Source organism: Maricaulis sp. ABE4_448, assembly GCF_056160825.1.
Window position 1 is genome coordinate 55,055 of the sequence record NZ_JBSWXX010000005.1, and the last position, 180,198, is coordinate 235,252.

Sequence of the window (180,198 nt, forward strand, 5' to 3'; positions counted from 1 at the left end):
GACGTCTTCCACGGCGCCTCCTACCGGGCGCTCTACGACATGGCCGAACCGGACGCCTCGCGCTTCATGATCACGACCGGCCAGTCCGGCAATGTCATGTCACGGCATTATGACGATCTGGCGCCGCTGTGGGGCCGCGGCGAATATGTGGAGATCCCGACCGGCTGGACGATGGACGCCATGCCCGAGGGCATGAGCGTGCTGCAGCTTCAGCCCGGTTCGCAATAGGTCGAGGCGTAGAAGACCAGCGCCGGCACGTCGCGCGGGGTGTCGAGATCGATCACCTCGCCGACAATGATGTCGTGATCGCCGCCGCGATGCACGGCGCTCTGCGTGCAGACGAAATGCGCCACGGCGCCATCGATCAGCGGCGCCTGCTCGCCGGTCCACAAGGCATGGCAATTGCGCAGGTCCGGCTGCAGGGCACAGGCATGGGCCAGCCCGGCCTGGTCGGCTGCGAGCACGTTGATGGCGTAGGTCTTTGCGTGCCGGAACATCGCATAGCGTTCGGTCTCGCACTCGATCGACCACAGCACGAGCGGCGGGTCGAGCGAGACCGAGGCGAAGGAATTTACCGTCATCCCGACAGCCCGGCCCTCATGAAAGGCCGACACGATGGTCACGCCGGTCGGATAACGCCCGAGTGCATCTCTGAATTCGCGGCTGTCGATCAAGGGGGCGACCTCGCAAGCTGGGATTTTGAAACCTGGCCTTAACGCTAACCGTCTACAGGAGGGAGGGATACGGAAACAAGGCGGGTGGACATGGCGTCGAAAGATCAGCCGATTGTCATCAAGAAAGTCGTAAAGGGCGGAGGCGGCGGTCACCACGGCGGCGCCTGGAAAGTCGCCTATGCCGACTTCGTCACCGCGATGATGGCCTTCTTCCTGCTGATGTGGCTGATCAACACCACCACACCGGAGCAAAAGCGCGGCATTGCCGACTATTTCGCACCCGCCAGTGTCTCACCGGCCAATTCCGGCTCCGGTGCCCCGCTTGCGGGCACCGCCCCCGGCGATGACGGCGTGCAGGGTTCCGGCGACAGCTCGATGCGTCAGCGCCTCGCCCCGTCCGCTCCGCAGCTCAATGACCGCGATCGCCAGCAAACGCCTGAAGGCTCGCCGGAATCGCCGGATGAGACCCAGGACGCGGCATCCCAGATCATGGCAGCTGCTATGGCCGAAGCCCAGGCCCGCCGCGACTCTGCCCAGCTGCATTCCGCCGCCATGTCACTGCGCCAAGCCATGCAGGACATGCCCGAATTGGCCGAGCTGTCCAACCATGTCATTGTCGACGAGACGCCGGAAGGCCTGCGCATCCAGCTGATCGACCAGGAAGGCCGCCCGATGTTCAACCCGGGCGACACCGAGCCGACCGACCGCGCCATCACCCTGCTGCGCGCCGTTGCCCGCATTGCAGAACGCCTGCCCAATCGCCTGTCGATTGCCGGTCATACCGACAGCGCCCCCTCGACCGGCGGCAGCTATACCAACTGGGAGCTGTCCTCGGACCGCGCCAATTCCGCCCGCCGCGTTCTGCAGACTTCGGGTATCTCGAACGATCGGATCTATGAAGTGCGCGGCAAGGCCGGCTCCGAACCGCTCTATCCCGACGATCCCTACATGCCGGGCAACCGCCGGATCTCCATCGTGCTTTTGCGCGAGGCCCCGGTCCTGCCCCAGGGTCACGAACTCTAGGCCGTTTCGTCACCCCGGCCTGCCGGGATCAGCCATCCACGGAAAACCCATTCAAGCGCCGGCATGATGAGATAGGTCATCAGCAGAACGATGACGGCGACGACGATGGTGTCGACCCAAAGGCGGTCGAGCGGAAACACGGCCTGGACCGCCGGCGGGATAAGATAGACCGGTCCCAGCAAACCCAAGAAGCTGAGAACTGCCAGCTTGTGGCGCGGCGGCGACCGGCGCTCCGGCCTTGGTGTCTTGGCATATTCTGACATGGTGGCGCTCCGAGTGCTGTGATCCCGGCATCGGGATTCCGGTGAGGGGAACCCGCGCCGGACAAGCGTTTCCGGCGCGGGTCTCAAGCCCTTCGGCCTGTCAGGCCAAAACAGGCGTTTTTGCCGTTGCACGGACCTGACCGACGAGGTTCGCCCAGTCCATGTCCAGCGCTTCGTAGACGGCCCCAGCCTCCTCAGAGGCATTGTCGCCCAGCACTTCGACCATGAGACTGGCTCCGTCGGCGACGACCACACCGCTCTGCACCAGCCGCATCAGCCCCGTTTCGCGCTTGGTGACATTGAATGTGCCGCTGGCATCAACGGCGACGTAGGCTTGGAAGCCCTCCCGCGCGGCCCGCATCGCTGGAAAGGCAGCGCAGACCTCAAGCGACACGCCTGCGAAAATCAGCTTGCTGCGCCCGGTTGCGCTGATCGCAGCTTCGACCCGCGGATCATCCCAGGCATTCACCGTGGTCCGGTCGATAAACTCGTGGCCGGGCAAGGCGTTCTGCAGTTCCGGGAAGGCCGGCCCCCAAAGCGCATCTGCCGAGGTTGTGGTGGCCACAACAGGCAGACCCAGCGCGAGAGCGGCGCGCGCCAGGCCGACCACATTACGCTTCAGGTCGCCGACGGAATAATCGCGGATACCGGTCATCAAGCCGACCTGGTGGTCGACCAGAACCAGCGCGGCATTCTCCCGGCTCAGCGGCTCGGGATTGAGGTGGGACAGTGTCATGGTTTGCTCCTTCTTTGGATCTGGATTTCAATGATCTGATTGGGACGTCTACGTCGCTGACGGCTCGATGCTTCCCAGTTCGCCCGCAGCGTAGGCCTTTGAAACGGCTTCGATTTCCTCGACCGTGCTCATCACGAACGGCCCGCGTTGCACGAAGCGCTCGCCAACCGGCGCGCCCTGGAGAAGCGCCAGATGCGCATCGCCCGCGCTGCGGATGGTGAGGGTCCGGGCCTGGCTGCGATTGTTCACCGCGATGGCCTGTCCCGCGCCGATGGCGGCGGCATTGCCTTCGATCTCGAACCGCACATGACCGTTCACGCCCACCAGCAAAACCGTCTCTCCGGCCGGAACCGTGTGCGCATAGCGCGCACCGGCGCCGAGCGTCATATCGAGCACAGTGAGCGGCAAGGCCGGGGACATCGCGGCGGCAATCTCGTTGCTTCGGCCGAGCACCACCCGTACCCGCACACCATCGGCGAGCACGACCGGCATGGATTCCGCCTGAACGTGAAGGGAGGCCGGCGCGTCCTGCTTCATGCGGGCCGGCAGATTGACGAAAACCTGCAGACCGTGCGTACGCGAACCCGGTCGGGGCGCCTCGTCATGCACGGCGCCGCGCCCGGCCTTCAGCCAGTAGAGATCGCCCGGCATGAGATCGAAGTCATTGCCGAGGGAGTCCCGGTTGTTGAAGGGGCCCTCGCTGTCCTCAAACAGGATCGACACGGCCGACATGCCGGCATGGGGATGCGCGCCGAATGTCGGCTCGGTCATTGTGTAGTGATCCAGCATCACGAAGGGATCCATCAACCCGTCAAACCGGTTGTGACGGAAGCTTCTGGCCGTGAAGCCGTTACCGATCGAGAGCGGCTCGCCAGCGACAATCGCTGACAGATCGACTTCCGGATCAGCAGTCGGGCTTTTCGTTGCAAACGTCATTCCGTGTCTCCTTTTGATGGAGCGCAATTAAGAACGGAACGTTGGTTGCAAAAAGTAGCGATATCGGGACTTATAGTTCTGCAAATGGAACGATACTGACCCGGGAGAGCCGGTGTGCCTGTGGACCTGAATGACTATTTCTACTTCGTCCATGTGGTCGAAAAGGGCGGGTTCGCCCCGGCCGGCCGCGCCTTGGGAATCCCGAAATCCAGACTGAGCCGGCATGTCGGCCAGCTCGAAGCGCGCCTCGAGGCCCGGCTGATACAGCGCACATCGCGGCAATTTCTGGTGACCGATGCCGGACGGGCTTTCTACGAACACGCCCGGGCCGCGCTGGACCGGATCGAGGCGGCCGAGGCCGCCGTCAGACAGAAAAGCCATGAACTGGCTGGCCGGGTCTCCCTGTCCTGTTCCGTCGGCGTCGCACAGTTTGCGCTCAGCCGGATCCTCCCGGAATTCCTCGCGCAGAACCCCCGGGTCGATGTAGTCCAGCACGTCACAAACGAGACCGTGGACCTGGTGGAAAGCGGGATCGACCTCGCCCTGCGCGGCCATATGGGCCCCCTGCCCGACTCAACCCTTATCCAGACCAAGCTCGCCTCGATCGAGTGGCGTCTGTTTGCCAGTCCCGCGTATCTGGATCAGGCTGGAAATCCTGCCACCCCCGACGCGCTTGAGAACCTGTCCGCCCTGAAGATCGGCTGGCGGCGGGAAACCGGGCAATGGATGCTGAACGGCCGTGGCGGTGTTTCGGTCAGCATTCCCTTCCGGCCCCGCTTCGCCAGCGATGACATGCTGTCACTGAAACGCGCCGCCGCGCATGGGCTCGGGATTGTGGCCCTGCCAGCCTATGTCTGCCGCGACGAGATCGCGCTGGGCCACCTTGTCCGGGTCCTGCCGGACTGGAGCGCCGGCGAGGCACAGATCAGCCTCCTCATGCCGTCCAGACAGGGCGTCATGCCCGCCGTTGAAGCCCTCTCGGCTTTCCTGCGCGAATTCCTGCCGGAAGCCGTCAGGCCGTAAGCCGGCTCTGCCGGCAAGCGGACACCCGCTGCCCTTGGCCGTCCGAGGGGCTTCGCAAGCGCACATGACGCGTGGTAGCGTCATGGATTGCACATGTCGGATCCATAGCCTCCTGAAATCACAATGATAGAAAGCGCGTCGCTAGACGTCTGGCAGATGTGGGCAATTCTCGGCGGCCTCGTCGTCGCAATTGTCTTCTTCATATGGGACCGGTTCCCGATCGAGATCGTTTCGGCCTCGATCGTGGCGGCGCTCATGCTGTTCTTCCATTTCTTCCCTCTGGACGATGGACGACCCAGCATCGCCGCCCTGCTGGAAGGGTTCGCCAATCCCGCCCTCTTCACCATCCTGTGCCTGCTGATTGTCGGCCAGGGCATATTCCAGACCGGCGCAATGGAGGGGCCGACGCAATTCCTCCTCTCCTCCTACGATCAGCGTCCGCGCGGCACACTGATCGCGATGTTCGCCTTCGTCTTCATCGTCAGCGCCTTCATCAACAACACGCCGGTCGTGGTGATGTTCGTTCCGATTCTCGTGGCAATCGCGCGGCGGATGGAAAAGAGCCCGTCCAAGCTGATGATACCGCTGAGTTATGTCTGCATCCTGGCAGGCATGACGACGCTGATCGGCTCGTCCACCAACCTGCTGGTCGCCGAACAACTGCGCACGATTTCCGGCGTCAGCCTCGACTTCTTCACGCCGACCATACCCGGGCTCTTCCTCGCCAGTTTCGGGCTGGTCTACATCGTCTTCGTCCTGCCGCGCCTGCTACCGGACAGGGACACGATGGAGGGCGAGCTCGCCGGCTCCGGCGAAGGCCGTCAGTACATCGCCCAGATCGAGGTCACCGCGGATCACCCGCTGGCCGGCAAGCGTCCCGTCGCAGGCATGTTCGCCGACCTGCCCGACATGACGGTGCGCATGATCCAGCGAGGCGAGCACGCGCTGCTGCCGCCCTTCGACCAGATCGAGCTGAAGGCTGGCGATCTCGTCATCGTCGCGGCCACCCGCCAGACCCTGTCCAACCTCCTGTCCAAGCGCGCCGACTTCATGCGCGGCATGCTCGAAGCGTCCGGGCCGGGCGAGAACCCGACCCCGGGCGACAGCCTGATGATCACCGAAGCCGTGGTGGCCCCGGGTTCACGCCTGATCGGCCGGACGATCCAGCAGATCGGTTTCCGGCACGCCACGGGCTGTATCGTGCTGGGCATCCAGCGGCGCAGCCGGATGATCCGTTCGCGCATGGGCGAGATCCGGCTTGAGGCCGGCGACACATTGCTGCTGTTCGGCTCGACGAGCTCGATGCGCCAGCTGCGCTCCGACCGTGATCTTCTGCTGATGGAATGGGCGACTACGGCCCTGGCCGATCCGCGCCGCGCCAATGTCGCGCGCGCCATCTTCGCCGGCGTGGTGATTGCGGCCGCGACCTCGCTGATGCCGATCGCGCTGGCCTCTTTCCTCGGTGCCGTGGCGATGATTGCCGGCGGCTGTCTCAACACGCGCCAGGCTGCGCGCGCCGTCGATATCCGCATCTATCTGCTGATCGGTTCGGCGATTGCCCTGGGCACGGCGCTGCAGATCACCGGCGGGGCCGACCTGCTGGCGACGGGTGTCGTCACGGTCTTCTCGCCTTTCGGGCCGGTCGTGCTGATGTCGGCCATGTTCATCCTGATCGCCTTGCTGACCAATGTGCTCTCGAACAGCGCCACGGCGATCCTGTTCACCCCGATCGCGGTCGGGGCGGCCAACCAGATCGGCGCCGATCCGTCGCTGTTTGCCCTCACCGTGCTGTTTGCGGCCAATACCTGTTTTGCGACCCCGATCGGTTATCAGACCAATCTTCTCGTGATGGGCCCCGGCCACTACCGTTTCATGGACTATGTCAAAGCGGGCGCACCGATGGTGGTGGTGTTCTGGATCGCCTTCACCCTTTACATTTCCCTCCTCTACGCCTTCGATCTGGTGTGAGTTAGCATGACGATCCGGTACAGCTGAGTCGAAGAGCGAGCAGTGACCCATCCATTCGCGACACGGCAAATTCCCTTCTTCCTGACGGCGGCAGCGCCGTGCCCGTATCTGCCCGGGCGCTGGGAGCGGAAAGTCTTTACCCGGATCGATCTGGGCGAAGGCCCCGCGCTCAATGACGCCCTGACCCATGCCGGCTTCCGCCGCAGCCAGGGCGTGCTCTACCGTCCGGCCTGCGAGGCCTGCGATGCCTGCAAGTCGGTGCGCATCGATGCCGGCGATTTCGACTGGAAGCGCCGCTGGCGCAAAAATCTCAACCGCAATGACGACCTCACCGTCTCCACCGAGGCCCTGACAGCGACGATGGAGCAGTACGAGCTGCTCACCCGCTATCTGGACAGCCGCCACGGCGATGGCGACATGGCCGGCATGTCCTTCGGCGAATACGTCATGATGGTCGAGGAAGGCGCCCAGCGCACACACGTCACCGAATACCGCGATGCCTCGGGGACGCTCGTCGCAGCGGTACTGACCGATGTGCTCAAGGACGGGATCTCGCTGATCTACAGCTATTTCGACCCGGGCGAGGAGAAGCGCAGCCTTGGCGCCTTCATGATCCTGGACGCCGTGCGCCAGGCCGAAGCGGCCGGCCTGCCCTTCGTCTATCTGGGCTATTGGGTGCGCGGCAGCCGCAAGATGAGTTACAAGGCGGCCTACCAGCCGCTGCAAGTCCTCACGCCGTCGGGCTGGCAGGCCTATGGCGAACTGGCTAACCATGAGGACGAAATCGACGAGGACTGACACCGGCCGGAACGGGCGGGCACGATCCTCAAGGGGGAGAGACATGGATCGACGCACATTCATCAGCGGCGGCGCCGTCGCCGCTGCGACGGTGGCCACTGCCTGCGGGGAGACGGGGCAGGAGAACGCGGCCGGACCGGCCGCACCGGCCGTCAATCGCGGTGTGAAACGCCTGCGCATGGTGACGACCTGGCCGGCCAATTTCCCCGGCCTGGGCACGGCCGCCAACAATGTCGCCGCCTATATCAACCGCATGTCCGGCGGTTCGCTGGATGTGCGCGTCTATGCTGCCGGCGAGATCGTCAGCGCTTTCGAGGCCTTCGATGCCGTCTCCGAAGGCACGGCCGACATGTATCACGGCGCGGAATACTACTGGCAGGGCAAGTCGCCGGCCTTCAACTTCTTCACCGCCGTGCCGATGGGCATGACCGCCTACGAGATCATGGGCTGGGTGGAATATGGCGGCGGCCAGGCGCTGTGGGACGAGCTCGCCGGCCAGTTCAACATCAAACCCTTCCAGGCCGGCAATTCCGGCCACCAGATGGGTGGCTGGTTCAAGCGCGAAATCAACACGCTGGACGATTTCCGCGGTCTGCGCATGCGGATACCGGGCCTCGGCGGCAATGTGCTGCGCGAGCTGGGCGGCGCGGCCGTCACCCTGTCCGGCGGCGAGATTTATCCGGCGCTGCAGAACGGCACGATCGACGCCACCGAATGGGTCGGCCCCTGGAATGACCTCGCCTTCGGTTTCTACCGCGAGGCGCCTTATTATTACGGCCCGGGCTTCCACGAGCCGGGCTCCTGTCTGGGCGTCGGCATGAACCGCACCGTCTGGGACGAGCTGGCCGACGATCACAAGGCCATCATCCAGTCGGCCTGCCTGGCGGCCAACAATCTCTCCCTCGCCGAATTCCAGCACCAGAACGGCATCGCGCTTGACGTGCTCGTCAACGAGCACGGGGTCGAGCTGCGCCGCTTCTCTGACGAGATCTGGACCCGGATCGGCGAGATTTCCGAACAGGTCGTCGCCGATACCGGCAATGCCGATGCGATGACGCGCCGCGTCTATGAGAGCTATCTGGATGCGCGCAACAAGATGCGCCAGTGGGGCCGGGTTTCCGAAATGCCCTACATGGTCCAGCGCGAACGCGTGCTGGGCGGCTGACGCCCATGCGCCCCGGTGACCGCCTGATCCTGGCCGTTCTGGCCATCATCATCGTCCTGACCGCACTGGATGCCGCCACCGGCGGCGCCATTGCGGGCTGGGCCAATACGCACCTGGCCGGCTGGGCACAGGCGCTGGGCGGCTGGCTGATGCGGATCGGGCTCTTCATTACGCCCATCCTGCTGCTGCCACTGGTCACCGCGCTGATGGGGCGTTTCCTGTCGGTGCCCGCCGGGGCGTGGAATTTCGAACGCAGCCTGATCGGTATTCTCGACCGCATCACCTTGACGATCGGCGGCGCAGCGCGCTGGTTCGCCCTGGGGCTGGTGGTCGCCACCGCGGTGATCGTGATCCAGCGCTATGTCTTCGGCTATGCCTCGACCAAGCTGCAGGAGAGCGTGATCTACATGCACGCCCTGCTCTTCCTGCTCGCTTCGGCCTCGGCGCTGCTGAATGGCGGCCATGTGCGCGTCGACGTGATCTATGAAAAGCTCGACGAGCGCGGCAAGGCCTGGACCGACCTGATCGGCACCTATCTCGCCCTGATGCCGATGAGCTTTCTCATCCTGTGGTCCTCGACCGGCTATATGAATTCCACCTGGCGCATCCTCGAGCAATCGCGCGAGAGCGACGGTCTGGCCTTCGTCTTCCTGCTGAAGACCGCCATTCCGGTGTTTGCCATCATGATGATCCTGCAGGGTTTCTCGATGGCCGCCCGCGCCGCGATGATGATCGGCAAGGAAACCCCGCCACCCCTGCCCGATACGTTCAAGGGCGAGGTCTGACGCCATGAGTTTCTTCGTCGAGATCCTGCCCTTCCTGATGTTCATCGCCGCCTTTGCGGCGCTGCTGCGCGGCTATCCCGTCGCCTTCACCCTGGCCGGCGTCGCCCTGGGCTTTGCGCTCCTGGGCATCTCCATGGGCCTGTTCGACCCGATCCATTTCCGCGCCTTCCCGCAGCGCATCTACGGCAATCTCATGGAGATGGACCGGCAGATCCTGGTCGCCGTGCCGCTTTTCGTCTTCATGGGCGTGATGTTGGAGAAATCGCGCATCGCCGAGGAATTGCTCGAAGCGATGGGCGCGCTGTTCGGCACGCTGCGCGGCGGGCTGGGCATTTCCGTCATCGTGGTCGGCGCCCTGCTCGCCGCCTCGACCGGCATTGTCGGCGCCACCGTGGTGACGATGGGCCTCTTGTCCCTGCCCACCATGCTCAAGCGGGGCTATGACCCGGCGCTCGCCGCCGGCTCGATCGCCGCCTCCGGCACGCTGGGCCAGATCATCCCGCCCTCCATCGTGCTGGTGCTGCTGGGTGACCAGATCTCCAACGCCTACCAGGAAGCCCAGCGCGCCCAGGGCATTTTCTCACCCGACATTGTCTCGGTCGGCGACCTTTTTGCCGGGGCGCTGATCCCGGGCCTGATGCTGGTCGGGCTCTACATCGCCTACCAGATCGTCATGGCGATCTGGAAGCCGGAAAGCGCGCCTGCCGCCCCGGCGAGCGAAGCCCATGCCGATTGGGGCGCCATCCTGCACGCCCTCCTGCCGCCGCTGGCACTGATCATCGCCGTGCTCGGCTCGATCCTCGCCGGACTGGCCACGCCCACCGAAGCCGCCGGTGTCGGCGCTGTGGGGGCCAGCTTCATTGCCGGCGCGCGCAATGCCGGCCGCGACGGCAATCCGCCGCTGGGCCAGCTGGCCAGCTATGCCGGTCTTCTCGCCCTGATCGCGCTGATCGGCCTGGTGGTCATCGCCAATATCGGCTCGGACAGCCGGGTCTATGTCACCGATCTTGGCACGCTGGGCGGTGTCGCCGCCGGTGCGCTGGTCACCCTCACCCTGCTGGGCGCCGGCTGGAGCCTGTGGCGCCTCAAGCGCAATGGCGTGCTGGACGAGGTGATGACTTCCACGGCGACCATTTCCGCCATGGTCTTTGTCATCCTGATCGGTGCCTCGCTCTTCTCGCTGATCTTCCGCGAGCTGGGCGGCGACGAAACCGTGCAGGCCGCGCTCGAGGCCGTGCCCGGCGGCGTATTCGGCGCGCTGGCGGTGGTGATGCTGGTGATGTTCGTCCTCGGCTTCTTCCTCGACTTCATCGAGATCACCTTTGTGGTGGTACCGATCGTGGCGCCGATCCTCTTGATGATGGGGGTCGATCCGGTCTGGCTGGGCGTGCTGATGGCGATGAATTTGCAGACCAGCTTCCTCACCCCGCCCTTCGGTTTTGCGCTCTTCTATCTGCGCGGCGTGGCGCCGAAAGCGGTGAAGACGACCGACATCTATCGTGGCGCCATCCCCTTCGTGATCATCCAGCTGCTGGCGATCCTCGCCGTTGCGGCCATGCCCTGGCTGGCCACGGCCCTGCCAAACTGGCTTTATGGCTGAGCAAGCCTGACGTCCGACAGGAGAGTGCATGTCACCGCGCCGCAAGTCCGAACTCCAGCGCATCTTCATCGCGGCGCTCGCCCTCGCGATCACAGTGGTGTTCGCCTGGATGATCCGCAATTATCTCGCCGCCCTCTTTCTGGCCGGCGTCGCGACGCTCTTCCTGGGCGGGCCGCATGACTGGCTCTCCGCCAGGCTGGGCGATCGCCGCGGTCTGGCGGCCGGCCTGATCGTCGCCGCCACAATCCTGACCTTCGTCGTCCCTGCCGCCATCCTGATGGGCGTCGTCGCCGACCAGGCCATCGACGTCACCCAGATGGTCTCGCCCTGGGTGCAGGAACAGGTCGCCCAGATCCGCGATGACGGGCTGTACGGCCTGCCCGACTGGATGCCCTTCCGCGACGCGATCATCCAGTACCAGGCGACCATCACTGCCCAGCTGGGCAATCTGGCCGGGACCGTCGGGCGCCTGCTCGTCTCCAGCCTGCGCGCCGGCACGGGTGGTTTCCTCGTCGCCACGCTGAACTTCTTCATTCTCGTCTACGCGCTCTATTATTTCCTGCAGACAGGCCGCGAGACTGCCCGGCAGGCCGTGGGGCTTCTACCGATGACGAAAGAGGGCCGCGAGATCCTGCGTGAACGTGCGGTCTCGACCATACGCGCGACGGTGAAGGGCTCCTTCCTGATCGCGCTCGTCCAGGGCGCGCTGACCGGTATCGGCCTGTTCGTGGCCGGCGTTCCGGGATCGATCTTCTGGGCCGCTGTCGCCGCCCTGCTCTCGATCATTCCGATGATCGGCCCGCCGCTGATCTGGATCCCCGCCGCCATCTGGCTGCTGGCAACGGGGCACCCCGTATCAGGCGCCGGCCTGGCAATCTGGGGGACGGTGGTCGTCGGCACATCCGATAACCTCCTGCGGCCCGTCCTCGTCGGCAAGGACGCCAAGATGTCCGACCTGATGGTGCTGATCTCCACCCTGGGCGGGCTGACCCTGTTCGGCGCCGTCGGCATCATCATCGGCCCCGTCATCGCCGCCCTCTTCACCTCGGTCTGGTTCATTTTCCGCGAGACGTATTCCGGTCTGCTGGAGGAGGAAGCTGAGGAGGAAGAGCCGGCGGAAACCGGAAACAACACGCCTACGGAAGCGCGGTAGATATCGTTCTCTCGCACCGGCCGGGAGAAATTCGCGCTTATCCTTCTCCCCCGTCGGGGAGAGGGCTGGCCTGGCTGACAATCGGAAAAACTTATCCCCACCCCCTCGGACCGGCCGCATAATCAGCCCGTCTTCGCACCACTCGAGGCCCGGACCGGTTATCCGGGGGTGCAAAGAGTACGGAGCTTGTCCGCGCCTGCCGGGTTGACCACGGCAGGCTCCGGCGAGGCCATCGGCAGGGACGACCGGCAAAAAGCTCGACCGGACCGTCCCCGCCGGTTTCGAGACGGGGCCCGCAAGGGACCCGGGTAAATCTCCGTGTGCGGGATGCCTCCGGCGCCACTCACACAAACACATAACACTCCGGCTCCGGCCGGCATCCCGCACGCCCTCATACCGCCAGGCGAAACCGCCGTGGCGCCATACCCGCTTGAAAAGGCTAGATTTCGGGGACGCTCGACCGGCCCAGAGACGGCGTGCCGCCGGCATATGTCACCAGCATCTCGATGCGTTTGGGGATGGGCGGATGGGTGGCGAACAGGCCCATGAAGCCGGTCTTCGGGTTCTCGATGAACATCTCGCGCACCTCGTCGGGTGCCTGTTCGATCTCGGCATGGCCGGAAATCTTGTTCAGCGCCGCGATCATCGCATCGGGATTACGGGTCAGTTCGACTGCACCTGCATCCGCCATGAACTCACGGCGCCTCGACAGCGAAAAGCGGATCACGATGGCCAGAACATAGGCGATCACCAGGATGGCCAGCGCCGCCACGATCACCAGCCCGCCCGAACGGCCGCCGGAGCGGCGATCGCCGCCCGAGCGCAGACCGAACCAGAAAATCCGCCGGAAGACGATCTCGGCGACAAAGGAGATGATCCCGACGAAAATGATGGCGATCACCAGCAGGCGCACATCCTTGTGCCGGATATGCGAAAGCTCGTGCGCCAGCACGGCCTCCAGCTCGGCATCGTCGAGCCGCTCGACCAGGCCGCGCGTCACCGTCACGGTGTACTGGCCCTCGCGCAGGCCGGACGCATAGGCATTGAGCGCCGGTGTCTCGATCACCGCCAGGTGCGGCATGGTGAGACCGCGGGAAATGCAGAGGTTTTCCAGGAGGTTCCAGACGCGTGTCTCCTCCTTGCGGGAGACCCGCCGTGCCCCGGTCGCGGCATTGATCATGGACTGGTGGAAAAACCAGGCGATCACGAACCAGATCGCGGCAAGGCCCAGCGACCAGGCCGCAATGCCCGGCAGGCGGGCCAGTTCGGCGGCAATGAGATCGGGCTGGGCACCCTTGCCGGCATAGCCGCCGGCAGAAGGGTCTGCCAGGCCGACGGTGAGCCATGTCACCGCCAGCCCGAGCAGGACCAGAAGGATGGGAAACCCGGCCAGTAGCAGGACGGATTTCAGATTATTGTTCCAGATATGGGAGCGAAGTCCGGTCGCACCCAGGAACATGGCCTAGAACTGCACCTTCGGGGCGGCACGTTCGGCTTCGCCGACTTCGAAATATTCGCGCTGCTTGAAGCCCATCGAGCCGGCAATCACGACAGCCGGGAATTGCTCGGTCGCCGTGTTGTACTCGTTGACCGCATTGTTGAAGAAGCGGCGGGCGGCAGCGATCTTGTTCTCCAGGTCCGCCAGCTCGTTCTGCAGCGACAGGAAGTTCTGGTTGGCCTTGAGGTCCGGATAGGCTTCGGACAGGGCAAACAGCTGGCGCAGGGCGCCGGAGAGCATGTTCTCGGCCTCCGCCAGGCCTTTCAGCGAGTTGGCATCGATGGCCTGCTGGCGCGCCTTGGTGACGTTTTCCAGCGTGTCCTTTTCGTGCGCGGCATAACCTTTCACCGTCTCCACGATATTGGGCACCAGATCGTGGCGCTGTTTCAGCTGCACATCGATATCGCCCCAGGCCTGGTTACATGTCTGCCGCAGAGCGACGAGACGGTTGTAGACCATCACCAGGAAGATACCGATGCCGATCACAAGGATCAGAAGGATAATACCGGCGTCCATATGTCGTCTCCTGTCGGCAGGACGTTGAATGACTTTCGAGACTTACCTATTCCGCCTTCGCCTGTGAAGCGAGGAATTCCGAGCCGCGCGGCGCAAAGCGGAGCGAGCGCGGGAAGCCGCGCGGCGCCATCTTGCCGGCCTGCGCCCGTTTGGCGGTCCACAATTGCCAGTCTTCCAGATTGAAACGGCGCCCGGCGCCATCGAGCCAGGTCAGCCCCTCTTCCGCCGAGAACGTCGTGGCATCGGCGAGACGCGCACCCTTGCCGCCCATCAGCCGCACACCCTTGCCGCGCGACATCTGGGGAATTTCCTCCAGCGGGAAGACCAGGAGTTTCTTGTTCTCGCCGATCAGCGCGCAGCTGTCGCCCATGGCCGGGATGCACAGCAGCGCCTCGTCACCCGCCATCAGGTTGAGGATCTGCTTGCCGCCCTTCTTCATGGCGACACAGTCCTTCTCCTGGATGCGGAAACCGGTATTGCCGGTCGAGGCGACCAGAAGCGTGCGTTCCGGATCGTATTTGAACAGGCCGATCGGCGCGGCATCCTCGGGCAGGTCGACATGAAGCCGCACCGGTTCGCCATGACCGCGGCCGCCCGGCAGTTTGGAGGCTTCCAGCGTGTAGAACTTCCCGTCCGTCGCGAACATCAGGAGTTTGTCCGTCGTCTCGCACTTCACGGCGAAGGCCGAACGATCGCCCTCCTTGAACTTCAGCTCGGTGACGTCGTTGATATGGCCCTTGAGCGCGCGCACCCAGCCCTTCTCGGACAGGACGGCCGTGATCGGTTCGCGCACCACGAAGGCCTCGATCGGTGCATCGCCGGCAATGTCCGGCGCCTTGCCGAAAGCCGAGCGGCGGCGGCCCAGCGGCGTGGATTGCGCATAATAATCAGCGACCTCGCCGATCTCCTGCCCCACCTTCTCCCACTGGCGTTCCGTGGAGCCGATCAGCTCCTTCAACACTTTGCGTTCGCCGCGCAGGGCCTCGTCTTCCTTGCGGATTTCCAGCTCTTCCAGCTTGCGCAGGGCCCGCAGGCGCATGTTCAGGATGGCTTCGGCCTGACGCTCGGTCAGCGAGAAAGTCTCGATCAGCTTGGCCTTGGGCTCGTCTTCGAACCGGATGATCCGGATCACCTCGTCCAGATCGGCATAAACGATGAGATAACCGGCCAGCACTTCCAGCCGGTCCTCCACCTTTGCCAGGCGCGTCTCGGCCCGGCGCACGGCGACCTCGCGGCGATGCTCCAGCCAGATCTGCAACACGTCCTTCAGCCCGATCACCCGCGGTGTGCCGGTGGGATCGAGCACATTCATGTTCAGCGAAATGCGGGTTTCCAGATCGGTGAGCTTGAACACCGACTCCATCAGCATGTCCGGATCGACGAGCTTGGATTTCGGCTCCAGCACGAGGCGGATATCCTCGGCGCTCTCGTCGAGAATATCGTCCAGCAAGGGGAGTTTCTTGGCGTCCATCAGCTGGGCGATGCGTTCGACCAGTTTGGACTTCTGGACCAGGTAGGGGATTTCGGTGATCACCACGCGCCACATGCCGCGGCCGAGATCTTCCTTCTCCCACTTGGCGCGAACGCGGAAACCGCCGCGGCCGGTCTCGTAGGCCTCACGGATCGATTCCGGCGACTCAACGATCGTGCCGCCGGTCGGGAAATCCGGGCCCTTCACATGTTTCAGGAGCGCGTCGGTTTCGGTTTCCGGATTGTCGATCAGCGTCAGTGCGGCCGCACAGATCTCGGCGACATTGTGCGGCGGGATCGAGGTCGCCATGCCCACGGCGATGCCGGTCGAGCCATTGGCCAAGAGGTTCGGGAAGGCACCGGGCAGGACCAGCGGTTCGCTTTCGGACCCGTCATAGGTCTCCTCGAAATCCACCGTGCCATGTTCGATATCGCGCAGCAGGAGTTCGGCGGCCTTGGTCAGGCGGGCTTCGGTGTAACGCATGGCGGCTGCGCCATCGCCGTCGATATTGCCGAAATTGCCCTGCCCCTCGACCAGCGGATAGCGCGAGGCGAAATCCTGAGCCAAACGCACCAGCGCCTCATAGACCGACTGGTCGCCATGCGGGTGGTATTTGCCGATCACATCGCCAACCACGCGGGCCGACTTCTTGAAGGCCTGGTCCGGGTTCAGCTTCAGCTCGCGCATGGCGTAGAGCAGACGCCGGTGCACCGGCTTCAGCCCGTCGCGTGCGTCCGGCAGGGCCCGCTGGGTGATCGTGGAGAGCGCATAGGCGAGATAGCGCCGCGACAGCGCATCCTCGAACTTCTCCTCGATAATGTGCCCGCCATCCGGATCGAAATGATCGCCCATGCCTCAACGCCTCGTGATTCGTATCCGGTCAGTATAGCCGACACGGCTGGCGAGGCAGGCCGGGAGCGCAGGATTAGCTGTGGGGAATGTGGGCCTGACTACGAACGAGATCGGTGATCTCCTGGTCGCTCAACCCTGCCTTCAGAAAGACTTTCCGAGCAGCCGCGACAATATGAGAATCAAACTCGCCAGCAAAGCGAAGCACAATAGCTTCGCCGACAAGCTCCAGCATGCCTCGCTGCCGGAGCATTTCGAATCCTTGAGAACGGCTTTCGCTCAAAGCCCAGTCCTCCAAGGTTTTCTTCTCTCCGACACGTTCAATTTTCTGCCGGGTGCGTGAAAGGCGGGTGGTTTTCCCGCGTTCCTCTTTCAAAACAGCCTCGAACGCGTGGATTGTTTGCCAGAGAGCATGCTCAACAGTGCCTGGTTGTACCGAAGGCAAAACAGCTATCAGCTGGCGGAAGGCGGCGTTTTCCACGTCTTGTGCCCCGGCGCGTTTTGCATTTTTGACCCACATCTCAAGCTTGACCGGATCTCTGCAATCTCTGATTTTTTCTATAATTTCCGAATGTTTCGACATAGCGCTCCCCATCGGAGCACAAAATACATGCTCAGCCAGTTTTTGTCCTAATCACAACCGCCCCATCCGCTCCAGCTCCGCGATCACCCGGCTACGCGCTTCGGGCAATTGCTTGTCGACGGGCCAGAGCACGCGGCGTTCGAGGAAATAGCCGGTCAGGTCCAGCCCCTTGGCGATATCGCCTTCGGCAATCTCGCCGGAGCCGCGCATGAAGCCCGGCAATTCCAGCAGCTTGGCCGCATAGGGCGCTGCCTCCTCGCGGCACACGGCGCGGCCGGTGCGTGGCGAGACATGGCTGAGATCATCGGTCTCGCCGGTCACGGCGCATTTCTTGAGATCGAGCCCGTAGCCCAGATCCGACAGCACGCCCGCCTCCCAGCGCACATAAAGTGCCGGCCAGAGGTCCTCGTCCTCGAAGGCGGACAGCAGGAGCTCGAACCCGGCATGCACCGCCGGATGCGCCTCGCGCTCCGGCAGCGCCATCACGGCCAGTGCACAGGCTGCATTGAGACCGGCGAGCGCGGCCCGGTCCTCCATCACGCCGCCGGCGCCGAGATGGTCGGCCTCGACCTGGAACATGCCGAGATGCTCGGCCAGCCTGGCACGCCAGCTCACCATCACCTGATTGCCCGGCTGCAGCACGGGGCGCATGGCCCGCGACCGCGCGCCCTTGACCAGGCCGGCATGCCGACCCTGGCTCTCGGTCAGGATTTCCACGATGGCACTTGTCTCGCCATGCGGCCGCACAGCCAGGACAATGCCCTTGTCACGCCATTCCATCGCGCGGTTGTAGGTGAGTCTGCCCGCAGCCGCATCCGGCAAATGCCCGCAGCCGGTGCGACGGCTTGCGCCCTCCCCCGCTCATTCAGGATAAACCGGCGGCCCTGCCGGCCGTTATCCAGCCAGATCCAGTCTTACCGGTACGCCCGGCGCCAGACGGCCATCCTCGAGCTCGAAGGTCAGGATCACAGCCGACTCGGATCTTTCACCGTCGAATATGTCCACATAGAGCACGCTCAAACTGCACGCCCCGGACGGGCTCTCGCAGCTATCAACCAGTTCTGCATGATTGGGGCCGCCCCAGTCGTCCGCCGCCGTCGGCAGCGATCCGAACAGGCTCGCCAGGACACCCGGCAGGGTATGCGAAAGCCCCTGCGCGTCGAGCACGCCAATATAGTCCGGGCCCACAAACTCGACGGGATGATCGGCACCGGCGAGAATCAACGCCTCGAGTACCTGCGCGCTGAGCATTTCGTCCGCAGGCGCTTTCGGATCCGCATCCTGGGCGGAGACTGGATTGGCCGCAATCAACGCAAAAAGTGCAGAAGCCGCAGCCGTCAGCGCTCCTCGCATAGACAAGTAAGACATGATTTCCATCCGCGTCGGTTATCCGGGTCTCGGGTCAGGTTTTTAGCAACCAGCCAGGACCGAGCACAGGACAGGTCCCGGCCCAGGCAAGCCACCTTATCTGACTCAATCTTAGGCCGTGCCACGCGTGCTGCAAGCCCAATCGATGGACTGATTTCCGGCGCACTCGCCTTTGACTTGTATCCCCCTTTCCGGCTGTTAGTCTTGCCGCGCACAATCGGGGGGCACTGATGGCGGCGCTGGACAAAGTTCGTCCCGCACTGACGGGATTACTCGCGGCTTTTTTGGTGGCGTGTGGCTCGGGCGATGAAGCATCGGAGGAGGACGCACCGGGAATCGAGTCTACCGATGTCTCGCCCTTCCCCGGGACAGAAATGCCGCCCGACCTCGCCCCGCTCCCACGCCCGCAAGTACCGCTTGAACCGGATCAGGAGCCTGCCCCCGGCAAGTTTCCGGACCCGGTCGACGTCCGCGCAATCCCCGCCCCCGACACAGAAGCCACCCCCGCCACGGAGGCCACGCCTGTCTCCGATGGCATGACGGTTGAGACCCTCAGCACCCAGGCCGCGCGCCCGCCCTGTGGCGGGTCCACGACATGTCAGAATGCAGGATCGATTTCCGGCGCCCATGGTCAGCCAGCCATTGATATTTACTACGACCCGGAACGCAATGACGCCATTGTCCGATGGGGCAGCGCCCTGAGCGGCGTTATCGCGTGCGCCGACGAGGGCGACACGATCACTGCCTGCGTCGGGGCGGCGCCGTTTGAACAATCCTGCAAGGATGAGTTTGACCGCCTGTCCGCACTGGCTGACGAGCTGGCCGCTTTCGATGCCGTGTTCCTCACTGAAGGCAGTCCGTGCCGCCCGCAGGAGGGTCAGCCATGAACCGCAAGCTGGCAGTGTTCACCTTGGTCGCGACGGTCGGGCTGGGACTGGCGGCCTGGGACACCCGCGTGATCGCCGGTCACCCCTGGATGTCGATCTATCAGGAAGCCCCGTCTTCGAGCCTGCCTGAACACACCAGTGTCAGCGATGACACATTCGACTATCTCGACCCGACGGGTGATTTGCGCCGGCTGTTCGGCCGGGGCGGCAGCGCGACCCTGGACGTCGTCGATCTCAATGCCAGCCATTTCCGGGCCGATGAAATGTCCGATACGGCTCGCGCAGGCGATGATCCGGAGACCGCTGTCGAAGAACGCCGCATCCCGCCGCCCGGGCATTTTGCGGGCCTTCCGGACTATAGTTTCGCCCTCTATGACTGGCTGAACAAGAACACGACTTGTCCTGCCTTCCAGTCCTCCACCTACACCTCGCGCTGCCATGAGTTCGCCGGTTGGCTCGGAGGCCTGAACTCGGTCCATTTCGGGTCCCAGGCTACCGAGATGTACGCGCATCATCACCGCAATGCACTTGCTCTCGCCGGACGCGCCCGCGAGATGCGCGACGCCATGACCGATACCGAGCGCGAGCTCTATGCGGATGAGTTGAAAGAGGCGGAACTTCTGGCGCTCGCCTATGAGGGGTACGCCCAGCATTTCCTGCAGGACCGATGGGCGATCGGTCATATGTGGGAGCGATGGGATGCGCCCGACCCGCAGCAGATGCCGGTGTCCCTGCCGCAACACCTCCTGATCGGCGGACTGGCCGGGCTCATCCACGGCGCGGAAGCCCTGGTCAATCAGCATCGCTGGATGGAAGCCCTGCTGACCCGGGCCGATCCCATGTCCTCGCCGGTGGCCGGTCTGGGAAATTTTGCCGTGCCGATGCAGTATCGCCATGTGTCGGAAGACGCTGACGGCCCGCCCACCTCCGGGATCGGAGATGAGCGGTTCCAGGATGCCCTGGACAATAATTTCAGCCTCAGCAGGTATTCGCCCGGCGCGACCGATCAGATGTTGACTGTCCCGACCCAGTTCGCGGGAATGCGGGAATGTGCCGGCGCGGGCTGGGCGGAGGTCATCCGTGCACTGGGTCCGAACGAAGCCGGCGGTTTTGGCGTGTATCAAGCCCCGCTTTCGGCTTCAGCGCCGGACTTTGCGGTGATCGAACAGGATGATTGCTGGAATATGTGGGCCACCAATGAGTCGATGATGATCGGCCTGTTGGGCCCCAACCCGGAACGGTCTCTGGCCTTGATTTCGACCGCCGACTTTCTTGTCTCCCTGGGCGAAACACCCGGAAGCACCAGCCAGGCTGTCGGCGATCGGGCGGAGCTGGTGGCCTATGCGACGCGTCTCTGGCTCTATGGCCGCGAAGACCCCGACGGCACGCAGGTCGCTCGCGGCGAAATGACATCATTCGCCCACAGCCTCGCGAGCCTGCTCGGTCAGGAAAACCTGTCCAATCCCAATACGGTCTGGGAGTTTCAGGAAGGCGGGGCCTATGAATTGCCCAGCTATGTCGAGCCGGTCGGGCTGACCAGCGAGGCCGCTGACTGGACGATCCCGGCACTGCCTGAAAGAGATGTGCGCGGCCGGGATATCCAGACCCTCTACGGCGCCTTCACGGGCGCGCAATCCGACTATTGGTGCGAGAATCGCGATGTTTTGCGGGAATTGCGCGCCGAGCCGACCCCCCACAATCGCCAACTGTGCGAGCGCTTGGCAGGGCGCATGTATCAGGGCACCCATCCCGGCTATGCCGGCCCCAATGCCCGGGAGCGCGAATTTCAATCCAGCCCCGTGCGCTCGATCTGCCAGATCCGCGATGCAGGTGTTGAATCGGATCAGGTCGATGATCCCGACAATCCCTACTGGCTCGACCAAGGATATGTGCCGTCAGACCCGGCGCGGCAATCGCATCAACCCCGTTTCACCGGCGAGGATGCCGTCGCAAATTGGTGTGCCCGCGCGCCCGTCATCACACTGGTCGACGAACCTGAAGAACGCGATCGGAACACCGCCGCCCTCCTCTATGTCGGCGACAGCCAGCTCACCCTGAATGGATATGATTTCGGCGACCAGCCGGGACGGGTCCTGGCCGAACCTGTCGGAACGGGCCGCCCACGCCCGCTCGAAACGGTCATCAGCTGGAGCAACACGCAGGTTGTCGTGGATGTCTCCGGGTATGACTGGGAAAGCGGCGACACCTATGCCCTCACACTTCTGCCAGCCAATGAAAGCAATCGTTGGACACGGGGCTCGAGTGTTGGCGAGGCGTATCTGAGAGTGCGTGCCCCCCTCGCGATCGAAACCGTCACACTGGACCTCGGTGGGCGCGGTCCCTGCATGACAGACATCCCGGACTTCGACATCGTCAATCTGTCGCAATCGATCACCCCCGACATGACGCCGGACGAGATCAAGGACGTCGCTGACACGTTTTCAGCGGACATAGCGCGGGTGCGCGACTTCTACGCGACACAACTGGTTTGCATGCGACAACTCGCGTCGGAGCGCACACAGGACTTGCAGGATGGCGCTGTTGATCTGCGCGCCGGTCTCATCATTGCGAGACGCGGTGACTACTACCTCCCGATCTTTCTGAATGAAAACTGGGCTGCCGAATGGGTGTTCAACCCGCCGCCGCATGACTTGTCGGACATGTATTTGTGGCAGGATATCTACGCGACCTATATCGAACAGCTGCAGGGATCGAGCCGGTTCCTTGAAGGCGCTGACATGGTGGTTCAGGCTTGGGCCCTCGCCAAAGCGTCAGACCCACCGTTGGAACGGAATGGCACGGACCTCTCCACCTTGATGTCGTCGGCAACGAGCGTCCGGCAAGTGCTTGATCAGGGCTTTCAGGAGAGCCCGGAACGCCCTTCGACGACCACCCCCGGCATGCCGGATGAGGTGATCTCCGCGTTGCAGCAGCTTTCCTTTTTCGAGACGGGCTTTGAATTGGAAACCATTGGTGATGGCGTGCTGGCCAATACCGAAGAGACGATGAGAGGCCTGCGCACATGGACACAGGTGCAACATTCCCTGACTCAAATGGCCTTGCCGCAACTCGCGACAGAGATGGGCTATATGCGAAATGAGGCCCAGCGAGCGCTGGACAGCGCACTGGACGCGTACACGCCGGACGACTGCCAGCGCCTGATGAACATACCGGGTTGCCAGGTCTTTACGGGCGCGAGCATCGATCTCGAACGATATCGCGAGCTAAGCAATTGGATATCGTCACTGAGCGGCGACCTGACTGGACCTGGAGTGCAACAGCTCAGCCTGTTGAGTGGCTTCTTCGAGACCGAGAACGGACACCAACGTGCCCTGCTCAACTGGCCGTCGGAAGAATCCTATCAAGCCGCGATCGCCGGCCCGGGCCACGATGGCCCGCAAATCGCCAGGCCGCCGATGGGCGGTCCGAAATAGAAGGCCGCGACAGAGGCGCCTATACGTCGAAATCCAGGCCGACATCCTTGTAGTGGGAGCGGCGGGCCATCCATTTGGCGTCGACCTTCACATTGAGAAAGAGGTGGACCTTGCAGCCCAGCACCTCTTCCATTTCCTTGCGGGCCGCCTCGCCGATGGCTTTGATGGCACTGCCGCCCTTGCCCAGCACGATGGGTTTTTGCGTATCGCGCTCGACGATGACGGACTGCTCCACCCGGATCGAGCCGTCGCGCAGCTTCTTCCAGACCTCGGTCTCCACCATGGAGGCGTAGGGCAATTCCTCGTGCAGGCGCAGATAGACTTTCTCGCGCGTGATCTCGGCGGCCAGGATGCGGGATGGCAGGTCGGCAACCTGGTCTTCGGGATAGTGCCAGACGCCCTCGGGCATGAGGCCCGAAAGGAAAGTCTTGAGCTGTTTGACGCCGGAACCGGTCTTGGCGGAGATCATGAAGACGTCGGAATAAACGCCCGTCTCGTAGAGCTCCTGCGACATGGCGAGCAGATGATCCCGGTCGATCATGTCGACCTTGTTGAGCGCCAGGATCGCCTTGCGGCCGGCCTTGTTCAGACCGTCGATCACGCGCTGGTCATCCTGGACCATGCGTTTGTCGCCGCTCTTGGCACCACCATGTTCCAGCCGGGCCCGCGCACCGGCATCGATGACGTGCACGACGGCGTCGGCATCCTCGGCGCCGCTCCACGCGGCCGCGACCATCGACTTGTCCAGCCGCCGCTTGGGTGCGAACACGCCGGGCGTGTCCACCAGTACGATCTGGCTGCCCCCCTCCAGCGCCACGCCGCGCACGGCGAAACGGGTCGTCTGGACCTTGTGGGTGACAATGGTGACCTTCTCGCCGACCAGGGCATTGACCAGGGTCGACTTGCCGGCATTGGGCGAACCGATGACCGCGGCAAAGCCGCAGCGGGTTTGGGGCGTGTCAGACATGCTGTCCTTCGCGTTCGAGAAGTGCGGTGGCCGCAGCGCGTTCGGCGGCCTGTTTGGAACCGCCCTCGCCGATCGCCGGATCGAGCGGCGAGACGGTGACTTCGACGGTAAAGACGGGACGGTGATCCGGTCCCGAGCGTTCGGTGAGCTGATAGCGCGGCACGCCGTGCCCGGTACGAGCCGCCCATTCCTGCAGGGCGGATTTGGGGTTTTCCGGCTTGGCCTTCAGCGCCTCGATGCGCGGTCCCCAGAAACGGTCATAGAAGGCCTGCGCCGCCGGACGGCCGCCATCCAGATAGATCGCCGCGATCAGCGCCTCGCAGGCATCGCCCAGGATCGAGGTCTTGTTGCGGCCGCCGCCGCGTTCCTCGGACCGGCCCATTTTCAGCGCCTCGCCCAGATCGATCGACCGGGCGACATCGGCACAGGCATTCTTGTTCACCAGCGCATTGAGACGCGGCGCCAGCGCGCCCTCGCTGGCCTTGTCGAACAGGCGGAACAGGGCTTCCGCCGTCATCAGGCCCAGCACCCGGTCGCCGAGGAATTCCAGGCGCTCATAGGAACGCACGCCCTTGCGGCCATCGCCATAGCTGGCATGGGTCAGGGCGCGGTCGATCAGGCTCCTGTCCTTGAAGGCATAGCCGATCCGCGCTTCCAGTTCGCTCTGCGCGTCAGCCATGGAGCATGCCGTCCAGATGGTGGCCCAGCGGACGGGCCTCGATCACCACGAAAGCCTGGGCCCAGGGATGATCGTCGGTGATGGTGATATGGGCATGAGCCTCCATGCCCTGCGGCGTCAGCATGCGCAGACGCTCCAGCGCCCGCCCCGTGAAGGCGAGCGTCGGCTTGCCGCCGGGCAGGTTGACGACACCGATCTCCTTCCAGGACACGCCGCGCGCAATCCCGGTACCCAGCGCCTTGGCTCCGGCCTCCTTGGCCGCAAACCGCTTGGCATAGCTGGCCGCCCGCATGCGCCGCGCCTCGGATTTCGCCTGTTCGATCTCGGTGAAGACGCGCTGCACGAAACGGTCGCCGAACCGGTCCAGCGATTTCTCGATACGCCGGATATCCATCAGGTCGGAACCAAGGCCGATGATCATCAGCTTCGCTCCGCCCGCGCCTCGGCGATCAGGCCGCGCATGGTTTCGACGGTCTCGCGCAGACCGCGGAAGATCGCTTCGCCGATCAGGAAATGGCCGATATTCAGCTCGGCGATCCCGGGAATGGCGGCGACCGGCTTCACCGTGTCATAGGTCAGGCCGTGGCCGGCATGAACTTCCAGACCGCGGCCATGGGCGATGGCGGAAGCTTCCGCCAGCCGTTCCAGCAGGCGTTGCCGCCCGGCCGTGTCGCCGGCCAGTGCGGCCTCGCAATAGGCGCCGGTGTGCAGTTCGACCACGGCGGCGCCCATCGCCTCGGCGACGGCAATCTGCACCGGGTCCGGCTCGATGAAGAGCGAGACGCGGATCCCCGCCTCGCCGAGCTGACGCACAAAGGGCGCGATGTGATTATGCCCCGCGGCCACGTCGAGACCGCCCTCGGTCGTCCGTTCCTCGCGCTTTTCCGGCACGATGCAGCAGGCATGCGGCTTGTGCCGCAGCGCGATCTCCAGCATTTCCGGGGTCGCGGCCATTTCCAGGTTCAGCGGCAATTCGATCTCCGCCATCAGCCGGTCGATATCGGCATCAGTGATGTGGCGGCGGTCTTCGCGCAGATGCGCCGTGATCCCGTCCGCCCCGCTCTCGGCCGCCTGCCGGGCCGCACGCACGGGATCGGGATGGGCGCCGCCGCGGGCATTCCGGATCGTCGCCACATGGTCGATATTGACGCCGAGACGGATCGTCATGCCAGTCCACGGCTCCCGGGCTTGATCGCCGGAATGGCTTCCAGTTCCGGCGGCAGCTGGTCGGCCGGATAGGCCGGCACCTTGTATTCGGTCAGCGCGATCAGCGGCACGCCGACATCGGCCTCACCGCCGGAGCGATCCACCAGACAGGCCTCGGCCAGCACGGTGGCCCCGGTCGCCTGGATCGCCTCGATGCATTCGCGCGAGGAAAGCCCCGTGGTGACGATATCCTCGACCACCAGAACCTTGTCATCGGCGGTGAGTTCGAAGCCGCGGCGCAGGGTGAACTCACCGTTCTCACGCTCGACATAGAGGGCTTTCAGCCCCATCTGGCGCGCCGTTTCATAACCGGGGACGATGCCGCCGACAGCCGGAGAGACGATCACGGTGGGCTGTTCGGAGAGTTCGGCCTTCACCTTTTCGGCGAGCGCGCGGCACAGTTTTTCCGTCCGGGCCGGGTCGGCGAACACTTTGGCCTTCTGCAGGAAGACCGGGCTGCGCAGGCCCGAAGACAGGATGAAATGGCCTTCCAGCAAAGCGCCGGCACCGCGGAATTCAGCCAGAACCTCGTCGCGTGTCATCTATTCCTCGCTCTCTTCGTGATCGGCGCGCTTGCGCTCGGCGGAAACAACCGACGGGCACATGCGCAGCGCCGCCAGGATATTGGCCAGGTGCCGCGTGTCGAACACCTCGACATCGAATTCCATGTCGAAAAAGTCGGTCGAGCGGCGCCGCGTCTTCACGCTGGCGATATTGCCGCGATTCTCGGACACGGTTTTGGCGATCTCGGCCAGCACGCCCTGCCCGTTGTGCAGCACCGCCTCGATGCGGGCCATGGAGACCGCATTGTCCTCGGCCTCGGCCGTCCAGGCCAGGTCGAGCCAGCGATCCATCTCGTCTTCCTCGTGATCGGCCAGCGTCTCGCAGTCGATCGTGTGGATCTCGACACCCTTGTCCGGGATCAGGAGGCCGACAATCCGGTCACCGGGCAGCGGCGAGCAACAATCGGCGAAGTGCAGCGTCACACCCTGTGTGAGCCCGCGGCCCCGCACGAAGAGACGCGCCTTGTCGTCCTCGATCAGTTCGCGATCGGTGACATCGCCGCGCTCGTCGAGACGGCCCGGGAAGACCGCATTGAGCAGATCGCCGGACGACACCCGGCCCCGGCCCAGCATCTCGTAGAGCTCCTCGGCATCCTTCAGATCGAGCCGCGCCAGGGCATCGCCCAGATCGGTCTCGACCAGCTGGCGGCCTTCGCGGCGGAAAGCGTGCTCGGCCATGATCTTGCCGATGCGCTGGAATTCGTCGCGCTCGCTTTCGCGGATCAGGCGGCGGATCGCAGCCCGGGCGCGGCCGGTGATGGCCAGATTCTCCCAGCCCTGCGGCGGCTGGCGCACGCCGCCCTTCACGATCTGCACGACATCGCCATTGCGCAATTGCGTGCGCAGCGGACGTTCGCGGCCATTGATCTTGGCCGCTACCGTGGTGTGACCCAGTTCGGTGTGAACCGCATAGGCAAAATCCAGCGGCGTCGCGCCGGCCGGCAGCGAGATGAGATCGCCCTTCGGCGTGAAGCAGTAGACCTGGTCGGCGAACATTTCGAGCTTGGCATGCTCGAGGAATTCGTCCGGATCGCCGCCCTGGTTGAGGATTTCCACGAAGGGCCGCAGCCGCTCCAGCGGATCGCCACCGGCCGCCTGGGCCGCAGCAGGGTCGTATTTATAGGTCGAGTTCTTGTAGCGCCAATGCGCCGCCACACCGCTTTCGGCCACCGCTTCCATGTCCTCGGTGCGGATCTGCAGCTCGACGCGGACATTGTGCGGACCGATCACCGTGGTGTGCAGGGAGCGGTAATTATTCGGCTTGGGCAGCGAGATGAAATCGCGGAAGCGCTCGGGCATGCACCGCCAAGCCTGGTGGATCACGCCGAGGGCGCGATAGCACGCGTCCGGTGTCGTCACGATCAGGCGGAAAGCATAGATGTCGGCGATTTCCTCGAAGGTCAGCCCCTTGCGTTCCAGCTTGCGCCAGATCGAATAGGGCCGTTTCTCGCGGCCGAAGATCCGCGCCTCGATGCCGGCCTGTTCCAGCCGGTCGGTGATCGCCTGGGAGACGGCCGACACTTCCTGGGCATGTTCGTCGCGCAGGAGTTTGAGGCGTTTGTTGATCGACTCGTGGGCAGCCGGGTTGATGTGTTCGAACGCCAGGTCTTCCAGCTCGACGCAGACCCGGTTGATACCGATCCGGCGCGCCAGCGGCGCGTAAATTTCCAGCGTTTCCCGGGCGATCCGCTCGCGCTTGTCGGGCCGCGGGATGGCGCCCAGCGTGCGCATATTGTGCAGCCGGTCGCACAGTTTCACGATCAGCACACGCACATCGGCCGAGATCGCGACGACCAGTTTTTGCAGGTTTTCAGCCTGTTTGGTGCGCTTGGAGCGCAATTCCATCTGGCCCAGCTTGGTGACGCCGTCGACCAGGCTGGCGGTTTCCTCGCCGAACTCGCGGGTAAGGTCTTCCAGCGTCGCCGGCGTATCCTCGACCGTGTCGTGGAGCAGCCCGGTACACACCGTGGCCACGTCCATGTGCAGGTCGGCGAGGATCATCGCGACCTGTGCGACATGGGCAAAATAGGGCTCGCCCGACTGGCGCCGCTGCGGCCGGTGCGCTTCCTCGGCAAAATCATAGGCACGCCGCACATAGCCAGCGTCTACCTTCGGAAAATACCGATGGATGCGTGCGACCAGCTCGTCCGCACTGGGAATGGCGGGCGGCGGCGATGCCAGATCGGGTGACGTCGCGCCGTGGATCAATTCGCTCTACAGACGGCCGTCAGGCGCGCCGTCCCTGTCGTTCTGGAGCGCCTTGAGCATTTCCGCTTCGTCGAGCTCGACGGGCGGAGCCGGCAGGGCTTCCATGTCCTGCTTGGCGTCTTCCTTGGCGGCGTCTTCCTCGTCCTCACTCGGCAGCACGCGCTGAAGGCCGTGCACAAGGCTTTCCTTCAGGCTGTCCAGGTCGAGGGTCTCGTCGGCGATTTCGCGCAGCGCCACGACGGGATTCTTGTCCCGGTCGCGATCAATCGTCAGCGCCGAACCGGCCGAAATGTTGCGGGCGCGATGCGCCGCCATCAGGACGAGGCGGAAACGATTGGGGATTTTATCGATGCAATCTTCGACGGTGACGCGAGCCATGCGCGCGATCTCCTTGAACCAGCGCTGGAGTTGGAACCGCGTTTCCTAGCTCTGCCGCCCTGCAAAAGCAAGGCTTCAAGGCGCTTTCTGCGGAACCGTTTGCAGCTTTGACATGGCGTCGCGGTCGGCGCGGGGCAAGGCCTCGACCAGATCGCCAATGCTGCGGCCGCTCACAGGATCGTGCCAGCCGGGCGCAATTTCCTGCAGCGGCAAGAGAACAAAGGCGCGCTGCGTCGCCCGGGGATGAGGAATTTCCAGCCCGTCTCCGGCCTTCAGAACAGTGCCGCGATGATCGATCAGATCGAGATCCAGCGTGCGCGGCGCATTGCGCTGGCTGCGTTTGCGGCCGAACCGCGCTTCCACCCGGTGCAGAAGGTCCAGCAGCGCGCGGGCAGACAGGTCCGATCCGACTTCGGCAACGGCGTTCACATAGGGCGGATCGGAGGGATCCGGCCAGGCCGGGCTCGACCAGTCCGACGAACACGCGACAACAGACACGCCCTCGCCCGCCAGCGCCTTGAGCGCCAGGGCCAGCGTTTCCTGCGGCGTGTGGCCGCCTTCTGGAAGGTTAGCGCCAAGCGCGATATAGATGCCGGCAGCAGACATTTTCGATCCGTGATTTTTTAAAGGATACAATCAGATGGCATTTTATCCCGACGAGCGCATCGGTCTTTTCATCGACGGCGCCAACCTCTTCTCCACCACCAAGGCGCTGGATTTCGACATCGACTTCAAGCGGCTGCTGGATGAATTCCGCAAGCGCGGCAAGCTGATCCGGGCCAATTACTACACTGCCCTCCTGGAACAGGAGGACTACAACCCGCTGCGCCCGCTCGTCGACTGGCTGGACTATAACGGCTTCTCGGTCATCACGAAGCCGGCGCGCGAGTTCACCGACGAGAGCGGGCGCCGCCGCATCAAGGGCGATATGGATATCGAGCTGGCCGTCGACATGATCGAGGCCGCCGCCTACCTCGACCACATCATCCTGTTCTCCGGCGATGGCGACTTCCGGCGCGCCATCCAGGCGGCCCAGTCCCGCGGTGCACGTGTGAGTGTGGTCTCCTCGCTGAAGACCCAGCCGTCCATGGTCTCCGACGATCTGCGCCGGACCGCTGACACCTTCATCGAACTGGCCGATCTGGAAGGCATGATCGGGCGCAACGGAGGCGGTTCGTGAGCGCAGCCTATCCGGCCGAAGCCCCGCTCGACTGCCCGCTCTGCCCCCGCCTCGTCGCTTTCCGCGAAGCGACGGCGCGCGATCATCCGGACTGGCATAATGCGCCGGTTGAATCCTTTGGCGATCCTCAGGCGCGGCTGCTCGTTGTGGGGCTGGCGCCCGGGCTGCGCGGTGCCAACCGCACCGGCCGCCCCTTCACCGGCGACTGGGCCGGCGATCTGCTCTACGCCACGCTGGGCAAGTTCGGCTTCACCCGTGGCACCTATGACAGCCGGCCTGATGACGGGCTGACGCTTGTCGATGCGATGATCACCAATGCCGTGCGCTGCGTGCCGCCGGAAAACAAGCCGGTCGGTGCGGAAGCCAATGCCTGCCGCCCCTTCCTGACGTCGCGGATCGCGGCCCTGCCCCGGCTTCAGGCTGTGCTTTGCCTGGGCAAGATCTCGCACGACAACACGCTGCGCGCACTGGGCCACAAGATGAAGGACGCCACCTTCGGCCACGGCACCCGGGCGAAGCTGAACGGTCCCGACGGCCCGCTGCAGCTCTTCGACAGCTATCACTGCTCGCGTTACAACACGAATACCGGCCGGCTCACCGAAGCCATGTTCGACAGCGTGTTCGCCGACATCCGCGCCTATCTCGACTCGAATTGAGGGGGTGGCCCGGCGCCGGACGGAACTCATCCTGGCAGAAAAGGTGACCGGACGCCGCATCATGTCTTTGCCGGCCGTCCTAGCATCGCTTGGCAGGCAACAGGGAGCGTAGATCCAGGCCGGGTTATCCACACAGTTCAGCTTTTGCTAACCCTCTGTATTGCGCACCGCGTTCGCCGCCACCAAACCGTCGAAAAACTGCAGCGCCACCCGGAACTTGTCGCGACATCCGGGGTTACAGAAGCCGACAGTATGCCCGCGATAATCCGTCAGACTGTCGGCCGCCACCGGCTTGCCCGACCACGGACAGGTCTCGTTCAGCACCGTATTCATTCGCCCGGATTGCATTGCTCTCTTCCTTCCCGCCTCGCTTTGCGGTTTGATATTTCGAAGAAGCGATGGCACAAATGACGTTATGCCCACATTTTCTGCCAAACCCGAACATATCGAACGACACATCGCCTTCCTGACCTATGACCGGGTCAAGCTGCTGGACGTGACCGGTCCGTTGCAGGTGTTTTCCGATGCCAACGAGCTGCTCGGCCGGGGCGCGTACAACACCACCCTCGCCTCGCTGTATGGCGGTCCGGTGACGACCGACACCGGCGTCGCGCTGAACACGCGGCGCCTGGCGGGTGTGGGCCTGGACAGCAGCGATACGCTGATCGCATGCGGTGGCGACGGGGTCTATGCGGCCAGCCGCGACAACCGCCTGGTCGCCGGCATCCAGCGCGCGGCGGAGAAATGTGGACGGGTCGCCTCGACCTGCACCGGCGCTTTCCTGCTGGGCGCAGCCGGACTGCTCGACGGCCGCCGCGCGGTGACGCACTGGCAGCGCTGTAGTGATCTGGCCCGGATCTGCCCCAAGGCCGACATCGATCCGGACCCGATCTTCATCGAGGATGAGGGCGTGTGGACCTCGGCCGGCGTTACCGCCGGAATCGACCTCGCCCTGGCGCTCGTGGAAACCGATCATGGCCGCGACCTGGCCCTGGATCTGGCGCGCAACATGCTCGTTTACGTGAAGCGGCCCGGCGGCCAGTCGCAATTCTCCGAAGCCCTGAAACAGCAGACCCAGTCGGCCACCGGCAAGTTTGACGCCCTGCATTTCTGGATGAAGGACAATCTGACGGCCGATCTGCGGGTCGACGCCCTTGCCCATCGCAGCGGCATGAGCCCGCGCAATTTCGCCCGGATCTATACCGAGGAAACCGGCATGACACCGGCCCGCGCCGTCGAGCAGATGCGCGTCGAGGCCGCCCGCGCCATGCTGGAAAACCCCGGCGTCAGCATCAAGACGATCGCCATGCGCACCGGGTTCGGCAATGACGAACGCATGCGGCGCAGTTTTGCCCGCCAGCTGGGCATCACGCCGCAGGCCTATCGGGACCGGTTTGCCGTGGAAGTCGCGGACAGCGTCGCGGGCTGATCGCGGTCAGCCGTAATTCTTCAGAAGACGGGATTTCTGCTTATCCCACTCGCGGCGCTTGATCGTCTCGCGCTTGTCGACCGTCTTCTTGCCCTTGGCCAGGCCGATCTGGAGCTTTGCGATACCGCGATTGTTGAAGAAGAGGCGCAGCGGGATGATCGTCCGCCCGTCGCGGGTCACCGCCCCGGCCAGCTTCTCGATCTCGTTGCGCTTGAGCAGGAGTTTGCGATGCCGGCGCGGCTCGTGGTTGAAACGGTTGGCCGGGCCGTAGGGCGGAATATCCGCATTGACCAGCCAGATTTCGCCGCGTTCCGGGCTGACATAGCTCTCGGCGATATTGGCGCGGCCTTCGCGCAGGGATTTGACCTCCGAACCCATCAGCATCAGGCCGGCGTCGAACGTCTCCTCGATCTCGTAATCGAACCGGGCGCGCCGGTTGACGGCGACGGCGCCGGTCTCTGTCTTGGGTTTGCTCATGGGCGCATCATCTAGGCAGCGTCCAGCAGTCCGGCAATGACCATCGCCTCACGGACTGCAGCTTTCGACGCCTCATCCGGCTCGGTCAGCGGCAGGCGCAGCTCGGTATTCATCACGCCGAGCAGCGACATCGCATACTTGGTCGGGCCGGGGCTGGCCGAGGTGAACAGGGCATGATGCAGCGGCAGCAGGCTGTCATTGATCGCACGGGCCGTTTCCCAATCGCCGGACAAGGTGGCGGCCTGGAATTGCGCGCACAGGGCCGGCGCCACATTCGAGGTGACGGAGATCGCGCCGACACCGCCCGTCGCATTATAGCCCAGAGCCGTCGGGTCATCCCCGGACAGCTGCACGAAATCCGTACCGATCAGGCGGCGGTGCTGGGTCACGCGGGCGACATCGCCCGTGGCATCCTTGATGCCCACGACATGCTCAAGCGTCGCAATACGCGCCACAGTGTCGGCCTGCAGGTCGATCACGGTGCGGCCCGGCACATTGTAGACCACGATCGGCAGATCGACGGCGTCATTGATCGCCTTGTAGTGCTGGTACAGGCCTTCGGCATTCGGCTTGTTATAGTAGGGCGCCGCGATCAGCCCGGCATCGGCACCAAGTTCCTTCGCGCGCACCTGATTCTGGATCGCGACAGCGGTATTGTTCGAGCCCGTGCCGGCGATCACCGGCACACGGCCGCGCGCCGTCTCGACGACGATCTCGACGACCCGCATATGCTCCTCGAAGGTCAGCGTCGCGTTTTCGCCGGTCGTGCCGCAGGGCACCAGACCGTGCGAACCGGCCTCGATCTGGCGTTCGGCCAGCGCGGCGACGGCCGCCTCGTCAACGGCACCATTCTTGAACGGCGTGACCAGCGCAGTGATGGACCCTTTGAACATGTTTCAATCCCGGAAACCGAAAAACGAGCGCGCGACCATATCGACGGGCACAGAAACGGCCAAGTCTTGTTGTCAAGTCTGGACAGTGAGCCGGTCTTGCAGCGATGATGTCATGCCCCTTCGGTCAGAAAGTGTCCTACGATCCATGATCGCTTATTGCCTTTCCGCGCTGGCACTCATTGCCCTTGCCGTGCCGGCCTCTGCCCAGATTCCCACGCCGCGCATGCGGCCGGATCCGGTGAATTTCTCGCAATACCTCTCGGACGCCGATTTCACGCGCTTCCAGCGCGGTCTCGACGCGGCGGACGACGAGGACTGGATCCGCGTGCGCGAGATCCGCGATGAACTCACCGACACCTCGGCCCGCGATGTCCTGCTTTGGCGCATCGCCCTGGGTGATGCCCGCGCGAGCTTCCTCGAGCTCGACATGGCGCTGAACGAGCTGGACAACTGGCCGCGCGACAGCTTCATCCGCTCGGAAGCCGAATCCAAGATTGATGAAAGCGGCATGACCGCGCCCTTCATTGTCTCGTGGTTCGAGAACAATCCGGCGACCACGGGCCGTGGCGCGGTGGAATACGCCGAAGCGCTTATCGAGACCGGTCGCATCGAGGAGGGCGAGGCCCTGCTGCGCGAGACCTGGCGCCATGAATTCCTGCCCCTCTCGGTGCAGAGCGAGACCTATCAGGCCCACCGCGATCTCTTCACCGAAGACGACCACATGGCGCGGATCGACTATCTGATCTGGTCGAACCAGCGTACCGCCGCCCGCCGGGTCCTGCCGCTTCTGTCGGGCAATAATCATGACCTGGCCGATGCCCGACTGCGCCTGGCCGGCCGCCAGAGCGGTGTCGACCGCGCCGTCGACCGCGTACCGGCCTCACTGTCCAACGATGCCGGACTGGTGTTCGAACGCGCCCGCTGGCGCCGCCGGGCCGGTCTCACCGACACCACCCTGCCGCTGCTGCTGCAACTGCCGGACAGCTATGGCAATACCGATGCGCTGGAACTGATGTGGACCGAGCGCAAGCTCATGATCCTCAACCTGGTGCGCGATCGCGAGTATGAAACAGCCTACGCTCTCGCCCGCGCCCATGGCATGAGCGCAGGCGCCGATTTTGCCGATGCGGAATTCGTCGCCGGCTGGCTCGCCCTGGTCCATCTCGACCGCCCGGAAGAGGCCCTCGCCCACTTCACGCATCTGCGCGACAATGTCTCCACGCCGGTCTCGCGCTCGCGCGGTTCCTACTGGATGGCCCGTGCCGCCGATGCACTCGGCCGCCACGGGGAAGCCGCGGCCTATTATGCCGAGGCCGGCGAACACTCGACCGCCTTCTACGGCCAGCTCGCCCTGGCCCAATTGCCGGATGCGTCCGGTGGCGGCGTCATGGCGCTGGAACGCGAGCCGGAGCCGGACGAAGCAACCCGCGTGCGCTTTGAAGCGCGGCCGCTGGTGCGGGCGATGCGTCTTCTGGCCGAGCAGAATGAGGAATACTATTTCCGCCTGCTCTCCTATCGCCTCGACGATCAGCTGACCGATCCGGCGGAATCCGTGCTGCTGGCACGCCTGGCGAGCGAATATCTCTACATGCGCCAGTCGGTGCGCGCTGCGAAGGCCGCCCGCCAGCGCGGCATCATCCTGCCGCAAAGCGCCTATCCCACGATCACCCTGCCCCAGAGCGCGGCCCTGCGCCCCGAAGACGCCCTGACCCACTCGATCATCCGCCAGGAAACCGAGTTCGGGCAGCACGCCGTGTCCGGCGCGGGTGCCCGCGGCATGATGCAGATGATGCCGGCCACCGCCCGGCAGACCGCACGCCAGGTCGGTGTACCCTATCGCTTCAGCTGGCTGACGGACGACCTGGACTACAATCTCACCCTCGGCATGCATCACCTGGCCGATGTGGTGGAGGATTTCGACGGGTCCTACGTGCTGGCACTGGCAGCCTACAACGCCGGTTCCCACCGCGCCCGCCGCTGGATCCGGGATTATGGCGACCCGCGCGATCCGGACGTTGATCCGGTCGACTGGGTAGAAAGCATTCCCTTCTCCGAGACCCGCAATTACGTGCAGCGCGTGATGGAAAATCTGCAGGTCTACCGCTCGCGTCTCGATGACGATGCGGCCGTGCCGCTGCTGATCGAGGAGGATCTGCGCCGCGGTTCCGAACCGGTCCTGATCTTCACGGACGAGGCCGGCATGCCCCGCCCGTTCAATGTGGAAACGGATGCGCTCGAACCCGGTGAAACCGGTCTCGATGACGAGGGCTCAGCAGCCGGGTCGGAAGACGGGAATTACGAGCAGGCCGACGAATCGGGCCGCTAGGGAAAACTCGGGAGGCGTTGCCGGTGCCACGGCGCCGGCTTGCGCCTAGAGACTTTCCAGTGCGCGGGCGAACATGGCGCGGTCGACATTGCCGCCGCTGGCAATGACGCACACCGTCTTGCCGCGTGTCTCGACCCGGCCGCTCAGCACGGCCGCCAGGGCCACGGCTCCGCCCGGTTCGACCACGATCTTCAGATGGCGCCAGGCAAAGGCCACAGCCGCCAGGGCTTCGTCATCGCTGACAGCGGCACCGCCGGCCAGCTGGCCGGAATTGATCGACCAGGTCAGCTCGCCCGGTGTCGGCGTGATGATCGCGTCACAGACCGAGCCGGTCAGCCGCTCATTCACTTCCCGCTTGCCGCTGGCGAGCGAGCGGCGGAAATCGTCGAACCCGACCGGCTCGGCCGCCCACACCTGCACTGACGGGTGGTGGTGCAGCATCGCCATGCCGGTACCGGCAATCAGACCGCCGCCGCCAGCCGGACAGATCACGACATCCGGCACGGCCCCGGCTTCAGCCATCTGTTCGCTGGCTTCCAGTGCAGCCGTGCCCTGGCCGGCAATGATAAAAGGGTCCTCATAGGGCGGCACGAGAACGCGGCCCTCGGCCTCGGCAATGGCGCGGCCCATCTCCTCGCGATTCTGGGTGCCGCGATCGTATTCCACGACCTCACCGCCCCAGAACTTCACGCCCTCGACCTTCGAGCGCGGCGCATCGGCCGGCATCAGGATCTTGGCCGTCGTGCCATTGATCCGCGCCGCCGCGGCAACACCCTGGGCGTGATTACCCGAGGAGTAGGCCATCACGCCGCGCGTCTTTTCGTCTGCATTCATGCGTGAAATGCGGTTGAACGCGCCGCGGAACTTGAACGATCCCGTGCGCTGAAGGCATTCCGCCTTCACGAACACCCGGGCGCCGGTGCGCTCGTCGAGCACGTCATTGCGCAACAAGGGGGTACGGACCGCATGTCCCGCCAGGCGTTCCGCTGCGTCGGCGATATCGGAACAGGACGGCGGGATCAGCGGGCTGGACATCAAAACTCTCCCGTGGCGAGACGCAGATTGGGCTGGCGAAAGCCGTCAGGACCCCATAGGCAATTCACATCGATTGAGCAAAGGGATTGCGCCGCGGCCCGGGAATTCGTTTGATGGGAAAAACACCAAAACAACACAACGGTTGACCAGTTAAGGGGAGAGAGCATGACATTCCGCGCACACATGATGGATTGTCCGCTGATGATTTCGGACATTCTTGTCCACGCGGCCAAATGCCATGGCGGCCAGGAGATCGTGACACGCCTGCCGGAGACGGGCGAGATTCATCGCGAGACCTATGCCCAAGCACATGAGCGTACAAAACAGCTAGCGAATGCACTCAAGAAGAAGCTGAAGATTCGCGAGGGCGACCGCGTCGCCACCATCGCCTGGAACTCGCATCGCCATTTCGAGCTCTATTACGGCATTTCCGGCATGGGCGCCGTGGTCCACACGGTCAATCCGCGTCTCGATCCCAAGCAGATCGTCTGGATGCTGGAGCACGCCCAGGCCAAGGCGGTCTTCTTCGACAAGCAGTTCGCACCGATCATCGACGGCATCTCGAAGATGTGCAAATCGGTGAAGAACTGGGTGCTGATGACCGACCAGTCGCACGCCGATGCGGTCAAGACCAAGTGCAAGACCTATGAGGAACTGATCGCCGAACAGTCGTCCGATTTCGACTGGCCGGTGTTCGACGAGCACACCGCGGCCGGCCTGTGCTACACGTCCGGCACGACGGGCGACCCCAAGGGTGTCCTTTATTCCCACCGTTCCAATGTGCTGCACGCGATGGCCTGCTCGGCCTCGGACGTGATTGGCGTGGGCGCGCGCGGCACCCTCTTGCCGGTGGTGCCGATGTTCCACGTCAATGCCTGGGGCATCCCCTACGCCGCGCCGATGAACGGCGCCAAGCTCGTCATGCCCGGCGCGCAGATGGACGGGCAGAGCATTCACGAGCTAATCGAGGGCGAGAAGGTCAACTATGTCGCCGGCGTGCCGACGGTGTGGCTGGGCCTGCTCAACTATCTGGAACAGGAAGGCAAGCGCATCGACTCGATCGATCGTGTGCTGATCGGCGGCTCGGCCCTGCCCGAAGCGCTGCTGCGCGCCTATGAGGACAAGTATGACGTCGTCATGCAGCAGGGCTGGGGCATGACCGAGATGAGCCCGCTGGGCACGGTCAATGCCTCCCTGCCAAAACATGACGCGCTGGACCGCGAAGAGCAGATCAAGATCAAGCTCAAACAGGGCCGCCTCGTTTTCGGTGTCGGCATGCGTGTTGTCGACGATGCGGGCAAGGAACTGCCCTGGGACGGCAAGTCCTCCGGCCATGTGCAGGTGCGCGGTCCGTGGATCGCGTCGGCCTATTACCGCGGCGCCGGTGCCGACAGTTTCACCGAAGATGGCTGGTTCAAGACCGGCGATGTCGCCTATCTCGACGGCGATGGCTATATGACCATCACCGACCGCTCCAAGGACGTGATCAAGACCGGCGGGGAATGGATTTCCTCGATCGATCTGGAGAACGCCGCGATGGGCCATCCCGATGTCGCCATGGCGGCCGCAGTGGGCATGCCGCACCCGAAATGGCAGGAACGGCCGCTGCTCGTCGTCCAGCCCAAGCCGGGCATCACGCCGGACGCCGAGTCGATCCTGGACTATCTGCGCGGCCAGGTGCCCAAATGGTGGGTGCCGGATGCGGTGGAATTCATCGACGAGATGCCGATCGGCGCCACCGGCAAGATCCTCAAGACGAAGCTGCGGGAAATCTACAAGGATTATGAATTCCCGACCGTCGACGCCTGATCGGTCCTTGCCTTATTGACGCAATGTGCAACGCCCGCCCCTCCCGGGGGCGGGCGTTCGCGTTCGGGATCAGAGCGCCTGGCCGCCGGAGACCTCGATACGCTGCGCCGTTAGCCAGCCGAAATCGCCGGTCAGCAAGCTGGAGATCGCGCCGCCGATATCGTCGGGCTGACCGACCCTGCCCAGAGCCGTCACCGAGGCGATTTCGGCATTCATCTGCGCATTGTCACGCACCATGCCACCACCGAAATCCGTCTCGATCGCGCCGGGCGCGACCACATTCACACGGATCCCCCGCACGCCCAGTTCACGGGCCTGGTAGCGGGTCAGCGCCTCAATGGCCCCCTTCATTGCCGCATAGGCGGCAAAGCCGGGCAGCGTGATGCGGGTCAGGCCCGAGGAGATATTCACGACATGCCCGCCATCGCGGATCAACGGCAGGAGCGCCTGGGTGAGGAAGAAAACGCCCTTGAAGTGGACATTCACCAGCCCATCGAATTCGGCCTCGGTGACTTCGGCGAAAGGCTTGTAGACGCCATGGCCGGCATTATTGACCAGGAAGTCGATCCGGTCGCGCTGCCAGCCCTCGGCCAGGACAGATTTCACGACCTCGGCAAAGCCGGCGAAGCTGGCGATATCGCCGGTGTCGAGCTGCAGGATCGCCGCCCGGCGCCCCAGCGCCTCAATCTCGGCCATGGCGCTTTCCGCCTCCGCGCGATTGCCGCGCCAAGTCAGGATGACATCGACGCCCTTGCGGGCCAGATGAAGGGCGGTATTGCGGCCCAGCCCGCGGCTGCCGCCGGTGATCAGGGCGATGGGGATGGTTGATTGGGTCATGGGAAAGGCTCCGGTGTTCAAGACGCCCCTCATCTAGCGGCGGCCGCAGGATGCGGCCTGCCGCATGCTCCGGAAAACCTGCCCGATCCTCCGCAACTCCGGACTGCCCCGCTTGCACGGCGCGCCGCCCGCGCGTAGTCCATCGGGGCAGGAGCCATGCATGACCGATCTCGACAACCTGAAACGCGACATGACCCGGAATGCCGACCTGCTTGGCTTCGACGCCCAGCCGAACGCGACCGGTGTGCCCGGCCTCGACCTTGTGCGCAGCCGGGCACCGACGCCGCTCGATATCGTCGACTACCGGCCAATTTTCTGCCTGGTCCTGCAGGGCGCCAAACAGACCGTGATGGGCGATACCGCGCTCACCTTTGCCGCCGGCCAGACCCTGATCGTTGGCCTCGATCTGCCGACCACGGCGCGCATCGTCTCCGCCAGTGCCTCGGCGCCCTATCTCTCGCTCGGTCTGGCGATCGATATCGCGCTCCTGCGCGAACTCATGGCCAGCCTGCCGGCCGATGCACTGCCGCCACCGCGCACGGAGTATCGCTGTTCCGCCATGACGGTGACGGAAGCCGATCCGGCCCTTGTCGATGCCATGGCGCGTCTTTACCGCCTGCATGACCAGCCGGACGATCTGCCGGTCCTGGCGCCGCTGACGGTCCGGGAAATCCACTATCGCCTGCTGCGCAGCCCGGAGGCGCCGCTCCTGGCCAGCCTGACCCGGCCGGACAGTCATGCCAGCCGTATCGCCCGCGCCATCGTGCGCATCCGCCGCGAATTCGACACAGCTCTGCCCGTTGCCGATCTGGCCCGCGAGGCGGGCATGAGCGCCTCAGCCTTTCACGAGCATTTCCGCAGCCTGACCGGTACGACGCCGCTGCAATACCAGAAGACGCTGCGCCTCATGGAAGCCCGCCGCCGGCTGACCGACACCGCCGAGAGCGTCTCGGCCATCGCCTTTGCCATCGGCTATGAAAGCCCGACCCAGTTCTCGCGCGAATACAGCCGCCAGTTCGGCCGCCCGCCGCGTGCAGAACGGGCACTCAGGACCGCCTGACGAAGCCGGTTCCCGGACATTCCCGAGGCCTTGCAAAGAGAGGCGGGACGAAAATCCGTCCAATCCCCCCTTCCCCGCTATTGCGCTCCGCCGGCCCCGCTCATACATTCATATCGAAATTCGATATGAAGTGGAAACGGAGATGGAGATCGTCATGATGGGTGGAGCGGAGTTCGGCATCATCGCCTTGCTGCTGATGTTCCTGCCGACGCTGATCGCGCTCTTGCGCGGTCACGACAACACCTTTGCGATCTTCCTCACCAACCTGCTTCTGGGCTGGACGGTGATCGGCTGGGTCGTCGCACTGATCTGGTCCTTCACAGCAATCCGCCGGCGCATGCGGGCCTAGGGTTCCCCCCCCCGAACGGGAAACCGGTTCCCTCACTCCCGGTTTCCCTGGCAAAAGCGCCCCGATCAGATAACGGTTGGTCGGCAAATCTGGCGCCCGGATCCTCCCCCGATCCGGGCGCCCTGTTTTTTGGGCAATTGTCCAGTGAAGTGCTTTCCCCCTCATCCGCCGCTTCGCGGCACCTTCTCCCCGGGGAGAAGGGGGGCTTGCGGCACGCGGGATCGAAACTCCCTCTCCCTGGGGAGAGGGTCGGGGAGCGGGGGAAGACACCGCCATCGGCGGGTTCGCTCACAACCAGGTCGTGATCTCGTCCAGGGATTTTTTTACCAGCGCGTGTTCCGGCACGGTCGCACCCTCGGCCGGATAGCCGCCGACGATCAGCATGTAGGGCTTTTCAGACACCGGACGTTCGCAGACCTCGTTGAGGAAGCGCATCGGATTGGGCGTGTGGGTGAGCGTCACCAGACCGGCCTCGTGCAGCGCTGCCAGCAGGAAACCGCAGGCAATGCCGACGCTCTCATTGATGTAGTAATTCTTCTTGTCCTGCCCCGCGCGCTCGCCGCCGCGCTTCTGGGCGAAGACCGCGATCAGCACGGGCGCTGTCTCGAGAAACGGCTTGTCGGCATCCGTGCCCAGCGGCGCGAGCGCCTCGAGCCATTCCTCCGATGCCTTGCCGGCATAGAAGGCCCGTTCCTCTGCCTCGGCCGCCTCGCGCAACGCCTTGCGGCGCTCGGCGTCGCTCAGCACGACGAAATGCCAGGGCTGGTGATTGGCTCCGGACGGGGCCGAACCGGCGGCCAGGATGGCCTGTTCGACGATCGCACGATCAACCGGACGGTCGGAATAATCGCGCACCGTACGGCGGCGGCGGAGGTTTTCGGTGAAGGCCGCAACCCGGGACGACATGTCCTCGGGCGCATACTCGACAAACCCTTCCAGCGGAACGCGTTTCTCGGCACCCATGATCAGCTCCAGTCCAGAACCACCTTGCCCGACTTGCCCGCCCGCATGGCGTCGAAACCCTTCTGGAAGTCGTCGGCGGAATAGCGGTGGGTGATGATGCGCGAGACGTCGAGACCGCTTTCGAGCATGGCGATCATCTTGTACCAAGTCTCGAACATTTCCCGGCCATAGACGCCTTTCAGCGTGATCGCCTTGAGAACGAGCTGGCCGAAATCCACCTCGATCGGCTTGGACGGCAGGCCGAGCATCGCGATCTTGCCCCCCATCACCATGGACTGGAGCATGGAGCCGAAGGCTTGCGGCGCGCCGGACATTTCCAAGCCGACATCGAAGCCTTCCGTCATTTTCAGGTCGGCGCGCACATCGTCGAGGCTTTCCTTCGAGACATCGACCGTGCGGATATTCGGCGCGACCTGGCTGGCCAGGTGGAGGCGGTGCGTATTGATATCGGTCAGCACGACATGGCGCGCACCGACATGGCGCGCAATCGCCGCCGCCATGATGCCGATCGGTCCGGCACCGGTGATCAGCACATCCTCGCCGATCAGGTCGAACTGCAGCGCCGTGTGCACGGCATTGCCCAGCGGATCGAGAATGGCGCCCATCTCGTCGGGCACTTCTTCCGGCAGCGGCACGACATTGAAGGCCGGCAGTTTCATGTATTCGGCAAAGGCGCCGGGGATGTTCACACCGACACCGCGCGTGTCTGGATCGAGGTGGAAACGGCCTGCCCGCGCCGCGCGCGAGGTCGCGCCGACGACATGGCCCTCGCCGGACACGCGCTGGCCCACTTTCACGCGGGTCACATTGCCGCCGACCTCGACGATCTCGCCGGCATATTCATGACCCACCACCATCGGCGTCGGCACATTCTTCGCGGCCCAGTCATCCCAGTTATAGATGTGGATGTCGGTGCCGCAGATGGCGGTCTTGGTGATGCGGATCAGCACATCGTCCGGGCCGATCGTGGGCATCGGCACGTCGTCTATCCAGATGCCTTCTTCCGGCTTGGCCTTGACCAGGGCTTTCATGGCGTTTCCTCGACCTTTGCTAGCGGGTGCCCTTCTTGCGGGACCCTTTGGGCTTGGCGAGAAAATACATCACCGCGGCGGCGGGAAAAGTGAGCATGAATGGAATGAGCAGTATGCTCATGATTTCTGCGACATGGCCGTTCGACCCGGTCAGCCAGGTGAGGCAGATGGCGAAGGCGGCCAATGCAGGCGGCACCGCCAGCCAGCGCCGCCATTCATGCCAGACCGGTCGTCCGGAAAACCATAGCAAGGCCGACAGCAGCACCGCATAGGTCGCCATCAGCGCCCATTTGATCCAGGTGTCCTCGCGCAGGAATTCGATCCGGATCGGCAGGAAGCTGTCGAACACGAAGGAGGCCAGTTCCAGCGCCGGCGGAGCATTCTCGAACACTTCGTCCGACAGGCAGTCGCGCAGGACCGGATCGCCGGCCTGATCGTCCGGCACGGTCTGGGCGTTGCAATGCGGGTTCTCGATCTCGTCGAGAATATCGTCGATCGTGGCGTTCTCCTGCCAGTCCGCAACGATCGTCGCCACGGCCAGGCCGACACCGAGAACGGCGAGGATATTGCCCCGCATCGCCATGCCCAGAAACAGGCAGGCGGCCATGCCCGCATAGGCGATGGGGAAGAAGACATCGATGAACTGCACGTGCCGGATATAATCGCGCATCTCTGCGCCGGCCTCGCCCTGCAGGAAATCCAGATGCGCCACCTGCGTGGCAAATTCCAGGGCCAGGATGGGGGTGCTGAAACCGGAATGCAGCGGCACGGCCGGTTTCGGCGGCGTGCCGAAGGCGAGCGTCAGCAGGGTCGTTGCCAGCGCAAACAGGATGCAAAGCCCGAAGGCCCAACGCGATGGTGTCATGTCAGCCTCCCCGTCCCCGGCGGGATTTGGGCATGATCGGCGCGCCGCGACAAGGATAGCGTTTGCCGCTCGAAATTTTGTCATCCCGGCGGGATGGCCCGCGAAGGCGGGCCGCAGGGCCGGGACCCACAGACTCGTTGTTGGCCGAAAGCCGGTTTGATGGCGGAGCCTGTCAGGCGTGCACCGGGATTATGGGTCCCGGACCTGCGCCCGGCCCAAGGCCGGGCGTTCATCCGGGATGACAAGGCTATCAGTCTAGCGGCTACCCCGCCAGCATCGCCGCGACATGGTCGCCGATGGCCAGCGAGGCCGTCAGCCCCGGGCTTTCGATACCGAACAGCGTGACCAGGCCCGTCATGCCGTGCTGGCCCACGCCGTCGATGCGCCAGTCCGGGTGCGGTTCGCCGGGGCCGTGCAGTTTGGGGCGGATACCGGCATAGTCGGGCACCAGAGCGCCGTCGGGCAGGTCCGGCCAGAAACGGCGGATCGTGGCGTAGAAGGCCTCGCCGCGGGACAGGTCGACGCTGTAGTCCTCGGTCGCGACGAATTCCAGATCGGGCCCGAACCGCGCCTGCCCGCCCAGATCGCCGCGGTAATGCGTGCCCAGCGCGCCGGGAATGGGCAGCGGATAGACGAGATGTTTGAACGGCGCCTTGCCGGCCATGGTGAAGTAGACGCCCTTGCCCAGATAGAGCGGCGGAATGGCGTCGGCCGGATAGGTCTCCACCATACCGGCGGCCGCCTGGGCACCCAGACCGGCCGCGATCACCAGATGGCGCGCCGTGACCTCCGTCGCATGTTCTCCGCCCGTGCGGATCGCAAAACCGCCGCCCTCCAGCGGCCGCGCACCGGCAAAGGGCGTGTTGACCGCAATCGCCCCGCCCCGGGCGGAAATCTCGCCGGCCAGCGCATCCATATAGCCATGGGCATCCATCACGCCGCTGGTCTGCGAGAGCAGCGCTGCCTCGGCCCGCAGCCCCGGCTCCAGCGCCCGCGCTTCCGCGCCGGTCAGCCGCTGCATGCCCTCCACACCATTCGCTGCGGCCTGGTCGAGGATGGCATCCAGCCGCTCGATCTCGTGCGGCTCGGTCGCCACGACCAGCTTGCCGCAGCGTTCATGCGTCACATGATGGCTGGCGAGGAAGTCGTAGAGCTTGCGGCGCCCCTCGACGCACAGCCGCGCCTTCAGCGAACCCGTGGGATAGTAGAGCCCGCCATGGATCACCTCGGAATTGCGCGAGGAGACGCCCTGCCCGATCGCCTTTTCCTTCTCCAGCACGATCGTCTCGAAACCGCGCTGGACCAGGGCATAGGCACAGGCCAGCCCGACAGCCCCGGCCCCGATGATGATGGCGTCCGTATCGTGGGTCATGCCCTCTCGCCTCCTGCTGCGAATGCCATGATCGGTGTTCCCGGCAAGGGCGTAAATGCCTGGCCGTCATCAAGACCGGACAAAAGAAAAGGCCGCCCCGCTTTCACGCAGGGCGGCCTCGTTTCGTTGTCGACGCGGGCGGTCAGCCTTCGGCGGCGCTGACCGGCGGGAAGATGCGGCCGAGGGGGCCGCCCTGCGGGATGGGCAGAAGCAGGATCCGGCGCACCGGGTTCCAGGCCGCGCCCAGCAGGACAACAATCCCGCCCAACACCAGCAGCGTCACGGCGACCACGACACCAGCGCCCAGATCGGTCGAATTGACGATGACGCCGATCGACACGCCCGCCGTGACCAGGCCGGAGACGATCAGCGCACGCCGGTTGATCAGCAGCGAGACCAGCGCGAACAGGCCGATGACCACCAGAGCGGTCACCGCAAGGCGCATCGCTTCGGCACTGTCGGCGGCCAGCGCGGCAAACAGATTGATCGCATCAGGGTTCGCAAAATCGCTTTCGTCGAGCGTGAGGCCGACCTGCGCCATGTTGAGCACGGCGCCCAGCAGGATCGGCGCGGCGAAGAAATGCAGCCAGAAAGCCGTGCCGGACAGGCGCGTTTCCCGTGCCGGATCGCGGGCGTCGAACAGGATTCCCGCCAGCAGCAGCGCCGCACCGGCGGCGACATTGATCGCCGGCATCCAGACAATGGCCGTGTAGGGCTCGATGACCAGCAGGGTCAGCACGGCCGTCATCACCGTGCCCGCCCCGACCAGACCGCCGGCAAACGGCAGGCGATAGACGCGATAATAAGCGATCATCGGCAGCACGAAGGCGAGGCCGAACACGACCGGCATGATGCGCACCGAAAGCGGGATCTGCGACACGACCGCCATCACCGCTTCGCGGCCGAAGGCCATATTGTCGGCGCTCTCGCTGCCCAGCTCGAAACTGCTTTCGGCAATGCCGGTGACATGGATCAGGAACTGCGCATAGCCCCAGACCAGAACGACGGCAGCCGCGATGCCGAACACGCCGGACAGCACGATGCCCGGCAGGATGCGGCGCTGCTTGCCGACCAGAAGCGCGGACAGGAACCAGGCGAACACGGCGATACCGCCGATCAGCGCCATCAATATGTTCTGCCAGGCCTGGCTGCCTTCGGCCATGTCGAGCCCGGCCATCACCTGGCCGGCGCCGACGCCAAGCCCGCCCAGCAGGATCAGCACGCCGAGCGTGGTGAAGATGTCGTGGAAATTATTGAGGAAGGGCAGCATCTCGTCGGAAGGACGGGCGCTGCTGGCGCGTATTTCGCTGGTATCCGTCATATCGGTCCCCTGTGTCACCGTTACCCGTGTGATGCCCCCAAGCGATCATTCGGATGCAGGAATTCGCCAAAAGAGCGAGTCTGCCCGACGATACTAGCGCGGTTCGGGCAAAGAGGCAGCGGGAAACCGTCGGCGCGCGTCCCCTCAGCAAGACGCCGGCACCGTCTAAACGGCACCGGCGTGTCCGGCCTATTCGGCCAGGTGACGGCTGGCTTCCAGCAGCGGCAAGCCGGCCTCGGTCGGGATGTAGATCACATCCTGGCCGTTCTCGCCCAGCGACTGGATCCACAGATAGCGCAGATAGCCTTCCGGACCGCCCAGGCCTTCGGCCACGATGGCATTCGCTTCGGCGACACCATGGGCGCGCGCGATCTCGGCCTGGGCATTCAGCTCCTCGGCCTCCAGACGCGCCTGGGCTTCGAGCACGGCGATACGGCGGTTCTGCTCGGCGCGGACCAGTTCGGCCCGGCCGGCCAGTTCCTGCTGCCAGACGCCATACTGGGGCAGACCCCACATCAGGGCACCGACAGACACGGCAAGGATGGCGGCACCGCTAACAAGCAGACTGAGTTTCATACGTCCCTCCATTCCAGCTAAACTCTTGAACACCAAGATGTTAGCCGGAAAACCCTTAGGGAATTAGAGGGATTGCGCCCCGCCGAATCCGGGGGGAATGGCGGGCCGGGAATCCGGGGTCAGATCACGCCCATTTCCTTGCCCACCTTGGTGAACGCCGCCACCGCCCGGTCGATCATCTCCGGCGTGTGGGCGGCGGACATCTGGGTGCGGATACGGGCCTTGCCCTTGGGCACGACCGGATAGAAGAAGCCGATCACATAGACGCCCTCCTCCATCAGTTTCGCCGCCATTTCCTGGGCCAGTTTCGCATCGCCCAGCATCACCGGAATAATCGGGTGCTCGCCCGGCAGGAGATCGAAACCGGCTTCGCTCATGCCGGCGCGAAAGCGTTTGGCATTGTCGAACAGGCGGGCGCGCAGATCGTCGCCCTGCGCCACCATGTCCAGCGCCTTCAGCGAGGCGCCCGCAATGGCCGGCGCCAGCGAGTTGGAGAAGAGATAGGGCCGCGAGCGCTGGCGCAGCATGTCGATGATCTCCTTGCGCGCCGCGGTGAAGCCGCCCATCGCCCCGCCCAGCGCCTTGCCCAGCGTGCCGGTGATGATGTCGATCTCGCCGAAAACGCCGCAATGTTCCGGCGTGCCGCGCCCCTTCGCGCCCATGAAGCCATGGGCGTGGCAATCATCGACCATGGTCAGCGCGTCATACTGTTTCGCCAGGCGCACGATCTCCGGCAGATTGGCGATATAGCCGTCCATGGAAAACACGCCGTCGGTGACCACGATGATATGGCGCGCGCCATCGGCCCGGGCCTGTTTCAGCTGCGCTTCCAGATCCGCCATGTCAGAATTGGCATAGCGATAGCGCTTCGCCTTGCACAGGCGCACACCGTCGATGATTGAGGCATGGTTGAGCGCGTCGGAAATGATCGCGTCCTCCGGCCCCAAAAGCGGTTCGAACACGCCGCCATTGGCGTCGAAGGCGGCGGCGTAGAGGATCGCATCCTCGCAGCCGGTAAACGCGGCAATCTTCGCTTCCAGCTGTTTGTGCAGATCCTGGGTGCCGCAGATGAAGCGCACCGAGGCCACGCCGAAACCATGACTGTCCAGCGTCGCCTTCGCCGCCTCGATCAGTTCCGGCCGGTTGGCCAGGCCAAGATAATTATTGGCGCAGAAATTGATGACATGGCTCTCATCACCATTCGCCCGCACATCGATCTCGGAGAATTGCTGCGAGGTGATGATCCGCTCGCGCTTGTACAGCCCGTCCGCCTCGATGTTTTCCAGCTCGGCTTTGAGATCGGCGAAAAAGGCGTCGGACATGGCGGGGCTCCTTGGGGATTCGTTGCCTTGTTTCTATTGCTCCCGATTTCCATTGTCATCCCGGCCCAACGCCACCTCTCCCCCGCCCGGGGGTGGGAAGTTCGGTGCCACTTCCCCCGGACCTGTTCCGGGGCCGAGTATGGCAGTCAGGGCAGGCCCCGGAATTCGCTGCGCTCCTCCGGGGAAATTGGAGCGCGGGTTTCAACAAAGATATCAAATCCCGTTTTTCCCGGAACGCTTGAGCGCTATCCGGGACCAACGAGAAACGCACCGTCTGGTGTATCGCTCGGTTGGTCCCGGCACGCCGCGACGCTATGCGCCGCCCCCCTCAGTCGGCTTCGCCGACAGCTCCCCCGCAAGCGGGGCGAGCCCTCCGCAAAAGCTTCCCCTGCGGAGCGGGGGAAGTGCCGAGCGCAGTGAGGCGATGGGGGTGTGTCCGCTCAATCCACCGACGGCAAATCCAGCCCCTGCTCGCGCGCGCAGTTCTTGGCGATCTCATACCCCGCATCGGCATGGCGCATCACGCCCGTGCCCGGATCGTTCCACAGCACGCGGCCGACGCGTTCGGCGGCTTCCGGTGTGCCGTCGGCCATGACAACCTGGCCGGAGTGCAGGGAATAGCCCATGCCGACCCCGCCGCCATGATGCAGCGAGACCCAGGTGGCGCCGGAGGCGGTGTTGAGCAGCGCGTTGAGGAGCGGCCAGTCGGCGACGGCGTCGGAGCCGTCCATCATGCCCTCGGTTTCCCGGTTGGGGCTGGCGACCGAGCCTGAATCGAGGTGGTCGCGGCCAATCACGACGGGCGCCGAAAGCTCGCCCTTTGCCACCATCTCATTAAAGGCCAGGCCCAGCTTGTGCCGTTCGCCCAGCCCGACCCAGCAGATCCGCGCCGGCAGGCCCTGGAACTGGATGCGCTCACGCGCCATGTCGAGCCAGCGATGCAGGTGCGGATTGTCCGGGATGAGTTCCTTAACCTTGGCGTCAGTCTTGTAGATATCTTCCGGATCGCCGGACAGTGCCGCCCAGCGGAAGGGACCGATGCCGCGGCAGAAGAGCGGGCGGATATAGGCCGGCACGAAACCGGGGAAATCGAAGGCGTTCGCAACGCCCTCATCCTGCGCCATCTGGCGGATATTATTGCCATAGTCGAGCGTCGGGATGCCCATCTCCCAGAAGTCGAGCATCGCCTTTACCTGCACGGCCATCGAGGCCTTGGCGGCTTTTTCGACGGCGGCGGGATCGCTCTCGCGCTTCTCGTCCCATTCGGCCAGCGTCCAGCCGGCGGGCAGATAGCCATTAACCGGATCGTGGGCCGAGGTCTGGTCGGTGACCATGTCCGGCTTGATGCCGCGTCTGACGAGTTCCGGGAAGACCTCGGCCGCATTGCCCAGCAGGCCGACCGAGACCGCCTCTTTCTTCGCGACGGCCGCATTGATGATGGCCATGGCCTCGTCCAGCGTGTCGGCCTTGCGGTCGAGATAGCCGGTCTTCAGACGCATCTCGATCCGGCTCGGCTGGCATTCCACGGCCAGCATGGAGGCGCCCGCCATGGTCGCGGCCAGCGGCTGGGCGCCGCCCATCCCGCCCAGACCGCCGGTCAGGATCCAGCGGCCGGCCAGATCGCCGTCATAATGCTGGCGGCCGGCCTCGACGAAGGTCTCATACGTGCCCTGAACGATGCCCTGGCTGCCGATATAGATCCAGGAGCCGGCCGTCATCTGGCCGTACATCATGAGCCCCTTCTTATCGAGCTCGCGGAAATGCTCCCAATTGGCCCAGTGCGGCACGAGATTGGAATTGGCGATCAGCACGCGCGGCGCGTCCTTGTGGGTGCGGAACACGCCCACCGGCTTGCCGGACTGGACCAGCAGCGTCTCGTCTTCCTTCAACCGTTTCAGGGTCGCAACGATCCGGTCGAAACTCTCCCAGTCGCGCGCGGCCCGGCCGATCCCGCCATAGACGACCAGTTCTTCCGGCTTCTCGGCCACTTCGGGGTCGAGATTATTCATCAGCATGCGCAGCGGCGCCTCAGCCGCCCAATGGGTGGCGTCGAGTTCGCTGCCGTGCCTGGCGCGGATGACACGGGAATTGTCGCGGCGGGTCTGGGTCAACTTACTTCACCTCTCCGGAATAGAGCATCGCGGCCGCTTTCAGGGCCGCTTTCATCGTGTCCTTGAGCGCCAGGCGCAGCCTGCCCGCCTTGTCTTCGCTGAATGTCCAGGGTTCGCCCTCATCCATGTAGGCCGACTGGGCGAGTTCCATCTGCAGGGCGTGCACGTTCAACCCCGGGCGGCCATAGGCGCGCGTGATCCAGCCGCCCTTGAAGCGGCCGTTGACGATGGAGGCATAATCCTCGTGATCCATCATCGCCTTCACCGCCCAGCGCTCGATGGTCCGGTCGCAGCTCTCCCCGCCATTCGTGCCCAGATTGAGATCCGGCAGCACGCCCTCGAACAGGCGCGGCACTTCATCAAGGATGGAATGGGCGTCCCACAGCACGACATAGCCGTGCTCCATGCGCACCTTGACGATCATCTCGGACAGGGCGCGGTGGTAAGGATCGTAATAATCCGTACGGCGCTGCTCGATCTCGGCCTCGTCCGGCTCCTCGCCCGGCCGGTAGACCGGCGATCCGTCGAACAATGTCGTCGGCACCAGTTCCGTCGTGGCCTGGCCGGGATAGAGCGAAGCGCCCGTCGGATCACGATTGAGATCGATGACATAGCGCGAATAGGTGGCGCGGATCGTGCTGGCGCCGAGGTCGTCTAGAAAATCGTAGAGCTCCGGCACATGCCAGTCCGTGTCCGGCAGGCCGCGAGCCGCCTCGGTCATCCGCTCGGCCATTCCGTCGGGCAGATGGGTTCCCGAATGCGGCATGGACACGATCAGCGGCGAGCTTCCGCGTTTCTCGAAGAAGACGTTCATCTAGGCAATCCCGGGCAATTCACCCGCCGCCGCGACGAGCCCCCTGCCCGTCACCAGGCTTCGGGCGCTGGCGATATCGGACGCAAAATAGCGGTCGTCGCCGTAGGCGGGAACTGCCTCGCGCAAACATGTCCGAACGGCCTCCAGCCGCGGCGACGAGATCAGCCCGTCGTGGAACTCCATCCCCTGCACGGCGGACAGCGTCTCGATCGCCACCACATTGTGCAGGTTCTCCGCCATTTTCAGGAGGCGGAAGGCGCCATGCGTGGCCATGGAGACATGGTCTTCCTGGTTGGCCGAGGTGGGAATGCTGTCGACCGAGGCCGGGTAGGCTTTCTGCTTGTTCTCCGAGACCAGCGCCGCGGCTGTGACATGGGCGATCATGAAGCCGGAATTGATGCCCGGATTGGGCGTCAGGAAGGCTGGCAGGCCGGACACGGCCGGATCCGTCAGCAGCGCCACGCGGCGCTCGCAGATCGAGCCGATCTCACAGGCCGCCATGGCAATCTGGTCGGCGGCAAAGGCCACCGGTTCGGCGTGGAAATTGCCGCCGGAGATCGCTTCGCCCGTATCGGTGAAGACCAGCGGATTGTCGGTGACGGCATTGGCTTCGCGTTCCAGCACCTGGCCGGCCTGGCGCAGAAGGTCCAGCACGGCGCCCATCACCTGCGGCTGGCAGCGCAGGCAGTACGGGTCCTGGATCTTGTCGCAATTCTCGTGGCTGGCGAGGATGCCCGATCCCGTGAGCAAATCGCGCAAGCTCTGCGCCACATCGATCTGGCCGGGATGACCGCGCAGCTGGTGAATGCGCGGATCGAACGGCGCGACCGAGCCCTTGGCCGCCTCGACCGACAGCGCACCGGACAGCAGCGCCGCCTGGAAACCGCTTTCCACCTCGAACAGGCCGGCCAGCGCCAGCGCCGTCGAAGCCTGGGTCCCGTTCAGCAGCGCCAGTCCTTCCTTGGGGCCGAGCCGGACCGGTTCCAGCCCGGCCTTTTTCAGCGCGTCCGCGGCCGGCAAGCGCTCGCCCTTGTAGGTCGCCTCGCCGGCGCCGATCAGGGCGGCAGACATGTGGGCCAGCGGTGCGAGATCGCCCGAGGCCCCGACCGAGCCCTGGGACGGGATCACCGGCAGCACGCCGGCCTCCAGCATGGCCTGGATCGCCGTGATCGTGGTCCAGCGCACGCCCGAGGCACCGCGGGCCAGCGACGCCATCTTCAGGGCCAGGATCAGGCGCACGACCGCTTCGGGCAGCGCATCGCCGACACCGGCCGCATGCGACAGCACCAGTCTTTCCTGCAGCGTGGCCAGTTCCTCATTGGCGATCCGGGTCTGGGCCAGCTTGCCGAACCCGGTATTGAGCCCGTAGACCGCCCGGCCCGAGGCGATGAGATCGTCGACCGTCTGCGCCGCGGCATCGACATCCGGCTTGGCGGCCGGATCGATCGTCACGCCGGCACCGCGCCAGATTGCGGTCCAGTCGGCCAGGGTCATCCTGCCGGGGGTTACGGTCACCGAACTCACAGCCATTCTCCTCCCAGGATACGGCCATGCAGGGGCCGTTTTCCGATCCACTGAACCAGTTCCGCCGGACGCTCGATGTCCCAGACAGCCAGGTCCGCCACCTTGCCGGCCTCGATCGTGCCGATCTCGCCGGCCAGACCCAGCGCCCGTGCGCCCTCGCGGGTAATGCCGGCGATCGCCTCCTCCACGGTCAGGTGGAAGAGCGTGCAGGCCATGTTGGCGGCGGTCAGCAGCGAGACGAGCGGCGAGGTGCCCGGATTGGCGTCGGTCGCCACGGCCATCGGCACACCGGCCGCGCGCATCGCCTCGACCGGCGGTCTTTGCGTCTCGCGCAAGGCATAAAAGGCGCCGGGCAGCAGCACGCCCACCGTGCCCGCCTTGCCCATCGCGGCAATGCCCGCCTCATTCGTGTATTCGATATGGTCCGCCGACAGACCGCCGAACTCGGCGACCAGCTGGCCGCCGCCGGTGTCGGAGAGCTGGTCGGCATGCAGTTTCACCGGCAGGCCGGCCGCCTTGGCGGCGATAAACAGGCGCCGCGTCTCTTCCGGCGAAAAGGCAATGCCCTCGCAATAGGCGTCAACCGCATCAGCCAGGCCCGTCCGCGCGGCCTCGCGCACCAGCGGGATGCAGACCTCGTCGATATAGGCGCCCGAGCGGCCCTCATACTCCACCGGAACGGTGTGCGCCGCCAGCAGGGTTGCGGAAATGCGCATGCCCGAGGCCAGGCCGACGCCGCGCGCCGCTTTCAGCTGCGCCAGCTCGCTGTCATGCGTGAGGCCATAACCCGACTTGATCTCGACCGTGCCGACACCCTCCTGGGCGTAGGCATCCAGCCGCGACAGCGCCCCGGCGGCCAGCTCGGCCGCCCCGGCCTTGCGCGTCGCCTCGACCGTCTTGCGGATCCCGCCGCCGGCGCGGGCGATGGCGGCATAATCCTCGCCCGCCAGCTTGCGCTCATACTCGTCCGACCGGTCGCCGGCGAAGACGAGATGGGTGTGGCAATCGACCAGGGCCGGCGTGATCCAGCGCCCGTCCATATTCTCGGTGACAGCGGCCTCGCCCGGCACTTGCGACATCGGTCCGGCCCAGGCAATCCGCTCGCCTGAAATCCCGATCGCGCCGCCCTCGACGGCGCCATAGGCGGTCCCGCCGGGCACCATTGTCGCCAGGCGCGCATTCGTGAGAAGACGGTCGAATTGCATGGGGCGGCCTTTGCATGCGGCTAATTGTCTATACAATAAATTCCCCAAACCGAGTCTGTCCAGCGGGGTCATGCCGCCATGGCTGAATTTTACTGCCAGTCTGCCCTCCTGCCCGACGGCTGGGCCGATGGCGTTACGATTCGTGTCGATGCGGCCGGCTTGATCGCCGGTATCGACACGGACACACAGCCCGCCAAGGACGCGATGCGGCTGGGCATTGTGGTGCCGGGCCTCGCCAATCTGCACTCGCACAGCTTCCAGCGCGCCATGGCCGGCCTCACCGAGCGGCGCGGCGAGACCGAGGACAGTTTCTGGTCCTGGCGACAATTGATGTACGCCTTCAACGACCGCCTCACCCCGGACCATGTCGAGGCAATCGCTGCCTGGGTGCAGGTGGAGATGCTGGAGAGCGGCTTCACCTCTGTCGGCGAATTCCACTATCTCCATCACGGTCCCGACGGCACGCCCTATGATGATCGCGCCGAGATGGCCGGGCGGATCTGTGCCGCCGCCGCGTCAACGGGCATCGCGCTCACCCTGCTGCCCGTCTATTACCGCTATGGCGGTTTCAACGAAGCCCCTGCCAGCCATGGCCAGCGCCGTTTCCTGCATGATCCGGACAGTTATGCTGCGCTCATAGAGGCCGCGCGGGCGCATGTTGCAGCCCTGCCCCATGCCCGGCTGGGCCTGGCGCCGCACTCCCTGCGCGCCGCCCCCGTTAAGGATATTTCTGCCATTCTGCCGCTTGTGGAAAACGCCCCGCTGCACATCCACATTGCCGAGCAGACACAAGAGGTTGAGGACTGTATCGCCGCGACGGGACAGCGCCCCGTGGCCCATCTGATGGACCATGTCGCGGTTAATGCGGATTGGTGCCTCGTCCACGCGACCCATATGGACGCCGGCGAAACACACGCCCTCGCCCGCTCCGGCGCGGTGGCCGGGCTGTGTCCGCTGACCGAGGCCAATCTGGGTGACGGGCTTTTTCCGGCGCGGGATTATCTCGACGCCGGCGGCCTTATCGGTATCGGCTCGGACAGCCATATCCGCATCGATCTGGCCGAGGAGTTGCGCCTGCTGGAATACGGCGTCCGCCTCACGGCCCGCCGCCGCAATGCCCTCGCCGCCCCCGGCCGCTCGACCGGCCGCACCCTGTTCGAGGCCGCCCTCGCCGGCGGTGCCCGGGCCCTGAAACAGCCCGCCGCCGGGCTCGCCCCCGGCCAGCGCGCCGATTTCGTCGAACTGGACACGGAAAACCCGCATCTGACGGGACGATCTACGGATACCTTGCTGGACAGCTGGATATTCTGCGGCGACAAGGGGTGTGTCCGCTCGGTGCATGTCGGGGGGCAGGCGCAGGTGACAGCAGGCCGCGCCCGGGCGCGCGAAAGCGCGCTGGCCGCCTATCGCACCGCCATTGCGGACCTGCTGCACGGAGGGGGCTGATGCCGCAGATCGAGGCTATCGAACTGGACGGACACGGACCGGTCTACGACCAGATCAAGCGCGCCGTGACGGCGCAGATCCGCTCCGGCGCGTGGAAGCCGGGCGACCGCCTGCCCTCGGAAGCCGACCTTTCCCAATCGCTCGCCACGGCCCGCATGACGGTCAATCGCGCCCTGCGTGAGCTGACCGAGGACGGCCTGCTGGTCCGCCGCCGCCGCGCCGGCACCTTCGTGGCCCAGCCCGACGCCCCCGCCGCCCTGCTGAAAATCGTCGACATGGCCAAGGCCATTCCCGCCCGCGGCCAAGCCTATGGCTATGTCTGCGAGACCGACGACACGGTGCCCGCCTCGCCCGGGATCGCGAAAGCCATGCGCCTGCCGCCCGGTGCGCGCCTGCAGCATGTGGAATGCCTGCACACGGCCGATGGCGAGATCGTCGAGTTCGAGGAGCGCTGGATCAATCTCGCCCTGCTGCCCGGCGCCGCCCAGGCCGGTTTCGAACGCGAGGGCCCCGGCGGCTGGCTGCTGCGCGCCGCGCCCTGGACCGAAGCCGAACACACCGTCTCCGCCGTCAATGCCGATGCAGATCTCGCCCGCCGCCTCGGCGTCGAGCCCGGCGCGGCCTGCCTCGTACTGGAACGGCGCACCTTCCAGGGCCAGGACGTCGTCACCTATGCCCGCCTCACCCATCCCGGCTCACGCCACTCGATGACCGAACGCTTCAGCCCGCAGGGGTGAGGCTTCCCCTGCGCCAGCGGGGGAAGTGGCCGAGCCCGGCCCTCGGGCCGGGTGAGGTCGAAGGGGGTGAGTCTGCGCGCTTCCGCACTCTGCGCTGCTTTGGCAGCGCCCCCTCAGTCCGCTGACGCGGACAGCTCCCCCGCAAGCGGGGCGAGCCCTTGAGACTCTGCCCCTACTCCTGCACCGCCTGCATCAGATGGCGGATGAACTCGCCGCGCTGGCCGGCATCGATCCAGCGGACCACGGCGACGATGTCATGCTCGGGGTCGATGAAGATCATGTTCGCGCCGGCACCCAGATAGGCAAAGCTCCCGGCCGGCGCCTCCTCCACCGCGATGGCCGCGCGCTCATCGCCCGGCTGGTTGAGGAAGAAATTCATATAGCCATAGGACGGCATCACATCGGTCGGCGTCAGCGAGCGCTCAAACCAGCTCTCCGACAGCAATTGTTCGCCATCCCAATTGCCGCGATGGAGACCCAGCAGGCCGAAGCGCGCCTGGTCATAGGCCGAGATCATCATGCCGCCGCCCCAATGGCCGCCGCCGGAGACCGACCACATCGTCTCGCCGCCGATCTCGACATGACTGTTCTCATAGCCGTGCCACTCCCAGGAGCCGGACGACCCGATCGGATCCATGATCCGCTCGGCCAGCACATCCGGCAGCGGGCGCTGCCAGACATGCAGTGCAGCCAGTGCCAGAGCATTCACGCGTACATCATTGTATTCCCACGCAGAACCCGGCTCGGGCGGACCGGCAACAAGATCGCGCGCGGGATTGTCGCGTGCCGGACGGTCGGCCCAGGCCGGCTTGCCGAACAGCGTGCCCCACCAGCCGGAAGTCTGGCGCAGCATCTGGTCCCAGGTGATCGGCGCATTATGCTGCGTGCTGAAACGTTCGTCTGCGACATAGCCGGAGACGGCATCGTCGACGCTGGCGATCAGCCCGTCATCCACCGCCAACCCCACCGTGTGCGACAGGAAGCTCTTGGAGATCGAGAACGTCATGTCGACCCGCTCCAGATCACCCCACTCGGCGACGATATAACCATCGCGCAGTATGATCCCCGCCGGACCGCCACGCGGCCGCAACTCGCCCACCGGGCTGGAAAAGGGCTCATAGGCCCAGGTCAGCGGCACCATGACGGACAGATCGCGCACATCCACACCCGTCCAGCCGTCCGGCGGCGCGGTCTCATTGGCGATGGCAAAGTCCACGGCGGCCTGCAAGGCAACGGGATCCAGCCCCATCTCCACCGCCTCCCGCCGCTCCCAGCCCGCATCCCCGCGCGGCGGGAAATAGTCCTGGGCGGTGGCGGTAGCTGTGAGGGCCAGCGCGGCTGTGGCGGCGGTCAGAAAATGTTTCATGCGGTTCTCCCGGTCGGCGACCTGATTGCGCCGGCGCATGCCATCCTTCCCCTTGATGGGGAAGGGGGACCGCGCCGAAGGCGTGGTGGATGGGGTGGGGGCGAGGTATCGGAAATTTCCAGCAAACCTGTCGGCACCGGGATTCACCCCTTCCGACCCCTCCTTCGCCAAGGCTAAGGAGGGCGCACCTTCCCCATCAAGGGGAAGGATGACGCTGTGCTCCATCAGACCCTTCCTTTGGTGCACCACAACCCTCGCCCTACCCCGTCACCCGAATACCCACAGTGACACCGCGCGGTTCGCCGGGGAAGTAGCGGGCATTGCCGAAGGCGTAGTCGGCGCGGTTGGCGTAGGCTTCGCCGGTGAGATTGCGGATGGCGCCGTAGAGGGTTGTGCGGCCGGTGACGCGGTATTGCGCGCGCAGGGTCAAAAGGTCGTGGCCCTCATAGGTGTTCAGATTGCCGGCATCGGTGAAATACGCGCCGACATGGGTCCATTCCAGCGACACGTCCGCCCGGGCCACAGGCGTCCAGGCGAGACGCCCGGTCCACAGCCAGCGCGGCGCCGTGTCGACATCATTGCCGGCGGCGATGCCCTCGCTGGCCGCGCTGACGGGACGGTCGAAGGCATAGGTGTGGCGCGCCCATGTGCCGGTCAGTCCGGCTTCCAGCGCGCCGGTCAGCGGCCAGGCGATATCGAACTCGACACCGTGATGATCGGTGGCGCCGTCGGTGACATTGAACCCGTCGGCATCGCGGAAGAAGACATTGGACTTTTCCATCGCGAAAGCCGTGATCTCGATCCGCCCGGCACCGATATCCTGGCGCCAGCCCAGCTCGGCACTGTCCAGGGTTTCCGGCTCGATCCCGGCAATCGTCTGGCCGGGCTGCAACCGGTAGAGCTCGGCGGTCTGCGGCGCCCTCACCCCGCGCGCAACACGCCCGAATAGTGACGCCTTTTCCGATACTTCAAACAGAAAACCGAAGTCCGGTGCGAAGGTTGTGAAATCATCGCTGCGGTCGGGAAGGCGCAGATAGCGGCCTACCGATCCGTCCGCCAGACGGTTGTCATAGTCAAAGCGTGTCGCCTCCCAGCGGGCGCCGGCAATCAGGCTCAACCGCTCGCTCGCCTGCCAGCGGGCCCGGGCATAAAGCGCGGCCACGCGGGCATTGACGGCATAGTCGTAATGATCGCCCTGGACGAAGGAGAATTGCGTCGGGTTTTCCTGGGTTTCCGACAGCCAGCCGCGCGTCCATTCCAGATCGCTGCCCAGTGTGATCCGCCAGGCGCCGCGCTCGCGATGCAGCGCGCCCTGCACACCCGCCGAACGGTGCCCGCTTTCCTCCAGCGGATCGGTCGGGAAGAAATGCATGCGGAAATCCATCGCATTGGCGCGCCAGTAGGGCGTCAGCGACCAGGTCCAGCCCTCCGCCGCTTCTCCGCGCAGGGCCAGGCTCATCCGGCCGGCGATGGCGTCGCGGAAGGCTTCCGGGTCGCCATTGGCCCGCGCTGTGGCGCGGTCGCGATAATCCGCGGCATAGCCCGCCGTTTCCTGGTTCAGCTGCACCAGGGCGGCGGTGAAGCGCCAGTCGATGCCGCGCGTTTCGCCGTCGGCCCGCACCAGGGCGCGCACATGATCGAGACCGGCTGCCTCGCGCCAGCCCTCCTCGTGGCGGGCAGACACCGCGATGAGGGAGGACACCGTCTCGCCCGGCCGCGCCAGCACGGCCTCGCCGCGATAGCGTCCGAAACTGCCGGCCTCGGCGACAAGGCGCGAGGGCGTTGTGGCCGGGTCGGGCGTGCGCGTATTCACCAGGCCGTGCAGGGCGTTGGAGCCATAGAGCGACGGCCCCGGCCCGCGCAGCACCTCCACCGCACCGGCGAGCGGGCCGATATCCTCGAACAGCCCGTTCACATTGGCAAAGCCCGGCGCGCGCAGGGCAATCCCGTCTTCCAGATAGAGAAAACCGCCCGCCCCGGCCCCGCCCGTCAGGACGGGCGAGCGGATCGCGGTGAGATGCTCCGCACCATTGCCGCGATGGATGAAAACACCGGCTTCCCGGTTGAGCAGTTCGGCCGGATGCTGGGCGGCGATCTCCGCGATCTCCGCCGCACCGATCACGCCGAGCGACAGCACGCTCTCCTGGCGCGCCTCGCCGGTCCGGTCGCCGGTGACGACGATGGCATCCTGGGCGCTGGCGGGCACCGCTGTACCGATTGCAACGACCAGCGCAACAAGCCCGGTTCTGGCCATTTCACGCCTCCCCAAAAATCAGACCAAGGCTTCCCCTGCGTGAGCGGGGGAAGTGGCCGAGCCCGCCCCTCGGGCCGGGTGAGGTCGAAGGGGGTGAGTCGGTGCGCGCTGACGCGCTCTGCGCTGCTAATGCAGCGCCCCCTCAGTCCGCTACGCGGACAGCTCCCCCGCAAGCGGGGCGAGCCCTTCTAGCTCTGCCCCGTCTTTTCCGCACGCACGGCATGGCGCTTGCGCAGCACGCCGACGACGTCCTCGAGCGAGAGGTCGCGGCTTTCCAGCAGCACCATGAGGTGGAAGAGCAGATCGGCAGCTTCGGCTTTCAGCGCGGCCTTGCTTTCCGACACCGCGGCCATGGCCACCTCGACACCCTCTTCGCCGACTTTCTGGGCCGGACGCTTCGGTGCCCGCGCCATCAGCCCGCCGACATAGGAGCCCTTCGGCTTGTCCTTCCGGCGCTTGCGGATGATCGCGCGCAGATGCGCCAGGAAGCCGAGGCCCGGCGCCGGATCATCGCCGAAACAGCTGACCGTGCCGGTATGGCAGGCCGGGCCTTTCGGCTTTACCTCGACCAGCAACGTGTCCTTGTCGCAATCGGCGGCAATGGTCACCAGCTTGAACGTGTTGCCCGAGGTCTCACCCTTCTTCCACAGGCGCTGTTTGGAGCGCGAGAAGAAGTGCACCTTGCCGGTCTCGACCGTCTTCGCCAGCGCCTCTTCATTCATATAGCCCAGCATGAGGACCTGGCGCGTGGCATGATCCTGGACAATGGCCGGAATGAGCCCGTCGGACTTCTTCCAGTCCAGGGTGTTCGCTTCAATCATGGTCTGACCCTGATTCCCTCGGCGGCAAGATAGGCTTTCAGATCGCCTATCTCCATGACCCCTTTGTGAAATACGCTGGCCGCCAGCGCGCCGTCGACATTGGCCAATTCGAACACGGATTTGAAGTGTTCTTTTCGGCCGGCCCCGCCCGATGCGATCAGGGGGGTCGAACAGATCGCCCTCACGGCCGCGAGCTGCTCGATATCATACCCGTCGCGAACGCCATCCATGTCCATGCAGTTGAGCACGACTTCGCCGGCGCCGCGGTCGAGCCCCTCGGCGACCCAGTCCAGCGTGCGGCGTTCATCGGTGCGGGTCTTGTCCGGATCGCCGGTATACTGGTGTACCCGCCATTCGCCCTCGATCTTGCGGCTGTCGACGCCCAGCACGACACACTGGCTGCCGAATTCATGCGCCAGCCGGTCGATCAGGTCCGGGTTTTCCAGCGCCGGGGAATTGATCGAGATCTTGTCGGCGCCGGCGAACAGGCGCGCGCGGGCATCGTCGACACTGCGGATACCGCCGGCGACGCAGAAGGGAATGTCGATCTCCCGCGCCACCCTGCTCACCCATTCCGGCTCCACTGTCGCTCCGCGCGCCGAAGCGGCGATGTCGTAGAAGACCAGCTCATCGGCACCGGCGGCGGAATAGCGGCGGGCGAGATCGACGATCGCGCCGACATCCTCGTGATCGCGGAATTTCACGCCCTTGACGACGCGGCCATCGCGGACATCGAGGCAGGGGATTATCCGTCTTGCGAGCATATCAACGCCTCCGCAAGAGAAAACCGGCCTTCATACAAGGCCTTGCCGGAAATCGCCCCGGCAACACCCGCATCCCGCACCGCCGTGATATCGTCCAGGGATGCAATGCCACCGGAGGCCTGCCAGGCAATGTCACGGAATTGGGCACTTATGTAGCGGTAAAGTCCCACATTCGGGCCAGAAAGGTCACCGTCACGTCCGATATCCGTGACAAGTGCGTGGCGCAATTTCGCCCCGTCATACGCTTTCACAACATCGTCCAGCGTGGTCTCCGCCAGGTCCGTCCAGCCCTTCAATGCCAGGCGATACTGGCCCCCGACCGCCCGCACATCCAGCGCCAGCGTGATGTGTTCGCTGCCATAGCGGGCCAGCCATCCGGACACTTTCTCCGGATCCGTTACCGCAAGGGATCCAACGATCACCCGCTCGACAGCCATCGCCAGAAGATCCTCCACATCCTCGGACGAACGCACCCCGCCGCCGGTCTGCACCCGCAGCCCCGTCCGGCAGATATCGCGGATCGTATCGCTCTGCCGGCGCTGGCCGTCGCGGGCGCCGGACAGATCGACGACATGGATCCAGCTCGCGCCGGCCTCGCCGAACTTTTCGGCCACAGCAACGGGATCGTCGCCATAATCCGTGACGGCGTCGAATTCACCCTTGTGCAGCCGCACCACGCGGCCGTCGAGAAGGTCGATGGCTGGATAGAGGATCACGCCTTGATACTCGCAAAATTGGAAAGGATACGCGCGCCCAAGGCTCCGGAGCGCTCGGGATGAAACTGACAGCCGGAGACCTGCCCCTCGCGCACAATCGCCGAGACCGGGACGCCGTAATCGCACTGGGCCTGCGTCACCCGGCCGGCAGGAGCATAGTAGCCGTGGACGAAATAGGCATGGGATCCGGCCGAAATGCCGGTCAGCAGCGGCTCCCCGACAGCGAACCCCTCCAGCGCATTCCAGCCCATGTGCGGCCAGACCAGCCCGTCCGGACGCGGCAGGCGTTCGACCCGGCCCGGCAGCAGTCCAAGCCCGTCGACATCTCCCTCGGCCGAGTGCTCGAACAGGAGCTGCATGCCCAAGCATATCCCCATCAGCGGCCGGCCGTCCTGCGGCAATGTCTCGGCCCAGCCGCACGCTTTCAGCCGCTCCATGGCCGGGCCTGCCGCGCCGACGCCGGGCAGAATGATGCGGCTACAGTCTGCAGCGTCGGCCGGTTCGGTGACCACAGCATGGTCCAGCCCTGCCCGCTCAAGCGCAAACCGCACCGAGGCGATATTGGCGCAGCCGGTATCGATCAGGGCGATGGTCATGCCAGCATCCCCTTGGTCGAAGGCAGCGCGTCGCCCTCGACCCGTACAGCCTTGCGCAGCGCGCGGCCAAAAGCCTTGAAGCAGGCTTCCACCATGTGGTGGGCATTCTCGCCCTCGACTTTCACATGGATGGCCGCCCCCAGGCTCTCCGCGATGGAGCGGAAGGCATGCGCCGTCATCTCGACCGGAAACTCACCCACGCTCTCGCCGGGGATCTCGCCCTCGAATTTCGCAAACGGCCGGCCAGACAGATCGATCCAGACCGCAGCCCGCGTCTCGTCCATCGGCAATTCGAACCCGAAGCGGGCAAGACCGCGCTTGTCGCGCAGTGCCTCACGCAGCGCCTCGCCGAAGGTCAGGCAGACATCCTCGATCGTGTGGTGGGCATCGATGTGAAGATCGCCCTCGACGGCCACGTCCAGCGCGATCCCGCCATGCCGGGCGACCTGTTCGAGCATGTGATCGAAATAGCCCACCCCGGTGGCGATCCGGCTGGGACCGTCGCGATCGAGATTGACGGTCACGGTGACATCCGTCTCGGCAGTCTTGCGGCGTTTCGTACCCGCGCGCGGACCGCTGGCTACAGCCACGCCTGGCTGAGCCTGAGCCCGTTCGCGGCGCAGACGCATCGCTGTCGCGTGGGCCTCCAGCCCTTCCAGCGCGGCCAGCCGCTCGACAGCGGGGGCCATGGCCGCCGCGCCTTCGGCCGTGGCGCGCAGGATGGTCGTGGTCTTCTGGAAAGCTTCCACCGTCACGCCGCCATAGGCCCGCGCCGCCCCGCTGGTCGGCAGGGTGTGATTGGGACCGGCGGCATAGTCTCCGGCCGCCTCCGGCGTGAAGGCGCCGACAAAGATCGAACCCGCATGCCGGACCAGGCCAACCAGGCGCTCGGCCGCATCGGCCTGCAGGATCAGGTGTTCCGGGGCGTAGGCGTTGGCGATTTCGGCCGCCGCCTCCAGCGTGTCGCAAATAACCGTGCAGGACTTGGCCAGCGCTGCCCGCGCGATTTCAGCTCGTGGCAATTGCGCCAGCTGGGCTTCGGTCGCCGCGATCACGCGGTCACGGGTCACGGTATCGAAGCAGACCAGCACGACCTGCGCCGACGGGTCGTGCTCGGCCTGGCTGAGCAGGTCGCTGGCGACGAGTTCCGCATCAGCGCGTTCGTCGGCAATCACCATCACCTCGCTCGGTCCGGCCGGCAGATCGATCGCAGGCCCGCCCGGCAGTCCGGCAACATAGGATTTGGCGGCGGCGACATAGGCATTGCCGGGCCCGAAAATCTTGTCAGCCCGCGGCAGTCCTGCCGCACCCGTTGCCAGGGCCGCAATCGCCTGGGCCCCGCCGATCGCATAGACCTCGTCAATGCCGAGAATGTCGGCCGTTGCCAGCAAAGCCGGGTTCACCCCGCCCTCACCGGCCGGCGGCGCCACGACGACAATCCGCGGCACACCGGCCAGCTGGGCCGGCACGGCCAGCATGATCAATGTCGAGACAAGCGGCGCGCTGCCAGCGGGCACATAGAGCGCCGCCACATCAACCGGTGTCGCCCGGCGCGAGGCCATGACACCGGGCCAGGTCTCGACGGAATATCCCGAATAGCCCTGGCGAACGTGGAAACGCCGCACAGCGTCCGCTGCCGCCTTCACGGCTTCCACATCAGCCGGATCCATACTCTTGCGCGCTTCGCGCAGCGCCTCGGCCGGCACACGGAAATCGTTCGGCGCGTAGCCGTCCAGCCGGGCGGCATAGGCGCGGACCGCTTCGTCGCCACGCGCCCGCACGGCGTCGACAATCTCGCGCGCGGCCGCATCGGCGGTGCCGGTCTCAACCGGACGCGCAAGCGCCTGACGCCGTTGTGCCGGCGTGGCGTCTTTCCAGATCAGCGTGTCGAGCATGGCGAACCTCAGGCGAGCATTTTCTCGATGGGCAGAACGAGGATGGCGCGCGCGCCCTCCGCTTCCAGGGCTTCCAGGGTTTCCCAGAACACCCGTTCACGGCAGACCGCATGCATGGCCACCACATCATCCCGCCCGGCGACCTGGGCGATGGTCGGCGCGTCGGCACCCGGCAGGAGGGCCCGGATCGCCTCCAGCCTGTCCTTGGGCGCATTGAGCATGATGTATTTAGTCTGCGAGCTGGCGATCACACCCTCGGCCCGGCGCATCAGCACGTTCGCCACCGCATCGGTCTGGGGATCGCGGCCAGCACTGCGCCGGATCAGAACGGCCTCGCTCTCCAGCACGGTCTCGAAAGCCGCCAGCCCGTTCGCCTGCAGCGTCGCACCGGATGAAACGAGATCGCAGATCGCGTCGGCAATGCGCAGGCGCGGCGCGACTTCTACCGAACCGCGCATCTCGACGATTTCAGCCTCAATCCCCCGGTCGCGCAGATACTGTGCGGTGAGCGCGGGATAGGAGGTCGCAACAGCCTTGCCCGCCAGATCGGCAGACGAGCGGATTTCTCCACCCTGTGCAGCAGCCAGTTTCAGCGTGCAGCTGGCAAACCCCAAGCGCAGCGCCACATCCAGCTCACGGGCCCGTCCACCGGCCGCCTGTTCCTCGCGCAGCACATTCTCGCCGACGATGCCGTAATCGCACGCCCCGGACGCCACGAAATTGGGGATGTCGTCATCGCGGACCAGCATAAGGTCGACCGCCATGTTCTCGGCCCGCTGGTGCAACTTGTCCCGGCCATAAGCGAAACGAAGGCCGCAGCGCTTCAACAGGTCCATACCGCCCTCGGCGAGGCGGCCCTTGCTTTGAACGGCGATACGCAGACGCGGGGAAGTCACGATTTCGGCTCCTTGAGGCGGTCGAGAATGGTGCGGTAGCCCTGCCAGGGCTCCTGGCTGAGGAAACGGGCGACCCGGGTCACCGTCGTGGTTGAAGCGCCGGTCATTTCGGCAATCTCGCGATAGGAATGACCGCCCTCGTCCAGCAGCCGCGCCACGCGCCAGCGCTCCACGAGCGTGCGGATCTCGCCTGGCGTCAGCAGATCGCGCAGGAAGCGATCGGCCTCTCGCTCATCGCGCAGGGCGAGCAGCGCCTCGCTAAGCGGCGCCAGATCCGGCGCCGAAGCGCGCGTGTTTTCAGACAGGTCGTCCATGGGTCGGTCTCCTTGGGGGCTGGTATAACGTGTTAGCGCGCTAACACAATAGCTCAGTTCAGTGCGGGGTGCAGTGCAGCTCTCTTTCTTCCCGCATCGCGGGGAAGTGGGCGAGGCAAAGCCTCGGGTCGAAGGGGGCGCGGCCGCAGGCCGCGAACGACCGTCGAGCGAGGCACCGCCATTCCGCCGCGTATCGCGGCGGCCCCTCCCCCGTTTCACGGGTCCCCCTCCCCATGAAATGGGGAGGAAAGCCCCCCTTCCCCCACACCCCGCAATCACCTACACACCCCTGTAGCTACAAATTACTGCAGGAACACCATGCAATACGACGAGATGCGGCCCGTCGCCGAGGAAGTATCCGAGATCATGAAGACCCTCGCCCACCCCAACCGCCTACTGGCCATGTGTGCCATGGTGGAAAAGGAGCGGTCCGTCGGCGAGCTCGCCGAGGCGCTGGACATGCGGGCCCAGGCGATGTCGCAGCAATTGGCGATCCTGCGCAATAAGGGGCTGGTGCGCACGCGGCGCGACGGTCAGACCATCTACTACGCCCTCGCCGACACGCGGCTGGAACACCTGATATCCACCCTCTACGACACCTATTGCCGACCCTCCGGATAGGCTAGACAGTCGCCGCCTGCGACCGCGCGCCGCATAGTTTCATATTTGCATGAATACGCACATAACCTATATCGAGTCCGAGTAATCCGCCAGGAGCCCGCCACCATCATGTCCCAGCTTGCCGTAAAGTCCTTCTTCGACCCGGATACGTTCACGATCTCCTATGTCGTGTCGGATCCCGAGACGGACCGCGCGGCGATCATCGACAGCGTGCTCGATTTCGACCAGGCCTCCGGCCGCACGGCGACCCATTCGGCCAATGCGATCATCGAACATGTGAAAGCAGCCGGCCTGACGGTCGACTGGATCCTGGAAACCCATGTCCACGCCGATCACCTGTCGGCGGCGCCCTATATCCAGAGCCGGCTGGGCGGCAGGATCGGGATTGGCGGCCATGTCACCGACGTCCAGAAAGTCTTCGGCGACCTGTTCGATGCCGGCCCGGATTTCGCCCGCGACGGCTCGCAATTCGGTCATCTCTTCAAGGATGGCGAGACCTTCAAGATCGGCAATATCGAGGCCGAGGCGATGCACACACCGGGCCATACCCCGGCCTGCATGGTCTATCATATCGGCGATGCGGCCTTTGTCGGCGACACGCTGTTCATGCCGGATTTCGGTACGGCCCGCTGCGACTTCCCGGGCGGCGATGCGCGCCAGCTCTATCACTCGGTGCAAAAGATCTACGCCTTGCCGGACGAAACCCGTCTTTTCATGTGCCACGACTACAAGGCGCCGGGCCGCGATTTCTTTGCCTGGGAGAGCACGGTGGCCGAGGAAAAGGCCGGCAATATCCATCTCAATGCCCAGACCAGCGAGGAGGAGTTCGTAACCTGGCGGACCGAGCGTGATGCGACGCTGGATATGCCCCGCCTGATCCTGCCCTCGGTGCAGATCAATATGCGCGCCGGCAATCTGCCCGAGCCGGCCGCCAACGGCGTGCGCTATCTCAAACTGCCGATCGATGCGGTCTGACACCTTCATCGATCGCGCCGCCCGTTTCCTGCCGGGTCTCGGCTGGCTGAAAACCTATGACCGCGCGACGCTGAGCGCGGATGCACTGGCGAGCGTGGTCACCGCCATCCTGCTGATCCCGCAGAGCCTGGCCTATGCGCTGCTGGCGGGGCTGCCGGCGCAGGCAGGGCTCTACGCGTCCATCGCCCCGCTGATCGCCTATGCCCTGTTCGGGTCGAGTCGCGTACTCGCGGTCGGTCCTGTTGCCGTCGTTTCGCTGATGACGGCCGCCGCTGTCGGCTCGCTTGGCCTCGACAACCCCGCCGACCAAATCGCTGCGGCCGGGGCGCTGGCGCTCCTCTCGAGCCTCTTTCTCCTGCTGTTCGGCGTATTTCGCCTCGGCAGTGTCGCGAATTTCCTCAGCCGACCGGTGGTGGACGCCTTCATCACCGCTTCAACCGTGTTGATCATTGCCAGCCAGCTGCGTCACATGCTGGGGATCGACATGCATGGTGCGACCCTGCCTGAACTGGTGATGACCTTCGCCCAGGACCTCGCCGGCTTTGACGGGATCGCGCTGCTGGTGGGCGGAGCCAGCCTGGCTTTCCTGTTGATGGCGCGGAGTGTCCTGCCGGCCCTGCTGCAGCGCATCGGCCTGGACCAGGCCCTGAGCGACAGCCTGGTGCGCGCAGCGCCAGCTGCCCTGGTTGCCGCGGCGACAATCGCCGCGTGGTCCCTGCACCTCAACGAACAGACCGGCCTCGCGATCGTCGGCAGCCTGCCCTCCGGCCTGCCGCCGCTGCAATTCCCGACGGTCGATCTCCAGACCTGGCGTGCCCTGCTCGGTCCGGCAGCCCTGATCTCGCTGATCGGTTTCGTCGAGAGCGTCTCGGTCGGCCAGTCTCTGGCCGCCAAGCACCGCGAACACATCCAGCCCAATCGCGAGCTTTTCGGCCTGGGCGCGGCCAATGCCGCAGCGGCGCTGACCGGCGGCTATCCGGTGACGGGCGGCTTCGCACGCTCGGTCGTCAACGAGACCGCCGGTGCCCGCACACCCTATGCCGGCGTTTTCACGGCGCTGCTCATCCTGCTCGTCGCAGCCTTCCTCACCCCGGCCTTTCACCATCTGCCCAAGGCCACGCTCGCTGCGACCATCCTGGCAGCGATCTGGAAACTCGCGGACTTCAAGGGCGCCTGGCACGCCTGGACCTATTCCCGCTCCGATGGTGCGGCGGCCTTCCTGACCCTGTTCGGCGTGCTCTTCCTGGGTATCGAGTTCGGCCTGACCCTGGGCGTTGCCGTCTCGGTCGGCCTGGTGCTCCAGCGCACCATGCGGCCGCACTGGGCCCGGCTGGGACAGGTGCCGGGCACGCATCATTTCCGCAATGTCGACCGGCATGATGTGATCGTCTCGCCGCACGTGGTCTCGCTGCGGATCGACAGCGCGCTCTACTTTGCCAATGCGCGCTTCCTCGAAGAGTTGATCGCACGGATCGCAGCAGGCGAGCCGGAGATGACCGATCTCGTCCTGATGTTCCCCGCCGTGAATTTCGTTGATGCGAGCGCGCTCGGCAGTCTGCGCACCATCAATGCCCGGCTTCAGGAAGCGGGCATCCGCCTGCACCTGTCCGAAGTGAAGGGCCCGGTCGCCGACGGGCTTATCAAGGCCGGCCTGTTCGACGAATTGTCCGGCCAGGTCTTCCTGTCCCACTACGCCGCCCTGCGCACCCTCGACCCGGCGACCACGCTGCGCGCCGAGGGATAGTTCGGCACCGGCAATTGCGCACGACCGGCAACGCGTTATCGTGCATCCCAACAATCACAATCTGCCAAGAACGCCCGGGGAGTGCCCTCATGTCCCATCACGATCCCGACGAAATCTACCCGGTCCCGGAAGGCCGCGCCGAAACCGCGCTGATCAATGCGGAACGCTATACGCAGATGTATCGCCGCTCGCTTGAGGATCCGGACGGGTTCTGGCGCGAGGAGGCGCGGCGGATCGACTGGATCACGCCCTTCACGGAAATCTCCGACGTGTCCTGGGACAAGGACGATCTGCACATCCGCTGGTTTGCCGACGGCAAGCTGAACGCCTCGGCCAACTGTATCGACCGCCACCTCGCCGAACGCGCCGACGAGACGGTGATCCTTTGGGAGGGCGACGATCCGGCTGACGACAAGGCGATTACCTACCGCCAGCTGCACGAGGCTGTGTGCCGCCTGGCCAACGGGCTGAAATCCATCGGCGTCCAGAAGGGCGACCGGGTCACGATCTACATGCCGATGATCCCGGAGGCTGCCTACGCCATGCTGGCCTGTGCCCGGATCGGCGCGGTCCATTCGGTCGTGTTCGGCGGCTTCTCGCCGGACGCGCTGGCGGGCCGGATTTCCGATTGCGAGAGCCGCTTCGTGATCACGGCTGATGAAGGCCTGCGCGGCGGCAAGACAATTCCGCTGAAGGCCAATGTCGACAAGGCGGTTGAGAGCGCCGGCGATGTCGACCAGGTGATCGTCGTCCGCCGCACCGGCGCCGAAATCGCTTGGGACGGGACCCGCGATGTGGACTACGCCACGCTGGTCGCGGGACAGGATGCGAACTGCGATCCGGAACCGATGAACGCCGAGGATCCGCTCTTCATCCTCTACACCTCCGGCTCGACCGGCAAACCCAAGGGCGTGCTGCACACGACAGGCGGCTACATGGTCTGGGCGTCGATGACGCATGAATACGTATTCGACTACCGGCCGGGCGAAATCTACTGGTGCACGGCCGATGTCGGCTGGGTGACGGGGCACACCTATATCGTCTACGGCCCGCTGGCGAACGGCGCGACGACGCTGATGTTCGAGGGCGTACCAACCTGGCCGGGGCCGGACCGGTTCTGGCAGGTGATCGACAAGCACAAGGTCAACACTTTCTACACCGCCCCGACTGCCATCCGCGCCCTGATGCGCGAGGGCGATGAACCCGTGAAGAAGCATTCGCGCGCCTCGCTGCGTTTGCTGGGTACGGTGGGCGAGCCGATCAATCCGGAAGCCTGGTGCTGGTATTACCGCGTGGTCGGCGACGAACGCTGTCCGATCGTGGATACCTGGTGGCAGACCGAGACAGGCGGCGCACTGATCACCCCCCTGCCCGGTGCAACCGAGATGAAGCCGGGTTCCGCGACACGGCCCTTCTTCGGGGTCGAACCGGCCCTGATGGATGCCGGGGGCAACCGCCTCGCCGACAATGGCGCAGCCGAGGGCAATCTTGTGATTGCCCGCTCCTGGCCCGGCCAGATGCGCACCGTCTATGGCGATCACCAGCGCTTTATCGATACCTATTTCACCGCCTATCCGGGCTATTACTTCACCGGCGACGGTGCCCGGCGCGACGCCGAAGACTATTGGTGGATAACCGGCCGGGTCGACGATGTGCTGAATGTGTCCGGCCACCGGCTCGGCACGGCGGAAATCGAGAGCGCGCTGGTCTCCCATGACGATATCGCGGAAGCCGCCGTGGTCGGCTATCCCCATGATGTGAAGGGCCAGGGCATCTATTGCTACGTCACCCTGATGGGCGGGCGCAAAGCCGAGAACGAGGATGTCGCCGAGATCAAGGCCTGGGTGCGCCAGGAGATCGGGCCGGTAGCAACGCCGGACCTGATCCAGTTCGCACCCAGCCTGCCCAAGACTCGCTCGGGCAAGATCATGCGGCGCATCCTGCGCAAGATCGCGGAGAACGACTTCTCCAATCTGGGCGACACCTCCACCCTGGCGGATCCGTCCGTGGTGGAGGATCTGATCGAGAACCGGAAGAACCGCTAGCCCCCTCGCCTCTCGCCGTTGCCGGGGAAACCGGCTATAGCGGACGCGGGGCATCGCAGTGACCGGAGTTCAAGCCTTGCGTATTCGACTTGCCGTCCTCACCACCGGAGCCACCGCGCTGCTTGCCGGCTGTGCCACGGAGACCGTTCCTGCCTGCCGGGCCCCTCAATCTTACGAGATGGCAGCCTTTTCCGGCGTGATCAGTCACAATCCCAATGCCCTGGCGACAGCGACGGCGCCGGGCGCCCTGCGCAACGCGCTGATCAGCGGCTCGCCGGCTGTGCGCGGACATTTGTGGGGCTATGGCGGCATCACTGACGGTACGGTGGTCGGCATCCTGTCCCAACCACCGCTCTGCATCATTGACGATCCGTCGGCCCCGGACAGCGAGACGGTGCGGCAAGTTCTGGTCTACCCGCACAGCCGGTTCGACCGCGTATCACCGGCGGCGGAAACCCCGCTCGCCGATGCCCCGCCACCCTATGGCGTCTCCCGGCGTGACTATCTCTCCTGCCGTTTCGAGATGACGGCGGAAGGCTGGAAGCTTGCGGACCTGTGCGGATATACACGCCCGGTTGCAAGCGCCGTCACGGGCTAGAATTACGGGCTGAGATGCGTAGCCGCCGGGCTGCGCCACGGCCTTCCCCGACTCGGCATGGCGCTGTTACCGACGATACCGCCCTAGCGGCGTGTAGCGTTTTGGTGAGTGCCATGCCCGTCATCCTGGAAACCGGTTCTCCGGCCAGTCTTCTTCTTGTCCGTTTTTCCGGGACACTGACACCCGACGGGGTTGCCGGAGACCTGGCGCGCATCTCGGAAGAGAGCGCAGCTTATTCGGCCCTGCTCGCCGACTGGCGCGATGCCGAGATCAGCCTGTCGACGATCGAGTTCATGACATTGACCGATGACTGGTTCCGCATGCCGGCGGCCCGCCTGAAAGCCGCCCATATCTTCCATGCCGAGCGCCACAAGGACCAGGCCATGCTGTTCCAGACCAAGGGCTTTCTGGTCGGCGGCCAGTTCCGGGTCTTCTCCGAATACGGCGAAGCCCGATCCTGGCTTGAAACCTGGACCGGGCCCCGCTCCTGAGACGACCAACCGTCATCAGCTCTTGTTATTCACTCAATCCTCGAACTCCATCAGACGCATCGGTGCCTTGAGCTCTGCCGTAACCCGGTCATAGGCCGGCAGGGTCAGGAATTCGGTGAACTCGTCCGAAAGGACCAGGTCGGAGAGGATGTCTGCTGCCGTCTGGATCCGGTCGCACAGCTCGTCCTGGCCGGGCACTTCGTCCTGAATGGCCGCACAGATGTCAGCGATCTTGTTTTCCAGGAAGGCCGCAGTGATCGCGGTGCCCTCCTTCGTGGACTTGTCGAAACGGCGCCATTGCCACAGCTGGGCGCGGGCGATCTCGGCGGTCGCCGCATCCTCCATCAGGTTGCGGATCGGCACGGCACCGCGACCGCCCAGCCAGGCAGCGATATAGCGGATGGCAACGTCGATATTGTCGCCGACGCCATGATCGGTGATCTCGCCCTCCGGCGCCGCCAGCAATTGCTGTGTCGTCACCGGCAGATCATGCGGGTCGGCCGGACGATTGATCTGGTTCGGCCCTTTCATGTGCTGATCGAAGACTTCCATCGCGACGGGCACGAGGTCCGGGTGGGCCACCCAGGTGCCGTCATGGCCGTTCTTTACTTCGCGCAGCTTGTCCTGGCGCACCTGTTCGGTGGCCGCGGCATTGGCCTTTTCATCGCCCTTGACCGGGATGAAGGCCGACATGCCGCCCATGGCGTGTGCCCCCCGGCGATGGCAGACCGAAATCACCCGGCGCGAATAGGCCGCCATGAAGGGCACGGTCATGGTCACCGCCGAGCGGTCCGGCAGGACATGTTCAGCACGTGACCGCAGGCGCTTGATATAGCTGAAGATATAGTCCCAGCGGCCGCAATTGAGACCGACGATGTGGTCCTTCAGCTCGTAGAGGATCTCGTCCAATTCGAAAGCCGCCGGCAGCGTCTCGATCAGCACCGTGGCGCGCAGCGTGCCGCGCTCCAGGCCCAGCTCGTCCTCGGCATGCTGGAAGACCAGGCTCCACAGACGCGCTTCCAGACGGCTTTCCAGCTTGGGCAGGTAGAAGTATGGCGCGGTGCCACGCTCCTTCAGCGCCTCGTGATTGTGGAAGACGTAGAGACCGAAATCGAACAGCGAGCCGGACAGGGCGTGGCCGTTGATATGGACGTGACGTTCGTCGAGATGCCAGCCGCGCGGGCGGACGATCAGCACCGCCGCGTCGTCATTGACCTGGTAGCGCTTGCCGGATTTCTCGTCGGTAAAGTCGATCTCGCGGCGATTCGCGTCGCGCAGATTGATCTGGCCGTCGAGCAGGTTGGACCAAAGCGGCGCGGTCGCGTCCTCGAAATCCGCCATGAAGCATTTGGCGCCGGAATTGAGGGCATTCACCACCATCTTGCGGTCAACCGGTCCGGTAATTTCCACCCGGCGGTCCTGCAGATCGGCAGGCGCGGGACGCACGGTCCACTCGCCGGCCCGGATATCGGCCGTCTCGTGGGGGAACATCAAGAGCGCGCCCTGATCGAGCTCGGCCTGGCGTTCCTTGCGGTAGCGCAGCAGGGACTGGCGGCGCTTCTCGAACCGGCGGTGCAGGCCGGCCAGGAAGTTCAGCGCTTCATGGGTAAGGATGTCGCCATAGCCGGGCTCGAGATGGCCCAGAACTTCGACGCCGGACGGTGCAATGAGTGTCATGGCTTGCTCCTGTGGGGTTGGAGGCAGTTCCGGGGTGCGCCTTGGGGATGCGCACCCCGGTGTACAGGCTCGGGCAGGGCCTGCGCTCTATTCGGCAGCGTGGAACTGCGCGGTCTCGGTCGAAGCGCCCATCGCCGTGGTCGACGAGGTGCCGCCCGAAATGGCCAGGTTCACCTTGTCGAAATAGCCCGTGCCCACTTCGCGCTGGTGGCGCGTGGCGGTGTAGCCATCGGCTTCAGACGCAAACTCGGCCTGCTGCAGTTCGGAATAGGCGCCCATGCCACGGTCGCGGTAGCCGGAAGCCAGCTGGAACATGCCGTGGTTGAGCTGGTGGAAGCCGGCCAGGGTGACGAACTGGAACTTGTAGCCCATCGCGCCCAGCTCACGCTGGTAGGTCTCGATCGTGGCCTTGTCGAGATTGGCCTCCCAGTTGAAGGAGGGCGAGCAGTTATAGGCCATCATCTTGCCCGGATAGGCCTTCTGGACCGCCTCGGCAAAGCGCTTGGCCTCGTCCAGGTTCGGCTTGGAGGTTTCCCACCACAACAGGTCAGCCACCTTGGCATAAGCCAGACCGCGCTTGATGCAGTGATCGACGCCCATACCTTCCTTCAGACGGAAGAAGCCTTCCGGCGTGCGGCCGGCATCGAAATCGATGAATTCATGATCGCGCTCGTCGATATCGGAATTGATCAGCGTCGCCGATTCCGCATCGGTGCGGGCGACGGTAATCGTCGACACACCCATCACATCGGCAGCGAGACGCGCTGCAGCGAGATTGCGCTCATGCTGGCTGGTCGGGATCAGGACCTTGCCGCCCAGGTGACCGCACTTCTTTTCAGCTGCGACCTGATCTTCGAAGTGGACGCCGGAAGCGCCCGCCTCGATGAAGGCCTTCATGATCTCGAAGCAGTTCAGCGTGCCGCCGAAACCGGCTTCCGCGTCCGCCACGATCGGGGCAAACCAGTCGCGGCTCGGCTTGCCGTTTTCCGACACTTCGATCTGGTCTGCGCGCTGCAGGGTGCGATTGATCTTCTTGGCCAGTTCCGGCGCGGAATTAGCCGGATAGAGCGACTGGTCCGGATACATGGCGCCAGCGGTGTTGGCGTCGGCGGCAACCTGCCAGCCCGACAGATAGATCGCCTTCAGGCCAGCCCGGACCATCTGCATGGCCTGATTGCCCGACAGGGCACCCAGCGCGTTGATGTAGGGCTCGGTCTTGAGCAGCTCCCACAGCTTCACCGCACCGCGCTCGGCCAGCGTGTGCTGGATCTGCACGGAACCGCGCAGCTTGGCGACGTCTTCGGGCGTGTAGGGACGCTCGATACCGTCGAAACGGCCTTCCGGAGCACTCGGAACCAGATCCTTGAAAGTCGTCATTCTCGTCTCCCTGATGGGTTGGGGCAGATGCCTGTTGCGTTGCAACCAAGCTGTCAAACGGCAGGGATGGTGTCGATATGGCTTTTCCTATAAAGAGGATGGCATGTATGATAATTACATTGTAACGATGTCACTTTGTAAATTTGAGCACAAAAATGAATGACGGACAGGGCCTCGAGAAGATCTTTGCCGGCGCGCGCCTGCGGCGATTGCGTCGTGAACGCGGACTGACACAGGCCGAAGCTGCCGAAGCGCTGGGCCTGTCAGCCAGCTATCTCAACCTGCTGGAACGCAATCAGCGGCCGGTGACGGCCCGCGTCCTGCTGGCCCTCGCCGACGCTTTCGATGTCGATGTGCGCGCCTTTGCCAATGAGAGCGACCGTCAGCTTGTCGCAGACCTACAGGAAGCGGCCGCCGACCCCGTCCTTTCGGGCCTGGGCATGGACCGGATGGAATTGTCCGAGTTTGCCGACAGCCAGCCGCGCGCGGCCGAAGCCTTTGCCCGTCTTTTCCAGGCCTATCGCGAAACCACGGCGGCCACCGCCGACCTTGCCACGCGCATGTCGGGGCCGGGCGCTGCGACCGGTGGCCCCGGTGCCGTGCTGGAAAGCGTGCGCGATGCGCTGGATGCCCGCCACAACCACTTTCCTGAACTTGAGGAGGCCGCCGAAGCGCTCGTCGAGCGGATCGGTTTGCGTACCCACCGGCGCGAACAGCAACTGGCTGATTACCTGCAACATACCCATGGCTTCACCATGCGCGTGCTGGACGAAGACATCATGGCAGGCGCGCGCCGCCGCCTCGATTTTCACGGCCGGCGCCTGTTGCTCTCCGAAGCCCTCTCTGCAGGCTCGCGCGCCTTTCATATGGCGGTCGTCCTGGCCAATCTCGAACTCGGCGATTTGCTGGATAAACTGTCTGCCGAGCCTCACCTGCCGGCCGAGGAAGGCCGCAAGCTCTACCGTGTCGGTCTGGCCAACTATTTCGCCGGCGCAGTTCACATGCCCTATGCGCCCTTCCTGAAGACCGCCGAGGACACGCGCTACGATATCGATCGGCTGCAGCGGCGCTTCGAGGTCAGTTTCGAACAGATCTGCCATCGCCTGACAACGCTTCAGCGGCCCGGCGCCCGAGGCTTGCCCTTCTTCATGATCCGTGTCGACAGCGCGGGGAATGTGTCCAAGCGGTTCGGCGGCGGTATCATGCCGTTTGCCAGGTCCGGCGGGGGATGCCCGAAATGGAATCTCTATGACGCCCTGCACACGCCCGAACGCCTGATCGCCCAGACCTTCGAACTGCCCGACGGCACGGCGATGCTCTCCCTCGCCCGCGGGCAGATATCGCCCGCCCCGGCCGGACACCCGCCGGTCGTCCATGCCATCGCGCTGGGATGCGCCCTCGAGCATGCGCCGAAAATCATCCATGCCGACGCGGTCGCCAGCGCCGAACCGGCCGCCGTCGGCATAACCTGCCGCCTGTGCGACCGGGAAGACTGTGCCCAGCGCGCCTTCCCGCCGCTCAACCGCAAACTCGTGCTCGACAGCCACATGCTGCGCGCCTCGCCCTACAGCTTCAACGAGGACTGAGCCGGTTTTGCGCTGCACACGCTGGCGGCGTGGAGTAATCTGCCCGAATGATGGGGGAATCGGCGCAGAAGCCGGAGAACGGGGGCGGCATTGACGCCGGCAGGACGATAGACACTTCAAGGCCGAACGCTGCGCGCCGACAAGCTTATCAGGCGCCCCACACCATCGCCCGCTTCACCGCCGTTGCGATGGTACTGGCGACGCTTGGCTTTATCTGGCTTGTTCTGTCCCTGGACAGCGCCAACCTCGCCGCAGAGCGCCACCCGGCCCGCGACAGCATCTTGCTCATCATCGGCCAGGAGCCGTTCGATCTGGCCCCCAACACCCCTGTGTCGTTCAGCGGCATTGCCGGCGAAGAACTGGTAATCCCCGCCGCAGACTTGGCAGCTGACCCGACACTGTCCTCCCCGCAACGTCATCGGCTGGCAGAGCATCTTCGTGCCGGCCTGTCCACGTCAGCGCGCTTCACTGACCCGTCCGGCGTCCAGCAAGTCCGCGACATCCGGCCTCGCTCCGCCGGGCTGGGTGACTTCAAGGGCGGTGACTGGATGGGCCTTACCAGCGCCCTTCTGGGCGCCCTGTTCGGCCTGGCTGTCTGGGCGTCGCGGCCCCGACTTCCGACCGCCCGCGCCTACAGTATTGTCGGAGGCATGCTGCTCGCCTCAGAGCTGACGCATCGGCTGTCAGCTCAATTCGGCCTGCTGACAACGCCCGAACTCGCGATCGCAACAAGCGTGTTGAACGGGACCTTTCTGCACGTCTTCGCCCTCGCATTCGTCTTCGTCTTCCTGCTCTTCCCCAAAGCCCTGCTCACCCACCGAATGGCGGTTGCTACAGCCGTGGCGAGCGGTATCGCCGCACTCGCTGCTGTCGCGCTCGGTTTCTTTGTGGATGCCCGCATCTCCTATTCCATCCAGATGGGGGAATATCTGGTGCTGCTCGCGCTCGTCGGCATCCAGTTCTGGATCGGCCGCAAGGACCCCATCATCCGCCCCTCGCTGGTGATGCTTCTGGCCACCATCCTGCTGGGCATCGCGCTCTATGCGCTGATCGTCCTGCTTCCCATTTCAGGCTTTGTGAAAGTCACCCTGGGCGAGGACGCCGCCTTCCCGCTCTTTGTCCTGATCTATTGCGGCATCGGCGCGGCGATCGTGCGAACCAGCCTGCTTTCGCTGGACGGATGGGTACGCAACATCGTCCTGTCCGTAGCCTTTTTGGCCGTGATCCTGCTCGTGGACATCGCCCTGCTGACCTTTGTGACCCGGCAACAGGATGTGGCACTGGGCCTCGCCTTCGCCGGCGCTGCCCTCGTGTATTTCCCGCTGCGGGAATGGCTGGCGCGGCGGCAGGAACGCCGGCGCCTGGCTGTCGTGCAGCACGCGCTATCGCGCGCGGCGGACCTCGCCTTCGCAACGCATGAGGATCAACGCTCGGAAAGTTGGCACGCCGCCGTTGAAGCGAGCTTCCAGCCGCTGGAGATCGAGGTCGATCCCGCACCGCTCGCAGACCCGACGATCGAGCGGAGCGGTACGGTCCTGCGCTTGCCAGCGCTGGGCGGCGCCCCTGCCCTGGTGTGCCGGCACGCGGATGCCGGGCGCCGGCCTTTTGTAGCTGGCGATCTCGACACGGCAAGAGCCCTTGTCCGAATGACAGAGCGCCTCATCGCAACGCGTGACGCCTACCTGGCCGGCGTGACCGAGGAGCGGCATCGTATTGCCCGCGACCTGCACGACGATGTGAGTGGCAAGCTGATGATCAGCCTGCACCGGCCCGATGCTAACGGTATGCGCCGGGATGTACGTGAAGCCATGGCCGACATCCGCACCATCGTCACCGGATTGGCCGGAAAGCCGCGGGAACTGGCTGACCTCCTGGCCGACCTGCAGGAAGAATCCCGCTCGCGCTGCGAAGCGGCGGGCTTCTCGCTGGACTGGCCAACCGATGAGATTGAAAGGGGATGTCCGCTCGACTACGCCGTCTACCGGCACCTGCTTGCACTGTTCCGTGAGAGTGTAAGCAACGCCATCCGGCATTCCGGCGGAGATCGGGTGACGATCCGGACCACGCTCAGCCAAAACCGCCTGTCAGCGCAGATCACCGACAATGGATCAGGCGATGCGAAAAACGTCCCGCCCCGCAATGATGGCGGACACGGTCTCGACAATTGCCGCCTGCGCGCCCGCTCACTGAACGGCCACTTCACGTTCGAGCAAACTCCAGCCGGCAGCAGGGCCTGTTTCGACATCGATTTGTCTGCATCACCCGTCGCAATTGAACCCGGTCACTGATCCGCCCGGCCGCGCCCTGCCCAACCCGCCCGCGTCAGGCGCATTACTGTGCAGTCGTCATCGCCAAAGCGGCGCGGCCCGACCACTTCGAACCCCAGGCGCCGGTAGAAACGCTGGGCGCCGGTATTCGTCAAAAGGGGGTCGATCAGGATCGCGGTGACCTCCGGCGGAGCAAAACAGCGGTCGATCGCCTGGGTCATCATCTGGGTCCCCAGGCCCTGCCCCAGGCAGTCAGGCTCACCGATCCAGATATCGATGGCCCGCAGGTTCCGCTCGCAATCGCCCCAGTAGCGGGTCGGCTCCTCGGCCGGATCGATGATCTGCACGACACCAACAGGCCGCCCACCGTGATCGCCGATCAGCGTCTGGAAAGCCGGGCCCGTCAGACTGATATCTTCAGCCCAGTCCGGCGGCGCGTCGCTGCCGGTGGCGGCAATGACATGCGGCTGGGCGTCCCAGCGCTGCAGGACGGGAATGTCTTCCGGCGTCGCCGGACGGAGCTTCAGGGACATGGCGGGCCTCCTCGCTGCGCATGTAGGACAGCGGTTCAGGCGACACCAGAGCGCTCACAAAAAAGGGACCCGCGACGGGGTCCCCTCAGGCGCGCCGCGCCAGAAGCAGGCGAGTGCTTCCGGCAATACGGCGTCTGGCTTATTCGGCGGCGCCGGCAACGGCCTTCACATAGGCTGTGCGGACATCCTGGTGCTTGGTGTCCAGGTCGCGGGCAACCTCCTCGTCCTGCTTGGCCAGCAGGTCGAGATCCTGGTCGGCATAGTGCAGCACGCCCATATCGGCATACGCCTTCTGGATCTTCGGCCCCCACAGACCGATATCCTTCACCACCGGCACGATGCGCTGGAACAGCATCATCTTGAACAACTTGCTGATCTCGGACTGCTCGGCCCACTCCAGGCATTCCTCGAGCGGCAGGCCCATCACCTCATAGACCTCCCGCGCCTGGAAGCGGTCGCGCATGTGGTAGCAGGCCTCGACCAGGAATTCCTCGCGCTCGTCACGCTCGGCCTGGGTGAGCTGCGGATAATAGTCGCGCAGGGACAGGCGGCCGAAGGCGACATGGCGTGCCTCGTCTTCCATCACATAGGCATTGACCATCTTGGCGAGCGGGTTCTGGGCGAGGTCGCGGATCGTGCCGAAGGCGGCCAGCGCCAGGCCTTCGATGACGACCTGCATGGCCAGATAGGTGAAGTCCCAGCGGCTGTCGCGCAGCGCCTCGTCGACGAGCTGGCGAAGCGGTTCGGTCATCGGGTAGGCGACGCCGAATTTCTGCATCAGCTTCTGATAGGCCTCGACATGGCGGGCCTCGTCCATCACCTGGGTGGCGGCGTAGAATTTGGCGTCCAGATCCGGCACCGATTCGACAATCTTGGCGGCGCAGATCAGCGCGGCCTGCTCGCCCTGCATGAATTGGGAGATATTCCAGGCTTGGGAATGACGGCGGAACTCGATCTGTTCCTTCTTCGTCATCTTGTCCCAGATCGGCGAGCCCTTCAGAGCGATGCCCTCATCGGGCAGCTGCATCGGGTTTTCGAAGTCGAGCTCGAGGTCCCAGTCGATGCGGTTGACCGCATCCCACTGCATGTCCTTGCCCTTCTGGTACAGGTGCATGAGCGTGGTGCGACCTTCGTCGTATTCGAAGTCGAACGTGGCATCGAATTGCTGCGGAACCGACCAGTGCTTGTCGATATCCGGTATCGGATACAGCTCGCGGAGCGTTCCCATGGCGCGTTACCTCCCCAGGTGCGACCAATCATTATCTTTAGTGAACATTGTTCACATGCCCAACGTGATTCAAATCTGTGCACTTGGCAAGGGGGAAACAAAAAATGTGATGGCCGCTCTGCAAGCGTGCGGCGTGCGTTCCTACAATCGTCCGCCGGGATGCGGCAGAGCGTGCTCCGCCAGTTCCCGCGTGATGTAGGCGAAAGCGTCGTCGACCGAATCCGTCCGGTAGATGAGATCCAGATCCTTTGCGTCGATCGTGCCGAACTCGACCATGGTGTCCAAATTCATCACCTTGTCCCAGTATTCCGTGCCGAACAGCACCACCGGAACGCGCTTCTTGATCTTGCCGGTCTGCAGCAGGGTCAGCGTCTCGAACAGCTCGTCCATCGTGCCGAACCCGCCGGGCATCAACACCAGCGCCTTGGCCAGGTAGAGGAACCAGAATTTGCGCGTGAAGAAATAGTGGAACTCGAAGCTGAGTGCGTGCGTGACCCAGGGATTATTGCCCTGTTCGAAGGGCAGCGAGATGCCCAGACCGATATTGTCGCCATGGGCCTCCGAAGCTCCGCGATTGGCGGCCTCCATGATGCCCGGCCCGCCGCCCGTGCAGACCACGAAACGCCGGCCCGACTTGTCACGCAGGCTCTTCGACCACTGCGTCAGCCGCGCCGCGAGTTCGCGCGTCGATTCATAGTATTCGGAGAGTTTGAGCTTGTTCAGTGCCGGTGTCTCGTCATCGCCGGCCTTGCGCAGGGCGTCGAGCTCCGCCTCGGCCTCCTCACGCGAGCGTATCCGGGCCGAGCCGAAGAACAGGATCGTGTCCTGGACATTGTATTCGGCAAAGCGGGCCTTCGGCTCGAGATATTCGGACAGGATCCGCACCGGACGCCCTTCGGGCGCATTGATGAAATCCTCGTCCTTGTAGGCCTTGGCAGGGTATTGCTGGGATTTTCCGGAAGACATGTGCACGTCCTTGAAAACAAAGGCGGCGGCACATCATGCGCCCGCCCCGCAGCCGATGCAATCTGGAAATAGATGTACGAACCAGCGCGTTTCGCCGCGCGCTTTCAGAGCGGCCAGAAGGTCAGTACGGCAGGCACGCCCACGGCAATGATCAGGATTTCCAGCGGCAGACCCATGCGCCAGTAGTCGCCGAACCGGTAACCGCCCGGTCCCATGATGATCGTGTTGTTCTTGTGCCCGATCGGCGTCAGGAAAGCACAGGACGCCGCCACTGCTACCCCCATGAGAAAGGCATCCGGATTGACGTCCAGCGCCCGTGCGATATCGAGCCCGACCGGCGCAGCAATCAGGGCGGTCGCGACATTGTTGAGGAAGTCCGACAGTGTCATCGTCACCATCATGAGGAGCGCCAGGATCGCCCAGACCGGCAACGTGCCTGTCAGCGAGAGAATGCCCTGCGCAATGAGCTGGGTGCCGCCTGTCTCTTCCAGGGCAAGACCCAGCGGGATCAGCGAGCCCAGCAGCACCAGGACCGGCCATTCCACCGATTCATAGACTTCGCTGGGACCGACGATATTCAGCAGGGCGTAGAGGATCACCACAGCCGCAAGCGCGACCACCAGCGGCACCAGACCCGTCACGGCGGCCGCGACGGCCGCGACGAAAATACCGATTGTCATCAGCGCCTTGGAGCGCTGGACAACACTGTGCCGCCGCTCCGCCAGCGGCAGCACACCGAGCCATTCGGCGGCGTCATTCACCCGGCTTTCCGGCCCCAGCAGCAGGACGAGATCGCCGGCCCGGATCGGCAGTTTACGGACACGCTGGTGGAAACGCCGTCCCTGGCGAGAGACGCCTAGCAAGGTGACGCCGCGCCGGTAAAGCAGCCGCAGATCCGTCGCCGTCCGGCCGACGATGCGAGCATCGCGCGGTACAATGGCCTCGATCAGCGCCAGCGACTTGCCCGTCAGGCCGTCGTGCGCGTCTGCCCCCGGCGGGTTCAGCTCGGCGGCGCCGATGAAAGCCTCGATCGAGGCCGGATCGCCTTCCAGAACCAGATGATCGCTCTTGCGGATTTCCTCGCCTGCGGCGAAGCCGCCCAGACGCTTGCCGCGCCGCACCAGGCCCAGAATGGTGACGTCATGGCTGTCGGCGAGCGGATAGAGATCGGCCGGCGTCTGGCCGATGGATTTGGAGTCCGCCTTCACCCCGGCCTCGGCGACAAAGACGCTGCCCGCGCCCTCTCCAGCCATGGTGCGTGCTTCGCCCTTCGGAATCAGGCGCCATCCCACCAGGGTGACGAAACCGATGCCGACCACGGCACAAATCAGGCCGACCGGCGAAAAGTCGAACATAGAGAAGGGCTCGCCCAGCGCCCGGCCGCGAAACTGCGCCACGACTATGTTCGGCGGTGTGCCGATCAGCGTGATCATTCCGCCCAGAATGGTCGCAAAGGAGAGCGGCATCAGGGTCTGGGCGACCGAGCGCTTGGCCTTGCGCGCAGCCTCCATGTCCAACGACATCAGCATGACCAGTGCGGCGACATTGTTGATGATGGCGGACAACGCCGCCCCCACAACCGAGATCAGGCCGACATGAGCCGGCAGCGAGCGGGTTGAGGACAACACGAAGCGCGCGACAAGCTCGACGGCACCCGCATTCGTCATCGCCCGCGATACGATCAGCACCAGGGCGATGATGATCACCGCCTCGTGGCCGAAACCGGCAAAGGCGTCGTGCACCGGCACAACCCCGCCGATCACCGCAATCACCAGCGCGGCAAAGGCAACCAGATCATAACGCACCCGCCCCCAGACCAGCAGCGCAAAAACAATGCCCAGCAGGACAAACAGGAAGATCTGGTCATAGCTCATGCGGCAGCAATCCCCGGCAGAAACAAGTCGTTCCAGACGTAACGCGACTCAAGGCGAAAGGAAGCAGGCTTTTGTCCGCGCTCGCCTGCTGACGGCCGAAAACCCGATAGCTTTCCCGCTCGGGACAAGGTCGGCGTTCACACTCGTGATATGCGGCCGCCGGAAACAGGGTGGCGGGCGCCGGTAGTTGAGGGGAGGCTGGTGGGCAGGCCGCGTTCGACGCGGACTGCCAGCCAGGCGAAGGCCTCGGCCTCCAGGAGATCGCCGCGCCAGCCGACGGCCTCGACCGGTTCGGCCGCAACACCCAGATCTTCACCCAGCATCCGCATCAGGGTCGGGTTCAGCCGTCCGCCGCCGGTGACCAAGAGACGATCCGGCCGGCCCAGACGTGTGATGGCATCGGCAACGCTGCGGGCGGTGAATGCGGTCAGGGTGGCGGCACCGTCGGGCGCAGCGAGATTGCGCACGGGCTCGAGGGTGAAATCCCAGCGATCTAGGGATTTGGGCGGCGCCAGCGCCAGGAAGGGATGCTGCAGCAGATCGTCCAGCGTCGCCTCGTGCACCCGGCCGGACGCTGCCAGCGCCCCGTCCCGGTCAAACGCCTCGCTGGTATGACGTGCGCACCAGGCATCGATCAGCCCGTTGGCCGGCCCCGTGTCGAAGGCGACCGGATCGCGGCCCGGCGCCATCCAGGTGACATTCGCAACACCGCCCAGATTGAGGACGGCAACAGCGCCGTCCAGGCCCGCATGATCGGCCAGGGCGCGGTGATAGAGCGGTGCCAGGGGGGCGCCCTGCCCGCCGGCCAGCATGTCGGCAGTGCGGAAATCATGGACGACATCAATGCCCAGCCGGCTGGCCAGTTTACCTCCGTCGCCGATCTGCAGCGTCTGCCCGCTGCTGCCGCCCGACGGCGCGCGGTGCAGCACGGTCTGGCCATGAAAGCCAACCAGTTCGACAGCATCCAGGTCGAATCCGGCTGCAGCGGCAACACGCTCGGCAGCCTCGGCATGACGGTCGGTCAGCACGGCTTCGGCGCGGCGGAAATCCGGCGCCGGGCCGATGAACTGCCAGTCCAGTGCAGCATCAACGGCCGCCTGCAGGATCGCCCGGTCCTCGCGGGTATAGGCAACGGTCTCGCCCGGCCCGAAGGACGTGATGCGTACGCCGTCCGTCTCGATCAGGGCGGCATCGATCCCATCCAGCGAGGTGCCGCTCATCAGTCCGATTACGCGTTTCATGCGCGGGCCCTCTTTTCTCGCCGCAGCGCTCGACCTAGAAGCGCTCTATCAGGAGAGCGATCATGAGCGAATACAAATCCAAACTCGTGCGCACGCTTGTCGAGCGCGGCTACCATTTCCAGTCCACCGATCTGGAGGGTCTCGACGAGACCGCCAGCAAGGGGGTGGTCACGGGCTATATCGGATTCGACGCCACCGCGTCCTCGCTGCATGTCGGTTCGCTGGTGCAGATCATGATGCTGCGCCGCATGCAGCAGGCCGGCCACAAGCCGATCATCCTGATGGGCGGCGCGACGACCAAGATCGGCGATCCCACAGGCAAGGACAAGATGCGCACCATGCTCGACGAGGCCCAGATCGAGGCCAACAAGGCGAGCATTCTCAAGCCCTTCTCGCGGCTGATGTCGATCGGCGACGGTCCGACCGACGCCATTGTCGTGGACAATAATGCGTGGTTCTCCGAGTTCGGCTATCTGGAATTCCTGCGTCGCTTCGGCACGCATTTCACCATCAATCGCATGCTGACATTCGAATCGGTCAAGCAGCGCCTGTCGCGCGAAGAGCCGATGACCTTCCTGGAGTTCAACTACATGCTGCTCCAGGCGGTGGATTTCCTCGAGCTCAACCGGCGCCACGACTGCACGCTGCAGCTGGGCGGCGGCGACCAGTGGGGCAATATCGTCAATGGCGTCGAATTGTGCCGCCGGGTCGACCAGAAAGAGGTCTTCGGCTTCACCACCCCGCTGGTGACGACGGCGTCGGGCGCCAAGATGGGCAAGACGATGGATGGTGCCGTCTGGCTGAATGCCGACATGCGCAGCCCGTACGAGTACTGGCAGTTCTGGCGCAATACCGAGGACGCCGATGTGGGCCGCTTCCTGCGCCTCTTCACCGACCTGCCGCTGGACGAGATTGCCCGTCTGGAAGCACTGGAGGGCGCCGAGATCAACGACGCCAAGGTGCGCCTGGCCAATGAGGCGACCACCCTGCTGCACGGCGCCGACGCCGCCCGCGAGGCCGAGGCGACGGCAAAGCAGACCTTTGCCGGCGGCGGGACGGGCGATGCCCTGCCCACCGTCACCTTCGACATGTCGGACGAGACGGTGACCCTGGTCGGCTTGTTCGTCGAAGCCGGTCTGGCCGGTTCGAACGGCGAGGTGCGCCGTCACATGAAGGCCGGCGCTGCCAAGGTGAATGATGCCGCGCTGAGCGATCCCTTCGCCCGGCCGACGGACGAATTGCTTATCGACGGCGCAATAAAGCTGTCGGTCGGCAAGAAGCGGCACGCCCTGGCCAAGCCGGCGTAGGAGGCGAGGACTACCCGCTTCTCCCGTGGGGAGAAGGGCCCGGAGGGCGGATGAGGGGGAATCCCGGTCCCGGCGTTCGTGGCGCCGATGACGGTGTTTCCCCCCTCTCCCTCGATCCCTCTCCCGAGGGAGAGGGAGGTGGGACTATTCGTCCGGCCCCGATTCTTCAGGCGCGTCTTGCGGCTCCGGGGCAAGCTCTTCCACACCCGCCTCGCGAACCCGGTCACGCGCTGCGCGTTCGGCGGCCGTGCCTTCGAAGATGCGGCGCAGAACGCCCGGAGCCAGGGCTGAGAGCGGATTTGCAAAGACGGTGAGACTGTCGAATGGGCCCTCGACGGAATAGGTGATGCCGATCACGCCCTCACCGGGCCGGGAGACCAGGATGTCGCCGATCACCGGCACCCCGCCGAACAGGGAATTGAGCGCATAGGACGGGGCAAGATTGCCGTCGATCGCCGCTCGCTCGGATGCGAAATCGATTGTTCCCGCAGCCGTCACGCCCAGCGCATTGCCCGCCGCACGGGCATCGCCGATGGTCATCAGACCGTCCTCATAGAGCAGGTCGGCATCGATCCGGTCGAACACGATTCCCTCGCCATTGAGCAGCGCCGCCAGGCCCTGAAAGGAGCCGGCGGCGAGAATCCGGGCGAGAATCGGCACGCGGACGAGCGTCAGATCGGTTACTTCGAGCCGGGCCGACAAGGGCCCTTCCATGCCCAGGGGCGGCGCCGAACCCAGCATCGCCATCCGTCCGCCCAGGGCATAGGGTTCTCCCCCGAACAGGGAGGCAATACGCTCGACGCTGGGCGCCTGCAGACGGAATTCACGTGCGCCACCCGGTTCGCTGGCACCGAAAGCGGCCTGGAAGGACCCGTCCATGGTCTGACCGGAGACGGAGAAGGCACGGATGCCCGCCGCCTCACTGCGCCAGATCAGGTTGAACTCGTCCAGCACCGAGCGTTCGGACAGGATGAGCCGCGCAATATCGGCATTCACGGACAGGGGCATCACCCCTCCGCCCTCACCGAGCGACGTCAGCTGCGCCACGAAATCGGACACATCGACATACTGGCCGGACAGCTGCAGATCGAGCGGCGCGCCCGCGGTTTCCGGCACGGCCAGCCGAGCCGAAACATCCGCCAGCCCCTCGATGAAGAGCCGGTCGAGATCGACACGGTCCAACCGGTTTTCAGCTCCCATGACGAGACTGCCGGTGACCTCCACCCCTTCGCTGCGCACGGCCAGCGCGTCGACAGAATAGCGGCCGGTTTCGTCCACGGAGATGCGCAGCTCGGCCTCGCCAGGCACGCCAACAGCCTTGCTCCACACCCCGCCGGGTGTTTCCAGCAAAGCCTGTTCCAGATCGGCATGAAGATCGATCGAGCGGAAATCCAGCCCGTCCGACACAGCTTCGCCGATGAGACGGATGGGGCCGTCGAAATAGCGCCGCACCGGGATGTTGAACACATCCAGCGTCGCCGCTGTGACATCCGCTGACAGGCCGATCCGGGTCGAGGCAGCATCATCCGGCAGGCCGAATGTCTCGGTCCAGTCGATATGCACCGGCGTTTCGCCGAACAGGGCATCGCCCGAGGCTTCCAGCCCCTCCTGGCGCGCGGATATCGCGATCTCGCCACCGGTCAGTTCAACCGGCGTACCGGGGACGTTCAGGCTGACATTGGAGAAAGTGCCGTCAATGAAGAAGGGGATCTCCTCGACCGGAACGTCGGTCAGCATGGCACGGCGGATCTCGAAACGCATCTCGCCCTGCCCGCCGACCAGCGCCGGGTCGAGCCCGTATTCAGATGGCAGGTGCAGCGGCGGTTCGTCGATCAGGGCCAGGATATCCGACGCATCACCGCGGGCCACACCGCCATAGCGGGCGACTGCCCCTTTGGGATTGAGCCGCGGGATGTCGACGAAACCGTCGACCAGTTCAATATCGCCGATACGGCCGCTTTGCATGGCGACCTCGAAAGCATTGCCGCGCAGGACGGCATGTCCGCGGCCCTCAACCAGCGGCGTCATTGTGGAGATGTAGAGAACAGAGGCGTTCTCGAAATCGAAGCCAAGCGTCATGCGCTCATTGTCCATCTGCTCGGCCTCGATATCCTCGGCCCGCAGGTCCAGGTCGAACCGCGCATTGTAGAAACGGCCGCCCAGAATGCGCTCCTGCACCCAGCTGCGGGCGCTGTCGGCCAGCTCTACCGGCCAATAGGCCAGCACGGTCTCCGGCTGCACATCCCCCACGATGGGCCCTGTCAGGCGTAGATTGGGAAGGAAACGGCCATCCCCGGCCCGGCTCAGCGACACTTCGCCGGCCAGCTCGGCGCGGATGGTATCGACGGCGAGTTCGAGCCGGTCGAGCGTCGCCGCATACTCGTCCAGCCGGATCTCGCCCTGGGCGATCAGAGCCTCCCAGGACGGGTCGCGCTCGAACACATCGCCCAGCGCGACAAAACCTTCGCCGACACGGATATCGAATCGTCCGCGCGTCGGAAGAGCGCCGTTGTATCCACCGATCTCGGTCACCTCGCCCTCAAGCCGGGCCGAGAAGACATCCGACTCGATCCAGCCTTCATGGATACTCATCGTGCTCTCGACCGGGTCGAACCGGGCCGACAGGTGCGCGCCGGCGATCCGGCGGGCTTCGCCGCCGGTCAGGATCTCGCCATCGCCGACATCCAGAACGATGGATGCGGTGCGGATCCCGCCCTGGCGCGTCGCATCGACCACAAAGTCCAGATAGACCGGCGCATCCACCACACGCAGCGGCGCCAGAGGGCCGCTGTCGGGCAGCACGCCGGCGGGCGATAATTGCTGGAAGCGCGCCTCGAACAGCAGCGTCTCCAGATCGGCACCGGCCTGCAGGCGCAGCTCGACCGGCGCAAACCCGGACGGTGTCGCGAACTGGCCTTCGATCTCGGCCAGGATACGCGTGTCGTCTCGCTCGAAACGCACACCGGCATCATCCACCAGCCAGGCAATGCCGCTCTGGCCATCGACGATCCGCACGGCCGCCTGTTCGATACGCACATGCTGCAATCGGGCAAGACGGCTGGCGGGATTCTGCGGATCGGCCAGAAGCTGGAACAAGCTGGCGCTTTCATCACCGCCCCGTTCGGGCAGCTGCGCATTGGCAGCCACACGCTCGGCACTGCCCAGCCCGGCCCCGACAGCGCCATCGGCCCGGCGGACGAGCGAGAGAGAGCCGCCCTGGATATTGAGCGCAACCGGTTCCAGCCGGCCCAGCAAAAGGGCATCAACCGCCAGACCGGCCTCGATGCGTGGCGCCCGGGCAATGACGTCACCAGTCTCATCAGCAACGGTCACATCGCCCGCCATCAGCATCAGGGCGCGTGTCTGGGGATCAAAACCGGCCTGCAGCTGGCCGAGCGCTACGACATCGCCCTCGAAGGCCCGGGCCAGCATGCGCTGAGCATCCTCGCGCAGGAAGTCGAGCTCGACCGGACCGCTGGACAGACGCCACAGGACCGCGGCAATGCCGAAGATCGCCAGCGCCAGCAGAACGGCGACCGCCTCGAGCAGGTAGATCACGCTCCAGCGCAGGGACTTGCGCAGCATCAGCGCCTCCCGAGCGCAGCGGGAAGACTGGACGCGCCGGATTCTACGCGCATTTTACACTCATCAGCCCGCATCCACGGCAACAAGCGCAAGAGGGATATGATGAGCGAACTCAAAACCGGCGACCTTGCTCCGACTTTCAAACTGCCCGCCGATGGCGGAAACGAGATCGACCTGGCCGATCTGCGCGGCAAGACCGTTGTGCTCTATTTCTACCCGAAAGACGATACGCCGGGCTGCACCACGGAAGCGATCGACTTCACCCGTGCACAGGCCGACTTTGACGCGGCCAACACGGTCGTCATCGGTGTATCCAAGGATAGCGTGCAAAAGCATGACAAGTTCAAGGCCAAGCATGACCTTTCAGTGGCACTGATCGCCGACGAGGCCGGCGAGATCTGCGAAGCCTATGGCGTCTGGGTGCTCAAGAAACTCTACGGCCGCGAATACATGGGCATCGAACGCGCCACCTTCCTGATCGGTCCGGATGGAAAAATCGCCGAGGTCTGGCGCAAGGTGAAGGTGAAGGGCCATGCCGACGCTGTGCTCGAGGCGGCCCGCAAGCTCGCCTGATGAGCGACGAGACACTTCTTCGCCTGGCCCTGCGGGTTCTGGAAACGGCAGACCCGCGGGCCAAGGCGGCGGCCGCGCGCGCTGCCGCCCGGGCCTGGACCGGCGGAACCGTGCCGCTTGGCGGACCGGTCGAGGCGCCCGACCGACCGGCGCGGCCTGCAGAGCCGGTCTGCGTGGCGCCCGGCAAGGTGCCGCGCCGCCGACTCAACACGCTCGCCGGCCACTGTGCCCTGATGCATGCGATCGCCCATATCGAGTTCAATGCGATCGATCTCGCTTTCGACATGGTCGTGCGTTTTGCACTCGATCCGGCGCTGGATGATGCCCGGCGACCGGAATTCGTCACCGACTGGATCGGCGTCGGCGATGACGAAGCCCGCCATTTCGAGATGGTGGCCGACCGTCTGGAAGCCATGGGCAGCCATTACGGCGCCCTGCCCGCCCATGATGGATTATGGGATTCGGCCCGGACCACGGCCGGTGCACTGGACGCCCGGCTCGCCGTGGCCCCCATGGTTCTGGAGGCGCGCGGACTGGATGTAACACCCGGCATGATCGAGCGGCTCATGTCTGCCGGTGACCGCGAAAGCGCCGGAATTCTTCGGATCATTTATCAAGAAGAAGTCGGGCATGTCGCCGCAGGCGCCCACTGGTTCAGATACTTATGCGAAAAATCAGGCCACGAACCGGCGTCATATTTTCAGACCCTGGTAACCAAATATTTCCGCGGGCGCCTCAAACCTCCCTTCAATACCGATGCGCGCAAGCGTGCCGATCTGCCGGCGGATTTTTATGGCCCCCTCGTCTGAGACGGCGCAGCTCTTGCATTGGCGTGTATTGATATCCAGCGGGCTTTTGTGTCACATGCTCGCGCAGGGAATTTGGGGCAGGCAAAATCTAAGCGGCGTAACGCATGTTATCACGAGTCAAAGAAGCTGTTTGGGGAACGGCTCAGCGCTGGTTTCCGGATCGGCAGATCTATCACCGGAGTGACGGGCAAGTCCGTTATTTCGCGATCTCCACCGGCGTCCAGATCGGCGCACTCCTCGGGGCAACAGCTCTGGCAGGGTGGCTGTGTTTCTCGACCGTTTCCGTCGCCTTCCACGGGCGCGCCATCGCGGCAAAGGATGCCGAGATCGAGCGCGACCGGATTTACTATCACCGCATGGTCGCCGAGGCCCAGGCCAATGAAGCGACGGTCATCTCCTTCATGGAATCGCGCATGGAGGAGTTCGATCGCACCGCGTATGAATTCCAGATGCGTCACGAGACGCTGCGCCAGCTGGTCAGCTTTGCCGAGCAGCTGACCGGGACGGAAATGTCCCCCTCGCCCGCGCTCGACGATGGCCGGGTCCTGATGGCGGCGGCGCCCGCCGACCCGTCACCGCGTGAAGCGCGCGATCCCATGGCTGCCGTCGCATCCGTCACCTCCGACGCGCCGGAAGACCAGATCGCCTATCTCATGGGCGAACAGGATGCCGTTCTCGCCCGCGCCGAAGACGCCACCGAAGCCCGCCTGCAGAATCTGCGCGCTGTCCTGCGCCTGACCGGGCTGGACATCGAGGACGTGATTGCCGATCAGCGCGAAGGCGAAGAACGCGGCGGTCCCTTCCATCCGATTTCGGAGACCGATCTTTTCTCGGCCGGCTCCAACCCGAACTTCGAACTCGATGACGCTTTTTCCTCGCGCATCAACCGCATCGCAGCGCGCCTGCTGGAAGTGGAAGAACTCGAGGACTTTGTCACTTCCGGCCCGCTGGGTGTGCCGATCGGCGACACCTATCGCCGCACCTCGGATTTCGGGGTCCGGATCGATCCGTTCAACGGACGTCCCACCTCTCATTACGGTCTGGACTTCGCCGCCTATCGCCGGGCACCGATCATTGCGACCGGTCCGGGCGAAGTGATTTACGCCGGTTGGCGCTCGGGCTATGGTCGTACCGTGGAGATCGACCATGGTTACGGCTTTGTGACCCGTTATGGCCATCTCCACGAAATCGCAGTGCGGCGGGGCGATACGGTTGACCGCGGACAACTCATCGGGGGGATGGGGTCCACGGGACGCAGTACCGCGACCCATCTGCATTATGAAATTTGGTACAACGGATCGGCTATCGATCCGGAACGTTTGTTGAGAGCCGGCCAGTATGTTCAACAAGGCTAAAGAGACCTCGTCCTCCGACAGCGGAGCGTCGTTTGCCCCTCCCCCGAAAAGGACCGCCATGAAATCGAAAGCTCCGTCCATTCTGTCCAGCGATCTGGTTCTGACCGGGTCGATTGTTTCCGATGGCGAAATCCAGCTCGACGGCCAGGTTGATGGCGATGTTCGCGCCGGATCCCTGATCATCGGCGAGGACGCCTCTGTCTCGGGTGAAGTCTCAGCCGAGACCGTCGTGATCCGCGGCAAGGTGACCGGCAGCGTCCGCGCCCGCCAGGTCCAGCTCGCCTCGACCGCACGTATCGAAGGCGACATCGTCCACGCGACGCTCTCCGTGGAAGCCGGTGCCTATTTCGACGGCAACTGCCGCCACGCGTCCGATCCGATGCAAACCGGCGACGCTTCGAAATCGGCCAAGCCGAAAGTCGAGGCACCGAAGGCCGACAACAAGCCGCCGGCCCCCGGCAAGCCCGACCCGCTCGACTCACTCGAGCCACCCGTTGCGGCATCGAAGTCCGGCTTCTAAGGCCCGGATTGAATGAGGTTTGAGGAGCCGGCGCCCAGCGCCGGCTCTTTTTTTGTTTGATTTCCATTGTTTTCAGCACCGGAGCGCGTTCCGCACGAACCGGAAACCTCACCAAAGACGCCACGCGCAGACTGGTTTGTTTTTTAAACTTGTCTGTGCTATCTGATGGTCATTGGACACGATCGAGCCGGAAGACCGCACTTTCCGCACAGACCGGCACGCCGAACAGGAGCAGCTGATGACCGACACCCCCTCCCCCTCACTCACCGCCGGTGGCGGCGTGCCGCCGGACCGGCTGCACGCGCTGGATGCTGTTCGGGCTTTCGCCTTGCTGCTCGGCGTCGTGCTGCATGCCGGCATGTCGATGATTTCCGGCTTTCCGATCTGGATCATCCAGGACAGCCAGGCGCAGGAATGGATGGGCCTGACCTTCTTCATCCCGCACCTGTTCCGCATGTCCCTCTTCTTCCTGATAGCCGGCTACTTCGCCCGGATGGCTATCAACAAGAAAGGACTGGGCCGCTTCACCCTTGACCGTGCCAAACGGATCGCCCTGCCACTCGTCAGCCTTTGGCTGCCGATCTTTGCGCTGATCGCGACGGTCTTCGTTTGGGGCGCCATCAAGGCCAATGGCGGCGAAGCGCCCGAGGGGGAAACGCCGCCCCTGACGGTCGACACCTTCCCTCTCACCCACTTGTGGTTCCTCTACCTGCTGGTGATTTTCTACGCGGTCTGCATCCCGCTCACCGCCATCATGCGCCTCGTAGACCGTGCCGACGTAACGGGCCGGGCACTCGATTTCATCACACGCTGGCTGGCGCGTACGCCACTGGGCCTGATCCTGCTGGCCATGCCGATGACGGTATGGTTCGCCACGGCACCGCAGTGGTGGAGCTTTTTCGGAATTCCGACGCCGGATACCGGCCTGATTCCGAATACGGGCGCCCTGTTGGCCTATGGGCTGGCCTTCGCCGCCGGTTGGGCGGTGCATCGCAGCAGCGACGTCGTGCTCGCCGCGTGGAAGCGCAGCTGGTTCATCAATCTGGGTGCCGCCATTGCCCTGACCGTCTGGCTGGTGCTGGAGATTGGCCTGGTGCCGAATTTCGTGCCCGTTGCGCCGGGTCTGGACCGACTGCCGGTAGCCGCTGGCTACACGCTGGCTACCTGGACGTGGACGTTCGGCCTCACCGGTGCGGCACTGGTCGTCTTTGAACGGCCCAGCCGGCTCTGGCGTTATCTCGCCGACAGTTCCTACTGGGTCTATCTGATGCACCTGCCCCTGGTAATGGCGTTGCAGGTACTGGTTTTCGACTGGCCGGTTCCCGCTGCGATCAAGCTTGCAGGCATTATTGCCGTAGCGCTGGCAGTACTGTTGATGAGCTACCACTATCTAGTGCGAAACACGTGGCTGGGCGGTTGGCTCAATGGCCGCCGGCAGTCCCGCGCGCCAGTGCCGGCCAAGCAAGACAGTCCGGCAGCTGCGCCAGCCGGCTGAATCACCGCATAAAGCCGGAGCGGCCCTTTGTGGCTGCTCCGGTTCATTTGGGGAGCTCCGCCATGACCGATGACCTCGCCAGCGCCCGCGCCGACCTCGCCTTTCTGCGAGACCTCGCGGAAGGCGACCCGCGGCCCAATGCCAGCTTGGGCTTGCTTTTGATGTCCGGTGGCCTGTTCTATGGTCTGGAAACCCTGATCCATTGGTTGGGCACTTCGGGACTCGTGGGCGTGCCGGGCTGGTTGCACTTTGCCGCCGCCATAGTCGGCACGGGCGGCTTTCTGACGGTTGTCGTTCTTGTGCTGGTGGCAACCCGGCATGAAAAAAGCAGTGCCGTCACGCGCCGCGCATACGAAGCCGCGTTCCAGGCGACCGGACTGGCCAACCTGTCCATGGTCTGCGTATTTGCGTATAACGCCGTAAGAACCGGCGATTTCACAATCTGGCTTTACTATGTTCCCGTGGTTTTTGCCTTGCAGGGCGCTGCCTGGTTCGTGGCCGCGAACCTGCGCCGGCAATTTTGGTATGGCGCTGTGGCAATAGGCTGGTTCCTGGGCGCCGTAGCGCTGGGCATGAGCATGGACCAGCCGTCGCGTTTCAACCTGATCGCCTCGCTCAGTCTGATTTTTTTGATGGCCCTGCCCGGTTTTGTGATGTGGCGTCTGACGCTGCGGGCGCGCTGAACGTCCGCCATGACCGCTTCGCCGCTTGACCAGATTGACGAGATCATCCACGGGCGTCTTCGCTTGGGGGTGATGACATATCTGGCCAACGCGGAAGTCGCGGACTTCACCGAGCTGAGAGATGCCCTGGGCGCGACCCAGGGCAATCTGTCGATCCATCTTCGCAAACTTGAGGATGCCGGCTATGTCGCCATCGACAAGAGTTTCCTCAACCGCAAGCCGCTCACCCGGGTCCGCATGACGCCCGCGGGCCGCAAGGCCTTCACCGCCTATATCGAGGCGATCGGCCGGCTGCTGGGGCAGTCCGGCGACAAGGACGGCTAGAGCGGCAGCCCCGAGAACAGGCCCATCGGATGATGGGTCCGGGCGACAGTGACGATGAAAAGGAAGACGGTCGCCGCAGCGACGGTCGCGACCAACCGGATGGGTGCCGGACGCGATGGCCGCAAGGCGATGATGCCCAGGGCGATATAGACGACGAGAAGCGCGACCTTCACCGTCAGCCAGGAGTCCGCGAAGGGGTATTGGCCGGTCACCACGGTCAGGGCGATCGCCGAAGCGAGCAATACGGTGTCGATTGCATAGCTGCTCATGCGCACGGGCCGCAGGCGGGGCCAGCCGGCCCCGGCCAGATTGACGGCAATCGCGCGAACGAGAAAGAACATCCCGCTCAGCGCAATCGTCGTCATATGGATGTGGCGCAGCGCGGTGTACCAGCTTTCCATATCGTCAAATCCCGCTCGCCGCCCTAGCCCTCGGCCTCGTCGTCGCCACCGACCCGGGCCGCCAGGGCTGCCGCCATGAATTCGTCGAGATCGCCGTCCAGCACGCCGGACGTATTCGACGTTTCCACATTCGTCCGCAGATCCTTGACCATCTGGTAGGGCTGCAGGACGTAGGAGCGGATCTGGTGGCCCCAGCCGATCTCGGTCTTGCTGTCGGCCTCGGCCTGGGCCGCGGCCTCGCGGCGTTGCAGCTCGACTTCATAGACCCGCGCGCGCAGCATGTCCCAGGCTTGGGAGCGGTTCTTGTGCTGGGAGCGATCATTCTGGCACTGCACGACGATCGGCTTGTCCTCGCCAGGCATGTCGTAGGTCAAGCGCACCGCACTGTCCGTCTTGTTGACGTGCTGGCCGCCTGCCCCGGAAGCGCGATAAGTGTCGGTTCGCACTTTCGACTCGTCGATCTCGACCTCGATCGCATCATCGATCTGCGGATAGACGCCGACCGAGGAGAAGCTGGTGTGACGCCGGGCGGAACTGTCGAAGGGCGAAATCCGCACCAGCCGGTGAACACCGCTTTCGGTCTTCAGCCAACCATAGGCATTCTCGCCCTTCACCAGCAAAGTCGTGGACTTCAGGCCCGCCTCTTCGCCGGCCTGTTCTTCCATCGTCTCGACCTTGTAGCCATGGGCGTTGGCCCAGCGCGAATACATCCGCGCCAGCATGGCGGTCCAGTCCTGGCTTTCCGTACCGCCGGCGCCGGAGTGGATTTCCAGGAAGGCATCATTGCCGTCGGCCTCACCGGAGAGCAGCGTCTCCAGCTGGGCGCGACGCATGCGTTCGGCCAGCTGTTTCAGGCCGGACACGGCCTCCTCGACCATGTCCGCATCGTCTTCCATCTCGGCAAGTTCGATGATCTCGATCGCGTCGGACAGCTCGCGCTCAGCCTCGACAACGGTCTCGATCGCCGCCTCCAGCCGGTTGCGCTCGCGCATCAGGAGCTGAGCCTTCTGGGGCTCATTCCAGAAGTCCGGCGCTTCGGATTTGGCATTCAGCTCGTCGAGGCGTTTCTGGGCAGTATCCCAGTCAAAGACGCCTCCTCAGCAGGCCGACTGCCTGCTGGATTTCGTCGGAAAGGCTCTGGATTTCAGGTCGCATGATGGCAAAGATCTGGCTGATTCAAACAGGTGTGTCTGCCGGGATAGAGGGGCACGGCACGCGAGACAAGATGGTCAGTACAGACCGCCCAGCTCGTCGTCTTCCGGATCCTCTTCCTCCTCCTGCGTCTGCTGCGAGAGCAGCAGGGCAAGCGGGTCATCGCTGACACTGTCGCGGGCAAAGGACAAACCGCTTTCTTCATCCTCAGAGGTGCGCGACGGCTCCGTTCCGGGCCGGAAGGCTTCCAGGATCACACCGGACTGACCCAAGGCACCCGGAGTGCCGTTGGAGCGGTCGATCGGCACAAGACGCACCCCCTCGGGCACACGGAAGGGCGCAACCGGGTAGTTCTCCAGCGCGACTTCCAGGAAATCGCGCGCGATCGGCGCCGCAACGCGGCCACCTGCTTCATTGTTGCCCAGCTGGTAGGGCGTGTCGAAGCCGACATAGACGCCGACCACGATGTCCGGGCCGAAGCCGACAAACCAGGCATCGCGGAAATCATTCGTGGTGCCGGTCTTGCCGGCCAGCGTGTGGCGCAGGGGGCGCAACGCGGTACCGGTGCCGCGTTCGACGGCACCCTGCAGCATGTTGACCACCTGATAGGCCGTCACCGGATCGACGACTTCCTCGCGCGTCTCCGGGAACAGCGGCTCGTGCAGTTCCGGCGACCATTCGGCCGCGTCGCACGTGTCGCACGGCAGCACTTCGTGGGCAAAAATCGTGGCGCCGGAACGGTCCTGCACCCGGTCGAGGATGGTTGGCTCGACGCGGCGGCCACCATTGACCAGCGTCGCATAGGCCGAGACCAGCCGGTAAAGCGTGGTCTCCCCTGCACCCAGCGCCATGGCGAGGACGGGTTCGAGATCGTCATAGATGCCGAAGCGTTCGCCGTAGTCCGCGATCGGCTCCATGCCCATTTCCTGAGCCAGGCGCACGGTCATGACGTTGCGCGACAGCTCAAGCCCAAGGCGCAGTGTCGACATGCCGTAATAGCGTTCCGAATAGTTGGACGGCATGTAGAAGCGCTCGTCCGGACCACCCGCCGCGATGAAAGGCGCATCCAGGATCAGGCTGGCCGGCGTATAGCCATTGTCCAGAGCCGCGGCATAGACGAAGGGTTTGAAGGACGAGCCGGGCTGGCGGCGCGCCTGGGTGGCCCGGTTGAACTGGCTGTGCTGGAAGGAATACCCGCCCACCATTGCCAATACGCGGCCGGTATGCGGATCCATGGCCAGGATGCCGCCATTGATCTGCGGCACCTGACGCAGCCCGTATTGGCCTTCCGAATAGCCTTCCTGGTCGGCAATCGAGGCCACCAGAATCACATCGCCCTCGCCCAGTACATCCGACGGGCGATTGACCGCGGCACCGAGCAGCCCGTCCGGCAGGGTCTCCCGGGCCCATTCCAGGGCCGACATCGGGATCTCGCCTTCTTCGCCGTTCAGAAAACCGATCCGCGCCAAATCGGCCGTGGTTTCCAGCACCATGGCCGGCATCCAGCCCTCATCGAGATCACCGGGGATATCGACCTCGGACAAGCGCTCGACCCAGCCATTGCCGGTTTCGATCGTGGCCAGCGGCCCGCGATAGCCGTGGCGGCGGTCATAGGCTTCCAGCCCATCGCGCAGGGCACGCCGCGCAGCCAGCTGCATCGAGGTGTCCAGTGTCGTGCGGATCGACAGGCCGCCATCATAAAGCTCGTCCTCGCCATACATGGAGAAGACTTCGCGACGGACATTCTCGACGAAGTATTCGGCCGCCGTGTAGGTCGCGCCGGACAGACGATCGACGGTTTCAAGCGGCTGGGCCTGGGCTTCGCGGGCGGCCTCTTCGGAGACATAGCCGTTCTCCGCCATCCGCTCGATCACCCAGTTACGGCGCGCGATCGCGGCCTCGCGATTGCGTTCGGGGTGATAATTCGACGGCCCTTTGGGCAGCGCCGCCAGGTAAGCGATCTCGTGCAGCTCCAGCTCGTCCAGCGACTTGCCGAAGTAATTCAGCGCCGCTGCCGCCACGCCATAGGCGCGATTCCCCAGATAGATCTCGTTGAGATAGAGCTCGATGATCTGGTCCTTGGTGAAGGCACGCTCGATCCGGCGCGACAGGATCATCTCGCGCACCTTGCGCTCGATGCGCTGTTCCGAGGACAGGAGGAAGTTCTTGGCGACCTGCTGGGTGATCGTCGAAGCGCCTTCGAGACGGCGTCCGTTCAAGACATTGCCGACATTCGAGATCGCCGCGCGGATGATGCCGCGCAGGTCGAGACCGCCATGCTCGTAGAAATTCTTGTCTTCCGCCGAAATGAAGGCATGCACGACATTCTGCGGGATATTGTCGATCGGCACGAAAACGCGATGCTCGCGCGCATATTCAGCGATCAACAGACCGTCGCCCGCGTGCACCCGGCTCATGATGGCCGGCTGGTATTCGGCCAGCTGCTCGTGATTCGGCAGGTCGTCGGTGACACGCACGACATAGACAGCCGCAGCCACGAAGGCGATGACGCCCAGCACGACAGCGGCGATGCCGCCCCACAAAGCGGTGCGCATCAGGTTACGCAGAGTGAAAATCTTCATTACGCCCTCTGGCCGCTCGACATGCAGCCCCCCATCGTGTCCGACGGCACGATACCCAAGACCACGGCCGCATTATGGCCGCCTGCGGCCCGCGATCATAGGGGGTTACCGCGCCCGGGTGGCAATCGTGTCACCGCCGGCGAACTGCACATCGTCGCCGCGCTGGGCAAAATAGCCGTCGATGCCACGAACCACAGCCGCCATTTGCGTCCGGCGTGCGCTGGCCGAGGTGAGATTGTTCTCGTCCGCCGCATTGGTCAGGAAACCCATTTCCAGCAGCACCGCGGGAACACGCGGGTCCAGCAGAACAAAGAGGTTCGCCTGGCGATGCGGATTGTTCAGCAACGGACCGGCCGAAGCGAGGTTCTGCAAGAGCACTTCGGCAAAAGCCGAGGACTGGTTGCGCTTCTCGCGCAGCTCCAGCTCAACGAGGATGTTGTTCACATCGATCTGCATCGTGTGATCCGCGTCCTCACGAGCCCGTTGGCGAGCCCGGTTCTCGGCCGTGTCATTGAGCGTGTAGACCGCCGCACCGCGAACGCCCGAATTGCCGGACGAATCCGCGTGCAGCGAAATGAACAGGTCCGCGCGGACATCGGCCATCACGGCTACGCGCTCGCCCCAGGACGGATAGACATCGCGCTCGCGGGTCATGAAGACCTCATAGCGTCCCGTCGCCTCCAGCTGGCGGCGCAGTTCGCGCGCGGCATCCAGTGTGACATCGCTTTCATGCGTGCCCGACCGGCCGATGGAGCCGGGATCGTGCCCGCCATGCCCTGCATCGACAACGATAACACGACGCTCACGTTCCGGCGGCACATAGACCGCCTCGACACGCTCTGCGATCAGCGAATCGAGGCTTTCGGCACGGGTCTGGGAAAAACCCGAGGACGATTCGAAGGTTTCCGCGGTAACGCGCTCGACATCGATCACAAGGCGATGGTTGCCGCCGGGGTCACTCGGTTCGAGCGCGAACTGATTGATGATGACGGCGGGTTGCTCAAGCTCGAACACGACCCGCGAGCTCGACGTGGAATTATTGAAAAAGCGGAAGGTATCAACCAGGCCGTGGCCCATGCCTTCGCCCGTCATCAGCCCGGACACGGACCAGCTCATATCGGGCATGTCCACGACCAGGCGGTTGGAAAAACCGTCCAGGGTAAATGCCCGGAAATCGGCAGGTTCGGCCGTTTCAATCACGACGCGCGTGCGTTCGCCTTCAACGCCGAAGCGCACATCACGGATTTCCTGATCCGCCAGGCTTGCGCCCGCGAAGCTCAGAACGCCCGCAATGGCCGATACAAACAACTGAAACCGCATTTCCACACCATCATCGCTACCGTGATTCTCGAACGGCCTTTTTGCCAGACTAGGTTACGGAGCTTGACGTTTCGTTGATGCCCCGGGAAGAAATCTCCTGCAAGCACGGGACGGCGACAAACACTTTTCTTCGTGTCTGGAATGTTGCATGTTGCCAACGCCTTGGCGACCTCGCGTTTTACTCGCGAATCGGGCCGCCGGGCAGGACCGGCCAAGCCCCAGGGCCGCCGGAATCACTATCGCCGTTCCGGATCTCTTGAAGACCGGAGCCCCGACCGCCGCGCCCGACGCCCTCTCAGCAGGCCGGGAGGCGCACATGGTAACTGCCGATGCGCGAGGAGCGCCTGATGCAACGTCGATCGCCAGTGTTTTTGAGATCGACGACGACAGGCAGCCCCCCGTCCATCACACCCCCGCCGCCGCCGACGATTTTCACCGTTCCACCGGAACGGCCCGTCCTGCAGGCGTGCGCAGGAGAGACTTTTAATGTCCAAGAAAATGTTGATCGACGCAGGTCATCGCGAAGAGACCCGCGTCGTTGTCGTAGACGGTTCCAAAGTTGAGGATTTCGATTTCGAGGCGGAAGCCCGCCGGCCCATTCGCGGCAACATCTACCTCGCAAAGGTCACGCGCGTAGAGCCGTCGCTGCAGGCGGCTTTTGTCGAGTATGGCGGCAATCGCCACGGCTTCCTGGCCTTCAACGAAATCCATCCCGACTACTACCAGATCCCCTATGAGGATCGTGTTGCCCTCGCCGAGGAAGAAGCCTCCGCCGCGCGCGAGGATGACGAGGAACCGCATGCCGAGGAAGCCTCTGCTTCCGACGACGCCGAGGACACTCCGGAAGCGCCGGAAACCATCGGCGACGATTCCGAAGACGATGTCGACGATGCCCAGGCGGCCCGCCGCCGCCGGCAGATGTTCCGCAAGTACAAGATCCAGGAAGTCATCAAGCGCCGCCAGATCCTGCTGGTCCAGGTGGCCAAGGAAGAGCGCGGCAACAAGGGCGCGGCGCTGACGACCTACCTGTCTCTGGCCGGCCGTTACTGCGTGCTGATGCCGAATACGCCGCGCGGCGGCGGCATTTCCCGCAAGATTTCCAATGCGGCCGACCGCAAGCGCCTGAAATCCGTGGTGAATGACCTGGATCTACCCAAGGGTGTCGGCCTGATCATCCGCACGGCCGGCGCCAGCCGCACCAAGACCGAGATCAAGCGCGACGCCGATTATCTTGTCCGACTGTGGGAGAATATCCGCGAGCTGACGCTGAAGTCCGTCGCTCCGGCGCTGATCTATGAGGAAGGCAATCTGGTCAAGCGTGCCATCCGCGATCTCTACGACAAGGAGATCGACAGCGTGCTGGTCGAGGGCGAGGAAGCCTACAAGGAAGCCAAGGCCTTCATGCGGATGCTGATGCCGTCCCATGCCAAAAAGGTCCAGCACTACAAGGAGACCGTGCCGCTCTTCCTGCAGCACCAGGTCGAGGCACAGCTTGAGGCGATCTACTCGCCGATCGCGCCGCTCAAGTCCGGTGGCTATATCGTTATCAACCCGACCGAGGCCCTGGTCTCCATCGACGTCAATTCGGGCCGCTCCACGCGCGAGCGGAACATTGAGGCGACGGCGCTGAAGACCAATCTGGAAGCGGCCGCGGAAGCCGCCCGCCAGATGCGTCTGCGCGACCTGGCCGGCCTCATCGTGATCGATTTCATCGACATGGATGAGAACAAGAATAACCGGGCCGTCGAAAAGAAGATGAAGGACGTGCTCAAGCGTGACAGGGCCCGCTTGCAGGTCGGCCGCATCTCGCAGTTCGGGCTGATGGAAATCTCCCGCCAGCGACGCCGGACCAGCCTGCTGGAAGGGTCCACGACACCATGTCCGCATTGCCGCGGCACCGGCTACCTGCGCTCGACCGAGTCGAGCGCCCTCGTTGCCCTGCGGGGTCTGGAACGCGAAGCCACGCGCGGCAAGGCCAAGCGCGTGCGGATTTCGCTGCCGACCGACGTCGCCATCTATATTCTCAACGACAAGCGTGATCACCTGCTGGCGATCGAGCAACGCTTCGCCATTCGCATCGCCGTGGCCGCGGATGACACGATCCTGGCGCCCGAGTTCACCATCGAGGCGCTGGAAAGCCGCGAACCGGGCGAGGAACTGCCCGTCGCACCGCTCTCGGTCGAGTCGATCGAGGAGATCGATATTCCCGATCCGGTCGAGATCGAGGACGAGGCCGAGGAGAGCCGCGAAGGCTCCAGCCGCCGGCGCCGCCGCCGTCGCCGTCGCAAGCCGGGTTCCGGCGAGGACACGTCCAGCGCAATGGATGTCATCAAGGTCGAGGATGGCGATGACGCCGAGGCGGCCGATACCGGTTCTGACGAAGACGGCACCGAAGACGGTGACGATCAGCCCCGCAAGCGCCGCCGCCGCGGCCGCCGGGGTGGCCGTGGCCGCCGCCGCAATGCCGAAGGGCAAAGCGATGAGCAGGCCGCTGTTGGCGAGGTCATTGAGGGCGAAGCCCACGAAGTAATCGAAGGCGCGCCGGCCCAGGACGCCGAGACCGCCGAGGAACCGGCTGTGGAAGAAAAGCCCAAGCCCAAGCGCCGGACCCGCCGCAAGAAGACGGAAGAGCCCGATGCAGCCGCCGAGGCGGCCCCTGCCGGGGACGCCGTCCAGGCCGAGGCGCCGGACGCTGCCGAGGCACCGGCCGCCGAGGACGAGAAGCCCAAGCGCCGGACCCGCCGTCCGCGCAAGAAGGCTACCGATGTCGAGGCTGCTCCGGCTGAAGAGGCCCAGGCTGCAGCACCGGCTGAAGCACCGGCCGAGCCGGTTGCGGAGCCGGCCGCGGAGGAGAAGCCCAAGCCGAAACGCCGGGCACCGCGCCGCAAGAAGGCCGAACCGGAAACCCCGCCGGCAACCGAGGCCGAGGCTCCTGTTGAGGACGCCGCAGCAGAGAAACCTGCCGCTGAACCGAGCCCGGAACCGGAAGTCCAACCTGAACCGGAAGTCCAGCCTGAACCGGCTGCAGCCGAAGCCGGCGGCAAGGCCGACGCCAAGGCTGACGACAAGCCCAAGCGCCGTGGCTGGTGGAACCGGACCGGCCTGTTCGGCAACTGATCGCAGACCGGCCCGGCCTCTCGCGCACAGCGAGGCCGGGCCGGCGCACCTAAATCACCGGGTGGCGCATGGGGATGGCGCTGCTATCATGCAGACATGAAATGGCGGGGGCCGAGTAGTGGAGGCAGGATGTCCGTCCTGAAAACCATCGCCGCAGCTGTCAGCCTTGCCGTGACCGCCCAATCCGCGGGCTGGGCACAATCGCTGATCCGCGACACCGAGATCGAGCATATCATGCGCGAATATGCCGATCCGATCATCGAGGCCGCCGGCCTCAATGTGAACGATGTCGATTTCTATCTGGTCGCTGATCCGCAGATCAACGCCTTCGTGACGGGTGGCCAGAACATATTCATGCACACCGGCATGATCGTGCAGGCCGACACCCCCAACCAGCTCAAGGGCGTTATCGCTCACGAAACCGGCCACATCACCGGTGCCCACCTGGCGCGCTCCGGCGATGCCATGTCCGCCGCGCGGGCGCCCATGTTCGTCAGCCTCGGCCTCGGCGTACTGGCTGCACTGGCCGGCGAAGGCGGCGCGGCCGGCGCGCTGATGGCATCGAGCCAGCAGTTCGGCGCCCTCTCCTATCTCACTTACAGCCGAGCCCAGGAAGCCAGCGCCGACCAGGCCGCGCTTCAGTTCCTGGAGGCCGCAGGCGAAAACCCGGAAGGCCTCGTCGGCTTCTTCGAACGCTTCCGCTACCAGGAAGTGATGTCCCAGGCCCGGCGCTTTCCCTATTTCCGCTCGCATCCGCTCTCGTCGGACCGGATCGCTTCACTCCGCGTCGGTGTCGCGGCTTCACCCTATTCCGGTCAGCCGGACTCCCCCGAAGACATTGCTGAACTGCGCCGGATACAGGCCAAGATCTACGGCTTTCTTGTTGAGCCGGAATACGTCTTCTTCCGTTATCCGGAGAGCGACACCTCCCTGCCCGCGCGCTATGCCCGGGCCGTAGCCTATTATCACGATGCCCGCCTGGAGCGTGCGGTCGAGGAGATTGAGAGCCTGCTGGCAGAAGAGCCGGACAATCCCTATTTCCACGAACTTCACGGCCAGATGCTGTTCGAGAGCGGCCATCCTGAAGAGGCGATTGCACCGCACCGGCGCTCGGTTGAGCTGGAGCCGACCGCACCGCTATTACGGGTCAACCTGGCGATTGCCATGATCGCGACCGAGAATCCGGACCATCGCGAAGAGGCTGCCCAGCACCTGCGCGTTGCGCTCGATATCGAGCCGGACAACGCCTTCGCCTGGTATCAACTGTCCATCCTGCACGACCGCAATGGCGACACCGCCCTTGCCCAGCTGGCCGTCGCGGAACAGGCTTTTGCGGTCGGCGACAGGGTTCGGGCCTACCAGTTCGCCATGCGCGCACGGGAAGGCCTCGACCAAGGAAGCACCCCCTGGTTCCGCGCCACGGAGATCCAGGCCGTTTCGCAGCCGACCGAGGACGATCTGCGCGAAATGCGCCGCCGCGAACGTCAGCGGATGAACTGACGGACCGCCGGACCGTGACACCGCCTCCTGCCGATGACGACCGGTCCGCGCCGGAGCTGACCCTGCGTTCGGTCACCGGTCTGTCCGGGATCGAGCCGGCCGCTTGGGACGCCGTGGCGAATCCGCCGGGCGCAGAATACGACCCGTTCATCAGCTGGGACTTCCTCGAAGCACTCGAGTCCAGCGGCTGTGTGGGCGAAGAGACCGGCTGGCTGCCGCGTCACCTTGTTGTCGAAGACGCATCGGGCCAGCTGCGCGGAGCCTTGCCGCTCTATCTGAAAACCCATTCCATGGGCGAATACGTCTTCGACCATGGCTGGGCTGACGCCTATGAACGCGCCGGCGGCCAGTATTTCCCGAAACTCCTCACCGCGGTGCCCTTCTCGCCGGTGACCGGACGGCGGCTGCTCTCCAGCGATGCCGGCATCCGCCGCGCGCTCGCATCCGCCGCCATCCAGACCGTGCAGCAATGGGGCCTGTCCGGCTGGCATGTGAATTTTCCGGGCGAGAAGGCCTGGAAAGAGCTGGCGGATTACGGCCTGCTGCAGCGCCTCGACCGCCAGTATATCTGGTCCAATCGCGGCTATGCCGATTATGACGCCTTCCTCGCCGACCTCTCCTCGCGCAAGCGCAAGGCCCTGCGCAAGGAGCGGCGCGACGCACAGGCGGGCATTGAGATCGAACATCTCTCCGGCGCAGCGCTGCAGCCGGAACACTGGGACGTCTTCTTCGCCTGCTATCAGGAGACCGGCTCGCGCAAATGGGGCTATCCCTATCTCAACCGTGCCTTTTTCGACCTGCTTCACCGCCGCATGGCCGACCGGGTGATCCTGGTGATGGCCAGGAAGGATGGACGCTATATCGCCAGCGCGCTGAATCTTGTCGGCTCGAACGCCCTCTATGGCCGCTACTGGGGACGCCTGGACGACCATCCCTTCCTGCATTTCGAGCTGTGCTACCATCAGGCCATCGATATCGCGATCGCGCGCGGGCTCGACCGGGTCGAGGCCGGGGCCCAGGGCGAGCACAAGCTGGCGCGCGGCTACCGGCCCCGCCCGGTCTATTCGGCGCACCATATCGAGAATGAAGGCTTCCGGGACGCCGTCACCGACTTCCTCAAGCGCGAACGCGCTGCCGTGGAAACGGATATCGCCCTGCAGGACGCGGAAAGCCCGTTCAGGCGGTCAGCGTGATTGAACGTCAATCAGGCGCTTTGCCCTGAAGAACCACGGCGGGCGGCAAGAACAGCGTACAAGCGGCCGCGCCTTGGCCGCCCCTCCCGAAACCGCTAGAAACATGCGGGGACTAGGGGGATCGTGTGAACACAGCCAATCTAATCCGGCGCACGCTTGCGTTCGTTTTTCTCGGCGCGTTGATCATAGGCGGCTTTGGCGCCTATTTTGCGCTCAAGGCCCGCGCGTTCGACGATGCAGCGCGAGAATCGCGTCTGCTGCTCACCACCGCGCTCGCCATTCGCAGCTATACGATCGAGCACGTCGCTCCGCTTTTGGATGCCAGCGGATATGATGGCGAGTTTCACGCCGAAACAGTGCCCTCTTTCGCCGCCCAGACCGTTTTCGACAGCGTCTCGGCAGAGGATGTCGCTTACACCTATCGCGAAGTCGCGCTCAATCCGACCAGCCTTGACGACCTGCCGGTTCCCTTCGAAATCCAGCTCATCAATGCGTTCCGGCAGAACCCCGACCTTGTGGAGCGGATGGGGCACTGGGAATTCGAGGGACGCGAACTCTTCTATCTTGCCCGTCCGATCCGCATCGAGAACGAGGCCTGCCTGTCCTGCCACTCCACACCGGAGGCTGCCCCGGCCGCCATGATCGCCCGCTACGGCCCCAATAACGGGTTCGGCTGGCAATTGGGGGAAACCGTCGGCATCCAGATGGTCACCGTGCCCATCGAGCAGGAGATGAAAGGCGCCTACGAGCTCGTCCTGATCCTGACCGGCGGCCTGGTGGCGATTTTCGTGATTGCCTATGCGCTCCTGTCCGGCACGATCCACCGTAATGTCGTTCTGCCCCTTCAGGCACTGGCGGCACGGGCTGACGATGCTTCGGTCGGAGCCGGCGGGGGAGACCCGCTGCCGGAAGACGGTGCCGAGGAGGTCCGCAAGCTCTCACGGGCCATCAGCCGTCTGCGGACCAGCCTGACAAAAGCGCTGCGCGACCGGACCGGTCAGGACGCGGAATAGATGGTCCGGCTAGCGCTACTCGGCTTTGTTACAGCACTGGTCTGGCTGATTTTTGCCTGGTCGGACGGCAACCAGCTGTTCAGCAACAGCTTCATGCCGATCACACTGCAACATCTCGCGATCGGTCTCACCGCAGCGCTGGTCGCGCTGGCCGTTGCCGGTCTCGTGCTCAATCTCGGTCTGCGCCAGGGGCTCGGCGTGGAGCCGACGGGCGCGCAGCGGGTCATCGTCTATGCCCTGGTGACCTTTGTCGCCAGCGCCGTGGCGCTCAAATTTCTTGGCCAGAACATCACGGCGATCCTGACCACATCGGCGATCATCACGGCGATTGTCGGGTTTGCGCTCCAGCCCACGCTGGGCGGTCTGTTTTCCGGTGTCGCCCTTCAGCTCGACCGGCACCTCCGCCCGGGCAGCGGCATTGTGTATGAGGGCGAGGACACCCGCATCGAGTCCATGAACTGGCGCTCGGTCATCGGGCGCCGCCGGGACCACTCCCTGATCGTCATTCCCAACTCGAAGCTCGCCAACGAGGCGGTCGAGATCTACGCGGAAGACCGGGCGATCCGCCATGACACCGACTTCTACGCCCCCGTTTCGATCCCGCCTCAACGCATATCCAAACTGGTGCGCGATCTGGTCTCCGATCTGACCTATGTCGAAGGCACGCATGCGGTCATGGTCTCGCCTGTCGAGCAATTGCCGGACATCGCCGCGCTCAAATACCGTGTGCGCTACCGGGTCGCCTATTATTTCGAAATCCCCGAGGTCGAAGGCGAAGTCTATCGCCGCATCTGGTACGGCTTCCAGCGTCACGATATCCCCTTGCCCGTCTCGCGCCTCTACAGCGAAGCGTTGCGCGACCGGCAGACGGGACAACTGGGTTTTCCAGAGGGGTTCGATTTTCGCGATGCCGTCCGGGCCGCGCTGGCGGGCTCCGTGACCGGCGATGAGGTCGAGGCTCTGGCCGGAAGGCTGGAGGCGGAAAGCCGGGTTCTCCTGTATGGTCCCGGCGAGCGTATATCCATCCCGACACCCTGGAGCGGACGGCGCTATCTCCTGGCCGCCGGCAATCTCTCCCAGGACGATCCGGAGTTTGCCGACCGCCGGTGCTACGGCCCCTACCCGACTACCGGCGCAAGACGGCTTTTCGTCCACCAGCTGTCAGACGGCGCACGGCTGCGGCGTATCGCTGACGAGCTCGCCCATATCATCGGGCCCTATGCGGAAACAGCCGTGAAGCAGGCCGCACTGAAAGCGCGAAACCTGACCGATCTGTGCTACCGCCTGGCGGAGGAAATCGACACAGCGGCCGAACGGGAGCGTTTTCTCGCCGCCTGCCTGCCTGCCGAGGCCGACAGCTGGACACCGGGACTGGTATTCGAGGCGCAGCGCGATGTGACGGGGCATTTTCTGTCAGTTCCCCACTTCCGGGCGGTCGACGAAGCCGTCATCATCGTCTTGCCTGATGATCTGAAAGACACTTTTGAACTTCGCGAAGGAGACATGTCATGAGCCTGGAAGGTCCTTACGATCCAGACAATATCTTCGCCAAGATCCTGAAAGGCGAGATGCCGTGCGTGAAGGTCTATGAGGACGAGCATGTGATCTCGTTCATGGACATTTTCCCGCAAGCCCCGGGGCATACGCTCGTCGTGCCGCGCGAGCCGGTGCGCAATGCACTGGAAATGACGGACGGGGCCCTGCAGGCGACCATCGTGCGGGTCAAGCGGATCGCCAATGCCGTGAAGTCGGCTCTCAAGCCGGACGGGATCGTGATCACCCAGTTCAATGGCGCGCCGGCCGGCCAGACCATCTTTCACGTCCACTTCCACATCATTCCGCGCATGGACGGCGTGGCTCTGGGCGCGCATGGCGGTGGCCAGGCGGACATGGACGAACTGAAGGCACAGGCCGAAAAGATCGCCGCGGCGATCGAGACGCCCTAGACGGTCTCGCGCGAAGCGGGGCCGGCCTGGCCATAGGGGACGCTCGATCCGTCACGTGCCTGTGCCTGAATGGCGTCGCGCTCTTCCAGCCACATCAACAGGGCCTGCTCCAAAATGGCGCTGAACCCGTGCGGGCCGGCATGGCGGGCCGCCCGGCGCACGAGTGCGTCAGGCAGATCGACGGAAAGGGTACGCTTTGTGACAGGTGGCATGGTCGTGTCCTGAAGGCCGGGGGAACAAGCGGGACCCTGCATAGATTATGCGCATCTTTTTTCAGGCAGCGTGTCCGCCATCACGCGCAATTTCCTGCGGACGCTATCAGCGCAACCGGCCGTCGAAGACGAGGATCACAAGCAAGGCAATGATCATGCCTTGCAACGTGAAGGAAAACATCGCCCAGACATCGACGGCGACCATGTTCGAGAACACGACATTGCCGGTCATCATGACCCATTCGGCCCGGTCCAGAACGAAGGACAGGATGAAGGCCGGCAGGGCCCACCAGCGCATTTTCCACACCAGACCCAGGACCACGGCATTCATGATCACATGGGAGAAGAACAGGACTTCCTGCGTGACGGTCAGTGATGACACGAATGTCCGCGCCGCGTCGGTATCCGCCCACAGGCCCAGCCGGGCCGAGATGTCGTGCAGCGCCCAATAGCCCGCATAGATCACCTGAATGGCGACCAGGCTCAGAAGGGCAAGATAAGGCAGACCAGACCGGTGCATGTCCATTCCTCGGCGTACGCCTGATTGAGGCCATGAAACGGCGGAGCTGTCACCCGCACATACCCCTCCAAGGGAGCGGCTGGCTGCAATTAAACCCTCAGCTGCGCCCGGCGATCACCTCGAGAAAAGCCGCGCCGTACTCGCCCAGCTTCTTCGGACCCACGCCCTTGACCAGGCCGAGATCGTCGATCGTTGCCGGCTTCAGGCGGCACATCTCGATCAGGGTGGCATCGGCGAACACGACATAGGCCGGCACATTGCGCTCGGCGGCGAGCGTCTTGCGCAGGCCTTTCAGCTCCGCCAGCAGGCCGGTATCTATATCCGCGTCATCGGGCAGTGCCGCCATCTTCTGACGCCGCTTTTCCTGCCGCGAGAGGGTGATTTCGCGAATTTCCAGACGCTCGCGCCCTTTCAGCACCGCATCGCCGGACGGCGTCAGCTTCAGCGCCCCGAAGCCCTCGATATCAAGCTCGAGGAAACCGCCCGCCAGGCATTGCCGCACCAGGCCCTGCCAGAAGGGTTTGGGGCGGTCGGCGCCGACGCCCCAGGTCGGCAGCTGGTCATGCCCGCGCTCGCGGATCTTTTCGGTATCGGCCCCGCGCACCACATCGATGACATGGGCGGCGCCGAAACGCTGGCCGGTCCGCACGATGGCCGACATCAGGATCTGCGCCTCGCGCGTGCCGTCAACAAGCTTGGGCGGATCGACACAGACATCGCAATTGCCACAGGGCTTGCCGCCCGTCTCGCCGAAATAGGCCAGCAGCGCCAGCCGGCGGCAGCGCGTTGCTTCGCAGTAGGCCAGCAGCGCATCCAGACGCTTGTGCTCGCGCCGTTTGTGGGCGTCGTCCTCGCCGTCCTGGTCGATGAATTGCCGCCGCATGCGCGCATCCGACAGGCCAAAGGACATCATTGCCTCGGCCGGCCGGCCGTCACGGCCCGCGCGGCCGATTTCCTGATAATAGGCCTCCATCGAGCCCGGCATGGCGAGGTGAACGACATAGCGGATATCCGGCTTGTCGATCCCCATGCCGAAAGCAATCGTCGCCACCATCACCACGGCGTTCTCCGCCATGAAGATTTCCTGGTTCTCGCGCCGCACGGCTGCATCCAGGCCGGCATGATAGGGCAAGGCGCGATAGCCTTCGGCGACCAGGGTTTCGGCGATCGCCTCCGTATCCTTGCGCGACAGGCAGTAGACGATGCCGGACACGTCACGCCGGTCCTTGAGATAGTCCAGCAATTGCGCCCTGGCTTTCGTCTTCGGTTCGACGCCCAGGAAGAGGTTGGGCCGGTCGAAACCGTGCACCACGATCTCCCCGCCCCCGCCGAACAGCTTGGCGGCGATATCGTCCCGCGTTGCCGCATCCGCCGTCGCGGTGAAGGCGGCCAGCCGGGCGTCGGGGAAGCGGGTCCGCAGGGCAGTGAGCTGTTCGTATTCCGGCCGGAAGCTGGCGCCCCATTTGGAGATGCAGTGCGCCTCGTCGACCACGAAAAGCGCCGGCGCCACGGTCTCCAGCGCAGCCAGCATGCGCCCGGTCATCAGGCGTTCGGGGGACAAATAGAGCAGCTTGATCTCGCCGGCCTGGAAGCGCCGCCAGTCCTCGACATTATCCTCCCGCGTGCGGCCTGAATGGATCGCGGCGGCCGCCACACCGTTCGCCTTCAGCGCGGCCACCTGGTCGTCCATGAGCGCCGTGAGCGGCGACACCACGATGGTCGGCCCGTCCAGCAGCAGGGCCGGCACCTGGTAGCACAGCGACTTGCCCGCCCCGGTCGGCATGACGCACAGGGTGGGCGTACCCTCGAGGATATGGTCGACAATGCCGGCCTGGCCGGGCCGGAAAGCGTCGAAGCCGAAGACGGATTGCAGGATGGAGCGCGGATCGGACATGCAGGCATCCCTCCCGACCTGCCCGCATCCGTCAAGCCAGCCGGTCAGCCTTCGTTCAGCCACGCCACAGCGGCGGCCAGCGCCGGGTCGTCATTTGCATCGCCTGCAAAACCAGCCTCAGCAGGCAGGGGCGGCGTGAAGGCTTCGCGCGGTGTGCCGTCCACGTGCGACAGGCGTTCGAAGGGCAGTTTGAAGATCCAGCCCGTCTCCTCAAGCCGGTAATCGCCGATCGCACCCAGCAGCCCCGCCATGGGCGACCCCATCACGCCGACACCCAGCGCATCGAACCCGACCGCCATCCCCTCGCCCATGCTTCCGGTCCAGCGGCCGACGAGAACGACCGCCTGCCGCTCGCCGGCAAAGACCGGCTGGCGTGGCGAAACCTCCTCGATCCACGACCGCTGTACACCGGTTTCGCGGGCTTCGACCGGCAGGGCGTGACGCTGGTAAGGCGCCACGGCGTCGGTGAAATGCCCCAGAACGCCGCGCGCGATACTGGTATCGCCGCCCGACGGCGTCTCGCGCAGATCGATGATGAAGCGCGTGTCCGCCGGCGCGTCAGACACGGCAGCGTCGAACGCCGCAATCGTCGCGGCCTCACCCAGACTGTCATTGAAGACGATATGGCGCAGCTGTGGCGCGATATCCTGAACCGAAAGAGGACCGTCCGGCCGCTCGATCCCACGGGTGTAGAGACCGTCGATCTCGACCGTGATGGCCTGGCCATCCCGCTGCACTGTCAGATGCCGCGCGCCCTGCCGGGGGCCCGCAGCCAGCACACGCGCGGCATAACCCGCACAGGCTTCGCCCTGAGGCGGTTCGCTATCCCAGAAAGCCGTCACGGCATCGCCGGTTGAAACCCCGCCGATTGCGACAAGGTCATCGCCCGGCATCAGGCCGGCTGCCGCAGCCGGACTGCCGCGCCGGACCTGGGTGATCGGGAAACTGCCGTCCGCCTCTTCCACCCACAGATCGGTGAAGCTGGGCACCAGCGCGGCGGAATCCGGCGAGGACGGGCCGGTGATCGCGTGATGATCGCACAGGCGGTGCAGGGCCGTCTCGGCAAAGCCGAGCAGCTCGCGCCGGGTCTCGATCAACCCGATCGCATCGCGAAGGCCAGCGTGATGATCCGCCCACCCCTCCGGCACGCGTTCCGGATAGGCATAATTGTGCTCGACCAGGTCCAGCATGGCCGCTGCATCCGCCTGCAGACCGTCCACGGTCTGGGCCAGGGCGCTGCAGGGCAAGGCGACGGAGACGAACAGGGCAGACAGGACACGCATGACGGACACCATGAAAACGGCCGGAATCGGCCAGTTGTGACCAGTGTACACGCTGCGCACAGGCTGGTCGCGGTATCCGCAGCGCTTGCGTCCCTCCCCTCAGACGTGCGGGCTCCACATCGCCATCCAGGCGCCGAACACGCCCAGCGCGGTCAGGCCCGCCGCAGCCAGCATCACCGCGGCCATCCCCAGCTTCACCGGCACGGCGCGGCTGTCGCAGGCGCGCAGATAGAGTTCCAGGACCGCCCAGGGCAGAAGGAAACAGGCATAGGCCAGTGCGTAGTCTGTCGGACCGTTCATGCGCTCGCCGATCCCGGCCCCGCCCGTTGTGATCCCCCAAGCCATGTAGCCGACACGCAGATACCAGACGCCACTGACGAAGATGAAAAGCCGCATCGCCCAGCGGCGGTGCCGGTCGATCTGGCGGCGGCGGATGAAGTACAACGCAAAGGCGGCGGCGACCAGGATCAGGATGCCATCGATCGTCGTCGCGAGGCCCGTCACATCATTCAGGCGGGTGCCCCGCCCCCAGATCAGAACGATACCGCCCACCGCCATGAAGACACTGACAGCGAGGAATATCCGCCCCATCCAGCGATGGAGGACAGGCACACGCTGGCGCAATTGGGGGATGAGCTGGAGCGTGCCGCCCAGCGTGATCACCGCCGCCAGCAGGACATGGCTGATAAAGCCCAGATTGCCCGGCAGATCGCCCTCGATGAAACCGTGGATGAGCCCGATCTCGTCCCAGCGCTCCCACGCCCCCGACAGGGTCGGCGGCATATAGGCGGCCAGGATGTAGTAGACGAACAGCCACTGGCCCGCGATGACGGCGAGGAACCAGAGCGCGCCGGAGCTTTTCAACACGCGCTGGGCAAGCGGAATGGATGGCAGGCGCACAACGGGCGCAACGGTTTCGGACATGACAAATCCCTTGAGCACACGGCATCGCGAGACGCCCGGACATGCGGGATTGAGGGCGGCGCGATGCCACTTGTCTTGCCGATTTGGAAATCGGCTATACTAACGCATCCCTTGTGCAGGTTTGATCGGCGCCCCTCACACGCCGCATGCTTGCAGCGACACGGACAGGCGGGAGTCGGGACATGCTGGAAATCGCGGGAGCCATCAAGCTGGCAGTAGCCGGTCTCGCCCTGACCTGGATCATTGCCATCGCCGCCATGCCGAAGCGCTCGACCCTGCACCTGACCTGGGCTGTGTTCTGCACCGGTCTGACGGCGATCATGGTCCGCGAGGTGTTCGGTGACGCGCTCGGTCCGGCGACGCCACTGGTCATCATTGCCGGATGCGGTACCTGCAGCGTTTTCTGGCTGGTTGCCCGGGCCTTGTTCAGGACCCGCACGGTCATCGGTCCCGTCGAGCTGCTGCTGGTCGCAGGTATTTTCGCACCAACCGTAATCGACCAGGCCGTTCTCAGCCCCATCATGCCGGATACGGTCAGACACATCTATTTCCCGGCCATGGCGGACGGGCTGGACGGGTTCCAGACCCTGTTGAGCTCGACCGTGCTGATGCTGGCCTTCTGGGAGGGGCTGCGCGGCTGGTCCAGTGGACTGGCTATAAATGAGCGCCGCATGCGCCTGCTCTATCTGTCGACCTTCGGTTTGTGCGTGTCGACCTGTGTGATGTTGCTGGATCATGGCAGTGCGCCGCTGCCCGCCGAGCTGATGGCCGGCATCCAGGCTGCCTGCGCCCTGGCGATCCTGATCGTGACGAGCGTGGCCATCCGCTATCGCGCCACGCATCCGCTCACGGCGGAAGCCCCCGCCCGCGCGGCCGGTCCGGCCAGCGAGGATGATCGTGCCCTTGGCCGCCGGATCCGGGATGCACTGACGTCCGAACAACTCTATCTCGATCCGGAGCTGAAAGTGGCCGGCCTTGCCCGCAGGCTGCGCGAACCGGACTACCGGATCAGCCGGGCCATCACGGCCGGGCTGGGCGAGCCGAACTTCAACCGGCTGGTCAATCGCTACCGGATCGAGCACGCCATGGCGCAACTGCACGCGCCTGAAAGCGCGGACCTGTCGATCCTGGAAATCGCCCTCGACAGCGGTTTCGCCTCGATCGGCCCCTTCAACCGGGCTTTCAAGGAGATGACCGGCCTGACGCCGCGCGCCTTCAGAGCGGCCGGGCGCAGCGCCCTCCCCGGACTGGCTGCAGAGTAGCCTCCAACGAAAAACGGCGCCCCGCGGGGCGCCGTTTCCGTTTCAGCGATGGAGAGGGATCAGACCTCTTCCTTCTTGCTCTTCTTGGCATTGCGCGGCAGCAGCCGGTCGCCGGGCGTGATATGGAAGTCGAGCCGGTCGGCATCGGCCGGGTCGATATCGACCTTCACCAGACCGCCCTTCTTCAGCTCGCCGAACAGGATCTGGTCGGCCAGCGGCTTCTTGATGTGTTCCTGGATAACCCGGGCCAGCGGACGGGCGCCGAAGCGGCTGTCATAGCCGCGCTCGGACAGCCAGGCCGTCGCTTCCGGCGTCAGCTCGAAGGTCACACCGCGATCAATCAGCTGGGCTTCCAGCTGCAGGACGAACTTCTCGACCACGCGGCCGATCGTGTCGCTGGACAGCGGCGCGAACGGAATGACGGCGTCCAGACGGTTGCGGAATTCCGGGGTGAACAGGCGTTCCACCGCGGCATCGGCCTCGTCCGTCTTCTTGCCGGCATTGAAACCGATCGACTCTTTTTGCGCATCGGCAGCGCCCGCATTCGTGGTCATCACCAAGATGACATTGCGGAAGTCCACCTTCTTGCCATTCGAGTCGGTCAGCGTGCCATTGTCCATCACCTGCAGGAGGATGTTGAACAGGTCCGGATGCGCCTTCTCGATCTCGTCGAGCAGCAGCACGGAGTGCGGGTGCTGGTCGACAGCATCGGTCAGGAGACCGCCCTGGTCGAAACCGACATAGCCCGGAGGCGCGCCGATCAGCCGCGAAACGGCGTGACGCTCCATGTATTCGGACATGTCAAACCGGTGCAGCTCGACGCCCATGATATCGGCCAGCTGCTTGGTCACCTCGGTCTTGCCGACGCCCGTGGGGCCGGAGAAGAGGTAGCAGCCGATCGGCTTGTTCGGCTCGCGCAGGCCGGCACGGGACAGCTTGATCGCCGTTGCCAGTTTCTCGATCGCATTGTCCTGACCGAACACGACATGGCTCAGATCGGTCTCGAGATTCTTCAGCGACTGCTCGTCATCCTTGGACACCGTCTTCGGCGGGATGCGGGCCATGGTCGCGACCACGGCTTCGACTTCCTTCACACCGATCGTCTTCTTCCGCTTGGACACGGGCTGCAGGCGCATCTGGGCACCGGCCTCGTCGATCACGTCGATCGCCTTGTCCGGCAGTTTGCGGTCGCCCATGTAGCGCGCCGACAATTCCACCGCCGATTTGAGCGACTCATTGGTGAAGCGCACATCATGGAAGTCCTCGAAATAGGACTTCAGGCCCTGCAGGATCTTGATCGCGTCGGGCACGGACGGTTCGGACACGTCGATCTTCTGGAAGCGCCGCGCCAGGGCCCGGTCCTTCTCGAAGTGCTGACGGTATTCCTTGTAGGTCGTCGAGCCCATGCAGCGCAGGCCGCCGGACTGAAGCGCCGGCTTCAGCAGGTTGGAGGCATCCATGGCGCCGCCGGAGGTCGCACCCGCACCGATCACGGTGTGAATTTCGTCGATGAACAGGACGGCATTGTCCTTGTCCTCGAGCTCCTTGACGACCTGTTTCACGCGCTCCTCGAAATCACCGCGATAGCGGGTGCCTGCCAGCAGCGAGCCCATGTCGAGCGAGTAGATCGTTGCACCGGCGAGCACGTCGGGAACCGCATTCTCGACGATCTTGCGGGCAATGCCTTCGGCGATGGCCGTCTTGCCGACGCCGGGATCGCCGACGAGCAGCGGATTGTTCTTGCGGCGGCGGACCAGGACCTGGATGCAGCGCTCCACCTCGGCGTCGCGGCCGATCAGCGGATCCACCCCGCCCTTGCGCGCCTTGTCATTGAGGTTGACGCAATAAGCGGTCAACGCATCGCCGTCCTTCTGGGCGTCCTCGGCCTCTTCGGTACCGCGCACGGCACGCTCTTCCGTGGCGCCCGGCTTGCGGCCGATACCGTGGGAGATGAAGTTCACCGCGTCGTAGCGCGTCATGTCGCGCTCGGCGAGGAAATAGGCCGCATGGCTCTCGCGTTCGGCAAACAGGGCCACCAGCACATTGGCGCCCGTCACTTCCTCGCGTCCGGCATTCTGGACGTGGATCACGGCGCGCTGGATCACGCGCTGGAAGCCGGCCGTCGGCTTGGCGTCCTCGTCATCATCGACGACCAGTTCGGACAATTCATTGTCGACGTATTCGGTCAGGGTGGCGCGAAGCTCATCCAGATCGACATCGCATGCCTTCATCACGGCGCTGGCGTCCTGATCATCCACGAGCGCGAGGAGAAGGTGCTCCAGGGTGGCAAATTCATGCCCACGCTCATTGGCGTAGCCCAGAGCGCGGTGCAGGCTGTCTTCGAGATCTGAAGAGAATGAGGGCACCACTCTATTCCTTTTCCATTGTGCACTGGAGCGGGTGTTGGGCCCGCCGTGCGGCGTCCATGACCTGGGCTACCTTGGTTTCGGCAACCTCGTACGTGTACACGCCGCACATACCGACCCCGTTCTGATGTACATGCAGCATGATTCTCGCTGCATCCTCGGGCGATTTTCGGAATATCCGGACGAGAACCTCGACCACGAATTCCATCGGCGTGTAATCGTCATTTAGTAAGAGGACACGGTAAAGCGAAGGTTTCTTGGTCGCCGGGCGTGTCTTCGTGGCGAGGCCTGTGCCTTCTTCTTCGCCTGCATCTTCATGATTTCGTTCGGTCATATTATAATCGTACTCGGTTATTCATCGCGGCCCCGAATGCAGTTCGGGGCGTCCGGTGGCACAAGACGCTTAACGCGGCCGGGACCACGCACCGGACGAAAAGATAGCACGGCGGCCAATTTCTTTCTTCCCGTTTCGTCCGCGAGGACATAAGAAGAAGTCCCCTCAATTTACAGGGGAACCACCGGTTCGATATCAGGCCCGGTCGGGGAGGACAGGCCTCCGGCACCCGGAAAACCGGGGTCGAGGCTACAGGGCGCGAACCCGTAGACGCAAGCCATGCCTGGCGTTCCGCCCCAAGAATAACGGCTTTCCAGCCGCTCTATCCACAGGCGGGATGACCCGAAAAAAAATGGGCCCGGTGAAGATCACCGGGCCCAGTCGGGGAGGAAAACTTGATTCGCCGGTGCGTCAGCGCTGGGCTTGCGCGAGCTCCACGGCGGCCGAGACGCGTGCGTTGAGCGGCTTCAGCGTGTCCTTGAAAACGTCCGAGAACAGGTCGGTCGTCTTGTTCAGCTCGGCGAGATAGTTGTCCATCGCCGCCTTGGTGAACTGGGACTGGATCTCGAAGATCTCCTGGACCGACTTCGCCGAAGCGACCGCCTTCGTTGCGGTGACGCTGTCTTCCATGAAAGACTTGGCGTAGGTCACGGCATTGGTATTGGCCGTTTCGAAACCCTTGCCGGCGACCGTAGCGGACGCGATCATCGCGTCGACGGTTTCCTTGTGGAAATTGCTCGCCTCGGTGACGGACTTCAGGGTCTTCTCGAAACCTTCCTTGAGCGCTTCATTGCTCGCGGTGGTCATGCTTTCGATGGTCTGGTTCATAGGATTGTTCGCTTTCGTGCGGGCTGCCGCCTGGGGGGCCGGCTTGGCAGCTTTTGTGACCTTGGCGGGCTTGGATTTCGGCGCCGCCGGCTTGCCGACCGTCTTTTTCGGCGCTGCGGCTTTCGCCGGAGCCGCCTTGGAAGACGCCTTGACCGCTTTCACCGTCTCCGGCGCTGCCTTGGGCGCAGCCGGGGCGTCCGCTTGAACAGCGGAGGCTTTGGTGCCGGTCGTCTGGGTTTTATCGTCGGTCATGTTCAAACTTGTGTTGCAACCGCTCTTCGCAGTCGCAGCAAACATAGCCCGCGCACCCGCTATCGTCAAGGAAATTTTGTGCACCGCACAAAAGCGTCGTAATTCCTGATGAGACGGGCTTAACCTGCTGGAAACGGCCTTGCGAGACAGTGCAGGCCATGGTTACCGCACGCCGCCTCTTTCTGAGCCTTCTGGCCCTCGTCGTCCTGCTGCTGGCCACGCCGGACAACGCCCATGCCGACACGTCGCGCTATGCCGCCTTCGTGGTCGATGAAAACTCGGGCGTCGTGCTGCATTCACGACGTTCGGAAGCCGCGCGGTATCCGGCCTCGCTGACCAAGATGATGACGCTCTACATGCTGTTCGACGCCATCGAACAGGGCGAGATCGGGCTGAACGACCAGATCCGCGTATCCGCCAACGCCGCCAATGCCGTGCCCTCCCGGCTGGGCTTTACGGCCGGTGACACGATCAGTGTGGAAGACGCGATCGGCGCGCTTGTGGTGAAGAGCGCCAATGATGTCGCCATTGCCGTCGGCGAACGCCTGGGCGGCGGCGAGAGCCGGTTCGCCGAGATGATGACGCAGACGGCGCGCGAGCTGGGGCTGGAAAACACGACCTTCCGCAATGCCTCCGGCCTGCCCGACCGGCGCCAGACCACCACGGCCCGCGACATGGCCCGACTGGCTGTCGCCCTGCACCGTGATTTCCCGGATTATTTCGAGTATTTCAACACCGAGCGCTTCCGCTGGAACGGCCGCACCTACCGCAATCACAACACGCTGGTCGGCCGCGTCGAGGGCGTTGACGGTCTCAAGACCGGCTATATCCGCGCCTCCGGTTTCAATGTCGTGGTCTCGGCCGAGCGCGGTGAGCACCGGCTCGTCGCTGTCGTCATGGGCGGGCCCAGTGCCGCCTCCCGCGATGCGCACGCCGAAGAACTGATCGAGGCCGCCTTTGCCACCCTGGAGCAGCGCGAGGATACCCGCCTGTTCGCCGCCCTCTCCTCGCCGCGCATCTCGCCGATGCGTCAGCAGGAGCTGATCGCGATCGATGTTGCCGCGCTTCACCTCGCCGCCCCGACCGAAGTCGGTTCCGGCCAGACCGCCCCGCCGGTCCAGATCGTGCTGGCCGATGAGGACGAGCTGCAGGCGCCTGTGACGCAGCAGGCTGCGCCGGTCTCTGCGGCTACGGCCGAGCCGGACCTCCTGCGCGGCGCCTGGTCGGTGCAGGTCGGTGCGTATAACTCAGCCGATGCCGCGCATCAGCAATTGCAGCGCGTCACCGGCTTCTCGCTGGCGCTCAATGCCGCCCAGCCGGCAGCCCGCGCCGTCGATGTTGCCGGCGACCGCCTGTGGCGGGCCCGTTTCGAGGCCCTGACCGAGACCGAGGCGCGCCGCGCCTGCAGCGATCTCTCCGCCCGCAGCCAGGCCTGTTTCACGGTCGCTCCGGGCCGCTGACCCTCCCCTTTCAACGCCTGTCCTGTGCGGCGGGCTGGAATCTTTGCGTCGGTTGACACAACCTGTCAGCTCGAACACTTTCGCGCGCCTTGGCTGCCGCCCGGCGGCCCACAGCCTCACGTCTGGACGCAAATGCCGATGAATGTCGTCGTCGTAGAATCCCCGGCCAAAGCCAAAACAATCAACAAATACCTCGGGTCGGACTACACGGTTCTGGCGAGTTTCGGCCATGTGCGAGACCTGCCGCCCAAGGATGGTTCGGTGAAGCCGGACGAGGATTTCGCGATGGCCTGGGAGGTCGACACCCAGTCCGCCAAACGCGTCAAGGCGATCGCCGACGCTGTGAAGGAAGCCGACCGCCTGATCCTCGCAACCGACCCGGATCGCGAAGGCGAGGCCATTTCCTGGCACCTGCTGGAAGCGCTGCAGAAGCGCCGCGTGCTGAAGGATGTCACGATCGAGCGTGTGGCCTTCAACGCCATCACCAAACAGGCCGTGCAGGAAGCAATGCGCCATCCGCGCGCCGTCGACATGGAACTGGTGAACGCCTATCTGGCCCGCCGCGCACTGGACTATCTGGTCGGCTTCACCCTGTCGCCGGTGCTGTGGCGCAAACTGCCGGGCTCGCGCTCGGCCGGCCGTGTGCAGTCGGTCGCCCTGCGCCTGATCTGCGACCGCGAGCTGGACATCGAGAAATTCCGCGCCGAGGAATACTGGACCATCGATGCCGATGTGACGGCCGGGTCTGATCCCTTCCGCGCCAAGCTGGTGACGCTGGACGGCAAGAAGCTGCAGAAGCTGTCGATCCAGGATCGCGCCAGCGCCAATGCCGCCGTCGAGGCGATCAAGGCGGCCAGCCTGTCGATCACCGGCGTCGAGGCCAAGCCGGCCAAGCGCAACCCGCCGCCGCCCTTCACCACCTCGACGCTGCAGCAGGAAGCCGCGCGCAAGCTGGGCTTCTCGGCGACCCGCACCATGCAGACCGCCCAGAAGCTCTATGAGGGCGTCAATATCGGCGGCGAGACGACCGGTCTGATCACCTATATGCGGACCGACGGCGTCTCCATGGTGCCCGAGGCGATCAGCCAGGTCCGCGATGTCATCGGCAAGGAGCACGGCTCGCTCTACGTGCCGGCTTCGCCGCGCATGTATGCCACCAAGGCGAAGAACGCCCAGGAGGCGCACGAGGCGATCCGCCCGACCTCCTTTGCCCGCCTGCCCGAGAGCCTCAGTCTCGACCAGGACATGGCGCGCCTCTACCAGCTGATCTGGCGCCGCGCCGTGGCCAGTCAGATGGAAAGCGCGCGCTTCGAGCGCACCACGATCGACATCACCAGCGCCGACGAAAAGACCGGCCTGCGCGCGGTCGGTTCGGTGCTGATGTTCGACGGCTTCCTGACGCTTTACCAGGAAGGCCGCGACGACGAGGAAGACGAAGGCGAGAACCGCCTGCCGAAAGTCCAGCAGGGCTTGGCGGCCGATGTCGCCAAGACCTATGCCGACCAGCACTTCACCCAACCGCCGCCGCGCTTCACCGAAGCCTCGCTGGTCAAGCGGATGGAAGAGCTGGGCATCGGCCGGCCGTCGACCTATGCCTCGACGCTGCAAGTGCTGCGCGACCGCGACTATGTCCGCATGGACAAGAACCGTTTCCACCCGCTCGACAAGGGCCGCGTGGTCACCGCCTTCCTCGAGAATTTCTTCAAGCGCTATGTGGAATACGATTTCACCGCCGCGCTGGAGACCCAGCTGGACAAGGTGTCGGCCGGCGATCTCGACTGGAAACAGCTGCTGCGCGATTTCTGGACCGAGTTCCGGGCCGCCGTCGACGATATCGGCGATCTGCGCATTGGCGCCGTGCTGGATGCGCTGAACGAGGCGCTGGCCCCGCACATCTTCCCGGAAAAGGAAGACGGCAGCGATCCGCGCCTCTGCCCCTCCTGCGGCGAAGGCACGCTGTCACTGCGCCTGGGCAAGTTCGGTGCCTTCCTGGGCTGTTCGAACTATCCGGACTGCAAATTCACCCGCCAGATGGGCGAACAGGATGCCGAACCCGCGATCGAGGGCGATGGCGAGATCTGCATCCACCCGGAGACCGGCAAGCCGGTCGTCATGAAGGACGGGCGTTTCGGCATCTATCTGGAGATGGAGATCGAGGGCGAGGACAAGCCCAAGCGCGCCTCCATTCCCAAGGGCTGGGATCCCAAGGAGCTCACCCCGGACCAGGCGATCAAGCTGATCGACCTGCCGCGCACGGTGGGCGAACACCCCGATGACGGCCAGCCGATCACGGCGGCGATCGGCCGCTATGGTCCCTATGTCCATCACGACAAGACCTATGCCAACCTGCCCACCGTCGATGAAGTCTTCGAGATCGGCCTCAACCGCGCCGTCTCGGTGATCGCCGACAAGCGCGCCAATGGCGGCCGCCGCGGCGCGTCGGCCACGGCTCTGAAGGATCTGGGCGAGCATGACGGCAAGCCGATCAAGATCATGTCCGGCCGCTATGGCCCGTATGTGAAGTACGAGAAGATCAACGCCACCCTGCCCAAGGGCACCGAGCCGGACGATGTGACGCTGGAAGCGGCCATCAAGCTGGTCGAGGAAAAAGCCGCCAAGGGCGGCAAGAAGAAAGCGCCCGCCAAAAAGGCCGCAGCCAAGAAGGCCCCGGCGAAAAAGAAGGCGCCCGCGAAAAAGACGACATCCGCAGCCAAGAAGCCGGCCGCCAAAAAGACCGCCACCAAGAAGACCAAGGCGGAGTAGAGCGGATGACCGGCGACACGCATAACGAAGCCGGTTCCCTGCGCGAGGCGGTGATCGAAGCCATCAAGCTGGGCGAAGGCGCGTTCGGCAAGCGCGAGATCGCGCGGGCGCTCAAGCTCAAGGGCACCGACGCCAAGCGCGATCTGAAGGACGCGCTGACAGCGCTGGAAGCGGATGGCGCCATCAAGCGCACCGCCTCGAAGACCTATGCCCTGGCCGGCGCCCTGCCCTCGGTGACGGTGGTCGAGATCACCGATCGCGACAATGATGGCGAACTGCTGGCCGAACCGGTGCGTCCCGATCGCGATGCCCCGCCGATCCGCCTGGCGCCCGGCGAAGGCGCCGGCGGCAAGGGCGAGCCGGCCCTGGGGATTGGCGACAAGGCGCTGGTGCGCCTCACTCCGGACAATGAGGGCGGCTATGAAGCCCGCCTGATCAAACGTCTGGGCCAGAGCGCCCACAAGCTTCTGTGCGTGCTGCGCAAGCCGAAATCCGGCCCGATGCGCCTCCTGCCCGTCGACCGCCGCTCGCGCCATGAACTCGTGCCGGCCCGCGGCGAGGCGGAGAAGGCCAATGATGGCGACCTCGTCCTGTGCCAGCTGGTCAAGGAGCGCCGTCACGGCCTCAAGACGGCGCAGATCGTGGAAGTCGTCGGCGATGCCAGCGCGCCCGGCGCCGGCAGCCTGATCGCGCTCTATTCGCACGGCGTGCCCCAGGGCTTCTCCGAAGCCGAGCAGCGCGAGGCCGACACGGTCAAGGCCGCCACGATGGCCGGCCGCGAGGATATCCGTAACCTGCCCCTGATCACGATCGACCCGGAAGACGCCAAGGACCATGACGATGCCGTCTGGGCGGCACCGGACGCGGATCCGAAGAATGCCGGCGGCTGGCAGGTCATCGTCGCGATTGCCGACGTGGCCGCCTATGTCACACCCGGCGATGCGCTCGACCGCGGCGCCTTCAAGCGCGGCAATTCGGTCTATCTGCCCGACCGCGTCGTGCCGATGCTGCCGGAACGCCTGTCCAACGATCTGTGCTCGCTGCGCGAGAATGAGGAACGGCCCTGCCTGGCCGTGCGCATGGTTTTCGACAAGCACGGCAATAAGCGCGCCCACCGCTTCCTGCGCGGCTGGATGAAGTCCGCTGCCAAACTGGCCTATCAGGAGGCCCAGGATGCGATCGACGGCAAGGGCGGCGACAAGGCCGGCCCGCTGCTGGACGAGGTCCTCAAACCGCTCTGGGGCGCCTATTTCTCGGTCCGCGAAGCGCGCCAGCGCCGCGAGCCGCTGGAGATCGACGCGCCGGAACGCCGGGTCCGTGTCGGTGAGGACGGCAAGGTCGCCGGCGTGGAGACGCGCGAACGCTTCGATGCCCACAAGCTGATCGAGGAGTTCATGATCCAGGCGAATGTCTGCGCGGCCGAAAGCCTGGAAGACAAGCGCACGCCGCTGATCTACCGCGTCCACCAGGAGCCCTCGAAGGAGAAGATCGACAATCTCGCCGGCTTCCTGCCGACGGTCGGCCTGAAATGGACCCGCGGCGAGCGCGTCGTCACGGGGCGCTTCAACACGCTGCTCGCCCAGACCAAGTCCTCCGAACACTATGAGACGATCAACGAGGTCGTGCTGCGCAGCCAGTCGCAGGCGGTGTACGACACCGAGAACCAGGGCCATTTCGGTCTCAATCTCGACCGCTACGCCCACTTCACCTCGCCGATCCGGCGCTATGCCGACCTCACCGTGCACCGCGCCCTGATCCGCGCCCTCAATCTGGGCCCGGACGGCCAGACCGACGAGGAACGCTCGCGCCTGACCGTGATCGCCGAGGAAATCACCCATTCGGAACGCCGTGCCATGGCGGCCGAACGCGATGCGGTCGACCGTTTCATCGCGCTCTATCTGGCCGACAAGGTCGGCGGCGAATTCGATGGCCGGATTACCGGCGTGACCCGTTTCGGCGCCTTTGTGCGCCTCAACGAGACCGGCGCCGACGGCCTGGTGCCGATCAGCCGGCTCGGCGATGAGCGCTTCGAGCATGACGAGACCGCCCACGCCCTGGTCGGCCTGCAGACCGGCAGCCGCTATCGCCTGGGCATGCCGGTGACGGTGCGGATCGAAGAGGCCCAGCCGGTCACCGGCGGCCTGCTGCTCGACATCCTTACCCCGGCCGAGAAGGGCCCCGTGCCGAAAGGCCGGCGCCGCCAGCATGGCGGCCCGCCCGGCGGGCGGCGTTCCGGCCGTCCCTGGAAACAGGGCCGCAAGGGCAAGCGCAAATGAGCGACGAACGCCGGCGCAGCGATGTTCCGCCGATGCGGCCACGCCTGGCCGCCTCGCTCATCCTGACGCGCGGCCGCGGCGAGCGCGCCGAGGTGCTGATGGGCCGGCGCTCCTCGCGCCATGTCTTCATGCCCAATAAATACGTCTTTCCCGGCGGCCGGGTTGACCGCGCCGACGGCACGGCGCCCTTTGCCCGCGACCTCGACCGCGGCGTGATGGACATCATGCAGCGCTTCCTGCCCGAACGCCGGGCGCGCGCAGCAGCGGCCGCCGCCGTGCGGGAAACCGCCGAGGAGACCGGCCTGCTGATCGCCCGCGAAGGGGCCTGCCGCTCGCGCCACACCAACTGGGCACCCTTCCGCCAGCACGGCGTGGTGCCCGATCTGGCGCCCCTGTCGCTGATCACCCGCGCCATCACGCCGCCGGGGCGCACCCGCCGTTTCGACACCTGGTTCTTCACGGCCGATGCCGCCGCGCTGCATGGCGACCGCCCGCCCAGGCCGAGCTCCGAGCTGGAAGACGTGCAATGGGTGCCGCTCGCCGAGGCCCGCGATCTCGACCTGCCCAGCGTGACGCATTTCGTGCTGGACGAGCTGGTCCGCGTACAACCGCCCCGCCCCGAACCACCCCGCCACATCCGCGACCGCCGCGGCAAAATGTGGGTCGAACCGCTCTAGAAGGCCGCTCCCGCGGCCGCCCCTCATCCGCCCTGCGGGCACCTTCTCCCCGGTGGGGGAGAAGGGGTTACGCACCTCCTCTCCCCGACCGGGGAGAGGACTGAGGTGAGGGGCGCGCGGCAACGCCGCGCAAAACAAAAAATCCGCCCTGCCCCCGACACGAGACGCATCGCGGCGCTTTGGCTATAGCTGCGGCATGACTGCTGCTGCCGAACTCACCGATCTGCGCCGGGGCAATACGCGCTCGCTGATCGCCGCCATCTGCTGTGCCGGCGTGTGCGGGATCGTGTTCGGCCTGTCCATGCCGCTGATCTCGCTGCGCCTGGAATACATGACCGGATCGGGCCTTCTCGTCGGCCTCAACGGTGCCGCCGCCGCCATTTCCACCCTGATCATGGCGCCGCTGGTGCCGCGGGTCATGCAGCTCGCCCCGGCCCGCTTCATCCTGGTCGGGGCGCTGGGCGGAGCGGCGCTGCTGTTTTCGCTCTTTCCGGTCTGGATGACGGTGACCGGCTGGTTTGTGCTGCGCTTTGCCGTGGGCTGCCTGATGACAGTGGTTTTCGTGATTTCCGAAAGCTGGATCAACCAGGTGGTGTCGCAGCAGCGGCGCGCCTTCATGCTCGGCGTCTACGGCACAGCGCTGGCGGGGGGGTTCGGGGTCGGTGGCCTGCTGTTCGCGGCTTTCGATCCGCAGGGCAATACCGGCTTCTACGCGGGCGCCCTGATCTTCCTGGCCGGCATATTGCCGATCAGCCTGCTGCGCGGCCCCCAGGCGGTCGCTCCGGACCGGGACGGGGCATCGCTGAAAGTCATGCTCTCGGCGGCCCGTTCCGCGCCGGCCGCGATCTTCGCAGGCCTCGCCTTCGGCGCTCTGGAAACCCTGATCTTCTCGCTGATGCCGGTCTATAGCGAGCGGATCGGCCTGACCCACGCAATGATCGGCATGGTTATGGTCGCCGCGGCGCTTGGCGCCCTCTCCTTCCAGATCCCCCTGGGCTGGATCGCCGATCGTACCGACCGGCGCGCGACCCTGTTCTGGATCGCCGCAATCGCCACATTCACGCCCCTCGCGGCCGGGATGGCCGGTGCCTCCATCATCCTTCTTCTGCCGATCATCTTCCTGCAGGCCGGCGTTGCCAGCGGCCTCTATTCGGTGGGTTTGTCGCTGCTGGGTGAACGGTTCACCGGCGGTGCGGTGGCCGCAGCCAATGCGAGCTTCGTTTTCGCCTACGGGCTGGGCAGTTTTGCCGGCCCGCCGATTGCCGGCAGCACCATGGATACAATCGGCCCCTGGGGCCTGTTGTGGACGCTGTCCGCTATCTCCGGCAGCTATGTGCTGATGGTCGGACTGCGCAGCGTCATGGACCGGCGCGCCTGACCGCCGAGAACAGTTGACACTGGCGCGCCCATGCGTATGTTCGCGCGCTCCCGCGACGGCATGCGCCGTGGCGCACGTGACATCCGGGACTGCAGACAGGATTTAGAGCCATGGCGAAGCCGACAACCATCAAGATCCGCCTGAACTCGACGGCCGGTACGGGTTACTTCTACGTGACCAAGAAGAACGCCCGCACGATGACCGAGAAGCTCGTGCTGAAGAAGTACGACCCGGTCGCGCGCAAGCACGTCGAATTCAAGGAAGCCAAGATCAAGTAGGACAGGCGCCCGACGCTTTTCCGAACGCATCTTGCGACGACTGACACAGAACGGCCCCGCCGGAGAAATCCGGCGGGGCCGTTCTATTTGGATATCAAACCGGAGTGAGATCAGGCCGCGCTGGCGACCTGGACCTGGTTGCGGCCTTCATGCTTGGCCGTATAGAGCGCCCGGTCGGCGCGGCGCAGCACGGCCTCGACGCCCTCGCCCGGCAGCGCCTGGGCCAGACCGACACTCACCGTAACCGCGATATCCGTGCCGTCCTCGAGCAGGAAGGGCGCATCTGCCACAACGCTGCGCAGGCGCTCGGCGGCGATCCGCGCTTCGGCTAGGCCGGCCGCCGGCATCAGCACCAGAAACTCCTCGCCGCCGTAGCGCGAGGCCAGGTCGAGGGCGCGCATGGCCTTCTGGATCCGCTCGGAAAACCCGCGCAGCACAGTATCGCCGGCTTCGTGGCCGTAGAGATCATTGATCGACTTGAAGTGATCGATATCGGCGATCAGCACCGAAACCGGCGCGCCGCCATTGCCGGCGCTGGCCAGCGCCTGGCGCAGGCGTGAATTGATATAGCGGCGATTGTGCAGCCCGGTCAGCGGGTCGGTCACCGCCATTTCCAGGCTCTGGTCGAGCTGGCTGCGCAGCCGGTCGGCATAGCGCTTGCGGCGCAGCTGGGTGCGCACACGCGCATTCAGCTCGCCCGCATCCACCGGCCGGTGGATGATGTCGTTCACACCCAGATCGAGCGCCCGCACGGCCTGGGCCGTATCGTCCGGGCTGACCACGGTCAGGATCGGCAGCGGACGGGTCGCCGTGTCGGAGCGGACCCGCGCGCACAGGCGCAGCCCGTCGAATTCGGGGTGGGTCAGATCGACAATCAGAAGGTCGATCCCCTTGCGCATCTCGGCCAGGGCCTCGACCGGATCGGTGACCACCTGGGCGCGCACCTGTTCCGGCAGCGCCGAGGCATAGCGGGCGCCGGCCCGCGGGTCAGCGCTGACGATGATAGCGGTGGAAATCTCGGCCGGATCGTCGGCGAAATCGGCCTGCAGCTCGGCAATGGCCGAACTGGTTTCGCGATAGCGCAGCTCGTCGAGCACGGCCTTCAGCCGCAGCAGGCTGCGCACGCGGGCGAACAGCGCGACATCGTCAATCGGCTTGGTCAGGAAATCATCGGCCCCGGCCTCGAGCCCGCGGATCCGGTCCTCGCGCTGGTCCAGCGCCGTGACCATGACGACCGGGATATGCCGGGTGGAATTGTCGGCCTTGAGCCGCTCGCAGGTCTCGTACCCGTCCATGCCGGGCATCATCACATCGAGCAGGATCAGATCGGGTTGTTCAAGACGCGCAGCCTCGATGGCCTCGTAACCATTGGTGGCGGTGCAGACATCGAAATATTCGGCCTGGAGGCGGGCTTCGAGCAGGCGGACATTGGCGGCCTGGTCGTCAACGACGAGGATACGCGCACTCATACCTGTTCGCCCCCAACGCTGACGCCTGTCCCTAGTCCAGGAATTTCCGGACCGTCTCGATGAAGGTTGTCACGGTGATCGGCTTGGACAGATAGGCCTCGCAGCCGCCCTCCCGGATCCGCTCCTCATCGCCCTTCATGGCAAACGCCGTCACGGCCACAACCGGGATCGCCGACAGGGTCTCGTCATCCTTCAGCCACTTGGTGACTTCGAGGCCGGACACTTCCGGCAGCTGGATGTCCATGAGAATCAGATCGGGCGTATGCTCGCGCGCCATCTCGAGCGCCTTGAAGCCGTCCTTGGTCTGCAAGGTCTCGTAGCCATGGGCCTCCAACAGGTCGTTGAAGAGCTTCATGTTGAGCTCATTATCCTCGACGATCAGGACCTTTTTGGGCATGACCTGCAGCATGTCGGCGACGCGCTTCCCGTTTGATGCACTGTTTGTACAGTGCGTGTTTAACCCCGCCTGCATCAAACCCGATCTTCCTTAACCAACCATGAGTCAACGGGTACTTTTCGCCCCCTCCGGAACAAGATAAGAACAAAATGGCGGATTTGAAGACCGGTCTTGTCCACGGGGGGTGCGCGGCATGATACGAATCGGGATCGACCTTGGCGGTACGAAGATCGAGGCTGCCGCCATGAATGCCGCCGGCGATATCCTGGCGCGCGAGCGACGTCCGACACCGGGCAATTATACGACATTGCTGGACACTCTTGTTGCTCTTATCGGGCACCTGGAGAGCAATTATGGGGCTGCCAGGGTGGGGGTTGGTCACCCCGGCTCCATCAGTCCGAAGACCGGCCATATCCGCAACGCCAACTCGCAATGGCTCAATGGCCGCGCCCTGGGCAGCGACCTGGAAGCCCGTCTCGACCGCCCGGTCCGTCTCGCCAATGACGCCGACTGTTTCGCCCTGTCCGAAGCCCGCGACGGTGCTGCAGCCGGTGCCGGCATCGTATTCGGCGTCATCCTGGGAACCGGTACCGGCGGCGGAATCGTGATCGACGGCAAGCTGCTCGACGGTGCCCAGCGGATCGCCGGCGAGTGGGGCCACAATCCCCTGCCCTGGCCTCAGCCGGACGAGTATCCCGGTCCGCAATGCTGGTGCGGCCAGACCGGCTGTCTGGAAACCTGGCTGTCCGGCCCCAGCATCGCACAGGACCATGCCCGCCGCACGGGCTCCACGCTGACAGCCCTCGAGATTGCCCGCTCGCCGGACCCCGCCTGCCGGGACAGCATGGCCCGCCATGCCGACCGGCTGGCCCGGGCGCTGGCCAGCGTCGTCAATCTGATCGACCCGCACGTGATCGTCCTGGGCGGCGGTGTCTCGAACGTCGACGGCCTGGCAGAGACGGTGCAGGAGCGCCTGTCCGCCCATATCTTTTCCGACGTGCTGAAAACGCGCGTCGTCCGCCATCTCCATGGCGACAGTTCCGGCGTGAGGGGGGCGGCCCGGCTGTGGCCGGCCGAGCCGCAATGAACGGCGATCCGGGCTATTGCCGGTCCTGCCTGACACCGCTGCCGGACGGTGCCGGCGACGCCTGTCCCGCCTGCGGATCCCACAAGCTGCTGCGCCACCGCGAACTCAACACGCTGTCGATCGCCCATATCGATTGCGACGCCTTCTTTGCCGCCATCGAGAAACGCGACAATCCGGCGCTGGAAGAATTGCCGGTCATTATCGGTGGCGGCCAGCGCGGCGTGGTCTCGACCTGCTGCTATGTCGCGCGCCTCTATGGCGTGCACTCGGCCATGCCGATGTTCAAGGCCCTGAAAGCCTGCCCCGACGCTGTGGTGATCAAGCCCGAGCACGGCAAGTATGCCGCCGAAGGGCGCCGTATCCGCGAGATGATGCAGGACGTCACCCCGCTGGTCGAACCCTTGTCGATCGACGAGGCCTTTCTCGACCTGACCGGCACGACACGGCTGCACGGCGCGCCGCCGGCCCAGACGCTTCTGCGCCTGCAGCGCCGTATCCGTGAAACCGTCGGCATCACCGTCTCCGTCGGCCTGTCCTTCAACAAATTCCTGGCCAAGACCGCGTCCGACCTCGACAAGCCGCACGGCTTTGCCGTGATCGGCGAAAGCGATGCGCAAGCATTCCTGGAGAAACAACCCGTTCGGGCCATCTACGGCGTCGGTCCGGCCTTTGCCGCGAAGCTCGAGCGCGACGGCATCCGCACACTGGCCGATATCAGCCGGCATGGCGACAAGGAGATGGCGCGGCGCTATGGCGAGACGGGCTTCCATCTGGCACGCCTCGCCCGCGGCGAGGACACCCGCCGGGTCAAGCCGGACCGCGACCGCAAGAGCGTGTCGAGCGAGACCACGTTCAATGCCGATCATGACGACCGGGAGACGCTAGAAAAACAGCTCTGGCGCCTGTGCGTCCGCGTGTCAGACCAGATGAAGGCACAGACGATTTCCGGCTCGGTGGTAACGTTGAAACTCAAGACGTCCGGCTTCAAGACCCGGACGCGACGGCGCACCCTGTCCGAGCCCAGCCAACTGGCCGACACGCTGTTCCGGGTCGGAAAGGAATTGCTGGCACCGGAGATTGACGGCACGCGCTACCGGCTGATCGGGATCGGTTTTTCCGGCCTTCAGCCCGCCGTTGCCGACAGCGGCGACCTTCTCGATCCCAATGCCATCCGCCGCGCAACGGCCGAGCGCGCGATCGACAAGGCCCGCGCAAAATTCGGCGGCGATGCCGTCGTCAAGGGCATCGCCTTCCGCGCCAAGCCGAAGCGGGAGCGCTAGAACCGGTCATCAAGCCACCGTGTCGAACCAGTCGTACGGCATCGGCCAGAAGGCCTCGGCACCGCGCCGGAAGGCACCGGAATGCCCGACCCGCCCGGCGCCGATATCCTTGGGGGCAAGGGTGACGAGTTCGGTAGGTGCAGCGGAGTAAAGATCGAGAATGTCCTGCGCGGCGCCTGCCGTCGCAATCGGATCGTCGGTAAACTGGTAGGAGCGGATCGGAGCCTCGACCGCGCCGAAACCGTGTTCCCCGATCGCGTCGAAATCATCGCCCAGATAGCCCGGTCTGGATGCCCAGCGCCGCCATTGCAGAAACACATCCCGCGGCAGCGCCGTGCCGCCCCACAAGCCACCCGGCGGGATATATCCTTTCAGGGCGAGGCAAGCCGGGCCATAGGCGAACCAGAAGAACAGGACCTGCGGCCGGTAATAGGCCAGATGCCGCCCCCAATGCCCCGATCCGACACAGATGAAGGCATGCGCACGCGCCTTCGCCGCATTGCCGGCCAGACCGACCAGGTGCCCGCCCACCGAATGGCCCAGCGTGAAGAGCGGCTGGCCGGGCGCCAGCGCCTCAGCCCGGTCGAGCGCGGCAGGAAAATCGAGCCGGCCCCAGTCGACGATATTCGCCGTGGAGCCACGCATCCGCGCCGGTGCCGACCCCGCAATGCCGCGATAATCGTAGAGCAGGCAGGCATAGCCCCGCTCGGCACCGGCCAAGGCAATCCGGCGGTAGAAACCCTTGGGAAAGCCGGTCCCTGAAGAGATCAGCACGGCCGCCCGCGGCTGTTCGGGCGCGATAATCCGGCCCGACAGCGAATAGCCGTCACGCGCATCGAATCGGATTTCGTCTTCACGGATCATCGTCGTCATATGCGCACTGTGCCGGATGACGTACGCGTCAAGTCAAGCAGGCAGATTGCATGGGGCCGATACGTCACTAAGTTGTCGGCATATCGAGCCAAGGAGCGCCCCATGTCCGCCATCGAAGCCCGTCTTGCCGAGCTCGGCATTTCCCTGCCAGAACCGGTTGCCCCGGTCGCCAATTATGTCCCCTTCGTGCGCACCGGCAGCCAGGTTTTCCTGTCCGGCCAGGTCTCGATCGGTTCTGATGGTCTGGTCGCCGGCACGCTGGGCAGCGACATGGACCTGGAAGCCGGGCAGGCTGCGGCGCGGCTGTGCGGTATCAATCTCATCGCCCAGATGAAAGCCGCCTGCGAGGGCGATCTGGAGCGCGTGAAGCGGGTTGTCCGTCTCGGCGGTTTCGTGGCTGCCGCCCCGTCCTTCACCGACATTCCCAAAGTGGTGAATGGCTGTTCCGACCTGATGGTCGATGTGTTCGGCGACAAGGGCCGGCACGCCCGCTCCGCCGTTTCCTGCCCGGTTCTGCCGCTGGGCGCCGCCGTCGAGGTCGACGCCGTCTTCGAGATCGCCTGATGAAACGTATACGCGCACGCGAATTCACCGCCGAACGGGCCTGGGGCGCCGAACGCCTCGCCCTGTTCGGATCCACCGGGGTCAGCCTGCACTGGACCGACCAGCCCTATCGCTGGCACCGCAATACCGGTGACGAGGTCTTTGTGGTGCTCGATGGCCGCGTCGAAATGAAATACCGCGAGGCCGGTGTCGAGAAATCCATGCTGCTGGAGGCCGGCGACGCGCTGGCCATCGGCGATGGCGAGGAACATGTCGCCCACCCTGTCGGCGAGGCCCGCATTCTCGTCGTCGAGGATGTCGACAGCGATTAAGCGCCCGCCATGTGGCTGATAAAGATCGACAGGCCGATCCCGATCAGAACCGCACCGCCGGCGATCTCGGCGAAGCCGCCCAGCTGCTCGGCGACCCTGGGGCCGATGCGGTAGCCCAGGCTGGCCATGACAAAGGAGGTCAGCCCGATCGCGAGAGCCGACCAGGCCGGGCCGCCGGCAAGCGCCAGGGCGATACCGACCGCGGCAGCGTCGATACTGGTCCCCAGCGCGGTGATAACCGTGGCCAGCAGAATCAAGGCGATCCAGTGATCGACGGCGGTTATCCAGTGCGCCGCAATCCGCGCCAGCAGCCAGCCCGCCAGACACATCAGGCCTTCAGCCAGACCGAATACCGCGCCGATGCGGACGGCACGAAGCGTCCGGGCCGACGGGTCCGATGCCCCGCGCGCCAGCGCAGCGGCAAAGGCGTCGGTCGACAGGGAAAGACTGGTGAGCGGAAGAGTCAAAACCGAGATCATGTCCCCGCATAGGCGCGAGGATGCATACCCGCAAGCCGCTGGTACGCCTTGAGGTCCCACACAATGATTTTACACCGTAAAACCTCGCAGTGCGGGGCAAGACCGGCTAGATGTGCGGCGCTACCGGTTTCAAAGGGTTCGATCATGACACGTTTCGCGGGCATATTCGCCGCCGCCATTCTTCTGATGGGTTGCCAGCAAGGCGATGCCAGCGCCCAGCTGTCCGATGCGCAGCGCGAGGAAGTGCGCGACATCGTACGCGACTACATCCTGGAGAACCCCGAAATCATCGAGGAAGCCCTGATCGAACTGCAGCGCCGGGCCCGCGCCCGCGAGATGCAGGCGGCCTATGATGCTGTCGAAGCCCAGTCCGAGGCGATCTACAACGATCCGCGCGACCCGCGTCTCGGCCCGGATGGCGCCGACATCGTGATCGTCGAATTCATGGACTACCGATGCTCCTACTGCCGGGTCGCCAATAACTGGGTCGAGGATGTGCGCGAAGAGCATGGCGACCGCATCCAGTTCATCGTCAAGGAATACCCGATCCTGGGCGAGGATTCGCTGGAAGCCTCGCGCGCGGCCATCGCCGCCCTGCAACAGGGTACGGACGTCTATGAAGCCTTCCACAATGCGATGGTGTCCTCCTCCGGCCCGCTGCCGAGCGAGCGCATCAACCAGCTTGCCCGCGTGTCAGGTGTGGATGTCGAGCGCATGCGCGAGGCGATGGAGAGCCCGGCCATCATGGAGCACATCAGCCAGGTCCGTTCGCTCGGCCAGGTGCTGGGTGTGACGGGCACACCCTTCTTCCTCGTCGACGGCACCATCGTATCCGGCGCCAACGAGCTGGCGCTTGACCAGGCCCTGCAGCGGGCGCTCGCCGAGTAGCCCCTGCGTGCCGCCTTCGCGTCCCCGGAACAGGGGATGCCCGCATCCGGTCCGGTTCAGCTAGACAATGGCAGAACCGGGACCGGAGACGCGATGCGGTACGTACTTATCCCCATGGCCTGTCTTGCCATCCTGCCGGCCGCCTGTGGCAAAATGCCGGGCGAGCTGCGCGAATACGTGCAGCAGGAGGGCAATTGGGGCTGGGGAAACGGGACGGGGTGCAAGGACCGGACGGATGTCTGGCATATCTCGGGCGATCAGATCACGATCTACAGCCAGGGCGAGATTGCCGGATATCTGCGGCTGGATGAGCGTCGCGGTCTTTACTCCAACGGGCTGACCTCCGGCAGCGGTGCCTGGACCGACATGCTGTGGATCCTGCACGGTCCGGCCCCGGACGGCAGCGGCAACACCGGTCACCAGGAAATGCGCCTTGCGATCCGCGGCGCCTCGGGACGGACGACCGCCCTGCGCACCTATAATCACAGACTTTTCATCGATGATGCGACGGGAGAGCGCCGCCGGATCGTCGAGCCCCGGCGCGGCGACCGCATGATCCCCTGCAGTGAACGCAGGTGAGAGCCGCCGGACTTGCAGTCCCTCCCCCATTTTACGCCCGCCATCGCGAGCCGGACAAACGATCAGACACTCATCTCGACATGCCCGGCCGCATCGATCGTCCAGGCCGGATTGTGCGCGACTTCCCAGGCGTGTCCGTCCGGATCGGCGAAATAGCCGGAATACCCGCCCCATGGAGCTTCCTCGGCCCGTTTCAGCACGCTGCCCCCGGCCGACACAGCCCGGTCGAGCGCCGGATCGACCTCGGACCGGTCGCGGACATTGTAGGCGAGCGCGATCCGGCCCGTGCCGTCATTGTCGCGTTTCATGTCGAGATCGAAACTGTCGCGCCGGAACAGGCCCAGCACGATGCCGTTCAGCTGGAAGAAGACGACTTCCTCATTCTCGAAGGCCGCCTTCCAGCCCAGCTTTTCATAAAAAGCCCGCGAGCGCGCGGTATCGGCAACGCCGAGGGTGATAAGCGAAACACGCTGTTCCATCCCGGTTCTCCCTGTTGGAAAACCAGAATAGAACAAAAACAGAACATCGCAACAATGAAATGAATCAGATCAGACCGGAAAGCGGGCTGGACGGATCGGCATAGCGCTTTTTCGGCATGCGGCCGGCCAGATAGGCCTCGCGTCCGGCAATTACGGCGTGACGCATGGCACGCGCCATCCGGACCGGGTCCTTCGCCTCGGCAATCGCTGTGTTCATCAGCACACCGTCACACCCCAGCTCCATCGCCACGGCTGCATCGGATGCGGTGCCGACACCGGCATCGACGATTACCGGCACTTTTGTCTGTTCGACGATCAGACGGATATTAACCGGGTTCTGGATGCCCAGGCCCGAGCCGATCGGTGCGCCCAGCGGCATGATGGCGCAACAGCCGGCCTCTTCCAGCTTCCTGGCATAGACCGGGTCGTCCGAGCAGTAGACCATGACGTCGAACCCGTCCTTGATCAGCATTTCCGCCGCCCGCAGCGTCTCGGACATGTCGGGATAGAGGTGTTTGGGGTCGGACAGGACTTCCAGCTTCACCAGATTCCAGCCGCCCGCCTCGCGCGCCAGGCGCAGCGTGCGGATCGCATCCTCGCCGGTAAAGCATCCCGCGGTATTGGGCAGATAAGTGTAATCCTCGGGCGAAATAAAATCGACCAGACGCGGCTCATCCGGATTGGACAGGTTCACCCGGCGCACGGCAACGGTGATCATCTCGGCGCCGGACGCCTTCAGCGCCTCTGCATTCCGGGCATAAGTTTCGTACTTGCCTGTGCCGATGATGAGGCGGGAGGTGAAGGTCCGGCCGGCGACCACCAGCGGCGTGTCCTCCGCGCTCTTCGGGGTTACGGCATCATCCATCTCATCCACCTCCAACAAATGCGACAATCTCGATCCGGTCACCGTCCTGCAGCGCCATCCCGGCATATTGCGACCGCGGAACGATCTCCAGATTTCGCTCCACCGCGATCTTCCGTCCGTCCAGATTCAGGTCGCTCACCAGGTCCGCCACATGGGCCCCCTCGGCAATCGACCGGCTTTCGCCATTGACTGTTAGCTGCAGCACGGCTTCGTTTGACCTTTCGTGAGTCCCGATATCACTCACCTCGTAATTCTCCTTGAGGCTTCAAGGCAAGGCCATGAGCAAACCCATTCACATCCTCAACGGACCGAATCTCAATCTTCTCGGCACCCGCGAGCCCGAGGTCTACGGCTCCATGTCGCTTGCCGACATCGAACAGGCCTGCACCGCCCACGCCCGTGATCTGGGGTTTTCCATCGTGTTTCGCCAGTCCAATCATGAAGGCGAACTGATCGACTGGCTGCATGACGCAAACGTCAACGCGTCTGCTATTGTCTTCAACCCCGGTGCCTATACGCATACATCGGTCGCTTTGCATGACGCCGTTCGCGCTATAGAACCTCCGGTCATCGAAGTTCATTTGAGTCAGACAGCGGCACGCGAAGCTTTCCGACATCACTCCTACATCGCATCCGCCGCGCGGGGCTCGATTACAGGGTTGGGGCTGAACAGCTACCTGCTCGGTATCACTGCTGCCGCCGGATGCATCGAAACGCAATAGACGGAACCAAAGGCCTGATCATCATGAGTTCTGATTCCCGTTCCCGCTCCCAGATCGACCCCCAGCTTGTCCGCGAGCTCGCCGACATCCTGCGCGAGACGGAACTGTCCGAGATCGAAGTCGAGCATGACGATCTGCGTCTGCGGATTGCCCGCCAGCTGACCGCGGCGCCGGCCGTACAGACCGTGTCCGTTCCCGCTGCTGCCCCGGCACCAGTAGCGGCTGCAGCCCCCGGCGCGGCTCCCGCTGCAGCCGAAGCCGCCGAAAAGGCTGGCACGGTGAAATCGCCGATGGTCGGTACGGCCTATCTGAAGCCGAATCCGGACGCTGCGCTGTTCGTGCGCGTCGGCGACACGGTGAAAAAGGGCGACACCATCCTGCTGGTCGAGGCGATGAAGACCTTCAACCCGATCACCGCCGAGAAAGCCGGCACGATCACGGACATCCTGGTCGAGGACGGGCAGCCGGTGGAATACGGCGAAGCCCTCTTCGTCCTCTCCTGACGCCCCAACCGACGCGAGCGCCGACATGTTCGAAAAGATCCTGATCGCCAATCGCGGCGAGATTGCCCTTCGTGTCCATCGCGCCTGCCGCGAAATGGGCATCCGCACGGTAGCCGTTCACTCGGAAGCCGACGCCAACGCCATGCATGTGCGCCTCGCGGACGAGAGCGTGTGCATCGGCCCGCCTCCGGCCGGCAAGTCCTATCTCAATATTCCCGCCATCATCACGGCGGCTGAAGTGACAGGCGCCCAGGCGATCCACCCGGGCTATGGCTTCCTGTCGGAAAATGCCCGCTTCGCCGAGATCGTCGAGGCGCACGGCCTGGCCTTCATCGGCCCGACGGCCGAGCATATCCGCATGATGGGCGACAAGATCACCGCCAAGAAGGCCGTGATGGAAGCCGGTATTCCGGTGGTCCCGGGTTCGGAAGGCGGCGTGGCGACCTATGAGGAGGCCCAGCCGATTGCCGCGGAGATCGGCTATCCGGTGCTGATCAAGGCTGCCTCGGGCGGCGGTGGCCGCGGCATGAAGGTTGCCGAAAGCGCCGACAAGCTCAAGGAAGCCATGGAGACCGCCTCCGCGGAAGCCTCGGCCGCCTTTGGCGACGGCACGGTCTATCTGGAAAAATATCTCGGCCAGCCGCGCCATATCGAGATCCAGGTGCTTGCCGACACGCACGGCAATGTGGTGCATCTGGGCGAGCGCGATTGTTCGCTGCAGCGCCGTCACCAGAAAATCCTCGAGGAAGCGCCCTCACCCGCGCTCAGCCCGGAAGAACGCGCCCAGATCGGCGAGACGGTCCGCAAGGCCATCGAAGCCATTGGTTACCGCGGCGTCGGCACGATCGAATTCCTCTGGGAGAACGGGGAATTCTATTTCATCGAGATGAATACCCGCCTGCAGGTGGAACACCCGGTCACCGAGATGATCACCGGTATCGACCTGGTGCGCGAGCAGATCCGCGTCGCCGACGGGGCACCGCTGGATATCACCCAGGACGACATCACTTTCGAAGGCTGGGCGATCGAATGCCGCATCAATGCGGAGAACCCGAAGACCTTCGCGCCCTCGCCGGGCACGGTCACGGAATTCCATGCGCCGGGCGGCCTCGGCGTCCGCCTCGATTCCGCCCTGTATGCGGGCTATTCCATTCCGCCTTACTATGACAGCCTGATCGGCAAGCTGATCGTTCACGGCCGCACGCGTACCGAGACCCTGTTACGCCTGCGCCGTGCGCTGGAAGAAATGGTGGTCGGCGGAGTGGAGACAACGATCCCGATCTTCCTCGACCTGCTAGAGGAACCGGATTTCGTGAGCGGGGACTACCACATCCGCTGGCTCGAGGAATGGCTGGCCAATCGCAACGGCTAGCCGCAGGGACCTGACGGTCCCGCATCTTGAGCAATGGCGTGGCCGTTCCTGCCCGGACGGTCACGCGTTGGGAGCGGTAGCCCGATGCGCGGTTTCGGCGCAGAAGACCTGATCGAATGCTATGCCCGAGGCGTGTTCCCCATGGCCGAGGGGCGGGACGATCCGCGCATCTACCTGCTCGATCCGGACGAGCGGGGCGTGCTGCCGCTGGAGGGGTTCCATATACCGCGGACCCTGCGCAAGACGGTCCGCCAGAACACGTTCGATATCCGTTTCGACACCGCCTTCGAGGCCGTGGTGGCAGGCTGTGCCGAGCCGGCGCCGGGCCGCGAAGAGACCTGGATCAATGACGGCATTCTCAGCCTCTATCGCGAACTCTTCCAGCTGGGCTTCGCCCACAGCGTCGAGAGCTGGCAGGACGGCGAGCTGGTCGGCGGTTTGTACGGGGTTTCACTGGGCGGGGCCTTTTTTGGCGAGAGCATGTTCTCACGGCGCACGGACGCGTCAAAGGTGGCGCTCGTCCATCTGGTCGCGCAGTTGAAGGCCGGCGGCTTCATCCTGCTGGATACGCAGTTCACCACGGAGCATCTGGAACGGTTCGGCGCGATCACCATCCCGCGCGACATGTATCATCTGCGGCTGGCCGATGCTCTGCAGATCGAGACGGGGTTTCCAGCCGTGCCCGAGGGGATGAGCGGGGCTCAGGCCCTGCAGTCGATCACCCAGACATCATAGACGGGGTGTTCAAGCGGGTTCTGGGCCGGCCGTGAGGCAAACATCCAGCCGGAGAAAATCTCCTCGCCATCCGTATCGACACCGAAACCGTCGGTACGGCGGTCACGGACTTCCAGGAAGGCATAGGTTTCCGGCGTCTCTTCCGGCGGGCGGCGGCGGCAATAGCGCGGCGTGATGTCCAGAGCGCCGAAGTTCACCGTATCGCCGATCGTAATCTCGAAATCGCGGGTCCGGGCGGTGACCTTGTCCAGTCCGCGCAGCACGACGATGCTGCCCGGCTCGCTCGACAACTCCTCGCCGTCGCGCGCATCGGGATCATCGCCCCGCAGCATGTCGCCGATGGGATCATTGTCCTGCGCCAGCGCGGCGGCGGCGAGACCCAGGGAAAGAAGACAGGCGGTGAAGACAGTTTTCATGACGCGTACTCTGCCCTGACAATTATGACCGTGTCGAGACGGCCCATGGCAGGACCGCGCCAGGTCTGCGCAGGAAGCGCTCAGGCCTCGTCGGGCGACCAGGCTTCGTAATCGGCTGTGGAGGCCTGGCGGCCCTGCGGCGTCAGCAGGCTGCCCGAGGGGCGATAGGCATAGACCGTGCCCGTGAGATTGGGATGGTGATCCTTTTCCCAGGTCTGACGACGCAGCGGTTCCTCGCTGGGGGGCGTCTCGAAAGTGTGGTGTAGCCAGCCATGCCAGTCCGACGGAACGCGGGAAGCGTCGGCATAGCCCTTGTAGACCACCCAGCGGCGCTTGTTGCCGTCGGGGCCGGTCACGCCGCGTTCCTCGAAATAGCGATTGCCGTACTCATCCTCGCCGACCTTCTTGGCGCCACGCATGGCCAGCGTCAGGAGAGTTCCCGGCGTGGCGTCTTTCCACCACACGAAAATCTTGGCGATCGTTCCGAACATTGTCAGCGGCTCCGAGTCGGTCGACACAGGTTGCGGCCTATATGCCCGCATGGCGCGGGCGGGTCCAGTACCGAACGCGGCTGCACGGTGTCGCAGCCTGCCAGCCCGCAGGCTTCTGACCGGCCACGCCACGCGGTAGACTGACAGCTTGTCCGGGCGATTCGCGGCCTATGACCGGAGCCCGGCCGGTGTCTGAGGGTGGACGCATGGAAGTCTTCGATCGTTTCGCGCAGCAGCTGGTCCGGCAGGGCGAACGCCTTGCGCCGGAAGAGCGTACGGTAACCGCAGCCGGCGACGATCCCGAGCTGGCGGCCACCAGCCGGACGATCACTGTTCCCGCCGACTGGAGTGCGAACGCCGCCCAGAGCCTCGCCGATCTGCTGGACATGCCCCGCCCGCTGCGCACCACGCCACGCCCGGGCGTGAAGGTGATCGGCAGCCTGACGCCGCACATCGCCGATGACGAGACCCGCATTACCGAAAACGGGCTGGAAAGCGTCACCACGCGCCTTGCCGGATCGCTGGCTTGGTCGGCGGCCCGCCAGGGGGCGTTCGAGACGCCGGAAATAGCCGAGACCTTTGCCCGTGAACTCGCGGCCAGCCTGACCGGCCGGCATGTCATGCCCGACGCAAACCTGATTGCCGAGGGCGGAGTCGACTGGGCCTATGGCGATACGCCGCAAAGCCCCGAAGCGCCCGAACTGCCGCTGCAGATCCGCGCTGCCGCACGTACCGCTCCAGGTCAGTTGCGTCGTGTCGCAGAAACCGCCCTGCGCGGCTCGATCCTCGAGGTCGGTGCGCGGGTCACCCGCGAGCGGCTGGAGGCGATCGGCGAAGCCTGCCGACGCTGCTCCGGCGAACCGGAGGACTGTTTCGATCCGCGCAGCAATGCCGCCCTCGCCCGGGCCATGCGCCGCGCACTCAAGGACGGCATTCCCGAGGAAGCGGTCGAACGTGCTCTGTCGCTGGCTCGCCAGGGGACCGGCGATGATGCCCTGGGTGCGCTGATCCCCGACCCGCTGCCACAGCGCAAGGCACGGCTGCACATCCCGCCGGCCCTGTGCGAGGCCATTGCCAAGGACGAGGCCTGGAGCTTCGACCAGGACGGCGGCAGCGTGCGCGCCCGTGATTTCCGCACCGGCATCGCCCGGACCGTCTGGAGCTTCGGCACCCCGTCCCTCGCCTTCCATGAAAGCCCGGAACCGGCCGGGCCGACCCTGTTCGTCAACCTGCCCGCCTATATCGGAGTGGATGGCAGTTTCGACGCCGACCTCCTGTTCGATGCCGTGCGCTACTGGGCGGCAGCCCTGGCCCTGAGCGCGCCGAAGGGCGCGGCCTCGTCCGGCACGATCAGCCTGACCGGGCTGGGCGCAGCCCTGACGGCCTGCGGATTGGCCTATGACAGCGATGAGGGACGCACCGCTGCGGCAGCGATCGCCCGGCTGGCGACTCTCGCCCTGCGCGATGCCGCAGCCGGTACCGGTGCCAGCGCACCGGGACTGGGTCCGGACCTCCCGCTCGACACACTTCCGGCCGGTTTCGAGGCCGTGGCCGCGCGGCTGGAAGACGCCGCAACGCCCTTCCTGCCCAAGGCCGCGCTGGCTCGTCCCGGCGTCGTGCTGGCCTGTGGCCCTGTCGACAGCGCTGTGGCGGGCCTCATGGATGCAGACAGCGATGGCGCAGCCCCCGTCCTGGGCGCCACAGCGACGACGGATGATGTGTTCGGCGCGGGCCGCACCCTGCGGCGCTGTGTCCGCCAGGGTCTTGAGGCCCTGGACCAGTCAGCCGCCCGGATCGAGCAGGCCGAGGATCATGCTGCCGGCCGCGGTACGCTGGCAGGCGCGCCGGCCCTGTCGCTGGACGCACTGGCCGAACGCGGCCTGCCCCAGGACGTGCTGGAGCGGCTGGATGATTCGATCGCGGAAGGCGCCTCGATCCGACACGCCCTCAACCGCTGGACGCTGGGAGACCGGGTCTGCCGCGAGCTGGGCCTGTCCAGCGATGTGGTCGAGGCAGAAAGTGCCTCCCTGTGCCGGGCTCTGGGCTTTTCCGAAGCCGATATCGCCGCCGCCGACCGCCATGCCCAGGGCACGGGTGAACTACACGACTCACCCGCCCTTCCCGCCGACATCCGGTCGGTCTTCGCACCGGTCGCACCGCACGGCATCATGCGCATGGCGCATGCCGTCGAGCAGCAGATCGGCGGGGCCTGCGCAATTGCCCTCGAGCTCGAGGGGGATGCGACCATCGACGATGTGTCGGCGCTGATCGATGCCGGAGCCGATCTGGGCCTGCGCCGGCTGGATATCCGCCGGACCGCATCGGGCCTGTTCGACCTTCTGCCGGCGATCGACTTCGACAAGGGCGATTATGCCGCCGACGCCGCGCCCCAGATCCAGGAGCGCATTGTCGAACGGACGGTCGAGCGCGTGGTCGAGAAGCCCGCCGCCCGCCGCAAGCTGCCGGACCGCCGCAAGGGCTATATCCAGAAGGCCACAGTGGGCGGCCACAAGGTCTATCTGCACACCGGCGAGTTCGACGATGGCGAGCTGGGCGAGATCTTCATCGACATGCACAAGGAAGGCGCGGCCTTCCGCTCGCTGATGAACAATTTCGCCATCGCGATCTCCATTGGCCTGCAATACGGCGTGCCGCTGGAAGAATATGTCGACGCCTTCGTCTATACGCGCTTCGAGCCGGCCGGTGCGGTCGAGGGCAATGACTCCATCCAGCAAGCGACCTCAATCCTCGACTATCTCTTCCGTGAACTGGGTGTGTCCTATCTGGGCCGCGAGGACCTAGCGGAAGTCTCGCCCGACCGCGCCGATCCCGGCGGTCTGGGCAAGGGGGTCCAGCAGGAAAAGCTCGCCCAGGAAGACGCCTCCAAATTCATCTCCCGCGGCTTCTCCCGCGGCCAGGTGCCGGACAATATCCTGATGTTCGCCAATGCCCCGCGCAAGGCCGCAAACGGACGGGACGACGGTTCAAGCGAAACCGGTCACTACGAGCTCGAGGATCACACGGTCACACGAGCCGGCGGTCGCGACATCACGGCCTACTCCGGCGATCCATGTCCCGAGTGCGGCCATTTCACCGTTGTTGGCGGTGATGGCGAACCGCGCAATTGCGACGCCTGTGGCTGGACGGGCCCGGCCACCGAGTGATCCTGTCTGCCGGTATGCCTCTTGCTTGGCGAGAGGCCAGTCGTTCGGAGCGCTCCAGAATGAAACGGATTTGGCTTGCCGTCCTGGCCGTCCTGACCCTCGGGACCGCCGTCCACGCACAGGATGCCTCACAGATTGCCCGGGTCCAGTCAGGCCAGTCCTGCCCCGGTTGCAACCTGTTCCAGGCCGACCTGTCCTATCTCGACCTTCCCGGCATCGACGTGTCCGGCAGCCGGCTGCGCCAGTCCAGTCTGGCCCTCGTGACCATGAATGGCGCAAGGTTCGACAATGCGAACCTGTCCGTGGCAAACCTGTTCGGTGGCCGCTTCACCAGCGCGAGCTTCCGCGGTGCCGATCTCAGCCGTGCCAATCTGGTCGGCGCTTATCTGCACAGCGCCGATCTGACCGGAGCCGATCTGGAAGGCGCCAACCTGTCCGGTGCCGAACTCGGCACGACGCGTGGCCTCACCCAGTCGCAGCTGAACAGGGCGTGCGGCGATGCGTCCACGGAACTTCCCTCAGGCCTGCATATCCCGCGCTGCAATTAGGCACGCCCGACGCTCGCAAAGCCGGCGCCAAGGCTGGCCAAGGACAGGCGGGCTTCATACGATATGCACAGGGGTTACTGTGAATTAAGTCGAACTCCCCCGGCGACTGCCGTATCTGAGTGGATATGCGGATACAGACACGCGTCATTTCGGCTTTGCTTGCAGCAACCTGCCTCGCGACGGCTCCGGCTTTTGCGGGTGGTGATGACGACCATCCGCGGCGTGGCCTGACCATTGGCGGCGAGTTCGAGAACTGGGATTTTTCCGACAAGAACCTGGCCGGCGCTGTCTTCATCGGCGCGAACTTCCAGGGTGCATCCTTCGCCGACAGCGAGCTGCCCGGCGTCACCATCGTGGAAAGCCGGTTCAACGACACCGATTTCTCCGACGCCGACATGCCGGCCTCCCAGCTCACCGGCGTGACATTCTCGCGCGCCAACCTGTCCGGCGCCCGCTTCCCCGGTGCGCGGATCGAACGGGTCAACTTCTCGGCCGCCGATCTCGACGACACTGATTTTTCGGCCTCCGAAATGGTGTTCGTCACCTTTATCGGGTCCCGGCTCAACAGCACGCTCTTCAACGGTGCGAGGCTGCGGCAGGTCAACTTCCTGCGTGCCGAGCTGAACGAGACGAATTTCCGGGCCGCCGAGCTGCGCCGTGCAAACTTCGCCGAAGTCACCGGGACCGAGGTGAGTTTCCGCGATGCCGACCTGACCGGCTCCAGCTTCGAGAATGCCGAACTGGACGAGGTTGATTTCACCGGCGCCAATCTCGCCGGCGCGAATTTCTCCTCGGCCCGTATCCGCGAAGCCATAGGCCTGACCAAGGACAGCCTGACCGGCGCCTGCGGGAATGACACCACAGAGCTGAATGACGGCCTGCAGCTGCCGGCTTGCAGCGGCGGAGAGGAGATGCGCTTCGGTCCCGCCCAGGAGTACAGCTATGTGCTGCGCCTGCGGGGCGAATCCGACGCCGAGACCGTGATGGAGCTGCGGGCGCTGGAAAATGCCCGCGTCGAGGTCTTGACCCAGATCGGCCAGGCGCTGGAAATCCACGCCGAGGATCTCGACCGGGAAGCCATTCGCGAAGCCACCAATGAGGCTCTGCGCGAGATCGCCCGCGCCGAACGGGAGCTGCGCGAAATCCAGCGTGACCGCCATATCGAGCGCGCCGAGATCGAGCGCGAGCGCGAGGAAGCGCTGCGCGAGCACCGTGCCTTGCAGGACGAGCTGCGTCGCGAGGCCCGCGAACGGGAACGCGAACTTCGCGAACTGCGGCGCGAGACCGACCAGACCCGCAACACGACACGGTTCGAGTTCCGGATCGCCCCTCCTCAGCCGGAAACACCTCCGCCGCCGCCCGAGCGCTGACACACCGGCGGGCCCGGCCGTCGTGCCACCCACCATTCCTACCAGCCTCCTTCTTGTGCTGCGCGCCGCGCAGCGCTACTCCGGCATACACGGTGTCGTCAGCGGCACAGCCGGACTCACTTCCAGGGGGCATTCATGCGTTTTTCGACCATTATTCTGGCCGGCCTGTCGGCCAGCGGTGCCGCCATGGCCCAGGCGCCGGACGGCCCGTTTGCGGGCGCTGTAACAGAGACGGCACCGCACGCCGAATTCCCGCTGACGCTGGAGGCCGGTCAGGTTGTCACGCTGAGCACGGCCTCGGTCGAGAATTTCGACACCGTGCTGGCGCTGCTGGGGCCGGACGGCAAGCCGGTCGCGCAGAATGATGATTGCGACGGCTCGCTGCAGTCCTGCATCACGTTTATGCCGAATGAGAGTGGCCGCTATACGGCTCGCGTGACGGGCTATGGCGAATCGACCGGCGCTTTCGAACTCACGGTCGCCGAGGGCGCGAATGTCGGCCTCTCCTACGCCGCAGAAACGCTGCGCGAGGAGGTCGTGACGCTGGGCAGCGGTGCGAGCGAGGTCCGCACCGAGATCGATCTGGGTGCAGACGCCATCTTCGTGGCCTCGACCTATGCTCTCGCCGAGACGCTGGATACCACGCTCACCCTGCTGGATGCCGGCGGGAATGTCCTCGCCCAGAATGATGATCGCGGCGATGGCTCGCTGAACTCGCAGATCGTCTACCAGCCTGACGAAGCGGGCCGCTTCACCATTCTGGTTGGCAGCTATGACGGCCAGGGCCAGGGCGATCTCGTCCTTTCCCTCGCGCTCGACCCCAATGCCCAGGTACCGTTCGACTTTACCAGCATTGAAGGCGAGACCCTCGCCGAATACACGGGCATGCTCGGCGCCGACAATCGCGAGCAGAGCTATCCGGTCGAGCTGACCGCCGGCCAGACGGTGATGATTGTCGCCGATGCGATCACCGACGATCTGGACACCGTGCTGACGCTGAACGGCCCGGACGGCTATCCCGTCGCGATGAATGACGATCGCGGCGACGGCACGCTGAACTCGGCCATCGCCTACACCGCGGCGCAGAGCGGCACCTACACGCTGGAACTCTCACGCTATCACGGTTCGGACACAAGCGGCGAATTCCGCCTCGTCCTGAGCGAGGTGGACGCCAGCGTCGTCGACACGCTCCAGGCGCTGAACGAGAATGTCGTCACGCTGAGCGGTCCGGAGCTGACGCTGGAGACCGAGGACTTCATCATCCACTACACGCTGGAAGGTGGAGATGCGTCCTCGGCGCATTATGCCGAACTGGTGGGGATCGCACTGCAGGAGTCCTACGACGCCCAGATCGTCCGGATGGGCTGGTCCGAGCCGCTGCGCGACGATAACGGCCGCTACCGTGCCTATGTTGCCCATGTCGACGGAGCGATGGGGTTTACCAAGCCGGTGGAGACCGTCTTCGACAATCCCAACACGCCGGAGATTCGCGAGACCCTGGCGGCCCGGACCGCCTTCGTGATCGACAATGATTTCCTGGGCCTGGGCAAGGAGGCGCCGGCGGAAAGCCTGCTGCGCGCCACGGCGACCCATGAGTTCAACCATGTCGTCCAGTTCGGCTATGATGCCGAGGAAGGCCTCGACTGGCTCTACGAGGCCACGGCCTCCTGGATCGAGGTCGCGACGATGGGCAGCGACCAGGATGCGACCGACTATGTCGGCACCGATTTCGACACGCCGCACCTGTGTTGGACAACACAGATCAGCGGCCATGACTATGCCCAGTGGACGCTGCTGCAATCCATGGCGGACATCCACGGCGAAACGGTGGTGCGGCGCCTGTGGGAAAACAGCGTGACGCTGGACGGGTTTGAAACCGCATCCGCAACGCTGGCCGAGTACGGCACCGACATTCCCGCCACGATCCAGCGCTGGCGTGCACAGAATTACGCCCGGGCCTATGATCTGGCATCGCTCTTTTCCGGCTCCGTCGCCGTGCGCCATACGCTCAGCGACACCGGGCGCTGGATGTCCAAGGGCGGGCTGGAAGAGCTGGGCGCGGATTATCTGGTCGTCGATCTGGATGGCCGGTTCGAGGTCACGCTCGAGGGCGAGGACGGGCTGGAACTGGTCGCACTGGGCCGCCGCGGCGATGAGGTTGTCGCCATTGCCCTGGGCCAGGATGGCGTGTTCGATACGACCGGCTTCTCCGATACCGCCCTGATGGTATTCAACCGCACCCTGCCCGCCGAGCCCGGCATGTGCAGCGATGTAGGCTATTCCATCGAGATCGCGCCCTCGACGGGCCGCATGGCTGAACCGGCCTACCGGTTCGACGCGCCGCACTTCCTGCAGCCGGGCATATCCGAGGCCGAAGACAATGACCAGGCCGCCGCGCCCTGATTTATGGCGCTCAGATCCCTGAAAAGCAAAAGGCCCCGGAGCTGTCTCCGGGGCCTTTTTTTATCAGGATCGTGAGGCGAGGCTCAGTCCTTCTTGCTGTCCGGCACCACGGTGCGCAGGTGAAGCTCGCGCAACTGCTTCATCTCCACTTCGGCCGGGGCGTTCATCATCAGGTCGCGGGCCTGCTGGTCCTTCGGGAACATCACCACCTCGCGCAGGTTTTCCACGCCGGCCAGCAGCATGACAATGCGGTCGACACCCGGAGCGATGCCGGCGTGCGGCGGGGCGCCATAGCGGAAGGCGTTCAGCATGCCGCCGAACTCTTCTTCCACCGTTTCGGCGTCGTAGCCGGCAAAGCCGAACGCTTTCAGCATCACGTCCGGGCGGTGGTTCCGTACCGCGCCGGAGGAGAGTTCCACACCGTTGCAGACGATGTCGTACTGGAAGGCCTTGAGCTTGAGCAGCGCGTCCTGGTCGGAACCGTCGAACGTCAGGAATTCGTCCGGATCGACCTGCGGCATCGAGAACGGGTTGTGGGAGAAGTCGATCTTCTTGTTGTCCTCATCCCATTCATACATCGGGAAATCGACAATCCAGCAGAAGCGGAACGTGTTGGTCTCGCACAGGTCGAGTTCGGTTCCGACCACATCGCGGGCCCGCCCGGCGAAGCTGTAGAAATCCTTCGGGTCGCCGGCGGCGAAGAAGACGGCATCGCCGGCTTCCAGGCCCAGCTCCTGGCGCAGGGCCTCGGTGCGCGCCTCGCCGATATTCTTGGCGATCGGACCAGCGCCGACGACCTGGCCCTCTTCCTCGCGCCAGAAGATATAGCCCAGCCCCGGCTGGCCTTCCTTCTGGGCCCAGGCATTCATGCGGTCACAGAAGGCACGGCTGCCACCGGTCTTGGCCGGGATCGCCCAAACCTCGACCTTGGGGTTCTTCTCCAGCATGCCGGCGAAGACCTTGAAGCCGGAACCGCGGAAGGTGTCCGAAACATCGGACATCCTGATCGGGTTGCGCAGGTCCGGCTTGTCGGACCCGTACCAGCGGATGGCATCGAAATACGGGATCTGCACGAAAGGCTCGTCCGGGACATGACGGCCGTCGGCGAACTCGTCGAACAGGCCCTTCATCACCGGCTCGATCACGTCGAACACGTCCTGCTGGGTGGCGAAGCTCATTTCCATGTCGAGCTGGTAGAACTCGCCCGGCGCGCGGTCGGCGCGGGCATCCTCGTCACGGAAACAGGGGGCGATCTGGAAATAGCGGTCGAAGCCGGAGACCATGATCAGCTGCTTGAACTGCTGCGGCGCCTGCGGCAGGGCGTAGAACTTGCCCGGATGCAGACGGGACGGCACCAGGAAGTCGCGTGCACCTTCCGGCGAGGAGGCCGTCAGGATCGGCGTCTGGTACTCGGTAAAACCCTCCTCGACCATCCGGCGGCGGATCGAGTCGATGATTTTCGAACGCAGCACGATGCGCTTGTGCAGGCTCTCACGGCGCAGGTCGACATAGCGGTGCTTCAGACGCACTTCTTCCGACCAGTCCGGCTCGCCGAACACTGGCAGCGGCAATTCCTCGGCCGCCGACTGGATCGACAACTCGGCCAGACGCACCTCGATCTCGCCGGTCGGCAGATTGGCATTCACCGTCTCGGCGGAGCGGGCAATCACCTCGCCCGTCACCGTGATCACGCTTTCCACCCGCAGGCGTTCCAGCGTCGCGAAATGCTCGCTTTCCGGCTCCAGCACGACCTGGGTCAGCCCGTAATGGTCGCGCAGGTCGATGAAGAGCAGACCGCCATGGTCGCGCTTGCGATGGATCCAGCCGGAAATCCGGGCCGTCTGGCCAACATGGTCCTTGCGCAGCTGGGCGCAGGTATGGGTGCGGTATGCGTGCATGGGTAAAGCGTCCGGAAATCGGTGTTAGACAGGTGCCGCGATGTGCCGGTTTGCAGGGTGAAATGTCAAGCTGCACGGGGGGGCGGGCGCAGTTAGGGGCGGTGAGTTCCACGCATGCTGCGTCGCTCGGCTTTGATTCTTCTCCAATTGTCATCCCGGACGGATGCCCGGCGGAGGCCGGGCGCCCGCGAAAGCGGGTGGCCGGGAGAAATACGTAGGTAAGAGAGTGAGAACGCCGCATCAAACACAGTCACCCTGACACCCGCTTTCGCGGGCGCAGGCTTCAGTCAGGGCCCAGTTCATAGGGCCGGGTGACCGCGATCTCGCACTTATCCCGCACATCGCCGGCATTCGACCCGAGCGCACTTGGCCCAAATCTCCCTTTACGATCTGGGTCCTGACCTTCGTCAGGATGACGGTGTGTGGGGCCGGGGCGAAAACTTATCCCCACCCTCTCATTTGCCCTTACCATCGCAGACGGTTTCCGGGATGGGAGGCATGAGCTCAGTCCCTTGTGCCCGGGAGCGTGCGGAGCTCGTCCGCGCCTGGTGGGTGACAGCATCAGGCTCCGGCGTGGCCATCTGCGGGGACACCGGCAAAAAGCTCGACCGGCCCGTGCCTGCAGGTTTCGAGACGGTCCCGCAAGGGACCGGGTAAATCTCCGCGTGCGGGATGCCTCGGGCATCACCACCAAACCTTCAAACGCGGACACGATGTCCGCCGTGCATCCCGCACCCCTCTCATCGCTCCAGGGCGCAAGCCCGTGGAGGATTTCGTGCTGAGCAGGTTTCTTTCCTCCCCATTTGATGGGGAGGTGGATCGCCGCCAGGCGGCGAGACGGAGGGGCGCCGCCTCAGCGGCGATGTGTCAGCGACAGGCTCCACCGCCCCCAGCGCTGACGCGCCGGCCCCTTCGACCCCTCCTTCGCCAAGGCGATGGAGGGCCCACTTCCCCACGGCATGGGGAAGAAAGAGCGGAAAAAGCGCGCGCCCTAGAGCGGAATATTGTCGTGCTTCTTCCAGGGGTTTTCCGCCTTCTTGTTCTTCAGCGTGCGTAGCGCCGAAATCAGGCGTTTGCGGGTGCCATGCGGCATGATGACGTCGTCAATATAGCCGCGGCCGGCCGCCACGAAGGGGTTGGCGAAACGGTCTTCGTATTCCTGCGCATGGGCAGCCATCTTGTCGGCATCGCCCAGATCCTTGCGGTGGATGATCTCGGCGGCGCCCTTGGCACCCATCACGGCGATCTCCGCGGTCGGCCAGGCATAGTTCACATCGCCGCGCAGGTGTTTCGAGCTCATCACGTCATAGGCGCCGCCATAGGCCTTGCGGGTGATGACGGTGAGTTTGGGCACGGTGGCCTCGGCATAGGCGAAGAGGAGTTTGGCGCCGTGCTTGATCAGGCCGCCATATTCCTGCTTGGTGCCCGGCAGAAAGCCCGGCACGTCGACGAAGGTGACGATCGGGATATTGAAGGCATCGCAGAAGCGCACGAAGCGGCCCGCCTTGCGGCTGGCATCGATGTCCAGCACGCCGGCCAGGCTCATCGGCTGGTTGGCGACAAAGCCCACCGGGGCGCCGTCGAGCCGGCCGAAACCGGTGACGATATTGGAACCATAGTCCGGCGCGATCTCGAAGAAATCGCCCTCATCGGCCACCTTCTCGATCAGTTCCTTGATGTCGTAGGGCTTGTTGGGATTGGACGGGACGAGCGTGTCGAGCGATTTTTCCATCCGGTCCGGATCGTCATAGACGGGGCGTTTCGGCGGGGTCTCGCGATTGGACAGCGGCAGGAAATCCACCAGGCGGCGGATCTGCACGATGGCTTCCAGATCGTTCTCGAATGCCCCGTCGGCGACGCCGGACTTTTTCGCATGCACCGAGGCGCCGCCCAGCTCCTCATGGGTGACGGTCTCATTGGTGACCGTCTTCACCACGTCCGGGCCGGTGACATACATGTAGGAGGTGTCCTTCACCATGAAGATGAAGTCGGTGATGGCGGGCGAATAAACATCGCCGCCGGCGCACGGCCCCATGATCATCGAGATCTGCGGCACCACGCCCGAGGCCAGCGTGTTCTGCAGGAAGATGTCGGCATAACCGCCGAGCGAGGCCACGCCTTCCTGGATACGCGCGCCGCCGGCATCGAACATGCCGATGATCGGCGCGCCGTTCTGGATCGCGGCCTTCTGGATCTTGACGATCTTCTGGGCGTGGGTCTCCGACAGCGAACCGCCGAACACTGTGAAATCCTTGGAGAAGACATAGATCAGACGGCCATTGATCGTGCCGTGGCCGGTGACCACGCCATCGCCGGGGATCTTCTTGTCCGCCATGCCGAAATCGACGCAGCGATGCTCGACGAACATGTCCCATTCCTCGAACGAGCCCTCGTCCAGCAGCAGTTCGATACGTTCCCGCGCGGTCAGCTTGCCCTTGGCATGCTGCGCCTCGATCCGCTTCTCACCGCCGCCCATGCGCGCCGCGGCACGCTTGGCATCAAGCTGTTCGATCACGTCTTTCATGGGCTCGGGCCCCTTCCCCAATATTTTTTCGACCGGAAAACGGTTGTCGTCCGTTCGATAGCAGACCCGTCTGGCCCAGAGCAATCGAGCCGCTGCTCAGGCCGGGTGCGGGGCGCGGAACTTGCAGGCGGTTTGGGGGGTATGGAATGGGTCGCAGCCGATGACACCGCAGTGGAATGCGGACCTGGTCAGGATCGACGCGCTGAGCGCGCGCCAGCGGGCCGCATGGACGGCCATGCAAGAGGGCAATCAGGCCTGCGCCTCCCCCTATTTCACGCTGGAATTCGCCGAGACCATGGCCGCATCCCGCGACGATACCCGTGTGCTGGCCCTGAGCCGCAATGGCGCGCCTGGCGGCTTTTTGCCCTTGCACCTGACCCGATCCCGCATCGCCCGGCCGATCGGCGCCGCGCTGGGCGATCATCATGGCCTGATCACCGACGCGCCGGATTTCGACTATCGCCCCCTGCTGGCCCAGGCCGGGATCAAGGCCTTCCTATTCGGCGGCGGGCTGGCCGGGCAGACCGCACTACGCGAAGCGGCAGGTGCGCCGCCGGAAGCCTCCTGGGTGTCCGATCTGTCGGACGGCTATGACGCGCTGATCGCCGATTGTACGGCGGCCGATGCCAAGGCGATGCGGAACATCCGCGCCCGCCAGCGCAAGCTGGCCGCACTGGATGCCGATGTGGTGATCCGTATCGATGACCGCCGCCCGGCCGCCCTGGACCAATTGATCGCGGCCAAGCGCGGGCAATACCGCCGCACAGGGGCGCTGGACGTGTTCGGCGTGACCTGGACACGCCAGGTCATCGAGACACTTTTTCACCGGACCACGCCGGCGCTGAAGGGTGTGCTCTCGACGCTGGAGATCGATGGCGAACTCGCCGCCGCGCATTTCGGCATGCGCACACCGCAGGTGCTGCACTACTGGTTTCCGGTCTTCTGGCCGCGCCATGCCGGCATCGGGCCCGGGCTGACCCTCTATCTGGAAATCGCCCGCCAGCTGGCGGATGACGGGCTGACGGCGATCCATCTCGGCCCCGGCGAGTATGATTTCAAGAAACGCCTCGCCAATGCGCACTTCGACGTTGTCTCAGGCCAGATCCGCCACCCCTCCCTGACCGGGGCGGTGTTGGCGGCAGGCTGCAAGCTGGAGGCGGTGACCGGCCGGCTGCCCCTGGGCCGAGCCGCGCGCTGGCCTGGCCGGGCAATACATCGGCTCGATAAATGGGCAGCCCTGCACGCGCTTTAGTGCACCGCCCGCCGGCGTTACTGGAACGGGTTCAGCTTTTTCAGGAAGTATTGCAGCCCGCCGCGCTTTTCCTTGCGGTCGAGCTCCTCCTGGGAGGTCAGGAAGGTGGTCTGCACCACATAGCGCTCGCCCTCGAAGGGCAGATGGCCGTGCCAGGAATGATCATCGCGCAGGAAGGCGAAGACATAGCCGGCCAGCGGCGGCACTTCCTCGGTGAAATCCTCGAAATCCTTCGGACCGTTCAGCACCCGGATACAGCCCGCACCGGTGCCGTCCCACTCGGCATTGAGATAGGTCAGCATGGTCAGGATTTTCGACTTGGAGTCGTTGTGGATCGGCCCGTCGGACAGCTGAGAGAGCCGGCGCACGGTGATCATGCGCGGCTTTTCGGTGAAGTCGACGCCGAACTTGTCGGTCAGCACCTGGGCCAGTTCCGCGGAGTTGAGGTCGTCCATCAGGCGCTTGAACTCGCCGCTCGCTTCCAGCTTGGACAGCGGCAGATAGCCCGGCTTGTTGATGACGGGATAATCGCGGCGCACATCGGCCGCCTCGCCGGCGCTCAGCGCGCCCTCGGCGACAAAATAGTTATAGGGCGTGTTGCGCATGCTGGCAGAGCGCAGCGCATCGAAATTCAGCATGCCGCCGGGACCGGTCTTTCCGCCCATGTCCGGCTCTGAAATCGTCATGTCGGCCATGATACCCAACTCCGGTAATTTCACCGCAACACTATAGGAGCAGCGACAGGCTTCAAGCCGCGCCGTCCGCGTCCAATGCACGCAGCATGGCGTCCACCGCGACCAGCTCCGCCTTCAACAGAGCCAGGCGATGAGCAGCTTCGGCATCCTCGCCCCATCGTCCGGCCTGCCACGCTTCATCGACGCTGGACAGGGCAAAGGCCTCGCCACCATCGATCTCGCCGTGCAGGAGTGCCAAGCCCAGAACAGCCGAACCGGTCACCGCCGTCGCATGCGCCAGCGCCGTGAGCCGCCACTGATCCTGCTCGCCCGCAATCGCCATCACACGCTGCAGCGCGACCGGATCCTGATCGACAGGCAGGATACCGGTCGCGGCAACGAAATGCGCGCCCAGGACACGCTCGGCCCAGGCCAGCATGGGATCCCAGGCCGCAGCCTGTGCCGCGACGAGTTCCTGTGGTTCGGGTGCCCGGAAACACACCAGATCGGTGGAGGCATATCTGGTGACTTCCGCCACGGTTTCCGCGTGGGCCAGCTCCATACGGTCCAGCGCCACGAAGCACAGGCGCGTGACCGGCATGGCAGGCGCGTCGATCCGCTCGCCCTGGGACGCCCATTCTTCGGCGATCAGCTCCGCGAGAGCCTTCGAGGGCAGGCTCAGCGTCTTCTTCGCCGGCGTCTTCACGCCGCGGCCGTCCAGGCACACCGCCCAGCCGCCCTGGCCGCCCTCCACCGTCACGGTCTCGTAGAAGCGCTTGGGACGGGCATCCTCCGCCTCGGGGAGGCGCACGCCAGGCTTGGTCTCGTATTTCTCGCTCATGCGACACCTCGCAGCTAGGGCTGCGGCCGATAGACATAGAAGTGCCGTTCGACCGCGTCTCGCTGGGCGATATAACGATCCCGGCCACCTGCAGCACCCTCCCGCAACAGTACGTATTGCGCACAGCCTGCTCCGGCAGCCGCACGGGAGATCGGACTGACGAGACGCTCGAACGCCGGCACCGACAGCGTATCGGCCGGATAGGGCAGGCTGGCGGGAAAATCCGGGTCCGCACGGTCGGCATCGCTCAAAGCGAACGGGCCGTCCGGCGCCCGCAGCTGGATGCCGGCCTCGGACAGGCGGATATCGAAGAGATAGCCGGGTGCACCGCCATGCGGGCTGGCCGTCGGCGCGACGGGAAGACAGGGCGGAAGTCCCAGCGGCATGCGATCGTCCGGCACAGGTGCGCCGCGCTGTTCGAGAAGGGCGGCCAGACGCGCCAGCTCCGCCTCTGTTTCCGCGAGCCGGGCGCGAAGGTCCGTTTCGGCCGCTTCATGCGCCGCGGCGGCAGCATCCGCCATATCATCCGGCACGTCCGGGGCTCCGCCGGTTTCGGGCTCCGCCGCGCGGGCCTGTTCAAGGTCGAGGGACAGCTGTAGCGCCTGTGCGGCCAGCGCCTCGTATTCCGCCCGCAACTCAGACAACTCGCCGGACACGGCATCGACCTGCGCCTGCCGGGCCAGGCCCAGCGCATCGAAAAGACGCTCTCGCGACTGAGGAATGGCCAGCGCGGCCGCCGCAGCGAGCAGCAGCACCAGCGCAAGCAAGCCGAGCGTCCGGCACAAGCGGCACGGTACGGGCTCGGGCCCGTCACCGTCTATCGGTGCCTTCGGCAGATAGATGCTGTCGAAGAGATGGCGGATCAGCGCGTCTTCATCGCGGTGGGTTTTTGCGTCGGCCTTGAAGGCGGTGAAATAGAGATCTTCATACTTGTCGACGGCCGGTTGTTCCCGGCGGATGACGAAATAGGTGTGCAGCGGCGCATTCTCGAAGGCCGGAACGCAGCCATGCGCCATGTGGGTCAGGGCGGCCGGCGCAATGTTGGACGTCTTGAAAAAGACGAAACACTCCAGCGCGTAGGGCCCGGGGCGCTTTTCGCTGAACTGCTTGCCGATCGCCTTGGCGATCTCCTCTTCCCGCCTCTGGCGGATATCGGGCAGGTAGGACGGCCGGTCGGCGAGCGACTTGTTCAACCCCTTCAGCTTCCGGGCCCAGCTCCGGGCGGCCCAGTAGTACTTGCTGCCTTCCCAGGACAGGGCGAGGAATTCGTCGCTGACACTGGCTTCGACATGCCGGTCTTCCCAGTAGCCCGGTGTCCCGCGCTCTTGGACGGCCTTGTCGATCCGGGTCTTGAGCAATTCGAAACGCGCGGCCTGTGACGGGGCCGCCGCGGTCGAACGCAACCAGGATTCAGCACTGATTGAGCTTGTTCCCACCCCGGCCTCCCCGATTCGGCAGGTCCGACAGTGTTACGAACCTTGGGTAGCAGAGGCAAGCGGGCCGATGGGGCAGGCTCGCGGAACCGGCGGGCAGCCCGTCAGCCCGTCAGCCCGTCAGCCCGTCAGCCCGTCAGCCCGTCAGCCCGTGATCGCAACGCGTTCGGAGAAATGGTCCAGCGCCCGGTTCAGTGCGTCGAAGTCGTGATGCACATCATGGGCACCGCCCCCGCGGATCTCGTCCTCGGTGTGAAAGCCCCAGCTGACACCCAGCGTGTGAACCCCGGCATTGCGGCCCATCTCCATGTCGAAGGAGGTATCGCCGATCATCACCGCCTGGTGCGGATCGGTGCCCGTCTCCTTCATCGCATCCAGAACCATGCGCGGATGGGGCTTTCCGGCGCCACCATCGACCGTCTGGAAGGTATCGAAATAGCGGTGCAGATCGTGATGGCCGAAGACGATGTCGAGGCCCCGCCGGGCCTTGCCCGTCGCCACGCCCAGAAGCCAGCCCTCGCCGGCAAGGCGCTCGATCGTCTCGCGGGCGCCCTCATAGAGCTTCTCCTGGAAGCCGGTTTCAGCGCGCTGCTCGACGAAGGCTTCCTTGTACCAAGTCGCCAGGTGCGGGATGCGCTCGGCCGGATAGTCCGGCGGCGCCAGGCGCATGATCGCCTCGGTCAGCTCCAGTCCGACGATCGTGCGCGTCCGGTCATACTCGATGGGCGGCAGGCCGGCGCGCTCGAAGGCCCGCGCCATTGCCCGCTGGATCACCTGGCGGCTGTCGACGATGGTCCCGTCAATATCCCAGATAGCGAGTTTCAGATCGGACGGCATGGGCACTCCCGCAACAGCTTCACGGGCTCGTTAGGCGGCGTTCGCCGGCTTGGCAAGCCGGGGGCCGCTCATGCTAGCTATGCGCAAACCCGCGAGGACGAACGCCCATGACCCATACCAACGACCTCACCGACGCCCAGCGCACCGAACTGGACGCCGCCGCCTTCCGCCGGCTCCTGGCGCATCTGGACGATCACAAGGAGGTCCAGAATATCGACCTCATGCTGCTCGCCGACTTCTGCCGCAACTGTCTGGGTGACTGGTGGCGCGAAGCGGCAGCCGAACGCGGCATCGATTTGTCCAAGGCTGATGCCCGGGCCCGCGTCTACGGCATGGATCCCGACGACTGGAAAGCGCAATACCAGACCGAAACAAGCCCGGAAAAGCTGGAAGCCTTCAAGGCCAAACAGGCGGCAAAAGCCGGCAGCTGACGGTCAACCGTCCGCCGGAACCAGCCCTAGGCCAGCTCATCCTCGACGCGTGTCTCGTCGATCTCGTTGGCAAAGAAACCCAGCGTGTCGAAAATCTTCTGGGTCGGCTTGGGCAGATCCGCAGTGAGTACCAGCGGCGCCCCCTTGTCCCGCGGGATCTCCAGCTGTCTGGCATGCAGGCAGAGACGCCGGTCGAGATCCTCCGGGGCCGGTCGGTCGCAGGTATATTTGCGGTCGCCAAGAATGGCATGCCCCATCGCGGCAAGATGGACCCGCAGCTGGTGGGTGCGGCCGGTCACCGGGCGCAGCGCGACCCAGCTGGCTTTCTGGCCAGCTTCGGCGACGACGGTATAGCGGGTAAGCGCGTGGCTTGCACCGGGATCGCCATGCGACGCGGCAACCATCGTCTCGCGCTCGGCATCACCGCCGGCGCCGCCGGCTTTCTTCATGAAGCCCTTGATCTCGCCCTGTTTCGGCTTGGGCACGCCCAGGGCAATGGCCCAGTATGTCTTCTTCGTGCGGTGAGACTGGAAAGCCTTGGCCAGCTTGGCCGTGGCCTTGGGGCCCTTGCCGACGATCAGGACGCCGGAGGTATCCTTGTCCAGCCGGTGCACCAGGCGCGGCCGGTCGAGACCCGTGCCGAAGGCGTCCAGCAGGCCATCGAGATGCCGCTGGGTCTTCGACCCGCCCTGCACGGCCAGGCCTGCGGGCTTGTTGAAGGCGATCAGTTCGTCGTCCTCGTAGATCACGAGGGATTTCACGAAGGCGGTATCTTCGGCCGACAGAGACGGCCGGGCCGGTTTCTCGCCCGGTTCCGGCAGCGGCGGAACCCGCACTTCCTGGCCTTCGGAAACACGGCTATCCCCCTTAACCCGGCCGCCATCGACACGGATCTGCCCCTTGCGGCAGAGCTTCTGTACCATCGTCGCGGGGACGTGCGGAAAGCGCCGCTTGAACCAGCGATCGACGCGGGAGCCATCTTCGGACGGCTCGACCTTCAGGGTTTGAACGCCACTCATGTCAGTACCTTGCGCATGATGATCAGCCCGGCGAACACCGCCCCGAGGGCCAGCACAACCGATCCCGCCGCATAGCCGAACGCCAACGCATAGGCCTTGCGTTCGATCATCGTGGCGAGCTCCAGGGAGTAGGCCGAGAAGGTGGTGAAGCCACCAAGAAATCCAACAGCACCCGCCAGTCTGATATACTGGTCGGCCTCACCCCGCCCCGCCAGGGCGAGCCAGCCGACCAGGAGGCCCATCGCCAGACCGCCAACGACATTCACGGCCAGCGTTCCCCAGGGCAGGCCCAGCGGCATTTGCGGTCCCAGCCAGCGCAGCGCCGCCTGACCGACAAGATGCCGGGACACGGCACCGCCCGCGCCGCCCGCTGCGATGAGAAGGAGATGGTTCATACGCCGCTCGATAGGACGGGTCCGCCGGATTGGCAAGCACGGCAGCAGGACGGGTCGCCCATGACATTTCGGAATGCGACAAAACAACCCACATTGACATATGAAATCCATTTAATCTTGCATTTTTGCATGGCAACTCTGGCAAAACGTCCATTGTGAAACCTGGCTAAGTCCTTATTTACCAAGCCGCGAACCGGGACGGCCGGCTCGCCAAGACCAAAGGACTTATGCTGATGACCCGCGTTTCTTCGACCCTCTCGACGGTGATCAACATCCTGTTCGTGGCCGGTGTGTTTGGGGCCATGACGATCGCGCTTTCCAGCGCCCTCGCCTAATCCCTACCCCCATCAGGCTTCGATCCGCCGACCGGCTCCCCCTCACACGCCGGAGGCCCAGGATCGCCCGACCCAACGAATGCGGGTGCTGCTCCAGCGGCGCCCGCTTTTGTTTTGGGCCCTTGGCACATCGCCGCGAGCCCCTAGACTGGCGCCGGAAACCCCGGAGTCGCCGCCATGAAACTCGTCGCCCTTGCCGCCCTTCTTGTCCTGCAGGATGCGACGCCGTCCGATCCGTCCCCCGAGGACACGGCCGAGACTGTTCAGGCGGAACCCACGGATGCCCCCACCCTGATCGCCCGCACGGAGAGCCGCTGGGACGCCTGGAGCGGGCTAGTCGGCGAGCTGGCCTCGCGAACCGCCCGGGAACGCTTTGCCGCCGACCTCGTCTACCCGGTCATCGCCCGTGACGATCTGGAAGACGGGGCCCGCGGCCCGATCATGCAGGCCGGCCAGGACCGCATCGACGCGCTGGTCGACGAAAACACCGACTGGGCGGCCGCGCAGCTCGAGGCGGAGACCTTCATCGAGTTCCACGATCTCCAGCCGCGCGCTGCACGGGACTTGCTCCGCATGGCGCGGCGCGACGAGGCCCATCTGGGCGCCGTGGTCGCCGCCCTGGAGCCGGTCGCCCTCGCGGGCGGGCATGACAGTGCCGACTTTGCTGCCCTGGCCGACCGGCTTGCCGTCAGCGAGAACCGCCCGCAGCCCTACGGTACCCAGGCCCATTGCGTCGACGGCACCATCACCCTCCACGAAATCGCCGATCCCGACACGCTGGACACCCGCCGCGAGGCCATCGGCCTCGGCGCCCTCGACCGCGAAGCGGCGGAAGGTGCGGACTGCGAGGCGGAGGGATAAGCTCAGACCTTCGTTCGCAGGCTCAGCACGAGTATCAGCAGCACCGAAACGACGGCTCCGATCGAGGCCAGCCCCAGGACCGGTCCCAGCGCAGCTTCGGTCGCGAGATGACCGTACAGCATGTACAGCGCAACGATCATCGCCAGGGCCGCAAGGTGGTGGAGCCCGGTCTGTATCCAGGCGAGAAGTCCCGTGGCCAGTCCGAATACGCGGTAGATCAGGGCCCACAGCACCGAGACAGCACCGCCCAGCAGCATGATGTGAGCATGCGTCGGCATCTGCGTGTGATCGCCCGTCCGGCCCATATGCTCACCCAGCAACATGCCGGCGAGCAGCCAGAGCAGACCAATGGTCAGGTGTATCCGTGCAGGTGTCATGTTTGTCCCCCCAGACTTGTGTGCGCCTACGGTTCCGATTTTTCCGAAACATGGCAAGAGGGAAACATTACGGCGCGGGGTCCTACCCGCCCCGCCGCGCGTCCCGCAGGGCGCGCCAGCGTTCCAGGCGCTCACGGATCGACGCCTCGCGGCCGCGGTCTTTCGGCTCATAGAGCACCGGGCGGTCGTTCATCTCGTCGGGGAAATAATCCTGGCCGGACACGCCACCCTCGACATCATGATCATACTCATAGCCCTTGCCATATCCCTGCTGCTCCATAAGCTTGGTCGGAGCGTTGAGAATATGCGCCGGCGGCATCAGCGAGCCCGTCTCCTTGGCGAGCCGACGCGCCCGCTTGTAGGCGACATAGACGGCATTGGACTTGGGCGCGGTAGCCAGATGCACCACCGCATGGGCCAGCGCCAGCTCGCCTTCGGGCGAGCCCAGGCGCTCATACGTACGGGCGGCTTCGTTGGCGATCATCAGGGCCGTGGGATCGGCGATGGCGATCTCTTCTGACGCCATGCGCACCAGACGGCGCGCCAGGAAAAGCGGATCCTCGCCACCTTCCAGCATGCGCGCAAACCAGTAGAGGGCTGCATCCGGATCAGAGCCGCGCACCGATTTGTGGAGCGCGGAGATGAGATTGTAGTGCTCCTCGCGATCCTTGTCGTAGGCTGTCGCCCGCTTGTTGAGAAGCTGAGCCAGGGTTGCGGCATCGACGGGCGTATCCGGATCGAAGGTGAAAGCCTCCTCGACGAGGTTGAGCAGATAGCGCCCGTCCCCGTCGGCCATGGAGCGCAGCGTGGTCCGCGCGCCGTCGTCGAGCGGCAGCGCGCGGCCCATTTCCGTCTCGGCGCGGGCGATCAGCTGGTCGAGGCCCGCATCGTCCAGGCGTTTCAGGACCAGGACCTGGCAGCGCGACAGCAAAGCCGCATTGAGCTCGAAGGGGGGATTCTCGGTTGTCGCACCGACAAGCGTGACGGTCCCCTCTTCCACGACCGGCAGGAAACCGTCCTGCTGGGCCCGGTTGAAGCGGTGGATCTCGTCAACAAAGAGCAGTGTACCCCGGCCGGCTGCCCGGCGGGCCCGGGCACGCTCGAAGGCTTTTTTCAGGTCGGCCACACCGGAGAAAACCGCCGAGAGAGGCTCGAACTCTAGATCGCTGTCCTCGGCCAGCAGGCGCGCGATCGTCGTCTTGCCGACGCCGGGCGGTCCCCACAGGATCAGCGAGGCCAGACGGCCCTGCGCCCGCATCCGGGCGATCGGCCCGGTACCCGTAAGCAGATGATCCTGGCCGACGACTTCGTCGAGGGTTTTCGGGCGCAGCCGGTCGGCCAGAGGTCGCGGTGCGCTCTCTTCAAGGCCGGCAGATTGGAACAGATCGGTCATGACGCAAGAATGCCATGAACCGACCCGCTTCGCTTACACCCTTATCAGTCCGGACTACATGCAGCGCCGCTGCTGCAAATGCCGCCCTGGCGATGGATCCGGCGCATCGACTCGCGTGCAGCGTCGAGCATTTCCGCGTTTTCCTCACCGCACTCATAGACAGTTCGGGTCCGCATTCCGGTCATAGGACGCTCCCGGCATTCGCCGGCCTCGATCATCGCCTGCAAATGCAGTTGCTCCTCAAGCTCTGCCTGCCGAAGCGCTTCCTGCTCTTCAGGCGAGGTGATGCATCCCGACAGCATCGACGCACACCACACAGATGCAACGACAGACACGACGCGAACATGTTTCATTGCTCTATCCCTCCGTTTTGTGACCACACGGAGTGGGAGAGTGACGCGCCCTGACGCCGATGTAAATCAATACGAAACCGGAAGTCGCATGCCGTGAAACAGTCTACCGATATGCAGGTCAGCACCCGGCATTCTCCCCACCGCACAAGCCCCCCTGCCGGTGTATGCGACGCATCGACTCCCGCGCAGCATCGATCTGGTCGGCATTTTCCTCGCCGCATTCATAGACGGTCCGGGTCCGCTGACCGGTCATCGGGCGCTCGCTGCATTGCCCCGCCTCGATCATTGCCTGGAGCCGCAACTGCTCTTCATACTCGGCCTGGCGCAGCGCCTCCTGCTCCTCCGGCGAAGTAATACATCCTGCCAAGACCAGCACACCCAGCGCCGCCCCGGCCATTCTCGCGATCTGGATCACATTCATTGACGCCCTCCCCGACAACTTCCTGTTAGACGGGAGCATCGTGCACGTTCCAGACATGGCTGTAAATGCCAATCGAGGCCGGGCTGGCCGTCAATATAGACGCAGAGTCGTCTCGTGACGGCGGCCGCGGCGCTCGATCACCACAGGCCACAGACGTTCACCATCCTTGCGGCCGACAATGTCCGCGACATCGTCGAGTTCGTCGACCCGCTCGCCCATCACCTCGACCAGCCGGTCGCCGGGACGGAAGCCGAACCGTGCAGCAACGGAACGCCGCGTCACGCGGGAGACGATTACCCCATCCATGAAGGGATCAATGCCCACACGTTCGTTGAAGGCCGGCGACATCTGCACCAGCGAGACGCCGGTCAGCGGGTTGCGGCCGGAGATTTCCAGCGGCGCGGGATCCCGGTCCCCCGGTGCCGCGACAACCGGAATATCGAGAGTAACCTCCTGCCCGTCGCGCAGCACGGTGAACTCTGCTTCCTCGCCGGCCGCGCGTGTTGCCAGGCGAAAACGCACACCGGATTCGTCATTGATGTCCCGGCCGTCCACTGCCAGCACGATATCCCCCTGCCGCAGGCCCGCCTCGTCAGCAGCGGCCTCCGGATAGACGTCGTTGACCAGTGCGCCGCGCGGCCGGGACAGGCCGAGGGCCTGGGCCAGATCGCTGTCGACACGCTGCAGGCGCGCGCCCAGCCAGGGCCGGACCAGCTCACCCTCGCCCAGCGCCGTATCGACGACACGGCGCACCATTTCGGCAGGGATGGCGAAGCCGATCCCGTTGGAACCGCCCGAGCGCGAGAAGATCATCGTGTTCACGCCGACAAGTTCGCCATCCATGTCAACCAGCGCGCCGCCGGAATTGCCGGGATTGATCGCCGCATCGGTCTGGATGAAGGAGCCGAAATCGGTTTGCCCCACATCGGTGCGGGCCAACGCGGAGACGATGCCGGAGGTGACGGTCTGTCCGACACCGAACGGGTTGCCGATCGCCAGCACCAGATCGCCGACCTCGATATCACCGCTCATGTCGAGCGGCATGACCGGGAGAGGCTCGTCGGTGTTCACCCGCAGCACGGCGAGATCTGTGGCCTCGTCGGTGAGCAGGATCTCCGCCTCGAATTCGCGCCGGTCGGCCAATACCACCCGAAGTTCGTTCGCGCCGTCCACCACGTGATTATTGGTCACGATGACGCCGGAGGAATCGACGATCACGCCGGAGCCGAGCGAATTCTGCTCGCGCGGCTGGCTGCGGAACATGCGCGAAAAGAACGGGTCGTTGGCAAAGGGGTGCTGGGACTGCACGACACGGCGGCTGTAGACATTCACCACCGCCGGTGCGGCTTCGCGCACCACAGGCGCAAAGGAGAGCTGCATATCGCCCCGGCTTTCGGGGACGACACGGTCCTGACTGCCGGCAAAGGGAATGTCCTGCGCGAAGGCTGGCGAACAGGCGATGAGCGAGGCGATGAGGACGTGTCTGATCATGGCTTCCACTTAGGCACAGCTGAGACAAGAAAAAAGGCGGCATTGCATCAGCAAAGCCGCCTTCTTCTGAACGTGCAATGACCGGGATCTTACTCCTCAGTCATGCCTTCTTCTGCTTCCAGACGCGCACGGTCGACAGCGCCCTTGGCAGCCGGGTCGCGATCGACAAGTTCGATCACAGCCATCGGCGCATTATCGCCATGACGGAAGCCGGCCTTCAGCACGCGGGTGTAACCACCATTGCGCTCGGCATAGCGGCCACCCAGGGTGTCGAACAGCTTCTTGACCTGGTCCTCATTGCGGACACGGGACATGGCCAGACGACGACCGTGGATATCACCGCGCTTGGCCAGAGAGATGAGCTTGTCCATGAACGGAGCCAGCTCCTTCGCCTTGGGAAGGGTGGTGACGATTTGCTCGTGCTCGATCAGCGAGGCGGCCATATTGGCCAGCATCGCCTTGCGGTGCGAGTGCGTGCGGTTCAGTTTGCGATGTGCGATGCCGTGACGCATGGCTATATCTCCTCAGGTCCGGTTCGGGTGCCTCCCGGCAGCCGCCTAGACGTGATCCTCAAAACGTTTGGCCAGATCCTCGATGTTCTCCGGCGGCCAGTTCGGCGCTTCCATACCCAGGTGCAGACCCATCTGGGCGAGAACTTCCTTGATCTCGTTAAGCGACTTGCGGCCGAAGTTCGGGGTGCGGAGCATTTCCGCCTCGGACTTCTGGATCAGGTCGCCGATGTAGACGATATTGTCGTTCTTCAGGCAGTTCGCCGAACGCACCGACAGTTCCAGCTCGTCGACCTTGCGCAGAAGCGCCGGGTTGAAGTCGAGCTCGGGCTTGTCGTCCTCGGCCGGACGCGCCTCGACAGCTTCCTCGAAGTTGATGAAGATCTGGAACTGGTCCTGCAGGATGCGCGCAGCAAAAGCAACGCTGTCTTCCGGCGTGACGGTTCCGTCAGTCTCGATCTCGAGCGTCAGCTTGTCATAGTCAAGAACCTGGCCCTCACGGGTGTTCTCGACCTTGTACGACACGCGCTTGACCGGGCTGAACAGCGAGTCGACACCGATCAGGCCGATCGGGGCGTCTTCCGGACGGTTCCGCTCGGACGGTACATAGCCCTTGCCGGTGTTGACCGTGAACTCCATGCGGATTTCCGCACCCTCGTCGAGCGTACACAGGATCAGATCCTTGTTCACGATCTCGACGTCGGCGGTCTCTTCGATATCACCAGCAGTGACAATGCCCGGACCGGACTTCTTCAGGACAACCCGCTTGGGGCCTTCGCCATGCATGCGCAGGGCGATCTGCTTGATGTTCAGGACGATGTCGGTGACGTCTTCACGCACACCGTCGATCGACGAGAACTCGTGCACCACGCCGTCAATGTGGACATTCGTCACGGCTGCGCCCTGCAGCGAGGACAGCAGCACGCGGCGAAGCGCATTGCCGAGCGTCATGCCGAAGCCGCGCTCCAGCGGTTCCGCGACGATCTTCGCCTGACGTTCCGGGTCGTGCCCCGGCTCGATTTCCGGCTTCATCGGGCGGATAAGTTCCTGCCAGTTCTTCTCGATCACGTTCCTACTGCCCCTTCATCAGCCGCCCGGCCCCTGGCCGGCGGCGCGTTCAACAGGCGAAATGCGCGCCGCGTATTAGACGCGGCGGCGCTTCGGCGGACGGCAGCCGTTGTGCGGTATCGGCGTGACGTCCTGGATGGTGGTGATGGTGAAACCCACCGATTGCAACGCACGCAGCGCGCTTTCGCGCCCCGAACCCGGGCCCGAGACCTTCACTTCGAGGGTCTTCATGCCGTGCTCGATTGCCTTCTTGCCAGCGTCTTCTGCAGCCATCTGGGCCGCATACGGGGTCGACTTGCGCGATCCCTTGAAGCCCATGTGACCAGCGGACGACCAGGAAATCGCATTGCCCTGGGCGTCGGTGATGGTCACCATGGTATTGTTGAAGCTGGCATTCACGTGGGCGACGCCCGACGTGATGTTCTTACGCTCGCGCCGCTTAACGCGGCTCGGTTCCTTAGCCATAGTTCAGGGCCCTACTTCTTCTTGCCGGCAATCGGCTTGGCGGGACCTTTGCGCGTACGCGCATTGGTGTGAGTGCGCTGGCCGCGGACCGGAAGGCCGCGACGGTGGCGCAGGCCACGATAGTTGCCCAGGTCCATCAGGCGCTTGATGTTGACCGCCACCTCACGGCGCAGATCCCCTTCCACGAGATGATCACGATCGATCACTTCACGGATTTGCAGGATTTCTGCGTCATTCAGGTCGGCAACGCGGCGCTCCGGAGCGATGGAAACCTGCTCGCAGATCTCCTTCGCCTTGGCCGGGCCAATGCCGTGGATATAGCGAAGCGCGATTTCAACGCGCTTATTCGTCGGAATATTGACGCCGGCAATACGGGCCACTTTCCATCTCCCAATTCAGAACGCCGTTCGCGGACGACCCAATGGGCAACCTTTCGGTCGCCGCATGAGCTCGCCCGTTTCGCGAAGGGCGCTATCTACAGTCAGCGTTGCCGCCCCGTCAATGGGGTTGCAACAGGTGTGTGTCACTTCGTGTCCAGTGCCGCAGCAATTCTCGCCGCGACGTCTTCCATCGACCCCATGCCCTCGACTTCCTTCAGCTTGCCTTGAGCGGCATAGAAGGGAAGCAGAGGCGCGGTCTGATCCTGATAGGCTTTCAGGCGCACCTTGAACGCGTCGATATTGTCGTCGGCACGTCCTTCTTCGGCCGCACGCTTTTCCATGCGTGCGACAAGTTCCTGATCATCCACCAGAAGGCGGACAACCGCATCGACCTGTGCACCGCGCTTCTCGAGCGCCGCATCCAGAGCTTCAGCCTGGGCGACCGTGCGCGGGAAACCGTCGAAAATGGCGCCGCCAGCCGATTCGGTCTCTGGCAGGCGCTCTTCGATCAGCTCGATAACGATCTCGTCAGGCACCAAGTTCCCGCCATCGACGATGGCCTTTACCCGGTTGCCGAGTTCGGAACCGGACGCAATCGCCGCGCGCAGCATGTCACCGGTCGACAGCTGGACCCAGCCGCGATCGGAAACGAGTTTCTTGGCTTGCGTACCCTTGCCACAGCCCGGCGGTCCGAACAGGATGATGTTCATCGTTTGCGCCCCCGCAGTTTCGATTTCTTGATCAGCCCTTCATACTGGTGCGCCAGCAGGTGGGACTGGATCTGGGAAATCGTGTCCATCGTCACCGATACAACGATGAGGATGGACGTACCGCCAAGCGCGATCGCTGCACCGCCGCCCATCAGCATGGGAACCATGCAGATGACGACCAGGTAAATCGCGCCGATCAGGGTCAGGCGGGACAGCACGAAATCGATATATTCCGCGGTCCGCTTGCCCGGACGGATGCCCGGCAGGAAGCCGCCATACTTGCGCAGATTGTCCGCAGTATCTTCCGGATTGAAGACGACGGATGTGTAGAAGAAGCAGAAAAAGACGATCATCGCCGCATACATCGTCAGGAAGAGCGGCGAGCCCTGGCCGAGATAGGCGACCACGGTCTGCAGCCATTCCGGTCCCGACTGCTGCTGGAAGCTGGCGGCCGTTGCCGGCAGGAAGAGCAGCGACGACGCAAAGATCGGCGGGATCACGCCCGCAGTGTTCAGTTTGAGCGGCAGGAAGGAGGTATCGCCTCCGACCATGCGATTGCCCTGCTGGCGCTTGGGGTACTGCACCAGAAGCCGGCGCTGGGACCGCTCGATGAAGACCACCAGAACCAGGCCGGCCAGCACCAGGAGGATGCCGCCAAAGAAGACCGGCGCTGCAAGGGCGCCCGAAGCCGCCTGGCTCAGCGCACCGCCGAGCAGGCCCGGCACGGCCGAGATGATACCGGCGAAAATGATCAGCGAGACGCCATTGCCCACGCCGCGCGACGTAATCTGCTCACCCAGCCACAAGAGCAGCATGGTGCCGCCGACCAGGGTGATCACCGTCGAGGCGATGAAGAAGGGTCCCGGATTGATGGCCATGGTCAGGCCGTCGGCGTTCGGCGTATTCATACCGATCGCGATCGCAAAGGCCTGTCCGGCCGCCAGCAGCACCGTCAGATAACGCGTGTACTGGTTGATCTGCTGGCGCCCCTGTTCGCCCCCTTCCTTCTTGAGCTTTTCAAGACTCGGAATGGTGGCGGACATGAGCTGCATGATGATCGAGGCCGAGATGTACGGCATCACGTTCAGCGCGAAGATCGCCATGCGTTCAACGGCACCGCCGCCGAGCGTATTGAACATGTTCAGGATCCCGCCCTGAAACTGTTCAAATACACGCGCATACTGGACCGGATCGATCCCCGGGATCGGCACGAAGGTACCGATCCGGTAGACGATCAGAATCCCGATCGTGAACAGAATACGTTGTTGCAGCTCCTTCGCCTTGGCGAAGGAGCTGAAATTCATGTTCGCAGCAAGCTGTTCGGCAGCTGAAGCCATAAAGTCGTCCCCGAAAGGTCAGCGTGAGTCCTATTCCGCGGCCTTGGCCACGGTGACGGTCACCTTGCCGCCCGCCTTCTCGACAGCCTCGATGGCCGCCTTGGAGGCACCGGCAACGGTGACGTCAAGTTTGGACTTGAGCTCACCTTTCGCAAGGAGGCGGATGCCATCCAGTTCACGGCGGACCAGGCCAGCCGCGATCAGGACTTCGGCATTGATCGGATTTTTCGCATCGATCTTGCCTTCAGCGATGGCCTTCTCGATACGGCCCACATTCACTTCCGCCCATGCCTTGCGGTTCGGCTTGTTGAAGCCCCGCTTCGGCAGACGCATGTGAAGCGGCATCTGACCGCCCTCGAAACCCTTGATGGCCACGCCCGAACGGGACTTCTGGCCTTTGACACCGCGACCGCCGGTCTTGCCCTTGCCGGAGCCGATACCACGGCCGACGCGGGTGCGCAGCTTGGCGGCGCCGTCATTGTCGCGCAGTTGATTGAGACGCATGTCGTTCTCCATTCGATGAAGCGGTTTCCCTTAAGGGACCTACTCCTCGACGATTTCCACCATATGGCTGACCTTGGCGATCATGCCGCGGACAGCCGGGGTGTCTTCCAGTTCGCGAACGCGACCGATCTTGCCGAGGCCGAGACCGGTCAGCGTTGCACGCTGATCCTGAGGGCGGCGCGTGGGGCTGCCCGTCTGGCGAACACGGAGCGTTTTCTTGGCCATTGTTCGCAGTCCTTACGCTTCGATCGCTTCCGGCGAAGACGCGCCGTCATCGCGGCGGTTCACCAGATCGCCAACCTTCAGGCCACGCTTGGCGGCAACCGAGCGCGGGCTCGACTGCGACCGCAGCGCATCCATGGTGGCGCGGATCATGTTGTACGGGTTCGAGGTGCCGACCGACTTGGCAACGACGTCCTGGACCCCGAGGGATTCCAGCACGGCGCGCATCGGACCGCCGGCGATAACACCGGTACCCGGAGGGGCAGCCCGCAGGATCACCTTACCAGCACCATGACGGCCCCTGGTATCGTGATGCAGGGTGCGGCCTTCGCGAAGCGGCACACGGATCATCGTCTTCTTGGCCTCGTCGGTCGCCTTGCGGATGGCTTCCGGCACTTCACGTGCCTTGCCCTGACCGAAGCCGACACGGCCCTTGGCGTCGCCGACAACCACGAGCGCGGCGAACTGGAAGTTCCGGCCGCCCTTCACGGTCTTGGCAACGCGGTTGATGTGGACGAGCTTGTCTACGAGCTCGTCGTCGCGTTCCTGTTCGCGGTCGCGTCCGCGGCCGCGGCCACGGCCGCCGCGATCGCCGCGATCACCGCGGTCACGCTGCTGCTCGTTCTGATGAGCCATACGTCCGCTCCCTTAGAAGTTCAGGCCGCCCTCGCGGGCCGCCTCTGCGAGCGCTTTGACACGCCCGTGATAGATGTAACCGCCACGGTCGAAGACGACGTCTTTGACGCCTTCCTTCACCGCGCGCTCGGCAATCAGCTTGCCCACGATTTCCGCAGCCTTCGTGTCCCAGCCCTTGGAATGCTCCTTCAGGGCAACCTCTTCCAAGGAAGAGGCGGAAACGAGGGTCTTGCCCGCCACATCGTCGATGATCTGGGCATAGATGTTTTTCGCGGACCGGTGCACCGACAGACGCGGACGCCCATTGGCGAACTTGCGCAGGCGGGTGCGGTTGCGCTGGGCGCGCCGGACCGATTTTTCGCGTTGAGTCTTCATCGCACGCCCTACTTCTTCTTGCCTTCTTTGCGGCGAATGTATTCGCCGACATACTTGATGCCCTTGCCCTTGTAGGGTTCCGGCGGACGGAAGCGGCGGATTTCCGCAGCGACCTGACCGACCTTCTGCTTGTCCGCGCCGGAGATCTTCACCTCGGTCGGCTTCGGACAGGCCAGAGTAACACCCTGGGGCGCGTCATAGATGACGTCGTGGGACAGGCCCAGCGACAGCTTCAGCGAAGACCCCTGCATCTGGGCGCGGTAACCGACGCCGACCAGTTCGAGATCCTTCTCGAAACCGTCAGCGACGCCCTTCACCAGATTGGCGACCAGTGCCCGCTGCATGCCCCACATGGCACGCGCCTTCTTCGACTCGTCGACCGGCTTGATGGTGATGCCATCTTCGCCCTGGCTGACGGTAACGTCATCGACGAAGGCCATGGACAGTTCGCCCTTGGGACCCTTCACGGTCAGGCTGCCATCCTGGAGCGTCGCGGTGACGCCGGCGGGAATGGCGACGGGGAGTTTACCGATACGTGACATTGGTTCGCTCCCTTAGCTCACGTGACAGAGGATCTCGCCGCCCACATTGGCCTCGCGAGCAGTCGCATCCGACATCACGCCCTTGGGCGTGGACAGGATTGCGATGCCGAGGCCGTTCTGGACGAGCGGCAGGTCCTTGACACCGGAATACACACGGCGGCCCGGCTTGGAGATACGCTTGATCTCGCGGATCACCGAGTCACCTTCGAAATACTTGAGTTCGATCTCGAACTCTTTCTGGCCGTTGGCGTGCTCCACTTCCGCGTAATCGCGGATGTAGCCTTCGCTCTTCAGCACATCGAGCACGCGGCGGCGCAGAGCCGAAGCCGGCGTGTTCACATTCCGCTTGTTGCGCATCAGCGCGTTGCGGATACGGGTCAGCATATCGCCGAGAGGATCGTTCACAGACATGTCGGGCCCCCTCTTACCAGCTCGACTTGACCATGCCCGGGATCATCCCCTGGCTGGCCAGTTCACGCAGCGCGATACGCGACATGCGCAGCTTGCGATAGAATGCGCGCGGGCGGCCGGTGACTTCACACCGGTTGCGGATGCGCGACGGAGCCGAATTGCGGGGCAGCCCGGCCAGTTTCAGCTGAGCAGCAAAACGCTCCTCAACCGGCAGTTCCTGATTGCGCGCGATCGCCTTCAGTGCGGCACGCTTGGCAGCATAGCGCTGCGACATGCGTTCCCGCTTGCGATTGCGTTCAACTGCGGAAGATTTCGCCATTTATGTCCTCCTGCGTGCAGAGCCCGAGCGGCTCTGCTCTCCTGCTGCGTTAGTTCGTAAACGGAAAATCGAACTCGGCCAGCAGGGCCTTCGCTTCCTCATCATTGCCTGCGGTGGTGCAGACAACGATATCCATACCCCGGATCTTCTCGACCTTGTCATAGTCGATTTCCGGGAACACGATATGTTCCTTCAGACCCATCGCGTAATTGCCACGACCGTCGAAGCTCTTTCCGTTGAGCCCGCGGAAGTCACGCACACGCGGCAGGGCGATGGTGATCAGGCGATCCAGGAACTCGTACATACGGTCCTGACGCAGGGTCACCTTCGCGCCGATCACCTGCTCCTCGCGGAGCTTGAAGCCTGCAATGGACTTCTTGGCAACCGTCTTGACCGGCTTCTGGCCGGAAATGGCTTCCAGATCCTCAAGGGCACCCTTGATTTTCTTGGAGTCCTGGGCAGCTTCGCCAACGCCCATGTTGATCACGATCTTCTCCAGACGCGGGATCTGCATGTCGTTCGCGTAGCCGAACTTTTCCTTCATGCGCGCCTTGATCTCGTCGCGATATTTCGCACGGAGACGCGGGGTGTAGGTGTCAACCTCAGACATCGATGACCTCACCGGATGCTTTGGCGACACGGACCTTGCGGCCGTCATCAAGCGTCTTGAAGCCGACACGGGTCGGTTCGCCGGTTTTCGGATCGGCCAGCGCCACGTTCGAGACGTGGATCGCGGCTTCCTTTTCCTTGATGCCGCCCTGGTCGGTCTGGGTCGGGCGGGTGTGGCGCTTGACCACATTCACGCCCGCCACGAAGACCTTGTCCTCGGCCGGAACCACTTTCATGACCTCGCCGGTCTTGCCCTTGTCACGGCCGGCGAGAATGACGACCTTGTCGCCCTTCTTGATCTTGGCAGCCATTACAGCACCTCCGGCGCCAGCGACACGATCTTCATGTGGTTCTTGGAGCGAAGCTCACGCGGAACCGGGCCGAAGATACGCGTACCGAGCGGCTCGTTATTATTGTTGATGATCACCGCGGCGTTGGAGTCGAAGCGAATGACGGAACCGTCCTTGCGCTTGATGTCCTTGGCCACGCGAACGACGACGGCCTTGCGGACGTCACCCTTCTTCACGCGACCACGCGGGATGGCTTCTTTCACGGAGACGACAATGATGTCGCCCACGTGGGCGTAGCGACGCTTGGCACCGCCCAGCACCTTGATGCATTGCACACGGCGGGCGCCAGAATTGTCGGCTACGTCCAGATTGGTTTGCATCTGGATCATGGCAGATCCTCCTTAGGAAAGGGTCTCGGCCTGCGGGCTTACGCCTGCGCCGGGACGACCTCCCACCGCTTCAGTTTCGACTTGGGTGCACATTCCTGAATCTGGACCTGGTCACCCACTTTGAACGCATTGGCTTCGTCATGCGCGTGATAACGCTTGGTGCGACGAACCGTCTTGCGGAGCAGCGGGTGGAGGAAGGTCCGTTCCACACGCACGACCACGGTCTTGGCACCTTTGTCACTCACCACGACGCCTTGCAGGATACGCTTAGGCATCGCTTAGCTCCCTTGCTCTTGCTGCGACTTGCGCTCGCTCTGAACGGTCTGGATGCGCGCGATGTCGCGGCGCACCTTGCCGTAGCGAGCGGTGTTTTCCAGCTGACCGGCGGCCTGCTGGAAACGCAGGTTGAATTGCTCTTTCTTGCGCTTCAGGAGTTCGTCCTGGAGCTGGTCGTCCGTCATGGCGCGAACGTCGACGGCCTTGAGTTCTTTATCGCTCATTGCCCGATCTCCTACTCGCCCAACCGGGCGACGATCTTGGTCTTGATCGGCAGCTTCGCGGCGCCGAGTGCCAGGGCTTCACGTGCGACGCTCTCCGGAACACCGTCGATCTCGAACATGATGCGGCCAGGCTTGACCTTGCACGCCCAGAATTCGGGCGAGCCTTTACCTTTACCCATCCGGACTTCGGTCGGCTTCTTGGAAACCGGCACATCCGGGAAGATGCGGATCCACACGCGACCGGCACGCTTCATGTGACGGGTGATGGCCCGGCGCGTGGCTTCGATCTGGCGTGCGGTGACGCGTTCCGGCTGCAGCGCCTTGAGGCCGTAGGAGCCGAAGTTCAGCGTATAGCCACCCTTCGCAGCACCCTTGATGCGGCCTTTGTGCGCCTTGCGGAATTTTGTGCGTTTCGGTTGCAGCATGGCTGATATCCTTACGCGGCTTGACGGCCCGAACGGGCACGTTGCTCACCCGACTCCTGGAGACGACGCTCCTGGGCCATCGGGTCGTGATCCATGATCTCGCCTTTGTAGATCCAGACCTTGATGCCGATGATGCCCATCGCGGTCTTGGCTTCGGCGGTTCCGTAGTCAATGTCGGCGCGCAGCGTGTGGAGCGGCACAGAGCCTTCCTGGTACTGCTCAGAGCGCGCGATCTCGGCGCCGCCGAGGCGGCCGCCGCAGACGATCTTGCAGCCCTTGGCGCCCATACGCATCGCCGATTGCATCGAACGCTTCATCGCACGGCGGAAAGCCACGCGGCGCTCGAGCTGCTGGGCGATGGACTCGGCCACCAGATTGGCGTCGATCTCGGGCTTGCGCACTTCGACCAGGTTCAGGAAAACCTCGCCGTCGACCATCTTCGACAGTTCCTTGCGGAGCGTCTCGATGTCCGAACCCTTCTTGCCGATCACCACACCCGGACGAGCCGTGTGGATGGTGACACGGCACTTCTTGTGCGGGCGCTCGATAACGATCTTCGACACGCTGGCATTCTTCAGGCGCGCCTTCAGCATCTTCCGGATCTTCAGATCCTCGTGAAGCAGCTTGGCATACTCGCCTGCGCCGGCATACCAGCGCGATTCCCAAGTGCGGTTGACGCCAAGGCGCAGACCGATCGGATTGATTTTCTGACCCATCAGGCGGCCTCCTCGACTTCGCGCACCACGATGGTGAGCTCGGAAAACGGCTTCAGGATCTTCGCGCCGCGACCGCGGGCGCGCGCCTTGTACCGCTTCATGACCAGGTTCTTGCCGACAAAGGCTTCCGACACGACAAGGCTGTCGATGTCGAGACCGTGATTGTTCTCGGCATTGGCAATCGCGGACTCGAGGGTCTTGCGAACCTCTTTGGCGATGCGCTTGCGCGAAAACTCAAGATCCGCCAGCGCACGCTCGACCTTTTTGCCGCGGATCAGCGCGGCAACCAGGTTGAGCTTCTGCGGGCTGGTGCGGATCATCCGCAGCTTGGCGCGCGCTTCGTTGTCAGCGACGCGACGGGGATTGGCAGACTGGCCCATCGCTTATCTCCGCTTCGCTTTCTTGTCCGCCGCGTGACCGTAATAGGTCCGGGACGGAGCGAACTCGCCGAGCTTGTGGCCGACCATGTCTTCGGTCACCAGCACCGGCACAAACTTGTTGCCGTTGTGGACCTGGAAGGTCAGGCCCACGAATTGCGGCATGATGGTAGAACGGCGCGACCAGGTCTTGATCGCTTGCTTGCGCCCGCCCTCGTGCGACTTTTCCGCTTTTTTCAGCAGATAGCCGTCGACGAACGGACCTTTCCAGACAGAACGAGGCATCGTCGGCTCCCTATCGCTTCTTGCGCTCGTGGCGCGAGCGGATGATGAACTTGTCCGTAGACTTGTTCTTGCGCGTCTTCGCACCCTTGGTCGGCTTGCCCCACGGGGTCACCGGGTGACGGCCGCCCGAGGTCCGGCCTTCACCACCGCCGTGCGGGTGGTCGACCGGGTTCATCACGACGCCACGGACGGACGGGCGACGACCCAGGTGGCGATTGCGACCGGCCTTGCCGAGATTGATGTTCAGGTGGTCCGGGTTCGACACCGCTCCGACCGTCGCCATGCAGCTGTCCGGAACCATGCGCAGCTCGCCGGAAGACAGGCGGATCTGGGCATAGCCGGCATCACGGCCAACGAGCTGAACATATGCACCGGCGGAACGGGCGATCTGACCACCCTTCTCCGGCTTCATCTCGACATTGTGCAGGATCGTACCGACCGGCACAGCCTTGAGCGGCATCGCATTGCCCGGCTTCACGTCGCACTTGGCGGACGCGATGACAACATCGCCTTCCGACAGGCGCTGCGGCGCCAGGATGTATGCCTTCTCGCCGTCCTCATACTGGATGAGAGCGATGAAAGCCGTCCGGTTCGGATCGTATTCCAGACGCGCGACAGTCGCGGGAACATCCCACTTGCGGCGCTTGAAATCGATCACACGGTACAGGCGCTTCGCGCCACCGCCACGACGGCGGGCCGTGATGCGACCGGTATTGTTGCGGCCACCCTTTTTGGTGAGGCCTTCAACCAGCGTCTTTTCCGGACGGCCCTTGTGCAGCGCGGAGCGATCCACGAGCACGAGGGCGCGGCGGCCCGGAGAAGTCGGTTTGAATGTTTTCAAAGCCATCTTACAGACCCGTCGTCACGTCGATCGAGTGACCCTCTGCGAGAGTCACGACCGCTTTCTTCTGGTCATTGCGCTTGCCGTGAATGCCACGGAAACGCTTGGTCTTGCCGTGAACCTTGATCGTGTTCACCGCTGTCACCTTCACCTTGAAGAGTTGTTCGACCGCTTCCGCGATCTCCTTCTTGTTGGCGCTCAGCGGGACGAAGAAGACAACCTTGCCGTCTTCCGACAGCAGGGTGGACTTTTCCGTGATCACCGGTCCCAGGATCGTATCGTAATGGCGCGCAGCAGCCGTCATCTTAAGCCTCCTTCGCGCTCAGGCGTTCGTGGATCTTTTCCACGGCGGCCTTCGTCAGCACCAGGGTGTCGCGACGCAGCACGTCATAGACGTTCAGGCCCTGAGCGGGCAGCACGTCAATGAGCGGCAGGTTGCGAGCAGCCTTGGCGAAATTCTCGTCGACCTGCTCACCGGAGATGAACAGGGCGTTCGAAATGCCCAGGCCTTCGAGAGAAGCGCGCAGATCCTTCGTCTTCGGCTCGGTCAGCGCGGCATCATCCAGGATGATGAGCGCCTTGGAGCCGGCCTTGGACGAAAGAGCGTGACGCAGACCCAGCGCGCGGACCTTCTTGGGAAGGTCGTGAGCGTGCGAGCGAACCCGCGGGCCGTGTGCCTTGCCGCCGCCGACGAAGATCGGAGCCGAACGGGCGCCGTGACGTGCACCGCCACCGCCTTTTTGCCGACCGAACTTCTTCTTCGTGCGAGCGATTTCCGAGCGGCCGAGCGTCTTGTGCGTGCCCTGCTGGCGTGCAGCCAGCTGCCACTTCACAACGCGCTGGAGGAGGTCGGAGCGCACCTCCTCGATGCCGAAAACGGCATCGTCGAGATCGATAGCACCGGCGTCCTTCGCCGCGAGGGTTTTTACCTCGATCTTCATGCTTGCGTTCCTTCTTCACCTTCGGCGGCCGTGTCCGTCGCTGCCGCTTCGGCTTCCGCCGGCGCAGCGTCGTTCTCGACAGCCGGCGCTGCTTCAGCAGCCGGCGCGTTCATTTCGTCCAGCGTCCGGAACTTGCCCGGAAGCGGGAGTTCCATATCGCCGTAGCCCTTGACGGCGTCGCGCAGCTCGACCCAGCCGCCAGCCGATCCCGGCACCGCACCCTTGACCAGGATGAGGCCGCGATCCGCATCGACGCGGACAACTTCGATATTCTGCGTGGTCACGCGGGTCGCCCCCATGTGACCGGCCATCTTCTTGCCCTTGAACACCTTGCCCGGGTCCTGGCACTGGCCGGTGGAACCATGGGAACGGTGCGAGATCGACACGCCGTGCGAGGCGCGCAGGCCGCCGAAATTGTGCCGCTTCATGGCACCGGCGAAACCCTTACCGATCGAAATGCCGGCAACGTCGACCTTCTGGCCCGGAACGAAGTGATCGGCCGTCAGCTCGGCGCCGACCTCAATCAGCGCGTCCTCGGCAACGCGGAACTCGACCAGCTTGCGCTTCGGAGCCACATTGGCCTTGGCGAAATGCCCGCGCAGCGCCTTCGGCGTCCGCTTGGCCTTGGCCTCACCAGCACCCAGCTGCAGCGCGACATAGCCGTCACGGTCGGCGGTCTTGTGAGACACGACCTGGACACCATCCAGCTGCAGCACGGTGCAAGGCACGTGCACGCCGTCATCGGCGAAAATACGCGTCATGCCCAGCTTGCGGGCGATCACGCCGGTTCTACGATCTTCCTGGCGCATAACCCTACGCTCCCAGCTTGATCTCGACGTCCACGCCGGCCGACAGGTCGAGCTTCATCAGCGCGTCAACTGTCTGCGGGGTGGGGTCAACAATGTCGAGAAGACGCTTGTGAGTCCGGATCTCGAACTGCTCGCGCGACTTCTTGTCGATATGCGGCGAGCGCAGCACCGTGAACTTCTCGATGCGCGTCGGCAGCGGAATCGGACCGCGAACGTTCGCGCCGGTGCGCTTGGCGGTGGAGACAATCTCCCGGGTGGAATTATCCAGAACCCGGTGATCGAACGCCTTCAGGCGAATGCGGATGTTTTGACGTTCCATCAAACCGATCCCGTTTCTAAACTTTCAAAAAGAGCAATGAGCGGGGCGGCACACAAAGGCACCGCCCTGCCCGGATTTCTTGTTACTCGACGATCTTGGAGACGACGCCGGCGCCGACGGTACGGCCGCCTTCACGGATAGCGAAGCGCAGCTTCTCTTCCATGGCGATCGGCGTGATCAGCTCGACATTCAT

The 180,198-nt window shown here is 64.6% G+C and carries 179 protein-coding genes (1 of these 179 running past the window's edge); 66 read left to right on the forward strand and 113 right to left on the reverse strand.

What is annotated here, in order from left to right; all coding sequences use genetic code 11:
- Positions 1–228, forward strand: the 3' end of a protein-coding gene (locus ACXAJV_RS14050) for a penicillin acylase family protein (RefSeq protein WP_475086061.1). It extends 2,097 nt beyond the left edge of the window; the window shows 228 of its 2,325 coding nt (coding positions 2,098–2,325); its start codon lies beyond the left edge, outside the window; the stop codon is at positions 226–228.
- Here the strand turns inward: ACXAJV_RS14050 and ACXAJV_RS14055 are convergent.
- On the reverse strand, positions 210–674 hold the full coding sequence (locus ACXAJV_RS14055; RefSeq protein ID WP_475086062.1) for a flavin reductase family protein: 465 nt from the start codon (positions 672–674) through the stop codon (positions 210–212). The genes ACXAJV_RS14050 and ACXAJV_RS14055 overlap by 19 nt on opposite strands.
- A gap of 90 nt (positions 675–764) precedes the next feature.
- Between ACXAJV_RS14055 and ACXAJV_RS14060 the strand changes: the two genes are divergently transcribed.
- On the forward strand, positions 765–1,697 hold the full coding sequence (locus tag ACXAJV_RS14060) for a flagellar motor protein MotB (RefSeq protein WP_475086063.1): 933 nt from the start codon (positions 765–767) through the stop codon (positions 1,695–1,697).
- Here ACXAJV_RS14060 and ACXAJV_RS14065 read toward each other — a convergent pair.
- The 3 genes from ACXAJV_RS14065 to ACXAJV_RS14075 all read right to left on the reverse strand — a co-directional run bounded on the left by ACXAJV_RS14065 (position 1,694) and on the right by ACXAJV_RS14075 (position 3,632).
- Complete coding sequence (locus ACXAJV_RS14065) at positions 1,694–1,960, reverse strand: putative antibiotic biosynthesis monooxygenase (protein ID WP_475086064.1); 267 nt, start codon at positions 1,958–1,960, stop codon at positions 1,694–1,696. The genes ACXAJV_RS14060 and ACXAJV_RS14065 overlap by 4 nt on opposite strands.
- 100 nt (positions 1,961–2,060) lie before the next feature.
- Positions 2,061–2,696: an isochorismatase family protein gene (locus tag ACXAJV_RS14070; protein ID WP_475086065.1), complete on the reverse strand. Its 636-nt coding sequence runs from the start codon at positions 2,694–2,696 to the stop codon at positions 2,061–2,063.
- Positions 2,697–2,744: 48 nt separating this feature from the next.
- On the reverse strand, positions 2,745–3,632 hold the full coding sequence (locus tag ACXAJV_RS14075) for a pirin family protein (protein ID WP_475086066.1): 888 nt from the start codon (positions 3,630–3,632) through the stop codon (positions 2,745–2,747).
- 114 nt (positions 3,633–3,746) lie between these two features.
- On the opposite strand from ACXAJV_RS14075, the gene ACXAJV_RS14080 reads away from it, so the two are divergent.
- From ACXAJV_RS14080 to ACXAJV_RS14110, 7 genes are all read left to right on the forward strand, one after another.
- Positions 3,747–4,655 carry a LysR substrate-binding domain-containing protein gene (locus tag ACXAJV_RS14080; RefSeq protein ID WP_475086067.1) on the forward strand — a complete coding sequence of 303 codons (909 nt, stop codon included), beginning with the start codon at positions 3,747–3,749 and terminating at the stop codon, positions 4,653–4,655.
- A 123-nt stretch (positions 4,656–4,778) separates the two neighbouring features.
- A complete protein-coding gene (locus ACXAJV_RS14085; protein ID WP_475086068.1) occupies positions 4,779–6,623 on the forward strand; it encodes an SLC13 family permease in 1,845 nt (614 codons plus the stop codon).
- 42 nt (positions 6,624–6,665) lie between these two features.
- Positions 6,666–7,421, forward strand: a complete 756-nt coding sequence (locus tag ACXAJV_RS14090; protein ID WP_475086069.1) for an arginyltransferase — start codon at positions 6,666–6,668, stop codon at positions 7,419–7,421.
- 43 nt (positions 7,422–7,464) lie between these two features.
- Positions 7,465–8,586 carry a TRAP transporter substrate-binding protein gene (locus ACXAJV_RS14095; RefSeq protein ID WP_475086070.1) on the forward strand — a complete coding sequence of 374 codons (1,122 nt, stop codon included), beginning with the start codon at positions 7,465–7,467 and terminating at the stop codon, positions 8,584–8,586.
- Between the two features lie 5 nt (positions 8,587–8,591).
- Positions 8,592–9,371 (forward strand): TRAP transporter small permease subunit, encoded by a 780-nt coding sequence (locus ACXAJV_RS14100; RefSeq protein ID WP_475086071.1) that lies wholly within the window; start codon positions 8,592–8,594, stop codon positions 9,369–9,371.
- Positions 9,372–9,375: 4 nt separating this feature from the next.
- Positions 9,376–10,971 (forward strand): TRAP transporter large permease, encoded by a 1,596-nt coding sequence (locus ACXAJV_RS14105; protein ID WP_475086072.1) that lies wholly within the window; start codon positions 9,376–9,378, stop codon positions 10,969–10,971.
- A 28-nt stretch (positions 10,972–10,999) separates the two neighbouring features.
- The gene (locus ACXAJV_RS14110; RefSeq protein ID WP_475086073.1) at positions 11,000–12,124 is read left to right on the forward strand and encodes an AI-2E family transporter; all 1,125 of its coding nucleotides are present in this window, start codon (positions 11,000–11,002) and stop codon (positions 12,122–12,124) included.
- A 439-nt stretch (positions 12,125–12,563) separates the two neighbouring features.
- Here the strand turns inward: ACXAJV_RS14110 and ACXAJV_RS14115 are convergent, their stop codons facing one another.
- From ACXAJV_RS14115 to ACXAJV_RS14140, 6 genes are all read right to left on the reverse strand, one after another.
- On the reverse strand, positions 12,564–13,583 hold the full coding sequence (locus tag ACXAJV_RS14115) for a M48 family metallopeptidase (protein ID WP_475086074.1): 1,020 nt from the start codon (positions 13,581–13,583) through the stop codon (positions 12,564–12,566).
- A gap of 3 nt (positions 13,584–13,586) precedes the next feature.
- Positions 13,587–14,138, reverse strand: a complete 552-nt coding sequence (locus ACXAJV_RS14120; protein WP_475086075.1) for a LemA family protein — start codon at positions 14,136–14,138, stop codon at positions 13,587–13,589.
- A 46-nt stretch (positions 14,139–14,184) separates the two neighbouring features.
- Positions 14,185–16,461, reverse strand: a complete 2,277-nt coding sequence (parC, locus tag ACXAJV_RS14125; protein ID WP_475086076.1) for a DNA topoisomerase IV subunit A — start codon at positions 16,459–16,461, stop codon at positions 14,185–14,187.
- A gap of 73 nt (positions 16,462–16,534) precedes the next feature.
- Positions 16,535–17,041, reverse strand: a complete 507-nt coding sequence (locus ACXAJV_RS14130) for a hypothetical protein (protein ID WP_475086077.1) — start codon at positions 17,039–17,041, stop codon at positions 16,535–16,537.
- Positions 17,042–17,092: 51 nt separating this feature from the next.
- Complete coding sequence (recO, locus tag ACXAJV_RS14135) at positions 17,093–17,821, reverse strand: DNA repair protein RecO (RefSeq protein WP_475086078.1); 729 nt, start codon at positions 17,819–17,821, stop codon at positions 17,093–17,095.
- A 114-nt stretch (positions 17,822–17,935) separates the two neighbouring features.
- Positions 17,936–18,409, reverse strand: coding sequence for a hypothetical protein (locus ACXAJV_RS14140; RefSeq protein ID WP_475086079.1), 474 nt, complete (start codon positions 18,407–18,409; stop codon positions 17,936–17,938).
- Between the two features lie 230 nt (positions 18,410–18,639).
- Here ACXAJV_RS14140 and ACXAJV_RS14145 point away from each other — a divergent pair, with 230 nt between their 5' ends.
- Together ACXAJV_RS14145 and ACXAJV_RS14150 are read left to right on the forward strand one after the other, a co-directional pair.
- Entirely contained in the window at positions 18,640–19,296 is a 657-nt protein-coding gene (locus ACXAJV_RS14145; protein ID WP_475086080.1) for a hypothetical protein, read from the forward strand.
- On the forward strand, positions 19,293–22,730 hold the full coding sequence (locus ACXAJV_RS14150; RefSeq protein ID WP_475086081.1) for a hypothetical protein: 3,438 nt from the start codon (positions 19,293–19,295) through the stop codon (positions 22,728–22,730). Before ACXAJV_RS14145 ends, ACXAJV_RS14150 begins: the two co-directional genes overlap by 4 nt.
- 19 nt (positions 22,731–22,749) lie before the next feature.
- Here ACXAJV_RS14150 and era read toward each other — a convergent pair whose 3' ends face one another.
- From era to folK, 8 genes are all read right to left on the reverse strand, one after another.
- Positions 22,750–23,697, reverse strand: a complete 948-nt coding sequence (era, locus tag ACXAJV_RS14155; RefSeq protein ID WP_475086082.1) for a GTPase Era — start codon at positions 23,695–23,697, stop codon at positions 22,750–22,752.
- Positions 23,690–24,376: a ribonuclease III gene (gene rnc / locus ACXAJV_RS14160; RefSeq protein WP_475086083.1), complete on the reverse strand. Its 687-nt coding sequence runs from the start codon at positions 24,374–24,376 to the stop codon at positions 23,690–23,692. Before rnc ends, era begins: the two co-directional genes overlap by 8 nt.
- Positions 24,369–24,797: a holo-ACP synthase gene (acpS, locus tag ACXAJV_RS14165; RefSeq protein ID WP_271185540.1), complete on the reverse strand. Its 429-nt coding sequence runs from the start codon at positions 24,795–24,797 to the stop codon at positions 24,369–24,371. The genes rnc and acpS overlap by 8 nt, the downstream gene beginning before the upstream one ends.
- On the reverse strand, positions 24,797–25,543 hold the full coding sequence (locus ACXAJV_RS14170; protein WP_475086084.1) for a pyridoxine 5'-phosphate synthase: 747 nt from the start codon (positions 25,541–25,543) through the stop codon (positions 24,797–24,799). The genes acpS and ACXAJV_RS14170 overlap by 1 nt, the downstream gene beginning before the upstream one ends.
- Positions 25,540–26,124, reverse strand: coding sequence for an orotate phosphoribosyltransferase (gene pyrE / locus ACXAJV_RS14175; RefSeq protein ID WP_475086085.1), 585 nt, complete (start codon positions 26,122–26,124; stop codon positions 25,540–25,542). The genes ACXAJV_RS14170 and pyrE overlap by 4 nt, the downstream gene beginning before the upstream one ends.
- Positions 26,125–28,353, reverse strand: coding sequence for a RelA/SpoT family protein (locus ACXAJV_RS14180; protein ID WP_475086086.1), 2,229 nt, complete (start codon positions 28,351–28,353; stop codon positions 26,125–26,127).
- Positions 28,354–28,359: 6 nt separating this feature from the next.
- Positions 28,360–28,731: a DNA-directed RNA polymerase subunit omega gene (rpoZ, locus tag ACXAJV_RS14185; protein ID WP_291888384.1), complete on the reverse strand. Its 372-nt coding sequence runs from the start codon at positions 28,729–28,731 to the stop codon at positions 28,360–28,362.
- Positions 28,732–28,806: 75 nt separating this feature from the next.
- Positions 28,807–29,337: a 2-amino-4-hydroxy-6-hydroxymethyldihydropteridine diphosphokinase gene (folK, locus tag ACXAJV_RS14190; RefSeq protein WP_475086087.1), complete on the reverse strand. Its 531-nt coding sequence runs from the start codon at positions 29,335–29,337 to the stop codon at positions 28,807–28,809.
- 34 nt (positions 29,338–29,371) lie between these two features.
- Here folK and ACXAJV_RS14195 point away from each other — a divergent pair, with 34 nt between their 5' ends.
- Entirely contained in the window at positions 29,372–29,911 is a 540-nt protein-coding gene (locus tag ACXAJV_RS14195; protein WP_475086088.1) for a LabA-like NYN domain-containing protein, read from the forward strand.
- Positions 29,908–30,567: a uracil-DNA glycosylase gene (locus tag ACXAJV_RS14200; protein ID WP_475086089.1), complete on the forward strand. Its 660-nt coding sequence runs from the start codon at positions 29,908–29,910 to the stop codon at positions 30,565–30,567. Before ACXAJV_RS14195 ends, ACXAJV_RS14200 begins: the two co-directional genes overlap by 4 nt.
- A 147-nt stretch (positions 30,568–30,714) precedes the next feature.
- Here ACXAJV_RS14200 and ACXAJV_RS14205 read toward each other — a convergent pair whose 3' ends face one another.
- Positions 30,715–30,915: a glutathione S-transferase gene (locus tag ACXAJV_RS14205; protein ID WP_475086090.1), complete on the reverse strand. Its 201-nt coding sequence runs from the start codon at positions 30,913–30,915 to the stop codon at positions 30,715–30,717.
- Between the two features lie 67 nt (positions 30,916–30,982).
- Between ACXAJV_RS14205 and ACXAJV_RS14210 the strand changes: the two genes are divergently transcribed.
- Positions 30,983–31,996 carry a GlxA family transcriptional regulator gene (locus ACXAJV_RS14210; protein WP_475086091.1) on the forward strand — a complete coding sequence of 338 codons (1,014 nt, stop codon included), beginning with the start codon at positions 30,983–30,985 and terminating at the stop codon, positions 31,994–31,996.
- Between the two features lie 6 nt (positions 31,997–32,002).
- Here the strand turns inward: ACXAJV_RS14210 and smpB are convergent, their stop codons facing one another.
- Together smpB and dapA are read right to left on the reverse strand one after the other, a co-directional pair.
- Positions 32,003–32,473, reverse strand: a complete 471-nt coding sequence (gene smpB, locus ACXAJV_RS14215; RefSeq protein ID WP_475086092.1) for an SsrA-binding protein SmpB — start codon at positions 32,471–32,473, stop codon at positions 32,003–32,005.
- Positions 32,474–32,484: 11 nt separating this feature from the next.
- Positions 32,485–33,366, reverse strand: a complete 882-nt coding sequence (dapA, locus tag ACXAJV_RS14220) for a 4-hydroxy-tetrahydrodipicolinate synthase (protein ID WP_475086093.1) — start codon at positions 33,364–33,366, stop codon at positions 32,485–32,487.
- Between the two features lie 145 nt (positions 33,367–33,511).
- On the opposite strand from dapA, the gene ACXAJV_RS14225 reads away from it, so the two are divergent.
- Positions 33,512–35,692, forward strand: coding sequence for a lytic transglycosylase domain-containing protein (locus ACXAJV_RS14225; RefSeq protein WP_475086094.1), 2,181 nt, complete (start codon positions 33,512–33,514; stop codon positions 35,690–35,692).
- 45 nt (positions 35,693–35,737) lie between these two features.
- On the opposite strand, the gene ACXAJV_RS14230 is transcribed toward ACXAJV_RS14225, so the two are convergent.
- Positions 35,738–36,727, reverse strand: coding sequence for a threonine ammonia-lyase (locus ACXAJV_RS14230; protein ID WP_475086095.1), 990 nt, complete (start codon positions 36,725–36,727; stop codon positions 35,738–35,740).
- Between the two features lie 165 nt (positions 36,728–36,892).
- On the opposite strand from ACXAJV_RS14230, the gene ACXAJV_RS14235 reads away from it, so the two are divergent.
- Entirely contained in the window at positions 36,893–38,536 is a 1,644-nt protein-coding gene (locus ACXAJV_RS14235) for a long-chain-fatty-acid--CoA ligase (RefSeq protein ID WP_475086096.1), read from the forward strand.
- A gap of 69 nt (positions 38,537–38,605) precedes the next feature.
- On the opposite strand, the gene ACXAJV_RS14240 is transcribed toward ACXAJV_RS14235, so the two are convergent.
- Positions 38,606–39,373, reverse strand: a complete 768-nt coding sequence (locus ACXAJV_RS14240; RefSeq protein ID WP_475086097.1) for an SDR family NAD(P)-dependent oxidoreductase — start codon at positions 39,371–39,373, stop codon at positions 38,606–38,608.
- 160 nt (positions 39,374–39,533) lie between these two features.
- Between ACXAJV_RS14240 and ACXAJV_RS14245 the strand changes: the two genes are divergently transcribed.
- Positions 39,534–40,433 (forward strand): AraC family transcriptional regulator, encoded by a 900-nt coding sequence (locus tag ACXAJV_RS14245; RefSeq protein WP_475086098.1) that lies wholly within the window; start codon positions 39,534–39,536, stop codon positions 40,431–40,433.
- 154 nt (positions 40,434–40,587) lie between these two features.
- Positions 40,588–40,782: a superinfection immunity protein gene (locus ACXAJV_RS14250; protein ID WP_291888338.1), complete on the forward strand. Its 195-nt coding sequence runs from the start codon at positions 40,588–40,590 to the stop codon at positions 40,780–40,782.
- A gap of 288 nt (positions 40,783–41,070) precedes the next feature.
- On the opposite strand, the gene ACXAJV_RS14255 is transcribed toward ACXAJV_RS14250, so the two are convergent.
- From ACXAJV_RS14255 to hutI, 11 genes are all read right to left on the reverse strand, one after another.
- Positions 41,071–41,745: a nitroreductase family protein gene (locus ACXAJV_RS14255; protein ID WP_475086099.1), complete on the reverse strand. Its 675-nt coding sequence runs from the start codon at positions 41,743–41,745 to the stop codon at positions 41,071–41,073.
- A gap of 2 nt (positions 41,746–41,747) precedes the next feature.
- The gene (gene tdh, locus ACXAJV_RS14260; RefSeq protein ID WP_475086100.1) at positions 41,748–42,776 is read right to left on the reverse strand and encodes an L-threonine 3-dehydrogenase; all 1,029 of its coding nucleotides are present in this window, start codon (positions 42,774–42,776) and stop codon (positions 41,748–41,750) included.
- 19 nt (positions 42,777–42,795) lie between these two features.
- On the reverse strand, positions 42,796–43,641 hold the full coding sequence (locus tag ACXAJV_RS14265; RefSeq protein WP_475086101.1) for a hypothetical protein: 846 nt from the start codon (positions 43,639–43,641) through the stop codon (positions 42,796–42,798).
- 262 nt (positions 43,642–43,903) lie between these two features.
- The gene (locus ACXAJV_RS14270; RefSeq protein WP_475086102.1) at positions 43,904–45,013 is read right to left on the reverse strand and encodes an NAD(P)/FAD-dependent oxidoreductase; all 1,110 of its coding nucleotides are present in this window, start codon (positions 45,011–45,013) and stop codon (positions 43,904–43,906) included.
- Between the two features lie 142 nt (positions 45,014–45,155).
- Positions 45,156–46,334 carry a hypothetical protein gene (locus tag ACXAJV_RS14275; protein WP_475086103.1) on the reverse strand — a complete coding sequence of 393 codons (1,179 nt, stop codon included), beginning with the start codon at positions 46,332–46,334 and terminating at the stop codon, positions 45,156–45,158.
- A 189-nt stretch (positions 46,335–46,523) separates the two neighbouring features.
- Complete coding sequence (locus ACXAJV_RS14280; RefSeq protein WP_475086104.1) at positions 46,524–46,910, reverse strand: SPFH domain-containing protein; 387 nt, start codon at positions 46,908–46,910, stop codon at positions 46,524–46,526.
- 119 nt (positions 46,911–47,029) lie between these two features.
- Complete coding sequence (locus tag ACXAJV_RS14285; RefSeq protein ID WP_475086105.1) at positions 47,030–48,232, reverse strand: glycine C-acetyltransferase; 1,203 nt, start codon at positions 48,230–48,232, stop codon at positions 47,030–47,032.
- A 440-nt stretch (positions 48,233–48,672) separates the two neighbouring features.
- Positions 48,673–50,343: a urocanate hydratase gene (gene hutU, locus ACXAJV_RS14290; RefSeq protein ID WP_475086106.1), complete on the reverse strand. Its 1,671-nt coding sequence runs from the start codon at positions 50,341–50,343 to the stop codon at positions 48,673–48,675.
- Position 50,344: 1 nt separating this feature from the next.
- Positions 50,345–51,157 (reverse strand): N-formylglutamate deformylase, encoded by an 813-nt coding sequence (gene hutG, locus ACXAJV_RS14295; RefSeq protein WP_475086107.1) that lies wholly within the window; start codon positions 51,155–51,157, stop codon positions 50,345–50,347.
- Entirely contained in the window at positions 51,158–52,687 is a 1,530-nt protein-coding gene (gene hutH / locus ACXAJV_RS14300; protein WP_475086108.1) for a histidine ammonia-lyase, read from the reverse strand.
- Positions 52,678–53,886: an imidazolonepropionase gene (gene hutI, locus ACXAJV_RS14305; RefSeq protein ID WP_475086109.1), complete on the reverse strand. Its 1,209-nt coding sequence runs from the start codon at positions 53,884–53,886 to the stop codon at positions 52,678–52,680. The genes hutH and hutI overlap by 10 nt, the downstream gene beginning before the upstream one ends.
- A gap of 78 nt (positions 53,887–53,964) precedes the next feature.
- On the opposite strand from hutI, the gene ACXAJV_RS14310 reads away from it, so the two are divergent.
- Together ACXAJV_RS14310 and hutC are read left to right on the forward strand one after the other, a co-directional pair.
- A complete protein-coding gene (locus ACXAJV_RS14310; protein ID WP_475086110.1) occupies positions 53,965–55,332 on the forward strand; it encodes a formimidoylglutamate deiminase in 1,368 nt (455 codons plus the stop codon).
- Entirely contained in the window at positions 55,332–56,069 is a 738-nt protein-coding gene (hutC, locus tag ACXAJV_RS14315; RefSeq protein ID WP_475086111.1) for a histidine utilization repressor, read from the forward strand. The genes ACXAJV_RS14310 and hutC overlap by 1 nt, the downstream gene beginning before the upstream one ends.
- Positions 56,070–56,241: 172 nt before the next feature.
- Here the strand turns inward: hutC and ACXAJV_RS14320 are convergent, their stop codons facing one another.
- The 9 genes from ACXAJV_RS14320 to ACXAJV_RS14360 all read right to left on the reverse strand — a co-directional run bounded on the left by ACXAJV_RS14320 (position 56,242) and on the right by ACXAJV_RS14360 (position 65,691).
- Positions 56,242–57,435, reverse strand: coding sequence for a serine hydrolase domain-containing protein (locus ACXAJV_RS14320; RefSeq protein ID WP_475086112.1), 1,194 nt, complete (start codon positions 57,433–57,435; stop codon positions 56,242–56,244).
- A 259-nt stretch (positions 57,436–57,694) separates the two neighbouring features.
- Positions 57,695–59,689 carry a TonB-dependent receptor gene (locus tag ACXAJV_RS14325; RefSeq protein WP_475086113.1) on the reverse strand — a complete coding sequence of 665 codons (1,995 nt, stop codon included), beginning with the start codon at positions 59,687–59,689 and terminating at the stop codon, positions 57,695–57,697.
- Positions 59,690–59,877: 188 nt separating this feature from the next.
- The gene (gene hisIE / locus ACXAJV_RS14330) at positions 59,878–60,510 is read right to left on the reverse strand and encodes a bifunctional phosphoribosyl-AMP cyclohydrolase/phosphoribosyl-ATP diphosphatase HisIE (protein WP_475086114.1); all 633 of its coding nucleotides are present in this window, start codon (positions 60,508–60,510) and stop codon (positions 59,878–59,880) included.
- Positions 60,507–61,274 carry an imidazole glycerol phosphate synthase subunit HisF gene (hisF, locus tag ACXAJV_RS14335; protein WP_475086115.1) on the reverse strand — a complete coding sequence of 256 codons (768 nt, stop codon included), beginning with the start codon at positions 61,272–61,274 and terminating at the stop codon, positions 60,507–60,509. The genes hisIE and hisF overlap by 4 nt, the downstream gene beginning before the upstream one ends.
- Positions 61,256–61,990 (reverse strand): 1-(5-phosphoribosyl)-5-[(5-phosphoribosylamino)methylideneamino]imidazole-4-carboxamide isomerase, encoded by a 735-nt coding sequence (gene hisA, locus ACXAJV_RS14340; RefSeq protein WP_475086116.1) that lies wholly within the window; start codon positions 61,988–61,990, stop codon positions 61,256–61,258. Before hisA ends, hisF begins: the two co-directional genes overlap by 19 nt.
- The gene (hisH, locus tag ACXAJV_RS14345) at positions 61,987–62,586 is read right to left on the reverse strand and encodes an imidazole glycerol phosphate synthase subunit HisH (RefSeq protein ID WP_475086117.1); all 600 of its coding nucleotides are present in this window, start codon (positions 62,584–62,586) and stop codon (positions 61,987–61,989) included. Before hisH ends, hisA begins: the two co-directional genes overlap by 4 nt.
- A complete protein-coding gene (hisD, locus tag ACXAJV_RS14350) occupies positions 62,583–64,481 on the reverse strand; it encodes a histidinol dehydrogenase (RefSeq protein ID WP_475086118.1) in 1,899 nt (632 codons plus the stop codon). Before hisD ends, hisH begins: the two co-directional genes overlap by 4 nt.
- Before the next feature lie 8 nt (positions 64,482–64,489).
- Complete coding sequence (gene hisG, locus ACXAJV_RS14355) at positions 64,490–65,377, reverse strand: ATP phosphoribosyltransferase (RefSeq protein ID WP_475086119.1); 888 nt, start codon at positions 65,375–65,377, stop codon at positions 64,490–64,492.
- Entirely contained in the window at positions 65,374–65,691 is a 318-nt protein-coding gene (locus tag ACXAJV_RS14360; protein ID WP_475086120.1) for a YerC/YecD family TrpR-related protein, read from the reverse strand. Before ACXAJV_RS14360 ends, hisG begins: the two co-directional genes overlap by 4 nt.
- A 318-nt stretch (positions 65,692–66,009) precedes the next feature.
- On the opposite strand from ACXAJV_RS14360, the gene ACXAJV_RS14365 reads away from it, so the two are divergent.
- The 6 genes from ACXAJV_RS14365 (at position 66,010) to ACXAJV_RS14390 (ending at position 72,165) form a co-directional block, all read left to right on the forward strand.
- On the forward strand, positions 66,010–66,312 hold the full coding sequence (locus ACXAJV_RS14365; RefSeq protein ID WP_475086121.1) for an ArsR/SmtB family transcription factor: 303 nt from the start codon (positions 66,010–66,012) through the stop codon (positions 66,310–66,312).
- 108 nt (positions 66,313–66,420) lie between these two features.
- The gene (locus ACXAJV_RS14370) at positions 66,421–67,287 is read left to right on the forward strand and encodes an MBL fold metallo-hydrolase (RefSeq protein WP_475086122.1); all 867 of its coding nucleotides are present in this window, start codon (positions 66,421–66,423) and stop codon (positions 67,285–67,287) included.
- A complete protein-coding gene (locus tag ACXAJV_RS14375; protein ID WP_475086123.1) occupies positions 67,277–69,031 on the forward strand; it encodes a SulP family inorganic anion transporter in 1,755 nt (584 codons plus the stop codon). The genes ACXAJV_RS14370 and ACXAJV_RS14375 overlap by 11 nt, the downstream gene beginning before the upstream one ends.
- 89 nt (positions 69,032–69,120) lie before the next feature.
- The gene (acs, locus tag ACXAJV_RS14380; protein WP_475086124.1) at positions 69,121–71,076 is read left to right on the forward strand and encodes an acetate--CoA ligase; all 1,956 of its coding nucleotides are present in this window, start codon (positions 69,121–69,123) and stop codon (positions 71,074–71,076) included.
- Between the two features lie 76 nt (positions 71,077–71,152).
- Positions 71,153–71,674: a hypothetical protein gene (locus ACXAJV_RS14385; RefSeq protein WP_475086125.1), complete on the forward strand. Its 522-nt coding sequence runs from the start codon at positions 71,153–71,155 to the stop codon at positions 71,672–71,674.
- Between the two features lie 113 nt (positions 71,675–71,787).
- Positions 71,788–72,165, forward strand: a complete 378-nt coding sequence (locus ACXAJV_RS14390) for a hypothetical protein (protein ID WP_475086126.1) — start codon at positions 71,788–71,790, stop codon at positions 72,163–72,165.
- Positions 72,166–72,198: 33 nt separating this feature from the next.
- Here ACXAJV_RS14390 and aceB read toward each other — a convergent pair whose 3' ends face one another.
- Both aceB and aceA read right to left on the reverse strand, forming a co-directional pair.
- Complete coding sequence (aceB, locus tag ACXAJV_RS14395) at positions 72,199–73,842, reverse strand: malate synthase A (protein ID WP_475086127.1); 1,644 nt, start codon at positions 73,840–73,842, stop codon at positions 72,199–72,201.
- A gap of 87 nt (positions 73,843–73,929) precedes the next feature.
- The gene (aceA, locus tag ACXAJV_RS14400) at positions 73,930–75,219 is read right to left on the reverse strand and encodes an isocitrate lyase (protein WP_291888245.1); all 1,290 of its coding nucleotides are present in this window, start codon (positions 75,217–75,219) and stop codon (positions 73,930–73,932) included.
- A 155-nt stretch (positions 75,220–75,374) separates the two neighbouring features.
- On the opposite strand from aceA, the gene ACXAJV_RS14405 reads away from it, so the two are divergent.
- Together ACXAJV_RS14405 and ACXAJV_RS14410 are read left to right on the forward strand one after the other, a co-directional pair.
- Complete coding sequence (locus tag ACXAJV_RS14405) at positions 75,375–76,805, forward strand: helix-turn-helix domain-containing protein (RefSeq protein ID WP_475086128.1); 1,431 nt, start codon at positions 75,375–75,377, stop codon at positions 76,803–76,805.
- A 47-nt stretch (positions 76,806–76,852) separates the two neighbouring features.
- Positions 76,853–79,093 (forward strand): sensor histidine kinase, encoded by a 2,241-nt coding sequence (locus tag ACXAJV_RS14410; protein WP_475086129.1) that lies wholly within the window; start codon positions 76,853–76,855, stop codon positions 79,091–79,093.
- Here ACXAJV_RS14410 and ACXAJV_RS14415 read toward each other — a convergent pair.
- The 5 genes from ACXAJV_RS14415 to ACXAJV_RS14435 form a co-directional block, all read right to left on the reverse strand.
- Positions 79,087–79,605 carry a GNAT family N-acetyltransferase gene (locus ACXAJV_RS14415; RefSeq protein WP_475086130.1) on the reverse strand — a complete coding sequence of 173 codons (519 nt, stop codon included), beginning with the start codon at positions 79,603–79,605 and terminating at the stop codon, positions 79,087–79,089. The genes ACXAJV_RS14410 and ACXAJV_RS14415 overlap by 7 nt on opposite strands.
- Before the next feature lie 139 nt (positions 79,606–79,744).
- Complete coding sequence (locus ACXAJV_RS14420; protein ID WP_475086131.1) at positions 79,745–80,833, reverse strand: ferritin-like domain-containing protein; 1,089 nt, start codon at positions 80,831–80,833, stop codon at positions 79,745–79,747.
- A 141-nt stretch (positions 80,834–80,974) separates the two neighbouring features.
- Positions 80,975–81,799, reverse strand: a complete 825-nt coding sequence (locus tag ACXAJV_RS14425; protein ID WP_475086132.1) for an LOG family protein — start codon at positions 81,797–81,799, stop codon at positions 80,975–80,977.
- A 104-nt stretch (positions 81,800–81,903) separates the two neighbouring features.
- On the reverse strand, positions 81,904–83,673 hold the full coding sequence (locus tag ACXAJV_RS14430; RefSeq protein WP_475086133.1) for an SLC13 family permease: 1,770 nt from the start codon (positions 83,671–83,673) through the stop codon (positions 81,904–81,906).
- Between the two features lie 137 nt (positions 83,674–83,810).
- Positions 83,811–84,914 carry an anhydro-N-acetylmuramic acid kinase gene (locus ACXAJV_RS14435; protein WP_475086134.1) on the reverse strand — a complete coding sequence of 368 codons (1,104 nt, stop codon included), beginning with the start codon at positions 84,912–84,914 and terminating at the stop codon, positions 83,811–83,813.
- 62 nt (positions 84,915–84,976) lie between these two features.
- Between ACXAJV_RS14435 and tyrS the strand changes: the two genes are divergently transcribed.
- Positions 84,977–86,221: a tyrosine--tRNA ligase gene (gene tyrS, locus ACXAJV_RS14440; protein ID WP_475086135.1), complete on the forward strand. Its 1,245-nt coding sequence runs from the start codon at positions 84,977–84,979 to the stop codon at positions 86,219–86,221.
- Between the two features lie 144 nt (positions 86,222–86,365).
- On the opposite strand, the gene ACXAJV_RS14445 is transcribed toward tyrS, so the two are convergent.
- Entirely contained in the window at positions 86,366–89,806 is a 3,441-nt protein-coding gene (locus tag ACXAJV_RS14445; RefSeq protein WP_475086136.1) for a YhdP family protein, read from the reverse strand.
- Positions 89,807–89,908: 102 nt separating this feature from the next.
- Between ACXAJV_RS14445 and bcp the strand changes: the two genes are divergently transcribed.
- The 7 genes from bcp to ACXAJV_RS14480 all read left to right on the forward strand — a co-directional run bounded on the left by bcp (position 89,909) and on the right by ACXAJV_RS14480 (position 95,565).
- Complete coding sequence (bcp, locus tag ACXAJV_RS14450) at positions 89,909–90,379, forward strand: thioredoxin-dependent thiol peroxidase (RefSeq protein WP_475086137.1); 471 nt, start codon at positions 89,909–89,911, stop codon at positions 90,377–90,379.
- A complete protein-coding gene (locus ACXAJV_RS14455; protein WP_475086138.1) occupies positions 90,379–91,188 on the forward strand; it encodes a ferritin-like domain-containing protein in 810 nt (269 codons plus the stop codon). Before bcp ends, ACXAJV_RS14455 begins: the two co-directional genes overlap by 1 nt.
- 104 nt (positions 91,189–91,292) lie before the next feature.
- On the forward strand, positions 91,293–92,543 hold the full coding sequence (locus ACXAJV_RS14460; protein ID WP_291888957.1) for a peptidoglycan DD-metalloendopeptidase family protein: 1,251 nt from the start codon (positions 91,293–91,295) through the stop codon (positions 92,541–92,543).
- A gap of 58 nt (positions 92,544–92,601) precedes the next feature.
- Positions 92,602–93,063: a bactofilin family protein gene (locus ACXAJV_RS14465; protein ID WP_475086139.1), complete on the forward strand. Its 462-nt coding sequence runs from the start codon at positions 92,602–92,604 to the stop codon at positions 93,061–93,063.
- A gap of 238 nt (positions 93,064–93,301) precedes the next feature.
- Positions 93,302–94,558, forward strand: coding sequence for an acyltransferase family protein (locus tag ACXAJV_RS14470; protein ID WP_475086140.1), 1,257 nt, complete (start codon positions 93,302–93,304; stop codon positions 94,556–94,558).
- Between the two features lie 62 nt (positions 94,559–94,620).
- Entirely contained in the window at positions 94,621–95,241 is a 621-nt protein-coding gene (locus tag ACXAJV_RS14475; protein WP_475086141.1) for a hypothetical protein, read from the forward strand.
- Positions 95,242–95,250: 9 nt separating this feature from the next.
- Positions 95,251–95,565 (forward strand): winged helix-turn-helix domain-containing protein, encoded by a 315-nt coding sequence (locus tag ACXAJV_RS14480; protein ID WP_475086142.1) that lies wholly within the window; start codon positions 95,251–95,253, stop codon positions 95,563–95,565.
- On the opposite strand, the gene ACXAJV_RS14485 is transcribed toward ACXAJV_RS14480, so the two are convergent.
- The 4 genes from ACXAJV_RS14485 to ACXAJV_RS14500 all read right to left on the reverse strand — a co-directional run bounded on the left by ACXAJV_RS14485 (position 95,562) and on the right by ACXAJV_RS14500 (position 101,020).
- Entirely contained in the window at positions 95,562–95,966 is a 405-nt protein-coding gene (locus tag ACXAJV_RS14485; protein ID WP_475086143.1) for a SirB2 family protein, read from the reverse strand. The two genes, ACXAJV_RS14480 and ACXAJV_RS14485, sit on opposite strands and share 4 nt — an antisense overlap.
- 23 nt (positions 95,967–95,989) lie before the next feature.
- A protein-coding gene (gene prfB / locus ACXAJV_RS14490) for a peptide chain release factor 2 (RefSeq protein WP_475086144.1) occupies positions 95,990–97,121 on the reverse strand; the annotation gives its coding sequence in 2 pieces (ribosomal slippage) (positions 95,990–97,051 and positions 97,053–97,121; 1,131 coding nt in all).
- Positions 97,122–97,195: 74 nt separating this feature from the next.
- The gene (locus ACXAJV_RS14495) at positions 97,196–99,700 is read right to left on the reverse strand and encodes a penicillin-binding protein 1A (protein WP_475086145.1); all 2,505 of its coding nucleotides are present in this window, start codon (positions 99,698–99,700) and stop codon (positions 97,196–97,198) included.
- A gap of 105 nt (positions 99,701–99,805) precedes the next feature.
- On the reverse strand, positions 99,806–101,020 hold the full coding sequence (locus ACXAJV_RS14500; RefSeq protein ID WP_475086146.1) for an N-acetylmuramoyl-L-alanine amidase: 1,215 nt from the start codon (positions 101,018–101,020) through the stop codon (positions 99,806–99,808).
- Positions 101,021–101,506: 486 nt separating this feature from the next.
- Here ACXAJV_RS14500 and ACXAJV_RS14505 point away from each other — a divergent pair, with 486 nt between their 5' ends.
- From ACXAJV_RS14505 to ACXAJV_RS14530, 6 genes are all read left to right on the forward strand, one after another.
- Complete coding sequence (locus tag ACXAJV_RS14505; RefSeq protein ID WP_475086147.1) at positions 101,507–104,137, forward strand: Rne/Rng family ribonuclease; 2,631 nt, start codon at positions 101,507–101,509, stop codon at positions 104,135–104,137.
- 129 nt (positions 104,138–104,266) lie between these two features.
- On the forward strand, positions 104,267–105,637 hold the full coding sequence (locus ACXAJV_RS14510; RefSeq protein WP_475086148.1) for a M48 family metalloprotease: 1,371 nt from the start codon (positions 104,267–104,269) through the stop codon (positions 105,635–105,637).
- Positions 105,638–105,651: 14 nt separating this feature from the next.
- Positions 105,652–106,830 carry a GNAT family N-acetyltransferase gene (locus ACXAJV_RS14515; RefSeq protein ID WP_475086149.1) on the forward strand — a complete coding sequence of 393 codons (1,179 nt, stop codon included), beginning with the start codon at positions 105,652–105,654 and terminating at the stop codon, positions 106,828–106,830.
- 125 nt (positions 106,831–106,955) lie between these two features.
- A complete protein-coding gene (locus ACXAJV_RS14520; protein ID WP_475086150.1) occupies positions 106,956–107,843 on the forward strand; it encodes a Tll0287-like domain-containing protein in 888 nt (295 codons plus the stop codon).
- Positions 107,844–109,355 carry a mechanosensitive ion channel family protein gene (locus tag ACXAJV_RS14525; protein ID WP_475086151.1) on the forward strand — a complete coding sequence of 504 codons (1,512 nt, stop codon included), beginning with the start codon at positions 107,844–107,846 and terminating at the stop codon, positions 109,353–109,355.
- The gene (locus ACXAJV_RS14530) at positions 109,352–109,789 is read left to right on the forward strand and encodes an HIT family protein (RefSeq protein ID WP_475086152.1); all 438 of its coding nucleotides are present in this window, start codon (positions 109,352–109,354) and stop codon (positions 109,787–109,789) included. Before ACXAJV_RS14525 ends, ACXAJV_RS14530 begins: the two co-directional genes overlap by 4 nt.
- Here the strand turns inward: ACXAJV_RS14530 and ACXAJV_RS14535 are convergent.
- The 5 genes from ACXAJV_RS14535 to ACXAJV_RS14555 all read right to left on the reverse strand — a co-directional run bounded on the left by ACXAJV_RS14535 (position 109,786) and on the right by ACXAJV_RS14555 (position 114,622).
- Positions 109,786–110,001 carry a hypothetical protein gene (locus tag ACXAJV_RS14535; protein ID WP_475086153.1) on the reverse strand — a complete coding sequence of 72 codons (216 nt, stop codon included), beginning with the start codon at positions 109,999–110,001 and terminating at the stop codon, positions 109,786–109,788. The genes ACXAJV_RS14530 and ACXAJV_RS14535 overlap by 4 nt on opposite strands.
- Positions 110,002–110,107: 106 nt before the next feature.
- Positions 110,108–110,521 carry a hypothetical protein gene (locus ACXAJV_RS14540; RefSeq protein WP_475086154.1) on the reverse strand — a complete coding sequence of 138 codons (414 nt, stop codon included), beginning with the start codon at positions 110,519–110,521 and terminating at the stop codon, positions 110,108–110,110.
- Between the two features lie 97 nt (positions 110,522–110,618).
- The gene (recQ, locus tag ACXAJV_RS14545; RefSeq protein ID WP_475086155.1) at positions 110,619–112,415 is read right to left on the reverse strand and encodes a DNA helicase RecQ; all 1,797 of its coding nucleotides are present in this window, start codon (positions 112,413–112,415) and stop codon (positions 110,619–110,621) included.
- A 44-nt stretch (positions 112,416–112,459) separates the two neighbouring features.
- Positions 112,460–113,698: a S41 family peptidase gene (locus tag ACXAJV_RS14550; protein WP_475086156.1), complete on the reverse strand. Its 1,239-nt coding sequence runs from the start codon at positions 113,696–113,698 to the stop codon at positions 112,460–112,462.
- Positions 113,699–113,797: 99 nt separating this feature from the next.
- Positions 113,798–114,622 carry a DUF2306 domain-containing protein gene (locus ACXAJV_RS14555; RefSeq protein WP_475086157.1) on the reverse strand — a complete coding sequence of 275 codons (825 nt, stop codon included), beginning with the start codon at positions 114,620–114,622 and terminating at the stop codon, positions 113,798–113,800.
- 182 nt (positions 114,623–114,804) lie between these two features.
- Between ACXAJV_RS14555 and ACXAJV_RS14560 the strand changes: the two genes are divergently transcribed.
- Positions 114,805–115,884, forward strand: a complete 1,080-nt coding sequence (locus tag ACXAJV_RS14560; protein WP_475086158.1) for a helix-turn-helix domain-containing protein — start codon at positions 114,805–114,807, stop codon at positions 115,882–115,884.
- A gap of 59 nt (positions 115,885–115,943) precedes the next feature.
- Here ACXAJV_RS14560 and clpA read toward each other — a convergent pair whose 3' ends face one another.
- The 3 genes from clpA to ACXAJV_RS14575 all read right to left on the reverse strand — a co-directional run bounded on the left by clpA (position 115,944) and on the right by ACXAJV_RS14575 (position 119,664).
- On the reverse strand, positions 115,944–118,250 hold the full coding sequence (gene clpA / locus ACXAJV_RS14565; RefSeq protein WP_475086159.1) for an ATP-dependent Clp protease ATP-binding subunit ClpA: 2,307 nt from the start codon (positions 118,248–118,250) through the stop codon (positions 115,944–115,946).
- Between the two features lie 4 nt (positions 118,251–118,254).
- Positions 118,255–118,584, reverse strand: a complete 330-nt coding sequence (clpS, locus tag ACXAJV_RS14570) for an ATP-dependent Clp protease adapter ClpS (protein ID WP_271188218.1) — start codon at positions 118,582–118,584, stop codon at positions 118,255–118,257.
- A 411-nt stretch (positions 118,585–118,995) separates the two neighbouring features.
- On the reverse strand, positions 118,996–119,664 hold the full coding sequence (locus tag ACXAJV_RS14575) for a phasin family protein (RefSeq protein WP_475086160.1): 669 nt from the start codon (positions 119,662–119,664) through the stop codon (positions 118,996–118,998).
- Positions 119,665–119,822: 158 nt separating this feature from the next.
- Here ACXAJV_RS14575 and ACXAJV_RS14580 point away from each other — a divergent pair, with 158 nt between their 5' ends.
- The 6 genes from ACXAJV_RS14580 (at position 119,823) to rpmG (ending at position 128,496) form a co-directional block, all read left to right on the forward strand.
- Positions 119,823–121,124: a D-alanyl-D-alanine carboxypeptidase gene (locus ACXAJV_RS14580; RefSeq protein ID WP_475086161.1), complete on the forward strand. Its 1,302-nt coding sequence runs from the start codon at positions 119,823–119,825 to the stop codon at positions 121,122–121,124.
- Positions 121,125–121,262: 138 nt separating this feature from the next.
- On the forward strand, positions 121,263–123,887 hold the full coding sequence (gene topA, locus ACXAJV_RS14585) for a type I DNA topoisomerase (RefSeq protein ID WP_475086162.1): 2,625 nt from the start codon (positions 121,263–121,265) through the stop codon (positions 123,885–123,887).
- A 5-nt stretch (positions 123,888–123,892) separates the two neighbouring features.
- A complete protein-coding gene (gene rnr / locus ACXAJV_RS14590) occupies positions 123,893–126,163 on the forward strand; it encodes a ribonuclease R (RefSeq protein WP_475086163.1) in 2,271 nt (756 codons plus the stop codon).
- Positions 126,160–126,840, forward strand: coding sequence for an NUDIX hydrolase (locus ACXAJV_RS14595; protein ID WP_475086164.1), 681 nt, complete (start codon positions 126,160–126,162; stop codon positions 126,838–126,840). The genes rnr and ACXAJV_RS14595 overlap by 4 nt, the downstream gene beginning before the upstream one ends.
- A 196-nt stretch (positions 126,841–127,036) precedes the next feature.
- Complete coding sequence (locus ACXAJV_RS14600) at positions 127,037–128,218, forward strand: MFS transporter (protein WP_475086165.1); 1,182 nt, start codon at positions 127,037–127,039, stop codon at positions 128,216–128,218.
- 110 nt (positions 128,219–128,328) lie between these two features.
- Positions 128,329–128,496, forward strand: a complete 168-nt coding sequence (gene rpmG / locus ACXAJV_RS14605) for a 50S ribosomal protein L33 (RefSeq protein ID WP_271188226.1) — start codon at positions 128,329–128,331, stop codon at positions 128,494–128,496.
- 110 nt (positions 128,497–128,606) lie between these two features.
- Here the strand turns inward: rpmG and ACXAJV_RS14610 are convergent, their stop codons facing one another.
- Positions 128,607–129,965: a PleD family two-component system response regulator gene (locus ACXAJV_RS14610; RefSeq protein WP_475086166.1), complete on the reverse strand. Its 1,359-nt coding sequence runs from the start codon at positions 129,963–129,965 to the stop codon at positions 128,607–128,609.
- 31 nt (positions 129,966–129,996) lie between these two features.
- Positions 129,997–130,374 carry a response regulator gene (locus ACXAJV_RS14615; RefSeq protein WP_475086167.1) on the reverse strand — a complete coding sequence of 126 codons (378 nt, stop codon included), beginning with the start codon at positions 130,372–130,374 and terminating at the stop codon, positions 129,997–129,999.
- A gap of 181 nt (positions 130,375–130,555) precedes the next feature.
- Between ACXAJV_RS14615 and ACXAJV_RS14620 the strand changes: the two genes are divergently transcribed.
- Together ACXAJV_RS14620 and ACXAJV_RS14625 are read left to right on the forward strand one after the other, a co-directional pair.
- The gene (locus ACXAJV_RS14620; RefSeq protein ID WP_475086168.1) at positions 130,556–131,449 is read left to right on the forward strand and encodes an ROK family protein; all 894 of its coding nucleotides are present in this window, start codon (positions 130,556–130,558) and stop codon (positions 131,447–131,449) included.
- The gene (locus tag ACXAJV_RS14625) at positions 131,446–132,729 is read left to right on the forward strand and encodes a DNA polymerase IV (RefSeq protein WP_475086169.1); all 1,284 of its coding nucleotides are present in this window, start codon (positions 131,446–131,448) and stop codon (positions 132,727–132,729) included. The genes ACXAJV_RS14620 and ACXAJV_RS14625 overlap by 4 nt, the downstream gene beginning before the upstream one ends.
- A 9-nt stretch (positions 132,730–132,738) precedes the next feature.
- Here ACXAJV_RS14625 and ACXAJV_RS14630 read toward each other — a convergent pair whose 3' ends face one another.
- On the reverse strand, positions 132,739–133,602 hold the full coding sequence (locus ACXAJV_RS14630; protein WP_475086170.1) for an alpha/beta hydrolase family protein: 864 nt from the start codon (positions 133,600–133,602) through the stop codon (positions 132,739–132,741).
- 102 nt (positions 133,603–133,704) lie between these two features.
- Between ACXAJV_RS14630 and ACXAJV_RS14635 the strand changes: the two genes are divergently transcribed.
- Both ACXAJV_RS14635 and ACXAJV_RS14640 read left to right on the forward strand, forming a co-directional pair.
- Positions 133,705–134,166, forward strand: coding sequence for a RidA family protein (locus tag ACXAJV_RS14635; RefSeq protein ID WP_475086171.1), 462 nt, complete (start codon positions 133,705–133,707; stop codon positions 134,164–134,166).
- On the forward strand, positions 134,166–134,477 hold the full coding sequence (locus tag ACXAJV_RS14640) for a cupin domain-containing protein (RefSeq protein ID WP_475086172.1): 312 nt from the start codon (positions 134,166–134,168) through the stop codon (positions 134,475–134,477). The genes ACXAJV_RS14635 and ACXAJV_RS14640 overlap by 1 nt, the downstream gene beginning before the upstream one ends.
- Here ACXAJV_RS14640 and ACXAJV_RS14645 read toward each other — a convergent pair.
- A complete protein-coding gene (locus ACXAJV_RS14645; protein ID WP_475086173.1) occupies positions 134,474–134,944 on the reverse strand; it encodes a manganese efflux pump in 471 nt (156 codons plus the stop codon). The two genes, ACXAJV_RS14640 and ACXAJV_RS14645, sit on opposite strands and share 4 nt — an antisense overlap.
- Positions 134,945–135,100: 156 nt before the next feature.
- Here ACXAJV_RS14645 and ACXAJV_RS14650 point away from each other — a divergent pair, with 156 nt between their 5' ends.
- Both ACXAJV_RS14650 and ACXAJV_RS14655 read left to right on the forward strand, forming a co-directional pair.
- Entirely contained in the window at positions 135,101–135,844 is a 744-nt protein-coding gene (locus ACXAJV_RS14650) for a DsbA family protein (RefSeq protein ID WP_475086174.1), read from the forward strand.
- Between the two features lie 93 nt (positions 135,845–135,937).
- Positions 135,938–136,423, forward strand: coding sequence for a hypothetical protein (locus tag ACXAJV_RS14655; RefSeq protein ID WP_475086175.1), 486 nt, complete (start codon positions 135,938–135,940; stop codon positions 136,421–136,423).
- 62 nt (positions 136,424–136,485) lie between these two features.
- On the opposite strand, the gene ACXAJV_RS14660 is transcribed toward ACXAJV_RS14655, so the two are convergent.
- From ACXAJV_RS14660 to thiS, 3 genes are all read right to left on the reverse strand, one after another.
- On the reverse strand, positions 136,486–136,902 hold the full coding sequence (locus ACXAJV_RS14660; protein WP_475086176.1) for a VOC family protein: 417 nt from the start codon (positions 136,900–136,902) through the stop codon (positions 136,486–136,488).
- Positions 136,903–136,966: 64 nt separating this feature from the next.
- Complete coding sequence (locus ACXAJV_RS14665) at positions 136,967–137,767, reverse strand: thiazole synthase (RefSeq protein WP_475086177.1); 801 nt, start codon at positions 137,765–137,767, stop codon at positions 136,967–136,969.
- Position 137,768: 1 nt separating this feature from the next.
- Positions 137,769–137,969: a sulfur carrier protein ThiS gene (gene thiS, locus ACXAJV_RS14670; protein ID WP_475086214.1), complete on the reverse strand. Its 201-nt coding sequence runs from the start codon at positions 137,967–137,969 to the stop codon at positions 137,769–137,771.
- Positions 137,970–138,045: 76 nt separating this feature from the next.
- On the opposite strand from thiS, the gene aroQ reads away from it, so the two are divergent.
- From aroQ to aat, 4 genes are all read left to right on the forward strand, one after another.
- Positions 138,046–138,489: a type II 3-dehydroquinate dehydratase gene (gene aroQ / locus ACXAJV_RS14675; protein WP_271188239.1), complete on the forward strand. Its 444-nt coding sequence runs from the start codon at positions 138,046–138,048 to the stop codon at positions 138,487–138,489.
- A 23-nt stretch (positions 138,490–138,512) separates the two neighbouring features.
- The gene (gene accB / locus ACXAJV_RS14680; RefSeq protein ID WP_475086178.1) at positions 138,513–138,992 is read left to right on the forward strand and encodes an acetyl-CoA carboxylase biotin carboxyl carrier protein; all 480 of its coding nucleotides are present in this window, start codon (positions 138,513–138,515) and stop codon (positions 138,990–138,992) included.
- 25 nt (positions 138,993–139,017) lie between these two features.
- Positions 139,018–140,364: an acetyl-CoA carboxylase biotin carboxylase subunit gene (accC, locus tag ACXAJV_RS14685; protein ID WP_475086179.1), complete on the forward strand. Its 1,347-nt coding sequence runs from the start codon at positions 139,018–139,020 to the stop codon at positions 140,362–140,364.
- Positions 140,365–140,448: 84 nt separating this feature from the next.
- The gene (gene aat, locus ACXAJV_RS14690) at positions 140,449–141,099 is read left to right on the forward strand and encodes a leucyl/phenylalanyl-tRNA--protein transferase (RefSeq protein WP_475086180.1); all 651 of its coding nucleotides are present in this window, start codon (positions 140,449–140,451) and stop codon (positions 141,097–141,099) included.
- On the opposite strand, the gene ACXAJV_RS14695 is transcribed toward aat, so the two are convergent.
- Together ACXAJV_RS14695 and ACXAJV_RS14700 are read right to left on the reverse strand one after the other, a co-directional pair.
- Positions 141,066–141,515, reverse strand: coding sequence for a DUF2155 domain-containing protein (locus ACXAJV_RS14695; protein WP_475086181.1), 450 nt, complete (start codon positions 141,513–141,515; stop codon positions 141,066–141,068). The two genes, aat and ACXAJV_RS14695, sit on opposite strands and share 34 nt — an antisense overlap.
- 80 nt (positions 141,516–141,595) lie before the next feature.
- Positions 141,596–142,006, reverse strand: coding sequence for an NADH:ubiquinone oxidoreductase subunit NDUFA12 (locus tag ACXAJV_RS14700; RefSeq protein WP_475086182.1), 411 nt, complete (start codon positions 142,004–142,006; stop codon positions 141,596–141,598).
- A 206-nt stretch (positions 142,007–142,212) separates the two neighbouring features.
- Here ACXAJV_RS14700 and ACXAJV_RS14705 point away from each other — a divergent pair, with 206 nt between their 5' ends.
- The 4 genes from ACXAJV_RS14705 (at position 142,213) to ACXAJV_RS14720 (ending at position 149,491) form a co-directional block, all read left to right on the forward strand.
- Positions 142,213–145,170, forward strand: coding sequence for a TSCPD domain-containing protein (locus ACXAJV_RS14705; protein WP_475086183.1), 2,958 nt, complete (start codon positions 142,213–142,215; stop codon positions 145,168–145,170).
- Positions 145,171–145,229: 59 nt separating this feature from the next.
- Positions 145,230–145,718, forward strand: a complete 489-nt coding sequence (locus tag ACXAJV_RS14710) for a pentapeptide repeat-containing protein (RefSeq protein ID WP_475086184.1) — start codon at positions 145,230–145,232, stop codon at positions 145,716–145,718.
- Positions 145,719–145,843: 125 nt separating this feature from the next.
- Positions 145,844–147,088 carry a pentapeptide repeat-containing protein gene (locus ACXAJV_RS14715; protein ID WP_475086185.1) on the forward strand — a complete coding sequence of 415 codons (1,245 nt, stop codon included), beginning with the start codon at positions 145,844–145,846 and terminating at the stop codon, positions 147,086–147,088.
- A gap of 135 nt (positions 147,089–147,223) precedes the next feature.
- Positions 147,224–149,491: a PPC domain-containing protein gene (locus ACXAJV_RS14720; RefSeq protein WP_475086186.1), complete on the forward strand. Its 2,268-nt coding sequence runs from the start codon at positions 147,224–147,226 to the stop codon at positions 149,489–149,491.
- Positions 149,492–149,574: 83 nt separating this feature from the next.
- Here ACXAJV_RS14720 and aspS read toward each other — a convergent pair whose 3' ends face one another.
- On the reverse strand, positions 149,575–151,389 hold the full coding sequence (aspS, locus tag ACXAJV_RS14725; protein WP_475086187.1) for an aspartate--tRNA ligase: 1,815 nt from the start codon (positions 151,387–151,389) through the stop codon (positions 149,575–149,577).
- 991 nt (positions 151,390–152,380) lie between these two features.
- On the reverse strand, positions 152,381–153,913 hold the full coding sequence (locus ACXAJV_RS14730; RefSeq protein WP_475086188.1) for an acyl-CoA carboxylase subunit beta: 1,533 nt from the start codon (positions 153,911–153,913) through the stop codon (positions 152,381–152,383).
- Between the two features lie 160 nt (positions 153,914–154,073).
- Between ACXAJV_RS14730 and ACXAJV_RS14735 the strand changes: the two genes are divergently transcribed.
- Positions 154,074–155,165 (forward strand): GNAT family N-acetyltransferase, encoded by a 1,092-nt coding sequence (locus ACXAJV_RS14735; RefSeq protein ID WP_475086189.1) that lies wholly within the window; start codon positions 154,074–154,076, stop codon positions 155,163–155,165.
- Between the two features lie 17 nt (positions 155,166–155,182).
- Here the strand turns inward: ACXAJV_RS14735 and ACXAJV_RS14740 are convergent, their stop codons facing one another.
- The 4 genes from ACXAJV_RS14740 to ACXAJV_RS14755 form a co-directional block, all read right to left on the reverse strand.
- On the reverse strand, positions 155,183–155,860 hold the full coding sequence (locus ACXAJV_RS14740) for a 2OG-Fe(II) oxygenase (RefSeq protein ID WP_475086190.1): 678 nt from the start codon (positions 155,858–155,860) through the stop codon (positions 155,183–155,185).
- A 52-nt stretch (positions 155,861–155,912) separates the two neighbouring features.
- Complete coding sequence (locus tag ACXAJV_RS14745) at positions 155,913–156,680, reverse strand: ATP12 family chaperone protein (RefSeq protein ID WP_475086191.1); 768 nt, start codon at positions 156,678–156,680, stop codon at positions 155,913–155,915.
- Positions 156,681–156,694: 14 nt separating this feature from the next.
- Positions 156,695–158,116, reverse strand: coding sequence for a hypothetical protein (locus tag ACXAJV_RS14750; protein WP_475086192.1), 1,422 nt, complete (start codon positions 158,114–158,116; stop codon positions 156,695–156,697).
- A 141-nt stretch (positions 158,117–158,257) separates the two neighbouring features.
- On the reverse strand, positions 158,258–158,950 hold the full coding sequence (locus ACXAJV_RS14755) for an HAD-IA family hydrolase (RefSeq protein WP_475086193.1): 693 nt from the start codon (positions 158,948–158,950) through the stop codon (positions 158,258–158,260).
- 107 nt (positions 158,951–159,057) lie between these two features.
- On the opposite strand from ACXAJV_RS14755, the gene ACXAJV_RS14760 reads away from it, so the two are divergent.
- Positions 159,058–159,381: a DUF1244 domain-containing protein gene (locus tag ACXAJV_RS14760; RefSeq protein WP_475086194.1), complete on the forward strand. Its 324-nt coding sequence runs from the start codon at positions 159,058–159,060 to the stop codon at positions 159,379–159,381.
- Between the two features lie 26 nt (positions 159,382–159,407).
- On the opposite strand, the gene ACXAJV_RS14765 is transcribed toward ACXAJV_RS14760, so the two are convergent.
- Positions 159,408–160,400 carry an RluA family pseudouridine synthase gene (locus ACXAJV_RS14765; protein WP_475086195.1) on the reverse strand — a complete coding sequence of 331 codons (993 nt, stop codon included), beginning with the start codon at positions 160,398–160,400 and terminating at the stop codon, positions 159,408–159,410.
- Positions 160,397–160,795: a fluoride efflux transporter CrcB gene (gene crcB, locus ACXAJV_RS14770; RefSeq protein WP_475086196.1), complete on the reverse strand. Its 399-nt coding sequence runs from the start codon at positions 160,793–160,795 to the stop codon at positions 160,397–160,399. Before crcB ends, ACXAJV_RS14765 begins: the two co-directional genes overlap by 4 nt.
- A 512-nt stretch (positions 160,796–161,307) precedes the next feature.
- Here crcB and ACXAJV_RS14775 point away from each other — a divergent pair.
- Positions 161,308–161,991 (forward strand): DUF6624 domain-containing protein, encoded by a 684-nt coding sequence (locus ACXAJV_RS14775; RefSeq protein WP_475086197.1) that lies wholly within the window; start codon positions 161,308–161,310, stop codon positions 161,989–161,991.
- Between the two features lie 2 nt (positions 161,992–161,993).
- Here ACXAJV_RS14775 and ACXAJV_RS14780 read toward each other — a convergent pair whose 3' ends face one another.
- The 33 genes from ACXAJV_RS14780 to ACXAJV_RS14940 form a co-directional block, all read right to left on the reverse strand.
- Complete coding sequence (locus ACXAJV_RS14780) at positions 161,994–162,368, reverse strand: TonB-dependent receptor (protein WP_475086198.1); 375 nt, start codon at positions 162,366–162,368, stop codon at positions 161,994–161,996.
- An 82-nt stretch (positions 162,369–162,450) separates the two neighbouring features.
- Positions 162,451–163,761 (reverse strand): replication-associated recombination protein A, encoded by a 1,311-nt coding sequence (locus tag ACXAJV_RS14785; protein ID WP_475086199.1) that lies wholly within the window; start codon positions 163,759–163,761, stop codon positions 162,451–162,453.
- A 44-nt stretch (positions 163,762–163,805) separates the two neighbouring features.
- A complete protein-coding gene (locus tag ACXAJV_RS14790) occupies positions 163,806–164,114 on the reverse strand; it encodes a hypothetical protein (protein ID WP_475086200.1) in 309 nt (102 codons plus the stop codon).
- Between the two features lie 118 nt (positions 164,115–164,232).
- Positions 164,233–164,535 carry a hypothetical protein gene (locus ACXAJV_RS14795; RefSeq protein ID WP_475086201.1) on the reverse strand — a complete coding sequence of 101 codons (303 nt, stop codon included), beginning with the start codon at positions 164,533–164,535 and terminating at the stop codon, positions 164,233–164,235.
- Between the two features lie 90 nt (positions 164,536–164,625).
- Positions 164,626–166,026 (reverse strand): Do family serine endopeptidase, encoded by a 1,401-nt coding sequence (locus ACXAJV_RS14800; protein ID WP_475086202.1) that lies wholly within the window; start codon positions 166,024–166,026, stop codon positions 164,626–164,628.
- Between the two features lie 89 nt (positions 166,027–166,115).
- A complete protein-coding gene (gene rplQ, locus ACXAJV_RS14805; RefSeq protein ID WP_271185330.1) occupies positions 166,116–166,538 on the reverse strand; it encodes a 50S ribosomal protein L17 in 423 nt (140 codons plus the stop codon).
- Positions 166,539–166,583: 45 nt separating this feature from the next.
- Complete coding sequence (locus tag ACXAJV_RS14810; protein WP_475086203.1) at positions 166,584–167,603, reverse strand: DNA-directed RNA polymerase subunit alpha; 1,020 nt, start codon at positions 167,601–167,603, stop codon at positions 166,584–166,586.
- A 75-nt stretch (positions 167,604–167,678) separates the two neighbouring features.
- A complete protein-coding gene (gene rpsK / locus ACXAJV_RS14815; RefSeq protein WP_138514337.1) occupies positions 167,679–168,068 on the reverse strand; it encodes a 30S ribosomal protein S11 in 390 nt (129 codons plus the stop codon).
- Positions 168,069–168,079: 11 nt separating this feature from the next.
- Positions 168,080–168,448 (reverse strand): 30S ribosomal protein S13, encoded by a 369-nt coding sequence (rpsM, locus tag ACXAJV_RS14820; RefSeq protein WP_271185327.1) that lies wholly within the window; start codon positions 168,446–168,448, stop codon positions 168,080–168,082.
- Positions 168,449–168,591: 143 nt separating this feature from the next.
- Positions 168,592–169,158: an adenylate kinase gene (locus ACXAJV_RS14825; protein WP_475086204.1), complete on the reverse strand. Its 567-nt coding sequence runs from the start codon at positions 169,156–169,158 to the stop codon at positions 168,592–168,594.
- Positions 169,155–170,495 (reverse strand): preprotein translocase subunit SecY, encoded by a 1,341-nt coding sequence (secY, locus tag ACXAJV_RS14830; RefSeq protein ID WP_348507880.1) that lies wholly within the window; start codon positions 170,493–170,495, stop codon positions 169,155–169,157. The genes ACXAJV_RS14825 and secY overlap by 4 nt, the downstream gene beginning before the upstream one ends.
- Before the next feature lie 30 nt (positions 170,496–170,525).
- A complete protein-coding gene (rplO, locus tag ACXAJV_RS14835) occupies positions 170,526–170,999 on the reverse strand; it encodes a 50S ribosomal protein L15 (RefSeq protein WP_475086205.1) in 474 nt (157 codons plus the stop codon).
- Positions 171,000–171,038: 39 nt separating this feature from the next.
- Positions 171,039–171,224, reverse strand: a complete 186-nt coding sequence (gene rpmD, locus ACXAJV_RS14840) for a 50S ribosomal protein L30 (protein WP_271185324.1) — start codon at positions 171,222–171,224, stop codon at positions 171,039–171,041.
- A gap of 12 nt (positions 171,225–171,236) precedes the next feature.
- Entirely contained in the window at positions 171,237–171,857 is a 621-nt protein-coding gene (gene rpsE, locus ACXAJV_RS14845; protein WP_475086206.1) for a 30S ribosomal protein S5, read from the reverse strand.
- A gap of 12 nt (positions 171,858–171,869) precedes the next feature.
- The gene (rplR, locus tag ACXAJV_RS14850; RefSeq protein ID WP_271185322.1) at positions 171,870–172,232 is read right to left on the reverse strand and encodes a 50S ribosomal protein L18; all 363 of its coding nucleotides are present in this window, start codon (positions 172,230–172,232) and stop codon (positions 171,870–171,872) included.
- Between the two features lie 8 nt (positions 172,233–172,240).
- Entirely contained in the window at positions 172,241–172,774 is a 534-nt protein-coding gene (gene rplF / locus ACXAJV_RS14855; RefSeq protein ID WP_475086207.1) for a 50S ribosomal protein L6, read from the reverse strand.
- A gap of 12 nt (positions 172,775–172,786) precedes the next feature.
- Complete coding sequence (gene rpsH, locus ACXAJV_RS14860) at positions 172,787–173,185, reverse strand: 30S ribosomal protein S8 (RefSeq protein ID WP_271185320.1); 399 nt, start codon at positions 173,183–173,185, stop codon at positions 172,787–172,789.
- 13 nt (positions 173,186–173,198) lie between these two features.
- Complete coding sequence (gene rpsN, locus ACXAJV_RS14865; protein ID WP_291889877.1) at positions 173,199–173,504, reverse strand: 30S ribosomal protein S14; 306 nt, start codon at positions 173,502–173,504, stop codon at positions 173,199–173,201.
- Between the two features lie 49 nt (positions 173,505–173,553).
- On the reverse strand, positions 173,554–174,114 hold the full coding sequence (rplE, locus tag ACXAJV_RS14870; protein WP_475086208.1) for a 50S ribosomal protein L5: 561 nt from the start codon (positions 174,112–174,114) through the stop codon (positions 173,554–173,556).
- Positions 174,107–174,424 carry a 50S ribosomal protein L24 gene (gene rplX, locus ACXAJV_RS14875; RefSeq protein ID WP_271185317.1) on the reverse strand — a complete coding sequence of 106 codons (318 nt, stop codon included), beginning with the start codon at positions 174,422–174,424 and terminating at the stop codon, positions 174,107–174,109. The genes rplE and rplX overlap by 8 nt, the downstream gene beginning before the upstream one ends.
- Positions 174,424–174,792, reverse strand: coding sequence for a 50S ribosomal protein L14 (gene rplN / locus ACXAJV_RS14880; protein WP_271185316.1), 369 nt, complete (start codon positions 174,790–174,792; stop codon positions 174,424–174,426). The genes rplX and rplN overlap by 1 nt, the downstream gene beginning before the upstream one ends.
- Before the next feature lie 38 nt (positions 174,793–174,830).
- Positions 174,831–175,067 (reverse strand): 30S ribosomal protein S17, encoded by a 237-nt coding sequence (rpsQ, locus tag ACXAJV_RS14885; protein ID WP_271185315.1) that lies wholly within the window; start codon positions 175,065–175,067, stop codon positions 174,831–174,833.
- Positions 175,068–175,070: 3 nt separating this feature from the next.
- On the reverse strand, positions 175,071–175,292 hold the full coding sequence (gene rpmC, locus ACXAJV_RS14890; RefSeq protein ID WP_271185314.1) for a 50S ribosomal protein L29: 222 nt from the start codon (positions 175,290–175,292) through the stop codon (positions 175,071–175,073).
- 11 nt (positions 175,293–175,303) lie between these two features.
- Entirely contained in the window at positions 175,304–175,717 is a 414-nt protein-coding gene (gene rplP / locus ACXAJV_RS14895) for a 50S ribosomal protein L16 (RefSeq protein WP_271185313.1), read from the reverse strand.
- Positions 175,718–175,728: 11 nt separating this feature from the next.
- Positions 175,729–176,433, reverse strand: a complete 705-nt coding sequence (rpsC, locus tag ACXAJV_RS14900) for a 30S ribosomal protein S3 (RefSeq protein WP_271185312.1) — start codon at positions 176,431–176,433, stop codon at positions 175,729–175,731.
- On the reverse strand, positions 176,433–176,813 hold the full coding sequence (gene rplV / locus ACXAJV_RS14905) for a 50S ribosomal protein L22 (protein WP_475086209.1): 381 nt from the start codon (positions 176,811–176,813) through the stop codon (positions 176,433–176,435). The genes rpsC and rplV overlap by 1 nt, the downstream gene beginning before the upstream one ends.
- 3 nt (positions 176,814–176,816) lie before the next feature.
- On the reverse strand, positions 176,817–177,095 hold the full coding sequence (rpsS, locus tag ACXAJV_RS14910; RefSeq protein ID WP_271185310.1) for a 30S ribosomal protein S19: 279 nt from the start codon (positions 177,093–177,095) through the stop codon (positions 176,817–176,819).
- A gap of 10 nt (positions 177,096–177,105) precedes the next feature.
- Positions 177,106–177,942, reverse strand: coding sequence for a 50S ribosomal protein L2 (gene rplB / locus ACXAJV_RS14915; RefSeq protein ID WP_475086210.1), 837 nt, complete (start codon positions 177,940–177,942; stop codon positions 177,106–177,108).
- Position 177,943: 1 nt separating this feature from the next.
- Positions 177,944–178,240: a 50S ribosomal protein L23 gene (locus ACXAJV_RS14920; RefSeq protein ID WP_271185308.1), complete on the reverse strand. Its 297-nt coding sequence runs from the start codon at positions 178,238–178,240 to the stop codon at positions 177,944–177,946.
- A 1-nt stretch (position 178,241) separates the two neighbouring features.
- Positions 178,242–178,877, reverse strand: coding sequence for a 50S ribosomal protein L4 (gene rplD / locus ACXAJV_RS14925; protein ID WP_475086211.1), 636 nt, complete (start codon positions 178,875–178,877; stop codon positions 178,242–178,244).
- A complete protein-coding gene (gene rplC, locus ACXAJV_RS14930; protein ID WP_475086212.1) occupies positions 178,874–179,686 on the reverse strand; it encodes a 50S ribosomal protein L3 in 813 nt (270 codons plus the stop codon). Before rplC ends, rplD begins: the two co-directional genes overlap by 4 nt.
- 4 nt (positions 179,687–179,690) lie before the next feature.
- Positions 179,691–180,005, reverse strand: coding sequence for a 30S ribosomal protein S10 (gene rpsJ, locus ACXAJV_RS14935; RefSeq protein ID WP_011643734.1), 315 nt, complete (start codon positions 180,003–180,005; stop codon positions 179,691–179,693).
- An 82-nt stretch (positions 180,006–180,087) separates the two neighbouring features.
- Positions 180,088–180,198 (reverse strand): EF-Tu C-terminal domain-related protein (locus tag ACXAJV_RS14940; protein WP_475086215.1); only part of this gene is annotated, 111 nt, incomplete at its 5' end.

What these genes read in the sequence shown, in the direction of transcription:
- hutI (WP_475086109.1), bottom strand. Translation starts at nt 53,886, where the DNA reads ATGCAATTCGACCGTCTTCTCACGAATGCGCGCCTGGCGACAATGGTG.
- ACXAJV_RS14325 (WP_475086113.1), bottom strand. Translation starts at nt 59,689, where the DNA reads ATGGCCAGAACCGGGCTTGTTGCGCTGGTCGTTGCAATCGGTACAGCG.
- topA (WP_475086162.1), top strand. Translation starts at nt 121,263, where the DNA reads ATGAATGTCGTCGTCGTAGAATCCCCGGCCAAAGCCAAAACAATCAAC.
- ACXAJV_RS14110 (WP_475086073.1), top strand. Translation starts at nt 11,000, where the DNA reads ATGTCACCGCGCCGCAAGTCCGAACTCCAGCGCATCTTCATCGCGGCG.
- ACXAJV_RS14755 (WP_475086193.1), bottom strand. Translation starts at nt 158,950, where the DNA reads ATGCCGTCCGATCTGAAACTCGCTATCTGGGATATTGACGGGACCATC.
- rpsH (WP_271185320.1), bottom strand. Translation starts at nt 173,185, where the DNA reads ATGTCTGTGAACGATCCTCTCGGCGATATGCTGACCCGTATCCGCAAC.
- ACXAJV_RS14285 (WP_475086105.1), bottom strand. Translation starts at nt 48,232, where the DNA reads ATGTCCGACGCCTTTTTCGCCGATCTCAAAGCCGAGCTGGAAAACATC.
- ACXAJV_RS14245 (WP_475086098.1), top strand. Translation starts at nt 39,534, where the DNA reads ATGACCGATCTCGACAACCTGAAACGCGACATGACCCGGAATGCCGAC.
- ACXAJV_RS14445 (WP_475086136.1), bottom strand. Translation starts at nt 89,806, where the DNA reads ATGCTGCGCAAGTCCCTGCGCTGGAGCGTGATCTACCTGCTCGAGGCG.
- rplR (WP_271185322.1), bottom strand. Translation starts at nt 172,232, where the DNA reads ATGAAGACTCAACGCGAAAAATCGGTCCGGCGCGCCCAGCGCAACCGC.
- ACXAJV_RS14705 (WP_475086183.1), top strand. Translation starts at nt 142,213, where the DNA reads ATGGAAGTCTTCGATCGTTTCGCGCAGCAGCTGGTCCGGCAGGGCGAA.
- ACXAJV_RS14660 (WP_475086176.1), bottom strand. Translation starts at nt 136,902, where the DNA reads ATGGAACAGCGTGTTTCGCTTATCACCCTCGGCGTTGCCGATACCGCG.
- ACXAJV_RS14095 (WP_475086070.1), top strand. Translation starts at nt 7,465, where the DNA reads ATGGATCGACGCACATTCATCAGCGGCGGCGCCGTCGCCGCTGCGACG.
- acpS (WP_271185540.1), bottom strand. Translation starts at nt 24,797, where the DNA reads ATGATCATCGGCCTTGGTTCCGACCTGATGGATATCCGGCGTATCGAG.
- ACXAJV_RS14375 (WP_475086123.1), top strand. Translation starts at nt 67,277, where the DNA reads ATGCGGTCTGACACCTTCATCGATCGCGCCGCCCGTTTCCTGCCGGGT.
- recO (WP_475086078.1), bottom strand. Translation starts at nt 17,821, where the DNA reads ATGGAATGGCGTGACAAGGGCATTGTCCTGGCTGTGCGGCCGCATGGC.
- ACXAJV_RS14510 (WP_475086148.1), top strand. Translation starts at nt 104,267, where the DNA reads ATGTCCGTCCTGAAAACCATCGCCGCAGCTGTCAGCCTTGCCGTGACC.
- ACXAJV_RS14235 (WP_475086096.1), top strand. Translation starts at nt 36,893, where the DNA reads ATGACATTCCGCGCACACATGATGGATTGTCCGCTGATGATTTCGGAC.
- ACXAJV_RS14480 (WP_475086142.1), top strand. Translation starts at nt 95,251, where the DNA reads ATGACCGCTTCGCCGCTTGACCAGATTGACGAGATCATCCACGGGCGT.
- aceB (WP_475086127.1), bottom strand. Translation starts at nt 73,842, where the DNA reads ATGACACTCATTGCACCGTCCGGCGTCGAAGTTCTGGGCCATCTCGAG.
- ACXAJV_RS14390 (WP_475086126.1), top strand. Translation starts at nt 71,788, where the DNA reads ATGCCCGTCATCCTGGAAACCGGTTCTCCGGCCAGTCTTCTTCTTGTC.
- ACXAJV_RS14115 (WP_475086074.1), bottom strand. Translation starts at nt 13,583, where the DNA reads ATGTTCCTGGGTGCGACCGGACTTCGCTCCCATATCTGGAACAATAAT.
- hisIE (WP_475086114.1), bottom strand. Translation starts at nt 60,510, where the DNA reads ATGATTGAAGCGAACACCCTGGACTGGAAGAAGTCCGACGGGCTCATT.
- rnr (WP_475086163.1), top strand. Translation starts at nt 123,893, where the DNA reads ATGACCGGCGACACGCATAACGAAGCCGGTTCCCTGCGCGAGGCGGTG.
- ACXAJV_RS14800 (WP_475086202.1), bottom strand. Translation starts at nt 166,026, where the DNA reads ATGATCAGACACGTCCTCATCGCCTCGCTCATCGCCTGTTCGCCAGCC.
- aroQ (WP_271188239.1), top strand. Translation starts at nt 138,046, where the DNA reads ATGAGCAAACCCATTCACATCCTCAACGGACCGAATCTCAATCTTCTC.
- rplO (WP_475086205.1), bottom strand. Translation starts at nt 170,999, where the DNA reads ATGCGTCTCAATCAACTGCGCGACAATGACGGCGCCGCCAAGCTGCGC.
- ACXAJV_RS14120 (WP_475086075.1), bottom strand. Translation starts at nt 14,138, where the DNA reads ATGGACGCCGGTATTATCCTTCTGATCCTTGTGATCGGCATCGGTATC.
- ACXAJV_RS14415 (WP_475086130.1), bottom strand. Translation starts at nt 79,605, where the DNA reads ATGTCCCTGAAGCTCCGTCCGGCGACGCCGGAAGACATTCCCGTCCTG.
- ACXAJV_RS14105 (WP_475086072.1), top strand. Translation starts at nt 9,376, where the DNA reads ATGAGTTTCTTCGTCGAGATCCTGCCCTTCCTGATGTTCATCGCCGCC.
- ACXAJV_RS14310 (WP_475086110.1), top strand. Translation starts at nt 53,965, where the DNA reads ATGGCTGAATTTTACTGCCAGTCTGCCCTCCTGCCCGACGGCTGGGCC.
- ACXAJV_RS14065 (WP_475086064.1), bottom strand. Translation starts at nt 1,960, where the DNA reads ATGTCAGAATATGCCAAGACACCAAGGCCGGAGCGCCGGTCGCCGCCG.
- rpmG (WP_271188226.1), top strand. Translation starts at nt 128,329, where the DNA reads ATGGCGAAGCCGACAACCATCAAGATCCGCCTGAACTCGACGGCCGGT.
- ACXAJV_RS14785 (WP_475086199.1), bottom strand. Translation starts at nt 163,761, where the DNA reads ATGACCGATCTGTTCCAATCTGCCGGCCTTGAAGAGAGCGCACCGCGA.
- rpsC (WP_271185312.1), bottom strand. Translation starts at nt 176,433, where the DNA reads ATGGGTCAGAAAATCAATCCGATCGGTCTGCGCCTTGGCGTCAACCGC.
- rpmC (WP_271185314.1), bottom strand. Translation starts at nt 175,292, where the DNA reads ATGAGCGATAAAGAACTCAAGGCCGTCGACGTTCGCGCCATGACGGAC.
- ACXAJV_RS14535 (WP_475086153.1), bottom strand. Translation starts at nt 110,001, where the DNA reads ATGCCACCTGTCACAAAGCGTACCCTTTCCGTCGATCTGCCTGACGCA.
- ACXAJV_RS14195 (WP_475086088.1), top strand. Translation starts at nt 29,372, where the DNA reads ATGGCATTTTATCCCGACGAGCGCATCGGTCTTTTCATCGACGGCGCC.
- ACXAJV_RS14210 (WP_475086091.1), top strand. Translation starts at nt 30,983, where the DNA reads ATGCCCACATTTTCTGCCAAACCCGAACATATCGAACGACACATCGCC.
- ACXAJV_RS14475 (WP_475086141.1), top strand. Translation starts at nt 94,621, where the DNA reads ATGACCGATGACCTCGCCAGCGCCCGCGCCGACCTCGCCTTTCTGCGA.
- ACXAJV_RS14530 (WP_475086152.1), top strand. Translation starts at nt 109,352, where the DNA reads ATGAGCCTGGAAGGTCCTTACGATCCAGACAATATCTTCGCCAAGATC.
- ACXAJV_RS14580 (WP_475086161.1), top strand. Translation starts at nt 119,823, where the DNA reads ATGGTTACCGCACGCCGCCTCTTTCTGAGCCTTCTGGCCCTCGTCGTC.
- ACXAJV_RS14760 (WP_475086194.1), top strand. Translation starts at nt 159,058, where the DNA reads ATGACCCATACCAACGACCTCACCGACGCCCAGCGCACCGAACTGGAC.
- ACXAJV_RS14665 (WP_475086177.1), bottom strand. Translation starts at nt 137,767, where the DNA reads ATGGATGATGCCGTAACCCCGAAGAGCGCGGAGGACACGCCGCTGGTG.
- ACXAJV_RS14500 (WP_475086146.1), bottom strand. Translation starts at nt 101,020, where the DNA reads ATGCGGTTTCAGTTGTTTGTATCGGCCATTGCGGGCGTTCTGAGCTTC.
- ACXAJV_RS14790 (WP_475086200.1), bottom strand. Translation starts at nt 164,114, where the DNA reads ATGAAACATGTTCGCGTCGTGTCTGTCGTTGCATCTGTGTGGTGTGCG.
- clpS (WP_271188218.1), bottom strand. Translation starts at nt 118,584, where the DNA reads ATGACCGAACGAAATCATGAAGATGCAGGCGAAGAAGAAGGCACAGGC.
- ACXAJV_RS14600 (WP_475086165.1), top strand. Translation starts at nt 127,037, where the DNA reads ATGACTGCTGCTGCCGAACTCACCGATCTGCGCCGGGGCAATACGCGC.
- aat (WP_475086180.1), top strand. Translation starts at nt 140,449, where the DNA reads ATGCGCGGTTTCGGCGCAGAAGACCTGATCGAATGCTATGCCCGAGGC.
- rpsE (WP_475086206.1), bottom strand. Translation starts at nt 171,857, where the DNA reads ATGGCTCATCAGAACGAGCAGCAGCGTGACCGCGGTGATCGCGGCGAT.
- recQ (WP_475086155.1), bottom strand. Translation starts at nt 112,415, where the DNA reads ATGTCCGATCCGCGCTCCATCCTGCAATCCGTCTTCGGCTTCGACGCT.
- acs (WP_475086124.1), top strand. Translation starts at nt 69,121, where the DNA reads ATGTCCCATCACGATCCCGACGAAATCTACCCGGTCCCGGAAGGCCGC.
- ACXAJV_RS14635 (WP_475086171.1), top strand. Translation starts at nt 133,705, where the DNA reads ATGTCCGCCATCGAAGCCCGTCTTGCCGAGCTCGGCATTTCCCTGCCA.
- ACXAJV_RS14920 (WP_271185308.1), bottom strand. Translation starts at nt 178,240, where the DNA reads ATGACGGCTGCTGCGCGCCATTACGATACGATCCTGGGACCGGTGATC.
- ACXAJV_RS14640 (WP_475086172.1), top strand. Translation starts at nt 134,166, where the DNA reads ATGAAACGTATACGCGCACGCGAATTCACCGCCGAACGGGCCTGGGGC.
- rplF (WP_475086207.1), bottom strand. Translation starts at nt 172,774, where the DNA reads ATGTCACGTATCGGTAAACTCCCCGTCGCCATTCCCGCCGGCGTCACC.
- bcp (WP_475086137.1), top strand. Translation starts at nt 89,909, where the DNA reads ATGAGCGAACTCAAAACCGGCGACCTTGCTCCGACTTTCAAACTGCCC.
- ACXAJV_RS14555 (WP_475086157.1), bottom strand. Translation starts at nt 114,622, where the DNA reads ATGTCCGAAACCGTTGCGCCCGTTGTGCGCCTGCCATCCATTCCGCTT.
- accC (WP_475086179.1), top strand. Translation starts at nt 139,018, where the DNA reads ATGTTCGAAAAGATCCTGATCGCCAATCGCGGCGAGATTGCCCTTCGT.
- smpB (WP_475086092.1), bottom strand. Translation starts at nt 32,473, where the DNA reads ATGAGCAAACCCAAGACAGAGACCGGCGCCGTCGCCGTCAACCGGCGC.
- ACXAJV_RS14700 (WP_475086182.1), bottom strand. Translation starts at nt 142,006, where the DNA reads ATGTTCGGAACGATCGCCAAGATTTTCGTGTGGTGGAAAGACGCCACG.
- rpoZ (WP_291888384.1), bottom strand. Translation starts at nt 28,731, where the DNA reads ATGGCTCGCGTCACCGTCGAAGATTGCATCGATAAAATCCCCAATCGT.
- ACXAJV_RS14145 (WP_475086080.1), top strand. Translation starts at nt 18,640, where the DNA reads ATGGCGGCGCTGGACAAAGTTCGTCCCGCACTGACGGGATTACTCGCG.
- ACXAJV_RS14365 (WP_475086121.1), top strand. Translation starts at nt 66,010, where the DNA reads ATGCAATACGACGAGATGCGGCCCGTCGCCGAGGAAGTATCCGAGATC.
- ACXAJV_RS14730 (WP_475086188.1), bottom strand. Translation starts at nt 153,913, where the DNA reads ATGAAAGACGTGATCGAACAGCTTGATGCCAAGCGTGCCGCGGCGCGC.
- ACXAJV_RS14170 (WP_475086084.1), bottom strand. Translation starts at nt 25,543, where the DNA reads ATGACGATCCGTCTCGGCGTCAATATCGACCATGTGGCGACGATCCGG.
- rpsQ (WP_271185315.1), bottom strand. Translation starts at nt 175,067, where the DNA reads ATGCCTAAGCGTATCCTGCAAGGCGTCGTGGTGAGTGACAAAGGTGCC.
- hutC (WP_475086111.1), top strand. Translation starts at nt 55,332, where the DNA reads ATGCCGCAGATCGAGGCTATCGAACTGGACGGACACGGACCGGTCTAC.
- ACXAJV_RS14455 (WP_475086138.1), top strand. Translation starts at nt 90,379, where the DNA reads ATGAGCGACGAGACACTTCTTCGCCTGGCCCTGCGGGTTCTGGAAACG.
- ACXAJV_RS14630 (WP_475086170.1), bottom strand. Translation starts at nt 133,602, where the DNA reads ATGACGACGATGATCCGTGAAGACGAAATCCGATTCGATGCGCGTGAC.
- ACXAJV_RS14410 (WP_475086129.1), top strand. Translation starts at nt 76,853, where the DNA reads ATGATGGGGGAATCGGCGCAGAAGCCGGAGAACGGGGGCGGCATTGAC.
- tdh (WP_475086100.1), bottom strand. Translation starts at nt 42,776, where the DNA reads ATGAAAGCCCTGGTCAAGGCCAAGCCGGAAGAAGGCATCTGGATAGAC.
- era (WP_475086082.1), bottom strand. Translation starts at nt 23,697, where the DNA reads ATGTCTGACACGCCCCAAACCCGCTGCGGCTTTGCCGCGGTCATCGGT.
- hisH (WP_475086117.1), bottom strand. Translation starts at nt 62,586, where the DNA reads ATGACCATCGCCCTGATCGATACCGGCTGCGCCAATATCGCCTCGGTG.
- ACXAJV_RS14765 (WP_475086195.1), bottom strand. Translation starts at nt 160,400, where the DNA reads ATGAGTGGCGTTCAAACCCTGAAGGTCGAGCCGTCCGAAGATGGCTCC.
- ACXAJV_RS14825 (WP_475086204.1), bottom strand. Translation starts at nt 169,158, where the DNA reads ATGAACATCATCCTGTTCGGACCGCCGGGCTGTGGCAAGGGTACGCAA.
- ACXAJV_RS14140 (WP_475086079.1), bottom strand. Translation starts at nt 18,409, where the DNA reads ATGTCTTACTTGTCTATGCGAGGAGCGCTGACGGCTGCGGCTTCTGCA.
- hutH (WP_475086108.1), bottom strand. Translation starts at nt 52,687, where the DNA reads ATGGCTGTGAGTTCGGTGACCGTAACCCCCGGCAGGATGACCCTGGCC.
- rplC (WP_475086212.1), bottom strand. Translation starts at nt 179,686, where the DNA reads ATGCGCCAGGAAGATCGTAGAACCGGCGTGATCGCCCGCAAGCTGGGC.
- ACXAJV_RS14070 (WP_475086065.1), bottom strand. Translation starts at nt 2,696, where the DNA reads ATGACACTGTCCCACCTCAATCCCGAGCCGCTGAGCCGGGAGAATGCC.
- ACXAJV_RS14075 (WP_475086066.1), bottom strand. Translation starts at nt 3,632, where the DNA reads ATGACGTTTGCAACGAAAAGCCCGACTGCTGATCCGGAAGTCGATCTG.
- ACXAJV_RS14275 (WP_475086103.1), bottom strand. Translation starts at nt 46,334, where the DNA reads ATGACGGATACCAGCGAAATACGCGCCAGCAGCGCCCGTCCTTCCGAC.
- accB (WP_475086178.1), top strand. Translation starts at nt 138,513, where the DNA reads ATGAGTTCTGATTCCCGTTCCCGCTCCCAGATCGACCCCCAGCTTGTC.
- ACXAJV_RS14610 (WP_475086166.1), bottom strand. Translation starts at nt 129,965, where the DNA reads ATGAGTGCGCGTATCCTCGTCGTTGACGACCAGGCCGCCAATGTCCGC.
- ACXAJV_RS14435 (WP_475086134.1), bottom strand. Translation starts at nt 84,914, where the DNA reads ATGAAACGCGTAATCGGACTGATGAGCGGCACCTCGCTGGATGGGATC.
- ACXAJV_RS14255 (WP_475086099.1), bottom strand. Translation starts at nt 41,745, where the DNA reads ATGGGTGCCGAGAAACGCGTTCCGCTGGAAGGGTTTGTCGAGTATGCG.
- aceA (WP_291888245.1), bottom strand. Translation starts at nt 75,219, where the DNA reads ATGACGACTTTCAAGGATCTGGTTCCGAGTGCTCCGGAAGGCCGTTTC.
- rpsJ (WP_011643734.1), bottom strand. Translation starts at nt 180,005, where the DNA reads ATGGAACGTCAAAACATCCGCATTCGCCTGAAGGCGTTCGATCACCGG.
- ACXAJV_RS14270 (WP_475086102.1), bottom strand. Translation starts at nt 45,013, where the DNA reads ATGACCCACGATACGGACGCCATCATCATCGGGGCCGGGGCTGTCGGG.
- ACXAJV_RS14625 (WP_475086169.1), top strand. Translation starts at nt 131,446, where the DNA reads ATGAACGGCGATCCGGGCTATTGCCGGTCCTGCCTGACACCGCTGCCG.
- ACXAJV_RS14205 (WP_475086090.1), bottom strand. Translation starts at nt 30,915, where the DNA reads ATGCAATCCGGGCGAATGAATACGGTGCTGAACGAGACCTGTCCGTGG.
- hisF (WP_475086115.1), bottom strand. Translation starts at nt 61,274, where the DNA reads ATGCTCGCAAGACGGATAATCCCCTGCCTCGATGTCCGCGATGGCCGC.
- ACXAJV_RS14130 (WP_475086077.1), bottom strand. Translation starts at nt 17,041, where the DNA reads ATGTCGAAACATTCGGAAATTATAGAAAAAATCAGAGATTGCAGAGAT.
- ACXAJV_RS14485 (WP_475086143.1), bottom strand. Translation starts at nt 95,966, where the DNA reads ATGGAAAGCTGGTACACCGCGCTGCGCCACATCCATATGACGACGATT.
- rpsK (WP_138514337.1), bottom strand. Translation starts at nt 168,068, where the DNA reads ATGGCTAAGGAACCGAGCCGCGTTAAGCGGCGCGAGCGTAAGAACATC.
- ACXAJV_RS14470 (WP_475086140.1), top strand. Translation starts at nt 93,302, where the DNA reads ATGACCGACACCCCCTCCCCCTCACTCACCGCCGGTGGCGGCGTGCCG.
- secY (WP_348507880.1), bottom strand. Translation starts at nt 170,495, where the DNA reads ATGGCTTCAGCTGCCGAACAGCTTGCTGCGAACATGAATTTCAGCTCC.
- rpsN (WP_291889877.1), bottom strand. Translation starts at nt 173,504, where the DNA reads ATGGCGAAATCTTCCGCAGTTGAACGCAATCGCAAGCGGGAACGCATG.
- ACXAJV_RS14775 (WP_475086197.1), top strand. Translation starts at nt 161,308, where the DNA reads ATGAAACTCGTCGCCCTTGCCGCCCTTCTTGTCCTGCAGGATGCGACG.
- ACXAJV_RS14615 (WP_475086167.1), bottom strand. Translation starts at nt 130,374, where the DNA reads ATGCTGCAGGTCATGCCCAAAAAGGTCCTGATCGTCGAGGATAATGAG.
- rplQ (WP_271185330.1), bottom strand. Translation starts at nt 166,538, where the DNA reads ATGCGTCACGGCATCGCACATCGCAAACTGAACCGCACGCACTCGCAC.
- ACXAJV_RS14060 (WP_475086063.1), top strand. Translation starts at nt 765, where the DNA reads ATGGCGTCGAAAGATCAGCCGATTGTCATCAAGAAAGTCGTAAAGGGC.
- ACXAJV_RS14360 (WP_475086120.1), bottom strand. Translation starts at nt 65,691, where the DNA reads ATGGACGACCTGTCTGAAAACACGCGCGCTTCGGCGCCGGATCTGGCG.
- ACXAJV_RS14150 (WP_475086081.1), top strand. Translation starts at nt 19,293, where the DNA reads ATGAACCGCAAGCTGGCAGTGTTCACCTTGGTCGCGACGGTCGGGCTG.
- rpsS (WP_271185310.1), bottom strand. Translation starts at nt 177,095, where the DNA reads ATGCCTCGTTCTGTCTGGAAAGGTCCGTTCGTCGACGGCTATCTGCTG.
- ACXAJV_RS14575 (WP_475086160.1), bottom strand. Translation starts at nt 119,664, where the DNA reads ATGACCGACGATAAAACCCAGACGACCGGCACCAAAGCCTCCGCTGTT.
- rplN (WP_271185316.1), bottom strand. Translation starts at nt 174,792, where the DNA reads ATGATCCAGATGCAAACCAATCTGGACGTAGCCGACAATTCTGGCGCC.
- ACXAJV_RS14240 (WP_475086097.1), bottom strand. Translation starts at nt 39,373, where the DNA reads ATGACCCAATCAACCATCCCCATCGCCCTGATCACCGGCGGCAGCCGC.
- ACXAJV_RS14420 (WP_475086131.1), bottom strand. Translation starts at nt 80,833, where the DNA reads ATGGGAACGCTCCGCGAGCTGTATCCGATACCGGATATCGACAAGCAC.
- ACXAJV_RS14745 (WP_475086191.1), bottom strand. Translation starts at nt 156,680, where the DNA reads ATGAGCGAGAAATACGAGACCAAGCCTGGCGTGCGCCTCCCCGAGGCG.
- ACXAJV_RS14550 (WP_475086156.1), bottom strand. Translation starts at nt 113,698, where the DNA reads ATGCGTGTCCTGTCTGCCCTGTTCGTCTCCGTCGCCTTGCCCTGCAGC.
- ACXAJV_RS14370 (WP_475086122.1), top strand. Translation starts at nt 66,421, where the DNA reads ATGTCCCAGCTTGCCGTAAAGTCCTTCTTCGACCCGGATACGTTCACG.
- ACXAJV_RS14230 (WP_475086095.1), bottom strand. Translation starts at nt 36,727, where the DNA reads ATGTCCAGCCCGCTGATCCCGCCGTCCTGTTCCGATATCGCCGACGCA.
- pyrE (WP_475086085.1), bottom strand. Translation starts at nt 26,124, where the DNA reads ATGACACGCGACGAGGTTCTGGCTGAATTCCGCGGTGCCGGCGCTTTG.
- ACXAJV_RS14655 (WP_475086175.1), top strand. Translation starts at nt 135,938, where the DNA reads ATGCGGTACGTACTTATCCCCATGGCCTGTCTTGCCATCCTGCCGGCC.
- rplX (WP_271185317.1), bottom strand. Translation starts at nt 174,424, where the DNA reads ATGGCTGCCAAGATCAAGAAGGGCGACAAGGTCGTCATTCTCGCCGGC.
- ACXAJV_RS14505 (WP_475086147.1), top strand. Translation starts at nt 101,507, where the DNA reads ATGTCCAAGAAAATGTTGATCGACGCAGGTCATCGCGAAGAGACCCGC.
- rplB (WP_475086210.1), bottom strand. Translation starts at nt 177,942, where the DNA reads ATGGCTTTGAAAACATTCAAACCGACTTCTCCGGGCCGCCGCGCCCTC.
- parC (WP_475086076.1), bottom strand. Translation starts at nt 16,461, where the DNA reads ATGGGCGATCATTTCGATCCGGATGGCGGGCACATTATCGAGGAGAAG.
- ACXAJV_RS14405 (WP_475086128.1), top strand. Translation starts at nt 75,375, where the DNA reads ATGAATGACGGACAGGGCCTCGAGAAGATCTTTGCCGGCGCGCGCCTG.
- aspS (WP_475086187.1), bottom strand. Translation starts at nt 151,389, where the DNA reads ATGCACGCATACCGCACCCATACCTGCGCCCAGCTGCGCAAGGACCAT.
- ACXAJV_RS14465 (WP_475086139.1), top strand. Translation starts at nt 92,602, where the DNA reads ATGAAATCGAAAGCTCCGTCCATTCTGTCCAGCGATCTGGTTCTGACC.
- ACXAJV_RS14540 (WP_475086154.1), bottom strand. Translation starts at nt 110,521, where the DNA reads ATGCACCGGTCTGGTCTGCCTTATCTTGCCCTTCTGAGCCTGGTCGCC.
- ACXAJV_RS14650 (WP_475086174.1), top strand. Translation starts at nt 135,101, where the DNA reads ATGACACGTTTCGCGGGCATATTCGCCGCCGCCATTCTTCTGATGGGT.
- ACXAJV_RS14460 (WP_291888957.1), top strand. Translation starts at nt 91,293, where the DNA reads ATGTTATCACGAGTCAAAGAAGCTGTTTGGGGAACGGCTCAGCGCTGG.
- ACXAJV_RS14595 (WP_475086164.1), top strand. Translation starts at nt 126,160, where the DNA reads ATGAGCGACGAACGCCGGCGCAGCGATGTTCCGCCGATGCGGCCACGC.
- ACXAJV_RS14720 (WP_475086186.1), top strand. Translation starts at nt 147,224, where the DNA reads ATGCGTTTTTCGACCATTATTCTGGCCGGCCTGTCGGCCAGCGGTGCC.
- ACXAJV_RS14430 (WP_475086133.1), bottom strand. Translation starts at nt 83,673, where the DNA reads ATGAGCTATGACCAGATCTTCCTGTTTGTCCTGCTGGGCATTGTTTTT.
- dapA (WP_475086093.1), bottom strand. Translation starts at nt 33,366, where the DNA reads ATGTTCAAAGGGTCCATCACTGCGCTGGTCACGCCGTTCAAGAATGGT.
- ACXAJV_RS14715 (WP_475086185.1), top strand. Translation starts at nt 145,844, where the DNA reads ATGCGGATACAGACACGCGTCATTTCGGCTTTGCTTGCAGCAACCTGC.
- ACXAJV_RS14710 (WP_475086184.1), top strand. Translation starts at nt 145,230, where the DNA reads ATGAAACGGATTTGGCTTGCCGTCCTGGCCGTCCTGACCCTCGGGACC.
- ACXAJV_RS14620 (WP_475086168.1), top strand. Translation starts at nt 130,556, where the DNA reads ATGATACGAATCGGGATCGACCTTGGCGGTACGAAGATCGAGGCTGCC.
- ACXAJV_RS14425 (WP_475086132.1), bottom strand. Translation starts at nt 81,799, where the DNA reads ATGTCTTCCGGAAAATCCCAGCAATACCCTGCCAAGGCCTACAAGGAC.
- rpmD (WP_271185324.1), bottom strand. Translation starts at nt 171,224, where the DNA reads ATGGCCAAGAAAACGCTCCGTGTTCGCCAGACGGGCAGCCCCACGCGC.
- folK (WP_475086087.1), bottom strand. Translation starts at nt 29,337, where the DNA reads ATGTCTGCTGCCGGCATCTATATCGCGCTTGGCGCTAACCTTCCAGAA.
- ACXAJV_RS14525 (WP_475086151.1), top strand. Translation starts at nt 107,844, where the DNA reads ATGGTCCGGCTAGCGCTACTCGGCTTTGTTACAGCACTGGTCTGGCTG.
- ACXAJV_RS14780 (WP_475086198.1), bottom strand. Translation starts at nt 162,368, where the DNA reads ATGACACCTGCACGGATACACCTGACCATTGGTCTGCTCTGGCTGCTC.
- ACXAJV_RS14495 (WP_475086145.1), bottom strand. Translation starts at nt 99,700, where the DNA reads ATGAAGATTTTCACTCTGCGTAACCTGATGCGCACCGCTTTGTGGGGC.
- ACXAJV_RS14250 (WP_291888338.1), top strand. Translation starts at nt 40,588, where the DNA reads ATGATGGGTGGAGCGGAGTTCGGCATCATCGCCTTGCTGCTGATGTTC.
- rplD (WP_475086211.1), bottom strand. Translation starts at nt 178,877, where the DNA reads ATGAAGATCGAGGTAAAAACCCTCGCGGCGAAGGACGCCGGTGCTATC.
- ACXAJV_RS14225 (WP_475086094.1), top strand. Translation starts at nt 33,512, where the DNA reads ATGATCGCTTATTGCCTTTCCGCGCTGGCACTCATTGCCCTTGCCGTG.
- ACXAJV_RS14085 (WP_475086068.1), top strand. Translation starts at nt 4,779, where the DNA reads ATGATAGAAAGCGCGTCGCTAGACGTCTGGCAGATGTGGGCAATTCTC.
- ACXAJV_RS14740 (WP_475086190.1), bottom strand. Translation starts at nt 155,860, where the DNA reads ATGGCCGACATGACGATTTCAGAGCCGGACATGGGCGGAAAGACCGGT.
- rnc (WP_475086083.1), bottom strand. Translation starts at nt 24,376, where the DNA reads ATGGCTGACGCGCAGAGCGAACTGGAAGCGCGGATCGGCTATGCCTTC.
- hutG (WP_475086107.1), bottom strand. Translation starts at nt 51,157, where the DNA reads ATGAACGTCTTCTTCGAGAAACGCGGAAGCTCGCCGCTGATCGTGTCC.
- tyrS (WP_475086135.1), top strand. Translation starts at nt 84,977, where the DNA reads ATGAGCGAATACAAATCCAAACTCGTGCGCACGCTTGTCGAGCGCGGC.
- ACXAJV_RS14320 (WP_475086112.1), bottom strand. Translation starts at nt 57,435, where the DNA reads ATGAAACATTTTCTGACCGCCGCCACAGCCGCGCTGGCCCTCACAGCT.
- ACXAJV_RS14560 (WP_475086158.1), top strand. Translation starts at nt 114,805, where the DNA reads ATGCTGGAAATCGCGGGAGCCATCAAGCTGGCAGTAGCCGGTCTCGCC.
- hisD (WP_475086118.1), bottom strand. Translation starts at nt 64,481, where the DNA reads ATGCTCGACACGCTGATCTGGAAAGACGCCACGCCGGCACAACGGCGT.
- rplE (WP_475086208.1), bottom strand. Translation starts at nt 174,114, where the DNA reads ATGTCTGAGGTTGACACCTACACCCCGCGTCTCCGTGCGAAATATCGC.
- ACXAJV_RS14100 (WP_475086071.1), top strand. Translation starts at nt 8,592, where the DNA reads ATGCGCCCCGGTGACCGCCTGATCCTGGCCGTTCTGGCCATCATCATC.
- ACXAJV_RS14280 (WP_475086104.1), bottom strand. Translation starts at nt 46,910, where the DNA reads ATGAAACTCAGTCTGCTTGTTAGCGGTGCCGCCATCCTTGCCGTGTCT.
- ACXAJV_RS14695 (WP_475086181.1), bottom strand. Translation starts at nt 141,515, where the DNA reads ATGAAAACTGTCTTCACCGCCTGTCTTCTTTCCCTGGGTCTCGCCGCC.
- crcB (WP_475086196.1), bottom strand. Translation starts at nt 160,795, where the DNA reads ATGAACCATCTCCTTCTCATCGCAGCGGGCGGCGCGGGCGGTGCCGTG.
- ACXAJV_RS14735 (WP_475086189.1), top strand. Translation starts at nt 154,074, where the DNA reads ATGACACCGCAGTGGAATGCGGACCTGGTCAGGATCGACGCGCTGAGC.
- ACXAJV_RS14795 (WP_475086201.1), bottom strand. Translation starts at nt 164,535, where the DNA reads ATGAATGTGATCCAGATCGCGAGAATGGCCGGGGCGGCGCTGGGTGTG.
- rplV (WP_475086209.1), bottom strand. Translation starts at nt 176,813, where the DNA reads ATGGGCCAGTCTGCCAATCCCCGTCGCGTCGCTGACAACGAAGCGCGC.
- rplP (WP_271185313.1), bottom strand. Translation starts at nt 175,717, where the DNA reads ATGCTGCAACCGAAACGCACAAAATTCCGCAAGGCGCACAAAGGCCGC.
- ACXAJV_RS14265 (WP_475086101.1), bottom strand. Translation starts at nt 43,641, where the DNA reads ATGACACCATCGCGTTGGGCCTTCGGGCTTTGCATCCTGTTTGCGCTG.